Genomic DNA, 230,686 nt, shown 5'->3' with positions numbered 1-230,686 from the left:
GAGCGGTTCGGGGCGGAGTTCGTGCTCCTCATCGGTGCGGGTGTGCTCGCCGTCGGTGGTCTGGTCTCGCAGTTCCTCGCCCCCGAGACCACGGACATGGACCTCGCCAGGGCGGCGCGCAAGGCACACGGGGCATAGCCACCGCACGCCAAAGGGACGGCCCCGCAGGCGATCACCCTGCGGGGCCGTGCACTGTGGAGCGTCACGCGTAGGCGTCGAAGGGGATCCCGGAGGGCTTCGCGTAGTTGAGAGCCCACTGGAAGTCGCCGTCGTCGATCTTGATCGTGGCCGAGCCGAAGTCGGCGCTCATGAGCTTGTCTCGGTATCCGGCCGGATAGCCCTCCCAGCCCACCAAGCGCGGGAAGAACCAGTTGCCGGTGGCGTTCTCCGCCGGTTCGTCGTTGGTGTTGGCGAACCGGAAGCAGTGACTGGAGACGCCGTCCTTGTGGTAGACGATCTTCGGGTGGGTGCCGTCGAAGCGGATCGCCGAACGAGCCGCCAGCTGGTAGGTGTTGTGCTGGGACACCGACACGTACTCGGCCTGGTCGTTGCTGATCCACACGATGACGTGTTCCCAGTCGTGGGTGTGCCCGAGGGCCGCCGGACCGAGGGTGATCTGGTCCTTCTCGAAGTAGCTCGCGTACATCACCGCGCACCAGCCGTTGTTGCACTTCGCGCGCGAGTAGGTGTTGGCGTTCGCCAGCTGCGCGTAGTCGTGGCAATTGCCGTTGACGTCGCCGCCGAGCTTGAGACCCGGGTTGAGGGTCCCGTCGGCGCCGATGGCGGCCGTGGCGTAGCAGCCGTCGCCGTCGTAGTCGTAGGCCGGGGAGAACGTCTGCTCCAGACCGTCGGCGTTCTGCGGCAGCAGGGTCAGGACATTCGCGTGGGCGCTCGCCGGGAGGGCCACGACGAGCGTCATCGCGCCGAGGGCGCCGAGGGCGACCTTGGCAAGGGATCTCAGCTTGCGCATCACGGCTCCCGGCTCAGCAGTAGAGGTTGCCGCCCGGCGAGACGCCGAGGATCGAGGTGAACCGGTTATAGGCGTCCACGCGGCTCTGGACCTGCGCCGGGTTCTTGCCGTCGCACTCCAGGGAGCCGTTGATGCTGCGGATGGTCTGGCCGAAGCCGGCCTGGTTCACCATGGCGTTGTGGGGGGTCATGGTGCCGGGGCCGGACTGGGTGTTCCAGTACCACAGGCCGGTCTTCCAGGCGACGGCCGACTCGTTCTGCACCCGCCAGGGGTTGTTGAGCAGGTCGATGCCGAGCGCGTCACCGGCGGCCTTGTAGTTGAAGTTCCACGACAACTGGATCGGGCCGCGGCCGTAGTACGCCGCCTGACCTGCGGGACAGCCGTAGGGCCGGCTCCAGTCGCAGTAGTGGGGATAGTTGGACGTGTTCTGCTCCACGACGTGGACCAGGCCGCCGGTCTCGTGGTTGACGTTGGCGAGGAAGGCGGCGGCCTCCTGCTTCTTCACCGTGTCGCTGCCGGTGTTGGCGAAGCCCGGGTAGGCGCTCAGGGCCGCGGTCAGGCCGCTGTACGTGTAGAACGAATTCCGGTTCGGGAACATCTGGTTGAACTGCGACTCGCTCACGACGAACCCGGAGGGGTTGCCGCCGCCACCGCTCGCCGGCGCGTTCCACTTCTGGTTGGCGGCGCCGGTGCAGCTCCAGATCTGCAGCCGGGTGCCGTTGGCGCTGTTGTTCTCCCGGACGTCGAGGCACTTGTTCGCGGCCGGATTCACGATGTCGCGAGCCGCGGTGACCACCCACTGCTGGTTGGCGCCACCTGAGCAGTCCCACAGCTGGACGGCCGCGCCGTCGGCGGTGCTGCGTTCGACGACGTCCAGGCACTTGCCGAGCGCGCGCAGGGTTCCATCACCCTGGTTGGACCAGATCTGGGCGCCCGTTCCGTTGCAGTCGTAGAGCTGTACGGCGGTGCCGTTGGCGTTGCTTGCGCCCGCCACGTCGACGCACTTGCCGGCGAGTCCGGTGATCGTGCCGTCGGCCGCCTGGGCGGGCGTCACGGTGAACAGCGTGGTGAGAACGGCGGAGAGTACGGCGAAGACCGCGAACCGGCCGACGGGACCGCGTCTGGTACCGGACCGTCTGTGGTGGGAAACAGGCATGGTCGAGGACGCTCCTTCGGTGCGCTGAGGGGCCAAGAGGCGGTGGGGGGGTGGCTGGATCAGCCGGTGTAGCCGGCGAACACGCGGGTGAAGTCCCAGTCGGACTGGTTCACGCCGGAGCAACTGTCGGCTGGGCCGCCGGTGCACGGGCGGTCACGGTTGGCCGACCAGAAGGTCAGCCGCGCCAGGTGGTGTTGCTGGGCGTAGGCGAGCATGGTGCGGAAATCGTTGACCGTGACGGTCTCGTTCTGGTCGGTGATGCCGTTCATGGACGAGATGCCCATGGACCGGTAGGCCTGGTCGTCGGTGTAGCCGTAGGCGCTCTTCAGCGAGTTCTTCAGGCCCTCGGCCGCCTGCACGGAGAGGTTGCCCATGTTCTGACCGGCGCCCTCGAAGTTGAACGGCATGATGGTCCAGCCGTCCACGGTCAGCCCCGAGTTCGCCGCCCGGTTGATCAGGCTGGTGTCGGGACCGTTCTGGCCGGTGCCGATGGTGACGTAGACCTTCAGGCCGGAGTTGTTGGCCTTGACGGTCTTCAGGGCGTCGACGGTGCGCTGTTGCACGGTCGGGTTGCTGTAGGCCTCGGCCTCGATGTCGATGTCGATGGCCTTGAGCCCGTACGTGCTGATGACCTTCTGGTAGGCGGCGGCCAGTTCGCTCGCGGTGGAGCAGGAGCTCTCCAGCTTGTTGCCGCTCCAGCCGCCGAAGGACGGGATGACATCACCGCCGTTCGCCCGCACGGTGTTGATCGTCTGCTGGTCGACTCCGCCGGTCAGCGCGCGGCCGCCGTCCCACTGGGGGTTGCAGTAGCCGTTGCTGAGGACGAAGGCGAGGGTGAAGTACTTGACGCCGGTGGCGTTGGTGACGGTGGTGGGGTTCGGGGGGCTTCCCCAGCCGTTGTAGAGGTACGGTGCCACGGCCATCGGCGCGGAGGGGTTGGTGCCGTCGCCGGGGGCGGGAGCGTTCCACTTCTGGTTGGCGCCGCCGCCGCAGCTCCAGATCTGGATGCGGGTGCCGTTGGCGGCGTTGTTGCCGGTGACGTCCAGGCACTTGTTCGCCTGCGGGTTGACGATGTCACGCGCGGACGAGACCGACCACTTCTGGTTGGCCGCGCCGGTACAGGTCCACAGCTGCACCTTGGCCCCGTCCGCGGTCGAACTGCCGGTGATGTCAAGGCACTTGCCGAGGGCCCGAAGGGTGCCGTCGCTGCCGACCGTCCACTGCTGGGCGGCGGTGCCGTTGCAGTCGTAGAGCTGTACGGCGGTGCCGTTGGCGGAGTTGGCTCCGGCGACGTCGAGGCACTTGCCGGCGAGGCCGGTGACGGTGCCGGTGGCGGCCTGCGCGGGCGACGCGGTGAGCAGGCCGGTGGCGAGGCAGAGCACGGTGAGTGAGCAGGCTGCGGGGAGAGGTCTGGGCATGCGCGCGGAGCCCTTCGTGGGGGGTGTGAACAACCGATGCGCATTCACCTCGTGAACGGTGAGTGCGTCGCACGGTGCCTGGCTGACCCGTGAACCTAAAGGTATGGACCATTTTCGTCAAGACATGAAGTAAGCCGTGAGAGAAGCAATTTGGAGCCACCGATCGACCGCCTCCGCGCCTCCCCACAGGCAGCTGACAGGATGCACGCATGGCGAACACCCAGTCGATCACCTATGCGCGGATTGGCGAGGTCCTCACCGATCTCGGCATGATCACCGAAGAGCAGGCCCAGACAGTCCTGGACGAGGCCGCCGACTACGCGACCGAGCCGATGGAACGACGCAGCGAAGTCGCCGACGCCCTCGAATGCTTCGGCGTGGCCGTGTCCATCCACTCCGACGACGTCGACTTCGCCGACGAGCACTACGAATGGCTCCTCAACGAGGCCGCAGCCCTCACCGGCGGCAGCGTCACCGTCTCCCACTACCGCTTCGACAAGAGCGACCCGGACGACGAGGACTGCGGCCTGGGAACGATGCACTTCGAATGCAACGGCCGGCCCCTCTCCTTCGGCATCGAGCAGGAGTCGAACGACTACCTCGACATGGGAGCGGCGCAGGCGGCCATCGAATCGCTCAGCCCCCATGACGACCCCCGGGAGTTCCGCTGCGTCGAGCAGGAAGGCGCGGACCTCGGCGACGACTACATGGTCCTGGCCACAGCCGAACAGCGGGACGGCCTCCTACGGCACCTGGGCATCGTGTTCGAAGCCCCCTTGCGCTGAAGCCGATCGCGACATCGAAGGATCACCGCATGGCACCTGGACCCGGCCACCCCGCCGATTCCTCCGAGCCCGGCCCCGCCGATCACGTCACCGGTGGGGAGGCCGCCGCAGTCCGCCGCTTCTGGAGTCGGCTCGGTCTCCCCGGACTGGTCGACGTCCACACGCACTTCATGCCCGAACGCGTCCTGCACAAGGTGTGGGGCTACTTCGACGCCCTGGGGCCGCTGACCGGCGGAGTCGAATGGCCGATCACGTACCGGAAGGAGGAAGCCGAACGAACCACCGTCCTCCGCGAGTTCGGCGTACATGCCTTCACCGCGATGCTCTACCCGCACAAACCTGGCATGGCCCGATGGCTGAACGGCTGGGCAGCCGACTTCGCCCGCCGCACCCCCGACTGTCTGCACACCGCGACCCTCCACCCCGAACCGGGCGTCGAAGCCTACGTCCGCGATGCCGTCGAGGCGGGTGCGCGCGTCTTCAAGGCGCACGTGCAGGTGGGTGCATACGATCCGGCCGACGAACTGCTCGCCCCGGCGTGGGGGTTGCTCGCCGAAGCCCGCATTCCGATCGTGATCCACTGCGGCTCCGGGCCGGCGCCCGGGAAGCACACCGGGCCGGACCCGATCGCTCGGGTACTGGCACGGCACCCCCGGCTGCGGCTGATCATCGCGCACCTCGGGATGCCCGAGTACGAGGAGTTTCTCGACCTCGCCGAGCAGTACGAGGAGGTGCGGCTGGACACGACGATGGCGTTCACCGACTTCGCCGAACAGCTCACGCCCTTCCCTCGCCGTGCCCTGCCCCGTCTGGCCGGCCTCGGCGACCGCATCCTGCTCGGCTCCGACTTCCCGAACATCCCCTACCCGTACATCCACCAGCTCCAGGCCCTGGAGCGGCTGGGACTGGGCGACGCGTGGCTGCGAGCCGTGTGCCACGACAACGCGGCACAGCTCTTCGGACTGGAACTGCCTGCCGGGGTGCGGCGTCCGAACCTGACATGAGGGAAGAGATCAAGGGCCTGGCGGGTTTCCTTGTGGCCGGTCTGGGTGCCGTGGCGGCGCTGCTGGCCTGGGCCCCACTGGCACGGGTCAATGTGGAGGGCGGCTTCGAGGGGCTCCACAGGGACCTCAGTGTCCTCTACATCGACCTGCCGCTGGTCGCCGCGGGCGGCGCCCTGGTGCCGCTCGCCGTCTGGCTGCTCACCTTGCGCCGGTTCCACCACCCGTGGCTCGCCGCCTTGGCCGCCGTCGCCGCGGCCGCCCTGGGGATCTGGGCCCTTACCAGTTGGTGGGCCCCCTATCAGGCGCCCGAGTTCGTCCACTGAAGGTGGTGAGGGTCGGGACGCCTCCAGCACTCGGGGGGTCGGCTCGGTGCCGCTGTCACCGCTGCGCGATGGACCGTGCGGCCACGGCGACAGCCGGCGCGCGCAACCTGGTGGACGCGCCTGCGACAACCGTGTCCGCCGCCCCGTGCGTCGCCCGGTTCACAGCGAGGCGGTCTCCGACGCCGTCGTCCACGCGAAGCCGTCCGGGTCGGTGAAGGCCCCGGCATCGCTGCCGATCGCGAGCCGGTGCGATCCCGTGCCGTCGGGCGAGATGCCGGCGACCTTGGCCAGGCCACGGCGCTTGTAGAGGGCCAGCTTGACCGGGCCCGAGCCGGTGGCGAACTCGACGTACTTGCCGCCGAAGCTCTTCGCGACGGCGAGGCCGTGATCCACGTAGAACTGCTTGCTGGCCTTCACGTCCTCGACGCCGAGCAGGAGCACGATCTCGTCGAACTCCCGGGTGGCCGGGCCGGTGTCCCTCTTCGACGACGACGCGATCTGCCAGATCGTCCCGTCCGGAGCCTGTACGACGCCCCCGTAGCCCCAGAGAGACTTGGTGGCGGGCTTCAGAGTCGTGGCACCGGCTGCCACGGCGGCGTCGACGAGGGCGTTGACGTTGCCCGGCTGGGACACCACGAGCGACAGCGTGAACCCGCGGAAGCCGGTCGTCGGTGCCTCGGATGCCGCCAGGCGGACCTGGCTGCCGAGCCCGAAGGCGGTGGCGTAGAAGCTGTCGGCGGCGGCGGTGTCGGCCACCTCGAGGGTGACGAATTCGATGGAAGTCATGGGTATGACGCTAGTCAGGGCTGAGGATCGGCGCTTCTCGATTCCTGACCGGAACGAAAGCCGAGCGCTTGGTCAGTACTCGTTGCGGCGCCGCAGCCCGAACGGTCGGCCGTCCGGGTCGACGAGCAGTCGGTGCAAAGGCGTGTAGAGCGTCCTGGCCGTGCGGGAGAGGTTCGGCCGGCGATAGGTACGCAGACGGCCGGGAGGTCTGGGGCCGTGGCGGCCGGTGTCGTGCCAGACATCCAGTGCGGCGGCGCTCGCGGCGAAGGCGTCGAAGGCCTTCAGGGGATCGCAGAGCGCGTCAGGCGCGTCTGGAACTCCCGGTCCCTCCAGATCCAGGTGCTCACGCATGAGTTCCAGGCGCAGATCCCTGGCGAAGGTGCGCGCGCCGTCCCCGAGGCCGCCGGGGTCGCGTGGCTCGCGCGGGTCCGGGCTCTCGTCCAGGACGGCACAGGTGAGTTCCGAGTCGTGGGTCCAGGAGCGGAGGTTGATGTTGTCGGATCCGACCGAGGCCCACACGTCGTCGAGCACACACACCTTGGCGTGCACGTACACCGGCGTCCCGACGTGGTTCTCCAGCCCGTACACCGCGACGCGCCCGCCGCCGGCCCGGCGCAGCCTGTCCAGGGCCGTGATCCGGCCGATCTGGTTCATCGGCAGGGTGAGCCGGCCGTCCTGCTCGGGGACGCTGGGGATGACCGCGATCAGGCGCAGGCCGGGGTGGGCGTCGAGTGCCTCCGCGAAGCATTCCACGACGTGCGGAGACCACAGGTACTGGTCCTCCAGGTAGATCAGGGCCCGGGCCCTGCGCAGCGCCTTGCGGTAGCCGCGCGCGATACTGCGCTCGCCGTCGGGTGCGAAGTCGTAGCCGCGCAGCAGCCGGTTGGGGTAGGTGCGCAGGGCCTGGACGATGTGCGTGCCGCAGGGCGGCGGGTCGGGGGCCTGGGCCGGCAGTGTGTCGGCACGCGTGTCCTCGTCGTGAGCGAGCTCGCGCAGGCGGACGAGCGGGCTGCGGGTGAGGGGCGCGGGGTCTTCCCAGCGTTCGCGGAAGCCGGCCTCGATGTCGCCGACGGCCGGTCCGCGTATCGCGAGCTGGATGTCGTGCCACGCCGGGTGGGGTCCGTATGCGGCGGCGATGCGCATTGACTGGGGGTCTCCGCGGTGCGCAGCGTCGTCGTTGCGGTTGTGGCACAGGTCGATACCGCCGACGAACGCGACGTCCTGATCCGGTCGGCCGGGATGCCGGAGCACGACGAGCTTCTGGTGGTGCGAGCCGCCGGGGCGTACGCGCATGTCGAGCAGGCACTCGCCGCCGCCCGCTTCGATCGCGTCGCCGAGGTGCCGGTTCTCGGCCTCGCTGAACTGGAAACGGTCCAGGTGGGAGCGCCAGAGCAGCCCCTTGACGATCACTCCTCGGTGGGCCGCCCGAGCCAGGACGGCACCGATTTCGCTGCCCGGTCCGTCGAGGCGCTCGTCGGGGTCGCCGCGCCAGTCGGTGAACAGGAGCAGGTCTCCTGCACGCTGCGCACGGATCGCGCTGAGGAGCGCCGGGAAGTACGACGCGCCATGGACGAGCGGCCGCACCAGGTTGCCGTACGACCACGCCTGTCGGCCCGACCGACGGCTGTCCAGGCGTGTGGCGCTGTTGCCGCGCTCGGCCGAGGTCAGCAACCAGTCGCTCAGTTCCACAGCCCAAGCCTCCCGATGACACATCGGGTACCCCGTTCGTGCCCCCTCATCCTGCGCTCCGAGAGCCGTCAGCTCTTCGCGACGGGGTGGTACCGCAGGTTCACCTCCGCGGTTCGGTCGCTGCCGTTGAGCAGTTCGAGCCGAATGGGCACACCCCCGGGGTTGTCGAAGAATCGGACCCCGTCGCCGAGCAGCACCGGCGCGATGTGCAGGTCGATCTCGTCGACAAGTCCGCGTTCGAGGAGTTGCCGCCCGATCGTGGGCGAGAAGACCTCGAGGTTCTTGCCGCCCGCGGCCTCCAGCCCGATCCGCACCGCCTCGGCCACGTCGCAGCTCAGGAATGTCACGTCCTCGGCCTGCTTGGCGTCCTCAGGATGGTGCGTCAGGACGAAGAGCGGCCCCTGCCACGCGCCGCCGTAGACGGCGCCGGGCTCGGGGTAGGCATCCCAGCCCTGCCGACCGCCCAGCACGGCGCCGGTCGTCTCGACGTACTCCTCGATGATGCCGGGCCGGGACGAGATGCCCGTCAGCCAGTCCATCGAATGCTCCGGCCCTGCCACGAACCCGTCCAGCGACATGGAGAAGTGCAACAGCACCTTCCCCGCGGCCGTCTGTGGTTCCGTGTCCGGCAGGTAAGTGGGGAATGTGCCGTCGGGGCTGTGTGGGGTCTCCGCGGTGGCCATGGTCGGTTCCTCTCGTCGGGGGTCGTCGTACCTGTCGACCGGTCCCGCCGCAGAAATTCATCGCCGGAGAGCCAACGTCACGACAGATCGGCCGAAGGCACGTCCGGGATGCTTTGGCGCAGCCGTTGGGCGTCCCGGAAGAGGCGGTTCGTGTGGCCGGCGAGCACGCCGCCGAGCAGCAGCTCGGGACGGTAGAAGGACCGTGCGGCGGCGGCCACCTCCCGTGCCGACAGGTCGATCTGGATGATGTCAGTGCGGCGGATGTCGTCGATGGAGCTTCCCCAGACGACGCGCCGTAGATTCGCCCATGCCATCGCGCTCATGCACATCGAGCAGGGCTCGCCCGTGGTGTAGAGGGTGGTGTCGGACCAGCCCTGGTTGCCGTGGCGATCCATGTAGTCATTCATGGCGACCACCTCGCCGTGCAGCAGCGGGCTGTCCGCCCCTGTGTTGACCCCACTCCCCCGGACCTCGCCGGTGCGGTTGTCCACGATCACCGCGCCGAACGGCCACTCGGGGTTCCTCCGAGCCTCCTCGATGGCCCGCCACATGAACTGCTCGTGACGGGTGCCGGTGGCGGTGGCGGTGCCGGTTCGCAGGTCCGTCGCCGCGTTCGTACCGGGGCTGAAGTCCGGGGCGGCGTTGCTCTCTTGCACCGCGTGCCGAGGGAGCACGATGGGGGCCGCAACTCCCGTCACCACGGCTCCGAACCTACCGAGGAACTGACGCCTGCCCGAGTCCATACGCTGCTCCTTGCCCGCCACCGAAAACTCCACGGAGTGATCAAATCATCACAGATGGTTTCCGATCCGGGTCGGAATCATGCCTCCGGCCCATGGCGCACCGAGCTTGAGGGGCCGGCACAGAACCTGGTGCGCCACGAGTCAGACCATTTCGGGCTGCGGTTCCAGTTGTCGCCCCGGTGCGGCCTTCGGTTCCCAGAGTTTGGTGGTCCGCATGTAGCCGAGGATCACTGAGACCATCGCCAGAATGAGAAGTGGGCCGAACACCAACGGATATCTGGCCATCTCCATCGGCAGATAGCGATACGACACCAACAGGGCCGCGAAGACGGTCGTGCCGTAGGCGACCAGCTGGATTCCCGACCGATCCCAGCCACGGGCCAGCGAACGCATCGCCGCTTCGATCGTCAGCGCGAACACCACGCCGGCGACGAGGTCCACGCCGTAGTGGTAGCCGAATCCCAGAGTTGCGCCGAGCGTGGCAATCAGCCAGAAGCTGCCTGCGAATCGCAGAATCCGCGGCCCCTTGCGGGAGTGCAGGAAGATCACGGTGGCCCAGGCCGTGTGCAGGCTGGGCATGCAGTTGCGTGGGGTGATCTCGTCGAACGGCATCGCGTGCGGCGTGCTGATCGGCGGTGCCGTCTCCGGCCACAGGTTGGCCACCGCCCACTGGCCGCCGTCGACGCCGTAGGCGAAGACCGGTCCGACCACCGGGTAGATCATGTAGATGCCCGGCCCGAGAAGGCCGACGACGAGGAACGTGCGCACCAGATGATGGCTCGGGAAGCGGCGCTCGACGGCCACGTGGCGCAGTTGGTACAGCGCGACGACGACTGAGGCGACCGCAAGCTGGACGTAGACGTAGTCGAGAACATGGGCGCCGGCCGGGCCGGTGGCCCGAACGATCCGGCCTACCAGCCACGACGGGTTGCCCAGCGCCTGATCGGCGGTTGCCATGTACTGGTCCAGCACCACCGGGCGGGTCTTCGACGTGATGTGCAGCCACGCGTCGCCGGTCTTACGGCCGGCCACCAGCAGCAGACCCAGCCCGACACCCTTCAGCAGCAGGGCACGTTCCGCGCCGGTGCGGCGCGTGACGGCGATGACCGCGCAGCCAAGCATCACCCACAACGCGCCGTTGCCGAAGGGGTGGCCTTCGGTCACCTTTATGCCGGCCGCCCACCGCACCACGAGGACTATGAGGTCGATGCCGATCGCGGCGCCAACCGCGATGAACCGTTGTCGCCGGGTGAGCACCACCATCATCAACGCCATACCGGCGTAGAGCAGGAAACCCGACTTGGGCGGGAATATCACCTCTCGCACCTGTGTGGTGATCGGCCCCGGTATGCCGTAGTGGCGCGCGGCGATCTCCAGCGCGACGAGGAACCCGAGCGTCACCAGACCCGCCGCGGTCCACAGCATCGCCCGCGGTTGACGCCACACGGCGAAGACGAACTTGATTCTGTTTTTTATTCGCGAGAACGCCCGCGACGACATGGGTATCAATTTGTTTGGCCGGTTTTCAGATGTTAGGTAAACAGGTCACTTTGCTCTGATTGGTACGGTTTTGGGTCAAGAGTTGCGATGAGGGCGATCATCGCGAGTTCGAACATGTTAGCGGAGAAGGGCCGGTAGGTTTCGGCTCGGTGAACTGACGCACGCTCAGCACGGTGACAACTCGCCCGGCAGCCCGCCCGACAAGCCGCTTGGGCTCTGCCGGTACCGGCCTTCGGGGGAATTGCGCGTCGGCTGCGCGGTCCGGTGGCCGTCGGGTGGTACGGGCATGAGATGGCCACGCCCCCCGATCCGCCCGCCACGCCGCTCGAGCATCCGAGCGGCGTGGAGTCGCGCGTGCCGGGGCTGCTGCGAACCGCCGCCGCGTACGCATGGCGGATCATCGCGGTCGGCATCGTCGTCCGCTTCGCCTTCTCCGTGCTGGGGCAGTTCCACCGGATCGCCGTCGCCGTCTTCCTCGGTCTCGTCATGGCTGCCGTGCTCCGCCCGGTGGCCGGCCTCCTCGCCCGCTACATGCCCCGGCCGCTCGCGGTGGCCGCGTCCCTCATCGGCGGCATCGTCCTAGTCCTCGGGGCGCTGGCCCTGGTCGGTGAGACGGTGGCGGACCAGCGAAGCGGGCTGGAGCGGGAGTTCGTGACGGGGATCGACCGGATCGAACGCCAGCTGGAGGAGCCTCCGTTCCGGCTCCCCGCGGACGTGTTCGACGATCTCCAGTCCCGGATCGGCAAACTCCTGTCGAGTCACCGCTCGACCCTCATCAGTACGGCGCTCAGCGGCGCGAGCCGGCTGCTCGAGGTGCTGACCGTGCTGGCCCTGGCTCTGTTCTGTGCGGTCTTCTTCACGCACTCCGGCGAGAAGCAGTGGCAATGGCTGTGCGACCAGCTCCCCGTCGCGGCCCGTCAGCGTTTCGCCGTCGCGGGCGCGGCCGCCTGGCGGACGTTCACCGGTTATACGCACGGCATCCTGCTGGTCGCGGGAACCAACGCGGTCCTCGTGGGCATCGCCCTGCTCGCTCTCGGGGTGCCCCTCGCCGTGCCGTTGGCGCTGCTGGAGTTCGCGGCCGCGTTCATTCCGCTGATCGGCTCGCCCATCGCTCTCGCGGTCGCGGCCGTGGTCGCGCTGGCTTCCAAGGGCGTACTGATCGCCCTGCTGGTCGTGGCCCTGATCGTGGTCATCGGGCAGATCGAGGGCCACCTCCTGCACCCCATCGTGATGAGCTGGGCCGTCCGCCTGCACCCGGTGGTGGTGGCGCTCGCGGTCGTCGGCGGAGCGGTGGCGGCCGGGGTGATCGGCGCCGTTGTGGCCGTACCGGTGGTCGCCGTCGTCTGGTCGGTGTGCCAGGCACTGCGAGGCCGCACCGACGAACCGGAAGCGGTCGGGGCGAGGTCGGGCGACGACAGCGCCTGAGCCGTGTTTGGTGACCGATCTTGGGGTGGGGCGGCGTGAGTTGAGCGATGTGGAGGGGGAGTGGGCCGGCGCGGGTGCCGGGAAGGGACGGCCGTTACGGCGCCGGTACGGCCGGTACGACGCCGATACGGGCGGTACCGCGTCGGTACGGCGCGCCGGTACGGCCGGTCAGTGGCCGGCGGCGGCCTTGACCAGGGCGACGGCCAGCCCGATCACCGCGTCGAGCACGCCGGCCAGGACGCCGGCCATGGTGCTGTTGCCCATCCGGACGCCGCCGTACCAGCCCCAGCCGAACAAGCCGGCCACGTTGACCCCGGCCGCGACGAACAGGGCGGTGTCCAGGTCCATCACGTCCAAGGCCGCGGAGCCGATCAGGACGAGCGGGCCGACTGCGGACAGCAGCAACGGGCTGCTGACCCACAGCATCCGGCGCAGCTCCGCGACGGTGGCAACCCGGCCGTGCACTGTGCGGTGGGCCTGCTCGTCGGCGACGAGCGTCGCGAGCCAGAGGCCCACCGCGGCGGCCGCCACACTGGCCGCGGCGCCGGCGGAGGAAGGGTGCTCGGCCACCGTCAGGCCGATCACCACCGAGATCATGGTGATGGTCGCGTACAGCCGTTCCTTGAGCCAGTTGAGCCAATCGGCCGTGGTCCGCGGATCCTTACCCGCCCCGGCCACTGGACCGCCGGCCGGGAGGGGCGGGCCCCCGGCGCCCTCGCTGTCGTCGTGGCCCATGCCGTCAGCGTAGGTGTCTACCTGCCCTGTCTGACGCTACGTCAGGGCGTGTCGCCGAGGCGGGGGCGGCAGTGGTTGTGGCCCCGGGGTCCCGCTTCAGGTGTTCTCGTAGAGGTCAGGGGGCGGCGCCTACCGGCACCCGGCACCCGGCACCCGGCGGCAGTGAGCGCGTCGAGCCGCCGCTCCGATTCCTGCCCGCCGGTCGACACCCGGGCGTACCCGGTACTCCCCGGATCGGCAGCGGGGTGGGGGGCTTTGACGGAAGGTCTCGCGCGCCGGACAGCAGGTTCCGGAGGTCCGTGCGAATCCCCTTGCGCAATGGTCAAGAATCGTTGACCATTGCTCGCATGCCTACCGACGATCTTCCCGAGACGTTTCACGTCACCACGGACGAACAGCTGCGCGCCGTCTCCAATCTCACGCGCCACCGGATCATGGCCGTGCTCCGCTTCGAGCCGGCGACGATTACGCAGATCGCCGCGCGGGTGGGCCTTGCGAAGGGGAGTTCCAGCTATCACGTACGGCTGCTGGAGCGGGCCGGCCTGGTGAAGGTGGTCCGGACGCGGAAGGTGCGGGGTGTCACCGAGCGGTACTACGCGATGGCCGCGCGGGCGATCGCGCTGCCGGATCCGGGCGAAGGCGGGCCGGATGTGCTGATGCGGCACGCGGTGGCGGACCTGGAGGCGTCGCCGGGGGACGGCGAGCGGCACGTGCGGATGGCCCATCTGCGGCTCACCGAGGGGCAGTTCGCGGAGCTGGGAGCGCGGCTGGAGGCGCTGGCGGACGAGTACCGGGAGCTGTCCGATCCGTCGCTGCCGGACGCGTCACTCGTCTTCGCACTGTTCCACCCGGCACGGCGCGAGCAGGCCGAAGGGGACGCCAAGTGACCTCGGACGTTCAGAAGTTGCCGACCGGGTTCGGACGGCTGTGGACCGCGCAGACGGTGTCCTCGCTCGGTGACGGGGTGTCGCATGCCGCGCTGCCGCTGCTCGCGTTGACGTTGACGCGGGATCCCATGGCGCTCGCCGTCGTCACGGCCGCCGGGACGCTGCCGTGGCTGCTCTTCGGGGTGCTCGGCGGTGCGCTGGTCGATCGCTGGGACCGTCGGCGCACGATGTGGGTCGCGGACGCTGCACGTGCGGTGCTGCTCGCGATGCCTGCGGCGGCGGCCGTGCTCGACGTGCTGAGCATCGCGCTGCTCGCGGCCGTCGCCTTCCTGCTCGGCCTCGGCGGGCTGTTCTTCGATACGGCCGCCACGGCCTACCTGCCGGATCTGCTCCGCCGCGACCCCGCGCTCCTGGAGCGCGCCAACTCCCGCCTGCGCGGCGCCCAGACCGCCATGTCCGGCTTCGCGGGGCCGCCTGCGGGCAGTGCGCTGCTCGCGCTCGGACGGGCGGTTCCGCTGCTCGCCGACGCGGTGTCGTTCCTGTTCTCCGCGCTGCTCGTCCGTACGCTGCCCGCCATGCCCCGGCCCGTGCCGGAGGTCCGCGAGTCGCTGCTTCGGCAAGCGCGGGCCGGGGCCTCCTACGTCTTCCGGGACCGGGTGCTGCTCGGGCTGGCGCTCCGCCCGGCGGTCGGGAACGTCGCCTTCCTCGCTGTGGAGACCGTCCTCGCCCTCTTCGCGCACGACCGCCTGGGCATCGACACCTACGGCTTCGGCCTGCTCCTCACGGCGGAGGCCACCGGCGGCCTGCTCGGGGCAGGGATCGCCTCCTACCTTGGCCGACGGCTCGGCACCGGCACCGCACTGACCTGCACGGCCGCAGTCGAAGGGCTTGCCATCCTCGGCCTGGCCGCTGCCCCGAACCCGTACGTCGCCGGGCTGGCGCTCGCCGTCTGCGGGGCCGGCATGGGCGCCACGATGGTGCTCGCGCCCTCCCTCCGGCAGGCGATCGTCCCCGCCCACCTGATGGGCCGGGTCGCCTCCACCTCCCGCATGCTGGCCATGTGCGCCGCCCCCGTCGGGGCCTTCCTCGGCGGCTGGCTGGCCACCACCTACGACATCCGCACCCCGCTCTACGCCGCCGCCGGCCTCCTCCTGGCGATGACGGCCGTCACGGCATCCATGACCAGCAACCGCCGGGTCGAAGCGGCGCTGCGTGCCGCCGCCCCGGTCGGCGGCCCGGATCACCCGGCATCCAAGGATCCCGCCCAGGAGAGTGCACCCGACTTGGTGTGACGCCTGCCGCGAAGGCGTCACACCAAGTCGGGCACCAGGCCCCCGCGGGGCGCGACGAGTGGCCGGGGCGGACGGGTGTGCCGGCCGTCAGTCCTCGTCGTCCTCGGCGGCGTCCGGGTCCCGGAAGGGGCACAGGCCCTGGCCGGGGCCGCCGGCTTTGCTGTTGAACAGGTAGCGGCCCAGGAAGTCGATGTGCCGGACCTTGAGCGGGGAGAGGCGGGCGACGTCTTCGTCCTTGATGTCGTGGCTCTCGGCACGGAGCCGGGCGACGGCGGCGGTTCCAAGGCGCCCACCCCGCTGTACCGCGCCTCAGCGGCGCAGCACCCGGCGCTGGACTGACTCCAGCGGGCCGTGGGAGAAGTGGCGCAGCCACAGGGTCGAGGCGGCGACGAGGGAGACGCAGACCGTGGCCCACAGGCCCATCACCCACCATGGGCCGCTGTCGGCGAAGTGTTCGGCCAGGCCGAGGCCGAGGCCGTAGCAGGCCAGCATGCACAGCACGTTCTGCAGGACGTAGGAGGACAGTGCCGTACGGCCGACCGCGGACAGCCCGTGGGTCAGGAAGGCCGGGAACCACCCGCGGTCCAGGGCGACGCCGACCAGACCCAGGTAGCCGACGGCGACCACCGGGGCGGCGACATAACGGCCGAGGAAGAAGAACTCCTCCCCGCCAAGCCACAGGGCCGCGTTGAACGGAATGCCCACCCCCAGGCCCCACACAGCCATCCGCGAGCGCAGTTGCCGCCCCCGGTCGGTGGGTGTGAAGGCGCCGGCGCGGTGGAGGCGGACGCCGAGCAGGAAGAGGAAGACCAGCAGGCCGAAGGAGAAGACGGGTTCCATTCGCAGGGGGACCGCGTTCTCCAGCCGGAAGGCGATCTGGTCGAACCAGCTGCCGTGGGCGTACACGTCCACCGCCGCGTCGGACACCTCGTTCCCGGAGTCGTCCGAGGGCGCGGCCAGCAGGGCGACCGTGATCAGCGACATCAGGGCCACGTGCAGACTCACCGACGTCCACATCACCGCGCGCCGTACGCGCTCGGAACGCGCCAGCAGCCTCGCGATCAGCAGGGCCGTCAGTGCGTACCCCATCAGCACGTCGAACCCGAAGACCAGGACGAAGTGCAGCGTGCCCTCCGCGAACAGGAACAGCGCGCGGGGCCGGTAGCCGCGCGGCCACGGGGTGCCGCGGCGGGCGGCGGAGTCGTACTGAATGGCCAGACCTACACCGAACAGGATCGTCAGCAGCGACAGGAACTTCCCGTCCGCGAGAAACCGGAACAGCGCCTCGGCCGGCTCGCCCAGCGGGTCCGGCATGGGCGTCCCCTGCAGGAACGCCCACTCCGAGCCAGGCGTGGCGAAGATCCACACGTTGGTCATCAACGTGCCGAGAATCGCCGCTCCACGCAGCACATCGAGCAACGGCAGCCGGGCCGGGGCCGCGGACCGGGCGGAGGACGTGTCGTCAAAGGACGCGCGAAGGCTGTTGGGCATGCCTTCAGGTTCTCCGCGCTTTGCGGCCCGATCATCGTGCGGCCGGACGAAAACGGCGTACATCCTTCGATGCAGTGCAGGCGCCGGCACTGGCACTGGCACTGGCACTGGCACTGGCACTGGCGCGAACGCCGCCTGGCTGGGCGAGGCCTACCGGATCGTCCAGCGTTGGGAGTTGCCTCCGGTGCACGGCGCGGTGGAGACGCGGTCGTTCGCCATCCGTGCCAGGCACTTGCGGCTGACCATGTTCCGGATCAGCCGTGGGTCCGTCTCGTCGATCTGCCACAGGGCTGCATCGTCAGCGGCGGCACAGGGCTTCATGGTCAGCTGGTCGTTGCGCAGCGTGAGACACAGCCTGGTTGCCACCTGCCGCAGCGCGCTGTACTCGAAGTCGTCGTTCCAGTGCCACTTCTGGTAGTCGGTGCCGTTGCAGTTGAAGACGTACGGGCCGTAATCGGCACGGAAGTCCAAGCATGGCTTGTCCGTGGCCTGGTTCTGGAACCCAGTGGTGCGTGGTGTCGCGCTCGCCGGTGTACTGCTCAGGCCCACTGCGAGCGCGACGACGGCCCCAACTGCGGCCAGCCTCTTCAGAAGCATGAGTCCCCCTCTGCTCGACACGTTGTGCCGAGACGGTACCGAGATCTGCCGACGACCAGATTCGGAGTGAGCACGCCTCCACGTCTCTCACCCAAAACCCCGGACACCTCCCGTACCGGAACCACCGTCGCCTCCCTGAGCCGCACGGCTACGCCGCAGAGGCACGCGGCATATCGTTGCCTGGTCGGCACTACTGGTACTCAGGGAGTCAGTCGCGGGCCGCTCGATCTGGTCAGCGTCCGGGGGGACCCAAGTGGTTCGGTCAGTGACTGGGCTGAGCGCATGGCGAAGCAAGCAACGGCTTGAGGCCGTGGAGGACCTCCCGGTGAACCCCGGGCCGTGCTCGTCGCCCTACTTGTCGCCGGACGGTTGCCCCGCAAGCCGACCGAGCGCGAAATTCCTGCCCCTCCACGCCCGACCAGCGCCAGAACCAACCACGCCTTTAGTGCTGCACCCTCGACAACGCCATCACCTACCTGAGCGACCTCAACATGCTCGTCAACCTCGGCGGCAAGGAACGCACCGGCAACGACTTCCAGGACCTGTGCCGGCGCGCGGGCCTGACCCTCACCACGGTCACCCCGCTCGCCGACGCCGAGCCCTTCTCCATCCTCGAAGCCACAGCCCAATAGGCCCCAGCAGCAACGCGGTTCCTACCTTCGCTCGGACACGCGCGGGGCCGGCCCGCCCCAATGGACCGGGCCGAGCCGGGCCCCACGTCACCTAACCGTCAGCTCGACAAGTCGGCGAACATGCCAGGCTCGTACGAACCTCCCTGCATCCGGGTGATCACGCCGAGCCGGTTGGCGGCGTTGATCATGGCGATCAGGGAGACCAGCGCGGCGATCTGGTCGTCGTCGTAGTGCTTGCGCACCTGCGCCCAGGTCTCGTCGGACACGCCGTGGTGGGCGTCGGCGAGCCGGGTGCCCTCCTCGGTGAGCGCCAGTGCGGCCCGCTCGGCCTCGGTGAACACGGCCGACTCGCGCCAGGCGGCGACCAGGTGAATCCGTACCGACGTCTCACCGGCCGCTGCGGCTTCCTTGGTGTGCACGTCGACGCACCAACCGCAGCCGTTGATCTGGCTGGCACGCAGTTCCACCAACTCCTGCAGGGCCTTGGGCAGCGACGACTCCCTGATCGCCAGGCTCACGTTGTACATCCGCTTGCCGACCTTGGCGCCGACCTCGTTGGTCATCAGGTTGAAACGGGATTCCATGGGCTTCGTCCTCACTTGTGCGACAGCGGTACCGCGCGGATCGTTCGCGCGGCGTCCGGACGAACACCAGATGCCGACGCTCCGCTCCTTGTGACAGCGACGATGGTGTGACGTGCGCCACCGAGATCGGATGTCACAAAGCAGCAGGGACCGGCATCTTGTGCGTGAGGGACGCCGGACAGCGAAGAGGTGGGAGTCAGCCGTGACCGAGCGCAGCGCGCGACCGAAGGACACCGCTGAACCTCCTGCTCCCGGCGACGGGACGAACTCCGCCACCGAGGCCTTCGTCGCACACCGGAATCTTCTGTTCACCGTCGCCTACGAGATGCTCGGCTCGGCCGCCGACGCGGAGGACGTCCTGCAGGAGACCTGGCTGCGGTGGGCCGGCGTCGATCTCGACACCGTGCGCGATCCACGCGCGTTCCTGGTCCGGATCACCACCCGCCAGGCACTGATCCGACTGCGTACGCTTCGCCGGCGCAAGGAGTCCTACGTCGGCCCCTGGCTGCCGGAACCGCTGCTGACGGCACCCGACGTGGCCGAGGACGTCGAGCTGGCGGACAGCGTCTCGATGGCGATGCTGCTGGTGCTGGAGACTCTCGGCCCCACCGAGCGGGCGGTGTTCGTGCTGCGCGAGGTCTTCGACCTGCCATACGACGAGATCGCGGAAGCCGTCGACAAGAGCCCGGCCGCCATCCGTCAGATCGCCCACCGCGCTCGGGCGCACGTCGCAGCGCGCCGCCCGCGCGGGGCCGTATCTCCGGCCGAGGCGCAGAACGCGTTCGACGCCTTCCGGCGGGCCGTCGACTCGGGGGATCTGCAACGGCTGCTCGATGTTCTCGCGCCGGACGTCGTCCTGCTGGGCGACGGCGGCGGAGTCGTGCAGGCCGTGCCGGCGCCCGTCGTGGGTGCTGCCGAGGTGGCGCCGCTGGTTGCCGGGCTGGGGCGATTCGGCGCCGCGGCGACGCTGGAATCAGCGCACATCAACGGCCATCCGGCACTGATCCTCCGGCTGGACGGCCGGATCAACACGGTCTTGGCCGTCCGCATCGACGACGGCCTCATCAGCGGCCTCTACGCCGTACGCAACCCCGAAAAACTGTCACGTGTGGAGCAGGAGACCGCGGTGAGCCGCTGATCCCGGACGGCTCCGGGGGCGGCCGTCGGAAAACCGCGCGGGCCTGGGTTCCTTCGCAACGGGAGAGCTCGATTCCGGCCGTGCCGCACGTCGGGTCGAACCGTTGCCCGTCCCGGTGTTCCTGGTCCTCGGCCGGAGTGGTCAGCTCCTGCCGTCCGGCGGTGAGCTCCTTGCGGGTGACCGGCCAGGCGACTGTGGGTCGTGGGTCGGATCGCCGACCTCGCCCACAGCGCCTACCGCGACGCCTAGGGCCATCCACCCCGTCAGGGCCGCCCCCGCCCGGCCCACGTCCCGATCGCCCCCTGCGCGAATCCCGCGCCGAGGCGTGAACGCCCCTGTGCGCGAAAAGAGTTTGCGGACCTGGCCGCCCTTGGATAGACGTTACGGCTGACCCCCCGGTCACAAGGGCTGAGGGGGACGACAGCGAGAGGAGGGGTAAGCCGATGTTCCCCATGATCACCGCGCTTGTGTCCTCCCGGGGCGCGGACCGCATCTGACCCCCGGAGCGGACGGGCGCCTTCACCGGAGTGTGCCTTGACCGTAAAACAGAACGCCCTGACCCTGCCTCCGATCACCGGACGCGAGGAACTCGACCTCTTCTCTCAACTGCCCTACGCCCTCAACCCGGAACTGGCCGACGACCTTGCCGCCGGCCGTCGACGTCGCGAATGGATGTGGGTCGCCCAGCGCGGTGACCGCCTGCTGGCCAGGGCCGCCTGGTGGAGTCGGCCCGGCGGGGACGCACCACTGATCCTGGATGTCCTCGACATCGACGACAGCGCACCGGGTCCCGATCGCCCGGACATCGGGGTGCGGCTTCTGCGGACGGCGATGGCCGCTGTCCTCCCGGACCCTTCGCGTCCCCCGGAGTACAGCCGTTTCATCCCGCCGGAATGGCGTGACAACGCGGCGACCAGGCAGGTCGTCGAAGACCGCATGACGGTACTGGAACGGACCGGTGCCCGGCTCTTCGTAGAGCGCCTGCGCCTGGAGTGGAGTCCGACGTCGCCGGTTCCCGTACCCGGCAAGCGTCTGCTCTTCCGGCCGGTCCGGGATGCCGGTGAACTCGTGGCCCTGATGGCCCTGGCCCTGGACGGCACCCTGGACGCACACGGCCGTGACGAACTGACGCGGATGTCCCCCCAGGAGGCGGCCACCCAGCACTACGAGGGGGAACTCGCCCGCTACACGAGCCCGCGAGACTGGTGGCGGATCGCCACACTGCCGGATGGAGAACCGGTGGGGTTCGTGGTCCCTGCCCACAACGGCTACAACCCGATCATCGCCTACCTCGCGGTCCTGCCCGCGCAACGCGGCAACGGCTACATCGACGACGTCCTCGCCGAAGGAACCCGCATCCTCGCCGAGCAGGGTGTTCCCCGTATCCGAGCCGCCACGGACCTCGGCAACGTCCCCATGGCGAACGCCTTCCGGCGGGCCCAGTACGTCAACTTCGGGCGTGAGATCAACATGATCTGGAACTGATCACGCGTACCGCCCGGCCCGGCCCAGCCCGGCCAACCAGCAAGGAGTACAGGACCGTTGAACGTCGAGCTCCCCCCGTTCGTGCGGGAGACCGCTGCCCAGTTCGGGGCGGGAGCCCCTTACGCCCTGAAGGTCCTGGCCGGCCAACTGGCAGACGACCCGGACATGGGCACGCCGTCCAGTCTGCCCGGCATCCTCACCGTCATCGTCGAGGGCGACTTGTACGAGGACTGCCCCGACCTGGCCGTCGGCTACATCCGCGAGCCGGACTGGATCCAGATCCGGTACGTGAACCTCGCCCCCTCCGCCGAGCCCGTAGTGCCCGTAGTGCCCGTAGTGCCCGTAGTGCCCGTCCAGGAGGAGGACCCAGGTCAGGAGCAGGTCCAGCCCGTCGACCCGACAACCGAGGCCGTCACCGTACGGCAGATCGCCGACGCCTGGCTGCGTATCATCCGCCGGCTCCAGCTCACCGCCCCCGACTCCTATGCCGCTCTCCGCTCCGGCGCTGAACTCTCCGCGATCGCCGCCTTGGAGAACGATCTCGGCGTCCGCATACCCACCGAGCTGCGCACCCTGTGGCTTCTGAGCGCAGGCGACGAAGGGGCCGATGGCTGGGGCGCGGGATGCCTTCCGGGCAACGAGGCCCTGATGACCCTGGACGCCGTCGCCGACGTCTACCGGCGGAGGTTGGACCACCAGGCCGACCACGACACCCGTAACGCGGGCCGCACTGAGGACGAGCGGATCACCGTGTGGAGGGCAACCTGGATTCCGGTTGTCTCGCACAGCCCGGCTGACAGCACCTCCGGCCTGTATCTGGACACCGCGACCGGCTACCTGGGCCGTTGGTCCCGCTACAACGACGCCCCGGGCGAAGAACTCGACACGCTGGTCACCTACTTGGAAGAGGCCGCCGACATGCTCGAAGCTCCGGCGCTGGCCACGCGGGACAAGCCCGGCCTGGTCGGTGGGGCGCTGGTGTGGCGCAGCGGGGTCGGCCACGCGGTGAAGGACCGGTGGCGACCCCTGACCGGCTGACCGGCTGACCGGCTGACCGGCTGACCGGCTGACCGGCTGACCGGCTGACCGGCTGACCGGCTGACCGTGCAAGTGTCCTCCAACCACGACGCGTTCGGCCATACTGATCACATGATGGGTGTGCCGCTCTCCGTACTCGAAGTCGCGATGGTCCAGAGCGGTACGGACCCCACGGACACCTTGAGGGACACGGCCGAGTTCGCCCGTGGCGTCGAAGGGCTCGGCTACCGACGGCTCTGGTACGCCGAGCATCACCACTCCCCCGCCATCGGCGCTTTCCCGCCGGTGGTGCTGGTCGCTCACGCCGCCGCGTCGACGTCCACGATCCGGCTGGGCTCCGGAGGTGTCCTCGCCCCCAATCACGCTCCGATCATGCTGGCCGAACAGTTCGGCACACTCGCCGCGTTGCACCCCGATCGCGTCGATCTCGGGATCGGCCGCGGCCCGGGGACCGTGCACGAGGCGACGGCCCTGGCGCTGCGGCGTGGGGCGGGGCCGGCGACGGACGAGGAGTACCGCGACGACGTGGTGGCGACCCTGCGCTTCCTGGTGGACGAGGTCGCGCTCGGCTCGCTGCCCGAGCCGTGGCTGCTGGCCTCCAGCACCGCCGGTGCCGCTCTCGCCGCGCAGCTCGGTCTGCCGATGGCCTTCGCCCACCACTTCCGCCCCGAGAACACCACTGCTGCGATCGAGCATTACAGCGCCCAGTTCGTGCCGTCCCGCTGGTGCCCGAGCCCTCGTGTGCTGCTGTGCGTGGAGGCGGTGTGCGCCCCGACGCGCGAAGAGGCCGAATGGCTCGTCGGGCCGATGAACGTCGTCAAGGTCGGACTTCTCCAAGGGCGAAGCGACGTCGCCTTTCCGACCCCCGCCGAAGCGGCCGTGCATCCCTTCACCGACCAGGAGCGGCAGGCCCTGGCTGCGTTCCACGCGCATCAGGCGTACGGCGACCCCGAGGCCGTCGTACGCCGTCTCACGGAGCTGACCGACGCGACCGGCGCGCAAGAGTTGATGCTCGTGTCACCGGTGTACGCCCTGAAGGACCGCCTCCGGTCCTTCGAGCTCATCGCCGCGTCGTCACCCGCGCAGGGCGACGAGCCGGTCGCCACCGCGTAGGGCAGTACCCGTTGGCCGCCACTCACCGCGTCGGCGGCCACCACTCGAACAGCAGCAGTGTCGCGTCGTCCCGAAGGCTCCCGGGCTGTGCGTCCAGGATCGAGTGGATCAGTCGCCGTAGGGTCTCCGGCGCCAGTTCGCCCGCGGCGGTGGCCCGGATGATGTAGTCGGTGAAGTGCTCCAGACCGAACATGCCGCCGTCCCGGGTACGGGACTCGGTGACGCCGTCGGTGTAGAGCAGCACCCGGTCGCCGGGCTGGAGGGCGATTTCATGGGTCTGCCGGGTGCGCTGGGCGAGCAGGGACGGCAGCCCCATCGGCGGTTCGGGCTCCCTCTCCATGGCGTCGACCAGCAGCCGCTGGTCCCGGATGAGCAGGGGCGCGGGGTGTCCGCAGTTGGTCCAGCGCAGTACGCCGCTCGCCAGGTCGAGCTGGGCGAGGACCCCGGTGCAGAACTGGTCGGGGAGCCATCGCGCCAGGGCGTCGTCCACGCTCTGCACCAGTTCCGGCAGATCGGCCCCGGTGCGCCGGGCGTTGCGGCAGGCGGCGAGTGACACCGCGGTGGTCAGGCCCGAGGCCAGGTTGTGGCCCATGGCGTCGAGGACGGCCGCGTGCAGGGTGGTCTCGGTGAGGGAGTGGTCGAACGCATCGCCGCCGAGTTCGTAGGCGGGCTCCAGTACGGCCGTGGACACGACGTGCGCCGTGCCGATCGTGCGGGGCGGCAGGAAGGCGCGCAGCATCTCGGCGGGCAGCTGCATGGGTTCCGTGCGGGTCCGTCGTACGAAGGAGTCCTTGTACGCCCGCTTGGACGTGATCATCATGGCCAGGAGAGCGGCGAGGGTACGGCTGCGGCGCAGCGAGGGCGGCGTCAGTGTCGGGGAGTGCACCGCGAGTACGCCGAGCCGCTCCGCGCCGTCCAGGAGGGGGAGCCAGGCCGTCATGCCGCCGGCTTCGGACTCCTCCACGCGCAGGGACTGGGTGCGGTACGTCCAGCCGGCGAGCGAGTCGTCGACCAGAAGAGGGGCGCCCGCGTCGGTCAGCGGGACCAGCCGGCGCTGCTGGAGGTCGGCGAGGTAGATCACCGCGTGCTGCAGTCCCAGGGCCTTGGAGCAGCGGGCCACCGCGGTGGACAGGTCCAGCGCCGCGTTCTCCGGGTCGGCGAGGAACTCCTCCAGCAGACCGTCGCCGGGCTCGGCCGTCACCACCTCGTCTCCTCTCGTCGCGACCGCGGGACGCGGTTCGGGCGCGTCGTTCAGCAGTCTCACATCGCGGCCCGCGGCGTGCCCGGCGACGGGGGCGGGCCGGGGCGGCAGCGGGCCCCGGTGACACCGCCGTATGGATGAGAGGTCGCCTCACGATGCCGAAGTCGGTCGGTCAGTCCTCCTGGACCACGGAGAGCACGTTCCCGGCGGGGTCGGTGAACCATGCGATCGCCGTGGGACCACCCTGGCCGACTCGAACGATGCCCTTCTCGTCGTGGTCGAAGCCGGAGTAGCGCTCAAGGGTCACGCCGCGCCGGTCCAGTTCGGCGACGGCGGCCTCGATGTCGTCCACGGGGAAGTTGAGAATCGTGAACGTCGCGGGGGTGTGCGTGTCCTTGGGATAGACGAAGACGTGCGCGCCACCGCCGAGCTTGACGGTCAGCATCCGCATCTCGCCCTGTCCCGTCTCCTCCACCTGGAGGCCGAGGGTCTCACCGTAGAAACGGCGGGCCACGTCGAGATCGTCGACCGAGAAGCCGCTGTACGCGTGCGATTGTCCGAGCATGCCGTGTGTCTCCTTCGCGGGTGATCCGTCCTGACATCTCAGGGCACATCACCCGCGCCGCGCCCGGCGGCACGGCGCGCTGGCAGCCGTCCGGATGGTCGTGCGTCCTTCAGCCGGGCGGCCCAACTCCCCTGCCGGGTTTGCGGATCGACGACGCACACAACATCGGAGTTGGCCTATACCAAAGTCTTGACAGTGGTTTCCGTCACTTCTTAAATCATGCATTGAAATAAGCGTCACCCCTCACCCCCCTTCACCCCCCACTCATGCCGCTTCGTCGGCGCAGGAGAAGACATGCCCCCTACCTCGCGACCAGCCATCAGAGGCCGCGGTCCGTTGACCGCGGCCTTCGTCGCCGCCGCCACGGCCGCCTCGCTCCTCAGCGCCGTCCAGCCGACCCAGGCCGTTCCGGAACGCGCTGCCGACGCGGCCCCTTCCGCCGCCGCCCTCCCCACCAGCTGGTCCACGGTGGTGAACAGCGGCAGCGGCAAGTGCCTGGACGCACGAGCGGCCGCCACCGTCAACGGCACGGCGGTGCAGCAGTACGCCTGCAACAACAGCACGGCGCAGCAGTGGAGCTTCACATCGACCAGCGACGGCTACGTGCGGATCAACAACCGCAACGACGCCCAGCAGGTGGTGGACGTCAGCGATGTGTCCACGGCCGACAACGCGGCCGTGCATCTGTGGACGTACGGCGGCGGCAACAACCAGCAGTGGCAGGCCGTCGACGAGGGCGGCGGCGCCTACCACTTCGTCAACCGGAACAGCGGCAAGTGCCTTGACGTACCGTCCGCCTCGACGGCCGACAGCGTCCAGCTGGTGCAGTACACCTGCAACGGATCTGCCGCCCAGCGCTTCCAGGTCGCGCCCGTGAGCACCGCCCCGGGGGATGTCGACCTCGGCCCGAACGTGGTCGTCTTCGATCCGTCGATGCCGTCGTCCACGATCCAGAGCCGGCTGAACTCGATATTCCAGCAGCAGGAGACGAACCAGTTCGGCTCCCAGCGCTACGCGGTGATGTTCAAGCCCGGCACGTACAGCAACGACGTCAACGTCGGCTTCTACACCCAGGTCCTGGGCCTGGGCCAGTCACCGGACTCGGTCACGATCAACGGCGCCGTGCACGTGGAGGCGGACTGGTTCCCGCCGCAGAACGCGACCCAGAACTTCTGGCGGGGCGCGGAGAACCTCTCGGTAAACCCCACGGGCGGCACCGACCGCTGGGCCGTCTCCCAGGCGTCCGGGTACCGGCGCATGCACGTCCGCGGCAACCTCGAACTCAGCGACGGCGGCTGGTCGAGCGGCGGCTTCATGGCCGACACGAAGATCGACGGGCAGGTCCGCTCCGGCACGCAGCAGCAGTGGCTGACCCGCAACTCCCAGCTCGGCAGCTGGACCGGCTCCAACTGGAACATGGTCTTCGTCGGCAGCCAGGGCGTACCGGGCAACACGTTCCCCAACCCGCCGTACACCACGGTCAACCAGACGCCGACCGTGCGGGAGAAGCCGTTCCTGTACGTCGACAACGCGGGCGCCTACCGGGTGTTCGTGCCCTCCCTGCGGACCAACTCCTCGGCCACGACCTGGGCGAACGGGGCCGCGGCGGGCAGCTCGCTCGGCATCGACCAGTTCTTCGTCGTCAAGCCGGGCGCGACGGCCGCGCAGATCAATGCCGCTCTCGCAGAGGGCAAGAACCTGCTGGTCACCCCCGGTGTCTACCACCTGAACCAGACCCTGCGGGTCACCCGCCCGGACACCGTCGTCCTCGGGCTCGGTCTGGCCACGTTCATCCCGGACAACGGCATCACGGCCATGACGGTCGCCGACGTCGACGGGGTGAAGATCGCGGGCGTCCTCTTCGACGCCGGTACGACCAACTCTCAGACATTGGTGGAGGTCGGCCCGTCCGGCGCCGCCGCCGACCACGCGGCGAACCCCACCTCCCTGCATGACGTGTACTTCCGTGTCGGCGGTGCCGCCGTGGGCAAGGCGACCACCAGCCTTGTCGTCAACAGCGACAACGTCATCGGCGACCACATGTGGATCTGGCGCGGCGACCACGGCACCGGCATCGGCTGGAACAGCAACACCGGCGACACCGGCCTCATCGTCAACGGCGACAACGTCACCATGTACGGCCTGTTCGTCGAGCACTACCAGAAGCACCAGACCATCTGGAACGGCAACGGCGGGCGGACGTACTTCTACCAGAACGAAATGCCGTACGACCCGCCCAACCAGGCCGCCTGGATGAACGGTTCCACGCAGGGCTACGCCGCCTACAAGGTCGCGAACTCCGTGACCAGCCACCAGGCGTACGGGCTGGGCAGTTACTGCTTCTTCAACGTCAACCCGTCCGTCACCGCAGAGCGCGCCTTCGAGGTCCCCAACACTCCGGGCGTCCGCTTCCAGAACATGGTGACCGTCTCGCTCGGCGGTACCGGAACCATCCGGCACGTCATCAACGACCGGGGCGGCCCGTCCAACTCGTCCACCAACGTGGCCAACCTGGTGAGCCACCCGTGAGGCGGCTGGCAGCACGACTGCTGGCGGGGCTGGCCCTGGTGCTGGGACTGACAGCAGTCCCGGCGCCCGCCGGGCTCAACGCCTCCGCCGCGCCCCAGGCACCCGCCTTCAAGGTCATCGCCTTCTACAACGGCACCTGGGACGCCGCACACATCGACTTCGTCAAGGAAGCCAACGAGTGGTTCCCGCGCACCGCCGCTCAGAACAACTTCACGTACCGGGCGACGACGGACTGGAACCTGCTCGCGAACGGCGGGGTGAACGACTACCAGGTCGTCCTCTTCCTGGACGACGCGCCGGACAGCGCGGCCCAGCGGGCCGGCTTCGAGCGGTACATGCGGGCGGGCGGCGGCTGGATGGGCTTCCACGTCTCGGCGTTCACGACCGACGCCGGATCGTGGCCCTGGTACTACAACTCCTTCCTCGGCAGCGGGAACTTCAGGTCGAACACCTGGGGCCCCACGACGGCGAACCTGCGCACCGAGGACCGTACGCACCCCTCGACCACCGCGCTGCCGGCGACGTTCACCTCGGCTGTGAGCGAGTGGTACAGCTGGTCCAACGACCTGCGCACCAAGCCGAACATCAAGATCCTGGCGTCGGTCGACCCGTCGAGCTTCCCCCTGGGTACCGACCCCAACCAGTCCTGGTACAGCGGCTACTACCCGATCCTGTGGACCAACACCCAGTACCGGATGCTGTACGCGAACTTCGGCCACAACGCCATGAACTACGAGACCAACACCCGCCTGTCCTCCACGTTCGCAAGCCCCACCCAGAACCGCTTCCTCATCGACGGCCTGAAGTGGCTCGGCCGCGTGGCTGAGTAGCCGTCACCCTGCCCGCACCCGCTGCCGGCGCCAGACGGACGAGGAACGGCTGTGCCCCGAACAGGCGCAGCCGTTCCACGTGTACAGGCGTGAAGTGGTGGTGGATGGCGGCCGCGAGGTCGTCGGGGTCGGGTAGCAGGAGTACGGCCGTGCCGTCGGGGGCCAGGACGCGGCGCAGTTCCGTCCACCAGCGCGAAGGGGCGGTCGCGAGCAGGCCGCGGGCCTGGACCTGTGCGCCCCAGGGCGGATTGCACAGCACGCGGTCGACCGAGTGGTCGGGAAGGGGGAGGCGGCCGGCGTCGGAACGGCGGATGGCGACGGGCAGCTCGCCTGCGTTGGCGCAGGCCGCGGCGACCGCGTCCGCGGAGAGGTCGAAGCCGTGGCAGCGGGCGTCGGGGTGGGCGAGTGCCGCCTCGATCAGCAGCGTGCCGGCGCCGCAGCACGGGTCGAGGACGACCTGGCCGGGGCGGATGTCGGCCAGCCGGGCCATGGCCGCGGCCAGCGGCGGGTGCAGGGTGCCCGGGATGGTGCGCTGCTTGTAGGCGCGGCGGTGCAGCGGACGGTCGTCGAGCCGCAGCATGAGCGTGGCCCGCGATCCGTCCAAGGTCAGTCGCCAGCCCCAGCAGCCGGGCGGGGGCGGGGTTCCTGCCCGCCGCGAGTGGTACGGGACGCGCAGGCGCCGCGCCAGGGCCTGTCCCACCACGTCCTCGGCGTCGTACCGGGTGAAGGTCCGCCGGCCGAGGAAGGAGGCCGAGATGTCCATGCCGGTGATGTCCGTGGCGGGCGTCGTCGCACTGTGGCGACGGAGGGACAGGAGGTGGTCGATCGCGGTCGGCTCGGCAAGCTCGGCGAGGTCGTGCAGGGCCTGTCGCGTCGGTCCGATGTCGGGGCGCCGGGCGATGAGCAGGAACAGGTCATCGGCGGTGCGCAGGGCCGGCACGGACCGGTGCGTACGGAAATGGACTTCGCGGTGGCGCAGTTCGGTGACGGCGCCGAGCCCGGACCCAAGAACCTCGGCGGCGACCACGGCCTCCAGGCCGCGGAGGCAGCGCGCCACGAGGGGCGTGTGCATGGTGTTGTTTCTTCTTCCACGTCAGCACTCGGGACAGCGCTCCGCTGCCCCGCGTCGTCGGCGACGGGGGATCCTCGCTTCGCCGACGGTGCCTAGCGGAGGTGGAAGAAGTACGTCATGGGCGCAGTCTAGCGGTGGGGTGCGGGCTCGGAGGTCGCGGCCAAGACCCTGGCTCCACCGATCAAGACCCTGGCTCCATCAATATGGACTGAATGTCCCTTACTGTGACTGGTGATCCAGAGCCTCCGCGGACGGGATGGAGTTGGGGCCGTGGCGTTCGCGGAGCAGTCGGCGCCGGAGGTCGGGCGTCGGTCCTGGGCACCGTTGCTGGCGGTCTGCGCCGGATACTTCATGGTGATCCTGGATGTGACGGTGCTCAATGTCGCCGTGCCGGTGATCGGCCGGGAACTGTCGGCCTCGCTGACCGGCATCCAGTGGATCACCGACGGCTACACCCTGGTCTTCGCCGGCTTTCTGCTGACCGGTGGGGCGCTGGGCGACCGGCTGGGCAATCGTCGGGTCTTCTGCTCGGGCGTGGCGGTGTTCACGGTGTCGTCGGCCGCGTGCGCGCTCGCGCCGAACACCGCCTCCCTCGTGGCGGCCCGGCTGGTGGAGGGGCTGGGCGCGGCGCTGATCGTGCCCGGTTCGCTGGCGCTGCTCCAGCAGGCCTACCCGGAGCCGGCCGCACGATCACGGGCCTTCGGGCTGTGGGGTTCGATGGCGGGCATCGCGGCTTCTGCCGGACCGCTGCTGGGCGGGCTGCTCGTCTCCACGGTGGGCTGGCGCTGGGTGTTCCTCATCAACCTGCCCGTCGGCGTGGCCTGTCTGGCCCTGACGCTGCGTCACGTCGCGCGCTCGCCCCGGCGTGCCGACCGGTCCCTGGACTGGCCGGCGCAGGTCGCGGTCGTGGCCGCGGTGGCGCTGCTGACCGCGTCACTCAACGAGGCCGGACGGCGCGGCTGGTCCGACCCGGCGGTGCTCGCAGGGGTGGGCCTGGCCATGCTGGCCGCCGGGGCCTTCGTGGTCCGCGAGCGGCTGGCCCGCGCCCCCGCCCTGCCGCTGAACCTGCTGCGCTCTCGCACCATGAGCGGCGGAGCCGCCATCGGCCTGCTGTTCAACTTCGGCTTCTACGGCATGGTGTTCACCGCCAGCCTGTACTTCCAGCATCAGCGCGGCTTCAGCGCCCTCGGCACCGGGCTGGCACTTTTTCCTGCGGTGGCGATGACCATGTTCGCGTCCGTCCTGTCCGGGCGGCTGACCCGCCGCACGGGCGATCGTCCGCTGGTGATCTCCGGCATGCTCCTGGCCGCCGCGGGGCTCGCCGGCTGGGCCGCGGCGGGAGCCGATCCCGCATACGCGCTGCTCGTGGCGCCGATGATGGCCGCCGGATTCGGCACCTCCTTCGCCCTCACCGGCTCGACCGCCACCGTGATGGGCGCGGCACCCCCCGCGTACTCGGGGGCCGCCTCCGCCCTGTTCAACACCACCCGCCAGATCGGCAGCGCCACCGGCGTGGCCCTCGGCGGCAGCCTGCTCGCGACGGCCACCAACTACAACACCGGGCTGCGCACCAGCATGGCCATCGGCGCACTCGCCTACCTCACAGCCGCAGGCCTCGCGTGGCTGTGCGTGCCGGGGAAGTCCGAGAGGGCGTAGGGGACTTGGGGGCCAGGCGGCCGACTTCAGGAACGGGAATCGCTTGGGCGCCCGGCTCCGGCGGCGTGCCGGAGTCCAGGGCGGCGTCCGGTACTCGACGACGATGATGTCCAGCACGATCCGAGCCAGTCCGGCGACATTGCGCGGCAGAGCCCACCGCTCTCGGGGGTGGTTCTCCTCCGGGGCGGCGTTCGCGTCGCGGCGCTGGAGGTGACACTCCCGCGCTATGCCGACGCGACGTGCCAACACGACCGGCACCCGGCCCCGCCCCGCAGCGGCCCGGCCGTCGTCGAACTCGGCGTCATGCTGAGCACCCCCGGAGGACGCCCCTCTACGAACGCAAGCGCGCACAAGCGACTCCGCTGGAGCACCTGGTGTGCCCGGTCGCCCTGGCGGGCATCGTCGAGGCGTCGCTGAGTGCTCTGCACGCGCGCCGTGACGAGCTCCTGGGCCGTGCCCTGGACAGGGCCGGCTGCTAGGCGCTGTTTCTCGGATCTCCCTTCGTGGGTGGAGTGTTGGGGGCAGGCTGACTGCATGGGACGTGGAGACCTGACGAATGCGGAGTGGGTTCGGCTGGAGTCGTTCTTACCTCGTGGCGGTGTACGTGGGGGTCGGTGGAGTGATCACCGCCGGGTGATCAACGGGGTGCTGTATCGGGTCCGTACGGGGGTGCAGTGGCGGGATCTTCCGGAGCGGTTCGGGCCGTGGGAGACGGTCTACAAGCGCCATCGTCGCTGGTCGGCGGACGGGACCTGGCAGATGCTTCTGTCGAAGGTGCAGGCCGCAGAGGACGCTGGGGGCCGGATCGACTGGGACGTGTCCGTGGACTCCACGACGGTGCGTGCCCACCAGCACGCCGCCGGGGCAAGGAAGACGGCGCCTGCCGCGGTTCCTCAAAGGGGGGCCCGCCCGCGGACGAACCAGGTCGATCCGGTGCTTCGGAAACTGACCGTCCGGCTGGAGGGGGTGGTCAGATCGGCGAGTGTCTGGGGCGCTCCCGCGGCGGCTTCACCACCAAGATCCACCTCGCAGCCGACGGACGATGCCGGCCACTCGCCCTTCTCCTGACACCCGGACACTTCGGTGATGGCCCCCAACTCGAGCCCGTCCTGGAGCGGGTGTCGGTGCCCCGCATCGGCGTCGGCCGGCCCCGCAGCCGCCCCGACCATGTCCTGGCCGACAAGGCCTACACATCCCGTGAAAACCGCCGCTACCTGCGACGACGCGGGATATCGCACACCATCCCCGAACGGCTCGACCAACGCAGACACCGACGCAACCGCGGTTCCCAAGGTGGCCGACCCACCGGGTTCGACCGCGAACACTACAAGAAACGCAACACCGTCGAACGTGCCATCAACCGCCTGAAAGGCTTCCGCGCTGTCGCCACACGCTACGAGAAACGGGCCGACACCTACCTCGGCACCGTCACCCTCGCAGCACTCATCATCTGGCTCCGCACATGATCCGAGAAACAGCGCCTAGGGCTTCTCCTGCGTCACTCTCGGCGACGACCCTGCGCACGATGTCACCGCTCGCGCTTGTGTGGTGCTCGACGGCACCCGCTCCTCCGCGGACGACCGCTGCTCCGTTCCAGGTGACCGCCGCCGAAAGCCCCGTCCCGACACTCGGCGACCCCCACGTGGAATGCTGGGTGCACAGCCTCACCGAGGCGAACCGAGAGGTGGCGGGTGCGATGGACTGGGCTCGGTTCGCGCAGGAGCTGGCGTCGATGGCTCGGGATCTGCTCTCGCAGGAGTCGGTGGATGCCACCCTGGAACGGATCACCGATTCGGCCACCAGGCTGGTGGAGGGCTGCGAGGCGGCCGGCATCCTGGTGCTGCACGGCAAGAAGGTCCAGACGCTGGCACCCACGGAGGAACTGGTCGTCCTCAGTGACCAGCTGCAGGAGCGGCTGCGCGAGGGGCCCTGCTTCGACGCCGCTCACACCAAGGACGGAGAGCGGGTGTTCCGTATCCCTGACTTCGCCCTTGACCAGCAGAAGTGGCCCTCCTTCGCCCCCCAGGCCCACGAGCTCGGGGTGGGCAGCATGATGGGCTTCCTGCTGTACACCGAGGACGAAGATCTCGGTGCATTGAACGTCTACTCCCGCAAGCGAGGCGCGTTCACCGAGGCCAGCGAGCTGGCCGGCTGGCTGCTGGCCTCCCACGCCGCGGTCGCGTTCTCCAGTGCCCGCGCGCACGCCCAGATGGAGAACGCCGTCGCCACCCGCCACATGATCGGCGAGGCCATGGGCATCCTCATGGGCAGCCACAACCTCACAGAGGAACAGGCGTTCGACATACTGCGCCGGTACTCGCAGAAGAACAACATCAAGCTCCGCGAGGTCGCCGCAATGATCTGCGAGCGGGGCGGTCTGTCGTGAAGCGGCACAGTCGGCTCCCCCGGCTCGTGGTCTGAACCAGAGGAGCCTGACCAGGTCAGCCCCCAAGGGGATCGCCGCTGAGCCCGGTCTTTACGCCAAGTCCCCATCTCCGCGTTTTTCACGCACGCACCGGACCCCGGATTGTCGGACCTCCTCCTGCGCCGATGCACGGGCTGCGGCGCGGCCCCGCCGCGGCCGGGACGCGGAGCCGCACGAATGAAAGCCGCCACTCCAACGGGGGTCTTCGGTGCGGAGCGCCCGCGACCTCGGCATTCGCTCCTTGAGGATCTTGATCGTCAGCCGCTGTGACTGACCCTGACGAGGAGCGGAAGAGATGTCCCATCGCCGTGTCCGGCCTGCGCCGCGTTCCCGCCTGATCACCTGGTGGGCAACCGCCGGTGCGGTCACAGCTCTGGCACTCGGCCTACCCGGTACATCGGTCGCGGCCGACCGTCCGACCCCGCCGGAGGGAGGGATCACCGCGGCCCCCGCCGCCTTCGTCCGAGGAACCCTCCAGCCGGAAGCCGCGCCGCCCAGGGCGAACAACTGGAAGTGCCGGCCTACCGCTGCCCACCCCCGCCCGGTCGTCCTGCTGCACGCGACCCTCACGAACGCCCACACGAACTGGAGCATGCTGTCGCCCCAGCTGAAGAGGGCCGGGTACTGCGTCTTCGCGCCCAACTACGGCGGGGCACCGGGAGTTCCCTTCAAGGGCACCCGGCACATCCCCGACTCCGCCCGCGAGGTCGCCCGTTACGTCGACCGAGTCCTCAAGGCCACCGGTTCCCGCCAGGTCGACCTGGTGGGGCACTCCCAGGGCGGAGGTCTGCTGCCCCGCTGGTACCTGCGGTTCGAGGGCGGCACGAACCCCGCGCGTCCGTCGCACAACAAGGTGCGCCGGCTCATCGCTCTGGCCCCGTCCAACCACGGCACGACCCTGTCCGGTCTGGGCACCCTCACCACCGCGCTCGGCCTCAACCCGACGGTGTCGGCCGTGGCAGGGCAGGCGTTCTCGGACCAGATGGTGGGGTCCCGGGTGAACACCACGCTGGACCGGGACGGCGACACACAACGAGGCGTCGCGTACACCGTCATCGCCACCCGGTACGACGAGGCCGTCACGCCGTACCACAACCAGTTCCTGACGGCGGGGCCGGGCGCGACCGTACGCAACATCACACTCCAGGACGTCTGTCCCCAGGACCGCTCCGAGCACCTGTCGATCGCCTACGACTCGAACGCCGCCCAGCTCGTCCTGAACGCTCTCGACCCCGCACATGCCCAACGCGTGCACTGCCGCTTTTCGGCACCCCTTCTGGGCGGTTGAGGCACGTTCTGAAGCCGCCCGGCCCGGTCAGTTCGACCTGGCCGCGTCGATTGTGCAGAATCAGGGCCATGAGCGAGAACGTGTTCTTCAATATTTCTGCTGGTGGCGAGGACCTCGGCCGTATCGTCTTCCGGCTGTTCGATGATGTCGTGCCCAAGACCGCACGCAACTTCCGTGAGCTGGCGACCGGCCAGCACGGTTACGGCTACAAGGGTTCGCCCTTCCACCGGGTCATCCCGGAGTTCATGCTGCAGGGCGGTGACTTCACCGCGGGCAACGGCACCGGCGGCAAGAGCATCTACGGTGAGACGTTCGCCGACGAGAACTTCCAGCTGAAGCACGACAGGCCGTTCCTGCTCAGCATGGCCAACGCGGGCCCGGGCACCAACGGCTCGCAGTTCTTCGTCACCACCGTGGTGACGCCGTGGCTGGACGGCAAGCACGTCGTCTTCGGCGAGGTCATCGAGGGCGAGGACGTCGTCAAGGCGGTCGAGGCCCTGGGCAGCCGCTCGGGCGCGACGGCCAAGAAGATCGTCGTCGAGGACAGCGGCATCGTCGCCTGACCCAGCCTCAGCCGCATATCAGGGCTATCAGGTCCATCAGGTCCGCACCATGCGGGCCCGGTGGACCTGATCTCTTTTCCGCGGTCAGTGCGATTCGCGGCTGACGTCCGAGCCGCTGGAGCCCACGAGGAAGTCGAGGTCGGCGCCGCTGTCGGCCTGGAGCACGTGGTCGACGTAGAGGCGTTCCCAGCCGCGCCGGGGGTTGGCGTAGGCCTTGGCGGAGGCCTCGCTCGGGGTTCTGCGGGCGAGTTCGTCGTCGGGTACGTCGATGTCGATACGGCGGGCTTCGACGTCCAGGGTGACGAAGTCCCCGGTGCGCACGAGGGCGAGAGGGCCGCCGGCCGCGGCCTCGGGGGCCACGTGCAGGACGACCGTGCCGTATGCGGTGCCGCTCATCCGGCCGTCGCAGACGCGGACCATGTCACGGACGCCCTGTGCGAGCAGCTTCTTCGGCAGGGGCATGTTCGAGACCTCGGGCATGCCCGGGTAACCCTTGGGGCCGCAGCCGCGCAGGACGAGGACGGAGTCGGAATCCACGTCGAGTCCGGGGTCGTCGATGCGGGCGTGGAAGTCCTCGATGGAGTCGAAGACGACGGCCCGGCCCCGGTGGCGCAGCAGGTGCGGGGAGGCTGCGGCCGGTTTGATGAGGGCGCCGTCGGGTGCGAGGTTGCCGCGCAGGACGGCGATGCCGCCCTCGGCGACCAGTGGTTCGGCGCGGGTGCGGATGACCTGGCTGTCCCAGATCGGGGCGTCGTCGAGGGCGGCGGCCAACGGCTCGCCGGTGACCGTCAGGGCGTCGGGGTCGAGCAGGTCGCGGACCTCGCGCAGGACGGCGAGCAGCCCTCCGGCGCGATGGAAGTCCTCCATGAGGAAGCGGCCGGCCGGCTGGAGGTCCGCCAGGACCGGTACGCGCGAGCCGATGCGGTCGAAGTCGTCGAGAGACAGGCCGATGCCCAGGCGGCCGGCGATGGCCAGGAGGTGGACGACGGCGTTGGTCGAGCCGCCGATGGCGGCCAGCGCGACGATCGCGTTGTGGAAGGACGCCTTGGTGAGGAAGGTGCCCGGCCTGCGGTCGGCGCCCACCATGTCGACCACGAGTCGGCCGGTGTGGTGTGCGGCCTCCAGCAGACGGCTGTCGGGGGCGGGGGTCCCTGCCACGCCGGGGACGACTGTGCCGAGGGCCTCGGCCACCAGGGCCATGGTGGAGGCGGTGCCCATGGTGTTGCAGTGGCCGCGGCTGCGGATCATCGCCGACTCGGAGCGGGTGAACTGCTCCTGCGACAGAGTGCCCGCGCGGACCTCCTCCGACAGCCGCCACACATCGGTGCCGCAGCCCAGCGGCGTACCACGGAACGTCCCGGTCAGCATCGGACCGCCGGGCACGACGACGGCGGGCAGGTCCACCGACGCGGCGGCCATGAGCAGCGACGGTATGGTCTTGTCGCAGCCGCCCAGCAGGACGACTCCGTCGATGGGGTTGGCCCGCAGCATCTCCTCCGTGGCCATGGCGGCCATGTTGCGCCAGAGCATGGCGGTGGGCCGGACGTTCGTCTCGCCCAGGGACACGACGGGCAGGTCCAGCGGGATGCCGCCCGCCTCGTACACGCCGTCGCGCACGGACGACGCGACCTCGTCGAGATGGGCGTTGCAAGGGGCCAGGTCCGAGGCCGAGTTGGCGATGGCGATCTGCGGCCGGCCGGTGAACGCGTCGCCGGGCACGCCTCTGCGCATCCACGCGCGGTGGATGTAGGCGTTGCGGTCCTGTCCCGCGTACCACTGTGCGCTGCGCAGCCTCACCATGGGACCTCTTCCGGCAGTCGGTACGGAGGTCTACAGTCTGGAACGCCATGGAGCATACGCAGACGAATGACGGCTCGACAGACCCCGTCGGGGACGGCCCGACTGCCCTCGGCTCATGCGCGCGTTCGTCCTGACCGCGCCCGGCGCGTACGAGGTCCAGGACCTCCCGGCGCCGGTGGCCGCACCGGGTGAAGTCGTCGTCGACGTCGAGCGGGTCGGCGTGTGCGGCACGGACATGGAGTTCTTCACCGGTGCCATGGCGTACCTCCACCGAGGGCACTCCTCCTACCCGATGCGGCCGGGGCACGAGTGGGCCGGGCGGGTCGCGACGGTCGGCGAGGGCGTCGACCCGGCCTGGACCGGGCGCCGTGTCATGGGCGACACGATGCTGGGCTGCGGCAACTGCCGACGCTGTCTGCGGGGGCATCAGCACGTGTGCGAGAAGCGCCAGGAGGTCGGCATCCGGGGCGCGCGACCCGGGGCGCTGGCGGAGCAACTCGCCGTACCGGCATTCTCGTTGCACGCCCTGCCCGACTCGGTCGACGCGGTACTGGGCGCGCTCGTCGAGCCGGGCGGCAATGCCCTGCGCGCGGCACAGGCCGCGGCGGTCCGCTCCGGGGGCCGTGCTCTCGTGGTGGGGCCCGGGACCATCGGTCTCCTGGTCGCGATGTTCCTTCGGGCGGCGGGCGCGGAGGTCCACCTACTGGACCGCCCCGGCCACTCCCCCGCGTTCGCCCACGCCCTGGGCTTCGAACACGTATGGGACGAGCGGTCTCTGCCGGACCTGCCCTTCGACGCGGTCGTCGATGCCACGAACGCGGCCCATCTGCCGCAGAAAGCACTGGAGTTGGTCGAACCGGCCGGCCGGGTCGTGTACATCGGGCTGGCCGGTGAGCCGAGCAGGATCGACACTCGCGCGCTCGTGCTCAAGGACGTGACGGCGGTGGGCATCCTGTCGGCCTCGCCCGGGCTGGACGCCGCCATCCGCGCCTATGCGTCCGGGGCGGTCGACCCCAGGCCCCTCGTCGCAGCGACCGTCGGTCTCGACGAGGCCGGCCCGGTTCTCGCGGGTGAGCGACCGGAGGGTGCCGGGCCCGGCCCCAAGATCCATGTGGACCCCGGCCTGGACGGTGCCGTCGCTACCGCGTCAGGCGGCGCGGACCGGCCGTAGCCGATAGGCGTCCCCGTGTGTGATCACGCGGCCTGCGGTGGGCGGCGGGAAATGCGTGCCCAGCACGAGGGTGTCCGTCTCGGCCAGGGAGCCGATCAGCTTGCGGCGAGATTCCTCGGACTGCCGCGGGTCGATGTCGACGCAGGAGCCGATGGCGGGGTGGGCGAACTGGACGGGGTGGTGGAGGGCGTCGCCGGTGATCAGCGCCGATTCCCCGCTGTCGGACAGCTGCACGGCGATGTGGCCGGGGGTATGGCCTGGGGTGGGGAGCAGCCGCAGTCCGGGGGCGATGTCGGTGCCCTCGGGCCGGACGTCGACGAGGTCGAGCAGCCCCGCCTTCTCGACCGGGATCACGGAGTCGTCGAACATGTGCCGCCGCGGCTCGTCCATGTCGTACGCGTCCCAGAACTCCCGCTCGGTACGGGAGGTGACGTAGCGGGCGTTGGGGAAGGTGGGGACCCACTCGCCGTCGACCTCACGGGTGTTCCAGCCGACATGGTCGGTGTGCAGGTGGGTGAGGAGGACCAGGTCTACGGAGTCCGGGGGGAATCCGGCGGCCGTGAGGTGCTCGAGATAGCCGGTCCGCAGGTTGTGCCAGGCCGGGTTCGCGCGCCTCTTGCCGTTGCCGATGCCGGTGTCGACGAGCACGCGCAGGCCGCCCGCTTCGAAGGCGAAGCTGTGGCTGTCGAGGTGCAGGGTGCCTTGGCGGTCGGCGAAGTCGGGGCGCAGCCAGTCGTGCCGTGAGACCACGTCGGAGGTCGCGTCGGGGAGCAGCCAGGGCCCGGTCGCCGGTGGCAGGAGGATCTCGTCGATGCGGTGAACGGTGAGGTCGCCCACGGTCCAGGAGGGGATGGAGCCCGGAGCGGCGGCGTCGTCGGCCGTTGGGGTGTGAGTGGTCCTGCGCATGAGGTCCCTCCTTCTAAACGCAACAGGTTTGCTTTAAGCAAAGCTAGGCCCTACGGTCACTTAAAGCAAACCGTTAGCTTTTACAGGAGCAGCTTTATGTCCGCCGATGAACTCACGCCGCCGGAGGCAGCCCGCTGGGCCGCCCGCGCCGGGCTGTCCCTGGACGAGGCCCGCCACGCCGGGGTGGCGGCCACCGCCCAGCACATTCACTCCGTCGTCTCGGTCCTGCGGGAACTCGACTTCGGTGACACCCCGCCCGCCTCCGTCTTCGATGCGGGCCGCCGACCCGGAGTGGAGAAGCACGATGCAGCCGTCTGAGCTGTCCCTCGTCGCCGCGTCCGACGCGATACGGCAGCGGCGGCTGTCGCCGGTCGAGCTGGTCGACTCCGTCCTCGATCGCGTCACGGAGGTCGAGCCGCAGCTGGGGGCCTACGTCACGGCGGTGGCCGAGCAGGCGCGCCGGTCGGCGATCGCGGCCGAGCGTGAAGCGGCGTCGGGCCGCTTCCGGGGGCTGCTGCATGGGATCCCCATGGGCCTCAAGGACCTCATCGATGTCGCGGGCCTGCCGACCACGGCCAGCTCGCAGGTCCGGGCCGGTCACCGCGCCGACTCCGACAGCACGGTGGCCGCACGCCTGGCGGCGGCGGGTGCGGTCCTGGTCGGCAAAACCCATACGCACGAGTTCGCCTACGGGCTGACCACCCCGCAGACACGCAACGCCCGGGACCGGGGGCGGGTCGCGGGCGGCTCCAGTGGCGGGTCGGCCGTGGCCGTGGCGGCCGGGACCGCGACCTTCGCCCTGGGCACCGACACCGGCGGGTCGATCCGGGTGCCCGCCGCACTGAACGGGGTCGTCGGCCTGAAGCCGACGTACGGTCTGGTCCCCCGCCACGGCGTGACGTCGCTGTCCTGGTCGCTGGACCACGTCGGCCCCCTGACGCGCACGGTGGCGGACGCGGCCGTGGTCCTGTCCGCCCTGGCCGGACACGACCCCCGCGACCCGGCCTCACTGCCCGTCCCCGCCGAGGACTACGGGCCGGGTACCGATGGGTCGGGAGCGACGAGCGCGGACCTGACGGGGGTGCGCGTCGGAGTACCCCGCAACTACTACTTCGACCACGTCGACCCGCAGGTCGAGACCGCGGTCCGGCGGGCCATCGACCGGCTGGAAACGCTCGGCGCACGGCTCGTCGAGGTCGAGATCCCGATGACGCGCTACATCCGGGCGACGCAGTGGGGCCTGATGGTTCCCGAGGCCACCGCCTACCACGAGCGGACGCTGCGTGCGATGCCCGACCTGTACGGGGCGGACGTACGCATCCTCCTCGAAGCCGGCGAGCTGATGCCCGCCGGGGACTATCTGCGCGCCCAGCGCGCCCGGACCCTGATGCGGCAGGAGTGGGCACGGCTGCTGGAGCAGGTCGACGTGATCGCCGCCCCGACGGTCCCGACGACCGCGGTACCGGCCGACCAGGAGACGGTCACCTGGTCCGACGGCACGGTGGAGAGCGTCTCCGACGCCTATGTACGTCTCTCGGCCCCCGCCAACATCACGGGCGTACCCTCACTGTCCGTACCCGTCGGCCACGACGGCGCCGGGATGCCGATCGGCATGCAGCTCCTCGGGCGCGGTCTCGGGGAGGCCGTGCTCCTGCGGGTCGGGCACGCGTACGAGTTGAGCGTGGCCGACGTCGCGCCCGTCCGCACTGGAGCCACTAAGGCCAAGGATTCGCTTTAGCGGATACAATCCCTGTATGGCTCGCAGACAGATGGTGCGCCCGGGCGGGCGCAGCGCCCGGGTTCAGGCGTCGGTCCACACCGCGGTGCGCGAACTCGCCTCGGAGGTGGGGCGGGACGCCCTGACCGTGCCGCTCGTCGCCCAGCGCGCGGGGGTGACGCCGTCGACGATCTACCGCCGCTGGGGCGACCTCCAGGAACTCCTGTCGGACGTCGCCGTCGAGCGCCTGCGCCCGGAGACGGCGCCGGAGGAACACGGTGACCTGCTCTCCGACCTGACGGCCTGGGCCGAGCAGTTCCTGGACGAGATGGCCTCCCCCACGGGCCGCGCCTACATCCGCGACGCCCTGCTCGGCGACCCGGACGGCAGCAACGCCGGGCAGTGCTCGCAGTACGCGGCCGAACAGATCGCCGTCATCCTGGGCCGCGCGGTCGAGCGCGGGGAGGCCGTTCCCGACGTCGAGACGGTGATCGACCGCGTCGTCGCCCCCCTGATGTACCGCATCCTCTTCCGCCCGGACGGGCTGGACGCCTCCTACGCCCGCCACCTGGTGGCGACTTCCGACAGCGCAGGGGCGTGAAGTCCGGCTGCCAACGAGTGAATCCACCCGGGCGGTGAGCGGCAGTCGCCGTGACGACGGGAAGGCCGTCCTTGTCACCGACAAGCGATGGTCAGGGAGCGTCCCGATGCCGAAGTACCTCATCCAGGCGACCTACACGGCCGAGGGCACCAAGGGGCTGCTCAAGGAGGGCGCGAGCGGCCGTCGCGCCGCTGTCGAACAGGTCGTCAGCGGACTCGGCGGCACCGTCGAAGCCATGTACTTCGCCTTCGGTGAGCACGACTTCGTGTGCATCATCGACTTCCCCGATCCCGTCTCCATGGCCGCCGTCAGCCTCACCGTGAAGGCCAGTGGGGCCCTCCACACCCAGGCCACTCCCCTGCTGACCCTCGAAGAGATCGACGAGGCGGCCCGGCGGCAGGTCGCGTTCAGGGCTCCCGGCAAGTAGGCCGCGGAACGGGTGACAGCTCGCCTGTGTACTCTCCCGCGCTTCGGGTAGGCCCCAACACTGATGGAGCCCAGGCCTGAGTCGACCGAGAGAGAAGTCTTCATGGGCCGCGAACCGGATCCCGAGAGCGCCCCCGACCTCGTCGGTCGGACGCTCGTCGACGCCGTGGAGAACCTGGTGTCGCTCTGGTTCTCGGCCGTCGAGGAGACCAGTCCGCGGCTGCCGCCGCGCCACATACGTGCCTTGCGGGCCGTACGCCGTCGACCGGCGCTCAACGTCACCGCCCTGGCCGAGCATCTGCGGGTCGGGCTTCCCACCGCCAGTCGGCTCTGCGACCGGCTCGAGAACGCCGGGCTGCTCCGGCGCTGCGTGGATCCCGGCGACCGGCGTGAGGTGCACCTGGAGGTGACGGCGCAGGGGCGGACGTTCCTGGGGGACGTCACCGAGCGGCTGTCGCTGCGGCTGGCCACCGCCTTCGACGGGGTTCCTCCCGCACAGCGCGCGCCGCTCGAACAGGCGCTGCGCGTCTTCCACGAGGGCGGATTCCCCGGCGCCCCCGAAACGGCACCGGAACCCGGCGCGGACGCCGGGCCCGAACACTGAGCGCGCCGCTCAGGACTCAGCCGCCCGCTGCCGCCGCGCGTCGCCGTGCACGTGGCACAGCAACAGGCATACGTCGTCGTCGTGTTCGGAGTCGTGCAGCAGCGGGTGCAGGAGCCGGTCGGCCGATGCGTCCAGTTCGTCTTCGAGTTCCGCAGGGCGGAAGTCGCCCAGTACCTCGGTGAGTCGCTGGATGCCGGGGTCGATCCCGTGGGCGCGGCGTTCCACCAGCCCGTCGGTGTACAGCGCCAGCGTCGATCCGGGCGGGAGCGGCACGGTGTGGTCGCCGATCTCCTGTTTCAGCGGGATGCCGAGCATCGCGCCGGGCTTGGCGTCGAGCGTGTGCACCTGACCGTCGGGGGTGCGCAGCACGGGTGGCGGATGGCCGGCTGCGGCCCAGGTGAGTGTGGGGTCGTCCGGGTGGAAACGCGCGATGACCGCGGTGGCGTAGAGGTCCAGGCGCAGGCGGTGCAGGAAGAGGTGCAGTCGCGTCAGGAGTTGGCCGGGGCTGCTGCCGTCGACGGCGTAGGCGCGCAGGGCGGTGCGCAGCTGGCTCATCATCACCGCGGCGTGCAGCCCGTGGCCGGTGACGTCGCCTATGACGGTGATGAGGCTGCCGTCGGGCTGGCGGAAGGCGTCGTACCAGTCACCGCCGATGTTGAGGCCCCGGGTGGCCGGGAGGTAGCGCGCGGCCAGCGTCAGACCCTCCGTGGTGGGCAGGTCGGTGAGCAGGGCGCGTTGCAGGGTCTCGGCGATGTCGCGGTTGTGCTCGAAGCGCCTGGCGTTCTCCAGGGCGATGCTGGCCCTGCGGGTCAGCTCGATGAGCATGACGGCGTCGTCCGCGTCCCACCGCTCATCGGGGGGCGCGAGGGTGAGGACGCCCTGCGAGGTCCGGCGGGTGAGCAGGGGGATGCACAGGAGGGGCCGGCCGGGATCCAGGGCCGAGGGCGGCTGGTCGTCGACGCCGGGCAGACCGCCGGGGTGGTCGGCGGCGTACTGCGGGCGCCCGCGGCGGGCGGCGCGGACGGCGGCGGCCGGATGGGGACCGCTGCGCAGCGCGTCGTCGACCCCGTCGAACAGCCAGACGTCGACGGTGCGCGCGTATCTCGGCACCAGCAGGGCGGGCAGGAGCCGCACGATGGCCTCGGGGTTGAGGGAGGCCGTCAGGGCGGCGCTGGCATCCGCCAGGAAGGTCAGTCGGCCGCGGGCGTTCTCCGCCTCCTTGCGGGCCTTCTGCTCGGCGTCGAACAGCTCGCGCTGCGCCCGGCCGGCGGCGTCGAGGTCGGCGTGCAGGGCCAGTACGCCCTGGTTGGTCTGGTGGAGTTCCTCGCGGTGGACGGCGACCAGCGCCTCCTGCTCGTCGAGCCGCTCCAGCAGCAGGGCCGCGTCCTCGTCGGCGCCGAACAGGGCCTCGGCGAGCGTCGCCGGATCGTCGGCCACGTGCTCGCCGCCGGAGACGTCCGCGTCCTCGGCGCAGGGCGCGGACGCGCGCCACGGGGGCTGCCGGTCCTCGGGGCGGCGGTTCGCCGGGGCCACCTCGACGTTGAAGGCGCCCCCGTCGGGTGACATGGTCGCTGCCACGCCGACCCGCCAGTCACCGCCCTTGGTGAGGCACTGCTTCAGCTGTGCGGTGAGCGCGGAGACCAGGCGGGTGCGCTCGACGGGGGGCACTCCGCACGCGGCGGCCAGCCGCGCCGTGGCGATGCGGGCCTGCGCGGCGTCGGTGATGCTGCTGACGTACCAGGTACGGGTCATGACGAGCGGTCCGGAGGGCAGGGGCTCAGCACGACGACGGCGGTGTCGTCGCGTACCGGCCGGGCGGCGCTGCTGGCGTCCCGCACGATCGACGCGGCGATCACGGCGGGGTCGAGGGACGTCGGGGCGTGAACGGCCGGGCCGGGACTCCAGCGGCTCGGCAGGCCGTCACTGTGCAGGACCAGGAGGCAGTCGTCCGTCCAGGTCTCCTGGTGCGCGGGGAGGTGTGCGGGGAAGTGGGCGCCGACGATGCCGGGGCGCGAGACCAGCCCGTGCCAGCTGTCGCCGCGGCGCAGCCGGGCGCCCACGTTGCCCACTCCGGCGAAGTACAGCCGTCCGGCGGTGACGTCGAGCTGGGCGACGGCCGCGGCCGCGCCCCTGGTGTCGCGCAGGGCGCCGTGCAGCCGCCGCAGCAGGTCGGCCGGCGGCAGGTGGGGCGCGGTTCGCACCGCCTCCACCGCGGCGGTGGACGCGCGGGCCGCCAGGGGGCCGTGGCCGAGGCCGTCGGCCAGCATCAACGTCACGTGGTCCGACGTCCGGACGCACGCCCAGGCGTCGCCGGAGAACTCCCCGGCCGCGAGGGGGATGTTGACTCCCCCGGCCCGCACCGGAAGCGGGCCGGCGGGGTCCCGGTTCGGGCGGGGACCGATCCTGGCCATGACGATCGTTCCCCGGCCGGGTGTGCTGTGCAGGCCGAAGTCGTCGGCCGTGCGCCGACAGGTGCCGAGACCGGCACCGAGGGAGGCGGCGGTCGAGTAGCCGTCGCGCAACGCCGCGTCGCTGTCGCGCATGCCCGGCCCGTGGTCGACGGCCATGATCTGCACCATGGAGATCCTCTCGTCGCCGTAGGCCGGAACGGACGGACCCACGAGGTCGAGCAGTATCTGCCCGCCACCGGCGTGCTTCAGCAGATTGGTGGCGAGTTCGGTGGCCACGAGCTCCGCGGCGACGACCCGGTCCTCGGCGAGCCCGGCACGGCGGGCCGCGGCCCCGGCCGCCACGCGCACGCCGCGTACGCGGGTCGAGTCGTGCACCGGCACCTCCCAGACGCGCGGCATCAGGGCGCCTCGCGCGGACGGGGCGGCCCCGCGATCCAGGACGTCACCGTCACGGTGGTGCCGTTGCCACGGCTGCTGTCGATGGCGAACTCGTGGACCAGGCGCCGGGATCCGCCGAGCCCCATCCCGAGCCCGTCACCGGATGTGTAGCCGTCGCTGAGGGCCTGGTCCAGGTCGGCGATGCCGGGGCCCTCGTCGCTGAAGACGAGACGCAGCCCCTGTATCCCGCCGCTGGTCACCTCCAGGCACTCCATCTGTCCCCCGCCGCCGTGCACGAGGGCGTTGCGCGCCAGCTCACTGGCCGCCGTGACGAGTTTGGTCTGCTCGACCAGGCCGAACCCGAGTTGGGCGGTCATCTGCCGCACATGCTGCCGCACCCGCACCAGATCGAGGTCCGAGTGGATCGGCAGGCAGGCGGAGACGCTGCCGGTGCTGTGGGTCACGGGCGCTCCTGGCGTGCGAGCCGGCCGCGGGGCAGGGCCGACACCTCGGCGCCGAGCAGGTGCATGGCCTCCTCGGTGTTGAGGGCGGTGCGCAGCCCCGGCAGCGTCAGGCCGAGTTCCACCAGGGTGATGGCCACCGCCGGGCGCATCCCGGCCACCACGGTCTGAGCCGCCAGCAGCCTGGTCATGGCCGCGACGTCACTGAGCACGCGGCCCATGAAGGAGTCGACGATCTCGACCCCGGACAGGTCGATGACGACGCCTCTGATCGCGCTGTCGGAGACCGTCTCGCCGATGTCCTGGCGGAGCTGCTCCGCCGTGCCGTCGTACAGGTCTCCCTGGAGGGTGACCAGAAGGACCCCGCCGAGCCTGAGTACGGGCACATGGCCTTCGTACGGGAAGGTGGCCACGCCCGTCACCGCGGCTCCGCGGTCGATGTGGGGTTCGCCACGATGTGCGCGCCCTGCTGCTGAAGGGCGTAGGCCAGGGCGTCGGCGAGGCTGGCGCGGGTGAGCACGTCGCTCAGGTCGATGCCGAGGTGGACGATGGTCTGCGCGATCGCCGGCCGGATCCCGGAGACTATGCACTCCGCTCCCATGAGGCGCGCCGCCGCCACGGTCTTCATCAGGTGCTGCGCCACCAGGGAGTCCACGGTGGGCACTCCGGTGATGTCCAGGATGGCGATGCGGGCGTGCTGCTCGACGACGGCGTCCAGGAGCGTCTCCATCACCACCTGGCTGCGGGCGCTGTCGAGCGTGCCGATCAGGGGAACGGCGACGATGCCTTCCCACAACTTGATCACCGGGGTGGCGATTTCGAGCAGTTCGAGCCGCTGGCGGTTGATGAGCTCCTCACCCGCGACCGTCGTCGTCTCGTGCATCACCAGGCGCAGCGTACCCATCAGGACGGTCAGGGCCGTCGTGCACTCCCGGACGTGCTCGGCGGGTGCGTCGGAGAGCTCGTCGAGCAGGAGGTCGGTGACGGGTCGCCGCAGGGCGTCCATCTCGGCCGAGATCTGCCCGAGGGTGGCGCCGGCCCGCGCCCGGGAGTGCGCCGTGCGCGCCAACTGCTCACGGACGACGGTGAATCCGTCCGCCTCGGAGTCCTCCACACGCCCCGACGCGGCCACCGCGGCGAGCGCCTCCACCACGGCCCGGCCGGCTTCCACCGCCTCGTCCCGGGAGACGGTGAACACGGTCCGGAACAGCGCCGCGTCGGCCCAGCGATGTGCGATCTGCTCCCGGCGCTGCCGCAGGAAGTCCCCGACCTCCTCAGCCGGATCGGTCTGATCTTTTGCCGCTTGCTGCTCCGGCACGTACTTCCCTCCTCATATGGTGTGCGCCGCCCCGATCCCACAGGGAGCGCCGGACTGTTCGGTCACGATGCCCGCCGGGGCCCGAACCAGTCCAGGCAGACCACGAGCGCATCGTCGTCGGGCACGGGTGTGCCCCGGTGACCGGCCAGTTCCCTCAGGACGGCGCGGGGGACCTCAGCCGCGGGCAGCAGACTGGTGGACACGATGGCCCGGGCGAGCGCGCGCTCCCCGTACTGCTCACCACCACCGGGCGCGGCGACGGCGTACACCCCGTCGCTGGCGAAGATGAGCCGGTCCCCGGGCTCGAGTTCGACGACCTGCTGGGCGACATAGTCCGTCTCCTCGAACATGCCGAGGGGCAGCTGCGCCTCGAACTCGACGACGGTGACGGTACGGCCGCGCAGGCGCAGCATCTGCGGGGAGCCGGCGTCGACGACCTGGAGCCTGCCGGTGCGCAGGTCGAGGTCGAGCAGGAGCACGGACAGGTGGGCGTCTCCGCGGTACTGGGCGTAGACGGCCTGGTCGGCGAGTGCGGCCTGGTCCGCGATGGACAGGCCCGCACGGCGTGCGTTGCGCAGGGCGTTGATGCCCAGGTTGGTCAGGAGGGAAGCCTCGATGCCCTCGCCCATGCCGTTGGTGATGTAGATCATCAGTCGGTCGGCGTCGCCGGACCAGTCGAAGTTGTCGCCGAAGATCGCGTAGGCGGGTTCCAGTTGGGCGCCGACCGCGTACTCGGGGCGGGTGCAGGAGCGGCCCGGCAGGAGTTGCCACTGCATCTCCGCCGCCAGGGTGAGGCGGTCGGTGCGGCGCGCCCGGATGTACAGATCGGTGTCCCTGTCGGCGACGATCACTTCGTGCCCCAGCACCTTCGCCACCTCGGCCAGTTCGTCCAGGCACTCCTCGGCCTGGTCCGCCGAGGGCATCGTAACGGCCAGGACGCCCAGTCGGTCGCCCCGTACGGTCACCGGCAGGTGCAGGCGCACCTGGCCGTCGTTCAGCTTCTCGACGAAAGGTTCCTGGGACCCGAAGGCCCGTCCGGCGGGCGTGCCGTACGCGGGCACGGACTCGGGCGGGCTCGGAGCCGTGTGGACGGCCTGGAGCGTGGCGAGGCCGTAGTCGGCCAGGTAGAGCTGGACGGTCTTCGCCGCGTAGTCGTCGCACAGTGCTTCGCGGACCGCGTCCACCAGTTGGTGCGGGGCCGCGGAGCGAAGTGCCCGCTCGGCTGCCACGAATCTGTTCACGATGTTGGATACGCCATTCTTGTCACAGTGACGGCGCTGGACCCGCGCTGCCGCGGACGCCGTCCGTCGGTCCTTCTTGTCCGTATCTAGTGTTCTGCACGTATTGTCCGAACCGGTGGGCTGACAGTGCCCGTGAAGCCTGAAAGAGTGGCAGCGTGACTTCCTCCTACTCGCAACCGCGGCCGGACGAGGTGGCGCGTGTGACCTCCGAGGCGGCCGAGTTGCTGGAGGTCTTGTGGGGCCGGGCCTCGACGGCGCCGGTGTCCGCCTCCCAGATCCGCGTGCTGTTCATCCTGGAGCACAGCGACGGCATCAACCTGCGCATGCTCGCCGAGGCCCTCGGCTCCACGCCGCCGTCGACCAGCCGGCTGTGCGACCGCCTGCAGGCGGTCGGCTTCGTCGAGCGGGCACCCAGCGCCTCCAGCCGCCGCGAGCTGCGGCTGCATCTGAGCCGTCGCGGACGGACCTTTCTGACCGAGCTGCGCGCGCGACGCGAAGCCGCACTGCAGTCGGTGCTGGAGCAGATGCCCGCCACCAAGCGGACCGCACTGCTGGAGGGCCTGGAGGCGTTCTGCGCCGCGGCGTCCGCGGAGATCCACGAAGGCGACGAGGCCTCCGACGTCAGGAGTGCCCGAGACGTCAGGAGTGCCTGAATCCCGCCGACGCCCCGGTGCGGCGCCGGGACAGGGCCGGGTACGCGCCGCCGCCCGGCGACGCGGGCCGTCGTCGTTGCTGACCGGCACGTTCCACACCCCTCCCGCGCTTGACTCGCTCACTCTGTTGCCTCATGACCATAGTTGTCAAACGGCAACTGTTGGGCATGCGGGTGCGGCTCGCGATCGATGAACTGCCTCTTCGGGCAGCGGTCTTCAGTCCGAAGCGGTCATCACTCCACCGTGCCGGCCGGAGGCCCTGACTCCGGCCCCGCGTCCGCGGTGGCGAGCGCCTCCTCGACACTCCCCACGATCGGGACGGTGATGCTGACACCTGTGAGATCCATGATCCGCCGGACGGCGGGCGTCGGGGAGATCACATACACGCCCCCCGGAATCTCCCGTACCTCCTGATACGCCCTCAGCACGATGTTCATGCCGGACGAGTCCATGAACGGGACGCCGGCGATGTCCAGGATGAAGTTCCGTCGGCCATGGTGCAGCTGGTTCGCGAGATGGTGCTGCAACTCGGTCGCTGTATCCATGTCCAGGTCGCCCTCGACCGTGAGCAGCACGGCATCCTCCCGGGGCACTTCCACCTTGATCGACAAGGGATTCTGGGCAACGGACACAAGTACCTCCATAGGCGTTGGCGATCGTGACGGGTGCCCCGACGGACGGATTCAATGCATCGTGGAGCGAAGAATTCCCCGCAACCGGCCTGTCGCGCCTCTCGCTGACCCGTCGCAGGCGGTTTCGGGCATGACGCTCCTGTGCTGCACGCGTGTTGACCGTCCATCGATGCGTTCGGCCGCCTACCCCCGAATCTCCCCAGCACACGGGGCACGTGCGAGCGAGCCGCCCGCCGTCACGCTTCCGGCGGCTCCTTCTGACTGCTTTTGCGTGCAAGGGCCGGGCGGGCGGTTTGGCGGGCGGTCGACGGGTCACGCGATTAGAGAGACATCACACGATGTGGAGGAAGGAAGGGAACTCGGGAACTCGGGCCTCCTCGCCTCTGTCAGGGAGCGTAAGGATGAGTGAGCAGTACCGGACCGGTGTCACCAAGACCTCAACGGGCGCGGGCCGTGTGCGCCGGGGGCCGCGGAGTCCGGCGGAGGCGCGCGGCGCTGTGCGGCGGGTTCTGTCCGAACAGTCGCTCGCACGCGGCGCCGCCTGCGAGCCGGACACCCTCTCTGACGCGCTGCTGGTGGCGTCGGAGCTGACGACCAACGCGATGCTGCACGGCGGCGGCGTCACCGGCTTCGACGTCGAGGTCGTCGGCGAGGACCTGTATCTGTCCGTCAGCGACCGCGAACGCCGCCGGCCGGTCACCCTCGACCCGATCGACCGCCAGGGCCGCCACCGCTGCGGAGGCCGCGGCTGGCCGATCGTTTGCAGGCTGTCCCGCACGGTGCTGGTCTCCGACCTCCCGACGGGCGGCAAGCGCGTCACCGCGGTGCTGCGGCTGCCGACGGAGTGCCCGGAGTGGGCCAACAGGGCCTGACGGGGACGGGTCGGGGGATGGTCGGGGGATGGTCGGGGCGGATCGGCTTGCCGGCCTGATCGGACGGGGTGCGGATGATGGGCAGGGGCGGAGAGAGTGCCGCTGCGGACGGAACCGGCCGGGGCCGACGCGGACTGGGCCGGGTGCGGACGGGACGGGCGGCCAGACCGGTGGGGCAGCGCAATGAGGGCCGGTGGTCCGATGGGACTGGCCGGTTGGACGGCGCGGAGAGGCCGACGGGCAACGGGACGAGCCGGTGACCGGCAGTGTCATGGGGCCCGATGCGCCAGCGGGAGAGGCCGGGGCCAGCGGGCGGAAAGGCCGGCGGGCAACGGGACGGGCCCGTGACCAACAGCCTCAGGAGTCGTGGGTCAAGGGGAGAGGCCAGTGGCCGGGGCACGGAGGGCCGGCGGGCCAACGGGACGGGCCATAGGCCGCCAGCGTCAGGAGGCCGGGGGTCAAGGGGAGAAGGGGAAGTCGGCCGCCGGGGCACGGAGGGCCGGCCGGCCAACGGGACGGGCCATAGGCCGCCAGCGTCAGGAGGCCGGGGGTCAAGGGGAGAAGGAGAAGTCGGCCGCCGGGGCACGGAGGGCCGGCCGGCCAACGGGACGGGCCATAGGCCGCCAGCGTCAGGAGGCCGGGGGTCAAGGGGAGAAGGAGAAGTCGGCCGCCGGGGCACGGAGGGCCGGCCGGCCAACGGGACGGGCCATAGGCCGCCAGCGTCAGGAGGCCGGGGGTCAGGGGGAGAAGGAGAAGTCGGCCGCCGGGGCACGGAGGGCCGGCGGGCCAACGGGACGGTGGGCCATAGGCCGCCAGTGTCGTGGGGCCGGCGGGCCAACGGGAACGGCCAGTGACCGGCACGGAGGGCCGGGTGGGTCAGCGAGGCCGGGACCGGGTCGTCAGGGCCCGACGCCAGCGGGTCGGCTACCGACCTGATCGGACGGGGCGAGGATGTTGATCCGCCCCGGAGAGACTGACCTGGCCACGCGCCTGGCCGGACGACGACGCGGACAGGCTGGTGGGCCGACGCGACAGTCCAGTGGGTAGGCGCCAGAAGGCCGGTGGGGTCGACGGGACAGACCGGTGGGCCAGCGTGCAAACGCCGTGGCACCCAGGCCGACAGGCCAAGGACCGACAGGCCAAGGACCGACAGGGCAGCAACACTTGCTGGTGCCACTCAGGCGAACCGGCCGACGCCCAGGTGGGCGTCGGCCGGTGAGGGTGACTCGGGGTGCTTCAGGTCAGGCGACCCCGGGCTCCAGCAACCCCGCGCGCAGTTGCTTGATGATGCGGCTGATGAGGCGCGAGACGTGCATCTGGGAGACGCCGATCTGTTCGGCGATCTGCGCCTGGGTGAGCTCCTCGACGAAGCGCAGATGGATGATCCGGCGCTCCCGCTCGTCCAGCCCGGCGATCAGGGGTGCCAACGAGTGGAAGTCCTCGACGAGTTCCAGCGAGGGATCCTCCTCGCCGAGGAGGTCGGCCAGAACGGACTCGCCGTTCTCGGAGTCGGACGTGACGGCCGCGTCGAGGGAGGCGGACTGGTAGCAGTTGGAGGCCTTGCGGGCCTCGATCACCTCTTCCTCGGAGAGGGACATCAGCTCCGAGAGTTCGCGGGTGGTCGGCATGCGGCCCAGCCGGGAACCGAGTTCCTCGGTCGCCTTCGCCAACTCCGCGCGCGCCTCCTGCAACCGGCGCGGCACATGAACCGCCCAGCTCGTGTCACGGAAGAACCGCTTGATCTCGCCGACGATGTACGGGACCGCGAACGTCGTGAACTCGACCTCCCGCGCGACCTCGAAGCGGTCGATGGCTTTGATCAGCCCGATGGTCCCGACCTGGACCACGTCCTCCACCGAGTCCCCACGTGTGCGGAACCGCGAAGCCGCGTACCGCACCAGCGAGAGGTTCATCTCGATCAGCGTGTTACGTACGTACTGGTGTTCGTGCGTGCCCTCTTCCAGCATGACCAGTCGATCGAAGAACTGACGCGACAACCCACGTGCGTCCTGAGGGCTCACCCTCGTCGGCTCCTCGACCCGCGGCAGCGCCGCCCCCTGCGTCGTGACCGTCTCCTGTGCCGTGGCCGTTGCCTGCGCCACCGTCACGGCTGCCATGCTGCCCTCCCGATCGCCGGAACTTGTTGTCGTTTCCCCGCGTGCCCGAGTTCGAGCAACTCACTCCTCTTGTGTCGTTCGGATCGCGGCACGGAGGTGAGTTCTGGCGTGAAGACGCCCTTGAGAACGGTCGATCCGGCCACCTCCTCCGCGGACTTACCGGAGCGGCGCGGCGCCCCACTCGGTCGCCCGCCGGCAGTCCGTCGCCCGTGGACGCCGGTATCGGACGGCCCTTCTACGTCCGGTCGTTTGCGTGGGGAGTTGCGGGGCATGCGGATTTTCGTGCTTCGGACCAGAGGCGCCACGGTGCGACAGGTGTGACCGCTCCAGGGCCTTCGAGCCCTCTGCACCGTTTCCCACGGAGATTCCCTGAGTACGTCGTTCGGGAGCTGTTCCTCATGTTGGTTGAAACGTCCGCACATGGTTCCGACAACTCTGCCCGTCCCCGCGTGGCCGGCGGACGCGTCCACGACGACGCCCCCGACACCGCGGCCGACTTCACCCGGCTGGCCGCTCTGCCCGAAGGGCCCGAGCGCGACGCCGTACGCGACGAACTGGCCCGGGCGTGGCTGCCCATGGCCCACCGCATCGCCGGCCGCTTCCGCAACCGCGGTGAGTCGCTGGACGATCTGCGCCAGGTCGCGGCCCTCGGGCTGGTGAAGGCGATAGACCGGTTCGAGCCGGGACGAGGAGCCTTCGAGAGCTACGCAGTGCCCACCATCACGGGCGAGATCAAGCGGCACTTCCGCGACCGGATGTGGGCCCTCAGGGTTCCCCGTCGCGTCCAGGAGCTGCGCAACAAGGTACGGATCGCGCGCCGCGACCTCGTCACGACCTCGGGCGGCTCCACCCCCTCGGTCGCCGAGATCGCCGCCCGTGCCGGGCTGACCGAGGAGGAGGTCAACGCGGGGCTGGAGGCGTTGGACAGCTTCAGCACCCTTTCCCTCGACGCCGAAATGTCCTCGAGCGACGACGGCTTCAGCCTCGCCGACACCATCGGCGGCAATGAGGAGGCGTACGACGTCGTCGTAGACCGGGAGGCGGCGAAGGAGGGGCTGCGGCGGCTGCCCGAGCGGGAGCGCGCCATCCTGTACATGCGGTTCTTCGAGGACATGACCCAGAGCCGTATCGCCGAGCAGCTGGGGATCTCCCAGATGCATGTCTCCCGCCTCATCAGCCGGTGCTGCGCGCAGGTGCGGGAAGAGGCGCTCGACCGGGGGAACCAGCCGTAAGGCCACGTCGGCCACCACCGGACCGCCGTGCGGGCGGGTCGGCGGGCGACGCAAGGTCGGCCCCGGTTCCCGGTGCCTTCCATCGCCCCCCAGCACTCATCCAGGAGCGGATACCCATGCTGATGCCCCATCCGGCGATGCTGCGCAGGCTCGTCGAGGAGTACGAGGCATACAGGTGAAGCGACGCGTGGTCACGGCGGGCGTAGCAGCCGAGGAGCCTCCGGCGGCGCAGGGGCCGGCGGTGGTCGGCTGAGGTGCCAAAGTGGGACACCGCCCTGAGCGGCAAGGAGAGGGAGGCGATGTGAGCATCGACAGAATCTGGTCGTACCGTCCCGGGAGCGGCCACCAGGAGGGACGGACGCTCACGGGGTTCAAGGTCGAGGCGGCCGACGGCGTCGTCGGCCATGTGGACCGCCAGGCCGACGACACTCCCCTGCGCCACCTGATCGTCGACACGGGCGTATGGGTTTTCGGCAGGAGTCTGCTGATCCCCGCGGGGATGATCACCGGCGTCGACATGACGGCCCGGCTGATCACTGTGGGGTGTACCCGTGAGGAGGCCAAGGCGGCTCCCCGTTTCCGGACGGACCGCGAGACGCTCGATCCCGAGTACCTGTCCGCCGTCGGTGCGTACTACGCCACTTTGCCCCATGATTCGGGAGAGTCCGGGTAGCAGAGCGCCAGGAACGCGGTCGGACGACGAGGAGCGGAGACAACGACATGCGAGGAATGGTGAAGTGACGGGAGCCGCAGTCTTCTTGGTGCGCGCCTGTGATGCTCGGGGAGTGACGAGCATTCCGCGGGCAGCGTACGAGCAGCCGTGAAGCCGATGGAACGCCGTCCGGCCGGGGACGTCGGGACCGCGCCTGCCAGGCCGGTCCCGATCACCAGCGCGGCGGCGGCACGGAGCTATGTGCGGTCGCTCGTGGCGGAGGGATGGCGCGCGCCGTCCGACCCGGCGAGTGAGCGGGCCGTCATGGATCTCCTGCTGGTGGTGTCCGAACTGGTCACCAACGCGATCCGGCATGGCGGCGGCCTCGCGGGGTTCGAGGTGGCCCTGCTGCCCGATGCCGTGGGCCTGAGCGTGCACGACTACAGCGACGCCGTGCCCTCCGCGGCCTACGGGCCCGGCACGCTGCCGCTCGTGCACGAGGGCAGCGGATACGGGTGGCCGCTGATCATCCGCCTGACCCGCGAGATCCACATCGAGCGGCGCCGCGAGGGCGGCAAGACGGTCAGCGTGCTTGTGCCCCTTGCATGAGGGGCTGAGGTGCGTGAGGGGCTGAGAGTCCGCCCGCACGGGCGGGCGCCCCTCACCAGGGCAGGAACGCGTGCACGTCCTTGCCGTCGTCCCGCACCACCACACTGACCTGGTCGCACAGCGTGTGGATCAGGTACCAGCCGATGCCGCCGCCGGTGCCGTTGCCGGGGTGGAACGGGCGTGGCTCCGGTGGCGTGGTGCTCGTGTCGCTGAACGTCACATGCACCCCGTCGAACGTTTTGCGCATCACCAGCCGCAGCGGCCCCGGTGCGTACTGGATCGCATTGGCCGCCAGCTCGCTGACGACGAGCAGGATGTCGTCCCGGTACTCGGGCGTCGTCGGCGCGACCGACCGCGCGAGCGTGGTCAGGAACTCCTCCGCGCTGAGGCGGGCTCTCGTCACATCACCAAATCCCCCGTCAAACGCTGCCTCCCAGTCCTCGATCTCTTCGGACGGCGGTTTCTTCCCGCCCCCACGCGATTCGGTCGCCATCACACCTTCTTCGGCCCGCTGCCGTCGGCCGCGTGACTTTGTTTCGTACAGCTTTCACCGCTGCTGGTTCCCAGGCTGAGCGCGGCTACGCGTACGGAACGGTAGGAGCCGGCGGGACATCGCGGAAGAGGGAGGCCACTGGGGCCTGCTGCGCCGGTTCGGGACGCGACGCATCCCGACTTGATAGGCAAGCGAACACTTGCCTATGCTGGGGTCGTGGCCGACGACCTTTTCAAAGCCTTGGCCGACCCCACCCGCCGCACGATTCTCGACGAGCTGACGGAGAAGTCCGGGCAGACACTGTTCGAGATCTGTGCGCGGCTGAGCATGAAGCATCAGCTCGGCATCTCGCGTCAGGGGGTCTCCCAGCACCTGGCCGTGCTGGAGGCCGCCGGGCTCGTCGAGACCAGGCGGGAGGGCCGCTACAAATTCCATGACCTGAACACGGCTCCGCTGCGGCAGATCACCGAGCGATGGCTCGTGCGCGACTCATCCGGACCCGAGGAGAGCACCCCATGAAGATCCACCTGACCAGCGTCTTCGTCGACGACCAGACCAAGGCCGAGCACTTCTACACCGAGATTCTCGGCTTCATGAAGAAGCATGACGTCCCGGTGGGCGAGAAGGACCGCTGGCTGACCGTCGTCTCCCCCGACGAGCCCGGCGGCACCGAACTGCTTCTGGAGCCCGCCGGCCACCCGGCCGTGAAGACCTACCGCGACACCCTCGTCCAGGACGGCATTCCCCTCGCTCAGTTCGCTGTCGACGACGTCCACGCGGAGTACGACCGCCTGCGCAACCTCGGCGTCCGCTTCACCCAGGAGCCCCTGGACATGGGTCCCGTCACCACCGCGGTCCTCGACGACACCTGCGGCAACCTGATCCAGATCGCCACGGAGCCGCAGTAGGCGGCGACTCGCGCAGGGGCCTCGGCCCGGCGCCAAGGAGTTGGACTCCGTCAGCCGACCCGCGCGGCGATGGTTCGCGCGCACACCAGGGACTCGGTGTGCGTCGTGTCCACCTCCAGGTCATAGCCGACCCCTTCGTGAACCACGTGCGCCTGGAGCGCGGCCATCCCCTGGACCCGGTCTCCGCGTGCGACCTCACGGCCCGCGGCGACCGCGCTGTCGCACCTGACGCCGACCCACAGCACGGCGAGGTCGCCCAGCGCCTTCCGCCACCGCTGCTGGGACCCTGCCCCGCCGAGGAAGACGTCGTCGACGATGACCCTCGCGCCCGCGTGGGCCATCGCGGCGATCCCCTCGATCCAGGCCGCGTCCAACACCCGGAAGTCCGCCCCGACACTCACACCGCCGTCCGGCGCGAACGTGATCCCCCCGTCCGCCCCCTGCATCCTCGCGGGCAGGGCGGCGACGAACGAGTCGACCCCGAACGCCAGCCACGGGTCCGGCAGTACGGCCTGCAGACACCGTACGATCCCGGACTTCCCCGAGCTGGAACCGCCGTTCAGCACGATCACCTGAGTAGTCACCGCGCCACACTAGGCCGCTTCCCGCCCTGCCCCGATGGAATTTTCCGCTGTCCGCCCCCGGCGAAGAACTCCGCGAGCGGCAGGATCGCCGCGCCGACCGTGACCGCGTCCGGGCCGAGGCCTCCGAGGTCGATGGAGACGCGCTCGGCGGGATGGCGCAGGGCGTAGGCGGTGGCGTGGCGGCGTACGGCGGGCAGGATGCGGGGGCCCAGCCGGAGTGCCGCCCAGCCGCCGATGAGGATGCGTTCGGGCTGGAAGAGGTTGATCAGGTCGGACAGGCCGGCGCCCAGGTACTCGGCGGCCTCCTCCAGGACGGCGAGGGCCGCCGGGTCGGCCTCGGCGCCCTCGGCGGGGTGGGCCGCGGCGAGCATCGCCGTCAGTGCGGTCTCCTCGTCGGTGCCCTCCGGTGGGTGGCCGCCCTCCTCGCGCCAGCGGTCGAGGAGCGCCTCCGCGCCCGCGTACGCGTCCAGGCAGCCGAGGGCGCCGCAGCGGCAGCGGCGCCCCCTGACCCGTACGGTCAGGTGCCCCCACTCGACGGACCGGCCCTGCTCCACCTCCTGTGTGACGAGACAGGCGCCGACGCCGGAGCCGAAGAGGACGACCACCGCGCTGCGGGCGCCGCGTCCGGCGCCGAACCACATCTCGGCCTGGCCGAGGGTCCGGGCGCCGTTGTCGATGAAGTACGGGACGGAGTCGGGGAGTTCGCACGTCGAGCGGAGCAGCGATTCGAGCGGTACGGCGTCCCAGCCGATCGTCTGGCCGTGCACCACGGCGCCCTGCTCAGGGGTGCGGGCCACGATGCCGGGCACGCCGATGCCCACACCCAGAAGCCGTTCGGGGGCGATGCCCGTCTCGGCGAGAACCTCGGTGATGCCGTCGCGGATGTGCCCGACGATGACTTCGACGTCGTAGCCCTGGCGCTCCAGCGGCCGTTCGGTGCGGGCGAGTTCGGTGAGGGTGAGGTCGAAGAGCTCGACGCGTACGCGGGTCTCGCCGACGTCGACGCCGATCATGTGGCCGCCCGCGGGGGCGACGCGCAGCAGGGTGCGGGGACGGCCGCCGTCGGACTCGACGGTTCCGGCCTCCTCGACGAGGCCGTCGGCGACGAGTTCCGCGACCACGTTGCTGATGGAACCGCCACTCAGCCCGGTGGCCGGGGCCAGTTCGAAGCGGCTCAACGGGCCGTCGAAATACAACCGTTGCAGTACGACGGTGCGATTGCCCCGTCGCAGGTCACGCACTGTCCGTCCGTTCCGCCCTGCCATGTGGGTCCCTTCCGACGCGCCCGAACAGCAACATACCGCCGCGCGATCTCTTGACGCGCCCTTCCTTCGGGTCTTAAATCACGCTCTAAATTAACCCATGAGCGGCGTTCGGGAAGTGAACGCTCGCGTTGGGTATCCCTCCGGAAAGGGACGCCTGAGCCATGCGCAGAATCCGAGCCGCGGCCGTCGGTGCCGTCACCGTTTCCCTGCTGACCGCCGTGACCGCCTGCGGTGGCGGCTCGTCGACGGGCGGCGGGTCCAACGACTCACCGAAGACGCTCACCTACTGGGCCTCCAACCAGGGCGCCAGCATCGAGGTCGACAAGAAGGTCCTCCAGCCCGAGCTCGACAAGTTCAAGAAGCAGACCGGGATCGAGGTGAAGCTGGAGGTCGTCCCCTGGTCGGACCTGCTGAACCGGATCCTCACCGCCACCACCTCGGGCCAGGGCCCCGACGTCCTCAACATCGGCAACACCTGGAGTGCCTCCCTCCAGGCGACCGGCGCGCTACTGCCGTGGGACGAGAAGAACTTCACCGCGATCGGCGGCAAGGACCGCTTCGTCGACTCCGCGCTCGGCTCGACCGGCGCGCAGGGCCAGGACCCGGCGGCCGTACCGCTGTACTCGATGGCGTACGCGCTCTACTACAACAAGAAGCTGTTCGCCGACGCGGGCATAGCCAAGCCCCCGGCCACCTGGGACGACCTCGTCGCCGCGGGCAAGAAGCTGTCGGGGGACGGCAAGTGGGGCCTGGGCGCCGAGGGTTCGAACCCGTCCGAGAACATCCACCACGTCTTCGTCTTCGCCAAGCAGCACGGTGCCGACTTCTTCACCGCCGACGGCAAGCCCGACTTCGCCAATGACGGCGCGGTCGACGCGATCAAGCAGTACGTCGACCTGATGGCCAAGGACAAGGTCATCGCGCCGGGCAACGCCGAGTACGCCCAGAACCAGTCGGTCAGCGACTTCGCCAAGGGCAAGACCGCGATGCTGCTGTGGCAGAGCGCGTCCGCCAACCTCGAGTCCCAGGGCATGAGCGCGGACTCCTACGGTGTCGCCCCCGTTCCGGTGCAGTCCGGCGCTCCCGGCACCGACAAGCAGGTCAACTCCATCGTGGCCGGCATCAACCTCGCCGTGTTCAAGAACACCGACAACGTCGACGGCGCCAAGAAGTTCGTGAAGTTCATGACCAGCGACGAGGAACAGAAGGTCCTGAACACCGCGTTCAGCTCGATCCCGCCGGTGAAGGGCGCCCAGTCGGACGCCTCCTTCAACGCCGGGGCCAACGCCGTCCTCAAGGACACCCTCGCCCAGAGCGCCGCCGCGATGCCGCAGGTCGCCGACGAGTCCCAGTTCGAGACGGCCGTCGGTACGGCCGTGAAGGACCTGTTCGCCGACGCGGCCGCCGGGCGTCCGGTCACCACCGACTCGGTGAAGGCGGCGCTCGAGAAGGCCCAGCAGCAGATGCCGACGAAGTGAGCACGATGACGACCGCTGCTCCCGCAGAGGCGGCCCCGCACAAGAACTCGTCCGGGTCGGCGGAGCAGACGCCCCGCTTCCGCCGCCCCGGGCGGATCCGCCGTATCGCACTGCCGTATCTGCTGCTCCTGCCGGCCCTGCTCCTCGAACTGCTGGTCCATCTGGTGCCGATGGTGATCGGCATCGTGATGAGCTTCAAGGAGCTCACGCAGTTCTACATCCGCGACTGGGGCACCGCGCCCTGGACGGGGCTGTCCAACTACGAGGTGTCGGTGGACTTCGACGCCCCCGTGGGCGAGGCGCTGCTGCACTCCTTCCTCGTCACCGTCGCCTTCACCCTGCTGTCGGTGGGCCTGTGCTGGCTGATCGGTACGGCGGCGGCGATCTACATGCAGGACACCTTCCGCGGCCGGGGCCTGCTGCGCGCCCTGTTCCTGGTGCCGTACGCGCTGCCCGTGTACGCGGCGGTCATCACCTGGGTGTTCATGTTCCAGCACGACAACGGGCTGGTGAACCACGTCCTGCACGACCAGCTCGGCATCACCGACAAGCCGTCCTTCTGGCTCATCGGCGACAACAGCTTCGTCGCGCTGCTCGTGGTGTCGGTGTGGAAGGGCTGGCCGTTCGCCTTCCTCATCGTCATGGCCGGTCTGCAGAACATCCCGAAGGAGCAGTACGAGGCCGCAGCCCTCGACGGGGCCGGCATGTGGCAGCAGATCCGCCGGATCACCCTGCCCTCGCTGCGTCCGGTCAACCAGGTCCTGGTGCTCGTGCTGTTCCTGTGGACGTTCAACGACTTCAACACGCCGTACGTCCTGTTCGGCAGGACCGCTCCGCAGGCCGCGGACCTCATCTCGGTCCACATCTACCAGGCGTCGTTCGTCACCTGGAACTTCGGCACCGGTTCCGCCATGTCCGTCCTGCTGCTGCTGTTCCTGCTCGTGGTGACGGGCGTCTACCTCCTGCTGACCTCCCGAGGAAGGAAGACGGCCGATGTCTAGCACCTCCCGGGCGCCCCGCTCGCCGATGGCTCCGCCGCGGTCCTACTACTGGTCCCGGCGGGTCTTCCTCACCCTGCTCACCGGGTTCGTCCTGGTGCCGGTCTACGTCATGGTCTCCAGCTCGCTGAAGCCACTGGCCGACGTCTCCGGGGAGTTCCGCTGGCTGCCGAGCGAGCTGACGATCCGGCCGTACATCGACATCTGGTCGACGATCCCGCTGGCCCGGTATTTCGTGAACTCGCTGATCGTGGCGGGCGCGGCGACCGTCTGCTCGGTGGTGATCGCGGTGTTCGCGGCGTACGCGGTCAGCCGCCACAACTTCCGGGGCAAGCGCGTCTTCACGGTCACGGTGCTGTCCACGCAGATGTTCCCCGGCATCCTCTTCCTGCTGCCGCTGTTCCTGATCTACGTCAACATCGGCAACGCCACCGGTATCGCCCTGTTCGGCTCGCGCGGCGGTCTGATCCTGACGTATCTGACCTTCTCGCTGCCGTTCTCGATCTGGATGCTGATCGGGTACCTCGACTCGGTGCCGCGCGACCTGGACGAGGCGGCGATGGTGGACGGCTGCGGCCCCCTCGGGGCGCTGTTCCGGGTCGTCGTGCCGGCGGCGATCCCCGGCATCGTCGCGGTCGCCGTCTACGCCTTCATGACCGCCTGGGGCGAGGTGCTGTTCGCCTCGGTGATGACCAACGACACCACCCGCACGCTGGCCGTCGGCCTCCAGGGCTACTCCACGCTCAACAACGTGTACTGGAACCAGATCATGGCCGCCTCGCTGGTCGTCAGCGTGCCCGTGGTCGCCGGGTTCCTGCTTCTGCAGCGCTATCTCGTCACCGGTCTGACGGCGGGAGCCGTCAAGTGACCCACGCTGCTGTCTCCGCCTCCGCTGTCTCCGAAGGGAATTCCGTGACCATCGACCTTGCCGCACTCCCCGAGAACTTCCTGTGGGGCACGGCCACGTCGGCCTACCAGATCGAGGGAGCCGTCGCCGAGGACGGCCGCTCCCCCTCGATCTGGGACACGTTCTCGCACACTCCCGGCAAGATCGACAACGACGACCACGGCGACATCGCCTGCGACCACTACCACCGCTGGCGCGAGGACATCGCGCTGATGCGCCGGCTGGGCACCAACGCCTACCGGTTGTCGATCGCCTGGCCGCGTGTCGTGCCGGGCGGCGACGGGCCGGCCAACGCGAAGGGCCTCGACTTCTACGACGCGTTGATCGACGGCCTGCTGGAGGCGGGCATCACCCCGTCCGTCACCCTCTACCACTGGGACCTGCCGCAGGCGCTCCAGGACCGGGGCGGCTGGCCGGCCCGCGACACCGCCCACCACTTCGGCTCGTACGCGGCGGTCGTCGCCGAGCGTCTAGGCGACCGTGTCCAGCACTGGACCACGCTCAACGAGCCCCTGTGCTCCGCCTGGATCGGGCACCTGGAAGGCAAGATGGCGCCCGGCCTGACCGACCTCTCGGCGGCCGTCCACGCCTCCTACCATCTCCTCCTCGGCCACGGTCTGGCAGCGCAGGCGATCCGGGCGGCGGCACCGGGCGCCCAGGTCGGCATCGTCAACAACCTGTCCGCCGTCGAGGCCGCCAGCGACCATCCCGAGGACGTCGCGGCGGCCCGGCGCCAGGACGGGCACACCAACCGCTGGTGGCTGGACCCGGTCCACGGCCGTGGCTTCCCGAAGGACATGCGCGAGGTCTACGCCGCCGCGTCCGGCGTCGAACTCCCGGAGCAGCCGGGCGATTTGGAGACGATCGCGCAGCCCCTTGACTGGCTGGGCCTCAACTACTACTTCTCCTCCACCGTCGCCGACGACCCCACCGGACCGGCCCCGCACGTCCGCACGATCCGCCGTCCCGGCGTACCCCGCACGGGCATGGACTGGGAGATCGACGCATCCGGCATCGAGCGCCTGCTGCTCCGGCTGACGCAGGACTACGGCGCCCGCAAGCTGTACGTCACGGAGAACGGCTCGGCCTACCCCGATGTCGTACGGCCCGACGGGACGGTGGACGACCCGGAGCGCCAGGAGTACCTGATCGGCCATCTCGCGGCGTGCGCGTCCGCCGCCCGCAAGGGCGCCCCGCTGGCCGGCTACTTCGCCTGGTCGCTGCTGGACAACTTCGAGTGGGCGTACGGCTATGACAAGCGCTTCGGTCTGGTGCATGTCGACTACCGCACCCAGGCCCGCACCATCAAGGGCAGCGGCCACCGGTACGCGGACATCGTCCGGGCGCATGCGGAGAGGGCACGCAACGCCGCCTAGGGCCTGTTGCGACAGGCCCTGGCAGGCCGGGCGGCCCCTCGGTCGTACGGGGGGGGGTCGAGGGGTGGTCACCCAAAGGGGTTACAGTTAGGCTTACCTAACTTTGTGCGCACGGTGTTCGTGCACTGTGAATCCGCTCCGGAGGGGTGCGTGAGTAAGGCGGACCTGCCGGGACGGACCGTCCTGTGGCGGGCGGTGCGAGAACAGCGCCGCGATGTCGTCCTGGGTGCCGTGCTGGGCATGGGCCATCAGACGGGCGAGGCTCTCGTGCCGGTGCTCATCGGTGTGGCCATCGACCGCGGGGTGGTGGACGGGGACGTCGCCGGTCTGCTGCTGTGGCTCGGGGTCCTGGCCGTCGTGTACGTCGGGCTGTCCTTCAGCTTCCGCTTCGGTGCACGGGCCGGTGAGCGGGCCTCCGTGACGGTCGCGCACCGTCTCAGGACCGAGCTGATCGGCCGCGTCCTCGCTCCCGAAGGAGGCGCGGACGACGGCCGGTTGCCCGGCGAGCTGGCGAACACCGCCACCGAGGACGCCCGGCGGGTCGGTGCCGTCACGATGGCCCTCGTCGTCGGCGTGGCCGCCGCGACCGGTCTGACGGTCGGGGCGGTCGTGCTGCTGCGCGTGTCCCTGACTCTCGGGCTGCTCGTGCTGCTGGGCACTCCCCTGCTGCTGTGGCTGGTGCACCTGTTGAGCAAGCCGCTGGAGCGGCGCAGCGAGACCGAGCAGGAGCGTGCGGCGCGGGCATCGGGCGTCGCGGCGGACCTGGTGGCCGGACTGCGCGTCCTCAAGGGCATCGGCGCCGAGCAGGCGGCCGTCGCCCGCTACCGGCGGGTCAGCCGCAACTCGCTCACCGCCACCTTGCGCGCGGCACGCGCCGAGGCGTGGCAGAGCGGGGTCGTCACCATGCTCACCGGCGCGTTCCTGGCCCTGGTCGTACTCGTCGGCGGTCGGCTGGCCGCGCGCGGCGACATCGGCCTCGGCGAGCTCGTCACGTCCGTCGCGCTCGCCCTGTTCCTCATCGGCCCGCTCTCCGAATTCTCCTGGGTCAACGCCGAGTTGGCCCAGGGCCGCGCGTCCGCCGCCCGGATCGCCGAAGTCCTCGGCGCCGAACACGCCGTGAAGCCCGGCCCGTCGTCCGAAGGCGACGTGCTGCGCCGGGTGGAGGGGCGGCTGCGGTTGCGCGGCCTGTCGTACGGGTCCCTCACCGGGGTCGATCTCGACATCGCGCCCGGCGAGACCGTTGGCGTCGTCGCCCCCGATCCCGCCGGCGCCTCGGCCCTGCTGCGCTGCCTCGGCCGCCGCGCCGACCCGGACGCCGGGACCGTCGAACTGGACGGGACGGAACTGACCGCCCTGGGCCTGGCGGAGCTGCGGGCCGCGCTCCTGGTCGCCGAGCACGACGCGGACCTGTTCGAGGGCACCCTCCTCGACAATGTCGCCGCCACGGCTCACGCCCGGACCGGCGCGCCCGTCACGGCCGCCATCGCCGCCTCGGGCACCGACGAGGTCGTACGCACACTGCCCGACGGTCTCGACACGGCCGTTGCCGCGCGCGGGCATTCGCTCTCCGGGGGACAGCGGCAGCGCGTCGCGCTGGCCCGGGCACTGGCCGCCGAAGCGCCGGTCCTCGTCCTGCACGAGCCCACCACGGCCGTCGACGCCGTGACGGAGGCGCGGATCGCCGCCGGGGTGAGGGATGTACGCGCCGGCCTCACCACGCTGCTGGTGACCACGAGCCCCGCCCTCCTGGCAGTGACGGACCGGGTCGTCCTCCTCGACGGGGGCAGGGTCGCCGCGAGCGGCCGTCACGAGCAACTGGTCCACGACTGCGCCGACTACCGTACGGCGGTGCTCGCATGACCCCGTCCGATGCCGGAGCTACGTCCGAAGGCGCCGACCTCCTCCCCGTCGCCACACCCGCGCGTACGCGAGCAGCCGTGGCCGAACTGCTGCGACCGCAACGGCCCTTGGTCATGGCGGCGTTCGCGGTGATGGTCGGGGCCACGGCCATCGGCCTGCTGGTGCAGCCGCTGCTGGGCCGGATCGTCGATCTGGCCGCGGGCCGCGCGTCCGCCGACGCGTTCACCACGACGGCGGTGCTGCTGGTGGCCGTCGCCGTGGCACAGGGCGTGAGCTCCGGGTTCGGTCTCTCGCTGCTGTCGCGGCTGGGCGAGACGACGCTGGCCCGGTTGCGCGAGCGGTTCGTCGAGCGGGCGCTGGGACTGCCGCTGGAGCGGGTCGAGAAGGCCGGGGCCGGTGATCTGACCGCCCGCGTCACCGCCGATGTGTCGCTGATCGCCGAGGCGGTGCGGGGCGCTCTGCCGGAGCTGGCCCGTTCGCTGCTGACCATCGTCCTCACGCTGGGCGCGATGGCCCTGCTCGACTGGCGGTTCCTGCTGGCCGCGCTGCTGGCGGTGCCGGTGCAGGCGGCCACCGCGCGCTGGTACGTCAGCCGGGCCGTTCCGCTCTACGCCGAGCAGCGTGCGGCGGGCAGTGCCCAGCAGCAGCAACTGCTCGACACGGTCGCGGGCAGCTCCACGGTGCGGGCCTTCCGGCTGGAGCGGGAGCACGCCGACCGGGTCGGCGAGCGGTCCTGGTCGCTGGCGGCACTGCGGATGCGCGGCGTGCAGCTGGTCCTGGGCTTCTACAGCCGGCTGCACATCGCCGAGTACATCGGGCTGACGGCCGTGCTGGTCACCGGCTACTGGACGGTCCGCCAGGGCTCGGCGTCGATCGGTACGGCGACCGCGGCCGCCCTGTACTTCCACAGCCTGTTCGCCCCCGTCAACGCCGCCCTAGTCCTCCTCGACGACGCCCAGTCGGCGACGGCGAGCCTCGCCAGGCTCGTGGGCGTGACCGACCAGGCCCCGCCGCCGGGACCGGCCCGCCCGGTCGAGGCGGGCCCCATCGAGGTGACGGTCCGCGCGCTCAGCCACGCGTACCGGCCCGGGCACCCTGTTCTGCACGACATCGACCTGACGATCCATCATGGCGAGCGGGTGGCGCTCGTCGGCGCGAGCGGGGCCGGCAAGACCACGCTGGCCAGGCTCGTCGCCGGTATCCAGCCGCCCGCCTCCGGCACCGTGCTGGTCGGTGGCGTCCCGCCGACGGAGCTCGGCCCGGTCACCGCACGGCGCACGGTCGCCCTGATCACCCAGGAGACCCACGTCTTCGCGGGCCCGCTCGCCGACGACCTCCGCCTCGCCGCCCCCGACGCCACCAACGACGAACTGCGGTCCGCGCTCGACCGCGTCGACGCCCTCGCCTGGGCAGAGGCGCTGCCCGACGGCCTGGACACGGTGGTCGGCGACGGCGGACACCGGCTGAGCGGCGACCGGACGCAGGCGCTCGCGCTGGCCCGGCTGATCCTCGCCGATCCGCCGCTGGTCATCCTCGACGAGGCCACCGCCGAGGCGGGCAGTGCCGGAGCGCGTGCCCTGGAGAAGGCGGTCGCCCGTGCCGTGGACGGCCGCACCGCACTGATCGTGGCCCACCGCCTCAGCCAGGCGGCGGCCGCCGACCGCATCGTCGTCATGGACGCCGGGCGCATCGTCGAGACCGGCACACACGACGAACTGCGCGCCGCCGACGGCCCGTACGCGGCCCTCTGGCAGGCGTGGTCGGACTCCCGCGACACCGGCACCTGAGACCCCACCGCACCACCCTGCCGTGACACCCGCCTCATCCGCGCGGCTCCACAGGAAACACGTCTACGTCGGCCTGGTGTGCCGCACATCGCCCGCGTCCTCACCCAGTGGGCCGGCATCGGCCCGGACCACCGCCGGCTGCTCCCCCTGTCGGCCGTGCTGGCGCCCTGTCTGCGGCTGACCGCCGATATCGCCGGACGCCTGGTCGCCCGTCCGACCGAGATCCAGGCCGGCATTCTGGTCGCCTTCATCGGCGGCCCGTTCTTCATCGCGCTGGTCCGCCGGCGCCGACTCGCGGAGCTGTGAACCGTGCCGGACGCCCTCAGTCGCGGAGCGGTGAGCCCATGACCGCCGAACTCGCCCCCGTTCCGGACCGGAAGGACCCCGCGGACCGGCCGCCGTCGCGCCGTACCGCCGACCGGGTCGCCTTCCGGCTCGACGTGCCGCCCGTGTCCGGGGTGCTGCGGCCCCGGCTGGTGGCCGTGCCTGGTGTTGGCCGCCCTCGCCCTTCTGGCGTTCTGCGTGGAGACGTCGGTCGGGGACATCTCCCTCCCCCTCACCGACGTGATGCGCGCCCTGGTCGGCGCGGGCGACCCCGGCACCGAGCTGATCGTCCACGAACTGCTCGGGCGGCAATGCGGACCCTGGAGCTGGGGGACGATGTCGCCCGCGGTCTCGGCACGCGCGTCCAGACCGTGCGGGTGGCCGTGCTGCTGGTCTCCGTCGGGCTGGTGGCGTTCGGGACCGCGAGCGCCGGGCCGGTGGCGTTCGTCGCGCTCGCCGCCCCGCAGGTCGCCCAGCGGCTGGCCGGCACCTCGTACCCGCCGCCCGTGGCCGCCGGACTGACCGGCGCCGTGATGGTGCTCGTGTCCGACCTGGTCGCCCGGAAGCTCATCCCGGACACCGAGCTTCCGGTCGGGATCGTCACGGGTGTGCTCGGCGCCCCGTCCTGCTGTGGCTGCTCGTCCGCGCGAACCGCGCCGGTTCAGGAGGCTGAAGACGTGTCATCGAAGTACCAGGCGGCGTACGGCAGTTCCGGCGACGGCCCCGACCTGCGCGCCGAAGGCCTGCGGCCGGCGTACGACGACCGGGTCGTCGTCGAGGATCTCGACCTGACGATCCCGTCCGGCCGGATCACGGTGATCGTCGGCGCGAACGCCTGTGGGAAGTCCACGCCGCTGCGCGCGCTCGCCCGGCTGCTGACCCCCGAGGGCGGTGCCGTCCACCTCGACGGGCGCTCGATCCACTCGATCCCCACGCGGGCTCTCGCGCAGCAGCTGGGCATCCTGCCGCAGTCGCCGGTCGCCCCCGAGGGGCTGACCGTCATCGGCCTGGTGGGGCGGGGCCGTTCACCGCATCAGACGTGGTGGCGGCAGTGGTCGTCCGCCGACGAGGATGCCGTGCACGAGGCGCTGCGTGCCACCGCGATGGCCGACCTCGCCCAGCGGGCCGTCGACGAGCTGTCCGGCGGCCAGCGGCAGCGCGCCTGGATCGCCATGGCGGTCGCGCAGGGTAAGCCGGTGATGCTGCTGGACGAGCCGGCGACGTACCTCGACCTCGCCCATCAGATCGACGTCCTCGACCTGATCACCGACCTGAACCGGCAGCAGGGCCGCACCGTCGTGATGGTGCTGCACGATCTCAACCAGGCATGCCGGTACGCCGACCACATCGTCGCCATGAAGGCCGGCCGCATCGTGGGCGAGGGCACTGCGGCCGAGGTCGTTACCGCCGCCACGGTGGAGGAGGTCTTCGGGCTGCGGTGCGTGGTCGGCGAGGATCCGGTCAGCGGAACGCCGATGGCGGTGCCGATGAGCCGTCACCACGAGGGCGTCGACCCGGCCGACGTCGTGGCGGGCCGCGCCGGTTGAGCGGGAGGCATCGCGGGGACCCGCGCCGATGGCTCGACCGGTGAACGGTCCCCGCGGTCGCCGTACGCCCCGCGGGTTACCGTTCGCCGGGTCTCCTACCGGCGGCTGCGCACGAGCAGGTGGAGGAAGTACGGCGTGCCGATCACCGCGGTCATCAGGCCGGCGCCGAGTTGAGCGGGCGCGATCACGGTGCGGCCGAGCAGGTCCGCCGTGCAGACGAGAGCGGCGCCGAGCAGCACGGAGACCGGGATCACCCTGACGTGCGGTCGGCCCACGAGCGCCCGGGCCGCGTGCGGGGCGACCAGGCCCACGAAGCCGATCGTGCCCGCGGCGGCGACCGCGGTGGCGGCGAGCAGGACGCTCAGGAGGAGGAAACCGAGGCGCCCGCGCGCCAGGTTGAGCCCGAGCAGCCTCGGGGTGTCCTCGTCGAGGGACACGAGGTCGAGTTCCGCGCGCCGCAGGACCGCGACGGTCACGCCCAGCGCGAGGACGGCCGCGAGCGGTGCGATGTCGGGCAGAGTGCGTCCGTACGTGGAACCGGACAGCCAGGTGAGGGCCTTCGCCGCGTTGAACGGGTCGGTGAGGACGATCAGCAGGCTGACCAGCGCGGTGGAGCCGGTGGCCATGCCGATGCCGACGAGGACGAGCCGGTTCTGCTGGAACCCGCCCCGCGCGGCGAGCCCGAAGACGATGATCGAGCTGACAGCCGCGCCCGCGAACGCCGCGCCGGCCACACTCCACGATCCGGCCAGCGGCACGGTCGTCACCAGCAGCACCGCGCCGAGCGCTGCCCCGCCGGAGACGCCCAGGACACCGGGCTCCGCGAGCGGATTGCGTGTGACGGCCTGGACAAGGGTCCCGGCCAGGGCGAGTGCCGCGCCCGCGAGGAGTGCCGCGAGAACCCGGGGCACGCGGGTGTCGAGTACGAACGAGACGGCCCGGCCTGCCCTGCCCTGCGCCCAGTTGACGACGTCGCCCAGCAGCAGCTTGCTGTCCCCGAGCAGCACCGCGGCGATCGTCACGCCGACCAGCACCGCCACCAGGACGACCGTGGTGGTGACGAAGACGGTCCGGCTGCGAATGCGCAGCCGGTCGGGTGCGGCGGCCGCGGCCGTGTCCTTCAGCCGCGTGGCCATCACGATCAGGAACACGGCACCGACCAGGCTGGTGACGACACCCGTCGGCACGGCGACCGCCAGGTCCGTCGGCACGAGGGCCCGCAGCAGGACGTCCGAGCCGAGGACGAGTGCCGCACCGGTCAGGCCCGCGACCGGAAGGCTCGCCTGCGCCCGGGTGAACCCGCGGAACCTGCGGGCGAGGGGGCGGACGAGCGCGGGGGCGCACAGGCCGACGAAGCCGATGGGCCCGGCGAGGGTGACGGCCGCCGCGGAGAGCAGCGCCGCGCACACGACCGCCGTGACCCGGGTGGCACGCACCGGCACGCCGAGCCCGCGGGCGGCGTCGTCGCCGAGGGCCAGGGCGTCGACCCGGCGGGCGACCAGCAGGAGCCCGAGGAGGCCGGCGACGCCGAGCGGCGCGAGCTGGGCCACGCCGTCGAACCCGCTCTGGGCGACGCTGCCCTGGTTCCACTTGTAGAGGCCCTGGGTCTCCTGAGGGAAGAGCTGGAGCAGACCCTCGGTCACGGCGGTCAGGCCGAGGGCGAGGGCACTGCCGGCGAGCACGAGCCGGACGGTGCCCGCGCCCAGTCCGGACAGGCCGAGCACGACGGACACCGCCACGAGGCCCCCGGCGAACGCGACGCCGGAGGAGGCGAGCAGGGGCAGCGAGACGCCGGTGACGGCGGCCAGCCCGAGCCCCAGGTAGGAGCCCGCGTTGACCGCGAGGGTGTCGGGCGAGGCGAGCACGTTGCGGCTGATCGCCTGCAAGGTGGCACCCGCCATCCCGAGCACTGCTCCCACGAGGAGCCCGGCGGCCATGCGCGGCAGCCGGGAGGCGATGACGACGGGGGCATCGGCCGGGTCGGCCCGGCCGGTGAGCGCCTTGAACACCTCGCCGGCGCCGACGGCGGCCGTGCCCTGCGTGATGTCCACGACCGCCAGGCCTGCGACCAGCAGGACCAGAGCGGCCGTCACCGCGGCCGCACCGGTCCGGGACGTGGCGGGGGCCGCGGGCGGACGGGTGGCGGGAGTTGTCGCGGTGACGGCCATGGTGTTACTTCGTCAGCTCCTTGACGAGGGCGTCGATGTACGCCCCCATCGACTCCTGGCCGCCGAACATCCAGATACCGTCGGGCAGTCGGTGGACGTTGCCCTTCTTCACGAACGGCAGCGAGGTCCACACCTTGTCCTTGGACAGGGCGCCGGTGGCGGTGAACGGGGTGCTGCTCTTGTCGCCGTCGTTGGCGATGTAGGCGAACTGCACGTCGTCGCCCAGCTTGGTGAGCCCCTCGACGTCGGTGGTGCCGAGCCCGTAGTCCTTGTCGCCCTTGACCGTCCAGGCGTTCTTCAGGCCGAGTTCCTCGTTGACCGCGCCGATGAGCGAGCCGCTGGTGAACGGCCTGATGGAGACCTGGTTGGAGATGTCGTAGCCGTCGGCGAAGGCGAACTCGGCACCGTCGAGGCCGGCGTCCGCGAGGGCCTTCCTGCCCTCGGCGACCTTCGCGTCGAACTCGTCCTTCAGCTTCTCGGCCTGCTCGGTGGTGCCGGTGGCCTTGGCGACGAGGTCGAGGTTCTTCGTCATCCGGCCGATCGGGTCGGAGGCGTCGGCGGAGCGCACCTCCAGGACGGGGGCGACCTTGCGCAGCTGCTTCACGGCCGCCGGCGGCAGGTCGGTGCTGGCGACGATGAGGTCCGGCGCGAGCGCAGCGATGGTGTCCATGCTGGGCTCGCCGCGGGTGCCGATGTCCTTGGGCTCGTTCTTCAGCGGGACCGCGGTGTCCCAGGTGTTGTAGCCCTTGACGTCGGCGACGCCGACCGGGTCGACACCCAGCGACACCAGGAGCTCGACTTCGTGCCACTCGGTTCCGACGACCTTCTTGGCCGGCCCGTCGAGTTCGACCTTGCTGCCGGAGGCATCGGTGAGGGTGATGGCCTCGCCGGTCTTCTTCGCGTCGCTGCTGTCGGCGGCGGGCTCGGTCGTACCGCAGGCGGTCAGGGTGAGGGCCGCGGCGGTGGCGACCGCCGCGGTCGTGAGGAGGCGTCTCATGAGGGGGTGCTGAGCCTTTCGGTTCGCGTGTGGTGCCGGCCGATCGCGCGGGTGCGCAGCCGGCCCGTCAAGGGGTCGGTGTCGACTTCGATGCGGATGCCGTAGATGTCGGTCAGCCGCTGAGCCGTCAGTACGTCCTCGGGGAGACCGTCCGCGACGATCCGCCCCTCGTGGAGCAGCACGATCCGGTCGGCGAGGGCCGCGGCCTGGTCGAGGTCGTGCAGGACGGCGCCCACGGCGATCCCGTGGTCGTCCGCCAAGTCGCGGATCAGGTCCAGGAGTTCGATCTGGTAGCGCAGGTCGAGGTAGGTCGTCGGCTCGTCGAGGAGCAGTACGCCGGTCTCCTGCGCGAGGCAGCCGGCGAGCCATACCCGCTGGAGCTGTCCGCCGGAGAGATGCTCGGCGCCCCGCTCGGCGAGCTCGGCGACTCCGGTCATGACGAGCGCGCGCTCCACCGCCGCCGGGCCGCCCGGGTCGGCCCTGCCCCAACGGCCCCGGTACGGGTAGCGGCCGAACTCCACGACGTCCCGTACGGTCAGGCCGCTGGGCGTGGGTCGCCCCTGCGTCAACAGGGCCACGCGGCGCGAGAACTCACGCGGGGTCAGCGCCAGTCCGTCGGCGCCGTCGATGACGAGCGTCGCGCTCCTGGGCCGCTGCAACCGCGAGATCGTCCGCAGCAGCGTCGACTTGCCACTGCCGTTCGGGCCCACCAGCACGGTCACTTCACCCGGCCGCAGCGTCACCGACGCGTCGTGTACGACGTCCACGCCCTCGTAGGCCACGGTGACATCCGTGGCCGACAGCTCATGACCGCGGGGGCGCACCGCCGCGGAGGTCTCTTCACCTGCTTGCACGCGGCACAGGTTAGCCTAACCTTACTAAAACCTGTGAGGGGTGGGTGGACCCGAGCACAAGAAGAGGATCAGCCAAAGGCCGAATCCCGGCCGGGCGGGGCCAGGACCGTCCGGGCGGACAGCCCTACGAAGCCCGCCCGCCGTCCGCGGCACCGCGCGCCGCCCCCATGATCTCCGCCACGATCTGCGCCTTCAGATCCGAGTACGCCAGCAGAGTCGGCGCCCGGCGAGCGGCTTCCCGCTTCGCGGCTGCGTATCGGGCCACCGCGTCCGGATGAGTGATCAGATAGTCCCGGAAGAGGAGGTTGTCGGCCCACAATCGCCCCTGCCGCCCGACCACATGGACATTGACCGGCAGACCGGAACGCCGGCGCAGGTACTGCCGCCCGGGAACGCCGGCCTCCCCCAGCCACTCGAAGCCCAGCCGCTCAATGCGGGCGACAGCGACCTCGATTCTGCCGGCCGGACAGCCGACCTGAACGTCGATGACCGGCTTGGCCTCAAGTCCTGGAACGGCCGTGGAACCGATGTGCGCCACATCCACGGGCAGTCCGCGCAGAGCTGCCGAGATGTCGTGGACCAGCGTCCACCCCTGGTCTCCCCAGGCCGGATCAGGAGCGACGACGTGGATCGGTTCGTCGAGGTCAGCCACACCACCACGCTATCGGCGCCGGTGCCGACGCCGACCCAACCCCGATCACGTCGGCTCGGCGTACTTGCCCAGGTCGCCGGCGTTCAGCGCGGCCTTGTCGTTGAAGCCGATGACGTAGCCGTCCAGGTCGCGGATGTAGAACATCCGCTGGCCTGTCTCGTCGGTGGTCATTTCCTTGACGACTTCGGCGTGCTGGGCGGCGTGCTCGTAGAAGGCGTCGAGATCGTCGACGGCGAAGTAGAACATGCCGGCGAACCCGAGGGGCTGGTCCCTGAGGACGGGGAGCCACTGCTTGAGGTCGGTGTTGCGGTAGAGCATGGCGCAGAACTCGCCCTTGTGGAGGAGCATGTGCAGGTCGTCCCCCGGGCGCGAGGTGCTGGAGTCGGCGTCGAAGCCCAGCCTCTCGTAGAAGGCCAGGCTGGCAGCGGTGTCGGACACGCTGATGCACGGAACGAAGGGCACGGAGGACTCCTGATCCGCAGGGGCTTTCACCCGTTGTGACACACCTGGTTCCGGAGCGCATGTCGACGGGACCGGCATTCGAGTTGAGACGATACGCATCGTCTTGCTACAGTGGGCGTATGCGTTTCTTCTTCTTTCTCTGAGTCCGGGCACGGCCGATGCCGCCGTTTCTGCTGCCCGTAGACACTTCGCATTCCCAGGGAAAGTCACATGCGCGAACGCGCCCACACCGCTGCCCCCACGGCCGTGGCCCAGCTGTCCGTCAAGGACGTCACCAAGTCCTACGGCACCCGCACCGTCCTCGACCAGGTGTCCTTCACCGTCCGCCCCGGCGAGAAGGCCGCCGTCATCGGCGAGAACGGCTCCGGCAAATCCACCCTGCTGCGACTGCTGGCCGAAGCCGAGGTGCCGGATGCCGGGGAGATCACCGTCAGCTTCCCCGGCGGGGTCGGCCACCTCACCCAGACCCTCGACCTGGACCCTGACTGCACCGTGCAGGACGCCGTGGACCTCGCCCTGACCGAACTGCGCGACATGGAGCGCGGCCTGCGCGAGGCGGAGGAGGGTCTCGGCGAGGCATCGCTTGACGAACTCGCGGCGTACGGCGAGCTGCTGATGGCGTACGAGGAACGCGGCGGATACGAGGCGGACGCCCGCGTCGACGCCGCCATGCACGGGCTCGGGATCGCCGGGATCACCCGCGACCGCGCCCTCGGCTCACTCTCCGGCGGCGAGCAGTCACGGCTCGCGCTCGCCTGCGTACTGGCCGCCGCGCCCGAGCTGCTGCTCCTGGACGAGCCGACGAACCACCTCGACGCGACGGCCGTGCGTTGGCTGGAGGACCAGCTGCGCGCACACCGCGGCACCGTCGTCGCGGTCACCCACGACCGCGGCTTCCTCGAACGCATCGCCACCACGATCCTCGAAGTCGACCGCGACGCGCACACCGTGCACCGGTACGGCGACGGCTGGACCGGCTACCGCACCGCGAAGGCCGCCGCCCGCCGCCGCGCGGCTCAGGAGCACGCGGACTGGCTGGAAGAAGTGGCCCGTACCGAGGAGCTGGTCGAGGCCGCCGGGAAGCGGCTGGCCGGCACCGGCAAGGACCCCCGGCAGGGCTTCGGCAAGCACCGCCGCTCGCACGAGGCGAAGCTCGGCGGGCAGGTCCGTGCGGCCCGGGAACGGCTGGCCCACCTGCGGCGCAACCCGGTCGCGGCGCCCCCGGAACCGCTGCGGTTCACGGCGGCGCTGTCGGCGGCGGGCGGCGAGCAGGCCGTCGAGCGCCCGCTCGCCGAACTCGACGGCGTGATGGTCGCAGAGCGGCTGCGGCTGGACGGGACGCTGACGATCGCGCCCGGACAGCGGCTGCTCGTCACCGGCGAGAACGGAGCGGGCAAGACGACACTGCTGCGCGTCCTGGCGGGAGACCTGGAGCCGGACGCGGGCGCGGTACGCCGCCCCGCGCGGATCGGGTACCTCGCGCAGGAGCTGCCCCCGCGCTCCATACGGCTCCCGCTGCTCGCCGCCTTCGCGGCAGGGCGGCCCGGGCTACCGGAGGAGTACGCCGAACAGCTACTGGCACTGGGCCTGTTCCGTGAGGAGGACCTGCACGTACCGGTGGCCGCGCTGTCGGCGGGCCAGCAACGGCGACTCCAGATCGCGATCCTGGTGACCCGGCCCGCGGACCTGCTCGTACTCGACGAGCCGACGAACCACATCGCGCTCGACCTGATCGAGGACTTGGAGGCGGCGCTGGCTGCGTACCCGGGAGCGGTGGTCGCGGTCTCGCACGACCGCGGCTTCCGCGAGCGGTTCACCGGGGAGCGGTTGGAGCTGCACGCCGGCCGCAGGTACTGAACGAGCTCCCCGGCGAGCTTTGTCATCCCCGTATCTAGACCTCTGAGGCTCGTTGGTTCACGGTGTCCCTCCTATCCGCCCTATCGGCCTGGAGGGACACCGCGGTGAGACGAAGGCGATTTGTGGCAGGGGCGATCGGCGCACTCTCGGGGGTCGCGCTCGGCCCGGGCCAGGCCCTGGCCGGCGTACCGACGCCCCGTACGCAGGGTGGCAGGCCGTACCGGCACCCGGCAGCGTTCCGGCCGCGCAGCTGCGGCGTATCGCCGCCGTCGGACCTCAACTGGCCTGGGCCGTGGGCGAGGAGGCTCGCGGCGGTTCGTCGCAGGGGCGAGCGCTGGCCATGCTCTGGAACGGCAGCGCGTGGACGAAGACCGACCTGTCGCATCTGAACCACACGCGGTTGAGCGATGTCGCCGGTGTCTGTGCCACCGCGGCGTGGAGTGTGGGCCAGCCGGTCGGCACCGGCAGCCCGCTGCTGCGCTGGGACGGAACCACCTGGCGCGAGGTCGCGTTCCCGGGCCAGGGCGAGGCGGACGTTCGGTTGAACGCGGTGGCAGTCGGCCCGGACCGGCAGGTGTGGATCTGCGGCAGCCGAGGCGGCGCCGCCCGTCTGCTGCACGGAGACGGGCAACACTGGCGATGGCTGGACCCGCTGCCCGTGGCGAGCGTGAACCTGTACCGAGTGGTCCTGCGCTCGCCGGGCGAGGTCTGGGTGAGCGGCGACCAGTCGAACGGGGGCGGATGGTCCGGGCTCGTGGCCCGCTGGGACGGAGCCTGGACCGTACTGCCCGCGGTCCCGAGCCTGCGCCTCAGCATCGCCGACCTCCACTCGGCCGGCCCCGACGATGTATGGGCGGTGGGCACCGAGTTCGGCGTCGGCGGGCCGCCCGGCCGTCCGGGCAACCCGTCCCTCAGCCACTGGGACGGCACGGCCTGGACGCGGGTGGAAACGGGCGTCGTCGCCGGCTCGTTGACCGGAATCGCGGGCGATGCGCAGGGGCGTGCCGCGTGGATCTCGGGCTGGAACTTCCAGGACCAGAGCCGCAGTACGTACTTACGCCGGGACGGAAGCACCTGGACCATCGTCCGGGGCCCGGCCGGCACGGCGCCGGCGCCGTTTCTCAATGCCGTGACGTCCGTCCCCGGCACCACCGGGTTCTGGTCGGTGGGCATGACGAGTCCGACCCCGACTCCGCCGACCGAGGCGTACACGGAACGCCTCGAAGCCTGACGCGGATCCGGGAAGAGAGGGTGAGGGTCGGGCCGCCAAGGACAAGCTGAGGGGCGAGCCCGGCTCAGTCGACCGCGCGCCAGTCACCGATCACATGCAACTCGTGTGTACCCATCGCGCGGAGTGGATCGCATGGCGATTCATGCCAACGGGGGCGGGCCGTCACTGCTCAGGCGACTCCCGCTCCCCTCCCTGATCCCTGTACCCACCCCCCTCGACCACGTCCCTCGCGAAGATCTGCGACCTGGCCAGGGCCTCGTCGACGGACTGGCGGCCGGCGATCGCGGCGGAGATTTCCGCGGACACGCGGTTGCCGAGGCCCGCGTACTCAGGGATGCCGACGTAGGACATGCCGACCCACGGCTGCTCGTGCACCCCGGGGTGCACGAGGTTCACCGCGTCGAGGGCGTGCAGCGTCGGGGCGACGAACGCCTTGGTGGCCTGCTGGTACTTGGGCAACTGGTAGGTGGACAGCCGGCTGCCGGGTGGCACACGAACCCAGCCGAGCCTTTCGCCGTAGAGCTTCGGGTAGCCCTTGGACGTCGCCCAGGAGACGAACTCCCAGGCGGCTTGCGGGTTTTTCGACGTGACCGGGATCGCCAGCGACCAGGACCACAGCCATCCCGAGCTTGCCGTGCTCACCACGGGGGCGGGGGCGTAGCCGAGTCGGCCCGCGACCTTGCTGCTGTTCGGGTCCTCAAGACTGCCGGCGAGGGCTGTGCTGTCGTACCACATGGCCGCCTTGCCCTGCCGCATCGTCCTCAGGCACTCGGCGGGTCCAACCTCGGCCGGCCGAGGTTGGCCGTGCAGGCGGACCAGGTCCACGTAGAAGCGGACCGCCTTCTTCGTTTCGGGGGAGGTGAGCCGAGGGTTCCAGTGCTCGTCGTACCAGCGGCCGCCGAAGGTCAGGATCACCGTGTTCAAGGGCATGAGCAGGTTTCCCCAGCCGGGTCCGCCGCGCAGGCAGATCCCGGCGACGCCGTGCCGGGGGTCGTGGAGCTTCGCCGCCAGTCGGGCGACCTGCTGCCAGTTCGGACGCTGCGGCATGGTCAGGCCGGCCTTCGCGAAGAGGTCCTTCCGGTACATCAGGAAGGACGACTCGCCGTAGTAGGGCACGGCGTACTGGCCGCCGTTGTACGACAGCGACTTACGCACCGTGGGGATGAAGTCCCCCATGTCGTAGCCGCCCTGGCCCGCGTAGCCGTCGAGGCGGGTGAGCCATCCTCGTGATGCCCAGATCGGTGCCTCGTACGGGCCGATGGCGACGACGTCGTAGTGTCCGGCCTCGGTGGCGATGTCCTTCGGCACCCTGGCCCGCAGCGTGTTCTCGGGCAGGAAGGCGAATTTCACGTTCGTGTCCGGGTGGTCATTCTCGAAGTCGTCGACGAGCTTGTCGATGTCGCGCATGAAGTCGACGGCAGCGACGGTGACCGTCGTGCGTTTCTCGTCCGCGTGATTCCCCGTGCAGGCGGCCGAGGCAAGTGCGAGGAAGGCGATCAGGGATCCCGCCAACGCGAAACGGGACAGCAGTCGTGGTTTCACCAGGACTCGGACGCCTTTCCTCACTCCGGGAGTTTCTCCGAGCTCGCGAACGACACGTAGTCGGACACGTTCAGGAGACAGCCCGGTACCCGGTCCGCCGTTGACTCTCCGAAGTAGGTGCCGACCTGCTTCGCGCCCTCGTCGGGAACACCCATTCCTTTCGTGAGTGCGACCGTCCAGGACTTCGGCGGGATCGAGTTGCTGTCCTGGAGGGGGTAGTCCAGCGCCACGACCAGAGACAGGAAGACGCCGATGAAGAGCGACAGGAGGCCGGTGATGGCCAAGTGATCGCTCAGCCTGACACCGACGAGAACCCAGGTCGCGGCGATGACGACGGCCGCGCCGACAAACAGGACTATGTAGAGACCGGGCAGCAGGCCGATCTCCACCTCTCCCTGCCGTTCCCGACGAAGGTTGTTGTATTCGTTGAACGCTTCGAGGGTGACGGACTGCGCGTTCGACTCCTGGGCGTTCCGCGGCTCGTAGAACATGAGCGACTCGAATACGGCGTCCAGCCTGCCCTGGTCCTCCTCGATCCGGCCCTGCTTCTGTTTGGGCCAGACGTCGTCGATCACGTTCTCGGCGTAGTTGCGGATCTGCGACTGGAGCCTGCAGCGACGGCTGTTGGGAAAGGACTGTGCGGCGCGGTAGACGGTGGTCAGCTGCGAGGCCTCCTGGTTGACGAGCCTCTTCACCTCCACATAGTGGTCGTACGCACCGACGGCGACCAGCCCGACGAGCAACGCGTAGAACACCCCGACGACCTCGACCAGGAAGGTGACGCGCTCGTCGTGTTCCGGATCGTCGTCGAACCGTCGGCGCGCCCAGGGACGGGCGAGCATCCCGCACAAGCCGAAAATGAGAAGGCCCCCGGCCAGAACCACAGTCTGGGCCCAGGCCGGCACATGCAAGAATCCATCAGACACGCGTCAGAGCTGCCCCGGCATTGCTTCGGCTACGCCGAGAGCGGCCATGTCGGACGGTACGGGTGCGCTTCGGCGTCACATTCCCCGAAAGGCCTTACGAAACGCGAACTGGCGCCTCCTGAGAACGTGGCGGGCACCTGACCCGCTCCGTCAGGGCATCGATCGCAACTGGTCCAATTCGCTGCTGATCGCATCCCTCAGCGCTTCATGCTGTGGACCGAGCCTGAATCGCTCGTCACGCCACCGGTCAGCCGGATACAGCCATACCGGCTTGCCCACCCATTCGGTCGGCTCCCACTCGTACCGTGGCCAAACGTGGGCATGCAGGAACGGGTCCGTATTGCCGAGGATCTCCAGGTTGACCCGGCGGAATTCGGGGTCCAGGCGCCGACAGGCCCGCTCGACCGCTTCGCCGAGCAGGTCCATGTCGGAGAGAAACGCCAGCCGCTTGGCCTTCGGCAGGTCGGAGAGGCGTTGAACACCGGGTTCGTCCACGAGGAGAACGGCGTAGCCCGGCAGGAACTGGACGTCGCCGATCACCGCGAACCCGGACCCGAGTCGCCGCAGCACTGTGGGGTTCTCGCCGCGGAGAGCGGCCCCGATCCGATCCGTCCGCCAATCGCGAGTCACCGCGAATCCTGGTTCAAGGCGCCGCGACACCGCCGGGTTCCCCTCTATCCCTCCACCGACTTCAGCCACTTCTCGCCACCAAGTGGGAACTCGTACGCCGGTCGCCCGTTGTTGCCGCTCGTCCTGAACGGCCTGCCGTTGTCGTCGACGACCAGCGTGCCCTTCCGGCCGCCGCTGGACCAGGTCAGCTCCAGGTACCAGGTCACGTCGTACGCCGAGGCATCGGCGGTGATCTTGAAGACCTCCGGGTCCGACTCGCTCACCTTGAAGGAGAAGTCGCGCTGTCCGGCTCCGGCCACGACGACGGGACGCGCGGCGTCGAGGGCGACGGTGAAGGGACGTGTCGGCACACCACCGCCGCACCCGACGCCCATCACGTAGTCGTTCCAGGCCAGTGGCGTGTCCTTGCGGACCACGCGCACGTCAAGGCCATCGATCACGACCGTCTCCTTGCCGGTGCCCTGGACGGTCAGCGTCACCAGTTGCTCCCCGGCCGTCACCGCCTTGTTCGCCCCGACCCAGGCCGGCGCGTCCTGCTCGACCGGGGGCGGGCCGATGTCCGTCGCGGGCCGGTCGATCAAGTAGTGCTGGTAGCAGGGGTGTTCCCAGCTGTACGGGCGGACGTTCACGGTCAGCGGCGGCTCGGCGTCCGTTTTGGCACCGGCGCCTGCGCCGCCGTTGGGCGCGTTCTTCGTCGGGGTTGCGGAGGGGGACGAGGAGTTCGTCCCACCGGGCTTGGTGCTCCGCGAGTCGGACGGCGACGACTGCGGCGAGGCCTTGGTGGTCGGGGCGGTGACGTCCTTCGAGGCGGCGGCACCGACGCTGCGCCCCCGGTCGTCGTCGCCCTGGCTTCCGTCCGACCGCAGATTCATGGCGAGTGCGGCGGCCCCGAGAACGGCGGCCACCGCGACACCGGCGAGGAGTGCGGTACGGCGGCGAGGGCGGGCCGGGTGGCTGCGCTGGAGCTGGAAGGGGCCGGCAACGTCGGCGGGGGCCGGACCCGGCGTGGGCTCGGTAGCGGGCGTGGACTCGGACCCGGCCCGGTCAGGGTCGGGCCCGACGGCCGTCCCGTCAACGGATGCGGTCGCCTCCGCCGCCCCCTTCCTCCCCCGCACCGCATCCGCCAGCACCCACCGCCGATGCAGCTCCACCAGTTCCTCCGGCGAGGCCTTGCACAGGCGGGCCAGCCGCTCCACGGGCGCGTAGTCGGTGGGGACGGCATCCCCGTTGCAGTACCGGTGCAGCGTCGAGGTGCTCATGTGCAGTCGTTTGCCGAGGACCCCGTAGCTGAGCCCCGAGCGGTCCTTCAACTGCCGCAGAAACGCCGCGAAATCGGTCGCAGCCGTGCCTTCCGACACCGTTCCTCCATCCCCCGTGTCCCGTTCCCCCGTTCCAGGGAATGGGGGTTTCTCCAGGTCAGATCCATTGCAGCCGTTCCGGTGTCCCTGATCGCCGACGGACGTGGCGGCCGGGACGGATCACCGGACAAGCTCAGGTCATCCAAGCACGCCGCTCCCGGCATCCGGTCGAGCGGATGCCTTCAAGTCCTTTGCACCGACAAGGAATCAGCCATGCGCACCTTCCGTCACGCCCGCCTTCTCGCCGCCACCGGCGCCGCCGTCGCCGTCCTCGCCCTCACCGCATGCGAGAACGGCTCCGGGACCCGCGACGAGGGCGCCTCGCAGCCGACGTCACCGTCCGCGGCGGCAGACGCCTCGAAGCCTGCGCAGGACCAGTCGTCCCAACGGCCGGGGCAGAGCGCGGGCTCCGGGCAGCAGTCGGCCCAGCCCTCGCAGGCGGGCAAGCCCGCGGAGAACGGCACCAGCGGGGGCAGCGGCACGAGCGAGGGCGCGAAGGGGGGCGCAAACGCACCGGGGGACGTGACCATCTGCAACGGCTCCAACACCAGGACCACGGCTCAGCCCGTCCCCCGCTCGCTGAACCACATGCTGCTCACCGTCACCAACACCGGCTCGAAGCCGTGCGCCCTGATGTAACTACCCGGTGCTCCGCTTCGACGAGATGCAGTGGGTGCCGCAGGCCTTCGACGACACCAAGCCGCAGGCCGTGCCGATGCTGGAGCCGGGCGCCTCCGGCTACGCGGGCGTCCGGCTCAGCGCGGCCGACGACAGCGGCACGGGCGGCGACACCGGCCGCGCACTCACAGTCGCCTTCCAGGGCAAGACCCCCAACAGCTCCGGCGGCCCGTCGGCCACCCCGTCCCTGCCGGCGAAGGGCGTCTACTACGACAGCGCCCTGAGCGTCACGTACTGGCAGACGGACGTGGAGACGGCCCTCAGCTGACGCCCCGTGGCTGAAGCCCCGTCGCCTCGTTGCCCGGAAGATCAGCCGCGTGGCTCGCACCTCGCCGCGAACGCATCCGCGCCGGCGAGGTCGAAGTCTCCGTGGTCGCTGCCGAGTCCCTGGGCCACCAAGGCCGCCGCGGCGCAGCCGAGGACGGCGGAGTCGTACGGCCTGCGGCCCAGGCCCATGCCGCGTACGAAGCCGGCCGAGAAGGCGTCGCCGCAGCCGGTGGTGTCCACGACGTCGATCGCGAACGCGGGCACCTTCTCGGAGCCCTCGGGGGTCACCAGCAGGGCCCCGTCACCGCCGCGGGTGACCGCGACCAGGCCCGCTCCGGCGGCGAGGAGCTTCTTCGCCCCCGCCACCACGTCCTCCTCACCGGTGAAGCCGAGGACCTGGTCCTCGTTGGGCAGCATGTGGTCGACGTACGGCAGGACCGATTCGATCTGTTCGAAACTTCCGAGGGCGCCGGGCGCGAGGAGGTCGACCGAGGTCACCACGCCGTGTTCCTTGGCGTACGACAGGACGCGCGTTGCGGTGTCGGCGCCGATGAGTTCGGGGCCGCCGAGGTGGAGGTGGTTCGCCTCGGCGATCGCGTCCCAGGGCACGTCGTCGGGGCCGTACGTGATGTTGGCGCCCAGCAGGTGCAGCGAGGGCCGGTCGCCGTTGGGACGGATGGGCAGGACGCTCGCGGAGGTGGCGGTGTCCGTGCGGCGGACGAGGAAGCGGGTGTCGATGCCTGCCGCGCCGAGCAGTTGGACCAGCATGTCCCCGGTCGGGTCCGAGCCGATCGCCCCGGCGCTGCTCACCGACGCGCCGAGTTTGGCGAGGGTGAGCGCAGTGCCGCCGGCCGTTCCGGCGGCGGTCATCCTGATGTCGTCCACCAGCGTCGCGCCCTGGCCCTCGGGAATCGCCTCCACCGGCCGCACCAGTACGTCCAGCACATGCACGCCCATCGTGACGACGTTCATCGGTGTCCCTCCTGCACGGGCGGTACGGGGTGGGTGGTGCCGTAGTTCCGGGCGAGCGCGGCCTCGATCACCGCGAGTTGCTGGTGTTCGTCGAGGACACGGGGCTTCCCGAGGGCGGCCGCATGCCGGTAGACGCCGCACGCCCACTCCAGCAGCAGGGCGTGCTCGACCGCCTTGGCCAGCGTGGGAGCGTGCGTGACCGAGCCGTGGCCGGCCATCAGCGCGGCGCTACGGCCCTCCAGCGCCGTCAGGACGGACTCGGCGAGCTCCGGTGTGCCGAAGGTGGCGTACGGCGCCACGCGCACCGAGCCGCCCAGGCTCAGCAACTGGTAGTGGATGCAGGGCAGTTCGTCGAGCACGCAGGACAGCGCGGTCGCCATCGGGGCGTGGGTGTGGACGACCGCGCCCGTTCCGTAGCGGCGGTGGACACCGAGGTGCAGGTCCAGTTCGGAGGTGGGTTCCAGGGTCCCGGCCACGACGTTTCCGTCGAGGTCGACCACGGTCACCTGGTCGGCCGTCAGTTCCGCGAGCACCGCGCCCGTGGCCGTGATCGCGACACGGTCCTCGACCCGCATGCTGACGTTGCCGGCCGTGCCGATGAGCAGGCCCTCCGCCCCCAGCCGACGGCACGCCTCGGCCACGGCGGCGCGCTCCTGACCCAGCGTTGAGCTTGAGTCGGTCATGTACGCGACGCTAACGTAAACCTGAAACAATGTCACGTTCAGGTTCGGAGGCCGTACATGGGCGATCCCGCCCCGCAACCCGCCGGCGACGCGTGGCATGTCCCGTTGCGCCGTACTCCCCAGCAGGCGCGCAGCAAGGCCCGCCTCGCCCGCGTGCTTCAGGCGGCGGAACGCGTTCTGATCAGCGAGGGCGTGCAGGCGCTGACCACGACCCGCATCGCCGCCGAGGCGCAGGTCTCGGTCGGGTCGCTGTATCAGTACCTGCCCGACCGCGACGCGATCATCGATGCCCTCGCGGCCGGGTACTTCGTCCGGCTCGAGAGCGCCATGGACGACCTGGTACGCGCTGCCGCGGCCGAGCAGTGGGACGACCCGGTCGGTGTGCTCATCGACGTGTACGCCGCGATCTATCGCACCGAGCACGGCTTCAGGGCCCTGTGGTTCGGCAGCAGCCTCACCGAGCAGACCCGGGCCGCGGACCGTGAGCACAAGCGCCGTATGGCGGACGGAGTCCGGCGCATCCTGCTGACCCTCGGGGTCGCCCGGGACGACGAGGCGCTCGCCCTGGCCTGCCATGCCGCGGTCCTCGCCGCCGACGCCCTCGCGCAGGAGGCCTTCCGCCGAGACCCGGAGGGCGACCCCGGGCTGCTCGACGAGGCCAGGCTCATGCTGCGGGGGTATCTCGCCGGTGTCGCCGCGCGCTATGAGGGGCCGTAGGGCAGGTGACGGACAGGGTCCGGCGCGCGGGGCCCGGCAGTGCCTGGGGCTTCGGAGCACGACTCTGACATCCTGGCTGTGTGCCGAAACCGTCTCCTGTCACCCCTGACGCCCCCGCCCACATACGCACCCCGCTCCTCACCCAGCAGTGGCTCGACCTGGCCTTCATCCACTGGGCCGTCGAGCCGGACGTGGTGGCTGACCTGCTGCCGCGGGGTACCGTTCCGGACACGCATGACGGGGTCACGTACGTCGGCCTCGTCGCATTCCGGATGCATCGGGTCGGCTGGCTGCGGCTGCCCGGGGTGCCGTATCTCGGGACGTTTCCCGAGACCAACGTGCGCCTCTACTCCGTGGACGCACACGGACGGCGCGGCGTCGTGTTCCGGTCGATGGACGCCTCCCGGCTGATCCCGGTGGTGATGGGACGGGTCGGATTCCGGTTGCCGTATCTGTGGTCCCGGATGGCCGTGCGCTCGGCCGGCGACACGGTCACGTACACCAGCTCCCGTCGCTGGCCCGGCCCGCGCGGCGCGTCCAGCCGGATCACCGTACGCACCGGTGATCGCATCGAGGAGCCCACCGAGCTGGAGCACTTCCTCACCGCACGCTGGGGCATGCACAACGCCTTCTTCGGGGGTCCCGAACCGGTGGCGTACCTGCCCAACCACCATCCTCGGTGGCCGCTGTACCGGGCCGAGCTGATCAGCTGCGAGGAGAACCTGATCACCGCCGCCAGGCTGCCCGCACCGAGCACCGCCCCGGTCAGCGTCCTGTACTCCCCCGGCGTCCCGGTCCGTCTGGGCCGCCCGGCGCGGCCGGCGGGCATCCCCACGCCGTGATCGGCGGATGACGGCAGCGGCACCTCCCGGACGGAGCTGCGAGCCGGCAAAGGCCAGGGGGCCCGGAACCGGGATGACCGGTCCGAGCCCCCTGGAACGTATCGGCGTCGAACGCCGTTACGGGGTGTCCGTCCTCGCCTTCACTCGGCGCGGCGCCTCGTGCGCATGAGCAGCAGGAAACCGCCCATCAGGAGCACGGCGCCGGCCGCGGCCGGCCACAGCGATGTGCCCGTCTCCGCCAGGTCACCGTTGCCGACCGCCTGCGGCTCCGTCCCGGAACCGGCGCCGGAGTCGTCGCCGCCCGCGGCGGGCTGGGTCTGCGCCGGAGTGCTTCCCGAGCCGGCGCCGTCGTCGCCCTGTCCCTGGCCGTTGTCGACCTCGTTCGCCGTGGGGGTTCCGTCGGCCTTGGGCGCCACCGTGCTCGACAGGGTGGGCTTGCCGTCCTCCTCCGCCGGTTCGGTCGCAGGCTCGTCCGTCGCGGGCTTCTCGGTCGCCGGCTTCTCAGTCGGCTCCTGCGTGGCGGGCTCGTCCGTCGCGGGGTCCTCGGTGGCCGGCGCGTCGGTCGGCTTGTCCCCTCCGTCACCGGGCTCCGGCTTGTCGTTGCCCGGGTCGTCGTTCCCGCCCGGCGGGGTGGTGGGAGCCTGAGTCGGCTCCTCGGTCGGCTCCTCGGTCGGCTCCTCGCCGCCCGGTTCGCCGCCGTCGCCCGCTCCGGCGCCGCACTTGCGGCCCTCGTTGATGCAGTCGACCATCTCGCCCATCAGGTCCTCGCTGAAGACGTTGATGAAGTCGCCGTGGTCGGTGACCGGCTTGTGCAGCTGCTCGGGGAAGGAGTCCACCGCGAACAGCGGGGTCGTCTTCCCGCCGTCCTGGAGGCTGGGCGCGTCGACGTCGTACACGATCCGCTGCACCAGCTGCGGAATGGCCTTGAAGCCGTTCGCGCAGCTGCCGTCGGCCGCCGCGAAGGCCACGTGGGCGCGGTGGTTGGCGCTGTCGATGTTCTGTCCGTCCCAGCAGCTCTGGAACTTGAAGGTGCGCACCACGTCACTGCCCTGCGGGCACAGCGGGTACTTGTCCTTCAGCTGCCGGTCCTCGAAGCCGGTGCAGCTCCAGGAGGCGTTGGCGTTTGCGGTGCCGTTCACGAACGCCTTGGCGTCGCCGGTGATGATGCGCAGCAGGCGCGGCATCTCGGTGACCTTGCTGCGGGGGTTGCCCACGAAGTCCAGCGTCACTTCCTTGGGAGTGACGATCTCACCGGCGTTGCCCTCGATGCCACCGCCGGGCGAGTTGGCGTCCTTTTCCTGGCTGCCGTTCTGGAGCCGGATCACGGGCCAGTAGTACGTGGACTTGTCGCCCTGGTCGACGCAGCTCGTCTCGGCGTTCGCCAGGTCCTCGTCGCTGGCGAAGGCGTCGTTGGACTGGTTGCCGATGTAGTCGTGGAAGTGGTGGGCGCCGTTGGAGACGCCGGGGGCCACGATGACGTTGTCGGAGTTGAACAGGCCGTTCTCGTTGACGCCGCAGCTGGTGGCGAAGGTGCCTCGGGAGGCTCCCTTCTGCTGGGCCGCGCCGGCCACGTTCGGCTGGACGGACTTGATGTCCACGAAGTCCGCTGCGACCGGGCCGTTGCCCGCCTGTCCGCCGTTGCCCTCCTGGTCGCCGTTCCCGGGCTGCTGGTTGCCCTGGTCCGCGCCGTCCTGGTCGTCGCCGCCCTGTTCCTGGTCGCCGCCGTCGCCGTCCTCACCTGTGCCGTTGTCCGCGGCACGCAGAGTGCAGGAGGCGAGGGAGTCGAGGCCTTCGGGCCGGTCTCCCACGCGGTCGACAGCGATGGCGATCCGCTCGATCGTCGCGGCCCGCTTGTCCTTGAGCGGGTTCATGATCGCGCTGTCGGCGAAGCCCTCGTCCTGCTGGATGGCCTGAGCCGACTCCTGCAGCCGCTGGTAGGCCTCGGCTATCTGCTGGTCGAGGAGCGCGAGTTCCTTCGCGACGTCCTCCCGCGCTCCGTCCGGCACATCCGTCAGTTCGCTGCCGACATCCGGGCAGTCGATCGTGCCGGCCGGGGTGGACAACGTCCGGGCGGGATCCGCTCCGCCGTCCTCGGTGGCCGAGGCATAGACGTTGGCCGCGACCAGGCCGCCGCCGCCCAACATCAGCGCGACCGCTGCAAAAGTCGCGCGCCGTGCGCCCGTGGGGCGTCTTCGCGTGCTGCGTCCCAAGGAAGTACTCCTACGCCTCGTGATCGGTCAGGGCATGAAAATCCCCCGGTCCAATACGGAGACGGGCCGCGTTGTGTTCAAACGCCTCACGGATTCACAGAAATTTCTCACAACGAAGGTAAACACCCTGGTCACTGTGGGGTGTTGGAATAAGCCGCGGTCCAGGTCAGCCCATCAGACCGGCGGCGAGCGTCGCCCCGAGCTCCCAGCAGGCCTCGGTGTCCGCCTTGGTGGGCTCGCCCGTGACCGTCACCGGATTCGCCTCCCGGCGCCAGCCCAGACCCGTCGTGATCGAGTCGATCGCCCGCACCGCTCCGGTGACATCGCTGCCGCCGTGCACGTAGTAGCCGAAGGGCCGGCCCTGGGTCGCGTCCAGGCAGGGGTAGTAGATCTGGTCGAAGAAGTGCTTGAGGGCTCCGGAGATGTAGCCGAGGTTCGCCGGGGTGGCGAGGAGGTAGCCGTCGGCGGCCAGTACGTCGGAGGCGGTGGCCGACAGCGCCGGCCGGCGCACGACGTCGACGTTCTCGATCTCCGGCGCCGTGGCACCGGAGATGAGGGCTTCGAGCATGGCCTGGCAGTTGGGCGAGGGCGTGTGATGCACGATCAGCAAGGTGGGCACATCCGAACCCTGCCGGGGTGCCCGTTCGCGACGCAACCCTGACGTGCGGAGTGTTGCCCTCAGTGCTCGGGGACGACGGCGTTGACCCTGGCGACCGCGGCCGACAGATGTTCCTGCACCTCATCGGGCAGCGCATCGCCCTTGACCGCGGTGACGAGGTCCCCGGCCAGCGAGTGCAGTTTGGTGTTGGTGTTCTGGGAGGCCGTGACCAGTACCGTCCAGGCCTCCTCCGAGCTCAGGCTGAACGAGGCCATCAGGATGCCGCGGGCCAGGTCGATGGTCGGCCGGGTCTGCATGGCCCGGCGCAGTTGGGCGACCTCTATCCGCAGATCGTGATGGGCACCCTCGGGCGCCTCCGGGTCCTGGGCGTGCCCATCGACCGCGGCATGCCCGTCCGGGTCGAGCCGGCCGAACAGCGAGTGCGTGCCGGTCAGCGAGAGCAGGCGGTCGACGGCCGTACTGGTTGCGTGGATCGCGACCGTCTTGCCCTGCTCCAGGGCGAAGTGGCGCATGTTGAGCAGGATGTTGAGGGTCGAGCAGTCACAGAAGGACACGCCCTCCAGATGCAGGTCGACGCCGCGGACGGAGCGATTCAGGGCCTCACGCAGGACGCTCTGGAGTCGCTCGCCGCTGTCGAGGTCAAGCTCTCCGGAGACCTTCACCATGGCCCTGTCGCCGTCCGCGCGGACTGTGGTGACGAGCGGCCACGACAAAGCCGCCGCCGGTACGCCGTCGTGGTTCACACGGTCGGCAGCGCCCCTGTTGGGGGGCTGCGCAGAGGACGCGAGCTCGGGCATGACCGCCTCTCCCTCAGATACTCCCCGTCTCGCTACAAGAGTGAACCCGAACTACGGAACACGTCAACAGATACATGAAATCGAGTGCGTGTATTTGTATTCGTGAACACCCGGCCGTAGTCTTGGGCCATGGACGGAGTCCCTGAGCCGCACACCGGGTGGACGTTTCTGACGAACCATGCCCGCGTCCTCGCGGCCATCGCCGACAATCCCAACGTTCGGATCCGGAACATCGCGGCGCACTGCCGGCTCACCGAGCGGGCTGTCCAGAAGATCATTTCCGACCTGGAACAGGACGGCTATCTGTCCCACACCCGCGAGGGACGCGCCAACACCTACCGGGTCGAGGCCGGCAAGGTGCTGCGGCACCCCGCCGAGGCCGGACTGCCGGTTGCCGAACTGCTCTCGCTGCTCATCCAGGCCGAGGCCGATCACACCTCCGCCCCGCAGCAGCTCACGACGGCGCGCCCCCGGATGCCCGTGGACGGCGGATGACCGGCGGTGGGTGGATGGCTTACGGAAGGCGCGTGCCCTGCGGAGGGCCGATGACCTGCGGAAGGCGCGTGACACGCGGAAGACGCTTGATCTGCTGACGGCGCGCGTCCTTCGGAGGACCTATTACCTGCGGGTGGGGCATACCCCGCAGAAGCGAGCGGGTGGGGCGTACCCCGCAGAGACGACGTGACTCGGCCACGGCAGGCGGCCGGTCGCCGGACTCGGCCGCCGTGGAAACACCGGTGGCCCGGCCTCAGCACAGGACGCGCAGCGCTCCCGGCAGAACCCTGACCGTGACCGGCAGGGTCGCCTCCACCTCGCCGTCCGCGCCGTAGGGCACCTCACGGTCGGCCGCGATACGGATCTCCCGGCCTCGCAGGATCTGCACCTGGGGACGCTGGACGTGGGCGCCGGTCTTGAGCTCGTTCATCAGGGCGAAGAAGAGCCGCCGCGGCGCCTCGCGGATCATCACGACGTCCAGCAGACCGTCGTCGACGCGGGCGTCGGGGGCGATCAGGCGGCCGGATCCGTAGTAGCCGGAGTTGGCGGCCACGACCGTGTAGCCGGTGTGCAGGTACTCCTGGCCGTCGACGGTGACGCGGTAGCGCGCGGGGCGCCAGGTGGTGACGGCGCGCAGGCCGCCCGCGTAGTAGGAGGCCGAGCCGCGCAGCAGTGTGGCCTCGTTGGCGTGCCGGTTGGCCAGGGCGTCGACGCCCGCGTACACGCTGCCGAGGACCACCGTGCGGTCGTGCACGGCCGACTCGACCTCGATGGTGTCGACCTGCCGGGGTTCGTGGTGGAGCAGTACCTCGGCGAGGGCGGCGGGCTCGGTGGGCAGGTTCAGCGCCCGGGCGAAGTCGTTGCCGCGGCCGGCGGGGACCAGGCCGAGCACGGCGTCGGTGCCGCTGAGGGCCCCGCCGACACCGCCGGCGATTCCGTCGCCGCCGACGGCGAGCACCACCCGGCCCCGCTCCCCGGCGTCACGGGCCAGTTCCTGGGCGTGGGCCAGGCTGCGGCTGTACTCGGTCTCCAGGTCGGCCCCGGCCTCCCGAAGCGGCCTGGCCACGTTCAGCAGTGCGGCAGCTGAGGCGGATCCGCCCGCCGTGGGGTTGACGATGGCGGTGAACTGTCGCATCGGGGTGCCTTTCGGGCCGACGGGAGGGTGCTGCCGGAGGCGGGCGGAGGAGGTGGATGAGCGGAAGGACCGGGCGGACCCGGGGGCCCCGAGGGACTCCCGGGGATGAACAGTCTGGACGGGTCAGTCGAGGGGCAGGAGGACCCCGGGGTTGAGCAGTCCCCTCGGGTCCAGTCGGCGCTTCACGGCCTGCAGCGCCTCGATGCCCAGGGGGCCCGCCTCACGGACGTACCAGTCGCGGTGGTCGGTGCCCACGCCGTGGTGGTGGCTGATGGTGCCGCCCGCGGCGAGGATCGCCTCGTTGGCGGCGTGCTTCGCCTTCTCCCAGTGCACCACCGGTTCGTCGCCCTGCGCCGAGACGACGGTGAAGTACAGCGAGGCACCGTTCTCGTAGACGTGGGAGATGTGGCACATGATCAGGGGCGGGGTGCCGGCCTCGGTGAGCGTGGTGGACAGGGCGTCGCGCACGGACGCGTACAGCTCCGGCACGCGTGACCAGAAGGTCGCCGTCTCCAGCGTCTCGACGAACGCCCCGGCGTCCAGCAGGGAGTCCCGCAGGTAGGGGGCCGAGTAGCGGCCGTGCGCCCAGCGCTGTCCGGGTTCCTCGCCCAGCGGGGTTCCGCCACAGTCCCGGAGGACGGCCGACGCACGCTCCCTGCGGTACGAGGTGTCCTCGTCGGTGCCTTCGTAACCGGCGATCGCCGTGCATCCCGCGGACTGCTGCCCGTCGACGGCGGCACCGATGGCGTCGGGCTGGGCGAGGCCGATCAGCGTCTCCGTCTCGTCGGACAGCCGCAGCACCGTCGGGCGCGGGCCGTCCTGGGCGAGGCGGCGCAGCGCGGCGGCGCCCGCCTCGAAGGAGTCGAAGCGCCAGCCCTCGTACACGCGAGTCGCGGGCAGGGGACGGATCCGCACGGTGACGGATGTGATGACACCGAACGCACCCTCCGAGCCGAGCACGAGCTGCCGCAGGTCGGGGCCGGCCGCCGAGCGAGGCGCGCGGCCCGTGTCGAGGGTGCCCTCGGGGGTGGCGACGGTCAGGCCCAGGACCATCTCGTCGAAGCGGCCGTAGCCGGCGGACGCCTGGCCGCTGGAGCGGGCGGCGGCGAACCCGCCGATGGTGGCCCACTCGAAGGACTGGGGGAAGTGCCCGAGCGTGAAGCCCTGTTCGGCCAGCAGCGCCTCGGCGTGGGGCGCGCGCAGCCCGGGCTGCAGCGTGGCGGTGCGGGAGACCGGGTCGAGGGCGAGCAACTGGTCCATGCGGCGCAGGTCCAGGGCGACGAAGGGGCCGCGCCGGGCGGGGGCGAGGCCGCCCACGACGGAGGTGCCGCCGCCGAACGGGACGACGGCCAGGCCGTGTTCGGCGCAGGCGCGCAGTGCCGCGAGCAGGTCGTCGTGGTCGGCGGGGAGAACGACGGCCGCGGGAATGTCGTCGACCTCGCCCTCGCGCATCCGGAGCAGGTCGGGGGTGGACTTGCCGCGTGTGTGCCGGATGCGGCTCTCCGCGTCGGTGCGCACGTGCTCCTCGCCGCCGACCGCTGCGGACAGGGCCTGGAGTGCGGCGGGTTCGAGTCCCGGCTCGGGTACGGCGATGTCCGTCAGGGCGACCGGCTCGGCGGTGCGCGGCTTGACGCCGAGCCAGTCGCGCAGCAGCCCGGTCACGGTCTCGGGCAGCGGCGCCGCCTTGGCCGGGTCGCCCCAGCCGCTCCACAGCATGTCCATTGGCTGTTGTCCTCACCGGTCGATTCGAGCGATGCCGTGTCCCGGACGGCCCCGCAGGCGTTACACTGTGACACATGACGCCTATTCGTCACAACCACTCGGACAGCGATGCAGTGCTCGACGCGGTGCGCGACTGCGTCCTGGCCGTCGGAGTCCGCCGTACGACGCTGACCGACGTGGCCCGCCGCGCGGGTGTCTCCCGGATGACGCTGTACAGACGCTGGCCCGATGTGCGCTCCCTGGTGGGCGACCTCATGACCCGCGAGTGGGTCGCGGTGGCCACGGCGGCCATGCCCGAACGGCGGCCCGGGACGAGCGCGCGCGGTCTGATCGTCGAAGGGCTCGTGACCGGGGTGGGGGCCTTCCGCGCCCATCCGCTCTTCCGGAAGATCGTCGACGTCGATCCGGAACTGCTTCTGCCTTACGTCCTCGACCGCCGCGGTGCGAGCCAGCAGGCCCTTCTCGCCCTGCTGGCCGACGGCCTGCGCGAAGGCCACGCCGACGGGTCGGTGCGCGCCGGCCATGTCGAACGGCAGGCACGGGCCCTGCTGCTGATCGTCCAGTCCTTCACCCTGTCCTTGCGGACCATGACCGACGAGGACGACGCCGACCTGAGCAGTGAGGCCTTCCTGGCGGAACTGCGCAGCATCCTGGAAAGGACCCTCACGCCATGAGCCCCGCCACTCCCCCTCCCCCGGTTCCCGGATCGTCCCTGTCCGCCGCGCGGCGCTCGCGCGAACTGGCCGAGGCGGTCGGCGGTCCGGCCGTGGACGTCCTGGTCGTGGGGCTGGGCGCGACCGGTGCCGGGGTCGCCCTGGACGCCGCGGCCCGCGGTCTGTCGGTGGTCGCCGTCGACGCCCACGACCTGGCCTTCGGCACCTCGCGCTTCAGCAGCAAGCTCATCCACGGCGGGCTGCGCTACCTCGCCTCGGCACAGCTCGACGTGGCCCATGAGAGCGCCGTCGAGCGCGGGGTGCTGATGGAGCGCACGGCACCGCACCTGGTGCGGGCCCAGCCCTTCGTGCTTCCCCTCACCCCTCTGGTCTCCCGCGGTCAGTCCGCCCTGGCCTGGGCCGGATTCCGCGCCGGTGACACCCTGCGCCTGGCGGCCCGCACGGCCCGCGCGACCCTGCCCGCCCCGCGTCGGCTCTCCGTCGTGGAGACCCGGCACCTCGCCCCCGCCCTGCGCACCCAGGGTCTGCGCGGCGGCCTGCTGTCCTGGGACGGCCGGCTCACCGACGACGCCCGCCTGGTGACCGCGATCGCCCGCACCGCCGCCGCACGCGACGCACGCGTCCTGACCCGCGTGAGGGCTCTGGAGCTCACCGCGTCCGGCGCCCGCATACGCGACGAACTCACCGGCGAGGAGGGCGAGATCAAGGCCCGCGCGGTGATCAACGCGTCCGGCGTCTGGGCGGGCGACCTGGTGGAGGGCATCCGGATCCGCCCCTCACGCGGCACCCACCTCGTCCTGCGTTCCGACCACCTCGGCCCGCTGCCCGCAGGGCTGCACGTCCCGGTCCCCGGCGAGACCAACCGCTTCGTCCTCGTCCTGCCCCAGGGCGACGGCCGCGTCTATGTCGGGCTCACCGACGAGCCCGTCGAGGGCGACATCCCCGACGTTCCCGAGGTGCCCGAGACGGACATCGGCTTCCTCCTCGACGTCCTCGGCTCCGTCCTGGACCTCCCCGTCCAACGCGACGACGTGGTGGGCGCGTTCGCGGGCCTTCGCCCCCTGCTCGACACCACGCCGACGGCACGCTCCGGTTCGGCTCCGCGGACCGCCGACATCTCCCGTCGGCACGCGGTGGTCACCTCGCCGGACGGCGTGATCACCGTGGTCGGCGGCAAGCTCACCACGTACCGGCGCATGGCGCAGGACGCCGTCGACGCGGCCGTCACCGCCCGCCGGCTCACCGCCGGCCCCTCCCCCACGGCCACCCTGCCCCTCGTCGGCGCCGCATCACCCGCCGCCCTCGGCTCCCTCCAGGCACCACGCCGCCTCATCCAGCGCTACGGCACGGAGGCACCTGCCATCCACGCACTCGCCGAGCACGATCCCCGGCTGGCCGAACCTGTGCTGCCCGGACATCCCGTCACCAACGCCGAACTGCTGTGGGCCGTACGCCACGAAGGCGCCCTGGACGAGGCCGACCTGCTCGACCGGCGTACTCGAATCGGGCTGGTCCCGGCCGATCGCGCGGCGGCGCTGGATGCTGTCCGCCAGGTCTGGTCCGAGGTGTCGATCTGACTCCGACCGGCGCGCGGTTGGGCCGCATCGGCACGCTCTTCACGACCGTGCGCTCGACGTCGAACTCGGTGGAGTAGCCAACCGCCGTGGATGCGGATGCGGACGGCGTTGAGGGCGATCTGCCCGGCCGTCCCGGAGGCGAGGAGTTGGAGGGTGAGCCGGCGGGTCTCCAGACCCCGCATGCGAATCGCAGGTCCGGCGATCGATTGGGCCACCATGGTCAACTGCGGTACGTCACCGGATGCATCGCCCTCACCTTCCTGGCCACTCTCCTTGTACGCGAGCCCTCCCCGCACCCCCTGGAGACCACCGATGCCGACCGCGCCAACCCCACTCAGCTCGTACGTGGAGTCATGGACTCCTGAGCCGGTGACGGACCGCGACCCGCTGTCCCCCGGTCCCACGGCGGCCCTTTCAGCGGTGCTGAACCTGCCCGATCCCGCCGCAACGGCCGGCGATCCTCTTCCCCCGCTCTGGCACTGGCTCCATTTCCTCGCATGGCCCGCACAGCGTGAGCTGGGCGCCGACGGCCACCCCCGCCACGGCCATTTCCTGCCGCCCGTCCCCCACCGCCGGCGCATGTGGGCCGGCGGTCGCTGCGAGATCACCGAACCGCTCCGCCTCGGTGAACCGGCCGAACGCGTCAGCAGCCTCGCCTCGGTCACCGCCACACAGGGCCGTTCCGGCGAGATGCTGTTCGTCACCGAGCGCCGGGAGTTCCGCCAGTACGGCCGGACGTGTCTCGTCGAGGAGCAGGACATCGTCTACCGGTCGGGCGGCAGCGCCGGTGCTCAGCACCCGACCGCCCTCGACGCGTCCACGCTCCCGCAGGCCGAGGACCCCTGGCAGCTTCCGCTGCGCCCGGACCCTGCGCTGCTGTTCCGCTTCAGTGCCCTCACCGCGAACGCCCATCGCATTCACTACGACGCCCCGTACTGCCGCGACGAGGAGGGCTACCCCGGCCTCGTCGTCCACGGCCCCCTGCTCGCCCTGCTGATGCTGGAACTGACGCGGCGGCAGGCCCCGGACCGGCAGGTGCGCGAGCTGTCGTACCGGCTGCGCCGCCCGGCCTTCGCCGGCGAAGGCATCGTGGCCTGCGGCACACCCTCGGGCGACCGCGCCGACCTGCGCATCGCCAGCCACCGCGAGCAACGGCACGCCACGGCGGAGGTGACCTTCGTATGACCGGTAAGCCCTGTATCGACGCCGTACGTCAGACGCCGGTGCGCCGAAGTCGCCACACGTGGTCGTCCCGGAAGCCCTCCAGCCCCTCGGGTGACTCGCTCGGCTTGCGTACCGTGTCCAGCGTCTCCACGCTCCAGTCGGCCTCCGGCAGGGCGAGTTCGTCGAGGACGCCCCGCAGGGTGGGGAACTCCGCTTCGAAGGGTGGCTCGGTCTGCCAGGAGGGCCAGCCTGCGTGCATGACGATCAGCAAGGTGCCGTCGGCCGCGACCGCCGCTGCGGCCCGCCGGAGAACCCGCTGCTGGTCGAGCGGGACCGGTGACTGCAGGAACTGAGCGTTCACCAGGTCGAAGGAACCCTCGGGGAACGTCTCTCCGAGCACGTGCCGTTCCCAGGACGTACGGTCGCTCACACCGGCGTCGGCGGCGTGCAGGGCTGCGCGTTCCAGAGCCGTGTGCGCGATGTCGACGCCGGTGACGCGCCAGCCGCGCGAGGCGAGCCACACCGCGTCGCCTCCTTCGCCGCATCCGAGGTCGAGCGCGCTTCCGGGTGCGAGGTCGGAGGCCTCACGCACGAGCAGCGCGTTGGGGCGGCCGCTCCACAGACGCCCGTCGCGATCGCGGTAGCGGGCCTCCCAGAACTCGGCGGCCTTCAGGTCGGATGTCTCGGTCATGACGCCTCCCGTATGCACAGATGTCAGGAGGGACTCGGACAGGCGGGAAGCCTGCCCGGTCCCACGCTCATGAAGCCTGCGGGAGGCGATGGAGGGAGACAAACAGTATTGCCGGTTCAGCAAAGCGAGGGGTGAGCGACCACAGAACTACGACCTTGGTCCCGGTCCACCTGAGCCCGCGGCCCGATCTGCCGAGCCCGCGCCCCGCCTAGCCTCACTCCATGCGTATTGGACTACTTGGCACCGGCAACGTCGCCCGAGCACTGGGCCATGGATGGAGCGCCGCAGGACACGACGTGTTACTGGGCTCGCGCAATCCGAAGGAACGCACTGACCTCGGCCTCCCCGTGGCAGGCCTGAGCGAGACGGCGGCCCACGCGGAGGTTCTGGTCAACGCCACCCCCGGGACCGTCTCCGTGGAACTGCTGCACTCGATCGGGGCACCGGCGCTGGCCGGCATCCTGCTGATCGATGTCGGGGTCGGCCTCAGCGACGACTACACCGAACTCTCCCACCCCAACAGCAGCCTGGGTGAACAGATCCAGGAGGCCTTCCCCCTGACCCCGGTCGTCAAGACACTGTGCACCATGGACGCCACCGTGATGATCGCCCCGAACGATCTCGAGGGCGCGAGCACCGTCTTCCTCTCCGGCGACGACGCCGAGGCCAAGCGGACCACCGGCCGGCTGCTCACCGACCTCGGCTGGGCCCCGTCGTCGCAACTCGACATCGGCGGCATCCGCACGGCACGCGGACAGGAGCACTTCGCGTTGCTGTTCATGGGGATCGCGGGCGGCGTGGGCGCGCACCTGTTCAACATCAAGGTGGTCACGCGCGCCGCCGTCGAGTAGGTCACGCCCCCGGCGCCTCCAGCCAGAAGCCCGCACGCGTGCGCCAGAGGTCGAGGAGCGCGGTGTCGCCCTTTGTCTCCACGGCGGATGTCGGCCGACGGTAGAAGTACAGGAGGAGGTCGGTCACCGGGCCGCGTGCGGTCGCGGTGGCGTCGCCGGGCCCGGGGCGCCAGACGGGGTGCTTGCCCGTGAGGTCGACGAGCCATTCGCCGGCGTCGGTCGCGTCGAAGTGGAGCCTACGGTCCGGTCCGAGCAGGTCGGGCAGGTCCGGACCCGGCTCGAATGCCTCGGGGAACGTCGAGAACTCCAGCCATTCCTGCACCGCGTCGACGGCGAGGTCGCCATCGAGCGCGTACTCAGCCCTCACCGTCAGGGCGGCGTCGGCCCGGTGCAGGGCGGTCTCGTAGGTCATGCGCCGGGCCCAGAACGCCACCGGCGCCGACCGTTCGTCGGACGGGTTCCACGCCTGCGCGTCGGGGCCGGCGGCGCGCAGGGTGGCGCTGAGCCGTGCCGCGCCTTCGGTGAGCCACGGGAGGAGGAAGTCCTCGTGCTCGTGGGTGTACGGGGTCAGGTCGTTCACACCGTCGTCGGGGATCGGACCGGTGGCGCGGGTCCGTACGATCTCCTCGGCCCACCGGTGGTCGCCGCCCACGTGCCGCAGCAGCCGGCCGAGGTTCCAGCCGGGGCAGGAGCGCACCGGCGAGGTCATGTCCGCGCCGCGCACATGCGCGGTGAGCCGCTCGGTCTGGGAGACGATCGCGTCGCAGTAGCGGTCGAAGGTCAGCGAGGTCATCGCCTCATGATGCCGCAGGGCCAGGAGCTGCCCTGTCAGTGGTCTCGGATACTGTGTGCCGCCTGAGCAAGATCAGAAAGAGCAGGATCGGGTGGGGAGATCACCATGTTGGTGGGGGCGGGACACGTACGGCGCCGGGTGGCGCAGGTGGCATTGCTGGCAGGGGTGCTGACGGGCTGTTCGGGGGCGGCCGAGGACGACCCGAAGGCGTCGGCGAGCGCATCGACGTCGGCGGCCGCGTCGGCCGAGGCGGCGAGTGACGACGGTACGGCGGTGAAGCGCGGGGGAACCATCGGCGCCGCCGGATCGGACTGCGAGCTCCCCGTCACCTTCGACATCGCCCAGTACTGGGAGGCGGAGGCCGTCGACGGCGGGACGGGGAAGGACGAGGCCGGCGGCAGCGGTGAGGGGTCGGGAGACTCCGAGGACAGCGAGCTGGCCCAGGAGATCGCCGACGCGCTGCTGCACCAGGGCCCGGTCACGGCCGCCTGCGAGGTCGACGCCAAGCCGGCGGGGAACATCGGCTTCCTGCGCGTCTGGACGGGCGAGCCGGGTGACGACGACGCACGCACCGTACTGGAGGCCTTCCTGGCCGACGAGAACGGCGTGAGCAAGGCGAAGTACAGCGCGTTCAAGACGGGTGACCTCGCCGGTGCCGAGGTGAAGTACCTCGTCACGAGCAAGCTCCTGGAGGAGACGAAGGAGGAGACCGCCCTGGCCGTCACCACCGAGAAGGGGCCGGTCGTCATACACCTCGGCGGGATGGACACCGAGGAGCACCGGGCGATGCTGCCGGCGTACGAACTGGCCAAGAAGACGCTGCGGGTCGGCTGAGCGACAGGTGTGTCCGGCGCGGGTGGAAGAGCCGCCGCGCCGGACACCGGTCCTGAGCCCGTCCGGTGCCGGTCCGAAACCGGTCCCGATTCGGTCAGGAAACCGTATGGGTCAGGAAGCCGTGCAGGAGCCGGCCACCGGCGCCGCATTGGTGCCGTTCTTCATGACCGTGAAGCCGAAGCTCGTGGATGCTCCGGCGGCCAGGGTGCCGTTGCCGTTCGGCCTCATCGTCATGACGTTGCCGCCGGTGTCCCAGCTGGGTGTGCCGTTCCAGGTCGCGGAGACCTTCTGCGGGGCTGTGACGGTGACGGTCGCGGTCCAGTTGCTGATCCCTGAACTCCCCGCGGTGATGGTGACCTTGCCGTTGAAGCGGTCACTCCACTCCTCGGCCTTGCTGTACGTGGCCGTGCAGGCGGCGCCGGGATCGCCGCCGCCTGAGGAGGAGCCGCCGAGCGCGGTCAGGACGGCGTTGTACGCCGGCTTCTTGGTGTAGTTGTCGTCGAACAGCAGAGGCGTTCCGCTCGCGCGCCAGGAGTACTTGTCGGTGACGCCCCAGACGGTGATGCCGGTGCAGCGCGAGACGGCCAGGCAGGCCCGTGTCACGTTGGTGTAGCTGTTGGCCTGTGCCGTGCCCGAGCCCTCGATGTCCAGCTCGGTGATCTGTACGTCGACGCCGAGGTCGGCGAAGCGCTGGAGATTCGACTGGTAGTCGGACGGGACGGGGGAGGCGCTGTTGAAGTGGGACTGGAAGCCGACGCAGTCGATCGGTACGCCGCGGGACTTGAAGTCCCTGACCAGGTTGTAGACGGCATTGCTCTTCGCGTTGACGCCGTCGGTGTTGTAGTCGTTGTAGCAGAGCTTGGCAGCCGGGTCCGCGGCGCGGGCCGTGCGGAACGCCTCCTCGATGAAGCCGTTGCCGAGCTTGTCCTGGAAGGGCGAGCTGCGCCGGGCGCCGCTGCTGCCGTCCTGGAAGGCCTCGTTGACGACGTCCCAGGAGTGGATCTTGCCCTTGTAGTGCTGCATGACCTGCGTGATGTGGTTGTTCATCGCCGATCTGAGGTCGGCGGTGCCGAGGCCGGCGACCCAGCTCGGCAGCTGGGAGTGCCAGACCAGGGTGTGCCCGCGGACCTTCATGCCTCTGCTCTGGGCGTGGTTCACGATCTGGTCGGCCGAGCCGAAGGTGAAGGTGCCGCGGGTGCGCTCGGTGGCGTCCCACTTCATCTCGTTCTCCGGCGTCACCGAGTTGAACTCGGTGTTGAGCGTCGAGGCGTACGGGGCCTCGCCCAGGTGGTTCGCCGCGACGGCGGCACCGAAGTAGCGGCCCTTCTCGGCCGCCGCGGCGCCCAGGGTACTGGCGGCCTCGGCGGTGCCCGCGAGGGCGGTGACGCCGCCGGCGGCGAGCAGGCCCGCCATGCCGAGGGCCAGTGCGGTGCGGGTGCGCGAGTGTCGAGGGCGACGCTCGGGAGGCGGGTCGACGGATGTGCGGGTCACCATCTCGTCTCCTTCCTAGGGCTTCGAAAGTTTCGGACAGATTTCCGAATTTCGCGGCAGACCCTAGGAGCGACACCCATGGCCGTCAACAGACTGCACGCCCAGGAACCTCAGTTGGCTCAAGAATGCCCCTCTCGACAGCCGTTGACGGACCGAAAGTTTCGATCCGCCCTACGACTGCCGCAGCAAGCGCCTACGCCCCGGCGCCGGTGTAGAACGCGATCGTCGCCGCCGTAGTGGCCGCCACGACCTGCCCGTCGGCGCCCGAGGCGGTGTAGGCCTCACCCCACAGCTCACCGGACCGGGTCGCGTACGCCTTGCCCTCGTCCGAGAGCTGCCAGGCCTCGGACTCCTCCTTGCTCATCCCGCCGCCCGCGAGGTGCATGGCGAGGCCCAACAGCCCGAGGTCCCAGCCGACGCCCACGGCGCCCGGCCCGAACTGGTCCCAGAACTCGTCCGGCACGACGGCCACGTGCTCCAGCTCCAGCACCGTGCGCTCCTCGCCCTCCGGCGTGAGCCGCACCTCGACCTCGCTGAATCCCGGGTCGGGCCCGTACAGCCAGCTCACCCGCAGCCGCGAGGGCTCCTCGCATTCGAGGATCTCGCCACCGGCGTTGCCCTCCAGCTGGTAGCGCCCGCCGACCTTGAACTCCCCACTGACGGGCAGGAACCAGCGGCTGATCCGCTCGGGCGACGTCACCGCGTCCCACACGTCCGCCAACTCGGCCTCGTACGTGCGCCGCAGCAGCACCGTGCGGGCCTCGCCGGTCCCGACCTGCCGTGCACCGACCTGCCGGTGCAGCCGGTTCAACTCGTCGACGATCTCACTCATCCTCGCTCGCTTCCTTTCTCAGCCTGCGCTCGCGCTTGCCTCGCGCGAGTTCCGTCCCGAGGGCGTCGAGCCGTTGTTCCCAGAAGCCGCGGAACCTCTCCAGCCATGCGTCCACTTCGCGCAGCGGCGCGGCATCAACGGCGTACAGCCGGCGTGTGCCCTCCGCCCGCACGGACGCGAAGCCGCTCTCGCGCAGCACCCGCAGGTGCTGCGACACGGCCGGCTGGGAGATTCCGAACTCGTCCTGGATCACGGCACCGATGTCGCCCGATGCCTGCTCGCCGGTCGCGAGCAGCTCCAATATCCGGCGCCTGACCGGATCACCCAGCACATCGAATGCGTGCACGGCCTCACTATGACAGCGACAGCTTATATAAGGCAAGCCTTAAATAACGCGCCCGGTCGGGCCGAGGCCAGAGCGGGATGTCCGTCTGCCGCGTGCCCTTCCCGCCTATCCCCGGCCGGTGAGGAACCCGTCGAGTGCCGCGGTCAGTTCGGCCGGCTTCTCCACCGGCAGTTCGTGGCCGGCGTCCAGGACGCGGATCACCGCGTCTGGGTAGGCCTTGGCCATCCGCAGCATCTGGCCGAGGGGCAGCTGGATGTCGTGGTAGCCGTGCACCATCAGGGTGGGCGTGCGTATCTCGCCGACCCTGTCCAGGACGTCGAAGGCACGCATGGCCCCGTAGAGCGTCATGACGACTTCGCGGGGAGTGTCGGCGGAGGCGCGGATGTACTCGCGGATCTCCTCGCGCGGGTAGCCGGGGGCGAAGGCGCGCTGGATGTTGGTGGCGACGAACAGCTTGAAGGGCGCGAGCGTCGAGGCCGCCATCAGCAGGGCGCGGCCCCGGCTGTAGGCCATCCTGCCGATGGAGTTCACCAGCACCATGCGCTCAACCCGTTCCGGATGGGCGAGGGTGATGGTCTGGGCGATCATCCCGCCCATGGAGTGGCCGATGATCGCGAACCGGTCGATCTCGAGGTGGGAGAGGAGGGCGAGCACGTCCTTGGCCAGGTCGTCGATCGTGCGCGCTCCCGCCCCGCTGCTCTCGCCGTGCCCGCGCAGGTCGAGCCGGACGACGCGCCGCTTCTCGGCGAAGTGGGCCACCTGGTGGTCCCAGCGATGCCGGTTCGCCGTCCAGCCGTGGACGAACACCAGGGGCACACCCGAGCCCTCGCGGGGGCCCTCGTCGTCGTACGTCAGCGTCGCGCCGTCGACTTCGAGCTGCGGCATGGGTGGCCTCCTGGGGTACGGCGAAAAGGGTCTGGTTACTGATCGGTACGTTAACCGGCGTCGTAGGCCGCCGTCACCGCCGTTCGTCCAGGAAATCGAGGATGTGCCCGAACACGTCCAGGGCCGCTCCCCTGCCGAGGAACGTGTCCAGGTGGCCGTAGCCGGGGATCTCGGTGTAGGTCACGTCCAGTTGCGGCTGGCGGTGGGCGAGGACGTCGCGGCACAGCTCCTGGGAGTCGAGCCACAGGCCGTTCTCGCTGCCCGCCAGGAGCAGGACGGGGGTGTCGATGCGGGCCGCCGCGTCCAGGGCGTTCTGCGGGAGGGCCCGGTAGCGCTGGTCGGTGTCGTGCCAGCGGACGACGGTGCGGGCCAGTTCGATGCGGCGCAGGTGCGGCAGGATCCACAGCGGGGCGGGGCCGAGGAGGTCGGCGAGGCGGTTGTGGGTCGTGTCGGTGAGGTGCTCGTGCACGAACAGGGAGGCGCCGGTTCCCCAGGCCGAGTTGTGCAGGATCTGGCAGGTGGGGTCCGGACAGGTCGCCTTGCGGGAGGCGAGGGCGAACAGCGGGGTGTACTTCGACCGCAGGCCGACCTTGCGGAAGTCGACGGGGATGTGGTCGATACGGGACTTCAGCAGCTCCCCGGCCAGCGTCATGCGCAGGGAGGTGCGGCCCGCGAGCTTCGGCGTGAGGAACACGCCCTGGGACACCACGCCCGCAAGCCCGGGGACCAGGCCCGCCGTCATGCTCAGGGAGAGGGTGAGGGAGCCGATGCAGTGGGCGACGGCGAACAGGGGGCGGTCGCCGATGCGGGTGCGGATGTGGCGGACGGCCTCGGGGATGTCGTAGAGGGCGACGTCGTCGTAGGTGTAGCGGCGGCCCGTCTCGTTGTACGGGAGGCGGCAGCTGCCTCGCCAGTCGAGCAGCCAGGGCTCGTAGCCCTCGTCCAGCAGGACGTCGACCAGGTTGCGGGTCTCGGGCAGCAGGAACATGTCGGCCGAGGCGGTGTGTCCGTGCAGGAGCAGCACGGCGGGGCGGCCCCGGTCGCCGGTGTCGATGCGGGTCAGGCCGAGGCGTACCCCGTCACTGGTGTGGAACGGGATCTCCTCGATCCTGGCCGGGTCGAGGCGGTGCTGGAGGGGGCGCAGGGTCGTGGTGGTCCTGACCTTGCGCAGGGCCGGCCTGGCGGTCCTGGCGTTCGTCGTCCGGAAGATCATCGGTGGTGCTCCGTGGGGGTCTGGGTGCGGCGCAGGTCGAGCAGGTCCGCGGCGGCGCGGGCGAAGGGCCCGAGCAGGCCGCGGCCCATCTCCAGGCCGAACCAGGCGAGCCAGGTCAGCTTGGCGGCGCGTTTCTCCTGGCTGGTCAGGCGCGGGTCGACCTTGATGCCGTCGATCTGGTCGCGTACGTAGGAGTCGGCGGGGACGACGACCTCGCCGGCCAGGCTCGCCGGTTCGCCCTCGCGGCCGAGCTCCACGGTCAGGGCCCGGGTCTGGCGCCAGACGTCGCGGCGGGCGCGGGCGTACTTGTGACCCTCCAGCCACCAGCGGCCACCGTCGACGTCCGTCAACTCCATGCGGTAGCGCAGGAGTTGGTGGCGAAGGCCGTGGTGGTGCGGGATGCCTTCCTCGGGGCGGATCCAGATGTCGCCGCGTTCCACGGTCAGCGGCTCGGGGTGCACGGCCGGGCAGGTGACCTGGCCGCGGACGTCGACACGGCGGTCCGTCACCAGCTGGTGCATGCTCGCGATCGAGAGGGTGAGGGCCATCGAGCAAGGCGTGTCGGGCGCGGCACCGACGGGGCCGACGCCGCCCTCGGTGGTCTCGTCGAACCAGAGGTAGGGCTGGTCGTCCTTGTGCGGGAGGCGGGCCAGACCGTCGCCGGCGAGGCGCTCGAACGTCCTCAGCTGGGCCCGGGCGTCGTAGCGGGCGGCAGGCGTCAGGCCGAGTGCCTCGACCAGTGCCGTGGTCCGGTCGGCGACGGCGGCGGGGCCCTTCAGGGTCGCCTCGCACAGTTTCAGGGCGGTGGGACTCTGCAACACGCGGGTGAGGAAGGCCAGTTCGGGGACCGGGTCGGCCTGGAGGCGGGCCAGGGCGTCGGTGCGCCACTCGTCCCAGTCCTGTACGCGGACGTGCATGCCGCCGAGCGCCATGTCCTGGACGACGTCGTCGAGGGTGTTGGGGACGCCGGTGAGGTTGTAGTCGAAACCCCAGGCGTCGGGTTCGCAGACGGCGGCGACCGCGACGCGGCTGACCCAGTCGACCGGGGCGGCGTTGAGGTAGCGGAAGGCGGGGACGGTGCGGAAACGACCGAAGGCCGAGATGAGCCCGCTGCTGAGGTCCTGGGGGTTGTAGGCGCCGGTCTTGCTGTGTCCGCCGATTCCGCCCGGGCGCAGGGCGGTGACGACCAGGCCGTGGTCGCGGGCCCGGCGCAGGGCGACCTCGGCGGCCCACTTGGTCTGGTCGTAGCCGGCGATCAGACGGTCGATGTGCGCGAAGGGGTCGTCCTCGCCCATGGAGGGGATGCCGGCCTCGTTGAAGACCGCGATGGAGGAGATGTGGTGCAGGGGCTTGGGACGCCCGGTCGCGGCGAGTTCGGCCAGGGTGAGGGCGCCTAGGACGTTGCTGCTGCGCAGGGACTGGTACCCGCGCAGGAAGTCCACGGCGGCCGCGACGCCGACGACGCTGTCCAGCTCCTGGGCAAGGGTGTTCCAGAGGTCGTCGGACAGGCCCAGGTGGGGGTCGCGCATGTCGCCGGGGAGCACGGTGATGCGGCGGCGGACTTCCGACGACCACGGCAGCGAGTAGCTCTTGAGAGCGTCGCCGAGCCGGGAGGTCGCCGCCTCCTCGTCGGCGGCCCGGACCAGGCAGTAGACGTGGGCGTCACTGTGGCGCAGCAGATCCAGGAGCATATGGCTGCCGAGGAAGCCGGTGGCGCCGGTCAGCAGGATGCGGCGGGGCGGGAGGGGGTCGGGCGAGGCGGTGAAGGGGAGGCGGTCGGCCAGGGCCAGGTCGGCGAGGATCTGGGTGAGGTCCTCGGGGCGGGCGATGGCGTCCGAGGGGGTGGGGCGCGCCAGGGCCGCGGTCGGGGGCGGGGCGGTGATGGCCGAGGGTGGGGCGGCGGCGGCCGGGCGCTGAACCGTGCGGACCGGCGCAGGTGGGGCGGATTCCAGTGCAGTCACTTCCGGGACGGCGGCTTCCGGGACGGCGGCTTCCGGGACGGCGGCTTCCGTCACGGCCGTTTCCGGTACGGCAGCCGCGAACCCGGTGCTGCTCCCGAACCCTCGCCTGGCCAGGTTGATCGGCCGGGCATCGGCGAACACCTCGTCCAGGTCGATCTCCATGCCCAGCTCGTCCTCCAGCGCGGCGACGAGCTCCACGGCGTTCACGGAGGTGCCCCCGGCGTCGAAGAAGTCGGCGTCGGGCGACAGCCGCCCTGCGGGGACGTAACGGCCGGCCACGGCTGCGACGGCGGCCGCGAGGGTGTCCACGTCGGGCGGCGCGGGGCTGTCGGTGCCGGTGCCGGACGGCGCACCCGCGCCGATCGCGACCGTCTGCCGCGGAGTTGAAGGTCCCTCGGCCTCCGGCTGCGTGGGCGGCGCAGCCGCTGCCGCGACCCTGGCCAGCAGGTCGGTCACGGACAGTCCGAGTCCACCCCGCTCCATCTCCTCCTCGGTCGCCCGCTGTTCGGCGGCTGCCGACACGTTCTCGTTCACCTCACGCATGAGAGCCCTTCACGGTGTTGCCCTGCCCCTTGATCGGTACTGACCGGCATGTTGCCGGCCGTCACTGCCGCCGCCACGAGCGGAACGCCCGCAGTTGCTCCGGCGTGACCACGGTCTCCAGTCGGTCGTCGTCCTGGTCGCCGCCGCCCAGTGCCGACAGCAGACGGCGGGCCGGGGTGTTGCGCGGCGTGCGCTCCGCTGTGAGGCGGGCCTTGGCGCAGTCCAGTTCCTCGGCGCGGTCCGCGAGCCATTGCAGCAGCCGCTCCTCGACGCCGCGGCCGAGTGCGCGGCAGCTCATCAGCCAGGCCATGACGTCCAGCTGGTCGCCCTGGCAGTGCACGGCGAGCAGGCCGATCTGGCCGTAGTCGCCGAACCTGTCACGTGCCGCAGCCGTCCACACCTCACCGCGTTCGCGCCACCGGGCGACGTCGCCGCCGTCCGTGGAGCGGGCGCGGAGGGTGAACTGGTTGGTGCGGGCCACGAGCTGCTCCGCCCGCTGGACGTCGGCGTCGGCCAGGGCCCGGATGTCGACCTCCAGTTCCAGCTGGTCCAGGAACTCCTCGAAGCTCGCTTGCTCGCGGACGGTGTCCCGCTCCCGCTCCTGCTCGTAGAAGCGCGCCCGCAGTGCGTCCTCGGCCGTCGCGGCGGCGGGTACCAGCGGCCACAACCGGCGCAAGAACTCCGGGAGTTCGGCGACCGAGGGGCAGGTCACCGACAGCACCTGCGGCAGGGCCGAGCGCATCTTCGCGATCTCGGCCGGGTTGTCGTCGAGGAACAGGAAGCTGTCCAGGCCGAGGTTGAGCGTCTGCGCGACGTCCGCCAGGCGGGTCGGCTTCGGACCCCAGGCCGCGGAGAGCACGCTGAAGTGCTCGGCCTTCAGCGGACTGTCCGGTCGGTCCAGTACCGCGCGGACCGTGTCCTCGTCGTTGTTGCTGACCAGCACGAGCAGCGCGCCTGCCGCGCGCCACTGCAGCAACCGGCGCGCCAGCAGGGCTCGCGGCCCGGTCAGGTCCACGGCGTCGGGGCCGATCTCTCCGGCCACGCCTCCCCACAGCGTCTCGTCGCCGTCGACCGCGATCACCTTCGGCGCCGGGCGCCGGACCGCGCGTACGACCTCGGCGAGGCGGAGGGCCACGGCTGCCTGGAACTGTGGGGTGAACGGGAGATGGGCCAGGCGTTCGGTGCGCTCGTCGAAGCGTTCCTCGACGAGGTGGTGGCGGGTCCAGTCGTCGGGGCCGAGTACGGCGATGCCCGGCACCTCCGCCAACGCGGCGGCGATCTCCGCTTCCCAGTGCCCGAAGCGGTCCTCACCCTGCGCGGCGGGCAGGAAGCCGACGATCAGCGGCTTGCGGGTGCGCTCGGCCACCGTGCGCAGGGCGGCCGGGTAGGCGGTCCGCAGTTCGGCCAGCAGGGCGTCGTCGACGGTGCCGAAGCGTTGCAGGTCCGTCGCCCGCAGCAGTACGACGCCCGCCGTCGTGGCCGGGTCGGCGAACACACCGGACGGGTCGCGCAGGCTCGCCAGCACGTGGTGGTACGGGGCTTCCGCGACGGTCGTCCCGCTGCCGTCCCGTACCGACTCGTTGACGGCCGTCTCGCACATCAGGGGCAGGTTGCCGAGGGCGAAGGTGGCGGCGAGGGCGAGGGTGTGGGCGGGCGTTGTGGGCGGCTCTTCGACGGCAGCCGTGACCCTCTCCAACGTCTTCGGCGTCGGAGCCGGCGTCGTGCGAACCGGCCCCGTCGCGTCCTGCGCCGACTCCGCAAGCAGACGCACCAGCGCCTCCCCCAGCTCTGCGACTGTCGCCGCGTCGAGGATGTCGAGGTTGTGGTCCAGGCGGATCCGGCCCGCGTCCGGCGTCATGGTGATCATGAGGTCGAGGTCGGAGTAGCCCGTGCCCGCCGGCAGTACCTCCAGGCCGGTCAACCCGCCTGCGGCGCGTACGTAGTTGAAGTACACCTCCACCAGCGGCGCGTTCGCCCGGTACAGGCCCTGCTGGGCGAGCACCGGCAGTACGTCGGAGAACATCGCCCCCTTGGCCAGGACCCGCTGCAGCCGCCCGTCGGTGCGGCGCAGCACCTCCTCGATCCGCTCCCCCGCGCCCGCCTCGGCGGGGAAGGGCACCGGCACACCGAAGAAGCCCAAGGCGTCGTACGCGTCGGCGTGGATGCGGGTGTCGACGGGCACGGCGAGGACGAAGCGTTCGAGTTCGCGCTTCCTGGCCAGCAGGACGGTCAGGGTGCCGAGGCAGAAGGCGGCCGGCGTCACGGCCAGTCGGCTCGCGGCGGCCGAGAGGCGCTCCATGAGGCCGTCGGGGATGGGCACGGTGACGCTGCCGGCGCGGTACGAGCGGCTCTCCGGGCGCGGTCGGCTGAGGGTGAGGTCGAGGCGTGCGCTGCCCTGGAAGGCCTCGCGCCATGCGGCGGCTTCGGCCCGGCCGTCGGCTCGGTTGTCGGCCTTTCCGTCACCCCTCCCGTCGGCTTGCTCACCGGTCTGCTGGGCCTCGATCAGCAAGGCGATATCGCGGTTGGTGACGGTGTCGCCGAGCACATTGCCGGACAGCTCGGCGTCGATCTCGCTCGCCACCAGCAGCAGCGACTGCAGATCGCTGACGGCGTGGTGAGCGCCGTACGCGAGCAGTTGGCCGCGCTCGCCGCCGTCCAGCAGCTCGAAGCGCCACAGCGGCGCGACTTCCAGGTCGAACGGCGGTTCAAGGAGCTCGCGGAGCCCGTCGGCGGCGTCGAAGGAGACCTCGTCCGGTACGACCGTCCACCGCAGCAGCGGTTCCGGCAGTTCGCGGTGCACCCGCAGCTCGCGCCCTCCCTCGGCCGCGGTGACGATGGCGGTCCGCAGGGCCGCGTGCCGTGCGGTGAGGCGGGCGAGGACGGCGGTCAGTGTCTCGGGGGTGGTCGGCGTGGTGAGGCGTACGGCGAGGCCGACGGCGTGGGCCGCGTCCGGCATGCCGGGCTGGGCGCTGCGCAGCAGTCGTACGACGTCGCGGGTCGCGGGGTGCAGCTCCGTCGCCGGTACCTCGATGGCCTGCTGCGGCTCGTCGTCCTGTGCCGTGGTCTGCCGTTCGGGCAGCGCCGTGCTCAGGGCCTGGGCGAGGCCGCGCATGTCGGCGGCCGAGAAGACGGTGGCGGCGGGGAGTTCGACGCCGAGTTCACGGGCGAAGGCGTTGCGCAGGCGCACGAGCATGAGGGAGTCGAGGCCGAGCTCCTTCAGGGCCGTGGTGGCCGAGACCTGGACCGCGCCGCCGGCCACCTCGCCGACCCTGGCGCGTACGTATGCCTCCAAGCGTACGGCCCGCTCGGTCTCGGTCTTCGCCGCGAACACCTTCTTGACCAGGTCGTCCGTGCCCGGCGTACCCGTGGGGACGGTGACGAGGTCGGCCAGGACGGGGCGGGTGCGGGCCGCATCCGGGTCGAGGGACAGCATCTCCCAGTCCAGGGCCATGGGGGCGAGCTGGCGGCGGGCGGTGCCCAGCACGCGCTCGAAGAGCTCGCCGCCGTCCTGTGCCGAGAAGGCGACCAGACCCGAGCGGCCCGTCTCCGCCTCGCGGACGCCGGACTCGGACACCATGCCCACCCCGGACCAGGCGCCCCAGTCCAGGCTCAGCGCACGGCGGTCCGTGCGGGAGAGGTGGTGCGCCCATGCGTCCAGGAAGGCGTTCGCCGCCGAGTACGGGCTCTGCCCGGCCGAGCCGAGCAGTCCGGCCGCCGACGCGAACAGCACGAAGTCCGTGGCGTCCGGGGTCAGTTCGGTGAGCAGGGCGGTGCCCAGGACCTTGGGGCCGAGGACGCGCAGGACACGCTCGTCGGTCAGGTTGGCGATGGTGGCGTCGTCCAGGACGCCGGCCGCGTGCACGACCCCGGCGATCGGGCCGAGTGCGTGTCGTACGGCGTCCAGGGCGGCGGTCAGTCCGTCACGGTCGGCGACGTCCGCGCGCGCCAAGTGCACGGTCACGCCCCGCTCTTCGAGTCCCTGGATCCAGCCCATGGCCTCCGCGGCAGGCGCGCTCCGGCTCATGAGCGCCAGCCGGCGGGCGCCGCGACGGACCAGGCGCTCGGCGACGACACGCCCGAGACCGCCCAGACCACCGGTGATCAGATACACGCCGTCCGGGGTGGTCGCGCCGTGCCCGGCGTCGTCCGGGCGGGTGCGGGTCAGACGGGGCACCAGTCGCCCGGCCTCGCGCAGCGCGACGAGCCGTTCCTCGTCGGCGTGCCGCAGCTGGGTCCACAGGGCGTCGACGCCGTCCGTCGGAGGCAGATCGACGAGGGTGGTCCTCAGCTCCGGGTGCTCCTGCGCCACCGCGAGGCCGAAGCCCCAGGCCAACGCCTGCTGAGGCTGCGTCACCTGCGCACTGTCGCCGGCTGCCTGGCTGCCTCGCGCCACGACGAAGAGCCGGGGCGCCGTTCCCTGCGCCCGCTCGGCGAACGTGCGCACCACGTGGAGGGTGCTCAGGCAGCACAGCCGCGCGGCCTCCTCGGCCGTACGGGCGTCCTCGATCGCGGGAGCGTCGAGTGCGGTCAACTGGACGACGCGCTCGGGTGGTTCGCTCGCGAAGGCCTCATCGAGGAGGCGGCCCAGGTGCTGTGGGTCGGCCGGGTCGAGGACGTAGCGGCCGGGGCCTTCGACGGCGAACTCCCGGCCCCTGCGGGCGACCACGTACGGCACCGAGGTGCCCAGCCGCTCGACGAGTCGGGCTGCCACGCCCGACTCGTCGGCCAGGATCAGCCAGCTCCCTTGCGAAGGGGCCTCGTTGGCGTTCGGGCGGGGCTGCCAGCTGGTCTCGAACAGCGCGCCGTCCAGGGGCGAGAGCGCTGCCAGCTCGAACTGCTCCGCCTCCAGGAGGAGTTGGTCCTTGTCGTCGTACAGCCGAAGGTCGAGTGTCGCGGTGTCGCCGGACACGGAGCGCAGTTCGCAGGTCACCCACGCGGGGGTGGAGCGGAGTCCGGTGTGGCGGAGCCGGCCGACTCCGGCCGGGATGAACGCCCGTCCCTGGGGCGCGTCGCCGGGCAGCGCGGCCGTGTGGAAGGCGGCGTCGAGGACGGCCGGGTGGAGGAGGTGACCGGCGGCGGGCTTGTCGGTGAGTCGGGCGAGGGCGGTGGATGGGGCTCGGTGGCCCGACTCCAGGCCTCGGAAGGCGGGGCCGTAGTCGATGCCGAGGGCGGAGAGGGCGCCGTAGACGGCGGGCAGATCGACCGGCTCGGTGCATTGCTTGCGCAGCGCGGCGAGTGATTCACCTGCTTCGACAGCGGGCTCGGCGATGGGCTCCTTAGGCGTGAGAGGCGTGAGAGGCGTGACGGCGATACGTCCGGCAACGTGGCGTTCCCAGCGGGCACCCTGTCCGCCGCCGGTAGCGGGCGCCGAGGCGATGGTGAAGTCCCGGAAGCCGTCGTGGGCGGGCCGCAGGACCAGTTGCAGCCGGGTCGGCCGGGACTCGTCGAGGCGAAGCGCCTGGAGGAACCTGACGTCGGCGAGCCGTACGTCGTCGCCGTCCTGCACGGCGCACGCGGCCTCCAGCGCCATGTCGAGGAAGGCGGCGCCGGGCAGCCAGACCTCGCCGGTGACCCGGTGGTCGGTCAGATAGGCGAAGCGGCTGTCACGCAGGTCCACCTCGCTCTGGAAGAGGTGCCGGTCGGCTTCGTCACTGGCCTCGACATGGGTGCCCAGGAGCGGCGAGGCGCCGGTCGCGGTGGCCGGGGCGGGTGCGAGCCAGTGGCGTTCGCGGGCGAAGGCGTAAGTGGGCAGGTCGACGCGTCGGCCCTCGGGGAACAGCGCCGACCAGTCGGGCGCGTGGCCGCCCGTGTACAACTCCCCCAACCTGCGCAGCAGTACGTCCCGTCCGCCCCGCTGGCGGCGCAGCGAGCCGACGCTCACCGCGTCGATTCCGGCGTCCGCCGCCACCGCTTCGATGGACGAGCCGAGCGAGGGGTGCGGGCTCAGCTCGACGAAGTAGCGGTAGCCGTCGTCCAGCATGCGGGTGATCGTGTCGGCGAAGCGAACGGGCTCGCTGAGGTTGGCGTACCAGTAGGCGGGGTCCAGACGGTCGCCGGGCACGGGTTCCGCCAGCACCGTCGAGTACAGCGGGATGGCGGTCCCGGTGCCCCGGATGCCGGACCAGTGGTCGAGCAGGTCCTCGCGGAGCGGGGCCATCAGCGGGGTGTGCGAGGCGAACGGGGTCGACAGCGACCGGGCCTCGATCCCGTGCTCGTCGAGGCTCCGGCTCAGCTCGGCCAGCGCTTCGCTGTCGCCGGAGACGGCCGTGGAGTGCGGGCTGTTGACGGCGGCCACGAACAGCCGGCCGGCGTACGGCGCGAGGAGTTCCTCGACGCGCGGGCGCGGCAGATCCAGGGACAGCATGCCGCCCTTGCCCGCGACCGGTACGACCGCCTGGGCGCGCCCGGTCACGACGGCCACGGCGTCGTCCAGCGTGAGGGCGCCCGCGCTGTGGGCGGCGGCTATCTCGCCCAGGCTGTGCCCGACCACGGCGTCCGCTGTGACGCCGAGCGAGCGCCAGGCGGCCGTCAGTGCCGCGTTCACCGCGAACAGTGTCGGCTGCAGATACTCGGTCCGCTCCAGGGGGGTGAACTCCTCCGGCGCGCGCAGCGCGTTGAGCACCGACCAGCCGACGTGCCGCTGGACCGCCTCGTCGATCCGGGTCAGCTCCGCACGGAACGCCTCCGACTGGGTCATCAGGTCCAGGCCCATGCCGGGCCATTGACCGCCGTGTCCGGAGTAGACGAAAGCGACCTTGCCCGTCAGCTCCTCCCGGAACGGCGGCAGCGTGATCCGCCCGGTGGCCAACTCACCCAGCACGGAGCGCAGTTCGTCCCGGTCCTCGGCCAGGACTGCGGTGCGCCGCTCGAAGTGGGTCCGGTGGCGGGCCAGGGTGTGGGCGAGGTCGGGCAGTGCGGCGGCGCCGGTGTCCTCGGCGAGGTGCCGGGCCAGGGCGGCGGCCTGTCCGCGCAGGCCCTCCTCGCTGCGGCCGGACAGGACGAACAGGCGCTGTCCGGCGGGGAGTTCGACGACAGGCTCCGGCATCGGCGCCTGGACGGCCTCCTCCACGATCACGTGCGCGTTGGTGCCGCTGATCCCGAAGGCGCTGACACCCGCGCGCCGTACCCGTGCCGCCGACGCGGGCCAGGCCACCTCGTCCCGCAACAGGTGCAAGCCGCTGTCCGTCCAGTCGACGTGGCGGCTGGGCGTGTCCGCGTGGAGGGTGCGCGGGAGGGATTCGTGGTGCAGGGACTGCACGACCTTGATCAGGCCGATCACGCCCGAAGCCGCCTGTGCGTGCCCGATGTTGGACTTCAGCGAGCCCAGGTACAGCGGGCGCTCGCCGGTGCGAGTGGCACCGAAGACCTCCGCGAGGGCGTTCGCCTCGATCGGGTCGCCCAGGGTCGTGCCCGTGCCGTGCGCCTCGACGTAGTCGATGTCGTCGGGCCGGAGGCCGGACTGCTCCAGTGCGCGCCGGATCACCTGCTCCTGCGCGGGCCCGTTCGGCGCGGACAGGCCTTGGCTGCGGCCGTCCTGGTTGACGGCGGTGCCGCGCAGCACGGCCAGGATCCTGTCGCCGTCCCGTCTGGCGTCGCTCAGTCGTTTCAGTACGACCATGCCGGCGCCCTCGGCCCAGATGGCGCCGTCGGCTCCGTCGGAGAACGAGCGGCAGCGCCCCGTCGGCGACAGGCCGCGCAGCCTGCTGAACTCGACGAAGGTCTGCGGCGTGACCATCAGCGTGACGCCGCCGGCGAGTGCCAGATCGCATTCCCCCGCCCGCAGCGCCTGCGCTGCCAGATGCACGGCCACCAGCGACGACGAGCACGCGGTGTCCACGGTCAGCGCGGGGCCGTTCAGCCCGAGCGTGTAGGCGAGCCGGCCCGAGGCCACGCTCAGCGCTGAGCCCGTACCGACGTAGCCGTCCAGTTGGTCGAGGCGGGTGCCGGACAGGTAGTCGCTGCCGAACATGCCGACGTACACGCCGGTCGTGCTGCCCGCGAGGTCGGCGGGCACGATTCCGGCGCGCTCCAGCGACTCCCAGGCGGTCTCCAGCAGCAGCCGCTGCTGCGGGTCCATGGCCGCCGCTTCCTTCGGGGTGATGCCGAAGAAGCCGGCGTCGAAGGAGTCGATGTCGTCGAGGAAGCCGCCCTCCCGGGCGTACGACTTGCCCAGCGCGTCCGGGTCGGGGTCGTACAGCGACTCGACGTCCCACCGCCCCGCCGGGAACGGTCCGACCGCGTCGCGGCCCTCGGCGACGAGGCGCCACAGGCCGTCCGGGTCGCTCACCCCGCCGGGCACCCGGCAGGCCATGGCGACGAGGGCGACCGGCTCGTCCGAAGACAGCACGGGCGAGGCCACGGGCACGGGCTTCCGGCTCGTACGGCCTGTTGTCGCGAGAGCGCCCGCCAGCAGGTACTCGGCCAGCCGGGTGGGCGTGGGGTGGTCGAAGAGGAGGGTGGCGGGGAGCTTGGTGCCGATGCGGGTGCTGATGAGGTTGCGCAGGTCGACCGCCGTCACCGAGTCCATGCCGAGGTCGCGGAGCGGCTGGTCGGGACGGACGGACTGCGCCGAGCGCAGGCCGAGCGCGTGGGCGGCCTCCTCGCGGACCAGGGCGAGGACGCGGGCGGCACGTTCGGGCTCGGGGAGCCGGGCCAGCCGGTCCGCCAGGGTGTGGCTGCCGGCCTGGGCCGCGCGGGGTGCGGGGAGCAGGGAGCGCCACAGTGCTCCTGTCGGCGCGGCGGACCTCAGCCTGGGCAGGTCCAGGGCCCAGGCCACCAGGTGCGAGGCGTCGCGCCGCAGGGACAGCTCGGTCAGCTCGCGGCCCTGCTCGGGGGTGATGGCGCGGTGGCCGAGTCGGGCCATCCGCTCCAGGTCGGCGTGCTCGGCGGCGAGCCCCTCGCCGGCCCAGGCCCCGAAGGAGACCGAGGTGCCGGGCAGGCCCAGGGCGCGCCGGTGGTGGGCGAGCTGGTCGAGGAAGACGTTGGCGGCGGCGTAGTTGGCCTGGCCCGCGTTGCCCACGACTCCCGCGGCCGAGGAGACCAGGAGGAAGAGGCCGAGCGGGTGGCCGGCGGTGAGCCGGTGCAGGTGAGCGGCACCGTCGACCTTGGGGCGCAGCACGTGGGCAAGGCGTTCCGGGGTCAGTTCGGCAACGACGCCGTCGGCGAGGACTCCGGCGCAGTGGACGACGCCGCGCAGCGGCGACTCGTCACCGAAGCGCGCCAGTACGTCCGCCACGGCCGCCTCGTCCGCGACATCGCAGGCGGCGACCTCGACCTCGGCGCCGAACGCGCCCAGTTCGGCGGCGACTTCGGCGGCGTGAGGATCTTCAGTGCCTTGACGGGACGTCAGCAGCAGGCGAGGTACGCCGTTCTCGGCCAGGACGCGGGCGATGTTGCGGCCCACCGCGCCGAGACCTCCGGTGATCAGCACGGTGCCGTCGGCGGGAATCGCGGCGACGGGAGGGCCGGATGGCACGGGATGGGCACGGACCAGGCGCGGTGCGAGCAACTCACCTGCCCGCAGGGCGAGTTCTGGCTCATCGGCGGGGGCCACTGCGGTGAGCAGAGGCGGTTCGTCACTGTCGTCCACGTCGAGCAGGACCAGCCCGAGGTCGGGGTGCTCGGTACGGGCGCTTCGGGCCAGGCCCCACAGCACCGACTGGGCGGGCTCGGGGACGGTGTCCCCGTCGGCGGCCGCGATCGCTCCGCGGGTCACCCAGATGGTGCGTACGGGAGCCTCGCCGGGCGGGAGGGCGATCAGCGTCTGGAGTTCTGCCAGGCCCGTGGCCGCCAGCTCACGCGCTGCGGCGGCCGGTTCGATGCCGGCGGCCGCTCGGGGCCAGAATCGTACGACGGTGTCGGCGCCCTCGTCGGCGACCTGGCCGCCGGCCGCGCGCAGGTCGCGCAGGGCCGCCGTGACGGCCGGGTCCGACTCGTCGCCGTGGACGGTCCATGCGGTGCCGGGCGTCTCGGCCGACCGCTCCGGTACGACCGCCGTCTTCTCCGGTACGGCCGTCCACGCCACCTCGTACAGGTGCCGGGCGTTCTCCGAGGCGCCGGCCAGGTCGGCCGGGTTCACGGCCCGAAGGCGTACGCCCTCCAGCCGGCCTGCCGGGAAGCCGTCGGCGTCCCACAGGGTGACGTCCAGCGTGAGGTCCGTGCCCAAGGCGCCGGTGCGGCGGACGGACGCGGTCAGGTCCGTCGCGCCGACGGGAGGCAGGACGCAGCGGGCCATCGCGACCGGCAGCAGGACCCGCTGGTCGGAGATGTCGAGAGCGGCGGCGACGTGGAGGGCGGCGTCCAGGAGCGCCGGGTGCAGCGGATAGGGGTCGGCCGTGTCACGGGCCACGGGCGGCAGCGAGAGGTGGGCGATCAGGGTCCCGTCGCCGGTCGCGGCGGCCCGTCGTACGCCCTGGAAGGCCGGGCCGTAGCCGAGGCCCAGCCCGTTCAGTCGCTCGTAGGCGTCCTCGCTCCAGGCCTGTTCGGCGGTCTCGGGCCAGGTCGGAGGCTCGTCGGTCGGCTCGGCAGCGGACTCTGCGGCGGACGCGGTGGCGTGCAGGGTCCAGTCCGTGGCTTCCTGGCCGCGTGGCCGGCTGTGGACCGTGATCTCCGGCACGGTCCCGGCGGTGACCACCTCGACGGACACCTCTACCGTGCCGGTGCCGGGCAGGGTCAGCGGTGCGAGGAGGAGCAGGTCGGTGACGTCGGCGGGGGTGTCCGGGCGGGCCACGGCGAGGGCGGCGCGGCAGAGCTCCAGCAGGGTCGTGCCCGAGACCACGGTCCGGCCGAAGACGGCGTGGTCGGCAAGCCAGTCCGCGGTGGCCGGGGACCACTCGTTGCGGAAGGTCCAGCGGGTCTCGTCCGCCGCCTGGAGCTGGATGCCGAGCAACGGGTGCGCGGCGCGGTCGAAGAGGCCGGGGGCGGTCGCGGAGGCTGCGGCTTCGATCCAGTGGCGCCGCGCGTCCCAGGCGTATGTCGGCAGATCCGTGGGGGTGGTGTGCGGGACGAGGCGGCCCCAGTCGATTCGCCGTCCGTGGACGTGGAGTTCGGCGGCGGCGCGGTCCAGGCAGGCGGGGCCGTCCTCGTCGCGGCGCAGCGATCCGACCGCGACCAGGTCCTCGTCGATCGTGCTCAGCGCGGTGAGCAGTGCGGGGTGCGGGCTCAGTTCGACGAAGCAGCGGTAGCCGTCGGCGGCCATGCGCTCGACGGTGGGCGCGAAGCGGACGGGTTCGCGCAGGTTGGTGTACCAGTAGTCGGCTTCGAGTTCCTCGGTGACCGGTTCGGCCGTGACCGTGGAGTACCAGGCGACGGACGTGGGGTAGGTGGTGACGCCGTCGAGTTCGTCGAGGATCGTCGCGCGGACCGGCTCGACCTGGGTGCCGTGGGAGGCGTAGTCGACGTCGAGGCTGCGGACGAAGACCTGCTGCCGGTCGAGGTCGGCGAGCAGGGCCTCCACGGCGTCGACGGCACCGGCGATGACGGTGGAGCGGCCACTGTTGACGGCGGCGACACTGATCTCGCCGCCGTGGTCGGCGAGGCGGGCCTCGACCTCCGTGTGCGGCAGCGCGACGACGGCCATCGTGCCGCTGCCGGACAGTTCGGTCAGGGCCTGGCTGCGCAGGGCGACCACGGCCGCGGCGTCGTTGAGGCTGAGCGCCCCGGCGACGCAGGCCGCCGCGACCTCGCCCTGGCTGTGCCCGACGACCGCGTCCGGCCGTATGCCACGGGCGCGCCACACGGCGGCGAGGGACACCATCACGGCGAACAGCACCGGCTGGACGACGTCTACACGGTCCAGGGCCGGGGCGCCGGCGTCGCCGCGCAGGACGGAGGTCACCGACCAGTCGGTGAATGGGCGCAGGGCGGCGTCGCAGCGGTCCAGCTCGTCGGCGAACACCGGGTCCCGGTCGAGGAGATCACGTGCCATGCCGGCCCACTGGGAGCCCTGCCCGGGGAACACGAACGCCAACTTGCCTGCGGAGAGGGTCTGTTGAGGCCCGACCATCTGCTCGGCGTCGGGCCCGTCGGCGGCGAGGGCTCGTAGCGCGGTGAGCAGTTCGTCGCGGTCGCTCGCCTGGAGGACGGCTCGGTGCTCGAAGTGGGTGCGGTGGTGGGCCAGCGTCGCGGCGATGGCAGGGAGCGGCGACTCGGGCTGCTGAACGAGGGTTTCGAGAAGGCGTCCGGCCTGTCCCCGGAGTGCGGGGAGGGTGCGGGCGGAGAGCGGGAAGAGCGTCGTGCCGGGCAGGTCACCAGGCGGCTGGGGCTGCGTATGCGTCTGTTCCTCGGGCGCCTCCTCCAGCACCACATGGGCGTTCGTGCCGCTGATACCGAAGGCGCTCACACCGGCGCGTCGCACCCGATCGGCGTCCCGCGGCCAGGCCTGGGCCTCGCGGAGGACGCGGAGACCACTGTGCGTCCAGTCGATGTGCTCGGTCGGGGTGTCGGCGTGCAGGGACGCCGGTATCCGCTCGTGGTGCAGGGCCAGCACGGTCTTGATGACACCGGCGATGCCCGCGGCGGCCTGGGTGTGGCCGATGTTGGACTTCAGGGAGCCGAGGCCGAGGGGGCGGTCGGCGGGGCGGTCGGGGCAGAAGACGGCGGCCAGGGCGCGGCCCTCGATGGGATCGCCCAGCGGGGTGCCGGTGCCGTGCGCCTCGATGTGGTCCAGGTCGTGCGGCTGGAGTCCGGCCGAGTCGAGCGCGGCCCTCAGCACCCGTTCCTGGGCGGGGCCGTTGGGCGCGCTGAGGCCCTGGCTGCGGCCGTCCTGGTTGATCGCCGAGCCCTTGACGACGGCGAGGATCCGGTCGCCGTCGCGGCGCGCGTCCGCCAGCCTCTTGAGCAGGACCACGCCACAGCCCTCGGCCCACACCACGCCGTCCGCGTCGGCGGAGAACGGGCTGCACTGCCCGGACGGCGACAGTCCGCGCAGCCTGCTGAACTCGACGTGCCCGCGCGGCGTCACCAGCAGCGTCGCTCCGCCCGCCAGAGCGAGGTCGCACTCGCCGTCGGCCAGGGCCCGAGCCGCCAGATGCAGGGCGACCAGGGAGGACGAGCAGGCGGTGTCGACGGTGACCGCCGGGCCCTGGAGGCCGAGGGTGTAGGCGATGCGGCCGGACGCCACGCTGGACGCCGAGCCGGTGCCGACGTGCCCGTCGAGCTGGTCCAGGGCGGCCGAGGCGAGGTAGCCGCTGTCGTACAGGCCGATGTAGACGCCCGTGGAGCTGCCGTTCAGCGTGTCCGGGACGATCCCGGCGCGCTCGATCGCCTCCCAGCCGGTCTGCAGGAGCAGCCGCTGCTGGGGGTCCATGGCCGCGGCCTCGCGGGGTGAGATCCCGAAGAAGGGCGCGTCGAAGCGGTCGATGCCGGCGAGGTAGCCGCCGCGCAGGGAGTACGCCTTGCCGGTGGCCTCCGGGTCGGGGTCGTGCAGCCCCTGGGTGTCCCAACGGCCCGCCGGGACCTCGGTGATGGCGTCCTCGCCCGTGCCCAGCAGCCGCCAGAGGGCCTCGGGGTCGTCGGCGCCGCCCGGGAGGCGGCAGGCCATGGAGATGATGGCGATGTCGTCGTCCTGCCGACCGGCCGCTCCCGCCCGGGTGGAAGCCGCGGTCACCGCCTGCGTGGGCCCCTCGTCGAAGACCGCGTCGGCGAGCGCCGAGATGGTCGGGTGGTTGAACACCAGAGACGGGTCCAGGGCCCGCCCTGTCAGCGCGGACAGTTCTGCGGCCAGCGTCACCAACTGCCTTGACCCCAGGCCGAATTCGGCGAGCGGGCGGTCCGGGTCGACGGTCGGCGGGGTGAGACCGGCCGCCTCGGCGACGGCCGACTCCAGCCAGGCCCGCACCCCCTCCGGTGTGGTCAGGGACGGCTCGAAGGACTGCTTCGGGGACTCGTGCGCAGGCATGTAGACAGGTGTCCTCGTGGATTCGGGCAAGTGCTGTGGCCGTACGACGGTGGACCGGGCGGGGTCAGCTCAGGACGGGCGCGTCGAGCACGGCGAGGGTGCCGCCCAGGTAGGCCGTGCGCGTGGCGCGGCGCTGGATCTTGCCGCTGGACGTCTTGGGGATGGTGCCCGGCTGGACCAGGACGACGTCACGCACCGACAGGCCGTGGGCCTCGCCGATCCCGCTGCGGATGACGTCGATGATCTTCTCCGCCTCGGCCGCCGCGTCAGGGGCGATCTCGGCGACGACGACGGGCTGCTCACCGCCGGCTCCCCCGTCGTGCCCTGCCACGGACTCCCCCGATTCCGCGGACTCCTCGAACTCCCCGGATTCCGCGGCTTCCACGGAGAACGCGGCGGTGCAGCCGGGGCGCAGGGCCGGGTGGGACATCTCGGCGGTCAGTTCCAGGTCCTGCGGGTAGTGGTTGCGTCCGTCGATGACGATGAGGTCCTTCAGGCGCCCGGTGACGAAGAGTTCGCCGTCGCGCAGGAATCCGAGGTCGCCGGTGCGCAGGAAGCGGCCTTCGTGGCCGGCCAGCGTCGCGCGGAAGGTCTCGCGGGTGGCGAGGGCGTTGCGCCAGTAGCCCTTGGCGACACTCGCGCCGCGCACCCAGATCTCGCCGACGTCGCCCTCGGGCAGTTCCTCGTGCCGTTCGGGGTCGGCGATGGCGACCGTGAGGTCGGCGCCGGGGCGGCCCGAGCTGACGGCCGCGGCGTCGGTCCGGCCGGCGTGCGGGCCGGTTTCGGGGGCCTGGAGCAGGGTGGGCGGGGTGTGGACCGTGCCGCCGGTGACCATGAGGGTGGCCTCGGCCAGGCCGTAGCAGGGGTAGAGGGCCTCGCGGCGGAAGCCGGCCGGGGCGAAGGTCTCGGTGAAGCGGCGCAGGGTGGCGGCGCGTACGGGTTCGGCGCCGTTGAACGCGACGCGCCAGCTGCTGAGGTCGAGGCCGTCGAGGAGTCCGGGACCGGCGTGCTTGAGGGCGAGTTCGTACGCGAAGTTGGGGCCGCCGCTGGTGTGCGGGCGGTAGCGGCTGATCGCGGTCAGCCAGCGCTGGGGCTGCTGCAGGAAGTGCAGCGGCGAGAACAGGGTGGCGGTCGCGCCGAGGTGGACCGTGTTGAGCACGGGGCCTATGAGGCCCATGTCGTGGTACACGGGCAGCCAGCTGACGAACATCTCGTGGTCGTACTCGGCGAGGGCGTCCGGCGTGTGGCCCATGCGCTCGGTGATGACTCGCTCGTTGTCCAGCAGGTTCCCGTGGGTGACCACGACGCCGCGCGGGGCGGAGGTGGAGCCGGAGGTGTACTGGAGGAAGGCGACCGAGTCTGCGGTGAGGTCGGGCTCGTGCCAGGCCGCGGCCGCCTCGTCGGGGATGTCCTCGGTGGCGACGCAGGTGATGTCGGCGAGCTCGGGCAGGTGCTCCACCATGCCGGACAGGGCCGTGATCACCTCGCGGCCGCCCAGGATCACCTTGGCGTCGGCGTCGGCGATGAGCCGCTTCATCCGGGTGAGGGCGCGGTGGTTCTGCGAACGGCCCTGCGGCGGGACGCCCGGGACGGCCACGACACCGGCCGAAAGACAGCCGAGGTAGCCGCAGATGAACTCCAGGCCGGGCGGGTACAGCAGCATCGCGCGGGAGCCGGCCAGGCCGCGCTCCTGGAGCCAGGCGGCGACGGCGTGGGACCGGTCGGCGAGACGGGCGTACGAGATCTCCTGGATCGCACCGTCGCAGTCGCCGGTGGCGAGGTAGCGGTAGGCGGTTCGGTCGGGGTGGTGGGCGGCGTGCTTGGTCAGCAGATCGACCAGGGATCGAACCATGTTGCGAGTCTCACCTGTCTGGATCGGTGGGCGAGGAACTGGAGTTCGAGGCTCAGCCGCTGGATGGACACAGCAGCCTGACCGGCCCGGGCCCCCTTGCCCGACCGTTCGTCCCGACGACTCGCCGAGGAGCGACGACGCTGATCCGCCGACTCCTCACGTCCCCCGTGTGGCTTGCTACCGGCGAGTTGAACGATAGCAACTCCGTTCGGTCCGACGGGCCGAACGGGTGTTAACCCTACGTGTCCGAACACAGCTCGCGCAGTGAGGTATGTCGCACACCCGACGGCCACCCCCGGCGTTCTCGTTCCTGGCCGAGCACCCCGCCGTCCGAACAGACCCATAGGGCACCCCCCAGGGGCAGACAAAGACACCAACTCCCCTACGCCATAGGCAATACAGACAGTCCCAGGCAGAAGTGAGCAGAGTTCCGGCAGTTGCGAAATCAAGTATCGATCGACCGTGCGAGATCGGTCGATGACGGTGTGTACTGTGCTGCGAACGCCTCGTCCCAAGGCTGCGGACCGAGCCCTGCCCGACTGCCCCGAACCGACTTCCTGGGAACCGACTCGATGATCGAACTACCGGACCTGGCGACCGGCGGTCTCGCCGTCGGCATGCTGTCCGCGCTCGCCCTGGGCGGCGGGCTGCTGCGCGCACAGCGCCAACAGGCCAGGCAGCGCGCCGAGATCACCGCCCTGCGCCGCCGACTCGAAGGCGTACTGGAGGCGTTCACCGCCGAGGTGGAGCATCTGGCGACACAGCGCGTCCCGGCCGCCGCCCGCCAGTTGGCTCACCCCCACGTCGCCGTACCCGATCCGCTGCATCCGCAGACCGCTCAGTCGCCGCTGGGTCCCGCGCTGGAGAACGTGCTGAGCGGACTGCGCACCGAGCTGACCGCCCAGCGCACCCGCATCGACGCGGCGGCACAGGCCGGTATGCGCGGGGCGACACGCGAGATCCAGGCGGCCCTGTACCGGCTGCAGGACGCCTTGCGTCAGCTGCAACAGAAGTACGACGACCCGGAGTTGGCGCAGACCCTGTTCCAACTGGACCACGAGAACGAGCAGTCGCTGCGGCGGGCGCAGGTCGCGGCCGTGGTGTGCGGGGCCTGGGTCGGGCTCGCCCGGGAGGAGTCGCACCTGGTGGAGGCGGTGACCGGCGGCCAGGCCCGGCTCTCGGGCTACCACCGGGTCCGGGTCCACAACCACCTGACCGCCGGCACCGCGCTCGTGTCCCACGCCGTGGAGCCCGTCGCGATCATCGTCGCCGAACTCCTCGACAACGCCCTGCGGCACTCCGCGCCCGACACGGACGTCGTGGTCAACCTGGAGCACGTCCATCACGGCGTCTGCGTCACGGTCGACGACGCGGGCCTGGGCATGACCCAGGAGGAACGCGCCCGCGCGCAGCGGCTGGTGGCGGGGTCGGAGCCGATTCTCCTCACCGACCTCGGCGATCCGCCGCGCATGGGGCTCGCCGCGATCGGGCAGCTGACCAGGCAGTTCGATCTGAGCGTGGACGTCTCGTCGCCGTCGCCCTACGGCGGGGTGCGGGCGGTGCTGCGCGTCGACAGCCATCTGCTCAGCCATATCGACCCCGCCGAGCGACCGCCAGCGGCGAGTGCGCCGCGCTCCACGCGCACGTCCTCCCGCGACGAAGCGACGGTCGCCCCCGGAACCGGAGCATCCGTCGACGATGCCCCCGGAACCGGAGCATCCGCCGGCGATGCACGCGACGCCGGAGCATCCGTCGACGTCGCCCCGGTGGCCGAGGGATCCGGTGCCTCGCACGGATACGGTGCCGAACCCGACGTCGATGCCTCCGGCCCCGTATCCGGGCATCACGCCCCGCGCGACACGGGTGGCCTGCCCCGGCGCCGGCGTCGTGCCCAGGTCGCCGCGGCGGCGCGTGACATGCCCGCCTCGCGGCCCGCGGTGCGCCGGCCGGAGCGGGCCGCCGCCGCGCTGGGTGCGCTGCAGGCCGGTACCGCAGCCGCCCGGTCCGCTGCCGACGAGGACGCCGACGACGCCTCCACCGCCGTACCGAAGACCGAGCCGGAGAGCGAGCGTGCGGCGCAGCGGCCGACCGAAGCCGCGGCGAACGACACCGAACAGACCGACCATGAAGGGGGAACGGCTCGATGACCAGCCGCGATACGGGAGACACGGCGTGGGTGCTCGATCCGATCCTGCAGGTGCCGCACGTGGTCGCCGCCGTGCTGCTCACGCGGGACGGGCTGGTGACCGGGTACACGGACGCGCTCAGCCGGCCCTCGGCCGAGCGGGTGGCCGCGATCACCAGCACCGTGCAGGCGGCGTGCCGTACGGCGGCTGCCGCGTTCGCCGACCGGGAGGGCGCCGAGGTACGGCAGGTGGTGATCGAGTCGGACCACGGGTATGTGCTGATCGTGCCGACGGACCACGGCACCTGTGTGGCCGCCTACGGGGACGAGGAGGTGCGCCTCGACCTGCTCGCGCACCGGGTGCACTCGCAGGTGGCGCGGCTGGGCGAGAAGGCGATGGCCGCCGCGCCCCGAGGCGGCGACGGCGACGCACGGGCATGACGGGCCGCCGCGGCGGCCGTCCCCTGGTTCCCGCGTATCTGTCCACCGGCGGTGTGGCCCGGCCCAGCCGGCCCCAGCTGGAGCGGCTGTCGGTGCTCACGGGCACCGGCACACCCGCGTCGGCCGGTCTTCCGGCCGCCCAACTCGCCCTGCTCGATGCCCTGCACGGCGGTTCGCTGACGGTCGTGGAGGCCGCGGCGCTGCTGCGGCTGCCGGTGTCCGCGGTGCGGGTCCTGGCGGCCGAACTCGTCGACCGGGACCTGGCGCTGGCCCGTGCGCCGATCCCGCCCGCCGGACGCTTCGACCCCGACCTGCTGAAGAGAGTGGCCGATGGCCTTCGCGCCCTCAAGCACAACCCGTGACACCGGCGTCCGCGACACGGCAGGCCCGGCCGCGGACATCCACCTGCCCGACTCCGCCCGCGACCTGGTCAAGATCCTGGTCGCCGGCCCTTTCGGGGTGGGCAAGACGACCCTGATCGACTCCGTCTCCGAGATCCGGCCCCTGCACACCGAGGAGCCGCTCAGCGAGGCGTCCGCGCAGGTGGACGATCTCGCCGGGGTGCGGGACAAGACGACGACCACCGTCGCCGTCGACTTCGGCCGGATCAGCCTGCCCGGCGGAGTGGTGCTGTACCTGTTCGGCACACCCGGGCAGGAACGCTTCCGGGCGCTGTGGGACGACATCGCGTACGGCGCGCTGGGCGCCCTGGTCCTGGTCGACAGCCGGCGGATCGACGCGTCGTTCGACGTGCTGGGGCTGGTGGAGGAGTCGGGGCTGCCGTACGCGGTCGCCTTCAACGCCTTTCCGGACGCGCCCCGGCACCACACCGAGGAACAGCTGCGCGCCGCCCTGGACCTGGAGGCGGGCACACCCATGGTGACCTGCGACGCGCGGGACGCCGACTCGTCCGTCGACGCGCTGCTCGCGCTGGTCCAGCACCTGATCGACCGTCACGCTCCGGAGGACCGGTGACCACCCACTCCCCCGACCGGCAGACCTTCTCCCGCTCCGCCCCCGTGCGGCTGTGGGAGGACGGCTTCGCGCTGGATCCGTACCGCTACTACGACTCCCTGCGCGCCCAGGGCCCGGTCGGCTGGGCGGAGTTGGCGCCGGGCGTGCCGGCGTACGTCGTCACGGACCGGCGGGCGGCGCTGGATCTGCTGCACGACACGGACACGTTCTCGCACGACCCTCGGCCGTGGGAGGCCACGGTCGCCGACGACTCGCCGATCCTGGGCATGATGCGCTGGCGGCCCAACACGCTGTTCGCCGACGGCGAGGCCCACGTGCGCTACCGCACCTCGCTGATCGACACCTTCGACCTGATCGAGCCGCACGACCTGCGGGCGCGCGTGCACCGGGCGGTACGGGTGCTGGTGGGCCGGTTCGGGCCGAAGGGCGAGGCGGATCTGGTGGCCGAGTTCACCCGGCCGCTGATGGCGCTGGTGTTCAACAGCCTCTTCGGGATGCCCGACAGCCAGAGCGACCGGCTCAACGCCGCGCTGGGCAAGCTGATGGAGGGCGGCGCCGAAGCGGCCGAAGGCGAGGCGGAGTTCGGCGGCTACGTACTGGAGCTGATCGCCGCCAAGGCCGAGCGGCGTGGCGACGACCTGCCGAGCCGGCTCCTCGACCACCCCGCCGGGCTCACCGCCGAGGAGGTCACCTGGCAGGTGTTCCTCACCCTCGGCGCGGGACACGAGCCGACGGCCAACCTGGTGTCGAACGCGCTCTCCCGCATCCTCGGCAACCCCGTGTACTACTCCACCCTCACCAGCGGCGCCCGCCCCGTGACGGACGCGGTGGTGGAGGTCCTCCATCACGAGACGCCGCTCGCCAACTACGGCATCCACTACGCCCGCAACCCGGTGTCGTTCCACGGCACCTGGATCAGGGCCGCGGTGCCGGTCGTCGTCTCCTACGGGGCGCTCGCGCACTTCGCCGAGCAGGAGGTCACCGGCGGACGCCACCCCAACGACGCCTCGCACCTGTCGTGGTCGGCGGGCCCGCACGCCTGCCCGGTCCGGCAGCACACGCTGCTCATCGCCACCGAGGCGATCGAGCGGCTCACGCAGTGGCTGCCCGACCTGGAGCCGGTCCTGCCCCGGGCGCGCCTGACCTGGCGGCCCGGCCCCTTCCACCGCTCGCTGACCTCACTGCCCGTCCGGTTCAGCCCCCGCTCCCCCGACCAGCCAGGAGTTCCGTCGTGACCGTGACCGACCGTACCGACCGAGTCGCCATCGACCCGTTCGGCGCCGACATCACCGCCGAGATGGCCCGGCTGCGCTCCCTCGGCCCGATCGTGCCCGTGGAGCTGCCCGGCGGCATCCCCGCGTGGGCGCCCACGGGCTACGACACCCTGAAGGAGCTCATCCTCGACGCACGGGTCAGCAAGGACCCGCGCCGGCACTGGCGGCTGTGGCCCGAGATAGGCGAACACCCCTCCTGGGGCTGGATCCTGGGCTGGGTCGGCGTGATCAACATGCTCTCGACGTACGGGGCCGACCACACGCGGCTGCGCAGGCTGGTGGCGCCGAGCTTCACCCAGCGGCGCACGGAGAAAATGCGGTCCCGGGTGGAGACGATCACCGCGGAGCTGCTCGACGCGCTCGACAAGGGCGGCGCGGACGACGCGACCGGCGCGGCCGTCGACCTGAAGGCCGGGTTCGCCCACCCGCTGCCGATGCGGATGATCTGCGAACTGTTCGGTGTGCCCGAGGAGTTGCGGGAGCACACCGCCGGGCTCATCGCCGCCATCATGGACACCTCCGACCCGAGCCCGGAGCACGCCGCGTTCGTGCAGCAGCAGATCAGCACGGTGCTGGGGGCGCTGATCGCCCACCGCACCGAGCACCCCGGGGACGATCTGACGACCGAGCTCATCCGGGTGCGCGACCAGGACGGTGACCGGCTCAGCGCCGAGGAGCTGGTGTACACGCTGCTGCTGGTGATCGGCGCCGGGTTCGAGACGACCGTCAATCTCATCGGCAACGCGGTCGTCGCCCTGCTGACCCACCCCGAGCAACTGGCCGCCGTACGCTCCGGGGAGATCGGCTGGGACGCGGTGATCGACGAGACGCTGCGGGTGCATCCGTCGATCGCGTCCCTCCCCCTGCGGTTCGCCGTCACCGACATCGAGATCGGAGGCGTGACCATTGCCGCCGGGGACGCCATCATCACCACGTACGCCGCCGCCGGGCTGGACCCCGTGCACTACGGGCCGGACGCTGACAGCTTCGACGCGTCACGCGGGGCCGACGACCATCTGGCGTTCGGGATCGGGGTGCACCGCTGCATCGGCGCTCCGCTGGCCCGCGTCGAGGCCCTGACGGCGTTGCCCGCCCTCTTCGAACGTTTCCCCGGCCTGCAACTCGCCGTCGGTGCGGAGGAGCTGCGTCAGGTGCCGTCGTTCATCGCGTTCGGATGGCAGGAGATTCCGGTGCGGCTGCGGGCCTGAACGGTCTCGCGCGCGGGGACGCGACCGGTCCCCCGTTCCGGTCGTGCCCCCGCGGGAAGACGAACTTACGTCGATGACGGAGGCCTTGGGTATCGCATCCGTGCCCGATGCGCCGCCCTCGGGGCTCACCTGTGCACAAGTGAGTCCGGAAGGCCCGATTTCGGCGCGGGCAGGACGGGCTGGTCCAGATCGCCCACCGCGAGATGGGCCAGGACGACCTCGTACAGGTCGCTGCCGCCGGCGAGGAGCTGGCGTTCCAGGACGGGTTCCGCGCTGCGGACGTGCTCGCGGACGGTCTGGGCGTGCACGCCGAGGGTCTGCGCGGCGCGTTCGGCGTTGCCGCCCTCGGCGATCCAGGTGCGCAGGGTCCGGCGCAGGTCCCGCGTGTCGTTCTCCAGGCGCGCGAGCACGTCCTGCGCCCAGGTGCGCAGGGCGGGCCCGGACAGCAGGTCGGGCAGCGAGGCCTGAGCCGCCTGCCCGGAACCGTCGGCGGCGGGTACGTCCGCCAGGCTCACCTGGGTGTTGAGTGCCAGGTGGACCACGGCACGGGCGGTCACGTCGGAGAAGTCCGTATGCAGCAGGGCTTCCACGCGTTCCATCCGGGCGCGGACGGTGTTGCGGCTGACGCCGAGGACCTTGGCCGCGCTCACGGCGGTGAACTCCAGGCCCAGCCGAGTGGTGGCGAGCAGTTCGGCGCGGGTGTGGTGCGCGAGGGTGTCGAGGGGGTGCAGGACACGGGCCGCCCACCCCCGCAGGGGCGCCGGGTCGATGAGGCGCTCGGGGTGGGTGCGTTCGGCGTAGACGGCGGCCTTCTCCGGCCGGAAGTGCGCGACGGCGAGGGCGCTCACCGCCTGCCCGTAGGCGGTGGCGGTGCGGGCCAGGCTCTGCCGGGCGCTGCCGCCGATGAACGTGCGCGGGCGGGGGCCGATCAGCGTCCGCAGTTCCCGGGCCGCGGCCTCGCCGGGCGTGACGACGATGACGTGCTCGTCCACCGCCGGGCAGAGCACGACCAGCGCCTGCTCGCCCGTCACGTCGATGCACTCCTCGGCGAGCCGGTCGCGCTCCTCCACGGTGCACTCGACGACGTAGACGCAGGCGGATTCCGTGTCCAGCAGGCCGGGCCACAGTCCCGCGGCGACGCGCCGCGCCGAGACGGTGTCCTCCACCATCAGCAACTGCAGGATCGCCAGCCGCAGGTCGGACGTCGCCCGTTCGAGCCGGCGCCCGGCGGCGGTCGTCTCGCCCGCCTTCAGCAGCAGTTCGATGACCTGGACGGTGTGCGTGAGGATGTCGGAGCTGCGCCGGTCGAAGGGGGTCTCGCGCGCCACCGCGAGCACGCCCGCCGACGCCGGGTTCGGATACGACACCCGGACCATACGAAGGTGGCGGCCCTGGCCCTCCCAGGCGGCCGACGCGATGCGGCCGGCGGCGACGGCCGCGACGAGGTCGTCGTCCAGGTCCGGCAGCGTGCCCGCGAGCAGCGCGCCCGTGTCGTCCTGCAGCGAGGCGGTGCCCTGCACGGCGTCGGCGAGCCAGGCGACGACCCTGCCGATGTCCCGTCCGTTCGGCCGCAGGTGGTCCAGCAACTCCTCCGCCCACGCGGAGGCGTCGGCGCTCCTCGCCCCCGTCCGACGGACCCCGTCCTCTCTGCCAGCCATGTCGGCCTTCACCTCGTCCTGCACGTCACTCACGGCATACCGCCCGGGACGTTACCTCACCCGCCCTCATCCAGACGGTGCCGAACGGCCCGACCAGCCGAACCGATACATGGACGCACCAGCTATTCGGGTGCCTGCGCAGCCGCATGGTCTCCAGGGCATAGGCTCGGTGAATGGCGAAGTACTTCGACGTGCACCCCGACAATCCTCAGCCGCGCACCATCTCCCAGGTCGCGGACAGCGTCCGCGCGGGTGCGCTCATCGCGTATCCGACGGACTCCTGCTATGCGCTGGGCTGCCGACTCGGCAGCCGTGACGGCATCGACCGGATCCGGACCATTCGCCGCCTGGACGACCGGCATCACTTCACCCTCGTCTGCCAGGACTTCGCGCAGCTCGGCCAGTTCGTGCGGGTCGACAACGACGTGTTCCGCGCGATCAAGGCGTCGACGCCCGGCAGCTACACGTTCATCCTGCCCGCGACGAGGGAGGTGCCGCGCATGCTCCAGCATCCGAAGAAGAAGACGGTCGGTGTGCGCATCCCCGATCACGTCGTCACCCATGCGCTGCTCACGGAGCTCGGCGAGCCGCTGCTGTCCAGCACGCTGCTGCTGCCCGACGAGGACGAGCCGATGACCCAGGGCTGGGAGATCAAGGACCGGCTCGACCATGTGCTGGACGCGGTCGTCGACTCCGGGGACTGCGGCACCGAGCCGACGACGGTGATCGACTTCTCGGGTGGCGAGGCCGAGATCGTGCGGAAGGGAGCGGGGGACACGTCCCGGTTCGAGTAAAGCCGTCCCCAAGTGGGAGGGGGCGACGCGGCCCGTATGTGTGGTGCCTGAAACCATGTGCGAGACGACCCGGTTCCGCCGGGTCGGCGACCCGTTCGCCGTGGACCGCGCAGAGAGGCAACCCCCATGACCTCCGTACAGGGAACAGACGTGGACGTCCCCACCGAGGACGGTGCAGCCGACGCCTACCTGGCCCACCCGGGCGACGGACTTCCCCGGCCGGGCGTCCTCCTCTACCAGGACGCCTTCGGGCTGCGTCCGCACCTGCGGTCGATGGCCGACCGGCTCGCCGGCGCCGGGTACGCGGTCCTCGTGCCGAACGTCTTCTACCGGCACGGGCGCAGCCCGGTGTTCGATCTGCCCGAGTTCATCGACCCCGCCACGCGGCCCGGGCTGTTCGACAGCATCGGCCCGGTCATGCAGTCCCTGACGCCCGACCTGGCCGTGCGGGACGCCGGCGCCTATCTGCGCTGGATGGCGGAGCGGCCGGAGTTCGCAGACGGTCCCGTCGCCCTCACCGGCTACTGCATGGGCGCGCGGCTCGCCCTGCGCACCGCCGGCGCCTACCCGGAGCGGGTGGCCGCCGCGGCCGGTTTCCACGGCGGGCAGCTGGCGACCGACGCGCCGGACAGCCCGCATCTGGCCGCCGAACACGTCACCGCGGAGCTGTACTTCGGCCACGCCGACGCCGACCACTCGATGCCTCCCGAGCAGATGGAGCGCCTCGCCGCCGCACTCACCGCGGCCGGGGTACGCCACCGGTACGAGGTCTACGAAGGTGCCCACCACGGATACACGCAGGCCGACACCGCCGCGTACGACAAGGCCGCGGACGAGCGGCACTGGGCGGCGCTGCTCGATCTGCTGCAGCGGACGTTCTGAGCCTCACGTCGCCGAGGAGCCCCGGACGGTGTGGTCCGGGGCTCTCACCATGCTCGGGTGTCGGCGCTCAGAAGGGCGGTGCGTCCTGTGTGCACCTCGTTCCGGGCGGCGGGAGGACACCGTCGATGAGGTAACGGCTCTCGTGCGCGTTGATGCAGCGGCTGGGGTTCAGCAGGGCGGTGTGCCCGTACCCGGTGTTGGTGAGCAGCCGTGCGTTGGCCAGTTCCTTGGCCATGTCCTGGGCGTTCGAGTACGGGGTGGAGGGGTCGTAGTAGGTACCGACCACCAGGATGGGGGCCGTCGGCCTGTTCCACGGGCCGCTGTAGCGGTACGCGGATACGGCCGGCCAGGTCGCGCACGGTTCCGCGGCCCAGGTCCAGAAGCGTCCGGCGGCGCCGGTACGGGCGGCGCTGGCCTCTTCCAGCTGGTGGTAGACGTAAGGGTTGCGGGGGTTGGGGGTGTCTCCGCACTCCACGGCGGCCGCCTGCTCCTCGCCCTGATAGGGGACCGGGTACGGAAGCGGATCGGCGGGCGGGGCGGGTGCCGGGCCCGGCTCGCGGCCCTCCCACAGTTCCTGGAGCAGGACGGCGAGTTCCGTCCATCCGGGGTGGACCACGTAGAGGTGGTTGATGGAATCGGCCACGGTCCTGGCATAGGTCCACGGACCCACCGGACGCTCCCGGAGACGGTCCATCAGCCTGTCCCACTTCTTCCGCGTGGCTGCCGGGCTGCCTGCGGAGAACGCGCACCTGCGGGCGGGCGCGGCTCCACACAGGTCGAGGAACTTGGCGAGGGTCGCTGCCCCGGTCCGGTCGGAGCCCGTGCGCAGGAAGACCGGTAGCCGGGCGTTGTCGTTGCCGTTGTTCGTGAACGCGTCCGGGGCGACGTTGCTGTCCAGGACCATGGCACGGACCCGGGAGGGGAAGAGGTTGGCGTAGGTGGCGCCGAGGATGGTGCCGTAGGAGATTCCCAGGTACGTCAGCCTCTGCTCGCCGACCGCCCGGCGCAGCTGGTCGAGGTCACGGGCGGTGTCCACCGTCCCGACGTGGCGCAGCAGCTCCGGATCGCGCTCGTTGCAGAGCCGGCCCAGTTCCCGGTAGGCGTCGATCCAGGCCTGCCGTTCCGCCTTGCCGACCGGGAAGCCGACCGGGTGGGACGCGTTCCACTCCGCGGCCTGCTCAGGGGTCTCGAAGCAGTTCACCGCGGTGCTGTTGCCGATCCCCCGGGGGTCCCAGCTGACGAGGTCGAACCGCTCGCGTACCTCCTTCGGGAAGACCTTGTAGTTCTGCGGGAACTGGATCGTTCCCGGTCCGCCGGGCCCGCCGGGGTTGAAGAACAGGGTGCCGATGCGCCGTCCGGGGTTGGTGGCCCTGCGCTTCACGACCGCCAGTTCGATGGTGCGCCCGCGGGGCTTCGCGTAGTCCAGGGGCACCTTCGCGGTCGCACAGTCGTAGTCCGTGTTCAGCTGACAGGGCTTCCAGGCCAGCCGAGGAGCCGGGACCGAGGGTGCCGGCCCGGCGTCGGCCACGGCGAGGTGTTGGCCGGCCAGTGCCGTCGAGAGGGCCATCGTCGCGGCGACGGCCACGGCCCCTCTCCGACGGGCCCTCACGGGACGAGATCCGCGCATGCGTTGTCCTTTCATGCCGAGCGCCCGACCACCACCGCCGGGAGCGGGGCTCGGGCACGCATCCGTGACAACGACATCGGGGCCCGGCAGGCCGCGCGAGCCGACGGCGGCCGAATGGCCGAACCAGGGCTCGCGTCGGGCGTGTTGCCGGCCGGCCGGTACATCGCCGGGTCGAGGGCGGGGCGGGCTTTCGCGTCGGGCCGCCGAGGGCTAGGGTCCGGGTGCGGCGAGTGAGTCACGAGGAGCTGAGACATGGTCGGTCTTCCCGGCGCGCGTTGACGTTGTAGGCCGTTTCCGGCCTGTCATCGCGTGCTGCCCTTGATGTTGCGGCACAGCGAGCTTTCCTCTGCCTGAACCGTCGGCGCACCTGTGGTGCGCCGGGTGACGGCCTCGTTGTCGGCAACCCAAGGGATCCCCCGTGCCGTCCGTTTCCTCTCCCGCATCCGATTCCGGCGTATCCGATTCCGGTCGCCCTGCTCCGTCGAGCCTGTGGCGGAATCCCGACTTCCGCAGACTTTGGCTGGGTCAGACAGCCTCCCAACTCGGTGAACACGCAAGTCTGGTGGTTCTGCCGCTCTTCGCCGTCCTGACGCTCCACGCCAGTGCGGGCCAGTTGGGCGCCCTGCGTGCGGTGGGGCAGGCGCCGATCCTGTTGCTCTCGCTCTTCGCCGGCGCGTGGGTGGACAGGTGGCGGACGCGCACGACCATGGTGCTCACGGACGTCGGCCGGGCGCTGGCCCTGGGCGCCGCCGCCCTGGCCGGGCTCTTCGGCCGGCTCGGCCCGCCCGGCCTGCTTGCGCTCGCCTTCGCCGTCGGGGCGCTGTCCGTGTTCTTCGACGTGGCCTACCAGGCGTCTCTCGTACGACTGGTGGAACGCGACCAACTGGTGCGAGGCAACAGCGCGCTCGAGGGCAGCCGGTCCGCGGCGCAGATCGGCGGTCCCGCGCTCGGCGGTGCGTTGGTGTCGCTGCTGTCGGCGCCGATTGCCGCCGCCTCCAGCGCGCTGTTCTTCGCGCTGTCGTTCCTGTCGATCCGGCGGATCCGCCGACCCGAATCGCTCCCCGACCGCCCGGAACACCCACACCCCCCTCGGGTCTGGCGGCGGATTCATGAGGGCCTGCGCTTCGTCGCCCGGAGTACCGCACTTCGGACCGTCTGCCTTGCCTCGGCCGCCTTCCAGTTCTCCTTCGCGGCCGTGATGACCGTCTATTTGCTCTTCCTGCCGCGGGAACTGCACCTTTCGGGCACCGTCGTGGGGCTGGCGCTCGCGGCGGTGGGACCGGGTGCGCTGCTGGGCTCACTGCTGGCCGCGCGTCTGCCGGGCCGGTTCGGTCATGGTGCGGTGCTCGTGGGAGCGGCGGCACTCGGCGACGGCGTGTTCTTGTGGGTGCCCGCGCTGCACGGCTCGTCCGCCGCAACGGTCGCCGCTCTCCTGGCGGTCGGCTTCGTGTTCGGGTTGGGCGGCCAGTTGGTGAACGTCACGGTCATGGCCGTCCGGCAGGCCGTCACTCCGGACGGGATGCAGGGCCGCGCGGCCGCGACGATCACGTTCGTCGGCGGAGGGCTGACCCCGCTCGGTTCCCTGCTCGGCGGATTCCTCGCGGAGGAGTGGGGGCTGCGCACAAGTCTCCTGGTGACGGCGGCAGGCATGCTGCTGTCCCCGGTGATCATGGCACTGTCCCCACTCGCACTCCTGGGACGCGAGCTTCCGGCCGGGCGCGACGCGCTGCGGGAACCTACTGCGCCGGTGCGGGCTTGGTGGCGTGGACGATGGCGGAGTGCATGCCGTCGGCGACCGGGTGGGTCGGGGTGATCTCGACGTCCGTGAAGCCCGCGGTCTCCAGTCCCTGCCGGTATTCGGCGAACGACAGGGCGCCGGCGATGCAGCCGGCGTAGTCGCCGCGCTCGGCCCGCTGCTTCGGGGTGAGGGTGTCGTCGGCGACGACGTCGGAGACGCCGATGCGGCCGCCGGGCCTGAGGACGCGGAAGGTCTCGGCGAAGACGGCGGGCTTGTCGACGGACAGGTTGATCACGCAGTTGGAGATCACCACGTCGATGGTGTCCGCGGGCAGCGGGATCGACTCGATGGTGCCCTTGAGGAACTCGACGTTGGTCGCGCCTGCCTTCCGGGCGTTGCCGAGCGCGAGTTGGAGCATCTCGTCGGTCATGTCCAGCCCGTACGCCTTGCCGGTCGGGCCGACGCGGCGGGCGGAGAGCAGGACGTCGATGCCGCCGCCCGAGCCGAGGTCGAGGACGCGGTCGCCCTCACGGAGCTCGGCGACGGCCGTGGGGTTGCCGCAGCCGAGGGAGGCGGCCACCGCTTCGGCGGGCAGGGCGTCTCGTTCGTCGGCGGCGTAGAGGGTCGAGCCGAAGTTCTCGTCGACCTCGACGGGCTGCGGCCCGCAACAGGCGGTGCCGCCCTCGCTGACCTGGACGGCGGCTGCGGCGTATCGCATGCGGACGGTTTCACGCAGGTCAGTGGACTGCTCGGTCATGTCTGACTCCTCGGTGGCGGGGCACGGTCGCGCCCCGGAGCGGCTTGTATTGATGTTCTTTGATGCAAGCTTGCGCCTTGGATCGAAAAACGTCAACATAGAGGCATGTCGAAACAAGAGCTCGCGGTGATCGGCCAGGACACGGACGGCGACTGCTGCGGCCGGCTGGCGTCCGCACCGCTGGACGACGAGCGGGCGGCGGAGCTGGCCAAGGTGTTCAAAGCGCTCGGGGACCCGGTCCGGCTGCGCCTGCTGTCGATGATCGCCTCCCGGGAGGGCGGCGAGGTCTGCGTCTGCGAGATGACACCCGCCTTCGACCTGTCCCAGCCGACGATCTCCCACCACCTGAAGCTGCTGCGCCAGGCGGGTCTGATCGACTGCGAACGCCGTGGCACGTGGGTGTACTACTGGGTGCTGCCGGGCGCGCTGGACAGGCTGGCCGGATTCCTCACCACCCCGCAGGCCGGTCAGGTGCCCGCATGACTGCCTCGCTCGGCCGCCGCACCGCCGCGGAGGCACTCGGGACCGGGCTGCTGGTCACCGTCGTCGTCGGCTCCGGGATCCAGGCCACCGCGCTGTCACCCGACATCGGCGTGCAACTGCTCGCCAACTCCCTGGCCACCGTGTTCGGTCTGGCCGTGCTGATCACGCTGCTCGGACCCGTCTCCGGCGCGCACTTCAACCCGGCCGTCACGTTGGCCGCCTGGTTCACGGGCCGCCGCGCCGGCACCGGGCCGTCCCCACGAGAGGTCGCCGCGTACGTCCCCGCACAGGTGGCCGGGGCGATCGGCGGGGCGATCCTGGCCGACGCAATGTTCGCGAGGCCCCTGGTGCGGTTCTCCACGCATGAGCGATTCGCCGGTCACCTGTGGCTGGGCGAAGTCGTCGCCACGGCCGGGCTGATCCTCCTCGTGCTGGGCCTGGGACGCATCGGCCGTGTCTCGGTGACCCCGGCGGCCGTGGCCGCGTACATCGGGGCCGCGTACTGGTTCACCTCGTCCACGTCGTTCGCGAATCCCGCGGTGACCGTGGGACGTGCCTTCACCGACACCTTCGCCGGGATCGCCCCCACCTCGGTGGCCCCGTTCGTCGCCGCCCAACTGGTCGGCGCCGCACTGGGACTGGGTGCCGTCGCAGTGGTGTACGGCCGCCACCCCGCCCGGGCCCGCAATGCTGCCGCCGCCTCGCACAGCGAGCGCGAACTCTCCCCCTCCTGAGCCCCTCCTCCTGCAAGGACCCCCATGAGCACCCTCACCCCGCGCCCCTCCGTGCTGTTCGTCTGCGTTCACAACGCCGGCCGCTCCCAGATGGCCGCCGCCTTCCTCACCCACCTCGCGGGCGAGCGGATCGAGGTTCGCTCCGCCGGATCGGCGCCCGCGGAGCAGGTGAACCCCGCGGTCGTCGAGGCGATGGCAGAGGTCGGGATCGACATCACCGCGCAGACCCCGAAGATCCTCACCGTCGAGGCCGTACAGGCCTCCGACGTGGTGATCACCATGGGGTGCGGTGACGCCTGTCCCGTCTTCCCCGGCAAGAGCTATCTCGACTGGCAGCTCGACGACCCCGCCGGGCAGGGCGTCGAGGCCGTTCGCCCGATCCGCGACGCGATCGAGGAACGGGTCCACGGGCTGATCTCGGCGGTGCTGTCCGCCTGACCCGGGTTCACCGGGGCCGTCACTGCGAGGTGGGCGTCGGAGGGTGGTCCCGTTCCCACTGCCAGGTCCACAACGCGGAGAGGCGGTGGTCGTGCTCGTAACCGGGGCGGAAGAGCGAGCCGACGCGCTTGATCGCCACCTCGGTGCGCGCGTCGCCCCACCGGAGAAGGCCGTAGGCCGCGTTGAGCCGCGTCGTGAACTCGTCCTCGTCGAGGAGGGCCGCGAGGGCGTCGGCGACTGCCGCAGCGCTGTCCCTACAGTGCGCGACGGCTTCCGCGGCGGCGCCCCGCACAGCGGCCACCGGATCGCGCAGCAGCGCGACGAGGGCGTCCGTGACCTCGCGGCTGCCGTCCTGCGCCGCAGCGAGCGCCCGGCCGGCCTGATCACGCACGCCCCAGTCCTCGTCCCCGGCAAGGACCAGCAGTGCCGCCCGGGCTTGCGGGCTCCAACCAGGCGAGGGCGCTCCCCAGCGGAGCAGCAGGTCGGGAACCCGGGCGCGGACACGGGGGTCCGGGTGATCGGCGTGCCGCAGTCCGACGGCTTCCAATTCCTGGTGCTCCGTCTCGCCGAGGACGCGGAGCACCTCGGCGAGGGTCTCGGCGTCCTCCTCACCCTCGGCGGTCCATGCGACGAGCAGGTCCGCCGACTCCTTCTCGTAGGAGTTCCGCCAGCTCCCGTGCCCCATCACGTACCAGAAGATCACGTCGACGACGAACCTGCGGTGGTGCGGATCCGGACTGTGCCGATGCGCCGTGACGGCCTCCCACGTCTGCTTGCTACGGCGTTCGCTGAGGACCCACCGTACGGACGCCCAGGCGACATGGTCCGGATCGCGCGGTGCCACCGCCCTGGCCACCAACTCGTCCACGGGCGTCAGGATGCGGAAGGCCCACTCCAGGTTCGTGAGGATCGCGCTGTGCCCGGCGCGGACCGTGCGACCGCCGAGGGTCAGCTGCTCCACGTGGTCGTACTCGTCGTCCAGCACCCGGACCCGGCGGGCCGGGCCGGACGCGCCCGTCCTGCGCCGGAGTTCGCCCTCCGCACCCGGCCCGAGTCGGCGCCGGGACAGGGCCAGCAGCTGCTCCCGTTCCGCCTCGGGCAGGCGAAGTCGCGGCTCCCGGCCCAGGACGGCTTCCACCATCGCCGGTGAACCGCCCTCGACCGCCCGGACCAGCGGAGTCGTTCCGTCCGGCAGCACCCGGTCCGGATCCGCGCCGCCCTCGACCAGCGCCTGCGCGACGCCGGCGTCGAAAGCAGTGAACGCGAGGCACAGCACCGGCAGCCCGTCATCCGTGACCGTGTCCGGGGCGGCTCCCGACTCCAGCAGCGCCCGCACGGCCTCTGCGTCCCCGCGCCGCACCGCCGCGACGAGTTCCGTACCGTCCAAGTTTGCGCTGTCCCCCGCCTCGCACCGACCCCCCGGGCCTGTCCTGCTGTCCGATCAGCAGGCAAGACCGGCCCAGGCGAGGGTAGTTCCGCCGTTCCTGGGCCGCGACCGGATTTACGCAGCGCTCCCGTCCCCGCCTCCGCCCCCGCTGCCGGCTACTTCAGGGACTCGAAGTAGGCCTTCTGCGCCGGGTAGTACTGCTCGAATTCGGGCTGGGGCCCGCCCGTGCGGCTGACGGTGAGCATGTCCAGGTAGTACTCCCAGCCCGGGCCGGTCTCGCCGAGCTGTTCGGTGGAGGTGAGGTGGTGGATCAGCCGAAGCTCGGTGGTGCCGTCGGCCTCGGCCAGGACCAGCTCCAGGGACCAGGAGCCGACGGCGTCATCCGTCATGACGGCGAGTCGGTGCGGTGGTTCACAGGCCTCGATCCGCATCGGGTACCAGGGTGCCGACTCCTCGAACACCAGCTGCACCTCGACGGTCCGGCCGGGTCCGGCCTCGCCGCGCCAGGGGCCGAACCAGCGGGCGGTGCGCTCCGGTTCGGTGACACTCGCCCAGACGTCGTCGACGGGGGCACGGTAGGTGCGGGTGAGGATCAGGTCGTACCCCGTCGGGGTGGGTACGAGCTGCCCGGTGGGTTCAGGGTTCATGCCGTGTCCTCCTGGTGCGCGGTTCGCGGGGTGTCGGCGGGGGTCGAACGGGTGCGGTCCCGGCGCGTCCGGTGGACCTCGGTCTCCAGCGCCGCGAGACGCTGCGACCAGTCGGACCGCTGGGTGTCGAACTGGGCGAGCCAGGCAGTGAGAGGCCCCAGCCGGGAGCGGTCGAGCGAATAGCGCCGATGACGTCCGGCCTGCTCGTCCCGGACGAGGCCGCTCTCGCGCAGCACGCGCAGATGGCGGCTCACCGCCGGCCGGCTGATGGAGAACCCGGCGGCGATCTCGCCCGCCGTCAGCGGAGCGTGTCGCAACATGACCAGGATCTCCCGGCGCACGGGATCGGCGATCGCGTCAGCCACGTCCGTCAGTTCGTCCACGGAGAAAGCGTAACCCATCGGTTACGCATTCGCGCGGGCAGGACTGGGGGTCGGGTGGACCGATGGAGGACCCACGAGGTGCGTAGCGGGCCCGACCGCGGATATGCGTCACCGGTGAGGCAGGAGCAAGCTGGTCGTGTGCCCGCTTCGTCCGCCGGCACCTGATGTGTGGGGAGAACTCGTATGACATCGATGGCGAACCTGCCGGAGGTGGTGTCGCGCGAGGAGTGGGTCGCCGCCCGTAGGGAGCTGTTGGCCAAGGAGAAGGAGCTCACGCGGGCCCGCGACCGGGTCAACGCCGAGCGGCGACGGCTGCCGATGGTGCGCGTCGACAAGCCGTACACCTTCGAGGGGCCGGACGGGCAGGTCGGCCTGCTCGATCTGTTCGAGGGGCGGCCCCAGCTCGTCATGCACCATTTCATGTGGACCTACGACATCGACGCGGACGGCACCGAGCACCCCCGCGACACGGGCTGTTCGAGCTGTTCCTCCGCGGCCGACCAGTTCCCCGCCAGGCTGCGGCAGCTGCACGTCCGTAACACAACGCTGGCTGCGGTGAGCCGGGCGCCGTACGCGAAGCTCGCCGCGTACCGCGAGCGGATGGGGTGGACGTTCCCCTGGTATTCGTCCGCCGGCAGCGACTTCAACTACGACTTCCACTCCACCGTCGACGAGCGGGTCGCACCGGTCGAGGTCGACCAGCGCACCGAGGCCGAGCTGGCCGAGGTCGGAATGACCTGGTCGGAGGCCATGCGCGGCGACTACCCGGGGATCAGCGCGTTCCTGCGCGTCGGGGACGGCGTCTTCCACACGTACTCCACGTTCGGGCGCGGCATCGAGGAGTTCCACAACGGCTACCCGCACCTCGACCTCACCGCGCTCGGCCGCCAGGAGGTGTGGGAGGAGCCGAAGGGCCGCGCGGAGCCGCTCGGAATGCAGGTCGGCGGGCCCGGTTTGCGGCTGCCCGACGAGTACGACGCCTGACGTCGACGCGACATGCCGGGCGCCGCCCGACGGTCCATCCGTCAGGCGCGCGGGGTTACCGTCGGCGGCATGGACGGTGATCGCCAAGGGTGGCTCGCGTGTGTGCTCAGCGGGGCGGTGTTCGCCGTGTGCATGGCCGGCACCACGCTGCCGACTCCGCTGTACGGCCACTACCAGGAGAAGTTCGGCTTCTCCGAGCTGACGGTCACCGTCGTCTACGCCGTGTACGCCTTCGGCGTCATCGGCGTGCTGCTGCTGGCGGGCAATGCCTCGGACACCGTGGGCAGGCGTCCGGTGATTCTGACGGGACTGGGGTTCGCGGCCGCGAGTGCCGTCTGCTTCCTGTGCGCCACGGGGCTGGGCTGGCTGTACGCGGGGCGACTGCTGTCGGGGCTGTCCGCCGGTCTGCTCACCGGGGCCGCGACGGCGTACGTGATGGAGCTGGCCCCGCAAGGCGGCGCCTCCCGGGCCACCTTCATCGCGACCGCCGCCAACATGGGCGGGCTGGGCTGCGGTCCGCTGCTCGCCGGAGTGCTGGCGCAGTACGCTCCGTGGCCGCTGTACCTGCCGTTCGTCGTGCACCTCGCGCTCGTGGCGTGCGCGGTCGCCGTGCTGGCGTGGCTTCCGGAGACCGTACGGGAGCGGCGGTCGCTGCGTACCGTACGGCCGCAACGGCCCAGCCTGCCCGCGCAGGTGCGGGCGGTGTTCGCGCCGGCGGCGATCGCCTCGTTCGCGGGTTTCGCGCTGTTCGGGGTGTTCACGGCGGTCAGCCCGGCGTTCCTGGCCGAGTCCCTCCACGAACGCAATCACGCCGTCAGCGGGCTGGTCGTCGCGCTGGCCTTCTTCGCCTCGACCGCCGGGCAACTGGCCGTCGGCCCGGTCGGGGTGGGGCGATCGCTGCCGCTGGGCTGCGCCGTGCTCATCGGCGGCCTGGCGCTGCTCGCGGGCGCACTGTGGTGGGACCTGCTGTGGCTGGTCGTACTGAGCGCGATCGTCGGCGGGGCCGGGCAGGGGCTGTTGTTCCGCGGGGCACTGTCCGCGATCGCCGCGGCGTCTCCGGCGGAGCAGCGGGCGGCGGTGATCTCGACGCTGTTCGTGGTGGCCTACACGGGCATCTCGGTTCCGGTGATCGGCGTGGGCGTCCTGACGGAACTGATGGGGTTGGAGGGCGCGGGCCTGGTGTTCATCGCCTGCATGACCGTCCTGGTCTCGAGCGCGGCGGCCTATGTGCTGCGGCGGCCGGTTCCGGTGGGGACCTGAGCCTGTGCGGGCGGGATGCACCGCACAGGTCCGTGCCGGTCCGTGCCGGTCCGTGCCGGTCCGTGTTGGTCCGTGTTGGTCCGTGGCAGCTACGCGCTTTCCGGGGACGGCAGGGATGCGAGCCATCCGGTCAGCAGTTCGTTGGTCTCCTTGGGGCGTTCCTGCTGGATCCAGTGGCCGCAGCCGTCGAGGACATGTGAGGAGCGCAGGCCGGGCAGGGTCGCGGGGAAGGCCTTGATCGCGTCGGCCAGCCATGTCGTCGAGGCGTCCAGCGCGCCGCCGAGGAACAGCGAGGGCTGGGGGATGGGGGCGCCGGTGTGGTCGGCCAGATCGGCCCAGTCGCGGTCCATGTTGCGGTAGCGGTTCAGGGCACCGGTCATGCCGGTCCGTTCGAACTCTCCCGCGTAGACGTCCAGGTCCGACTCGTCGAGCCAGGAGGGCAGTCGGCCGGCGGGGAACCTGTCCCGCAGGGTGCCGCCGGGGCCGACGAAGTGCGGGTCCGGGGCGTCGGGGGCCGGCCGGGTGTCGGCGGACAGTGCGGCGTAGAAGCCCGCGAGCCAGCCTCGTACGTCCGGCTCGATCTCGGCCTCGGCCCGGCCGGGCTGCTGGAAGTAGGAGACGTAGAACTCGTCCGGGCCGCCCATCTGCGCGAAGACCTCGCTCGGCTTCGGACCGCCGGGCGGGGTGTAGGGCACGCTCAGCAGCCCGACCGCGCGGAACACGTCGGGCCGCAGCAGCGCGGAGCTCGCGGCGATGGTCGCGCCCCAGTCGTGCCCCACGATCACCGCGGACCGCTCGCCGAGGGCCTCCACCACGGCGACGTTGTCCTCCACCAGCTCCAGCATCCGGTACGAGTCCACCGCCTCAGGCCTGGACGAGCGACCGTAGCCACGCACGTCCATGGCGACCGCGCGGTATCCGGCCGCTGCCAGCGCCGGCAGCTGGTGGCGCCACGAGTACCAGGACTCCGGGAAGCCGTGCACGAGGAGGACCAGCGGACCTGTCCCCTGTTCCACGAGATGGAGCCTTCCGGCGGGAGCGGGTACCAGGCGGTGTGTGGCGTCCGTTGTCTGGGCGGGGTGCGACATGGCTCCTCCGGAAGTGCCGATCGGTGGGCGCCGGGCACCGCCTCCTCGGGAGGCAGGACGAGGCTCGGCGCATCGTGCCGCCATCGTGGGGGCGCACGCCCGGGCGTCGCGAACCTCGTTGCCGGTTCGGCAACATCGGCGCTCCGGCGTCCCGTGCAGGCGTGCGGCGTCCACATCACACCTCCCCTTGCCGGGCACGGGAGTTGACCGGTCTCCGGCATGCGTCGGCGGCCCGCTCAGTCCTGCGGCCCCCGATCCGTCCGTGCCGACAGTCCCCGGCGCAGGCACTCGGCCAGCCGGGTGGCGATGGTGCCGTCGGGGTCGAGGCGAGGGTTGAAGATCGTGACGTCGAGGCCTACGGCTCGCGGGTCGCCCAGTGCCGTACGCAGCACGCTCTCCAGCTCTTCCCAGGTCAGCCCGCCGGGAAGGTGGTAGTCCACCGCCGGCATGATCGCGTCGTCCAGGACGTCGACGTCGAGGTGGACCCAGAACCCGGTGCTCGCGCCGGCGGTGAGCCGGTCGACCGCACCGCGCGCTGCCGTGGCGGCGCCGGCGGCGCGCACGCCGTCGAGGTCGATCGCGTGCAGCTCGGGTGGCAGCGGCTGCATGCCGGCCCGGGCCGACTCGTCGGCGTCGCGGAAACCGAGGGCCACGACGTCCTCGTCGCGCAGCAGGGGGCCGCGGCCTTCGAGGTCGGTGAGCAGCCGGGGGCCGCGGCCCGTGGCCAGGGCGAGGTCCATCGAGGCCGCCTCGCCGTACGGCTCGGCCGAGGGCTGGTAGAAGTCGGTGTGGCCGTCGAGGAACAGCAGGCCGTGGCGTCCGCGGCGGCGCAGGGCGAGGAGGTTGCCGAGCAGGATGCTGCAGTCTCCGCCGAGCACGACGGGGAAACGGCCGTGGCCGAGGACGTCTCCGACCGCGTCGGCCAGTCGGGCGGAGTACTCCGCGATGGCCTGGGGGTTGAGGACTCCGGTGACGGGGTCCCGCGTCGGGTCGTAGGCGGGCGGTTCGACGCGGCCGGTCCGTACCGCATCGAGACCGTTCAGCAGGCCGGCGTCGAGCAGCGCCGTCGGCAGCTCCTGGACCCCGGACGGCCGCAGGCCGAGGACGGACGGTGCCTCGATGATCGCGAGCTCCTGCATGTCCGGCCCTTCCGTCACTGCCTGCCGTCGCTCTCCGCCACTCCATCTCTGCCACATCCGGTGGACGGCCACCACTTGTGGTCCGCCAGTGCGGGGAACTCCGGAGCCCGTGGCGCGCCGGCTTCCCGGCAGGCATTCCAGAGCGCGGCTTCGGCCGAAACTCGCCGCAGTCCGACCGGAGTTGACCCCAGGTTGAGGGCTCCTGCCCACACCCCGCGCCCCGACCGGGAACCGTACGCCCGCACGTAGTGACCCGGGAGCGCGGCGACGCGCCGGGTCCGCGCTCCCCCCTCTCGTCCTTCTCTAGATCATTGTTACGGTGCACGGGTGTCTGAATCCTCACGCGATACCGCCGAAGGCGCCGGCTGGGGCGCCCCCGAACTCGGCACGTACAAGCGGTTGATGCCGCCCAGGGTCGAGAAGATCTCCTGGCTCGACCCCAAGATGCTGTGGGCCGCCCGCAACGGCGTGCTGGCGTCCTGGTTCGGGGACCCCACGGGCCGCACCCGCAGCCGTTGGGTGGCGCAGCGGACGGCTGCCGGCGCGCCCGCCGACAAGGTGATCCGGCGCGACGACCCCGACCGGTTCTCGTTCCTCGTCATCGGCGACACCGGCGAGGGCGACGATCCCCAATACGCCGTCGTGCCCGGCTTTCTGAAGACGGGTCAGGACACCCGGTTCGCGGTTCTCGCCAGTGATGTGATCTATCCGGTCGGCAGTGCCGACGACTACGGCACCAAGTTCTTCCGGCCGTACCAGGACTACCGGGCACCCATCTACGCGATACCGGGCAACCACGACTGGTACGAGGACCTCGGCGCGTTCATGCGCGTCTTCTGCGACGACGCCCCGCCCCTCGCGCCGGAGCCCACGCCGCGTCCGCTGAGCCGGGCCCGGCTGCGGTCACTGCTGTGGCACCGCCCGCGCAAGGGTGACGGCCACCATCTCGCGGACGCAAGGAAGTTGAGGTCGGCGGAGGTCCAACAGGCCGTCCAGCCGGGGCCGTACTGGGCGATCGACGCCGGTCCGGTGCGGATCATAGGCATCGACACCGGACTCCTCGGCACCATCGACGCCGAACAGGGCGCGTGGCTGCGCGAGGTGTCCAAGGACCCCCGCCCGAAGATCCTCATCACCGGATCGCCGTTGTACGTGGACGGCGAACACCATCCCTGCACGATCGAGGGCGGCGGGACCGTCGACGAGATCGTCCGTGACCCGGCCCACCGCTATGTCGCGGCGATCGGCGGTGACATCCACAACTACCAGCGCTATCCGGTCCAGGTGGACGGCCGCACGATCCAGTACGTGGTCGCGGGCGGCGGCGGTGCGTTCATGCACGCCACCCACACCATCCCGCGGGTCGACGTCGCGAACGTCACCGAGAAGGAGTTCCGCTGCTATCCGCTGCGCGGGGACTCCCTGGCCTTCTACAGCAAGCTGTACGGCCGCAGGCTGCGACTGCGTCGCTTCTTCACCGTCACCGAGGCGGAGGCCGCCGCGGTCGTCGCCGAGCGCCTGGGCATCCCGCTGACCCGAGCCCAGCAGACCACGACCCGCATCACCTGGCGCACCCGTCTGGTCGCCAGTCTGCTCGGGGCCGGCCGCCGTCCGGACCGCACCGCCCGGTTCCGCCTGCCCGTGCGCAAGATCTACACGCAGCTGTTCTCACCGAGCTCGGCGACCTACAGCCCGCCGTTCTTCAAGTGCTTCCTACGCCTGGACGTCACGCCGGAGACCGTCCGGCTGCGCTGCTACGCCGCGACCGGCAACCGTGCGCAGGAGGTGGACCCCCCGGTCGAGGACGAGGTCACGATCCCCTTGCACTGATCGCAGGCGGCGGGAACACCGCGGGCGTTGATCGAGTTGGCAGTGCCGTACGCCATTGAAGGTTCAATGAAGCTTCCATGATGGAGGGGCTCATGCCGTCGACCTCACGCCCGCTGCGCAAGCTGGGCTTCCTCACCATCGGGCTGTTCGACGAGGCGGATCCGCGCCGCGGCCACGAGTCCACGCTGGAGATCATCGAGCTGGGCGAACGGCTCGGCTTCGACAGCGCATGGCTGCGCCACCGCCATCTCCAGTACGGCATCTCCTCCCCCGTCGCCGTCCTGGCGGCGGCCTCGCAGCGCACCAGCCGCATCGAACTCGGCACCGCGGTCATCCCGCTCGGCTGGGAGAACCCGCTGCGCCTTGCGGAGGATCTGGCGACCGTCGACCTCCTTTCGGGCGGCCGCCTCAACCCGGGCGTGAGCGTGGGCCCACCGATGCACTACGACCGGGTCAAGGAGGCCCTCTACCCCGACACGGCCGACGCCGAGGACTTCGGGTACGAGCGGGTGCGACGGCTGCTGGACTTCGTGCGGGGCGAGCCGGCCACGGACTTCAGCGGGGTCGAGGGCTTTGAAGCCGCGCGGCGGCAGCCGCACATCGAATACAGCTCGGACCGCGTCCAGCCGCAGTCCCCCGGCCTGGGTGGCCGGATGTGGTACGGCGGCGGCAGCCTGCGTTCCGCCCAGTGGGCCGGGGAGCACGGGATGAACTTCCTGACGAGCAGCGTCGTCAAGGCGGAGGGCCCCGAGGACACGGCGGCGGCACCGGACTTCGCGCAGATCCAGCTCGCCCACATCCGCGCCTTCCGCTCCCATCATCCCGACGGCGAGAACGCCCGTGTCTCCCAGGGCCTCGTCGTCATCCCCACCGACTCCGCCACGCCGAAGCAGATTGCGAAGTACGAGGAGTACGTGGCCGAGCGGACCCCGCGGACCAAGTCACCGCAGGGTCCGGCGCGGCTGCTGTTCGCGCCGGACCTGGTCGGCAGTTCGCAGGAGATCGCCGAACGCCTCCACGCCCACGCCGCGTTCCGCGAGGTGGACGAGGTGGCGTTCGCGCTGCCCTTCACCTTCGAGCACGAGGACTATGTGCAGATCCTCACCGACCTCGCCGGCCGGCTCGGGCCGGCGCTGGGGTGGCGCCCGGGACGATGACCCGGTCGAGCAGGTGCAGCGGGGCGGGCCGGATCCCGGCGGCCTCGGCCGCCTCCCAGTGAGCGAGGGCGCGGGGCAGGTCGACGAGGCCGTGGGTCAATGGCAGTTCGCTCTGCGGCCGGCCGGAAGCCCTGAGGTGGGCGTGGAGCAGTGACTCCAGTCGGCACGAGGCCATGGTTGCCGGAATCCGGGACCGCAGGGCGAAGCCGGCGCTCGCCACGGCCGGCAGGTCCTGGCTGAGCCGGGTCCGGGTCGAGTCGAGGGCCAGCAGGCCGCCGCCGATGACCAGCACGTCCTGCTCCCGGCTCATCCGGTCCAGTGCCCTCCCGGTGTCGAAGCAGTGCGGGAAGGAGTCGTCGACCACGATCGTGCCGGGGCGGAGCCGGTCGACGTCCAGCAGGGTCGACGCGCCGCTGACGGCGGTGACGATCACGTCGGCCCCGTAGACCTCCGCGGGCAGCGTCGGCCCCGACTCCACGACCTGCACGAGCATCGCCGGAGGCGGATACGCGGATGCCAGGTCCGCTGCCAGCCGTTCGAGTCGCGGGGTGCTGCCGGGCAGGTCGCACAGCAGCAGCCGGGCCGGTGGACCGGATGCCGTCGCGAGCAGCAGTCGTAGGGACGAGGTGCCGATCGAGCCGCATCCGACGACGGCGAGGGAGAGATCGTCGAGGCGACGGTCGGTCGCCGCGAGCGCGGCGTGAACGGTCTTGACCACGGCGACGGTCGTCGACGCATGTCCGGTGGTGATCTCCGCTCTGGTCGTGGTCTCCCGCAGGACGTCGTAGCCGTAGCCGGTGAGCGACGGGATCATGCCCGCGAGCGAGACGCAGCGGGCGCCGAGTGAGGCGGCGTGTTCGACGGCGCGGGCGGTGCGGGCCGCCAGGTCGCCGGCCGGGGCCAGCTCGTCGGCGAAGAGCGGAAGGGCGACGAAGCCGGAGTTCCCCAGCGGGGTGCCGGTCTCCTCCAGCAGGCGGGGCCGGCCGTCCGGGAACAGGAGCGCCCGGATCTCCTCGCGCCCGAGGCCGGGGCTGTCGTACGGCAGTCCGGCGAGGGCGGCGAGGTGGTGGGGCGCGGGCAGGTAGCCGACGAGCGCGGCGTCGAGGTGGGGGCGCCGCCGGTGGCCCTCGCGTGCGGGGGCGGGATCGGCATCCCTGAGCGCCGCCCGCAGTTGCCTCCGCATCTCCTCGGCGACCCCGGTGACTTCGTCCGAGGTCAGGGCCGCCGCCGGAGCCCGCACGGTGATGCGCAGGCCTGCACCGTCCGCCAACGGCCGCACGGCGACGAACACATCGGTGCCCACCGGCGGAGGGGCGAGGGAGGTGTCGGACTCGTCCGCGTGCAGGGTCAGGCCGGCCCGGACCTCCTCGGAGCCGAGGGAAGTGAAGTCGAGGAAGGTGAAGAAGAACTGGGCGTGGCACGGCAGTCCGGCCGCCGTGCGTACGTCGCTGGGGCCTTCGGCCCTGGCCAGGTCCGCCTCCGCGGCAAGACGCCGCAAGTCGTCGGCAAAGCCCGGCCGGTCCTCTCCAGAGCTTCCGGGAAGGGCCGGGCGCAGCGCCACCGCTTCCGCGAACGGGCCGAACAGCCGGTGTGCGTCCGGGGTGGATTCCTCGCGTCCGGTCACGGCGAGGCCGAGCATCAGGTCGTGCTGTCCGGTGAGTTCGGCCAGGGCGCGGTAGTACGCGGTGAGCAGCGGTGCGTACAGGGTGCGGTGTGCCGCTCGGGCGAGTCGGCGCAGTCCGCCGGTCGTGGCGGCGTCCAGGGTGAAGCCCGTGGTGTGGAAGGCCGGTTGGGACTCAGGGGTCTCCCGGGTGGTCCGTCGGCGCAGCACGGGGGGCGTGTAGGGCGCGCGGAGGCGGGTGCGGTAGTCCTGGGCCTCGGGTCCGTCCGGTTGCGGGCGGGCGGTGGACAGGGCTACGTGGTCGCGGAAGGTGCCGTCGAGCGGCGGCAGGCCGTGCGGGAGACCGCGGTCGAGGCGGTCGTACGCGGTGAGCAGTTCCCTGGCGAGGAGCGCAGCGCTGAAGCCGTCGCCGATGAGGTGGTGTGCGTGCACGACGAGCACGTGCTCGCCGGGTGCCACGGTGAAGAGCCGCAGCCGCAGCAACGGCCAGGCCCAGGGCTCCAGTCGGCGTCCGGCCTCCTCGGCGATCCGCCGCTCCAGCAGGTCGGGGTGCGCGAGGGTCTCCGTCTCCACGGGCAGGCGCAACGAGTCCGGCAGCTCCTGCTGAACCGGCGGACGGGCGCCCGCGGGGAAGACGGTCCGCAGCATCGGATGCCGGGCGACCAGCACGTCGACGGCGCGCTGGAGGACGTCATGGCGCAGCGGCCCGCGCACCCGGAACCGGGCGAGCCAGCCGGAGCCCGCCCCCGGGTCGATGGTCTCGGCGAGCAGGAATCCGCGCTGGGACGGCGTGAGGGGATAGGGGCCGGCGAGCTGCGGGGGCGCGGAGTCCGGAGTCGAGTCGGGCGACGGCCCGGGGACGGGAGTGTCGGCTGCGGCATCGAGAGCCGCCGCGAGTGCGCTCAGCGTGCGGTGGGTGTAGACCGTCGTCGGCCGTGGGACCGCGGGGAGTTGCTCGCGCAGGCGGGCGAAGAGTTCCAGCACCATGATGGAGTCACCGCCGAGTTCGAAGAAGTCGTCCTCGCGGGTCACCTCCGGAACGTCCAGCAGGGCAGACCAGATGCGCGCAACGGTGTGCTCGGTCGCAGTGGCGGGTGGGGCTCCGGGCTCCCCACCCTGATCGGCGCTGACGCCGGAAGCATCCGTGCTCGTCGTCCCCTTGCTCTCGCACGCCAGCCGGTTGCGGTCGACCTTGCCGGTGCCGGTCAGGGGCATCAGCGGGAGCGTGCGGATGCGTCCGGGCAGCATGTACGGCGGCAGGACGCGGGACAGGAAGGCGCGTACCTCGCGCGCGTCCGGCTCGGCCGTGCCGGACCGGGGTTCGAGGTACGCCACCAGGCGTCCGTCGATCAGCAGCACGGCGGCGCGGGCGATGTCCGGGTGGGCGAGCAGCGCGGCCTCGACCTCGCCGAGTTCCACACGGTGGCCGCGGACCTTGACCTGGTCGTCGAGGCGGCCGAGGAACTCCAGTACCCCGTCCGCGGCCCGGCGGACCCGGTCGCCGCTGCGGTACCAGCGGCGACCGTCGCGCTCGACGAAGGCCCGCGCGGTGAGCTGCGGCTCGCCGAGGTATCCGGCTGTCAGACCTGTTCCGGCGATGAGCAGTTCACCGGCCTCGCCGGGGGCGCATGGACGCCCGTCCTCGGTGACGACGGCCAGTTCGGTCCCGGCGACCGGCCGGCCGATGGGCAACTGGCGTACGTCGTCGGCCGGTCGGGCGTCGATGACGTGGCAGGTGGCGTTGATGGTGGACTCGGTGGGCCCGTACAGGTTGGAGATCCTGTGCTCCGGTCCCCCGCAGCCGTCGAGCAGGTCGAACCAGCGGCGTACGTGTGCCGCGGGCAGCGCCTCGCCGCCGACGTGGACCCAGCGCAGTGCCGACAGGTCCGGGGGCGTCCCGTCCTGCCTGGCGCGGATCTCGGCGGCGGTCAGCAGCCGCTCCCACAGTGTCGGGACCGAACTCCACACCGTGATCCGGTCGTTGACGATCCGGTCCAGCAGGGCTTCCGGGTCTCGGAGGAAGTCGCGGGTGAGGGTGTGGACGGTGGCGCCCACCAGCAGCGGTGCCAGCAACTGGCGTACGGAGGCGTCGAAGCAGGCGGACGCCGTCTGCACGAGGCGGTCTCCGGGGCGGTATCCGAAGGTGGCCAGTGACCAGTCGAGGTAGTTGAGCATGGACCGGTGGGTGATCGGGACGGCCTTGGGACGGCCCGTGGAACCCGACGTGAAGATCACGTAGGCGACGGCGTCCGGGTCGGCGGGCGGCGGCTCGTTCGGAGACTGCTCGGCCGGGGGCTGTTCGTCGGCGGCCACCGGTGTGATGCCGTCCAGCGCGGCGACGGCTTCCCGCGTCGCGCCGTGGCAGACCACTGCGCCGACCCCGGTGCGTTTCACCTGGTCCCGCAGCCGCGCCACGGGATGGGTCGCGTCCATCGGCACCCAGCCGGCGCCCGCACGCAGGATGCCCACGACGCCGACGAGCGTGTCCGGGCCCGGCTCGGTGAGCAGGCCGACCAGGTCGCCGGGGCGTACGCCACTCGCTCGCAGCCGGTCCGCGAGGGCGCCGGTGGCGGCGTCGAGTCCGGCGTAGGTGAGCGTGGTACGGCCGGTGTCCACCGCGACGGCTCGCGGTGTCGCCCGGAACTGCGCACACAGTCGGCCGACGATCCCGGCGTCGCTGTCGTGCCGCTGCGCGGGGATCAACTGACCGGCCGCGGCCCGCAGTTCCTCCAGGTACTCCCCCGCGAGGCGTTCGACGCTCTCGCGTCGGAAGAGCTGCGCGGGGTGGTTCCAGGAGAGGCGCAGGGTCTCGTCCGACTCCCAGCACAGCAGGCCGAGCCTGGTCGCGGCGGAGGCGGTGGCCGCAGCGGTCGGGGTCACGGTGACCGGCCAGTCCTGGCCGTGGCTCACCGGGAAACGGGCGAAGCTGAACCCGGCCGGGGCGACCGTGCGCGGAGCGGGGCCGGTGGTGGGCAGCAGCGCGGCGATGTCGGGGCTGGCGAGCGTCGCGTGGGACTCCGCCTCCCGCCAGATCCGCTGCAACCGCCGGGCCAGTACGGTCACGGGCTCGGCCGGGTCGACGGCGGCGAACACGGGCAGGGTGTCGGCGAGCGGGCCCACGAGACGGTCGATCCCGGGCAGGGCTGCCTCGCGGCGGGCACGCGCCACGTTCACGGCGACGGCCCCCTGTCCGCTCCAGCGGGCGAGGCAGCGGCCGTACACCGCGAGGAGCAGATGGAAGAGGGAGACCTCGTGGCGGGCGGCCACCTCCCGCAGCGCCGCCGTGAGTGAGGCGTCAACGGTGGTCTGGTGGTGGGTGAGCGGCGGCGCCGGGAGTGCCTCCGGGTCGCCGTCGTAGGGCAGGGTCATGGACGCGGCCGTCGCGCTGTGCTCTGCGATGCGGTCACTCCAGTACTGCCGGTCCCGGGTGAAGGCCGGGGACTGGCGGTCGGCGGTGACCAGGGCTGCGTAGTCGGCGAACTCGGCGCGTGGGGCGGGGAGTTCAAGGGGACGGTCGTGGGCGAGCGCGGTGTAGAGCGACCACAGCTCCTCGCACAGGACCTTGAGGCTGAAGCCGTCCGCGGCGCTGTGGTGCACGACCAGCAGAAGGTGGGCGAGGTGCTCGTCCCTGCGATCGCGAACCAGGACGGCACGCGCCGGATCCTCGGCGGTCAGGTCGAACGGGCGGTTGTACAGCCGCTGTTCGAGGTCGGACAGGGACGGCACGGTGTCGTCCGGCTCGTGCACCTCGTACCAGCGGGGTGCCCGGTCCGTGGGCTCGGCGGTCGCGGTGTACTGGCGGGGCGGTGAACCGTCTCCCGTGATCCGCAGACGCACCATGGGGTGGCGGGCGGCGAGTTGGGCGAGGGCTCGGCCGAGGAGGGCTGGGTCGAGGGGGCCGCGGACGGTCTGGCGGATGTAGCCGTAGGAGGTGATGCCCTCGTACAACTCCTCGGTGGTGAGGAAGGCGCGCTGGAGGGGGGTGAGCGGGTACGGGCCGTTGTCGTGGGCGCGGTTCACGGTGGCGGGCGCATGGGAGGCTTGCGGGTTCTGTGCGCTGAGGTGGGCGGCCAGTTCGCCGACCGTCCGGTACTCGAAGAGCAGGGTTGCGGGCAGGGGGAGCCCGAGTTCCCTCTCCAGGCGACGGGCGAGGTCGACGGCGGTCAGTGAGTCCAGTCCGAGGCTGAGGAACTGCTCGTCGTCGCCGATGTCCTCCGGGGCGCGGTGCAAGGCCTCGGCCAGCAGGCCGCGTATCAGGTCGGCGGTGCGGCCAGGGTCTGCTACGGCGGGGGCGTTGGCCGACGACGAAGGCGCGGCGCCAGGCGAGGCTACGGCCGGTGACGGGCGGGTCGCGGCCGGCGGGCGGCCCGGAGCGGCGGCCACGGGCGTCGGCGTGGGGCTCACCAGCACGTGCGCGGCACCGGTCGCGACGGCCGTCCGCAGTCCTGCGATCGCGGCCCGCGTGGTCATGGGACGCAGCCCGCGGGCGCGCAGCCGTGCCTCGGCCGGTGACCCGGCGGCCAGTCCCGCGTCCGCCACCGGCCCGAACCCGACCGCCAGCCAGGGCCGGCCCGCCGTGCGCTCGGCGGCGGCGAAGGCGTCGAGGAAGGCGTTGGCGGCCGCGTAGTCGCCGAGCGCGCCCGCCAGGCCGGGCAGTACCGAGGAGACCGAGGAGAAGGCGACGCGTACGGCCGGCTCCTGGCCGTGCCGACGCAGCGCCTCGGCGAGCAGCAGCGTGCCGCGCACCTTCGCGGCGAGCGTCTGCTCGATCTCCGCGTCGGTCTTGGTGCGGAGGGTGCCGGGCCGAACCGTACCGGCGGCGTGGAACACCCCGTCCAGCGGCGGCAGTGTGGCGAACAGCGCGTCGACGTCGGCCTCGTCGGAGACATCCGCCGCCTGGTACCGGGCCCGGGCGCCGCGGGCACGGAGATCGGCGAGCAGTTCGTCGGGGACGGTCCGGGAGCGTCCGGTCAGGATCAGTTCGTCTGCGCCGCGCGCCGCGAGGTCGCGTGCGAGGGCGGAACCGAGCCCTCCCGCGCCCCCGGTGATCAGGTACGCACCGTCCGGTGGCAGGTCCTCGTGCGCCGCCGATACGTCCGCCACCTGGGCCGGCGTACGGCCGAGCCTGCGCCCGGAGCGCCAGGCGACCGTGCCCTCGGCGCCGGGCTCGTGGGCCGAGTACAGCTCACGTTCCAGGGCATCGACCTGCGCGTCGAGCGGGTCGCGGGACGACAGGTCGACGCTGCGGGCGGCGAGTCCTGGGTGTTCCTCCGGGAGTGCGAGGGCCAAACCGTGCAGGAGTGACTGCGTCGGGCGCGCCGACTCCTGCGAGATGCCGGTGACGTACGCGTCCTCGGTGGCCACCAGGAGGCGGGAACAGTCGGGGGAGAGCAGGTCGAGTACCTGGCGCAAGGAGGAAATGGCGGGGTCCGGGGTCTGCGGGCCTCCGTCGCCGGCGCCCGCCTCTTCTCCCAGCAACACCAGGACATCCGCCGACGTCCCGGTCGGCCCGGGGGACCTCAGTACGGTCACTCCACGGTCGGTGAGCCTCTCGGCGAGGGCCCGGCCGAGTGCCCGGTCGGCGCCGATCAGCCGCACGGCGCGGGGCCCGGCCGCGGGCGTGAGCGGTGCGTCCCTCCAGTCGAGGCGCCGCACCACAGCAGCCTCGTCGGGCTTGCCCGGCCAGAAGCGGCTGCGCTGGAAGGGATACGTCGGGACCGGCACCGCGGGACGGTCGCCGGCCCGGGCCGTCCGGTCCAGAGCCGCACGATCCAGGGCAGCACCGCGCGTCCACAGTCGGCCTGCCGTCTCCAGCAGCGCCCCCGCACCGGAGGGGTCCGCGTCACGGTCCGGGACGGAGGGAATTCCTGTCGTCGACACCGAGACGTCCGAGACGCCCTGCGCCCTCGCGACGGCGCGGACTGCCCCGCCCAGGGTGTTCCCCGGGCCGAGCTCGACGAAGGTGTCGTACCCCTCCTCCAGAAGCCTCGCCACGGCGGCACCGAACCGCACCGGCCGGACGGCATGCGCCTGCCAGTAGGCGGGCGTGAGGTCGGGCCGCCAGTCGCCGGTGACCGTGCTCAGCATCGGTACGGCCGCCGGCTTGACCGTCAGCGTCTTGGCGGCGTCCCCCAGTGGATCGAGGACCGGCTCCAACAACGGTGAGTGGAAGGCGTGGGAGACACGGAGCCGGCGTGCGGCCACGCCCCGGCTCTTCAGTTCCGCGAGGGCACGGTCGACGGCGTCCTCGGCACCCGAAATCACCACCTGCCCGGGCCCGTTGACGGCGGCGACGCTCAGCGAACCGGCGGACGCGGAGACCAGCCCGGCGACGGTGTCCTCGTCGCACCTGACCGCGGCCATGGCTCCCGGCCGGGCCCGTTCGCCGACCAGCCGCCCGCGCTCCGCGGCGAACCCCACCGCCTCGTCCAGAGTGAGCGACCCGGCGACACACGCCGCCGCGATCTCCCCCACGCTGTGCCCGGCCACCGCGTCGGCCGACAGACCCCACTCCGCCAACTGACGGGCCAGGCCCACCCCGAACGCGACGAGCAGCGGCTGGGCGACCTCCGTCCTGGCCAGCTCCTCGGGATCCATACGGGGGTCGAGGCACCACTCGGCGAGGGAGCGCCCGCGTATGGGCCCCGTCAGCGAGGAGGCCTCGTCCAGGACGTCCCGGAACACCGGAGACGTTCGGTACAGGGTGCGTCCTTGACCGGGCCGCTGTGCCCCCTGGCCCGGGAGGAGGAACGCCGTCCGAGGGCGGGACCGGGCGACCGTGAAGTCCGCTGCGCGGGCCGCGTCGAGGCGTTCCGCGAGGTCGCCGTCCGCGACCATGGCGAGACGGTGGGGACCGTCGTCGCGCGCGGAGTTCACGGCGGCGCAGACGTCCGCCTCGTGCAGGTCCGGGTTCGTGCGCACATGGGCGGCCAGTTCGGTGGCTGCCGCGCGCAGGGCGTCGTCGCTGCGGGCCGACAGCGTGAGCAGGTGCGGCCCGTCGGCGGCGGGACTCGCGGAGGTTGTCCGCCGAGGTGCCTCCTCAAGGACGGCGTGGGCGTTGGTGCCGCCGAAGCCGAAGGCGTTGACGCCCGCGATCAGGGGCCCCGTCCCTTGGGCCCGCAATTCCCGTTGCTCGGTGACGAGTTCAAAGCCGGGTGCGACGCGTTGCAGGTACGGCGCGGCCGGAATGGTGTTCGGGGTGGGCGGGACCTGCCGGTGCTGGAGCGCCAGGACCGTCTTGACCAGGCCCGGCATGCCCGCGGCGTTGAGCAGGTGCCCGATGTTCGCCTTGACCGAGCCGAGCAGCCGGGGCACCCCGTCCGCGCGGGGCGGGAACGCATGCCCGAGCGACTGTGCCTCGACGGGATCGCCGACCGGAGTGCCGGTTCCGTGCGCCTCGACGTACGACACCGCTGCGGGGTCGATGCCGCACTCGCCGTACGCCTGTGTGATGACCTCGCGCTGGGTGCGCGGGTTGGGGGCGAGCAGGCTCAGCGACCGGCCGTCGTTGTTGACCGCAGTGCCGCGCACGAGGGCGAGGACCGGATCTCCCGACCGCTGCGCGTCGTCCAGGCGGGCGAGGACGAGGGCCGCTCCGCCCTCCCCGGGCACGATTCCGTCCGCGGTGGCACCGAAGGGGCGGCTACCGCCCGTCGGGGAGAGCGCACCGGCGCGTTCGAGCAGTCGGTGGCCGGTTGGGGTGAGGGCGAGTTGGACGCCCCCGACGACGGCGATGTCGCACTCGCCGCTCTGGAGGCTGCGGCGGGCCAAGTGGAGTGCCACGAGCGCCGAGGAGCAGGCGGTGTCCACTGCCAGGGCGGGGCCGTCGAGGTCGAGTGCCTGGGACAGGCGGGCGGCGATCAGGTTGGGCAGGTTGCCGGTGAGCGCGCCGGCGTGGGCTGCCAGGTCGCCGTCGGTGGCGGCGGCCAGGATCTCGCGGTAGCCGCTGTCGCCGACCGCGGCGAACACGCCGACCTTGCGGCCGGTCCGCCGCGGCCCCGCGTAGCCCGCGCGCTCCAGGGCCTCGTGGGCCAGTTCCAGGAAGACCCGGGCCTGCGGATCGGTGGCACGGGCCTCCTCGTCGTCCATGCCGAAGTAGGCGGCGTCGAAGGCGGCGGGGTCGGGGAGGAAGGAGCCGGAGAAGCGCGGAGCAGCGCCGGGGGCCTTCTCGGACCCGTCGCCTCGGCCCTCGCCGTCTTCGCCGTCCTTGCTGTCCTCGCCGTCCTCGCCGTCCTCGCCGTCCTCGTAGTTGCCTCGGCCCTCGCGGCCCTCTTGCTTTCCTCGGCCCTCGCCCTCCCAGCGGTCCTCGGGGACGGCGGTCACCGTGTCCCGACCGGACGCGAGCAGTTCCCAGAAGGCCTCGGGCGTGTCCGCACCGGGGAAGCGGCAGGCCATGCCGAGCACCGCCACCGGGGGGTTTCGCGCAGGGTCCCCGACCGGCCGGATGCCCGGCCCCTCGCCGGCCGGCTGCACCGCCCCTCTGCCGTCTGCGCTCGCCCCCGCTCCGGCATCTGACGCACCGTCACGCTCTGTCGGCTGGGCCAGCACATGCCCAGTCAGGCCGGCCACGGTGTCATGGTCGCGCAGCAGGCGAGGTTCCACCGTGACGGAGAAGGCGTCCTCGATTCCGGCGAGCACGGCCATCGCCTTGAGGGAGGAGCCTCCGAGGGCGAAGAAGCGGTCGTTCCGGTCGATCGCCGCCGGCGACAGCTCCAGCGTCCGTGCCCAGATCCCCCGGATCACGTCCTCGACGTCACGCCGCGAGCGCGGCACAGCACCGTTCTGCGGACCGCGCTCCTGGTCCCGAGCCTCATCCACCGAGGCCCGGCCCGCATGAAGGGCGACGCCGCGCGCCGCCGACAACCGTCCCTCGACCTCCGCATAGGCACCCGCCTCGAACCGCTCGCGCATCACGGCGCGCCGCAGCTTGCCGCTCGTCGTCCGGGGAAACGCCCCCGGCGGCAGCGGCAACACCCGTACGTCGTCGTGGCCCAGCGCCTCCCGGACCCGGGCCGCCGCCGCGTCGAGCACGGGAAGGGCCTCGGCCAAGGCGGGCCGAGCCCACTGCACGAACACCACGACCCGGTCGGCTCCGGTGGACGGATCGGTGGACCCGATCGCCGCCACCGTCCCGCCGGGCAGTCCCGGAGTGGCGGCGGCGGTCTCCTCCAGATCGGGGGCGTGGAAAGTACGGCCGCCCACGAAGACGACGTCCTTGTGGCGACCGGTGACACACAGTCGGCCCTCGTTCAGGAAGCCGAGGTCACCCGTCCGCAGCCACCCGCCGTCGAACGCGGCCGCGCTCGCCTCGGACGCCCGGTGATAGCCGCGAGCCAGCTGAGGCCCGCGTACCTCGATGTGACCGATACGCCGGTCGCCGAACCGCTCGCCGGAATCGTCGGTGACACGGACCTCGCAGTCCGGGACGGGACGGCCCACGTCCATCAGCTCGACAGCGTCCGGGCCGGGTTCCCCGGGAACGGCCCGGCCACGGCTGAGTGCCGCCCGGTCCAGTCGCAGGGGCACGGCGGTCTCGCCGAGCGGAGGCACGGTCACCGCGAGCGTGGCCTCGGCGAGCCCGTACACCGGGAGCATGGCCCTGGCGTCCAGTCGTGCCGTCCCCGCCTTCGCGGTGAACTCCCGCCATACGCGCGGGGCGATCGGCTCCGCGCCGACGAGCATCAGGCGTACGGAGCTCAGGTCCAGTCCGGCCCAGGTACGGTCCGGCACCCGCCGTGCCGCCAGCGCCAGCGCGAAGTTCGCCGCCGACAGCAGAGTCGCCCGATGCCGGGCCGTCGCCTCCAGCCAGAGGACCGGGCGCTTGGCGAAGGTCAGCGGTTCCAGGCGCACCTGCTTCAGGCGGCCCGCCACGGGGACGAGGTGGGTGCCGATCAGTCCCATGTCGTGGAAGTACGGCATCCAGCTCGCCACCACGTCGTCCGGTGTGATCGCCATGGCGGTACGGATCTGGCGGAGGTTCGCGAGAACGGCCTCGTGGGTGAGTTCCACGCCCTTCGGGGCGCCCGTGCTGCCTGAGGAGAACTGGAGGAACGCGAGGTCCTGTGGGCGGCGCCGGGGCAGTGAGCGCAGCGGGCCGGCCTTGCGCAGCTCACCCAGGCGCAGCGCGTTCACCGGTCCCGGAATCTCGGCGAGCAGCGCCTCCGTGGTCTCGTCCACGACGACGGCGGGCCTGCCGAGGAACTCCCGCACCGGCCCCACCCGACGCGCCTCCGGAGCGAGCGGCACCGGCACGAGGCCCGCCGCCAACGCTCCCCAGAACATCGGCTGGAAGTCCTCGCCGAGACCCGCGAGGAGCGGCACGGGCGTGCCGGGCTCCAGTCCCGCCGCGTGCAGTCCACCTGCCACGCGCAGCGCGTCGTCGCGGAGCTCGGCGAACGTGACCGTGCGTTCGCTGCCGTCTCCGCGGACGTGGACGACGACCTGCCCGGGTGCCTCCTCGGTGGCGTCCAGCAGTACGTCGAGGAGTGTGTCGGCGGTAGGGCGCCCGGGAGTCGGCATGCGCTTCCTTCCTCATCGCACGGGACAGGCCCGCGGACGTGCCCGCCGGGGTCCGGTACCCGCGCAGAGCGTTGTCGATCATTCACCTGTACGACGACGAGTCTCGTCGAGCGGTTCACCGGAACAAATGATCAATTGGTGACGGCTGTCCTGCCAACGACAGCGGTGATGTCGTGCAGGAACGCCGAGACCGGGCCCAGGGTGAGCAACCCGCTGCCGGCTCCGGCCAGTTCGTTCGCCGCCGGGGAGAGGGCGGTGTGTGCGCGTGCCAGGGCCGGCCGGTCGCCGAGGGCCAGGGCCGCTCGGGCGGTGAGGCACCACAGGGCCTCCTGGAGGAGATCGCGGGGTGGTTCGGGTGTGGCGTGGAGGGCCTCGGCCGCCTCGGGGCGATGGCCTCGGTCGAGGAGCAGCAGGGGGCGCACCCATGGCGCGTAAGGGCCCCAGTCCGTCCGGTCGTCGAAGTGCAGTGGCCGGTCGTGCCGCACGCGCAGGCACATCAGCGCGAGCGGCAGCAGGCCCTGGGCGAGGCCCGGCATGCCCGCGCCGTGCAGCAGGGTGGCCGCCCCCTGGTAGGCCGCCTCCACCTCCGTCACCGGCGCCCGGCCGGTGGCATCCAGCCGCAGCGCGGCGTACCAGCCGGTGAACACACCCACCAGCGGCGCCTCGTGACGTACGGCCAGTGCGTCGGCGGCGGCCGCGTGACGGTCTGCCGCAGTGAAGTCGCCGAGGGCGCTCAGGGCCTGGAGCCGGATCAGGTGGCCGAGGATCTCGAACGTGGTCAGGCCATGGCGGGTGGCGAGCGCGACCAGTTCCGCACCGATCTCGGCACGGCGCGGCGCCAGTCCGGTGCTGTCGAAGCACTGCATGAAGGCCGCGTTCAGGGCGAAGGCCAGCAGCGCCGGATCGTCCAGCCGACGGGCCGTCTCCTCGGCCTGGCGGGCGGCCTGCGGACCACGGGTATGCGGGGTGCCGCGCGACTCCAGGGCAATCGTGGCGAGCAACCGGACCTTGGCCGCCTCGTGCTCCTCGGCGGGCAGGGCGACGAGTGTGCGTTCGGCTGCCGCGACCACTTGTGCCGCCTGTTCGGGGTCGTCGAGGCGAGTCCAGATCGCCGGGACGTCGTAGACACCGATGACGCGGGCGGTCAGCTCGGCGTCGCCCAGCTCCTCGGCGGCCGCGATGGCCGCCACCCGGTGCTCCCGGGCGGCCAGCAGTCCGCTGCCTCCGGTCACGGCGAGGTTGCGCAGCAGACCTGCCGTGGACTCCAGACGGGCGCGAGCGCCGGGGGCGACGGCACGGTCGTAGGCGGCAGCCACCTGCTCCCAGACCCGGCCGGCGGGGGTGGATGCCGGCGCGAGGGGGGTGGTCCGGGGGAGGTCGGAGGGCCGGGGAAGGCGCTCGGCCTCACCGAGGTACTCGCCCCGGCGGACGCGCTCACTGAGGTCAATGGGCGCGACTTGGCCGAGGGACTCCCCCGCGCGGCCGGGCTGGGCACCGCCCTCGTCAAGGTGCTCGGCCCGACGCTCGCGCTCGCTCCGGTCGAGGTGCCCGGCCTGCCGCAGGACGTCGGTCTCCAGGGCCCGCAGACCAGCCCCGGGATCGATACCCAGTTGCTCGCTCAGCAGCGCACGCGCCTTCCGCAGCACCTCCAGGGCGTCGGCCTGCCGGCCCGTGCGGTACAGGGCCAGGGCCAGCAGGCGCCAGGCGTTCTCGCGCCAGGGATGCTCGGCCGCGTGCGCCCGAAGGTCCGCGGCGGCACGGTCGGCCGACCCGAGGACCAACAGTGCTTCGGCGCGCAGTTCCACGGCGTGCAGGCGCAGCTCGGCCAGGCGGCGGGTCTCCGCCCCGGCCCACGGCTGCTCGGCGAACTCCGCGTAGGCGGGGCCGCGCCACCATCCCAGCGCCTCCTCCAGCCGTACGGCTGCCTCCGTGGGCTGCCATGTCGCCGCGTCGGCGACCGTCCGCTCGAAACGCCAGGCGTCCACCGCGTCCGTCGTGGCGCGCAGGGCGTAGCCCGGACCGTCGGTGACGAGCAGCCGGGCCGGTGCGCGGGGCGGGCGGTCGGGTTCGAGGGCGCGGCGCAGTGCGGCGACGAAGGTGCGCAGGGCGCCCACGGCGTCGGCGGGCGGGTCCGTCCAGAGGTCGTCGGCCAGGAGGGAGACGGGCACGACACGGCCCCTGGCGACGATCAGCCGGGCCAGCACCGAGCGGTGTCTCGGCCCCTTGAGGGCGATCGCGTTCCCGTCCGCGCCCCAGGCGGTCACGGGCCCGAGCACACCGAAACCCAAGCCACGGCCCACGTCCTCCACCATCTCCCTCCGTCGACCCGGGTCGCCCGGGCGCTGCTCATTCGCTGCTCATCCGCCCCAGGGACGATCGGGGAACAAGATCCCTCACGAGGAGTCTCCCGACAGAACCCCTCAGAGAGATCCTCCACCCATCGACAAGCATCGGAAGGAGCGGAGCCATGACGACACCCGTCATCGCCGGCTTCGATCACCACCGCGTCCCCGTCGCCGACGGCGTGTCCCTGCACACGGCCGTCGGCGGCTCCGGCCCGCCCGTCGTCCTGCTGCACGGCTTCCCGCAGACGCACCTGATGTGGCGCCACGTGGCCGCGGACCTCGCCGCCGACCACACCGTGATCTGCCCGGACCTGCGCGGCTACGGCGCCAGCGACAAACCGGCCGAGACCGACGGCACCGTCTACGCCAAGCGGACCATGGCCGCGGACATCGTCGCCCTGGCCGGTGAACTCGGACACGAGCGCTTCGCATTGGCCGGGCACGACCGCGGGGCCCTGGTGGCCTTCCGTGCCGCGCTCGACCACCCGGCCACGGTCACCCACCTGGCCTGCCTCGATGTGCTGCCGACGCTCGACATGTGGGAGGTGATGCACGGCGTCACCGCCGCCGTCGGCTTCCACCTCTATCTGATGGCCCAGCCGCCCGGCCTGCCCGAACGCATGATCGGCGCGGCGCCGGACGACTTCTTCGGCCACTTCCTCGACATCTGGACGTCCGACCGGCGGGCCGTGCCGGACGAGGTCCGCGCCGCCTACCTGGCGGCCTGCCGCGAGGCCGTGCCCTCGATCGTCGCCGACTACCGGGCCTCGGCCGGCGTCGACATCGAGCACGACCGGGCCGACCGAGCGGCCGGAACCACGCTCCGGATGCCGGTCGGCGTGCTCCAGCAGGACTGGGGCGCCGCCCTCGGCTTCGACGCCGCCGCGCTGTGGCGTGCCTGGGCGCCCGATCTGCGGCACACCACGGTCACATGCGGTCACTTCATGGCCGAGGAGGCGCCGGACGAGATCGTGAAGGCGCTGCGCGACCTGATCGCCGGCTGAGCGCGCCGAGCGTGCCGAGCTGACCGGGGGCGTCGGCTACCAGCGCCCCCGCTCGGTCCCGGTGATCGGCTCCGACGGTTTGCCGTCCACCCCCACCGGCACGTCACCGGCGAGCATCACCCGGTGCATGGTGCGGGGGAAGTCGAGGTGGGCGTTGTCGCCGGGGGCGAGGTGGATGGTGGCCCGGTTGTCCCAGAAGGCCACGCTGCCGGGCTCCCAGCGGAAGCGGACCGTGTACTCGGGGCGGGTCGCCTGGTCCAGCAGCATCTCCAGGACGGCGGCGCTCTCCGCCCGGGAGAGGTCGGCGATCTGCTCGACGTAGTAGCCGTTGACGTACAGGATCCGCTCCCCCGTCTCGGGGTGGACCCTGACCAGCGGATGCAGGGTGGCAACCTGATGGTCGAGGAGATGACGGACGTACGCGTCGTCGCCGGGCCGGGGCTGGTAGCCGACGCCGAGGCGGTGCTCGGCCCGCAGCCCGTCCACGAACTCCCGCACCGGGCCGGACAGACCGGCGTACGCGGCGGCGAGGTTCGACCAGGTCGTGTCGCCGCCGTACGGGGGTACGGTCTCGGCGCGCAGGATCGTCGCGGCGGGCGGGTCGACGCGGGCGCCGTGGTCGCAGTGCCAGCCGCGCAGCAGGGTGTGACGGCGGCGCCGCAACCACTCGTCGTGCTCCATGCCGAACTTCCCGCCCAGCTCCAGCCGGTCGGCGGTCGTCTCGATCTCGGGGAAGTCCGCCGGGGAGGCGCTCCCCCGCTTGCGCAGGACGACCGGTTCGCCGAACCGGCGCGCGAACGCCACATGCCCGGCGTGGTCCAGCCGCTGCCCGCGGAAGAACACCACCTTCCAGCGCAGTACGGCCGCCCGGATCGCGGCGACCACGGCGTCGGCCGGCTCCGCGGCCAGGTCGACGCCCGTGATCTCCGCCCCGATGTGCCCGGCGACCGGTTTCACCTCGATCCCCGCGAGCTGCTCCGTCCCGTCCGCTGTGGCCCTGTCCGTCGTCATGCCTGCTCCGTCGGTCGTCCGTCCGCACCGGCCCCGGTCCGAGCCGGCCCCAGGAAGATCGTGACAGTGTTCGGCGGGCCTGGCGACAGCGCCGCGACGGAGCCTCAGACCGCGAACTCCCGTATCACCGTGTTCCGGAAGACCGCCGTGCCGTCGATCGTGAAGAGCGCGAGCCCGGTGTCGATCAGATACGGGAAGACCTCCGACGAGTGCACATACCGTCCGTCGCCGACGAACATCTCGACGGACGTACGGTCGACCAGGATCCGCAGCTGCACGGTGCGGGCGGACGGGTCGAAGGGGCTGTGGCTCTCCTGCCATCTGCCGGAGGCGTCGGGGTTCACGGTGGGGCGGCGGTTGAGGAAGGCGTAGTCACCGTAGATCCCGGCGTCGACATGGCGGGCGCCGTCGGGTGACCGGCGCAACTGGAGTCCGGCGCCCGTGAGTTGGTCCCAGGTGATCTCGCAGGTCACCTCGTAGGCCGTGCCCTGGTAGTCGAGCACGCGGGTGCCGGTGACCTCCAGGTCACCCAGGTTCACCGTGCGGGAGACGTGGTCGTGCAGGGCGGCGACCGGTTGTGAGGCGAGGTGGTACGTCCCGTCGGTTCCCCGCTTCAGGGTGGTCTCGCGGACGATCGAGTCGGTGCCGTTGAAGCCGTCGCAGTCGATGGTGGGCGTGATGTTGGCGTAGTCCCAGTTGTTGAGCCAGCCGATCGCGTAGCGCACGGACGGGTCCACCGAGCCGTCGCTCCGGTGCTTCTCGAAGGTGACGGCCGCGTACCAGTCCCAGCCGTGGTCGAGCCACTGCGGGTCGGCGCCGTCGGCGGTGAAGGCGGTGCCGTCGAAGGAGCCCGTCCAGTAGGCGTACGTGTTCGGCAGCCCCGAGCCCTTGCCGTTGGCGCTGACGCCGAGCACCCACTTCGCGGTGCCGTCGTCGGCGGTGATGCGAAACAGGTCCGGGCACTCCAGGACGCCGATCCCGCCTTTGACGAAGCCGCTGACGTACGTCCACGACTTCAGGTCGGTGGAGTGGTAGAAGCCCACCTTGTCGTTCTCCGCGAGCGTCATCACCCAGCGCCCGCGCTCCTCGTCGCGGATCACCTTGGGGTCGCGGAAGTCCCGGACGCCGGGGTTGGGCAGGACCGGGGCGGTGCCGTGGGGCGTGAACGTGCGGCCGCCGTCGGTCGAGTAGTACAGGTACTGCGCCTGCGTGACCTCGTCCGGCGCCATCGTGGCGAGGACGATCACCGCGCCCGCGCCGAAGCCCGCGGTGTTGTCGCTGTCGATCACCGCCGAGCCGGACCAGACGTCGCCGTTGGGGGTGGTGTCCTTCGGCACGGCGATCCCGCGGTCGGTGAAGGAGACCAGGTCGGTGCTGGTGGCCAGGCGCCAGGCGGTGCCGGTGGTGGTTCCCCCGGCGAGATAGTCCGGGTTGTACAGGTAGTAGTAGTGATACTCGCCGTCGATCCAGATCGGGCGCTGGGGGTCGTTCTTCCACTGGTCGGGGACCGTGAAGTGGTACTGGGCGCGGTAACTGGTGCAGGTGGCTGCCGCCTTCCTGGGCTTCGCGGCGGCCGTCGGTGCGGTCGCCAGCAGTGCGGCCGAGGCTCCCGCCGCCGAACCGGCGAGCAGCGCTCTCCTGGACATCCCTCGCATCACGCATCGTTCCTCTCGTCAGAGGTGTCAGAACGGGACTCGTGGGATCAGGACTGTGCGACCTAACTCGTTAAAGGTCAAGTGGTTCGCACCTATTGACAGGGCCGTGGCCCGCTTCCCATCATCTGGGCATCACTACTCGACTAACACGAGTTAGGCCCGTTAGATGACCGACTCGCACCTCACCCGCCGCACCCTGCTGCGGTACGGCGCCTACGGCGCGGGAGCCGCCGCGCTGGCAGGCACCGCCGCGAGCTGGGAGCGGCTCACCGGAGCCGACATACCCGGCCGGAACGACGGCTCCCTCGTCGTCGCCACACTCGGCCCCGCCTACGGACCGGAGGCCGTCCGCACGCTCACCGAGGGCTTCAGCAAGGTCCACCCCGACATCAAGCTGCGGATCAACGCCGTGCAGGCCGTCGACTGGTCGGACTTCTTCGCGAAGATCCTCACCCAGATCGCGGCGGGCACCGCGCCCGATCTCGTCTACGTCGCCACCGAGGGCGTCCAGCTGTTCGCGCAGCGTCTCGGGGTCCCGCTCGACGACTGGGTGCGGCGGGACGCCGAGGAGCTGCGCGAGTACTTCGCCGACGTCCATCCCTCGCTGGTGGAGTCGATGATGTACGAGGGCAGCCTCTACCAGCTGCCGGTCGAGTTCAACGCCGCCGACATGTACCTCAACAACCAGGTGCTGGAGCGGGCGGGGGCAGCCTTCCCTGCGGCCGACTGGACCCGCGACGACTTCACCGCGCTGCTGCGGGACATGAAGCGGTCCAGCGGCTCCCAGTTCACGCCGTACTTCTGGACCAACCGGCTGTGGGGCGGCGTGGTGCCCTGGCTGTTCGCCAACGACACCAACCTGCTCACTGAGTCCAAGGCACCCGGTGGCGCCTGGCTGTGGGACTCCTTCTACCCGGACGCCCAGCGGCAGGGCCGCGGGGGCGGCTTCCGGTGGACGACGCCGCAGGCCACCGACGCACGCGTCGAGGAGGCGTACGACTATCTCGCCTCCCTCATCCAGGAGGGGCTGTGCACCCGTCCCGAGGGCGGCAACGGCCAGAACCTGATCGGTGTGTTCTCCACCGGCCGGGTCGGGGTCACGCCCGCGGGCGGCTTCTGGGCCGGCGGCCTGCATCAGGCCGGCATGCCGGCCGACGGCTTCGACGTGCAGTACTTCCCGCGCTGGCGCACCCAGCGCATGCAGTACGGCGCCGCCGGCTACGCGCTGCTGCGCACGTCGAAGCGGCAGGAGGAGGCCTGGGAGTTCATCAAGTACGCCGCCCGCCACGACACCCTGACGCGGCTGTTCACGACCAACCAGACCACCCCGGCGCGCCGCTCGATGCTGACCGCCGACCGCTACCGCGAGACCGGCCCGAACCGCTGGCAGGTCTTCTACGACACCCTCGACCAGTTCCCCGACACCGGGCCGATCCCGGCGCCGCCGCAGGTCGCCGAGGTCGAGCAGGTGCTGCTCAAGCACACCGGTACCGCGCTGTCCTCCCGGCGTGCGGTGGGCCCCGCGCTGCGCCGGATGCAGGGCGATCTGGAGAAGGCCATGGAGCGTGACGTATGACGAACACCCGGATACCGGCCGCCGTACGGCCGAAGCGGCCGGCCGCGCAGTCGGCCCCCACGGCCCGCCCCTCCGCCCGCGACCGCGGCGCGCGGCGGCTGGCCACGCTGTTCCTGGCGCCCACGATCGTCGGCATCGTCGTCTTCACGGTCGTACCGATCGTCGGATCGGTGGTGCTGAGCCTCTTCCACTGGAACGTCATCGACTCCCCGCGCTTCGCCGGGGCCGCCAACTACCGTGAGGTCTTCACCGACTCGACCGTGCTGGTCTCCTTCCGCAACACGCTCGTCTTCATGGTGTTCGCGGTGGCGCTGCAACTGCTGATCGCGCTGGTGCTGGCCCTGGCGGTGAACGGGCGGATGCCGGTGTGGCTGCGCTCGGTGTTCCGGTCGGCGTTCTTCTTCCCGCTGGTGCTGTCCGCCGCGTCGATCTCGGTGGTGATGAAGTACCTGTTCAACCAGGACTTCGGGGTCGTGAACTGGCTGCTCGGGCTCGTCGGTGTGGCTCCGGTGCCCTGGCTGACGTCCGAGAACGCGGCGATGGCCACGGTGATCCTGGTCTACGTCTGGCAGCAGTTCGGCTTCTCGTTCCTGCTGTTCGTCGGAGGCCTGAACAACATCCCCAAGGAGGTCCACGAGGCCGCCTCCCTCGACGGCGCGACCGGTCTGCGCAAGCACCTGGGCATCACGCTCCCCCTGCTCTCGCCCACGCTGCTCGTCGCGTCGGTGGTCGGCATCATCAACGCGCTGCAGGTCTTCGAGCAGCCGTACGTCCTCACCAACGGCGGTCCCGGTGACGCCACCCGCACCGCGGTGATGGTGATCTACGAGAGCGCCTTCGAGCAGTTGCGGTTCGGCGAGGCCTCGGCGGTGGGCGTGCTGCTGTTCGTGCTGATCATGGCGGTCACCGCCCTCCAGTTCCGGCTCAGCCGGCGTTTCGTCCACTACCAGTGAGCCGGTGAGTCCGATGAGCCAAGCAACCCTCTCCCTGAGCCGAACCCGGCACTCGCTCGCGCCATGGGCCCGGATCGCCGCGCTGGCGGTGTGCGCGCTGCTGACCCTGGGCCCGGTCCTGTGGACCGTCACCACCTCACTGCGCACCCCGGCCGAGGCCTTCGACCTGCCGCCGCGGATCATCCCGACGGACCCGTCCGTCGAGGCGTACCGCGGAGTCTTCGACCAGATCGACGTATGGCTGCTCGCCCTGAACTCGACGCTGGTGACCGCGCTGATCGCGGTGGGCCAGATGATCACGGCGGGACTGGCCGGTTACGCGTTCGCGCGTCTCGAATTCCGGTTCAAGAAGCCGCTGTTCGGGCTGGTCCTCGCGACCATGATGGTGCCGTTGCAGGTCACGATCGTGCCGGTGTTCCTGGTACTGAAGTCGATGGGGCTCACCGACACCCTGCTCGCTCTGATCATCCCGGCCTTCCCGACCGCGTTCGGCACCTTCCTGATGCGCCAGTACTTCCTGGGCATGCCCAAGGACCTGGGCGAGGCGGCGATGCTGGACGGCTGCGGGCCGTGGCGGATCTTCCGGTCCGTGTACGCGCCGCTGGCCGCGCCCGGTCTCGCGATCGTCGGTGTGCTGGCCTTCAACTACCACTGGAACGAGTTCTTCCGCCCGCTGATCCTGGAGACCTCCGGCCAGAACTACACGCTGCCGCTGGGCCTCGTCTCCCTCCAGGGCAACCTCGGCACCGGCTCCATCTCCGTGGTGCTCGCCGGTGTCGTCCTCTCCATGATCCCCGCCGTCGCCGTGTTCGTCGTCGGTCAGCGCCCTCTGCGTGAGGGCATCACGTCCGCAGGAGTCAACCGTTGAGCCTCACCGCTCAGTCCCCGGACCCCAGCGCCCCGCGCTTCCGGGTGCGTCCCCCCGCCAACTGGATCAACGACCCCAACGGGCCCTTCCGTTGGCGGGGCCGCCATCACCTCTTCTACCAGCACAATCCCGCCGCCCCCGTGCACACGAACGTCCACTGGGGACACGTTTCCAGCGCCGACCTGGTCCGGTGGGAGCACCATCCGATCGCGCTCACCCCGATGCCCGGCGGCCCGGACGAGGCGGGCTGCTGGTCCGGGTGCGTGGTCGACGACGACGGCACACCGACCGCGGTGTACACGGGCGTCGACCGCCACCACACCGGCCTCGGCACGATCTGCCTGGCGCGGGCGGTGGTCCCGGAGGACGAGACGCTCACCGACTGGAAGCCGCTGCCGACACCGGTCGTGACCGGCCCGCCCGCCGACCTCGACGTGGTCATGTTCCGCGACCCGTTCGTGTTCAGGAGCGGCGGACGCCGCTGGGCACTGGTCGGCGCGGGGCACGCCGACGGGACACCGTCGGTGCTGCTGTACGACTGCGACGACCTGGCGGACTGGCGGTTCGCGGGGGTGTTCCTGGACGGCAACGACCCGGTCGCGGCGGATGCCTTCGGGGACGGGGCGGTGGGCTGGGAGTGCCCGCAGCTGTACTCGACGGCGGGCGGCGACTGGGTGCTGGTGCTGTCGCTGTGGGACGGAAACCCCTGCACCACCGGCTATCTGACGGGCCGTCTTGACCCGTACGGCGAGGCCGAGTTGCGCTTCGCGGCCCGCACCGGCGGGCGCCTCGACCATGGGCGGGACTTCTACGCCCCTGCCGTGCTCCAGGAGCCGGACCGGGCGTTGATGTGGGGCTGGTCTTGGGAGGCCCGCGAGCAGGGCGAGGTCGATCGCGTGGGCTGGGCCGGGGTCCTGACCGCGCCGAGGGTCGTGGACGTGCATCCCGGCGGGACCCTGCGGGTCGTACCGGCGCCGGAGCTCGAACTGCTGCGTGCGGCCGAGCCGTTCGCCACGTCGGCGGACCGTCGAACCGTGCTGCCGGAGGCGTACGACCTGACCGTCACCGCGTCCGGCCGCACCACAGTCAGCCTGCTCCGGTCCGCCTCGGGCGCCGAGCTGACGGTCGTTCTGGACCCGGACGACGGAACCGTGACACTGGACCGCGGCGACTGGCCACGGACAGGACGCGAGGGATCAGGGCCGATCGTGGTGCGGGCCCCGGCCGGCGAGGTGCGGATCCTCGTCGACGGCTCGCTGTTCGAGCTGTTCGTCGGCGACCAGGCGACGGTCACCGAGCGGGTCTACCGGCGACCGGACGACGTGGCCGAACTCGTGGTGACGGGCGCTTCGATCGCGGTCACCGGCTGGGAGCTGGTCCCACCGACGCACGGCTGATCACCGGGCAGGCCAGGCGCCGCACCGTCGCGGGCGGCGTCCTGCCGGTCTCGATGGCGTCGAGGACCAGCCGTGCGGCGGCGTCGCCCATCGCCCGGTGGGGCAGCGCGACGGTGGTGAGGGGCGGGGTGAGGAACTCGGCCATGTGTTCCTGGTCGTCGTAGCCGACCACCGACAGCTCGCCGGGGACGGCGATGCCGAGCCGGGTCGCGGCGTGCAGGGCGCCCGCCGCGACCCGGTCGTTGTAGCAGAAGATCCCGGTGGGACGCAGGTCGGCCGGGACGCCGTCGAGCACGCGCAGCGCGCCCTCGTACCCGCCGGTGATCTCGCCGCCGGTGCGCACGACCCACTCCTTGGGGACGGTGATCCCCTCGGCACGCAGGGCGTCGCGGAAGCCGCGCAGCCGGTCGACGGAGGCGATGTCGTCCTGCCCGCCCACCATGGCGACCCTGCGGTGCCCCTCGTCCAGCAGCAGCCGCGCCGCCGTCCGGCCGCCGGCGCGCTCGGCGGGGATGACCGCAGGCAGGGAGTCGTCCTCGGGCAGGCAGTTGGCGAGGACGGAGTGGGTGCGGTGCAGGCCCTCGGGGACGCGGACGCGACGCAGCGACATGGCCGCGTAGATGATGCCGTCCACGCGTCGGTCGAGGAGTTCGGCGACGGCGGCGTCCTCCTTGGCGGGGTCGCCGCCGGAGTCGATGGTCAGCACGAGGTGCTCGCTGCCCCAGGCGGTCTCCATGGCGCCGCGCAGCAGCCGGCCGGCGAAGGGTGAGGAGGCGATCTCGTCGGTGACCAGGCCGATCACGGCCGTGCGGCGGCGGCGCAGGCCGCGGGCGACGGGGTCGGGGCGGTAGCCGAGCTGGGTGGCCGCCTGCCGGATGCGTTCCTGCGTGGCGGGCGAGAGGTTGCCCTCGGCGCGGCCGTTGAAGACGAAGGAGACCGCCGTGTGCGACACCCCGGCGAGCCGGGCGACGTCCCGTGATGTGGGACGTGCCGGTCCCGTCGGCTGCTTCTCCTCCATGCCGCCCATGCCGTCCGCTGCCCTCGTCCCCCGCCGTTCCGGTTGATCACGGCTCACCCTATCCGTGACGCTGGATGCACGACACAGTCAAGGGAAGGTCCGGAAGTGATCAGCATCCCGACCCACACGCTCAATGACGGTACGACTCTCCCCGCCCTCGGTCTCGGCACCTGGCCGATGGACGACGCGCAGGCCGAGGAGGCGGTTCGCGGCGCCCTGGAAGTGGGGTACCGCCTGGTGGACACGGCGACGAACTACCGCAACGAGACCGGCGTCGGCCGTGGCGTCGCGGGCAGCGGCGTGCCCCGCGAGGAGATCGTCGTGACGACCAAGCTCCCCGGCCGGCATCACGGCCACGAGGAGACCCTCGCCTCCTTCGAGGAGTCCCGCGCCCGCCTCGGCCTGGACTACGTGGACCTCTACCTCATCCACTGGCCGCTCCCCCGCGTCGACAAGTACGTCGACTCCTGGAAGGCCATGATCAAGCTGCGCGAGGACGGCCTCGTCCGGTCGATCGGGGTCTCCAACTTCACGCCCGCGCACATCGACCGGCTGGAGAAGGAGACCGGGGTCCTGCCCTCCGTGAACCAGATCGAGCTGCATCCGATGTTCCCGCAGGACGAGCTGCGCGCCTTCCACTCGGGGAAGGGCATCGTCACCGAGAGCTGGAGCCCGCTGGGCCGCGGCACCAGCCTCCTGGAGGACCCGGTCGTGCAGGGCATCGCCGACGGCCTCGGGGTGACTCCCGGCCAGGTCGTCCTGCGCTGGCACACCCAGCTGGGCGCCCTGCCCATCCCGAAGTCGGCGAGCCCGGAGCGGCAGCGCGAGAACCTCGACATCTTCGGGTTCACCCTGGACGACACCCGGATGGCCGCCGTCACCGACCGCGCCCAGCGGCGCCTCGGCGGCGACCCCGAGGTGCACGAGGAGTTCTGAGCGGGCGTGGCCGACCGGGTTCCCGGCGGCGTCGGGGACGCGGCGCGGGGTACTCGGGGCGCCCGGGAAGGAGGCGACCGTGGGTGAGAAGGACCGGCTGCGGGACTATCGCGGCAAACGTGACTTCGGGCGGACCCGTGAGCCGGAGGGCGGCTCGGCGGCCTCCGGTGCCCAGCCGCGTTTCGTGGTGCAGATCCATGACGCGAGCACCCTGCACTTCGACTTCCGGCTGCAGGTGGACGACGTGCTGAAGTCCTGGTCGGTGCCCAAGGGGCCCTCCGACGACCCCCACGACAAGCGGCTCGCCATGCCCACCGAGGATCATCCGCTGGAGTACGAGGACTTCGAGGGCGTGATCGCGAAGGGCGAGTACGGCGGCGGCACGGTGATCGTCTGGGACAACGGGACGTATGAGCCGCTCAGCCATGACCGCAAGGGGCGGCCGGTCGACTTCGGCGAGTCGCTCGAGCGCGGCCATGCCACCTTCCGGCTGAGCGGCTCGAAGCTGCACGGCGAGTACGCCCTCACCCGGTTCCGCAGCGGTCAGGACGGTGACCGTGAGGCGTGGCTGCTGGTGAAGGCCGGTAAGGGACGGACGCGCGGGCACGGCACACCCGACCCGTACCGGGCGCGTTCGGTGCAAACCGGCCGTACGCTCGGCCAGGTCGCCGCCGAGGGCGACGAGGGGTGAGCGGTGGCGACCGATCTCCTGGACTCGCTCCCCGCCGAGCAGCGCCGGCTGCTGAGCGAGGCGTGCCCGGAAGCGGACCTGGTTGCGGAGCCGCCGCGAGTCCCTGCTGCGCCGCGCCCTGGCCTACCGCACCCCGCTGCGCATGACGCCCCACCGCGACGAGGGCGGCGCCGAGTTGCCGGCCGCCTCCTGCGCCCGGGGCTGGGAGGGGCTGATCGCCAAGCGGGCCGACGGGCACTACCAGCCGCGCCGGTCCGGGGACTGGCTCAAGGAGTGGACCCGCGACGGCATGCTGCGCCATCCGCGGTACTTGGGGCTGCGGAACGACAGGGCGGCCGAGGAGGTCGTACGGGAGCGGCCGTCGGGGCGGGCCGCCGGCTGAACTCGGCGGATGTGCCGGCGAACCCGGACGGCCCTCCGAGTGATCACACCGGTTCGAGGGATCACACCGGTGGCAGCGGCTGTTCCGCCCAGATCGTCTTGCCGCTGCCTGTCTGCCGACTGCCCCAGCGCTGGGTGAGCTGGGCGACGAGGAGCAGTCCGCGTCCGCCCTCGTCGTAGGCGTGGGCCCGGCGCAGGTGCGGGGAGGTGGAACTGCCGTCGGAGACCTCGCAGATGAGGGTGCGGTCGCGGATCAGGCGCAGTTGGATGGGCGGTGCGCCGTACCGGATGGCGTTGGTGACGAGTTCGCTGACGACGAGTTCGGTGACGAAGGCCGCCTCGTCGAGGCCCCACGCGGTCAGCTGGTCGGTGGCGGCCTGCCGGGTTCTCGCCACGTGCTCGGGGTCCGGCAGGACGTCCCAGGTGGCGATGCGGTCCGCGCCCAGGGCCCGGGTGCGGGCCAGCAGCAGGGCCACGTCGTCGCTGGGGTCCTCCGGGAGAACGGCCTTGAGGACCGTGTCGCACAGGGCGTCCAGGGTCTCGGCGGGCGCGGTCAGCGCGCGGCACAGTTCGACGGTGGCGTGGTCGATGTCGCGGTCCCGGTCCTCGATGAGACCGTCCGTGTACAGGGCGACCAGGGACCCCTCGGGCAGTTCCACCTCCACGGCTTCGAAGGGCAGCCCGCCGACCCCGAGCGGGGGTCCCGCGCTCATCTCGACGATCCGGGTGGTGCCGTCGGGCAGCACGAGGGCCGGTGGCGGGTGGCCCGCGGCGGCGAGGCTGAGGCAGCGGCTCACGGGGTCGTAGACGGCGTAGAGGCAGGTGGCGCCCAGTTCGGCGACCTCGTCGCTGTCGTCTCCTGCGAGGTGGGTGACCAGGTCGTCGAGGTGGGTGAGGAGTTCGTCGGGCGGCAGGTCCACGTCGGCGAGGGTGCGTACGGCCGTGCACAGGCGGCCCATGGTGGCCGACGACGGAATGCCGTGTCCGACGACGTCACCGACGACGAGGGCGACGCGGCCGCCGGACAGCGGGATCACGTCGAACCAGTCGCCGCCGATGCCGGCCTGCGATCCGGACGGCCGATAGCGGTGCGCCACCTCGACGGCCGCCTGTCCGGGCAGTCCCCGGGGCAGCAGGTTGTGCTGCAGGGCGAGTGCCGTGGTGCGCTCCCGGGCGAAGCGGCGGGCGTTGTCGATGCAGACGGCTGCGCGGCTGGCGAGTTCCTCGGCGAACACGGCGTCGTCCGCTCCGTAGTCGTCCGACTGCCGGATGCGCACGGCGACCGCGACGCCGAGTGTGGTGCCACGGGCCCGCAGCGGCACGGCCATCATCGAGTGGGCGCCCACGCGGTGGGACCGGCCGGACGGAGCGCGGGCGTTGCGTTCCGCGATCCACCGCATGAACGCCGGCTCGCCCGCCTGACTCTGGATCACGTCGCCGTGCAGGATGGCCCGCGCCGGTGGCGAGAAGGGCGGGTAGTGGTCCACCCCTCCCAGGTGCACGGCCGCTTCCGGGGTGCCCTCGGTGCCGGAGCCGTGGGCGACGCGGCGCAGGGCGATGTCGGTGCCGGCCAGAGCCGGGGGCTCCTCCGATCCCAGGACCCAGTCGAACAGGTCGACGCTGGCGAAGTCGGCGAACCGGGGCACCATGATCCCGATCAGTTCCTCGGCGGTGCGCACCACGTCCAGGGTCGTGCCGATGGCGGCCGCCGCCTCGTTCAGCAGGGCCAGCCGCTCCCGCGCCCAGTACTGGTCGGAGCTGTCGAACGCCGCGAGGGCCGTGCCCACGACGTCGCCGGAGGTGTCCCGTACGGGCCACATCTGGATGCTCCAGGCGTGCTCCCGGTTCAGGGCCGGGGCTCCCGTGAAGCTCTCGTAGCGGACGGGCCGGCCCGTCTCGGCGACCTGACGCAGATGCCAGTGGAAGCCCCGGCTGTGCTCCGCGTCCTCCACGGTCTCCGGGAAGGGCCGGCCGATCAGGACCTCTTCGGGCACGCCCATCACCTGGCAGGCGACATCGTTGAGCCGCAGGTAGCGCTGCCGGGTGTCGAAGACCGACATCGACATCGAGGCCTGCTGGAAGGCCCGCTCGGCGAGGGTGGGCTCCGGCCCCTCGGCGGGTTCACCGACGACCATGTAGCCGTCGCGTGCGCCGTCCTCGCCCAGCACGCTGTGCGCCCGCAGCGCCAGAAGTACGTGCGAGCCGTCCCGGTGGCGCAGCACTACGGTGCCGGCCAGCGCTGCGACGGCGGCGGGCGACGGTTCCTCGGCGAGCAGTTCGCGCCCGGGCCGTCCTACGACCTCCTCGGCGGTGCGCCCGGTGAGCCGCAGGGCACCTTCACTCCACCCCTTGACCACACCCTGGGCATCGAGGATCACCGCAGCGGAGACGCGCTCCATGTGGTCCAGCATGAGTCCTCGGCCGCACCGCATCAACCGCGACGCCCAGCCGTTACCGCCCGTCACGCCTTGGCGCACGCTGCCGCCGCGCCCCGGGCGACAGTCGGGTCACTTGCGCAGCGCGGCGAGGGCCCGGTCGGCGTGGGTGTTCATCCGCAGTTCGCTGCGGACGACCTCCAGGACGGTGCTGTCCTGGGCGATGACGAAGGTGACCCGTTTGGTCGGGGCCAGTGAAAAGCCGCGGGTCACACCGAACCGGTCCCGGACCTTCCCGTCGGCGTCGGACAGCAGGGTCATGCCGAGCGTGTGCCGGTCGGCGAACTCCTGCTGGCGTTCGACCGCGTCGCCGCTGATGCCCACGGGACGTGCGCCGGCGGCGGCGAACTCGGCGGCGAGATCACGGAAGTGGCAGGCCTCCGCGGTGCAGCCGGGGGTGAGGGCGGCGGGGTAGAAGAAGAGCACCACCGGTCCCTCGGTGAGCAGTTCGGTGAGGCTGCGGGTGGTGCCGGTCTCGTCCGGCAGCGTGAAGTCCTCGACCTTGTCGCCGACCTTCAGCTGTGCGCTCATGCCCGTCCCTCCGTGTTCTTCGCGACGCCTCGGGCCCACAGCACGAGGGGGATCTGCAACGGCAGCCGGCCGATGGCCGCGGCCTTCTGCGGGGTGGGGCGGTGCCGCCAGTCGACGGCCATCTTCACGTTCGCGGGAAACACGCCGACGAAAAAGCCGGCTGCTGCCAGCGCGGCGACCTTGCGGGTGCGCGGCAGCGCCACCCCGGCCGCGAGCGCCAGCTCGGCGACGCCACTGGCGTACGTCCAGGTCCGGGGCTTTCCCGGCAGGGCGCGCGGCACGACGGCGTCGAACTGGCGTGGGACGGCGAAGTGGGCGACCCCCGAGGTGGCCAGCAGGCCGGCGAGCAGCAGGGGTGAGCGTTCGGACCGGGGCACGGATCCTCCTTGGATGGCCTGCCGCCGGATGCTACCGGAGGGTAGGTCATGGCCCGCCACCCGCCCCTGGCCGGTCATCAGCCCTGTTCCGTGCGGCGGTTGTGCGCTCCCGGCGTGTGTCCGAAGGAGCGGCGGAAGACGTCGATGAAGGCGCTGGCGGAGGACCAGCCGCAGCGGTGGGCGACGGCGGTGACGGGGATGTCCTCGGCGAGCAGCCGCAGCGCGTGGTACAGGCGCGACTGGGTGCGCCACTGCGGGAAGGTCATGCCGAATTCGGCACGGAAGAGCCGGCTGAGTGTGCGCTCGCCGGCCCCGGTCGCGGCGCCGAGCGCGGCGAGCGTGCGCGAGTCGGCCGGGTCGGCGTGGACGAGCGCGCAGACCGCGGCGAGGCGTGGATCCGCGGGTGTCGGCAGGCGCAGGGGCTGCTGGGGCGAGGCGCGCAGTTGATCGCGCAGGACGGCGAGCAGGCGGTGGCGCTCGGGGCCGTCGTCGGCGGGGTCACGCGTGTAGGCGAGGATCAGCTCGCGCAGGAGCGGGCTGACGGCGAGCACGGTGGGGGCGTCCAGGCCGAGCGGGTTGTCGTCGGCGGGCAGGCCGACCAGGTACAGGTCGAGGTGGCCGTGGGCGCGATGCGCGTGCACGGTGCCGGCCGGGACCCAGATGGCGCGGTTGCCGGGGGCGAACCAGGTGCCGGCGTCGGTGGTGACGGCGAGGACGCCGGAGCCCGCGTAGACGATCTGGTGGTCGTCGTGCCGGTGGGCGTCGATGCGTTCCCCGGCGGCCAGGACCTTGGCGCGGGTCGGCGCGGTCGGCGTGTGGCGGATGTCCGACATACTTCGGCAGATTATCGGAAGCGGGCCACGGCCGGGCGCGGCGACGATCGCGGGGTGACCGAGAAACGCAATCGAGCGATCACCCTGATGTCCCTGGGCCATGCCTGTGTCGACGTGTACCAGGGTGCCGTCGCCGCCCTCGTCCCCTTCTTCGTCGCCGAGCGCGCCTACAGCTACGCCGCCGCCTCGGGCGTCGTGCTCGCCGCGTCCCTGCTGTCGTCGGTGGTGCAGCCGCTGTTCGGGGCGCTCACCGACCGGTGGGCGATGCCCTGGCTGCTGCCGCTGAGCGCGCTGCTGGGCGGCGCGGGGGTCGCACTGAGCGGCGTCATGGGTTCCTACGCACTCACGCTGGCCGTGGTCGCCGTGTCGGGGATCGGGGTCGCCGCCTACCACCCGGAGGCGGCCCGCGCGGCCCGCGCCGCCTCGCGAGGCAGTCATACGGCGATGGGCTGGTTCTCCCTCGGCGGCAACGTGGGCTTCGCCCTGGCACCGCTGCTGGTGGCGGCGGTGATCGCCACCGGCGGACTGCGCGCCTCTCCCCTGCTGGTCGTACCGGCCGTCGCGGGGGCCGCGCTGTGCGCCGCGACGGTGCGTACGGCAGCGGACCGTGGCGCGACCGGGCCCAGGGCCGAAGGGGTCGGCACCGACGACTGGCCGTCGTTCCTGCGGCTGTCCGGCGCCATCGTGTGCCGGTCGATCGTGTTCGTCGGCCTGAGCGCGTTCGTCTCGCTGTACGTCCGTCAGCGCACCGGCGGCGGGGACGTGGCCGGCACGGCCGCGCTGTGCGTGCTCTACGCGGGCGGCGCGGTGGGCACCGTGGCCGGGGGCCGGCTCGCCGAGCGGTACGGGCGCATCGCGGTCGTACGCCACGCCTATGCGCTGTCCGCGCTCGCGGTGGCCGGGGTGGTGCTCGTTCCCGGGCCGGCGGTGTATCTGTTCGTCGCCCTGACGTCGGCCGGCCTGTATGTCCCGTTCTCGCTGCACGTCACGCTCGGCCAGGACTACCTGCCCCGCCGGGTGGGCACCGCGAGCGGAGTGACGCTGGGGCTGGCCGTCAGCGTGGGTGGCCTCGCCGCTCCCTTGATCGGCGCGCTGGCCGACGCCACCTCGCTGCGGACGGCACTGGTCCCGCTGATCGCGCTGCCCGTGCTGGGACGACTGCTGCTGCGCGGGCTGCGGGAGCCTGCCTCGCCCGGACAGGCCGAGCCCGATGGCGCCCCGGGGTCCGAGGCCTCCGGTCACCGCACTCGCACCGCGTCGGCGTGAGAGTGCGGTGGCCGGCCGGTCAGACGGTGCCGGCCGGCTGCTGCTCGGTGTCCTCGTCGACGGCGTGGGCGAGGAAGTCGTCGACCATGCGGTGGAAGAGGGTGGCCAGCTGCCGCAGCTCCTCGGGAGTCCAGTCGGACAGGGCGAGCTGCATACCGCGGGCGCCGGCCTCGCGGACCCGGGCGATGGCCTGCCGGCCGGGCTCGGTGAGCTCGATGCGCTGGGCGCGGCGGTCCTGCGGGTCCGGAACCCTGGTGACGTAGCCGCTCTTCTCCAACTGCTGCACCGTGCGCGTCACGTGCGAGGCCTCCACACCGAGCCGGTTGGCCAGCTCCCCGGGGCGCAGTGACTCCGAGTCGGCGACCTGACGCAGGAGCGCCACGGCGGCCCGGTCCAGCGGCACGTCGGCCAGGGCCATGAGCCGGTCGTGCTGCCGGGCCCGTGTGCTCAGATAGGTGATGCGGGTGAGCGCGCGCTCGATCTCGATCACTTCGGGGGACGCGGGCGCCTCGGGGAGTTCGGGGAGCGGTGGTGTGGACATGGGCCCACTTTACCATCTCATTGCGTAACTCAATTAATTTACGGCTTGCCTGGCGCCTGCGACCTGCCCGCCCACCGCCTCCAGCCAGTTCATGCCGGACGCGATCGCCTGTCGCCACTGCCTGATCGCGCGGGGCGGCATGCCCACCGCGAGCGCGCCGGTCACGCGGTCGCCGGTGCGGTAGGCGGCGACGAATCGGCGTTCCGTCAGGTCACCGTCCACGATCGCGACTTCGTCGTGGCCGCGCAGAAAGCCGTACGCCTGGATCTTCATGTCGTACTGGTCGGACCAGAAGTACGGCACCGGGGCGAACGGTTTGCGTCCGTCAGGGCTGAGCAGGTTGCGGGCGGCCGCCATCCCCTGCTCGGCGGCGTTGGTGCGGTGCTCGATCCGCATCGACCGGCCGAACAGCGGGTTGTACCAGCGGGCGACGTCGCCCGCGGCGTACACGTTGCGAGCGGCCTCGCAGTACTCGTCGCACACCACGCCGTCGCCGACGGTGAGCCCGCTGTCGTCCAGCCAGTCGGTGTTGGGCTGCGAGCCGACCGCGATCAACACCTCGTCGGCGTCGACCAGTTCACCGTCGGCGAGTCGTACGCCGCTCCCGGTGACCTCGGTGACGGTGACGCCGCAGCGCAGGTCCACGCCCCGTTCCAGATGCGCCCGCGTCAGCATCTCGCCGACCTCCGTGCCGACGGCGTGGGCCAGCGGGACCGGGGCGGGTTCGAGGAGCGTCACCTCGCAGCCCAGCCGCCAGGCGACGGCGGCTGCCTCGGCCCCGAGGAACCCGGCGCCGACCACGACCAGTCGCCTGCCCGGGGTCAGCCGGTCCCGCAGCCTCACGGCGTCGTCCAGGCTGCGCAGCACATGCCCGCCCTGCCCAGGGAGGCGACGCGGGCGTACCCCGGTGGCCACGATCAGGCCGTCGTACGGAACCGTCGAGCCGTCGGCCAACCGCACTGTGCCGTCGGTGAGTCGGAGGCCCGTGGCGGCCACCCCCAGGCGCAGGTCGAGGTCGAGACCGGCCAGGTCGTCCGGGGTGCGCAGCGCCAGCCGCTCGGGCTCCCACTCGCCGGCCAGCAGGTGCTTCGACAGCGGGGGGCGGTCGTACGGGGCGAGCGGCTCGTCGCCCACCAGGGTGAGCGTGCCGTCGTGGCCCTCGCGGCGGAGCGTCTCGGCCGCCGCGAGTCCGGCGGCCGAGGCACCCACGACGACGATGCGCCTCACTGGTCCACCAGCCGGATCGCGGCGGCCGGGCAGATCGCGACGGCCTCGCGTACGCCGTCGAGGTGTTCGGCGGCGGGCTGCTCGTCGAGCAGGATCGCGATGCCGTCGTCGTCCTGGTCGAACACGTCCATCGCGGCGAGCACGCACTGTCCGGACGCGACACACTTGTCGGCTTCCAGCTCCACCTTCATGACCGGATTCCCTTCTTCGTACGGGGTTTTGTTCGTGTGCGAGGTTTGTTCGCGTGCGGGTGAGGGGGAGCCGTCACCAGGAGACGGGCAGTGCGTGGACGCCGTAGATGAACGCGTCGGTCTTGAAGCGGACGTCCTCGATCGGGGCCGCCAGTTTCAGTGTCGGGATGCGCTTGTAGAGCGTGCTGTAGACGACCTGGAGTTCCATCCGGGCCAGCGGCTGGCCCAGGCACTGGTGGACGCCGAAGCCGAAGGCGACGTGGCGGCGGGCGTCGCGGGTGAGGTCGAGGCGGTCGGGGTCGGTGAAGACCTCGGGGTCGCGGTTGCCGATCTCGTTGACCATGATGACGCCCTCGCCGGCCTTGATCACCTGGCCGCCGATCTCGATGTCCTCGGTCACCGCGCGGCGTCGGCCGAGGTGGGTGATGTGCAGGTAGCGCAGGAGTTCCTCGACGGCCCCGGCGACGAACTTGGGGTCGTCGGTCTCGCGCAGCAGGGCCAGCTGGTCGGGGTTCTGGAACAGTGCCAGGGTGCCGAGCGCGATCATGTTCGCGGTGGTCTCGTGCCCCGCGATCAGCAGGAGCAGGGCCATCTCGGTCGCCTGCTGGTGCGTGAGTTCACCGGCGGTGATGCGGCCGGCGATGCTCGACAGCAGGTCGTCCTTCGGCTCGGCGAGCCGCTTGCCGACGAGTCCGGCGAGGTAGCCCGCGACATCACGGCTCGCCCTGCCCCGTTCCTCGGGCGTGGCGGTCGTACGGACCATGGTCCTGGTGTGCTCCTGGAAGAAGCCGTGCTCCTCGTAGGGCACGCCCAGCAGCTCGCAGATGACCAGCGACGGGATCGGCAGCGCGAACACGTCCACCAGGTCCACCGGGGACGGGCCGGCCAGCATGTCGTCGATCAGGCCGTCCACGATGCGCTGCACGGCGGGCCGCAGCGCCTCGACCTTCTTGACCGCGAACGGCGCCGTCACCATCCGGCGCAGCCGGGCGTGTTCGGGGTCGTCCATCATGATGAAGCTGAGCTTGCCCTCGCCGGCGTCGGGGCTGGCCTTGGTGGGATAGCCGGGGCTGTCGGTGTCGGCGCTGACGCGCGCGTCGCCCAGCAGGGCGCGCTGCTCGGCGTAGCGGGTCACGAGCCACGGCTCACTGCCGTCCCACAGCCGCACCTTGGTCAGCGGACCCTGCTCCTGGAGCTGCTTGAGGGTGGGCGGCGGGTCGAAGGGGCAGCGGGACTCCCTGGGCATCGGGAACTCGGGGACGGCGTCCGGTGCTTCGGGCGCGGGGTCGGTCAGGATGTCGGCCATGGTTCTCCTCGGATGTGGGGGCTCCGGGTGGGGTGGAGCGCCGGGCGAAGGGTCGAGGCCTCGATGAGCACAGGCAAACAGAGGGGCCTGACGCGACCCGGTCAGTTTCCTGACAGAAGGCTGACGTGGCTCAGATCACAGGGGCGCCGGGCTCAGGTACGGCTCTCGCCCCTGCCCAGCCAGTAGCCGAAACCCCGGCGCGTGTGGATCAGCGACGGGGCATCCCGGTCCACCTTGCGGCGCAGCCGTGAGACGAGTTGCTCGATCGCGTTGTCGCCGCGGTGGTCTCCCCAGACGTAGCGGCCGATCTGCTCCTTGGACAGCACCCGGTGCGCGTTGGCCAGGAGATGGCGCAGCAACCGGTACTCCGCGGGCGTGAGTTCGAGCGCCCGCGTCCCGCGCCGCGCCCGGCACACCGCGTCGTCCAGCACGAGATCCCCGTACTGCAGCGGATGACCCGTTGCCGGGCCCGGCCGGGTGCCCCGCAGCAAGACCTGGATCCTGGCGAGGACTTCGGCCACCCGGAAGGGCTTGGTGACGTAGTCCCGCTCCCCCGGACCGAGTTCGGGCACGAGCCGGTGCAGGCGGTCGCATCCGCTGAGGAGGAGGACGGGCGGGCGATACGGAAGCCGGGGCCGGTGCTCCCGACTGAATCGCCCCATGTCCGGCACATCGGTGTCGAAGACGACCAGATCGAATCGCCGCCTCGCGATCCACGCCAGCGCGTCGACGCCGGTGCCGCTGAGGCTGATCCGGTATCCGGCCAACTCAAGGGTGGTCGAGAGCAGTTCGGCGAGGTCGGCTTCGCCGGCCACGACCAGGATGCGCTGACCGGCACCGCGGGCCAGGGCGAGTCGGCTGTCGGGGGGTGCGGAGGTGGGGGTGAGGGTGGGGGTGGGTGGCTGCGAGGCGGGGGTGCGCGCGAGAGTGGGGGGCTCATCGGGGGCGGCGCGCCCACAGGCGGATATCCCCGGGGCGGCGCCACCCGCGAGGGCGGGTGCCTCATCGCCGGCGCGCCGGGCGAAGGCAGATGCGTCCAGGGCGGGGGCGGGCGCGAGTGCCTCCTGGACGGCACTGCGAGCGAGGCCCGGTGCCTCATGGGCGGCGAGCCGCGCAATCGCGGATACCTCCAGGCCACCGTCAGGCGCTGTTGCGGATGCCTCCCACTCAGCGCGACGGGCGAGAACGGACTCCTCCCGGACAGCACCGCACACGAGACTCAGTGGCCCATCGACCCTGTCCCCCACAACCTCGGACGCCCCCGAACCCGCCTCACTCGCCATCGCACACGCCTCCACGCCGGCGCCGCACACCCAAACGGCTCCCTCCCGACGAGCACCGCGCATGGTGTCCGCTGCCTCACCGGCGACACCCGGCGCACGTGCGGATGCATCCGGGCCGTCGCCCCGGGTGCACGCGGGTTGCTCAGCACCGGCGCCCCGCTCGAAGGGGGGCGGCTCCTGAGTGGCGCCGGCCTCGGGCTGTGCCGTCTGCCGAGAGCTCATGATCCGCCTCGCCCGGCGTCGCGCCGGCGGTCTTGGCTGGGGGTCGGTTTCACGGTCGCGCTCCTTGTCGTGCTCCGGGTGCGGTGGTGTCAGCGGGCCGGTGTGACGGGTGCCAGCCACATGCCGACGACCGCGTCGGCGAGGCCCGTGGCGGCGTCGTCCCAGCTGGAGCGTGGGGTGGGGGTGTGCTCGGCGAGAGCGCGCTCGCGGTCGGCGGCCACGTGGACGATCAGGTGGCGGACCATCTCACCGCGTTCGGCGCTCACCTCGGCCGGGAGGTCGGGCAGGCACCGCTCGAGGCCCTCGATGATCGTCTGGAGGGACGGGGAGGTGAGGGCCTCCTCGACCATGATCCGGTGCAGCGCGGGATCGGAGACGACCTGGGCGCAGAACCGCGCGTACCAGGTGGGGCTGCCGAGTGCGGCGAGGTGTTCGAGCGCCGGGCGGACCAGGCAGTCAACCCAGCCGCGCACGTCGTCGGGGTCCGCCAGGTCGGCGAGCAGCCGGGCGCGGATCTCCTCGATGCGCGCGGCGTGCTTGCGGACGATGGCGCGGACCAGGTCGGCCTTGGTGCCGAAGTGGTAGCCGACCGCGGTGTTGTTGCCCTGCCCCGCGGCCTCGCTGACCTGACGGTTGGACACCGCGTACACCCCGTGTTCGGCGAAGAGCCGCTCGGCCGCGGTCAGGAGCAGCTCCCTGGTCGCGCTGACCTGTTCCTCCCGCAGCGTCCTGCCTGCCATGTTCACCACCGCACCGGGACTTCGCAGAGCACCGCGACGGCCAGTCCCTCGAGCCGCACACGGTTTCACAGACCTACAATCTAAGTCACTTGATTGAAAGAAGGCGGTGACGACGAAGACGGTGGACATGGTGAAGCGGGCCGCACCCGGCGTCAGAGACATGCGGGCGACGGTGCGGCGGGCCGGACGCGCGACCGTCCATCTGTCGGTGGCCGCCGCGATGGCCTTCGGCATGTACCTCTTCATCACCGTGCTGCTGATCACCGCCATCGGGACGGTCACGGTGATCGGTGCCTGGCTGCTGCCCGAGACGGTGCTGCTCGTGCGGCGGATCACCGGGGCCAAGCGGCGTTTGACGGCCGCCTGGACGGGGCGGGAGATCCCCGAGGCGTACCAGGTCATCGACGGCCCGCTCACCGAACGGCTGCGGACGGCCGTACGCGATCCCGGCACGCTCACCGACCTGCGCTGGATGGCCGCCTATTACGTCTACGGCGCACTGCTCGTCCTCGCCCTGCCGCTGTGGCCCGTCGGCCTGGTCGTGGACGGCGTGGGCTGCGGACTGCTGCGTCGGCGGGCCGTCGTCCTGCCGTGGATCACGCGTCTGGCCGATCTGGAGGCCGGCTGGTCGACGTCGCTGCTCCGGCCGTCGCCGAAGGCGCTGCTGGCCGCCCGGGTCGAGCAGCTGACCGCGACCCGGGCCGACGCGATCGCCGCGCACGGTGCCGAGCTGCGCCGTATCGAGCGGAACCTGCACGACGGCGCGCAGGCCCGGCTGGTGGCGCTGTCCATGCGGATCGGCCTCGCCAGGCGTGCCAACGACCATGATCCGGGCACCGCACGCCTGCTCCTGGACGACGCCCAGGAGCAGGCCGAGCAGGCGCTGACCGAGCTGCGGCACGTGGTGCGCGGCATCCATCCGCCGATCCTGACCGACCGCGGCCTGGTCGGCGCGGTCCGGGCGCCGGCCGCCGGAGCCGGAGTGCGGGTGACCGTGGACATGGCGGGGCTGGAGGACGACGGCCCGAGGGCCCCGGCGGCGGTGGAGGCGGCCGCCTACTTCGTGGTGGCCGAGGCCCTCACGAACGTCGCCAAGCACAGCGGCTCACCCACGGCGACGGTGCGCATCGCCCGTATGCGGCGCGGGCTACAGGTCGAGGTGGCCGACCGGGGCCACGGCGGTGCCGCCGAGTCGAGCGGTTCGGGACTGCTCGGGATGCGGCGGCGGGTGGCGGCGCTCGACGGGACGCTGCGCATGTCGAGCCCCGTGGGCGGGCCGACGGTCATCGAGGTGGAGCTGCCGTGCGTGTGGTGAGCCCGCGGCCGTGCGCGGCCACGGCCCCTGCCGTCCTGCTCGGGGATGACATGACCCGCGGCACGTACTGCGTTGCGAGTAGGCACGATTGTCGGCAGCCGCACGACGACATCGCGGGCCGATCCGGGAAAGCTGAGCCCTGTCCAACGATCCGGAACCGGAAGACTCCCCGCCCATGACCATCCGCGTCCTGCTCGCCGACGACCAGGCCCTGCTGCGGGCCACCTTCCGGATCCTGATCGACTCCTGCCCGGACATGGAGGTCGTCGGCGAGGCCACCGACGGCGCCGAGGCCGTCGACCTCGCCCGGACCCACCGGCCCGACCTGGTCGTGATGGACATCCGCATGCCCGGCACCGACGGACTGGCCGCCACGTCCGCGATCTGTGCCGACCCGGACCTCACGGCGGTGCGGGTGCTGATCCTCACCACGTTCGAGATCGACGAGTACGTCGCGCAGGCGCTGCGCGCCGGGGCGAGCGGCTTCCTCGGCAAGGACGTCACCGCCGACGTGCTGCTCGACGGCATCCGGACCGTGGCCGCCGGCGAGTCCCTGCTCTCCGCCACCGCGACCCGCACGCTGATCACCCGGTTCCTGGCCTCCCCCGCCGAGAGCTCGCAGTCGGCCGCACCCGAGCACCTCGCCGCCCTCACCGCCCGCGAGCGGGAGGTCATGGCGTGGGCGGCCGAGGGCCACTCCAACGAGGAGATCGCCGAGAAGCTCTTCGTCAGCCCGCTGACCGTGCGCACCCACGTCCACCGCGCCATGACGAAGCTGGGCGCCCGCGACCGTGCCCAACTCGTCGTGATGGCCTATCAGTCGGGCCTGGTACGGGCCGTTCCGCCGAACGGCGACCACTGAGGTCCCGTCCGCCGTCCGGGTAAAGCCGCCGTTCAGGCGAAAACGGCCGCCAGGGTGCGTGGCGGCGCGCCGGGGCGTCGACAACTGACCCGTGAGCCTGCCGCTGATCCCTCCCATGCTCGCCACGCCCGGCTCCCTGCCGCCCGCGGCGCAGGACGCGCGCTGGGCGTACGAGACCAAGCAGGACGGCCAGCGGGCGGTGATCTATCTGGAAGGGGACGGCAGCCTGCTGCTGCGCGCCCGTTCCGGTGAGGACATCACGGCCGCCTATCCCGAACTGCGGCCGCTGGGCGGCGCGCTCGGCACCACTCCCGCCGTACTCGACGGGGAGATCATGGCGCTGGACGAAGAGGGCCGCGCCGACTTCCAGTTGCTGCAGTCCCGCATGGGCCTCGCGCACGCCCCGGCACGAGCCGCCCGGATGGCCGCGCAGACCCCCGTCCACCTGGTGCTCTTCGACGTACTGCACCTGGCGGGCAGCTCCCTGCTCAAGGTCCCCTATTCCCGGCGGCGCGGGCAACTGGAGGGCCTCGACCTGAGCGGGCCGTACTGGTCGACGCCGGGCGCCCTGGTGGGACACGGCTCAGAAGCTCTGGCGGCCACCCGTGAGCACGGGCTGGAAGGGCTGGTGTGCAAGCGGCTGGACTCGGTGTACGAGCCCGGGGTGCGCTCCCGCGCCTGGATCAAGATCCGCAACATGCGCACCGAGGATGTGATCGTCGGCGGGTGGCTGCCCGGCAAGGGACGGCTCACCGGCCTGCCGGGCGCGCTGCTGGTCGGCCAGTACGCGTCCCGGCGGCTGCGCTACGTGGGCGGCGTGGGCACCGGCTGGAGCGAGGCCGAACGGGCCCACCTGGCCGAACTGTTGCAGGCGTCCGAGACGGACACCTGCCCCTTCGACCCCGCCCCGCGCGTGCCGGGCGCGCACTGGGTGCTGCCCCGGCTGGTCGGCGAGGTCCGCTACAGCGTCCGCACCCGGTCCGGGATGCTGCGCCAGCCGTCCTGGCTGCGCCTGCGGCCCGACCTCACGCCGCAGGACGCGTCGGCCGACCTCCCCGACGACCTCTGACACGCGCGCCTGGCACGCCCGCCGGACACCGACATCCGGCACACAGGTTGGGCGGCAACTATTGCGCTGTCCTTCACCCGCCGGTACGCCCGTGGCTCTTGGCGCGTAAGTGAAAACCCGGGATCCTGAACTGCCGTTCCCCCCACAGCCGTTGGGCTGCGCCTGGACCCCGAGGAGACGCAGTGTCGTCACAGACGTTCCGCACGCATGGCAAGAGATGGCTCACCGGTCTGGCCGGTGCCGCCGCGCTGGTCGTCGCCTTCCCCAGCGTCGCCTTCGCCGCCCCGCCGGGGGCGCTGCCCGCCAACGCCGACTCGGCCGAGAACACCTACCAGCCGGCCTTCGACTACGACACCGACGGCTGCTACTCCACCCCCGCCATCGGCCCCGACGGAACCGTCAACGGCGGCCTCAACCCCACCGGTGCGCTCAACGGCAACTGCCGGGACGCCTCGGACCTCGACAACACCAACGGCTACTCGCGCTACAAGTGCAACAACGGCTGGTGCGCCTACATGTACGGCCTGTACTTCGAGAAGGACCAGGCCGTGGCGGGCAGCAGCATCGGCGGGCACCGGCACGACTGGGAGCACGTCGTGGTGTGGGTGCAGAACAACGCCGTGCAGTACGTCTCGACGTCCAACCACGGCTCGTTCACGATCAGTCCGGCGTCGTCGGTGCGCTTCGACGGCACGCACGCGAAGATCGTGTACCACAAGGACGGCATCAGCACGCACTGCTTCCGGCTCGCCAACTCCAATGACGAGCCGCCGGAGAACCACAAGGGCACCTGGCAGTACCCGCCGCTGGTCGGCTGGAACGGCTACCCGGCGGGCGTGCGCGACAAGCTGGTCACGTACGACTTCGGCAGCGCCAACTTCGGCCTGAAGGACGGCAGCTTCGCAAGCCACCTGGCGTCGGCGAAGCCGTCGGGGATCGCGTTCGACCCCAACGCCTGACCCCTTCGGCTCCGACACCTGAGCCCGAGTCACATCGGGCGCGGGACCTAGGCCCCCCGGCACCTGGGCTTCCGTCCCGCGCCCGATACCTGCGCACCCGGGCGCGTCATAGCGTCCGGTTCATGGACACGATCGCCACAAGCGGACACTTCGAAGAAGCCCTTGAACGCCTCCACGCATCCGGCCCGGAACGAGAGGGCTGGCTGTCCAACCACGCCCCCATGGTCGTCGAGGCGCTCGCCGCCCACGGACACGCGGGCGCCGTCCACCGCTGGGTGGACCTCTACCGGGACAAGCTGGAGGACTTCCCCGTCCGCGTCGCCCCCGTCACGGACGACAACTGGCGTGCGGCGCTGGGGGATCCCCGGCGGATCACGGACTGGACCGACCACTACTCCCGCGTGCTCGCCGAGCGTCCGTGGCGCAGCGTCCTCGCCGAGTGGTGGCCGCGCCTGCTGCCCGGCCTGTACGGCGGCGCCACCCACACGGTCATCCGTGTCGGCCATGCCGTGCGCGCTCTCGAAGCGGGCGAGAACGCGCCCCGGCTCACCGAACTCGCGCACGCGCTGGGCTACTGGGCGGCACGGCACCAGCCCGTGACCGGTGTCGTCCCGCTGCCCGGCGCGCCGACGGCGACGGCCGCCCTGGACGCCGTACCCGCGATCGAGGCGGGGCACCTGGGATTCCGGAACCGGCTGTCCGCCGTACGCCGACTGCCCGCCTGGGCGGACGACGTGACCGACCCGGAGACGGCCCGCGAGCGGCTCACCGAACTGGTGCACGCCGCGACCCACCGCTACGCCACCCACGGCCACGGCGAGCCGACCATGCTCGTGCACGCGGCCACCGCGCCCAACGCCGTGCTGCGCACCCTGGGTTCGCTGCCGCGCGACCAGTGGGTGCCGAGCCTGCGGGCGGCCTGGACGGCGACCGCGGCGGTCACCGCGATGTACGCCCCCGTCGAGGCCGTTGCCTGCGCCCCTTCCGCGCGGCTGACGCGCGAGGAGGTCATGGAGCGGGCTCTCGCCCACGGTGACGAGCACGTCATCAAGTTCACCGACACCGCGCTGGACGTCGGTGACGACGTCGCCCTCGCGGCGGCCCGGCGCGCCGTCGAGATCAGCCCGCCCCTGGTGTGAACCGCCTGTCGGCCAGGGCATCTCCCAGGGCCGTCCGCCCGTACAGCACGTAGTGGCCCTGACGCCGCGACTCCAGCAGGCCCGCCTCCCGCAGAACCGACAGATGGGCCGACACCGTCGACGGGGCCAGCCCGTGACGGCACGCCAGGTCCGTCGTCGAGGCGGGCACTGCGAGACCGGCGAGGACGGCCGCGCGCTGATGGCCGACGAGGCGGGCGAGTGCCTCCGGCGGGCGTGGTGCCGGGGTGGTGTGCAGGTGGCCCATGCCTCGGGCGGGGTAGATGACCGACGGCTGCCAGGGCCGGGCGAAGCCGCTCACCACGTCCGGCCACACGAACACGCTCGGCATGAGCAACACGCCCCTGCCGTCGGGCCGTTGGACATCCGCCACATCGGCGTACCTGCGCAGGGTGAGCGTCTGGCCGGCCCAGTCCACGGCCGGGTGCAGGCCGGTGAGCAGCGCGTCGAGGCCGCCGTCTGCGGCCCGGCGCGAGCGGTGCGCGATGTCCGCCTCCAGAACGGCACGGTGGCGCGGCCAGTCCGGGGCGAGCAGCGCGTGCCAGGCCCGCTCGGTGAGGTCGGCCAGGCGCCGGACGGTGGCGGCGGGGTCGTCGAGCGCGGCGCGCCCTCGGGCCGACTCGGCGAGTCCGGGGGTGCAGGCCAGCGAGCGGGTCATCTCCGCATGGGCCAGGACGGGATCGGTGGCGCGCATCCTCGCCAGCTCGTCCTCGATGGTGGGGTACGGCTCCTGCGGCGGCGGGCCGAGGAAGTCCGGGGTGTAGCCGCCGACGGGCGGGATGAACAGCCACAGCTCTGCCAGGTCGAGGCCGGCGACAGCACGGCGCATGCGGCGCAGCCAACCTCGGTGGTAGCCGTGCCGGGCGGGCCGGCGGAGCATGCGCAGCGCCTCGTGGGTCTGGCACAGCGGCGAGATCGCGAACCGGCAGCGGGTGAGGTCGGCGGTGCCGAGGTGCAGGGCGAGCGGCATGGCGACCCCCGTCGTGAGCGGCGATTCGTCCTGGACCGAAAGAGTAGAGGCGCCCGCCGCGGCCCCGCAGGCTTGCCCCGACTCCCCCTGTCGGAAAGGCGGATGGATGGGCAACGTACGTCCGGCACCCTGGCGGCGTGCCGCCGTCGTCGCGGCGCTGATGCTGGCGGCGTTCACCTTCAACACCACCGAGAATCTGCCGGTCGGCCTGCTCGCACTCATGGCGGACGATCTGCGGGTGTCGCTCACGGCCGTGGGCGCTCTGGTCACCGGCTACGGGCTGACCGTGGCCGTCGTGTCCCTGCCCCTCGCCCATGTCACCCGGTCCGTGCCGCGCCGCTGTCTGCTCGCCGGGCTGCTGGGGCTGCTCGCCGTGGGCAGCTGGGTGTCGGCGCTGGGCGGTGTGTCGTACGGGGTGCTGCTGGCGGCGCGGGTGGCGACGGCGTTGGCGCAGGCGGTGTTCTGGTCGGTCATGGGGCCGGTCGCGGTCGGTCTGTTCCCGCCCGAGCGCCGAGGGCGGATCATCGGGCTGCTGTCCGTCGGTGGTTCCCTGGCCACGGTGGCCGGGGTGCCGGCCGGGACCTGGCTCGGTGGGCACACCGGCTGGCGGACGCCCTTCGCCCTGCTCGGCGTGCTCGCGCTCGTCTCGCTCGTGGCCATCGGCGCCCTGCTGCCGTCGTCCCGCCCGCAGGACGGCCACTCCGCGTACGGCGCCGCTCCCGACCGGCGCAGGTTCCTCGTCGTGCTGGCCGTCACCGTCCTGTCGGTGACCGGTGCCTTCGCCGGGTTCACCTACGTCGTCGCCTTCCTCGACGAGGTCAGCGGGTTCCGCGAGGACGCGGTGAGTGCCGTGCTGCTGGCGTTCGGCGGGGCGGCGCTGGCCGGGGTCACGGTCGCCGGGCTCCTCCTCGACCGCTTCCCTCGCGCCACGCTGACCGTGCCGGTGGCGGCGCAGGCGGTGGCGCTGCTCGGCCTCCACGTGGCAGGACATGTCCCGGCCGCGACTGTCGTCCTGGTCATGCTGCTCGGCGCCTCGGTCGCGACCGCGTTCATGGCGACACAGAGCCAGGTGCTCCAGGTGGCACCGGGCCGCACCGAGACCGCCCTCGCGGCCAACTCGGCCGCCTACAACGTGGGCATCGCCGCCGGTGCGCTGCTCGGGGGCGTGCTGCTGCCCGCGGTCGGGGTGCGCGGGACGTTCCTGGTCGGCGGGCTGCTCACGGTGGGGGCGCTGGCGGTGCTGACGTGGCCGGCGCGCGGGGAGGGCCGGGACCGGGCGGGCGATGAGGGCCGGGCGAGTGACACGGACCGGGCGGGAGAGTGCAAGGGCCGGGCGGGAATGGGGCGGTACGGTGCGGACGGGGGGTTGTGACGGTCTATCGTGTCGGCATGTCCGTGCCTGAGCTGATCCGTATCGTCTCCCGCGACTCGCCGATGGCCCTCGCCCAAGTGGAGCGTGTCCGCGCCGAGTTGGCGGTCCTGCACCCCGGTGTGCGCACCGAGGTCGTGCCGGTGAAGACGACCGGTGACAAGTGGATGGGCGATCTGTCCCAGGTCGAGGGCAAGGGGGCGTTCACCAAGGAGGTGGACGCGGCTCTGTTGGCGGGCGAGGCCGATCTCGCCGTGCACTGCGTCAAGGACATCCCCGCCGACCGGCCGCTGCCCGCGGGGACGACCTTCGCGGCGTTCCTCAAGCGGGACGACATCCGGGACGCCCTCATCCACCCCGGCGGCCTCACCCTGGACGAGCTCCCGGCCGGGACCCGCATCGGCACCTCCTCGGTGCGCCGGGTCGCCCAGCTGGCCGCCACTCACCAGCACCTCGAATGCGTGCCGTTCCGCGGCAACGCCAACCGGCGGCTGGAGAAGCTGGCAGCCGGTGAGGCGGACGCGCTGCTCCTCGCGGTGGCCGGCCTGGAGCGCATCGGCCGCACCGATGTGATCAGCGAGGCCCTCTCCCCCGAGGTGATGATGCCGCCGATCGGTGCAGGCATCCTCGCGCTTCAGTGCCGGGAGGGCGACAGCGAACTCATCGACGCGGTCAGCGGCCTCGGCGACCCGGACACGTACCGGGAGGCCACCGCCGAGCGGATGTTCCTGCATGTCCTGCAGGGGCACTGCAACAGCCCGATCGCCGGGTACGCGCGCGTGGATCGGGGCGGCGAACTGTCCCTGCGGGCGTGCGTGTTCACCCCGGACGGCAAGACGAGGCTCAACGCCCACGAATGGGCCGGCCGGCTGGACCCCGCGACCCTCGGCACGTCGGTCGCGGTCGCACTGCTGCGTCAGGGCGCCCGCGAGATCATCGACGGCATCCCGCACTAGGGACTGCCGTCCGGGCTCGATAACCCCACCAGGCGGCGCCCCTCACCGGGGCGCCCGTCAGGCGGTGCCCTCTTCGGCCTGCTCCCGCAGGAAGTTGCTCACCTGGAGCGCGAGGCCGTCGCGCAGGGTGGCGGCGTGGGCGCCGGCGGAGTCCTCCTGGAGGCCGAGGCCGCCGCTCCACAGCCGGCGGTCGGCCCACTCCTCCTCGACGCGCAGCTGGATCTGGACGTCGACCTGGCTCAGGCTCGCCTCCGGGCCGGCGGCGTACAGCACGGCGGTGGCGCGGCGCAGCGGGTAGACGTCGAAGCCCTCGATGAACTGCGAGTTGCGCCAGTCGATGAACGCCGCCTCGCCCTCGCGGCCGATCCGCACGTCGATCTGGCCGTCCTCGAGGTGGATACCGAGGTGCCGCTCGCCGCGGTTCTCGATGGTGACGCGGACCCTGAAGTACGCCAGCCCCTCCGCGGCCTCGTCGCGTCCGCGCGGCGGCTCGGCGGCTTCCAGTTGGTGGACGCGGACACGCAGACCGGCATGCTCGTCGTACTCGTGCCAGTCCCCGACCACGTTCGGCTCGTACACAGTCCACCTCTCGACCCAGAGAGCTGCTTCCTATCTTTGCGCTCAGTGCACTGTCAAATGAGCAGAATGCGCTGTGGCCAGCCCATTCGCCCCCTTGATCACCGATCAAGCCGTGGGCAGGAAGAATCCGCTCACGGGCCCGGCAGGCCTGTTCACCCACGTGCCGCACATCACGTTCAGCACCAAGATCAGCGCGCCAGCCGGCCCAGCAGCGAGGAGGCGGCGGCGATGCCGAGCGCGGCGGCCACGAGCAGAACGGCGAAGTCGAGCGCGAGGTGCGAGGGGGTGCCGAGGAGCAGCCCGCGCAGGGCGTCCACCTGGTAACTGAGCGGGTTCGCCTTGCTGACCGCCTGGAGCCAGCCCGGCATCACCGACAGCGGATAGAGGGCGTTGGAGCCGAAGAACAGCGGCATGGTGATGGCCTGCCCGAAGCCCATCAGCCGGTCGCGGCTGAGGACGATGCCGGCGATGGTCATCGACAGACAGGAGAAGAAGGCCGAGCCGAGGACGACGACCGCGGCGACACCGAGCAGCTTCAGCGGATTCCAGGTCAGTGCCACACCGAGCACCGCCGCGATGACGATCACGACGACCGCCTGCACCAGGGACTTCACCCCGGCCGCGAACGCCTTGCCGGTGATCAGGGCCGAGCGCGGGGTCGGGGTGACGAGCAGCTTGTTGAGGATGCCGGCGTCGCGCTCCCAGATGATCTGGATGCCGTAGAAGATGGCGATGAACATCGCGGACTGGGCGATGATGCCGGGGGCCAGATAGTCGATGTAGGGGATGCCGTCGGTGGGGATCGCCTTGATCCGGGTGAAGGTCTGGCCGAAGATCAGCAGCCAGAGGGCGGGCTGGACCGCGCGGGTGTAGAGCTCGGTGCGGTCGTGGCGCAGCTTCTGCAGCTCGACGGCGCACATGGCGAGGACGCGGGCGGGCAGCACCCGCCAGCCGGCGCGGGGCTCGGGCGGCCGTAGCAGCAGGTCGATACCGTCGGCGCGGTCCCGGTCAGCCGACTCGGCGTGCGGTGCGGCGGGTGCTTCGGACATCGCGGAAGTCTCCTGAACTCTCGTCGAGCCCGCTGCCGGCGATGTCCCGGAAGACGTCCTCCAGCGTGGGCAGCGGGTCGGTGCCGGCGGCTCCCGCGGCACGCCTGCGGGCGCCGAGCCCTTCCCTGAGCTCGTCCGGCGTGCCGAGGGCCCGGATGCGGCCGTGGTGCATCAGGCCGACCCGGTCGCAGTACTGGTCGGCCTCGTCCATGTAGTGGGTGGTGACCAGGACCGTCATGCCGGTGGCGGCGCGGACGGCGTTGATGTGCTCCCACACTCCGGTGCGGGCGATCGGGTCGAGGCCGATGGTCGGTTCGTCGAGGATCAGCAGCCGGGGTGCGCTGACCAGGGCCTGGGCGAGTTCGAGGCGGCGGACCATGCCGCCCGAGTAGGTGCCGGCGAGCCGGTCGGCGGCATCGGTGAGGCCGACCGCGGCCAGGGCCTGGCCGACCCGTGCGGCGCGTTCGCGACGGGGCACGTCGAAGACGCGGGCGAACAGGACGACGTTCTCGCGGCCGGTCAGGCTCGAATCGGCGGACAGCTGCTGCGGGACGTAGCCGAGCAGACGCCGTACGGCCATGCGGTCGCTCGCCGCGTCGTGCCCGAAGACGCTGACCATCCGCGTGGGCACCGGCAGGAGGGTGGTGATGCAGCGGATCGCCGTGGTCTTTCCGGCGCCGTTGGGACCGAGCAGGCCGAAGACCTCGCCCTGCGCCACCGTCAGGTCGAGTCCGTCCACCGCGTTGGTGTCACCGAAGGCGTAGGCCAGCCCGGTGCAGGCCACGGCCTCGGTGACGTCGTCCTGAGTCATGGTCGCTCCGTCTCCTCGCGCAGTGAGTCGGCCAGTCTGCGCAGCGCCGGGATCGCCGCGAGCAGTGTCTCCCGGTCCGGCTCGTCGAGTCGGGACACCTGGCGGCGCACGAGATCGGCGCGCCGTCCGCGCCACTCGCTCAGCCGGGCCTCGGCCGCGGGGGTGGGCAGCAGTCGGGCGGCGCGGCGGTCGGCGGGGTCGGTCTCGCGGAGCAAGTAGCCCTGCCGGGCCAGCTGGTTGACCAGCGTGGACACCGAATTGCCCGCCAGGTACAACTCCTTGGCGGCGTCCGAGATCCCGATGCCGGGCCGCTCCACGACCAGCCGCAAGAGCTCCACCTCCGCGCCGCGCAGCTGCGGGGCAGCCATGTCGCGCCGCAGTCGGCGTCGGATCAGTCGCTGGACTCCGACGAGTGCGTCGGCGAGTTCCTCGGGGAGGGCCGCGTCGTCTTCCACGTTTTCGAGATTACCTCTGTAGCAGAGGTAATAACCCCAAGACAGGGTCAAGGGCGGCTGCGTGTCCCTGCCGGACGCCGAGTGAATCCGCCGTCACACGTAGTCGCATTCATGAATTTTGTTTCGGATGCCCCATTGCGGGGAAAAGTGGCATATGTGCTTCGGACAGGAGGCACGTCCGTGGGAGCCGGCCCGCCCGGATCCTGGGTGACCTCCTGAGGTCCGAGTGCGTGCCTCCTACGGTGTCTTGTCCAGTCAGCACCGCTGAGGGAGGTGCGCACCTGATGAGTGCCACCACCAGAACGAAGCAGCACCCCCACGACGACGCCCCCGACACCGCGGCGGCCTTCGACCACCTTCTCGGGCTGCCCGAGGGACCCGAGCGCAAGCTGCTCAGGGACGAGCTGGTCCAGGCCTGGCTGCCCATGGCCGAGCGGATCGCCGTCCGCTTCAAGGGCCGCGGCGAGTCCCTGGAAGACCTGTACCAGGTGGCGGCCCTGGGTTTGGTGAAGGCCGTCGAGCACTACGACCCGGCACGCGGCCATGCTTTCGAGGCGTACGCCGTCCCCACCATCACCGGCGAGATCAAGCGGCACTTCCGCGACCACATGTGGACGCTGCACGTACCGCGCCGGGTCCAGGACCTGCGCAACCGGGTGCGGAGCTCCATGAAGGAGCTGTCACAGAGCACCTCGGGGCACGCGCCCACCGTCGCCGAGATCGCCGAGCACGCGCAACTGAGCGAGAGCGAGGTGCGCGCCGGGATGGAAGCCCTGGAGTGCTTCTCCGCACTCTCACTGGAGGCGGAGATGCCCGGCACGGACGGCTACGCGCTGGGGGACGCCCTGGGCGGCCCGGATCCGGCGTACGAAGTGGTCGTCGACCGCGTGACGGTCAAGCCGTGTCTGCAACGGCTTCCGGAGCGTGAGCGGACCATCCTCTACCTCCGCTTCTTCGGCGGGATGACCCAGAGCCGCATCGCACAGCAGCTGGGCATCTCACAGATGCACGTCTCCCGGCTGCTGAGCGGCTGCTTCGCGCAGCTGCGCGAGGAGATACTCGCCGAAGCCCACTGACACCGCAGGAGTGAGTCAGTCCTGGGCCGATCCCGGAATCTGCGTCGGGCCGTAACGCTCGAGGGCCTCTTCCAGTTCGACGCGGATCTCCGGCGGCATCTCCCCGTCCCGGCCCCAGCTGAGAATCAGCTCCGCGACCTGGCGGAGCTTGATGTTCGTGTGCTGGGAGACGTCCTTCAGCACCGCCCATCCCTGCTCCGGCGCCACGCGGCCGAGGGCGACGGTCATGCCGATCGCCTGGTCCACGACGGCGTGCGAGACCATCGCCTCCTTGAGCTGTTCGACTTCCTCTTCCAGCTCGATGATCCTGTCGGTCCCGTCCGCGGGCTCGTGCGGTGTCGCTGCCACGCCACCATGGTCGCCGTTTTGCCTGCCTCGTGCCAGCGAAGGGCAGGGTCGCTCCGGCGGGCCGTTTCGGCGCCACGCCGGGGGTACTCGGCAGGCCTCGGAGCGAATCCGGCTGGACACTGAGAGAAGACCGGTGGCCGCCGGCTCGGGCGAGAACCAGGACAGCGACTGCCATGAACCACGATGCGACAAGCTCCAACAGCACGGCCGAGGTCGTGTCCACACACTCCGTGTTCGGCGCACCCTGCTGGGTGAGTCTGACCAGCCGTGATCTCGATGTCACCCACGGGTTCTACAGCGCCGTGCTGGGGTGGCGCTGGCGGCCCGCGAAGCTGGGCGACCGCTTCTGGGTCGCGCTAGCGGACAGCGTGCCGGTGGCCGGGGTCGCGGCGGTCGCCACGATGTGGCAGATGGCCGTGGCCTGGACCCCCTACTTCGCCGTCCCCAGCGCCGACGAGGCCGTGGCGCGGGTGCAGGAGCGGGGCGGCACATCGGCCGTCGGCCCGCTCTCCCTGCCGCCCGGGCGCGCGGCGCTGCTGGCCGACCGGGACGGGGCGACCTTCGGCGTCTGGGAGGGAGAGCTCCCCTCCAACTGGGAGACCTGGCGGCGTGCCGCGCCCACGTTCATCCGGCTCCACACCCGCGACGCGTTCGACGCGGCCATGTTCTACGGCGAGGTCCTCGACTGGGCGTCGGAGGGGTCCGGCTGCTGCGAGGTCCGCTACGAGGGTGGCGAGGTGGTGCTGCGCAGCCGGGGCGATGTCGTGGCGCGGATCGAGTCGGGGGCGTTGGAGGCTGCGCCTGATCCGACGATTCGGCCGCACTGGCAGGTGCATTTCGCTGTCACGGACGTGGGGGCTTGTGCGCGGGCGGCCGAGCGGCATGGGGGGAGCGTGTTGTCGAAGGGGAGTGACGAGGCTGTGCTGCGGGACCCTGACGGGGCGCAGTTCACGGTGACTTCGCGGCGTTCTCGGTAGCGACCGGTGGGGTGCCGCGATGGGTTCGTGGTCGTGTGCGGGCTCGTTTGTGGTTGGTCGCGCCCACGCGGCGGAGCCGCACATCAATACGGCCCCGCGCCCCTCAGGGGCGTTGCCGTGATGGCGTTGAGAGGAGCAGCAGGCTGCGGCGCTCCACCAGGACGGCGGTGCCTGCCTTGTACTCCGACTCGTCCGCAGGGCCCTGTGGTTCGGCCGTGTCGATCAGGGGGGTCCAGCGGTCACCGAACGGTGCGTCCGGCAGTTGGAACTCCACCGGCTCCCAGTAGCTGTTGAGCAGGAGCAGGAAGGAGTCGTCCACCACCGGGCGGCCGCACCAGTCGGGTTCGGCGATGGCGTCGCCGTTGAGGAAGACGGCGACCGAGTGGGCGTCGGGGTCCTGCCAGTCCTCGTCCGTCATCTCGCGGCCGTCCGGGAGCAGCCACACCAGGTCGGGCAGCGGCTGGTCGGGGTGGGTGGCCGTCTCGCCCTTGAAGAAGCGGCGGCGGCGCAGGACGGGGTGAGCAGCGCGCAACCCGATGACGTAACGGGTGAAGTCGGCGAGTGCGCGCTGCTCGTCGGTGAGTCCCCAGTCGATCCAGGAGACGTCGTTGTCCTGGCAGTAGGCGTTGTTGTTGCCGCGCTGGGTGCGGCCGAGTTCGTCGCCGTTGCCGAGCATGGGGATGCCCTGCGACAGCATCAGCGTGGCGATGAAGTTGCGCTGCTGGCGGGCGCGCAGCCGGCGCACGGCCGGGTCGTCGGTGTCGCCTTCCGCGCCGCAGTTCCAGGACCGGTTGTGGCTCTCGCCGTCCCGGTTGCCCTCGCCGTTGGCCTCGTTGTGCTTGTCGTTGTACGAGACGAGGTCGCGCAGGGTGAACCCGTCGTGCGCGGTGACGAAGTTGACGCTGGCGCGCGGGCGGCGCCTGCTGTGCGCGTACAGGTCGGAGGAGCCGGTCAGCCGGGAGGCGAACTCGCCGAGCGAGTCGGGCTCACCGCGCCAGAAGTCCCGTACGGCATCCCGGTACTTGCCGTTCCACTCCGACCACAGCGGCGGGAAGTTGCCCACCTGGTAGCCGCCCTCGCCGACGTCCCACGGCTCGGCGATCAGCTTGACCCTGCTGATCACCGGATCCTGCTGGATCAGGTCGAAGAACGCCGAGAGCCGGTCCACCTCGTGGAACTGCCGGGCCAGCGTGGCCGCGAGGTCGAAGCGGAAGCCGTCGACGTGCATCTCGGTGACCCAGTAGCGCAGCGAGTCCATGATCAGCTGGAGCACGTACGGGTGGCGCATCAGCAGGCTGTTGCCGGTGCCGGTGGTGTCGTAGTAGTGCGCCCAGTCGCCGTCCACGAGGCGGTAGTAGGAGGCGTTGTCGATGCCGCGGAAGGAGAGGGTGGGGCCCCGCTCGTTGCCCTCGGCGGTGTGGTTGTAGACGACGTCTAGGATCACTTCGAGGCCGGCCTCGTGCAGCGCCTTCACCATCGACTTGAACTCGTTGACCTGCTCACCACGGGTGCCGTGGGCGGCGTAGGCGTTGTGCGGCGCGAAGAAGCCGATCGTGTTGTAGCCCCAGTAGTTGGACAGCCCCCGGTCGAGCAGCACGCCGTCCTGGACGAACTGGTGCACCGGCATCAGCTCGACGGCGGTCACCCCGAGGGACGTCAGATGCTCGACGGCCGCGGGGTGCGCGAGCCCGGCGTAGGTGCCGCGCAGTTCCGGCGGGACGTCGGGGTGGGTGGCGGTCAGGCCCCGTACGTGGGTCTCGTAGATGACGGTGTCGGCGTACGGCCGTCTGGGCGGGCGGTCGTCTTCCCAGTCGAAGTACGGCTCGGTCACGACGCCGAGCATGGTGTGCCCGACGCTGTCGCCCGGGGACGGGGCGCCGGGGGTGCGCTCGAACAGGGAGGCATGGTTGTCCACCTGGCCGTCGACGGCCCGGCTGTACGGGTCGAGCAGCAGCTTCGCCGGATTGCACCGGTGACCGAGGCCCGGGTCCCAGGGGCCGTGCACCCGGTAGCCGTAGCGCTGTCCCGGGCCGACGCCGGGCAGATAGCCGTGCCAGACGAAGCCGTCCACCTCGGTGAGCGGAATCGGGGTGTGCCGGTCCTTGTCGTCGACGAGGACGAGCTCGACGCGGTCGGCGACCTCGCTGAACAGGGCGAAGTTGGTGCCCTGTCCGTCGAAGGCGGCTCCCAGCGGGTAGGGGTGCCCGCTCCAGGCGGGCACCCCTTTGCTGCGCTTCCGCGCGGTCACCGGGCCTCCTCCAGGACGCCGTCCCGGATGCCCGCCGCGGCGGCGATGGCCGTGACCGGTGCCTCGCGAGGCACTTCAAGCGCCTCGAGCAGGTTGGGCGCGGGCGCGGCCGGCACGAGCGGGGCACGTTCGCCGGCGCGGGCGCGCTGCGAGAACCAGATGACCTTGGCGCCGGTCTCGGTGGCGCAGCACCCCCAGCCGTCGCTCATGGCGGCGAGGTGCTGCAGGCAGGCACGCAGCTCGTGGTCCGGGCGCAGGGCACGGTTGTTGTCGCCGATGGCGGTGATGAGGTGCTGGCCGTTCCACCACATCTCGATCGAGGTGTTCTTGTCCCTCGCGTGCTCGTCGATGGCCCGCAGCAGCATCTCGGTGCTGTGGCGGACGGGCTCGACAAGCGTCTCCAGGTCCCAGTACCTGAGGTGAGCGGCCAGAATTCGGCTGACCTGACCCACCCGTTCGGGGCTGACTTCCACGTCGAGGTGGTAGTAGCAGGGCACTGCGGTCTTCACCGTCGTTACCTCCTCACCGCGAAAGCTCCCGCTCTCCTCGCCCCTGCGGGACGGGCCCCGAGTACGGAGCGTGAGCGCTGATCGCTTCTGAGTGACTCCAGGGTGGGGGCGGTAGGCCATTCGTGCAACAGGAGGACACCCCTGAGGTAGTTGAAGATCCAACAGGACGCTGAGTCGTCGACCGTGCACCATGTGTGAAGACCTCGATACCCGAAACGGAACCCGTGCGTGCGCGCACGGGTTTCCGCCCGACGGTCGGGAAACGCGTCATCGAGTCCGGAAGGTGAACGGCGCCATGCTGCTACCGGCCAAAGCCGAAGTCGCCCGGCAACTGCGGCGATATCGGGCCTGGGAACGCGCCATGCTCGCGGCCCCGGCCGACCTGACGGTCCGTGCCACCTTCGAGGACACCGGCTACACCCTCTGCGTGCTGATGGGAAAGCGCTGCGCGCGCGAGGCCGCCGACGCGGCCGAACGCTATCTGCGCATCACTCCGGCCGCCTATCTCAGCGAGCTGGACGAACGGCCGCGCACGGCGAGCGTCTCGGCACGGCGGGGCCCGCCGGGAACGCGGCGGTGGAGTTTCCAGCGGGAAGGCAGACGTCCTTCCGGCGCAGCCTGAATCCCCCGGCCGGGCCTGGTGCCCGGCCTCGAGCACGGTGGAGGTGAACCATGGGCAGGACCAAGAGCAGGACCGGTGCCGGTACCGGGACCATCGGCCGCATCCCGGTACGGGACGTACGGCCGGCCGTGGAGTGCGGCAGACACCCGGCCAAGGCCGTCGTGGGAGAGACCTTCGAGGTCACCGCCACCGTGTTCCGCGAGGGCCATGACGCCGTCGCGGCCAATGTCGTACTGACCGGCCCGGACGGCCTGCCCGGCCCGTGGACGCCGATGCACGAACTGGCCCCGGGCAGCGACCGCTGGAGCGCCAAGGTGACCCCGTCGGCCATGGGCCGCTGGACGTTTCACGTGGAGGCTTGGAGCGATCCGGTGGCCACCTGGCGGCACCACGCACAGATCAAGATCCCGGCCGGAATCGACGTCGGACTCGTCCTGGAGACCGGTGGCGAGCTGTACGAACGAGCGGCGGCCGGGGTGCCCGACAAGACGGAGCAGGCCACGGTGCGGGCCGCCGCGGACGCGCTGCGGGACGACTCACTGCCGCCCGAGTCGCGGCTGGCGGCGGCGTTCGCGGCGAACGTCGACGCGGTGTTGGGGCGGTATCCGCTGCGGGACCTGGTCACCGCCTCGGACCCACTGCCCCTGCTGGTGGAACGGGAGCGGGCCCTGTTCGGCTCCTGGTACGAGTTCTTCCCCCGCTCCGAGGGCACCCCCGAGCAGCCCCACGGAACCTTCCGCACCGCCGCCCGCCGACTGCCCGCCATCGCCGCCATGGGCTTCGACGTGGTCTACCTGCCGCCGATCCACCCGATCGGCACCACCTTCCGCAAGGGCCCCAACAACACCCTCTCCGCCGGCACCGACGACGTCGGCGTGCCCTGGGCCATCGGCTCCCCCGAAGGCGGCCACGACGCCGTCCACCCCGACCTCGGCACCCTCGACGACTTCGACTGGTTCGTCGCCCGGGCTAGCGAACTCGGCCTGGAAGTCGCCCTCGACTTCGCCCTGCAGTGCTCCCCCGACCACCCCTGGGTCGACAAACACCCCGAGTGGTTCCACCACCGCCCCGACGGCACCATCGCCCACGCCGAGAACCCGCCGAAGAAGTACCAGGACATCTACCCCATCGCCTTCGACGCCGACATGGACGGCCTGGTCGAGGAAACCCTGCGCATCCTGCGCCACTGGATGGCCCACGGCGTGCGCATCTTCCGCGTCGACAACCCGCACACCAAACCCGTCGTCTTCTGGCAGCAGGTCATCGCCGACATCGGCCGCACCGACCCCGACGTCATCTTCCTCGCCGAGGCCTTCACCCGCCCCGCGATGATGCACACCCTGGCCCAGATCGGCTTCCAGCAGTCCTACACGTACTTCACCTGGCGCAACGGCAAACAGGAACTCACCGAGTACCTCACCGAACTCTCCGGCGAAACGGCCTCCTACATGCGGCCCAACTTCTTCGCCAACACCCCCGACATCCTGCACGAATTCCTCCAGCACGGCGGACGCCCCGCGTTCGAACTCCGCGCCGTCCTGGCCGCCACCCTCTCCCCCACCTGGGGCATCTACAGCGGCTACGAACTGTGCGAGAACACCCACCTGCGCGACGGCAGCGAGGAATACCTCGACTCGGAGAAGTACCAGCTGCGTCCTCGCGACTGGGAAACAGCCGAACACGAGGGCCGCACCGTCACCCCCCTGATCACCAAGCTCAACACCATCCGGAGGGGCCACCCCGCCCTCCACCGGCTCAGGAACCTCCGCTTCCACCGGACCGACAACGACTCGGTCATCGCCTACAGCAAACGCACAGGCCCGGACACGGTTCTGGTGGTCGCCAACCTTGATCCTCACCACACCCAGGAGGCCACGGTCTCGTTGGACATGCCGCACCTCGGCCTGGACTGGGATGCCTCCCTGTCCGTGCACGACGAACTGACGGGTGAGACCTTCCGCTGGGGCAGGAACAACTACGTACGCCTGGAGCCCGGCAGGGCCCCCGCGCACGTGCTCCATGTCCAGGCTTCGCCACCGCAGATCGGAGGGTCCTGAGCGTCATGACCGTCAACGAGCCCGTGCTGGACACCTTCGAGGACACTCCCGCCAAGGACCGTGACCCGGACTGGTTCAAGCGCGCCGTCTTCTACGAGGTCCTGGTCCGCTCCTTCCAGGACAGCAACGGCGACGGCGTCGGCGACCTCAAAGGCCTCACCGCCAAACTCGACTACCTGCAATGGCTCGGCGTCGACTGCCTGTGGCTGCCGCCCTTCTTCAAATCACCCCTGCGCGACGGCGGATACGACGTCTCCGACTACACCTCCGTCCTGCCCGAATTCGGAGACCTCGCCGACTTCGTCGAATTCGTCGACTCCGCCCACCAGCGCGGCATGCGGGTCATCATCGACTTCGTCATGAACCACACCAGCGACCAGCACCCGTGGTTCCAGGAATCGAGAAAGGACCCCGACGGCCCCTACGGCGACTACTACATGTGGGCCGACGACGACAAGCAGTACGCCGACGCCCGCATCATCTTCGTCGACACCGAGGCCTCCAACTGGACCTTCGACCCGGTCCGCAAGCAGTACTTCTTCCACCGCTTCTTCTCCCACCAGCCCGACCTGAACTACGAGAACCCGGCCGTCCAGGAGGAGATCCTGGCCGCCCTCCGCTTCTGGCTGGACCTGGGAATCGACGGATTCCGGCTGGACGCGGTGCCGTATCTGTACGCGGAGGAGGACACGAACTGCGAGAACCTTCCCGCCACTCATGAATTCCTGAGGCGTGTCCGCCGCGACATCGACGCGATGTATCCGGACACGGTGCTGCTGGCCGAAGCGAACCAGTGGCCCGAAGACGTGGTCGACTACTTCGGCGATTATGAAAACGGTGGCGACGAGTGCCACATGGCCTTCCACTTCCCCGTCATGCCGCGCATTTTCATGGCCGTGCGACGGGAGTCGAGGTACCCGGTCTCGGAAGTCCTCGCCAAGACCCCGGCCATCCCGTCCGGCTGCCAGTGGGGCATCTTCCTGCGCAACCACGACGAGCTGACCCTGGAGATGGTCACCGACGAGGAACGCGACTACATGTGGGCGGAGTACGCCAAGGACCCCCGCATGCGCGCCAACATCGGAATCCGCAGGCGTCTCGCCCCGCTCCTCGACAACGACCGGCACTCGATCGAGCTGTTCACGGCTCTGCTGCTCGCCCTGCCGGGCAGCCCGATCCTCTATTACGGCGACGAGATCGGCATGGGCGACAACATCTGGCTCGGCGACCGCGACGCCGTCCGCACGCCGATGCAATGGACGCCTGACCGCAACGCCGGCTTCTCGACCTGCGACCCGGGGCAGCTCTGTCTGCCGACCATCATGGACCCGGTCTACGGCTACCAGGTGACGAACGTCGAGGCGTCGATGGCCTCGCCGTCGTCGCTGCTGCACTGGACCCGCCGCATGATCGAGATCCGCAAGCAGAACCCCGCCTTCGGACTCGGCTCCTACACCGAACTCCAGTCCTCCAACCCGGCGGTACTCGCCTTCCTGCGCGAATACGAGGACGACCTGGTGCTGTGCGTGAACAACTTCGCGCGCTTCGCCCAGCCCACCGAACTCGACCTGCGCGAGTTCGCCGGCCGGCATCCGGTCGAGTTGTTCGGCGGGGTCCGCTTCCCGGCGATCGGCGAACTGCCGTATCTGCTGACCCTCGGGGGCCACGGCTTCTACTGGTTCCGACTCTCCCGAGTCGCATCCCGCATCGGCCGACGACTTTGAGCGTGAGCTTCGAGCGTGTGCCGAGGAAAGGACGGGTCACCATGCAGAAGACCGCAACTCCCCGATCGAGCCGTACGGTCGACGCGAGCCCCATGGCCTCGCTCGCCGGACTGCTGCGCGAGTGGCTGCCACGGCAGCGCTGGTTCGCGGGCAAGGACCGGCCCGTCACGGACCTCGCACTGCTGTCGATGACGGAGCTGTTCCCGGGCTGTCTGCATCTGCTGGTGCACGCCGGTCACTCCGCGGTGCCCGCGCCCGGCGGCGCTCCCCCGGCCGGTGACTGCTACCAGCTGCTGCTCGGTGTACGCCAGCAGCTGTCGCCGAGGCTCGGCCGGGCGCTGATCGGCCGTGCGGAGGAGGGGCCGCTGGCCGGTCTGACGGTCTTCGACGCGCTGCAGGACCCCCGTTCGGCCCAGCTGCTCCTGGAGCGGCTGCGGCATCCCGGCACGGCGGGCCCGCTGTGCTTCGAGGCGGACCCGTCCGTGTCGGTGCCGGCGGGGCTGGTGCCCCGGGTGCTGGACGCCGAGCAGTCCAACTCCTCGCTGGTGTACGGCGATACGTTCATCCTCAAGCTGTTCCGGCGCATCCAGCCCGGTGTCAATCCCGACCTGGAGCTGTCCGGCGCGCTGGCCGAGCAGGGCTGCGGGCGAGTCCCGGCCCCCGTGGCCTGGTTCCGGACGACGCACCCCTGGGAGGCGACGCTCGGCGTGCTGCAGCCGTTCCTGCGTGACGCCTCCGACGGCTGGACACTGGCGCTGAACGCACTGGCCTCGGGCGGCGACTTCACGGCGGAGGCCCGGCAGCTGGGGCGGGCGACCGCGGAGGTACATCTGGCGCTGGCGTCCGCCTTCCCGTCCCGGGCGCACGGCGAGAACGCCCAGATGGCGGCGGCGATGACCGAGCGTCTGGAGATCGCCGCGCACTTCGTCCCCGCCCTGCAGCCCTACGTGCCCGGCCTGCGCACCGCCTTCGGCGCCCTCGCCAGCTGCGACCCCGGGCCGCCGGACCAGCGCATCCACGGCGACCTGCACCTGGGGCAGGTGCTGCGGGCGGGCCGTGAGTGGTTCGTCATCGACTTCGAGGGCGAGCCGTCCCGCCCGCTCGCCGAGCGGCGCGGCGTCCACTCGCCGGTACGGGACATCGCCGGCATGCTGCGCTCCTTCGACTACGCCGCCCGGCAGCGCCGGCCGTGGCGTCCGGAGTGGGCGCGCCGCTGCCGGGAGGCCTACTGCGCGGGCTATGCGGCCCACGCCGGCTGGGACCCGCGCAAGAAGCACGGCTTGCTGCGTGCGTATGAGACCGACCGCGCCGTGTACGAGGTCCTGTACGAGGCCCGGCACCGACCCGACTGGTTGCCCGTACCGATGGCGGCGATCGAACGCCTCGCCGTGAGAGGAGCCTGACCCATGGCCCTGCACGAGACCTCGCGCCCCGAATCGGCCGGACCGGGCCGGCGCGCCACCGCGCCCGCACTCGATCCGGCCGACCGTGAGCGCCTGCTGTCGGGCGCCCACCACGATCCGCACGCGCTGCTCGGGGCGCATCCGGTCCCGGGCGGGATCGCCTTCCGGGCGCTGCGCCCGTTCGCGCGTGCGGTGAGCGTCGTGGCCGACGGCGAGCGCACCGCGCTGGTCTCGGAGGGCGGCGGCCTCTTCTCCGGCGTACTGCCGCTGAAGAGGATCCCCGCGTACACGCTGCTGGTGGCGTACGCCGAGGACGGGTCCGACGCGTGCGAGGTCCACGACCCGTACCGCTTCCTGCCCGCCCTCGGTGAACTGGATCTCCACCTCATCCGCGAGGGCCGGCACGAGGAGCTGTGGAAGGCGCTCGGCGCCGAGCCGATGACCCACCAGGGCGTGACCGGCACCCGCTTCACCGTGTGGGCGCCGAACGCGCAGGGCGTGCGGGTCGCCGGGGACTTCACCTGCTGGGACGGGACGGCGTTCCCGATGCGGTCCCTCGGGGCGTCCGGGGTGTGGGAGCTGTTCCTGCCGGGCATCGGCGAGGGCACCCGGTACAAGTTCGAGATCACCTCCCGGCACGGCGGCCGGTTCCTCAAGGCCGACCCGATGGCGCGCCGTGCGGAGGTCCCACCGGACACGGCGTCGATCGTGCACGCCTCGCACCACGAGTGGAGCGACGAGCAGTGGATGGCGCACCGGGGTGACGTCCCGGTGCATCAAGCGCCCTTCTCGGTCTACGAGGTGCACCTCCCCTCCTGGCGCCCGGGACTGACGTACCGCCAACTCGCCGACGAACTGCCCGCGTACGTCAACGACCTCGGCTTCACCCATGTCGAGCTCATGCCGGTGGCCCAGCACCCCTTCGCAGGGTCCTGGGGCTATCAGGTCACCGGCTTCTACGCGCCGGCCTCGCGGCTCGGGACGCCCGACGACTTCAAGTACCTGGTGGACGCCCTGCACCGGGCCGGCATCGGGGTGATCGTGGACTGGGTGCCGGCCCACTTCCCGAAGGACGACTGGGCGCTGAGCCGGTTCGACGGGGAACCGCTGTACGAACCCGGGGACGAGCGGCGGGCCGAGCACCCGGACTGGGGGACGTACGAGTTCGACTACGGACGCACCGAGGTGCGCAACTTCCTGGTCGCCAACGCCACGTACTGGTGCGAGGAGTTCCACATCGACGGGCTCCGGGTGGACGCCGTCGCCTCGATGCTCTACCTCGATTACTCACGGGAGTCCGGGCAGTGGGCACCGAACGCCTTCGGCGGGCGGGAGGACCTGGCCGCGATGGCGTTCCTGCAGGAGATGAACGCGACCGTGTACCGGCGCAATCCGGGCGTCATCACCATCGCCGAGGAGTCGACCGCCTGGGACGGGGTGACCCGGCCGACCGACAGCGGCGGGCTGGGGTTCGGGCTGAAGTGGAACATGGGGTGGATGCACGACTCGCTGGAGTACATCGCCAAGGAGCCCGTGCACCGCAAGTTCCACCACAACGAGATGACGTTCTCGATGGTGTACGCCTACAGCGAGAACTACGTCCTGCCGATCTCCCACGACGAGGTCGTGCACGGCAAGCAGGCATTGGTGTCCAAGATGCCCGGTGACTGGTGGCAGCGACGCGCCAACCACCGGGCCTACCTCGGCTTCATGTGGGCCCACCCGGGCAAGCAGCTCCTCTTCATGGGCCAGGAGTTCGCGCAGGGCGCCGAGTGGTCCCAGGAGCACGGTCCCGAGTGGTGGCTGCTGGATCCCGGGTACGCGTCGGCGGGCGACCACCGGGGCGTCCAGGACCTGGTCCGGGACCTCAACGGGCTGTACCGGACGACGCCGGCTCTCTGGGAGCGGGACACCGACCCGGGCGGCTTCCGGTGGGTGCTGGGGGATGCGGCGGACGACAACGTCTTCGCGTTCCTGCGGTTCGGTGCCGACGGCAGCCCCCTGCTCGCCGTCTCCAACTTCTCCCCCGTCGTGCGTCACGACTACGCCCTGTGGGTGCCGGATGACGTCATCGCGTGGCAGGAAGCCCTCAACACGGACGCCGCCCGGTACGGCGGCGGCGATGTCGTCAACCCCGACCCGCTGAAGCCGGAGGAAAGCCGCATTCGGCTGACGTTGCCGCCCCTTGCCACGGTGTGGCTGTCGCCCTGCCCGCGCGGCTGAGATCACCGTACGGGGTCAATTGTCAGTTCTCGACACCATGCGCTCTCAGCTGGGCTAGATTCGGGCACCGCCGATAACGGAACTCATCGGTGATGTCACACCCGGTACACATCAGGAGCAGCGCATGCGCGACCTCGGCCTCGCTCCCCGGACCGTCACGCCCCTGACCGGCGGGCTCGCCGACAGCGTCTTCGAGATGGCGGCCCTCGATCCGACACTGCCGATGCTCGCGCGCCACCCCGATCCCTCCTCCACCACCTGGGAGGAGGTCACCGCCGTGGAACTGCGCGACGAAGTGACCGATCTGGCCAAGGGCCTGATCGCGTCCGGGATCTCACCGGGCCACCGGGTGGCCGTCATGGCCCGCACCCGGTACGAGTGGACGGTGTTCTGCTACGCCCTGTGGGCGGTGGGCGCCGAGGTCGTGCCGATCTATCCGACGTCGTCGCGCGACCAGGTCGAGTGGATCCTGCGGGACGCCGAATGCGTGGCCGTGGTGGTCGAGGACGAACAGGCCATCATGACGGTGGGTTCCGTGTGCGGATCGCTGCCGATGCTGCGGCATGTCTGGCAGTTGGACGCCGGAGGGCTGCAACAGCTCGTGGAGTGCGGTGAGTTCATCCCGTTCGCGACGGTCGATTCGCTGCGCCGCATCGTACTGCCGGACTCCACCGCGGCCGTCGTCTACACCTCCGGCACCACGGGGCACGCGCTGGGCTGCGCGCTGAGCCACCGCGGTCTCGCGAGCACCTGCGACACCCTCCTCGCGGGCTGGGGCCACACCGTGATCCCGCCCGGCGAGCAGCAGGCGTCGGTTCTCGCCTTCCTGCCCTTCTCCCATGTGTACGGCCTGGTGGTGCAGGGGCTGGCCATCCGCGGCGGCATGCTGATGGGCCATGAACCCGAACTGAACGGGGAGGCGTTGTCGGCGGCGCTGCGCACGTTCCGGCCGACCTATCTGTGCGCCGTACCGTCGATCTTCGAGAAGCTCTACAAGAACTTCCTGCGCACGGCCCAGCAGGCCGGCCGTGGCGCGCTGTTCGAGCGGGCCGCCGACACCGCGCGGGACTTCGCGGCGGCACTGGAACGGCAGCGGCTGGGCGGCGGGCCCGGGCCCCGTTACGATCTGCGGCTGCAACACGCCCTGTACGAACGCACGGTGTACCGCAAACTGCGGGCCGCGCTGGGCGGCAGGGTATGCCGGGCGACGTCCGCCGGCTCGTCCCTGAACCGTGAACTGTCCCTGTTCTACGAGGGCATCGGCATCTATGTGAACGACGCCTACGGTCTCACCGAGACCTGCGGCGGGGTCACGGCACCACCGCCGGGCCGGGAGTTGTCGGGAACGGTCGGGAAGGCACTGCCGGGGGTGGACATCCGGGTGGCCGACGACGGGGAGATCCTCGTGCGCGGGCCGTCGGTGTTCCAGGGCTATGTGAACGACGAGGCCGCGACACGGGCGGCGCTGCGCGGCGGCTGGCTGGCCACCGGGGATCTCGGGCGGCTGGACTCCGACGGCTATCTGACGATCACCGGGCGCAAGAAGGACGTCATCATCACCAGTGGCGGCAAGAGTGTCTCCCCGGCGCTCCTGGAGCAGCGCCTGAGGATGCATCCGATGATCCATCAGGCGGTGATCGTGGGCGACAACCGGCCCTGTGTCGGGGCCCTGATCACCCTGGATCCGGACTTCCTGGCGTACTGGCGCGACTCCCTCGCGGTGCGCAGCGACGCACGGATCCGGGAGGCACGGGAGGAGAACGCGCTGCGGGAGGAGCTCGGCCGGGCCGTGGCCGCCGCGAACAGCGCGGTGTCGCGCGCGGAGTCCATCCGCGTGTTCCGGGTGCTCCCGGCGCCGTTCGACGTGGCCAGCGGCCTGCTGACGCCGTCGATGAAGCTGCGCCGGGACGCCATCGTGCGGCACTACGCCCTCCAGATCGACGCGATGTACCAGGCGCGTTCGCGTATGCCGCGGGACCACATGGTGGACGAGCCGGCGCACTGGGACGACGCGGACAACGTCTTCGGCTGAGCGCGCCTATTCGCCCGTGGTGAGCCGTACGACATTGGACTGCTCGCCGAGGACGAAGGCGCGGATCCGGAAGGAGGCGTTCTTCTCGCCGGGCAGGGTGACCAGGGTCGTGGCGGTGACGTCCGGATCGACGACGGCGACGGGTTCGTACCCGGTGCTCTTCCTCCTGCGCATCTCCAGGAGGAAGCCGTCCTCGTCCGAGGATGCGTCGGTCCAGGTGAAGCGGATGCCGTCCGGGAGTTCGGCGCGGGCCGGCCGGGAGACGGGGCCCCGGTAGGTCCGCAGGCGGTAGTGGAACGTGGTGTGCGGCATGAGGTCGGGGTGGCGGTAGTCCGACACCTGCCGGGGCAGGTAGTCCAGGACGGTGTAGGGGCCGGCTTCCTCGGTCGCGAACTCCAGCAGGTGACCCGCGACTCCCGGCCGGTCGTCCGTCCAGTCGAGGTCGATGTCCGTGGGTGTCGTGAGGACACCTCGCAGGGGCTCGTCGGTGTCCGCGGTGCCGGCCGAGCGAGCCGAGCAGGCCGGCAGCGCCAGGATCAGCGCTGCCGACGCCGCGATGCGCGCCTTTCCTCGCATACGGCGGCCGCTACTTGCGCCAGAAGCGGACGTTGCTCCACTCCACGGTGGCCTGTCCGCTGCCGCTGTTGGTGCGGTAGGCGCCGAACTTGTCGTAGAAGCTGCCGCCGGGGCTGTCGTAGGTGTGCTTGAGCGAGCCGTTGATGTAGGTACGGTGCTCGACGCCGACCTGGTGGACCGTGTTGACGCGGACCGTCGCGCCGACGGTGCCGGCGTTGGACAGCGTGGCGCCGCCGTGCACCGCGTACAGCCGGCCGCCGCGCTCGACGGCGAGCATGAAGTACGGGCCGGAGCCGGACTCGTTGAAGGTCTGCTTGAGGCTGATCCGGGTGCCGCTGAGGCTGGTGATGCGGAAGTAGCCCTCGAACTGGCGGGTTCCGCCGGTGTAGGTGGCGTAGCGCCGTTCAGCCCGTTGGTCGCCGCTCGCGGTGGAGCAGGTGAGCCGGAACGTCAGGCCGTCGACCTGGCCGCAGCCCCGTTCCTGCACGGTGTAGCTCGGTGACACCGACTGCCAGCCGCCGGGCTCGACTTCGGCGAAGGCGTGCGGGGCGGCGAGCAGGGATGTGGCGCACAGCGCCGTGGTGACGGTGAGGGTGCGCAGGCGTACGAACATCCTGCCTCCTGTCGGATGGGGGGTGGACCGCACGTCACGCACCTGGCCACGCGTATGGCGAGAGACATATGGTCACGTATGTGAACTGCGGTCCCTGACATGGACGATCGAGACGGACGTTAGGTTCAGACCAATCAGTCGTCAAGAGATCGAGCGGACACGTCTTTCACACCCGAACCGGTGTGCCCCCGCGCCGGTTGGGGCAAGGTGGCTGACGACGGGTTCATCTGCCTGCCGCACCCGGCTGGCGGAACGGCCGGTGGCGCGGTGGGATCGAGGCGTGCGAAGCCGCGATCCAGGGGCAGGCGAACGACGTCGAGGCAGACCGCCTGGAGCCGCAGAAGGGAAGATCACCGTGACACGACCCAGGATCCTGGTGGTTGGCGCAGGCTTCGCCGGAGTCGGCTGCGTTCGCCGACTCGAACGCAAACTCTCCGCCGACGAGGCCGAGATCACCTTGGTGACGCCGTCCTCCTACCAGCTCTACCTGCCACTTCTGCCCCAGGTCGCCTCCGGCGTCCTGACGCCCCAGTCGATCGCCGTGTCCCTGCGCCGCAGCCGCAGGTACCGCACCCGGATCATCCCGGGCGGCGCGATCGGCGTGGACCTCGCGGCCAAGGTCTGCGTCATCCGCACCATCACCGACCGGATCGTCAACGAGCCGTACGACTACATCGTGCTGGCCCCCGGCAGCATCACCCGCACCTTCGACATCCCCGGGCTCACCGACCACGCCTACGGCATGAAGACGCTGGCGGAGGCCGCCTACCTGCGCGACCACGTCATCTCCCAGCTGGACCTCGCCGACGCCAGCCAGGACCCGGCCGAGCGCGCCGCCCGGCTGCAGTTCGTGGTGGTCGGCGGCGGATACGCGGGCACCGAGACCGCCGCCTGCCTACAGATGCTGACGCACAACGCGGTCAAGCGCTATCCGCGGCTCGACCCGCAGCTGATCAAGTGGCATCTGATCGACATCGCGCCGAGGCTGATGCCCGAACTGGGCGAGAAGCTGGGCACCGCGGCGCAGAAGATCCTGCGCAGGCGCGGCGTCGACATCTCGCTGGGCGTGTCCATCGCCAAGGCGGGCCCCGAGGAGGTCACCTTCACCGACGGCCGGGTGGTGCCCACCCGGACCCTGATCTGGACCGCCGGGGTGGTCGCCAGCCCGCTGATCGCCACGCTGGGCGCGGACACGGTCCGGGGCCGGCTCGCGGTCACCGCCGAGATGAAACTGCCCGGCGACGACGGTGTGTTCGCACTCGGCGACGCCGCCGCCGTACCCGACATCGCCAAGGGCGAGGAGGGCGCCGTCTGCCCGCCCACCGCCCAGCACGCCATGCGCCAGGGCAAGGTCGTGGCCGACAACGTCATCGCGTCCCTGCGCAACCAGCCGCTGCGGCGGTACGAGCACAAGGACCTCGGCCTGGTCGTCGACCTCGGCGGCCGCGACGCCGTCTCCAAGCCCCTCGGCATCGAGCTGAAGGGCCTCCCGGCGATGGCCGTCGCCCGCGGCTACCACTGGTCGGCGCTGCGCACCAATGTCGCCAAGACGCGCGTCATGACGAACTGGCTGCTCAACGCAGTCGCCGGGGACGATTTCGTGCGTACCGGGTTCCAGGCCCGCAGGCCGGCCAAGCTGAGGGACTTCGAGTTCATCCATGCGTACCTGACGCCGGAGCAGCTGCAGGAGCGCGTGGCCGGGAAGGGCGGATCCCAGGCGACCGAAGGGACGGCTGAGTGAGGTGACGGCCTCGGCCGAGGTCCTACGGTTCGCGGTGTGACCGGCAAGAGAGCGGGAGAGAGTACGTCGGCGTGAGGTCAGCGGGAGGGCCGGTCCGGGCGCGCGTGCGGGACCGTGTCGCGGCGTCGGACCCCGGGCTGCTGCGGCTGGCCGCGGGGCTGCGCACGGCGGGTGCGATCGCCCTCGCGGTCGCCGTGCTCGCCCTGCTGGGCGCCGATGTGACGCACCTGGTGACGGGCGCGCTGGCGGCGATGGTCGCCACCTTCGCCATCCGGGAGAAACAGCGCGGGCCGCAGGCCGTCACCCTCGCCCTGGGCCTCCCGGTGGCGCTGGCCTCGATGACCCTGGCGGCACTGCTGCACCGTCATGTCGTGGCCGGCGACCTGTTCTTCGTGGCGCTCATCTTCTGTGCCGTCTACGGCCGCAGATTCGGCGACCGCGGCACCGCGCTCGGCCTGATCGGCTTCCAGACCTACTTCATGTCCCTCTTCGTCGGGGCCACCGTCTCCGGCCTGCCCCAGCTGTGCGGCGCGGTCGCCGTGGCCTTCGCGTGCAGCGCGCTGGTGCGGTTCGTGCTCGTCCCCGAGACACCGACGGGGGTGCTCGAACGGCTGCGCAGCGCCTTCCGCGCCAGGCTGGCCCAGCTGCTGTCGGCGCAGCTCGAGCTGCTCGGTGCCGGCCCGGAGGAGGCGGACCGGGCCCTGGAGCACGTACGCGAGGGCACCGCGCGCCTGCACGAGACGGCGCTGCTGATCCAGGGCCGGCTGGAGGAGGGAACCGCCGACGAGGCCATGGCCCGGCTCGTCCAACGGCGCGTCGCGGACGCCGAGATCGCGGCCGAGCGCCTGGGGCTGTCGCTCCTCGCCGCACGCGGCGCCGAGCGCGCCGACACCCTGGCCATGCACCTGCCGGGCGCCCCCGTCCCGTCGGGCAGCCGGCATCCCGTCCGGGAGGAGGCGACCGTCACGCTGCGCCGTGACCTCGAGGCCCTGCGCCTGCTCGTCCTGCACCCCGTCGGCCAGGCCTCCGGCACCGCGCTGTCCCAGGTCCGCAACCGGCTCCTCGCCTACCGCGACGAGGAGAACCTGCCCGACGCCTCCCCCGCCGTGCAGGACGCCTTCCGGGCCATCGGCGAGGCCGCCCGCGCGGTCCTCGGGCTGCGGATCGCCCTGGGCGGGACCCCGGACGAGTCGGACGACAGCCCGGCCACGGCGCGCTCACGCGAGGAGCTGGACGCGGAGGACGCCGTGCTCGACGCGGAGGAGGAGGCCCCCTCGGAGGAGCCCGCCGGACTGCGGCGCCCCACGACGCGCGCCGCCGTGCAGGTGGCCGTGGGGTCGACGCTGGCCATCATCGGCGGCGAGCTGCTGTCCCGTGACCGCTGGTACTGGGCGGTGCTGACCTGCTGGATCGTGTTCCTCAACACCGCCTCCACGGGCGAGATCCTGGTCAAGGGCTACCGTCGGCTGCTGGGCACCGTGCTCGGCGTCCTGGCCGGCATCGTGCTGGCCGGTGCCGTCGGGGGACACACCTGGACGGCGTTCGCGCTGGTGCTGCTGTTCGTCTTCGCGATGTTCTACTCGGCACCGCTGTCGTACACGCTGTCGTCCTTCTTCGTGACCGCGGCGCTCGGGCTGCTGTACACCCTGCTGCAGACCTACAGCCTCTCGGTGCTCGTGCTGCGCATCGAGGAGACCGCGCTCGGCGCGGCCTGCGGGGTGATCGCGGCCGCAGTGGTCCTGCCGGTGCAGACGGACCGCCGTACGAACGAACTGCTCGCCACCGTGCTGGAACGGCTCGGCGAGGTCACCCGCAGCGCCGTCGACCAGCTCAGCGGCGGTCCGCCCGTCGAGCTGCTCGACCAGTCACGCGAGCTGGACCAGGCGCTGGCGGACCTGCGGGCCGCCGTGCAGCCGCTCACGCATCCGGTGACGCCGCTGCGGGCCCGCAAGGAGACCGCCCGCTACGTCGTCGCGCTGCTGGAGACCTGCGCCTATCACGCGCGTGCGCTGGCGGCGACCGCCGAGCTGCTGCCCACCCATCCCTCGATCGCGGCGGACCCCCGGCTGCGCCGGGCCGCGGGGCGCATCGCGCACAACATCGAGGCGATCGCCGCGCACGTCACCGACGAACTTTCCACGGCCGGCCTCGAGACCGGCCCGAGCATCGCCTCGCTCCTGGGCCGGACCGTCCCCGGCGCACCGCGCTACGGCCGGGTCACCGACCGTGTCCTGCGGCATCTGCAACGCCTCGACGAGGCCGTGTCCGGTCTGGCCCGTCCCCTGGGCGTGCCCGTGAAGGCATCGGACGGATGACGTTCCCTGCGATACCGGGGATGAGGGCTCGTCCCGGCGATACCGGGGTATGCGGAAGTCATGACCGAAGTCGTGGACTCAGACGAACTGCTGAGGCGCATGCAACGCGCCAGGGCCTACGCCCGACGGGAGGAGCGGGTCTGGCAGGCCCGCAGCAACGAGCTGGAGCATGCCGACCCCGCCGGAGCCCGGGACGCCGCCGTGCGGATGATCGCCTACGAGAGCGTGATCAACGTGCTGGACGAGTTCCTCTCCCCCGGCTCGCACACCGAGGCCGGCTGACCGGCGCCGCCGATTGGCACCGCCCCCGGTGGGCACCCGAGGGCGCATGACAGCCGATCACAGCCGGGCCCCGGTCCTGGAAGCGCTGGCCGACTACCACCGGCAGGGGCGGACGTCGTTCACGCCGCCCGGCCACAAGCAGGCCCGGGGTGCCGACCCCGCGGTGCGGGAGGTGCTGGGCGACGCGGTGTTCCTGGGTGACGTACTGGCGTCGGGCGGTCTGGACGACCGGCTGCACCACAGCGGCGTCCTGGAGCACGCCGAGGATCTGATGGCCGACGCCGTGCACGCGGAGCACACGTACTTCACCACGTGCGGCAGCTCCCTGTCCGTCAAGGCGGCGATGCTGGCCGTCGCGGGTCCACACGAGAAGCTGCTGCTCGGCCGGGACGCCCACAAGTCGGTCGTGTCGGGTCTCGTCCTGTCCGGCATCGAGCCCGTCTGGGTCGAGCCGCAGTGGGACGCCGAACGGCATCTGGCCCACCCTCCGTCCGCGGTGGACTTCGAGGCGGCCTTCGAGCGCCATCCCGATGCGAAGGGCGCGCTGGTCACCAGCCCGACGCCGTACGGCAGTTGCGCGGACCTGCGGGCGATCGCCGACGTCTGTCACCGCCGCTCGCGCCCGCTGGTCGTCGACGAGGCCTGGGGTGCGCATCTGCCGTTCCATCCCGGGCTGCCGTCGTGGGCGATGGACGCGGGCGCCGACATCTGCGTGACCAGCATCCACAAGATGGGCAGCGGCCTGGAGCAGGGTTCGGTCTTCCACCTCCAGGGGGATCTCGTCCCGGCGACGGTGCTGCGCATGCGGGCGGACCTGCTGGGCACCACCAGTCCATCGGTGCTGATCTTCGCCGGCATGGACGGCTGGCGGCGGCAGATGGCCCTGCGGGGCGAGGAGATCATGGGCTCCGCGCTCGATCTCGTGGCCGAGGTGCGGGCCGCCGTCGAGGAGATCGACGGGATGCACGTCAACGACCGGGACGACTTCTGCGGCGAGGGACTCGCCGCGGACTTCGACCCGCTGCCGGTCGTCATCGACCTCGACGGTCTCGGCATCTGCGGATTCCAGGCCGCCGACTGGCTGCGGGAGCACCGCAACGTGGACGCCCATCTGAACGACCACCGCCGCATCGCCACCCAGATCACCCACGGCGACGACCACGGGACGGCCGGCGAACTGCTCGCCGCGCTCAAATCCCTCGCCGAGGCGGCGCCCGAGCTGCGCCCGGCGCCCCGGATCGACGTGCCGCCGCCGTCGCAGCTGCGCATGGAGCAGGCCGTCACACCGCGGGACGCGTTCTTCGCCGCCACGGAGGACGTCCCGGTGGACAGGGCCGCCGGACGCGTCGCCGCCGAGATGATCACGCCGTATCCGCCCGGGATCCCGGTCGTGCTGCCGGGTGAGCGGCTGACCGGAGCGGTCCTGCGCTATCTGGTCACCGGTCTCGCCGCGGGCATGAACCTCCCCGATCCGAGCGATCCCCGACTGGAGACGGTCAGGGTGGTGGCGGAGGGCGAGTGAAACCGGTCACTTACCCCGGTCTCGGCTACGCGGAACCCGCCGAGATGGTTTACGGTTCATTCATACGTGGTCTCGGGGTAGACCGCGGGAAGACCGCAATCGTCCCCCCTGCACCACCAAATACGGCCCTGGCTGGTCTCCCCCGTCCAGCCAGGGCTTCTTAATGCCCGCGGGCGCCCCACTCCCGCGAAGATTTCCGGCCAAAACCGAAACCACGCTCCGCCGAGGTGCTCACGGCCGCCGTAGCGGCTGAAATGGACGCAGGGAAGCACCGGAACCTCAGTCGTCGGTGAGGAGCCCCGTGTCATGACCAAAGCGATCAAACTGTTGACTGCCCTTCCGCCGCCCCAGCGCCAGCACCTGATGGCGCTCGCCCGGGAGGTCTCCTTCCCGGAGGACGCCCGGATCTTCGAGGCGGGCGGCACGGCCGACCGCTTCTGGGTCATCCGCTCGGGCGCCGTCACCCTCGACCAGCGGGTGACATCCGTGCAACGGGTCACCGTGGCCAGCCTCGGCGCGGGTGATCTGCTCGGCTGGTCCTGGCTGTTCCCGCCGTACCAGTGGGACTTCGGCGCGGAGGCCTTCAGCCAAGTGCGCGCCTACGAGTTCGAGGCCGATGCGGTGCTCCGGCTGTGCGAGGAGGAACCGGCGCTCGGAATGTCCCTGATCCGGCACGTCGCCGAAATCCTCGCGCACCGGCTGGAGATGACCCGGGGCAGGCTCATGGAGCAGTACGGGCAGCATCGGCACAGCGCCATCTGACCCTCAGACCCGGTAGCGGCGCAGGGCGGGCACCGCCGCGGCCAGGCCCAGCATCGCGGCGACGACGAGCAGTCCGCCGCCCACGGTCGCCGTGCGCGCGCCGAAGGCCGAACCCGCCGTGCCGTGCAGAACATCGGCGAGGCGTGGGCCGCCCGCCACGACGACCGTGAAGACGCCCTGCATCCGGCCGCGCATCTCGTCGCTGGCGGCGGACAGCAGGATCGACCCGCGGAAGACCATCGAGACCATGTCGGCGACCCCGGCGAGAGCCAGGAACACCACCGCGAGCCACAGGCTGCCGCTCAGCCCGAATCCGGTGATGGCGGCGCCCCAGGCGACGACCGCGCCGATCACCATCCAGCCATGCCGGCGGGCCCGGGAGAACGTGCCGGAGAACAGTCCGCCCAGCACGGCACCGATGGGGATCGCCGCGAACAGCAGGCCGAGGGCGAGTCCTTCGCCGTACGGCGCGTAGGTCTGGCTCGCGAGCTGCGGGAACAGGGCGCGGGGCATGCCGAAGACCATGGCGATGATGTCGGCCAGGAAGGACAGCAACAGCACCTTGTGCAGGGCCATGTAACGGAAGCCGTCCACGATCTCCCGTACGCCCGCGCGGCGTTGGGTGGTGGCAGCCAGGGGCGGCAGCGCGGGCAGCCGTACGACGGCCCAGACGGTGACGCACAGGGCCAGCGCGTCGATGAGGTACAGCTCGGCCAGGCCGATCACGGGTATGAGCACGCCGGCCAGCAGAGGGCCGACCACCTGGCCCGTCTGCATGACCGTCGAGCCGAGGGCGTTCGCCGCCGGCAACTCGTCGGCGGGCACCAAGCGGGCGATGGAGGCGCTGCGGGCCGGGGCGTTGAGCCCCCAGAACGCCTGTTGCACGGCGAGCAGCACCATCAGTACGGCCACCGACGCGATCCCGGTGACGGCCTGGAGCCAGAACAGCACCGAGGTGACCGCGATGCCGCTGTTGGTGACCAGCAGCAGCTTGCGCCGGTCCATGCTGTCGGCGATGGCCCCGCCCCACAGCGCGAACACCACCAGCGGCAGCAGACCGGCGAGGCTCGCGGCGCCCACCCAGGCCGAGGAGCCGGTGATGTCGTAGATCTGCTTGGGCACGGCGACCGCGGTGAGCTGGCTGCCGACGGCCGTGACGATGGTCGAGGACCACAGGCGGCGGTAGGCCGGGCGGCGCAGGGGCCGGGTGTCCATGGCCCAGCGTCGCCAGCCGCGCCGCTCGGGTATCACCGCGGACGGGTCCTTCTCCTGTGGTTCGGTGCTGCTCTCGCTGGTGTCCACGCGCTTCCTGGATGCTCGTTACATCTTTCTCGTCGGGGATCACTATCTCAGCACCGGGCGGGTGTTCGGAGGACGGATCAGGTGCCGCCGCCCCCGGAGATGAGGGAGACCCCCAGGACGATCATCGTCGCGGCGACCAGTCCGTCCAGGACGCGCCACGCGACGGGCTTCGCGAGGTGGCGGCTCAGCAGGCGCGCGCCGAAGCCCAGCGCCGCGAACCAGCACAGGCTGGCGAGTACGGCGCCGAGGCCGAATGTCCAGCGCATCGGGCCGCGGTCGGCGGCGACCGTGCCGAGCAGGAAGACGGTGTCGAGGTAGACGTGCGGGTTGAGCCACGTCATCGCGAGGCACGTCAGCACGGCCCGCCGCCATGACCGCACGCCCTCGCCGTCCGCGAGCAGGGCGCCGCCCGGCTTGACGGCGCGGCGGGCGGCGAGGGCGCCGTAGCCGAGCAGGTACGCCCCGCCGACCCAGGCGACCGCCGTGAGCACCCCGGGCCACGCCACGACCACCGCGCCGACACCGGCCACGCCCAAGGTGATCAGGAGCGCGTCGGACAGGGCGCAGATGCCGACGACGGCGAGGACGGCGTCACGGCGGATTCCCTGGCGCAGAACGAAGGCGTTCTGGGCGCCGATGGCGACGATCAGGGAGAGACCGGTGCCGAATCCGGCGGCTGCGGTGGTCAAGGCGGTTGTCATGCCATTGACGCTAGGGAAGCGATCTCTTGATGTACAGCTAAAGATTCTTACGTATCATTAGCCCTCGTGAAGAGTGAGCTGACCGAGCTTCCCCTCGACCAGGTGCGGACCCTGCTGGCCGTGGTCGACGAGGGCACGTTCGACGCGGCCGCCGCGGCGCTGCATGTGACGCCGTCCGCGGTGAGTCAGCGGGTGAAGGCGCTGGAGCAGCGCACGGGGCGGGTGCTGCTGGTGCGCACGAAACCGGTGCGGCCGACCGAGTCGGGCGCGGTCGTCGTCCGGTTCGCCCGTCAGCTGGCCCGGCTGGAGCGGGACGCGCGCGCCGAGCTCGGCATGAGCGGCGCCGGGGAGGCGACCCAGGTGTCGATCGCGGTCAACGCCGACTCGCTGGCGACGTGGTTCCTGACGGCGCTGACCTGTGTGCCGGAGGAGCCGCAGCTCTGCTTCGAGCTGCGGCGCGAGGACGAGAGCCGTACCGCGATGCTGCTGCGGGAGGGCCTGGTGATGGCCGCGGTGACCTCGTCGCCTGATCCCGTGGCCGGGTGTTCCGTACGGCCGCTGGGCCGGATGCGCTATCTGGCGGCGGCGAGCCCGGAGTTCGCCGAGCGGCATCTGGGCGGCTCGCTCGGGGACGCACTCATGCGGGCGCCGGTGCTGTCCTTCGACCGCAGTGACGACCTCCAGGACTCGTTCGTCCGCAGGCTGCGGCACACCCGCACGGGCGCGAGTGCCCTGCGGCATCACGTCCCCACCTCGGAGGGCTTCCTGTCGGCCGTAGTGGCCGGACTGGGCTGGGGCCTGATCCCCGAGGTCCAGGCGGAACCCCTCCTCGAAGCCGGCCGCCTCGTGCAGCTGGCCCCGGACCGGCCACTCGACGTCCCGCTGTACTGGCAGCAATGGAAGCTGGACTCACCGGCGCTGGCGGCGGTCACGGAGGCGGTGACCGCGACGGCGGCGGAGGCGCTGCGCGGCTGAGCGGGCCGGGCGCCTTGTTGCCGACGGTTCTGCAACATCCTGAAAGGGTGCGGGGAACTACTCCCGTGTCTCCAACTCCGTGGCCGCGCTGGCCACCAGCATGTCCAGCGCCGTCGGATACGCACTGGTCACCATCCGGTTCGCCAGCAGGGGCGCCGCCTCGGCGATCCGGGGATGGGTGGCCCGAGGCAACCGCGCATACGTCGACCGCCACATGCCCTCGTCCGAACGCAACGAGTCACTCGGCAGAGCCAACGACGCGGCGTCGAGCGCCGCGAACGCCAGCGTCTGATCGATGAAGGCGTGGTAGATGCGCACGGTGTCCGGCAGCGAGAACCCCGCGGTCCGCAGGACGTCCAGCACGGCCTCGTCGGCGGCGAGTTCGTTGGCCCGGCCGGTGACCCGGCTGGTCGTCAGCGCGGCGGCCTGCGGATGGGCCATGTACGCGGCGTGGATGCGCAGCCCGACGGCGCGCAGGTCCTCCTGCCACTCCCCCGTCCGCTCCCAGCCCTCCAGCGCCTGGCCGATGAGGGCGTCGCCGATGGCGAGGGTCAGGTCGTCCATGCCGCGGAAGTAGCGGTACAGCGTGCTCGGGTCGGCGTCGAGGGCCAGGCCGAGGCGGCGGGCGGTCAGACCGGCGCTGCCGTGTTCGCGCAGCATGCGCAGGGCCGTCTCGACGATGAGCCGCTCGGACAGCACGGTGCCGCTTTTCGTGGGACGGCGTCGGCGCCGCTTCTCCTCCACAACGACCGGTTTCGGCACCATGCTCTCCGTCCCTGTGCCGCAGTCCATGCCGCACGCTCCGCCTTATGCCAACGCCATTGACCTTACGTGAACGGGCCGCGTTGTATCTCCTGTGGGGCCCCACCACGTCGTAGGCCTTCAAGCCGAGGGAGTCTTGTCATGCGTGTACTGCTCGTGGGTGCCGGCGGTGTGGGTACCGCCATCACCCGGATCGCCGCCCGGCGTCCGTTCTTCGAGGCGATGGTGGTCGCCGACTACGACCTCGCGCGCGCCGAGGCGGCCGTGGCGGCCCTCGGCGGCGACGCCCGGTTCCGGCCGGAGCGCGTCGACGCGAACGACGAGGCGGCGGTGGCCGCACTGCTGGCGCGGCACGCGTGCGACGTGCTGCTCAACGCCACCGACCCGAGGTTCGTGATGCCTCTGTTCGGCGCCGCCCGCACCGCCGGGGCCACCTATGTCGACATGGCGATGTCACTGTCACGGCCGCACCCGGAGCGACCGTACGAGGAGTGCGGGGTGAAGCTGGGCGACGCCCAGTTCGAAGCGGCGGCCGACTGGGAGAAGGCGGGTGCGCTGGCCCTCGTCGGCATGGGCGTGGAGCCGGGCCTGTCGGATGTGTTCGCCCGGCACGCGGCCGACGAACTGTTCGACGAGATCGACGAGATCGGCGTCCGAGACGGCGCGAACCTCACCGTCGACGGCTATGACTTCGCGCCGTCCTTCAGCATCTGGACGACGATCGAGGAGTGCCTCAATCCGCCGGTCGTCTACGAGGACGGCCGCGGCTGGTTCACCACCGAACCGTTCAGCGAGCCCGAGGTGTTCGACTTCCCCGAGGGCATCGGCCCGGTGGAGTGCGTGAACGTGGAGCACGAGGAGGTGCTCCTGATGCCGCGCTGGGTCGACGCGCGCCGGGTGACCTTCAAGTACGGCCTGGGCGAGGAGTTCATCGGCACGCTGAAGACGCTGCACCTGCTGGGCCTGGACAGCACCGAGCCGGTGACCGTGCCGAGCGCCGCCGGGCCGGTGGCGGTCTCGCCCCGGGACGTCGTCGCGGCATGTCTGCCGGACCCGGCGACGCTGGGCGACCGGATGCACGGCAAGACCTGCGCGGGCACCTGGGTGCGGGGCGTCAAGGACGGCAAGCCGCGTGAGGTGTACCTCTACCACGTGGTCGACAACCAGTGGTCCATGGCGGAGTACGGCAGCCAGGCCGTGGTGTGGCAGACGGCCGTCAACCCGGTCGTCGCCCTCGAACTCCTCGCCACCGGCGCCTGGTCGGGCGCCGGCGTGCTGGGCCCGGAGGCCTTCCCGGCCCGTCCCTTCCTGGACCTGCTGACCGCGTACGGCTCCCCGTGGGGTATGCGCGAACAGTGACTGGATTCGCCGGTGTCCAACCGGGTTTCACTTGCGCATCGACAGGCGACTCGAAAACGAGTAATGCTCCACCGAGGGCACGTCGACGATCGCAGGTGACTTTGATGGACAACTGGCGAGACCACGCCGGCTGCCGCCATGAGGACCCGGACCTCTTCTTTCCGATCGGCACGTCCGGACCGACCCTGCTGCAGACGGAGCAAGCGAAGGCCGTATGCCGGCGCTGCTCCGTCCGGGAGGAGTGTCTGCGCTGGGCACTCGACACGGAGCAGTTCATCGGGATCTGGGGTGGCAAGAGCGAGGACGAGCGAAGGGCGTTGCGGCAGCGGGCCGGATGACCATGGATCGCGGAGCGGACACGCGGGGAACCCTGAGCCGTTCGGGGGACGTCAGCGGGCCAACGACTCGGCGTCGCCCATGACGATGACGGGATGCCGTTCGGGATCCAGCGCCAGCAGCAGCAGCCTCATGTGCTCCCGCGCGAGGCTGACGCAGGCCTGGGTGGGCGCTCCGTGGTCCACGTGGAGCCAGATACCGCCGCCGAGTTCGGTGCCGAGCGGGCGGGCCCGGTCGAGGGGCGACAAGCCGCTCCTGCGGTTGTAGTCGATGGCGATCACATAGTCGAAGGAACCGGCGAGGGGTTCGCCCTCGAAGCCGGTACCGCTGGCGGTGAATCCGTCACCGTAGTCGTACGACAGCCTGGTCCCGGGGTCATCGAGCAGCCCCCCGGCGTCCGTCAGGGTGAAGACCCCGATGGGTGAGCGCAGGTCGCCGGCGAGGTGGTGGTCGGTCCAGCCGCGCAACGCGTTGCGAGCGGGCCAGCTGCTGCCCGCCTTCCAGCCGGTGTCGGTGCGCTCGTACAGGACGACGGTGGAGTGTGAGGAGTCCCTGCCGCGTCCGGTCACGACGACGGCCTGCCGGGTCTCGGACGGCACCTTGGCCCAGGTCACCGGGCCCAGTCCGGGCAGCTTCCGTGCGGCCGCCTCGGCGGCGGCCTGGGCGGCGGCTTCGGCGGCGTGGGCGGGCCTGGGGGTGCGGGTGACAGCAGGCTCCTCATCCGGCGTCGCCGTGGCACCGGCGCCGCAGCCGGTCAGCAGCAGGGAGGCGACCAGCAGGGCGACACGGGACTTGTGCGTGATCATGCATCGACCTTGACCGACACTTGTAAGGAACTTGTAAGGATCCGTCGGATTCGACGGGTCGCCACGCGCATCCGAGCGCGGGCATCCGAGAAGGGGCCGGCCATGAGCGTTCGCATCCGTCGCGTCTACGAAGCACCCGAACCGGAGGACGGCGTGCGCGTCCTGGTCGACCGGCTGTGGCCGCGCGGCATGTCGAAGGACGCGGCCCGTGTCGACGAGTGGCCCAGGGGACTCACCCCGTCGACCGAGCTGCGCCGCTGGTATCACGCGGGTGAGGGGTCGTACGAGGAGTTCGCCGACCGTTACGAGGCGGAGCTGGCCGCTCCCGAGGCGGCCGGACTCCTCGACCGGGTCAGGGAGTTGGCGGGCAAGGGCTCGGTGACCCTGCTGACCTCGTCGAAGACTCCCGAGCAGAGCCACGCAGCCGTGCTGGCCCGTCTCCTCCAGGCGTGAGGAGACGGGCCGTACGCCGTCGTCAGGCCGTCTGCCGCGCCGCGGCCCGTCCTGCCGTGCGGCCCGAGAACAGGCAGCCGCCGAGGAACGTGCCCTCCAGGGCGTTGTAGCCGTGGACGCCGCCACCGCCGAAGCCGGCGACCTCGCCGGCCGCGTACAGACCATCGATCGGCGTCCCGTCGGTTCCGAGCGCACGGGAGTCGAGATCGGTCTGGATGCCGCCGAGGGTCTTGCGGGTCAGGATGTGCAGCTTGACGCCGATCAGCGGGCCGGCCGCGGGGTCGAGGATGCGGTGCGGGGTGGCGACGCGGCCGAGGCGGTCGCCGACGTAGCGGCGGGCGTTGCGGATGCCCTGCACCTGGGCGTCCTTGCTGTAGGGGTTCGCGATCTGCAGGTCACGGGCCTCTATCTGGCGCCGGATGCCCTCCGCGTCGAGCAGCGGCTTGTCCGTCAACTGGTTCATCTTCTCCACCAGTTGCTCCAGGTTGGGGGCGGTCACGAAGTCCGCGCCGTTGCGTACGAACGCCGCCACCGGCCCCGGGGCGCCCTTGCCGAGCACCCGCTCCTTCAGAAACCCGGCGCGGTCCTTCGCGGTGATGTCGGGGTTCTGCTCGGAGCCCGACAGCGCGAACTCCTTCTCGATGATCTTCTGGCTGAGGATGAACCAGGAGTGGTCGTGGCCGGCGATGTCCGCGTCGGTGCGCAGGTGCTTGAGGGTCCCCAGGGTGTCGTAGCCCGGCAGGCACGGGTCGGGCAGCCGGCGGCCGAGGGCGTCGAACCACATGGAGGACGGTCCGGGCAGGATGCGGATGCCGTGGCCGGGCCAGATCGGGTCCCAGTTCTGCAGACCCTCGGTGTAGTGCCACATCCGGTCGCGGTTGACCAGCCGTACGCCCGCCTCCGCGCTGATGTCGAGCATCCGGCCGTCGACGTAGGCGGGGACGCCGGTGACCATCTCGGTGGGCGGGGTGCCGAGCCGCTCGGGCCAGTAGCGGCGGACGATGTCGTGGTTGGCGCCGATGCCGCCGCTGGTGACGACGACGGCCTGGGCGGTCAGCTCGAACTCGCCGATCCGGTCACGGTTGGAGGCGACGCCCCGCGGAGCGTCGTCGTCGGCCAGGACGGTGCCGCGCACGCCGCTCACCGCGCCGTCCGCTATGACCAGTGCGTCGACCTGGTGCCGGTGGTAGAAGGTGAGCAGCCCGTCGCGCGCGGCCTGTTCGGCGTACCGGACGAAGGGCTCCACCACGCCGGTGCCGGTGCCCCAGGCGATGTGGAACCGGGGCACGGAGTTGCCGTGGCCGTCGGCGCGCAGGTCACCGCGCTCGGCCCAGCCGACCGTGGGCAGGAACTTGATGCCGTGCGTGTCGAGCCAGGTCCGCTTCTCACCGGCCGCGAACTCGACGTAGGCGCGCGCCCAGCGCACCGCCCACGAGTCCTCGTCGTCCACCCGGTCGAACTGCGCGCTGCCCTGCCAGTCGTTCCAGGCCAGGTCGAGGGAGTCCTTGATGCCCAGGCGCCGCTGCTCCGGGGTGTCGACGAGGAAGAGCCCTCCGAACGACCAGAAGGCCTGCCCGCCGAGGTTGGCGGCGTTCTCCTGGTCCACCAGCGCGACCCTGCGGCCCCGGCTGGTCAGTTCGCTCGCGGCGACCAGGCCCGCGAGTCCTGCTCCGACGACGATGACGTCGGCATCCATGGCGACCGTCCCTTCCTCATGTCCTCATGCGGTGGTGTCGCTGCCGTCGGTGAGCAGCGCGGTGAGCAGTTGCCCCAGCCAGACGCGGGCGTGCTCGACGTCCTTGTCCAGCAGCAGTTGGGTGGTGACTCCGTCGTAGGCGGCGACCACGGCGTGTGCGGCGCCGTCGATGTCGCCGAGTACGGCGGGCAGTGCGCTGCGCACCTGGGCGCGGGAGAGGCGGTCGGCGATCGCCCCGCGCAGGCGTGCGCGGTGTTCCAGCAGGGTCCGCGCGACGGCCGGGTCGCGGGCGGCGTGCACCAGGAAGTCCGTCTTCACCAGCAGCCAGTCGCGGTCCAGGAGCAGCACGTCCGTCACCCGGTCCACGGCGGCCGGCACGTCCAGGTCGGGCCCGTCGAGGGCGAGCGCCCCGGACACTTGCTCGGCGATCACGTCCGCGCGCTGCTGGTAGAGGGCGAAGAACAGCTCGTCCAGGCTGTCGAAGTTGGAGTAGAAGGCGCCCCTGCTGTAGCCGGCGGCCTCGCAGACCTCCTCGATGGAGACACGGCCGAATCCCTTGGCCGCGAACACCGCGAACGCGGCGTCGAGGAGATTGGCCCGCGTACGGACCCGGCGCCTGGTGACGCGCTTGGTCGTGCCCTCCACCGCCATGTCCGGACCTCCATTCGATACGGGAATGTATCCGATACATCAATGTATCCAAAGGGTCCGAGCAAGATCGAGAAAAGCGGGAGGGGTAACGAGGGAATCAATGGGAACAGACTTTCGATTCAGGGGTACGCTGGAACCATGGCCACGCACCTCCAGGGCTCCCTGTTCGACCAGACCGACGAGCTGCGGCTCGGGTCCCTCACCGGGATCCGCCGTACCCCGCTGGGCCACGGCGCCTGGATCGACATGCTGCCCGGCTGGCTCAGCGGGGCCGACGCCCTGTTCGAACACCTGGCGGCCGAGGTGCCCTGGCGTGCGGAGCGGCGCACGATGTACGACAACGTCGTCGACGTACCTCGTCTGCTCGCCTTCCACGGCGCCGACGACGCGCTCCCGCACCCTGTCCTGGTGGAGGCGCGCGACGCCCTGTCCGCGCACTACGCCGAGGAACTGGGCGAACCGTTCACCACGGCCGGGCTCTGCTACTACCGCGACGGCCGGGACAGTGTCGCCTGGCACGGGGACCGGATCGGGCGGGGCGCACGCGAGGACACGATGGTCGCGATCCTCTCGGTGGGCGCTCCACGGGATCTGCTGCTGCGCCCGGCGCGGGGCGGCGGCGAGACGGTGCGCCGGCCGCTGGGGCACGGCGACCTCATCGTGATGGGCGGGTCCTGCCAGCGGACCTGGGAACACTCCATACCGAAGACCACGCGCGCCGCGGGACCGCGCATCAGCATCCAGTTCCGCCCGCACGGCGTGCACTGAGGCGGAGAGGCGGCCGCTTCGGGTGCGCGCGGGGGCTGCCTCCGGTGGACGGTGCCGGAGGCAGCCCTCTCGCCGTTCATCGGCCGCAGGACGCGGCTGACGCGGTTCCTGTTCGGGATGCGTCCGGACCCGCCGAACGCGCTTACCGCCCGATCTGCTTTGCTGTGTCCGTCGAGCACGGACCTCACACGCGGGACGATCATGCGCGCAGATGTGCAGCAAGTCGCGGACGGCACCTATCTGGTGCACGGCAGCAACACCAACTGGGTGATCCTCAGCGAGGGGGACGCCGCCACGCTCATCGACACGGGCTACCCCGGGGACCGGCAGCAGCTCCTCGCCTCGCTTGCCGAGGTGGGAAGTTCACCGGAGGCCGTCAGCGCCGTACTGATCACGCACGCGCACACCGATCACCTGGGCAACGCCGAGTACCTGCGCGCCACGTACGGCACGCCCGTGTACCTCCACGAGGCCGAAGTGCCGCACGCACGCCGGGAGTTCCTGCACCAGGTCGACGTCGGAACGGTCCTCAGGAACGGCTGGCGCCCCGGTGTCCTGCCCTGGGCGGTCCACGCGATCCGCTCCGGCGGCACCGCACACGTCCCGGTCACCTCCCCCGAGCCGTTCCCGTCGGCCGGACCCCTCGACCTGCCCGGCCGGCCCGTCCCGGTGCACACACCCGGTCACACCGACGGGCACTGCGCCTACCACCTGCCCGACGCCGGTGTGGTGATCGCGGGCGACGCCCTGGTCAGCGGGCACCCCACCTCCCGGATCAAGGGGCCGCAGCTGCTGCCCGACATGTTCCACCGCGAGCGGGCCCGCGCCGTGGCCTCGCTGGACGTACTCGAAGGCCTCAAGGGGGATGTGCTGCTGCCCGGGCACGGCCCCGTGCACCGTGGAGCGGTGCGGGAAGCCGCTCTTCAGGCCCGGGAGCGCGCGCTCTAAGGTGGGCTGACGATCACGGCTAGGCGAGGACGAACGCCCCATGGCACTGCAGATCAGCGCGACGAACCCGGAGCACCCCGGGCTTTTGCTGGAACTGCCCTGGCAGCTGCCGCTGGAGGAGTGGCCGGACGAGGTCCTGGTCCCGCTGCCGCGCGGTATATCCCGGCACGTCGTGCGCTACGCCCGCGCCGGCAACGAGGTGATCGCCGTCAAGGAGCTCGCCGAGCGCCCGGCACTGCGCGAGTACGAACTCCTGCGCGACCTGGACCGCATCGGCATCCCGGCCGTCGACCCGCTCGCCGTGGTCACCGGCCGCACCGACGCCGACGGCGGCTCCCTGGAGTCGGTGCTGGTGACCCGGCACCTGGGCGGCTCGATGCCGTACCGCTCGATGTTCGAGACGACGATGCGGCCCGCGACCATGCACCGCCTGATGGACGCGCTGGCCGTACTGCTGGTCCGTCTTCACCTCGCCGGATTCGCCTGGGGCGACTGCTCGCTGTCCAACACGCTGTTCCGGCGGGACGCGGGCGCCTACGCCGCTTATCTGGTGGATGCCGAGACGGGCGACCTGCACCCGCGGCTCAGCAACGGCCAGCGCGACTACGACCTGGATCTCGCCCGGGTCAACATCAGCGGTGAACTGCTGGACCTGGAGGCGTCCGGGGCGTTGCACCCCTCGGTGGATCCGATCGAGTTCGGCACCGAGATCTGCGCGCGCTACCAGAGCCTGTGGGAGGAGCTGACCCGCACGTCGGTGTACCCGGCGGGCAAGTACCACTACATCGAGCGGCGAATACGGCGGCTGAACGACCTCGGTTTCGACGTGGCCGAGATGCAGATCGAGCACGCCGCCAACGGCGACACGGTCACCTTCGTGCCCAAGGTCGTCGACGCCGGCCACCACCAGCGGCAACTGCTGCGCCTGACGGGCCTGGACACCGAGGAGAACCAGGCCCGGCGTCTCCTGAACGACCTGGAGAGCTGGATGGCCACCCAGGACGACTACGCCCCGGGCGACCCCCTCGGCGCCCGCCCCGAGGTCCTCGCGCACCGCTGGGTGC

194 protein-coding genes and 6 pseudogenes (2 of these 200 running past the window's edge) are annotated in these 230,686 nt (G+C 71.3%); 106 read left to right on the top strand and 94 right to left on the bottom strand.

Annotated elements, in window-relative coordinates; translation table 11 throughout:
* On the top strand, positions 1–138 hold the final stretch of the coding sequence (locus OG331_RS46270; protein ID WP_406208942.1) for an MFS transporter. 1,218 nt of this gene lie to the left of the window's left edge; 138 of the gene's 1,356 nt are visible here — the last part of the coding sequence; the start codon falls outside the window, past its left edge; it ends in the stop codon at positions 136–138.
* A 64-nt stretch (positions 139–202) separates the two neighbouring features.
* Here OG331_RS46270 and OG331_RS46265 read toward each other — a convergent pair whose 3' ends face one another.
* From OG331_RS46265 to OG331_RS46255, 3 genes are read right to left on the bottom strand one after another with little or no spacing between them, the layout of a single operon-like run.
* Positions 203–970, bottom strand: a complete 768-nt coding sequence (locus OG331_RS46265) for an NPP1 family protein (protein WP_383243689.1) — start codon at positions 968–970, stop codon at positions 203–205.
* Between the two features lie 13 nt (positions 971–983).
* Positions 984–2,126 (bottom strand): glycoside hydrolase family 19 protein, encoded by a 1,143-nt coding sequence (locus OG331_RS46260; RefSeq protein WP_406208939.1) that lies wholly within the window; start codon positions 2,124–2,126, stop codon positions 984–986.
* Positions 2,127–2,185: 59 nt separating this feature from the next.
* Positions 2,186–3,544 carry a lectin gene (locus OG331_RS46255; protein ID WP_406208937.1) on the bottom strand — a complete coding sequence of 453 codons (1,359 nt, stop codon included), beginning with the start codon at positions 3,542–3,544 and terminating at the stop codon, positions 2,186–2,188.
* A 209-nt stretch (positions 3,545–3,753) separates the two neighbouring features.
* Here OG331_RS46255 and OG331_RS46250 point away from each other — a divergent pair, with 209 nt between their 5' ends.
* The 3 genes from OG331_RS46250 to OG331_RS46240 are packed head-to-tail and all read left to right on the top strand — an operon-like array spanning position 3,754 to position 5,656.
* Entirely contained in the window at positions 3,754–4,329 is a 576-nt protein-coding gene (locus OG331_RS46250; RefSeq protein ID WP_406208934.1) for a hypothetical protein, read from the top strand.
* Between the two features lie 29 nt (positions 4,330–4,358).
* Positions 4,359–5,333: an amidohydrolase family protein gene (locus OG331_RS46245; protein ID WP_406208931.1), complete on the top strand. Its 975-nt coding sequence runs from the start codon at positions 4,359–4,361 to the stop codon at positions 5,331–5,333.
* Positions 5,330–5,656, top strand: coding sequence for a hypothetical protein (locus OG331_RS46240; protein ID WP_406208929.1), 327 nt, complete (start codon positions 5,330–5,332; stop codon positions 5,654–5,656). The genes OG331_RS46245 and OG331_RS46240 overlap by 4 nt, the downstream gene beginning before the upstream one ends.
* Before the next feature lie 159 nt (positions 5,657–5,815).
* Here OG331_RS46240 and OG331_RS46235 read toward each other — a convergent pair whose 3' ends face one another.
* From OG331_RS46235 to OG331_RS46215, 5 genes are all read right to left on the bottom strand, one after another.
* Entirely contained in the window at positions 5,816–6,442 is a 627-nt protein-coding gene (locus OG331_RS46235; protein ID WP_406208926.1) for a glyoxalase, read from the bottom strand.
* Between the two features lie 72 nt (positions 6,443–6,514).
* A complete protein-coding gene (locus tag OG331_RS46230) occupies positions 6,515–8,131 on the bottom strand; it encodes a phospholipase D family protein (RefSeq protein ID WP_406208923.1) in 1,617 nt (538 codons plus the stop codon).
* A gap of 68 nt (positions 8,132–8,199) precedes the next feature.
* Positions 8,200–8,814: a dihydrofolate reductase family protein gene (locus OG331_RS46225; RefSeq protein ID WP_406208920.1), complete on the bottom strand. Its 615-nt coding sequence runs from the start codon at positions 8,812–8,814 to the stop codon at positions 8,200–8,202.
* A gap of 77 nt (positions 8,815–8,891) precedes the next feature.
* The gene (locus OG331_RS46220) at positions 8,892–9,557 is read right to left on the bottom strand and encodes a nucleoside deaminase (RefSeq protein ID WP_406208917.1); all 666 of its coding nucleotides are present in this window, start codon (positions 9,555–9,557) and stop codon (positions 8,892–8,894) included.
* A 141-nt stretch (positions 9,558–9,698) separates the two neighbouring features.
* Positions 9,699–10,982, bottom strand: a complete 1,284-nt coding sequence (locus OG331_RS46215; RefSeq protein WP_406210776.1) for a phosphatase PAP2 family protein — start codon at positions 10,980–10,982, stop codon at positions 9,699–9,701.
* 366 nt (positions 10,983–11,348) lie between these two features.
* Here OG331_RS46215 and OG331_RS46210 point away from each other — a divergent pair, with 366 nt between their 5' ends.
* Positions 11,349–12,482, top strand: coding sequence for an AI-2E family transporter (locus OG331_RS46210; protein ID WP_406208914.1), 1,134 nt, complete (start codon positions 11,349–11,351; stop codon positions 12,480–12,482).
* Between the two features lie 168 nt (positions 12,483–12,650).
* On the opposite strand, the gene OG331_RS46205 is transcribed toward OG331_RS46210, so the two are convergent.
* Entirely contained in the window at positions 12,651–13,217 is a 567-nt protein-coding gene (locus OG331_RS46205; protein WP_406208911.1) for a hypothetical protein, read from the bottom strand.
* Between the two features lie 347 nt (positions 13,218–13,564).
* Here OG331_RS46205 and OG331_RS46200 point away from each other — a divergent pair, with 347 nt between their 5' ends.
* Both OG331_RS46200 and OG331_RS46195 read left to right on the top strand, forming a co-directional pair.
* A complete protein-coding gene (locus OG331_RS46200; protein ID WP_406208908.1) occupies positions 13,565–14,104 on the top strand; it encodes an ArsR/SmtB family transcription factor in 540 nt (179 codons plus the stop codon).
* Entirely contained in the window at positions 14,101–15,396 is a 1,296-nt protein-coding gene (locus tag OG331_RS46195) for an MFS transporter (RefSeq protein ID WP_406208905.1), read from the top strand. Before OG331_RS46200 ends, OG331_RS46195 begins: the two co-directional genes overlap by 4 nt.
* A gap of 87 nt (positions 15,397–15,483) precedes the next feature.
* Here OG331_RS46195 and OG331_RS46190 read toward each other — a convergent pair whose 3' ends face one another.
* The 3 genes from OG331_RS46190 to OG331_RS46180 form a co-directional block, all read right to left on the bottom strand.
* Entirely contained in the window at positions 15,484–15,636 is a 153-nt protein-coding gene (locus tag OG331_RS46190; RefSeq protein WP_406210773.1) for a hypothetical protein, read from the bottom strand.
* A 69-nt stretch (positions 15,637–15,705) separates the two neighbouring features.
* The gene (locus tag OG331_RS46185; RefSeq protein WP_406208902.1) at positions 15,706–16,887 is read right to left on the bottom strand and encodes a DUF418 domain-containing protein; all 1,182 of its coding nucleotides are present in this window, start codon (positions 16,885–16,887) and stop codon (positions 15,706–15,708) included.
* Between the two features lie 150 nt (positions 16,888–17,037).
* Entirely contained in the window at positions 17,038–17,484 is a 447-nt protein-coding gene (locus tag OG331_RS46180; protein ID WP_406208900.1) for an RICIN domain-containing protein, read from the bottom strand.
* A 461-nt stretch (positions 17,485–17,945) separates the two neighbouring features.
* Here OG331_RS46180 and OG331_RS46175 point away from each other — a divergent pair.
* Positions 17,946–18,116 (top strand): annotated as a pseudogene (locus OG331_RS46175) (methyltransferase); the annotation flags it as partial.
* Between the two features lie 98 nt (positions 18,117–18,214).
* Here the strand turns inward: OG331_RS46175 and OG331_RS46170 are convergent.
* A complete protein-coding gene (locus tag OG331_RS46170) occupies positions 18,215–18,700 on the bottom strand; it encodes a carboxymuconolactone decarboxylase family protein (protein WP_406208897.1) in 486 nt (161 codons plus the stop codon).
* A gap of 202 nt (positions 18,701–18,902) precedes the next feature.
* On the opposite strand from OG331_RS46170, the gene OG331_RS46165 reads away from it, so the two are divergent.
* The 4 genes from OG331_RS46165 (at position 18,903) to OG331_RS46150 (ending at position 23,474) form a co-directional block, all read left to right on the top strand.
* On the top strand, positions 18,903–19,838 hold the full coding sequence (locus tag OG331_RS46165) for an RNA polymerase sigma-70 factor (protein ID WP_406208894.1): 936 nt from the start codon (positions 18,903–18,905) through the stop codon (positions 19,836–19,838).
* 534 nt (positions 19,839–20,372) lie between these two features.
* Complete coding sequence (locus tag OG331_RS46160; protein WP_406208891.1) at positions 20,373–21,323, top strand: GNAT family N-acetyltransferase; 951 nt, start codon at positions 20,373–20,375, stop codon at positions 21,321–21,323.
* A 57-nt stretch (positions 21,324–21,380) separates the two neighbouring features.
* The gene (locus OG331_RS46155; protein ID WP_406208888.1) at positions 21,381–22,361 is read left to right on the top strand and encodes an SMI1/KNR4 family protein; all 981 of its coding nucleotides are present in this window, start codon (positions 21,381–21,383) and stop codon (positions 22,359–22,361) included.
* A 111-nt stretch (positions 22,362–22,472) separates the two neighbouring features.
* On the top strand, positions 22,473–23,474 hold the full coding sequence (locus tag OG331_RS46150; RefSeq protein ID WP_406208885.1) for an LLM class flavin-dependent oxidoreductase: 1,002 nt from the start codon (positions 22,473–22,475) through the stop codon (positions 23,472–23,474).
* 22 nt (positions 23,475–23,496) lie between these two features.
* Here the strand turns inward: OG331_RS46150 and OG331_RS46145 are convergent, their stop codons facing one another.
* A complete protein-coding gene (locus OG331_RS46145) occupies positions 23,497–24,678 on the bottom strand; it encodes a PP2C family protein-serine/threonine phosphatase (protein ID WP_406208882.1) in 1,182 nt (393 codons plus the stop codon).
* A 169-nt stretch (positions 24,679–24,847) separates the two neighbouring features.
* Positions 24,848–25,240 (bottom strand): VOC family protein, encoded by a 393-nt coding sequence (locus OG331_RS46140; RefSeq protein ID WP_406208879.1) that lies wholly within the window; start codon positions 25,238–25,240, stop codon positions 24,848–24,850.
* Between the two features lie 294 nt (positions 25,241–25,534).
* On the opposite strand from OG331_RS46140, the gene OG331_RS46135 reads away from it, so the two are divergent.
* On the top strand, positions 25,535–27,769 hold the full coding sequence (locus tag OG331_RS46135) for an RICIN domain-containing protein (protein ID WP_406208876.1): 2,235 nt from the start codon (positions 25,535–25,537) through the stop codon (positions 27,767–27,769).
* Positions 27,766–28,584: pseudogene (locus OG331_RS46130) on the top strand (ThuA domain-containing protein); the annotation flags it as partial. The gene OG331_RS46135 and the pseudogene OG331_RS46130, both read left to right, overlap by 4 nt.
* On the opposite strand, the gene OG331_RS46125 reads toward OG331_RS46130, so the two are convergent.
* Positions 28,559–29,671 carry a methyltransferase domain-containing protein gene (locus OG331_RS46125; RefSeq protein WP_406208873.1) on the bottom strand — a complete coding sequence of 371 codons (1,113 nt, stop codon included), beginning with the start codon at positions 29,669–29,671 and terminating at the stop codon, positions 28,559–28,561. The pseudogene OG331_RS46130 and the gene OG331_RS46125 overlap by 26 nt on opposite strands.
* Positions 29,672–29,941: 270 nt before the next feature.
* Between OG331_RS46125 and OG331_RS46120 the strand changes: the two genes are divergently transcribed.
* From OG331_RS46120 to OG331_RS46100, 5 genes and pseudogenes are all read left to right on the top strand, one after another.
* Positions 29,942–31,327 carry an MFS transporter gene (locus tag OG331_RS46120; protein ID WP_406208870.1) on the top strand — a complete coding sequence of 462 codons (1,386 nt, stop codon included), beginning with the start codon at positions 29,942–29,944 and terminating at the stop codon, positions 31,325–31,327.
* Positions 31,328–31,861: 534 nt separating this feature from the next.
* Positions 31,862–32,793, top strand: a pseudogene (locus OG331_RS46115) (IS5 family transposase).
* 230 nt (positions 32,794–33,023) lie between these two features.
* Positions 33,024–33,713 carry a GAF and ANTAR domain-containing protein gene (locus OG331_RS46110; protein WP_406210770.1) on the top strand — a complete coding sequence of 230 codons (690 nt, stop codon included), beginning with the start codon at positions 33,024–33,026 and terminating at the stop codon, positions 33,711–33,713.
* A gap of 334 nt (positions 33,714–34,047) precedes the next feature.
* Positions 34,048–35,040: an alpha/beta fold hydrolase gene (locus OG331_RS46105; protein WP_406208868.1), complete on the top strand. Its 993-nt coding sequence runs from the start codon at positions 34,048–34,050 to the stop codon at positions 35,038–35,040.
* Between the two features lie 68 nt (positions 35,041–35,108).
* Positions 35,109–35,603 carry a peptidylprolyl isomerase gene (locus OG331_RS46100; protein ID WP_406208865.1) on the top strand — a complete coding sequence of 165 codons (495 nt, stop codon included), beginning with the start codon at positions 35,109–35,111 and terminating at the stop codon, positions 35,601–35,603.
* Between the two features lie 84 nt (positions 35,604–35,687).
* Here the strand turns inward: OG331_RS46100 and OG331_RS46095 are convergent, their stop codons facing one another.
* Entirely contained in the window at positions 35,688–37,403 is a 1,716-nt protein-coding gene (locus tag OG331_RS46095) for an IlvD/Edd family dehydratase (protein WP_406208862.1), read from the bottom strand.
* Between the two features lie 115 nt (positions 37,404–37,518).
* Between OG331_RS46095 and OG331_RS46090 the strand changes: the two genes are divergently transcribed.
* A complete protein-coding gene (locus tag OG331_RS46090) occupies positions 37,519–38,574 on the top strand; it encodes a zinc-binding dehydrogenase (RefSeq protein ID WP_406208859.1) in 1,056 nt (351 codons plus the stop codon).
* Here the strand turns inward: OG331_RS46090 and OG331_RS46085 are convergent.
* Entirely contained in the window at positions 38,551–39,480 is a 930-nt protein-coding gene (locus OG331_RS46085; RefSeq protein WP_406208856.1) for an MBL fold metallo-hydrolase, read from the bottom strand. The genes OG331_RS46090 and OG331_RS46085 overlap by 24 nt on opposite strands.
* Positions 39,481–39,576: 96 nt before the next feature.
* On the opposite strand from OG331_RS46085, the gene OG331_RS46080 reads away from it, so the two are divergent.
* The 5 genes from OG331_RS46080 to OG331_RS46060 all read left to right on the top strand — a co-directional run bounded on the left by OG331_RS46080 (position 39,577) and on the right by OG331_RS46060 (position 42,828).
* The gene (locus tag OG331_RS46080) at positions 39,577–39,798 is read left to right on the top strand and encodes a hypothetical protein (RefSeq protein WP_406208854.1); all 222 of its coding nucleotides are present in this window, start codon (positions 39,577–39,579) and stop codon (positions 39,796–39,798) included.
* Positions 39,785–41,218 carry an amidase gene (locus OG331_RS46075; RefSeq protein WP_406208852.1) on the top strand — a complete coding sequence of 478 codons (1,434 nt, stop codon included), beginning with the start codon at positions 39,785–39,787 and terminating at the stop codon, positions 41,216–41,218. Before OG331_RS46080 ends, OG331_RS46075 begins: the two co-directional genes overlap by 14 nt.
* A 16-nt stretch (positions 41,219–41,234) precedes the next feature.
* Positions 41,235–41,798 (top strand): TetR/AcrR family transcriptional regulator, encoded by a 564-nt coding sequence (locus OG331_RS46070; protein ID WP_406208850.1) that lies wholly within the window; start codon positions 41,235–41,237, stop codon positions 41,796–41,798.
* A 106-nt stretch (positions 41,799–41,904) separates the two neighbouring features.
* Positions 41,905–42,225, top strand: a complete 321-nt coding sequence (locus tag OG331_RS46065) for a GYD domain-containing protein (protein WP_406208847.1) — start codon at positions 41,905–41,907, stop codon at positions 42,223–42,225.
* A 102-nt stretch (positions 42,226–42,327) separates the two neighbouring features.
* Entirely contained in the window at positions 42,328–42,828 is a 501-nt protein-coding gene (locus OG331_RS46060; protein WP_406208844.1) for a MarR family winged helix-turn-helix transcriptional regulator, read from the top strand.
* Between the two features lie 9 nt (positions 42,829–42,837).
* Here the strand turns inward: OG331_RS46060 and OG331_RS46055 are convergent, their stop codons facing one another.
* The 6 genes from OG331_RS46055 to OG331_RS46030 all read right to left on the bottom strand — a co-directional run bounded on the left by OG331_RS46055 (position 42,838) and on the right by OG331_RS46030 (position 48,637).
* Entirely contained in the window at positions 42,838–44,580 is a 1,743-nt protein-coding gene (locus tag OG331_RS46055; RefSeq protein ID WP_406208841.1) for a PP2C family protein-serine/threonine phosphatase, read from the bottom strand.
* Positions 44,577–45,638, bottom strand: coding sequence for a SpoIIE family protein phosphatase (locus OG331_RS46050; protein WP_406208838.1), 1,062 nt, complete (start codon positions 45,636–45,638; stop codon positions 44,577–44,579). The genes OG331_RS46055 and OG331_RS46050 overlap by 4 nt, the downstream gene beginning before the upstream one ends.
* A complete protein-coding gene (locus tag OG331_RS46045) occupies positions 45,638–46,081 on the bottom strand; it encodes an anti-sigma regulatory factor (protein ID WP_406208835.1) in 444 nt (147 codons plus the stop codon). The genes OG331_RS46050 and OG331_RS46045 overlap by 1 nt, the downstream gene beginning before the upstream one ends.
* Positions 46,078–46,500: an STAS domain-containing protein gene (locus OG331_RS46040; protein ID WP_406208831.1), complete on the bottom strand. Its 423-nt coding sequence runs from the start codon at positions 46,498–46,500 to the stop codon at positions 46,078–46,080. Before OG331_RS46040 ends, OG331_RS46045 begins: the two co-directional genes overlap by 4 nt.
* Complete coding sequence (locus OG331_RS46035; RefSeq protein WP_406208828.1) at positions 46,497–47,396, bottom strand: STAS domain-containing protein; 900 nt, start codon at positions 47,394–47,396, stop codon at positions 46,497–46,499. Before OG331_RS46035 ends, OG331_RS46040 begins: the two co-directional genes overlap by 4 nt.
* A gap of 62 nt (positions 47,397–47,458) precedes the next feature.
* Positions 47,459–48,637: a PP2C family protein-serine/threonine phosphatase gene (locus OG331_RS46030; RefSeq protein ID WP_406208825.1), complete on the bottom strand. Its 1,179-nt coding sequence runs from the start codon at positions 48,635–48,637 to the stop codon at positions 47,459–47,461.
* A 200-nt stretch (positions 48,638–48,837) separates the two neighbouring features.
* Here OG331_RS46030 and OG331_RS46025 point away from each other — a divergent pair, with 200 nt between their 5' ends.
* On the top strand, positions 48,838–49,290 hold the full coding sequence (locus OG331_RS46025) for a MarR family winged helix-turn-helix transcriptional regulator (protein WP_406208822.1): 453 nt from the start codon (positions 48,838–48,840) through the stop codon (positions 49,288–49,290).
* A gap of 233 nt (positions 49,291–49,523) precedes the next feature.
* Here OG331_RS46025 and OG331_RS46020 read toward each other — a convergent pair whose 3' ends face one another.
* On the bottom strand, positions 49,524–49,922 hold the full coding sequence (locus OG331_RS46020; RefSeq protein WP_406208819.1) for an STAS domain-containing protein: 399 nt from the start codon (positions 49,920–49,922) through the stop codon (positions 49,524–49,526).
* A 401-nt stretch (positions 49,923–50,323) separates the two neighbouring features.
* On the opposite strand from OG331_RS46020, the gene OG331_RS46015 reads away from it, so the two are divergent.
* Positions 50,324–50,794, top strand: coding sequence for an ATP-binding protein (locus OG331_RS46015; RefSeq protein WP_406208816.1), 471 nt, complete (start codon positions 50,324–50,326; stop codon positions 50,792–50,794).
* Positions 50,795–52,035: 1,241 nt separating this feature from the next.
* Here the strand turns inward: OG331_RS46015 and OG331_RS46010 are convergent.
* Complete coding sequence (locus OG331_RS46010; protein WP_406208813.1) at positions 52,036–52,911, bottom strand: RNA polymerase sigma factor SigF; 876 nt, start codon at positions 52,909–52,911, stop codon at positions 52,036–52,038.
* A gap of 398 nt (positions 52,912–53,309) precedes the next feature.
* Between OG331_RS46010 and OG331_RS46005 the strand changes: the two genes are divergently transcribed.
* The 3 genes from OG331_RS46005 (at position 53,310) to OG331_RS45995 (ending at position 55,404) form a co-directional block, all read left to right on the top strand.
* Positions 53,310–54,143, top strand: a complete 834-nt coding sequence (locus tag OG331_RS46005; RefSeq protein WP_406208810.1) for a SigB/SigF/SigG family RNA polymerase sigma factor — start codon at positions 53,310–53,312, stop codon at positions 54,141–54,143.
* 301 nt (positions 54,144–54,444) lie between these two features.
* A complete protein-coding gene (locus OG331_RS46000) occupies positions 54,445–54,816 on the top strand; it encodes a PRC-barrel domain containing protein (RefSeq protein ID WP_406208807.1) in 372 nt (123 codons plus the stop codon).
* Positions 54,817–54,972: 156 nt separating this feature from the next.
* Positions 54,973–55,404, top strand: coding sequence for an ATP-binding protein (locus tag OG331_RS45995; protein ID WP_406208805.1), 432 nt, complete (start codon positions 54,973–54,975; stop codon positions 55,402–55,404).
* A gap of 52 nt (positions 55,405–55,456) precedes the next feature.
* Here OG331_RS45995 and OG331_RS45990 read toward each other — a convergent pair whose 3' ends face one another.
* Positions 55,457–55,897, bottom strand: a complete 441-nt coding sequence (locus OG331_RS45990; protein WP_391405445.1) for an ATP-binding protein — start codon at positions 55,895–55,897, stop codon at positions 55,457–55,459.
* A 216-nt stretch (positions 55,898–56,113) separates the two neighbouring features.
* On the opposite strand from OG331_RS45990, the gene OG331_RS45985 reads away from it, so the two are divergent.
* Positions 56,114–56,416 carry an ArsR/SmtB family transcription factor gene (locus tag OG331_RS45985; RefSeq protein ID WP_406208802.1) on the top strand — a complete coding sequence of 101 codons (303 nt, stop codon included), beginning with the start codon at positions 56,114–56,116 and terminating at the stop codon, positions 56,414–56,416.
* Positions 56,413–56,805 carry a VOC family protein gene (locus OG331_RS45980; protein WP_406208799.1) on the top strand — a complete coding sequence of 131 codons (393 nt, stop codon included), beginning with the start codon at positions 56,413–56,415 and terminating at the stop codon, positions 56,803–56,805. Before OG331_RS45985 ends, OG331_RS45980 begins: the two co-directional genes overlap by 4 nt.
* Before the next feature lie 50 nt (positions 56,806–56,855).
* Here the strand turns inward: OG331_RS45980 and cpt are convergent, their stop codons facing one another.
* Both cpt and OG331_RS45970 read right to left on the bottom strand, forming a co-directional pair.
* Complete coding sequence (gene cpt / locus OG331_RS45975; RefSeq protein WP_406208797.1) at positions 56,856–57,389, bottom strand: chloramphenicol phosphotransferase CPT; 534 nt, start codon at positions 57,387–57,389, stop codon at positions 56,856–56,858.
* Positions 57,386–58,654 (bottom strand): ROK family protein, encoded by a 1,269-nt coding sequence (locus tag OG331_RS45970; protein ID WP_406208794.1) that lies wholly within the window; start codon positions 58,652–58,654, stop codon positions 57,386–57,388. The genes cpt and OG331_RS45970 overlap by 4 nt, the downstream gene beginning before the upstream one ends.
* Positions 58,655–58,815: 161 nt before the next feature.
* Between OG331_RS45970 and OG331_RS45965 the strand changes: the two genes are divergently transcribed.
* The 9 genes and pseudogenes from OG331_RS45965 to OG331_RS45925 all read left to right on the top strand — a co-directional run bounded on the left by OG331_RS45965 (position 58,816) and on the right by OG331_RS45925 (position 68,931).
* A complete protein-coding gene (locus OG331_RS45965) occupies positions 58,816–60,132 on the top strand; it encodes an ABC transporter substrate-binding protein (protein ID WP_406208792.1) in 1,317 nt (438 codons plus the stop codon).
* Between the two features lie 5 nt (positions 60,133–60,137).
* Complete coding sequence (locus OG331_RS45960) at positions 60,138–61,133, top strand: carbohydrate ABC transporter permease (RefSeq protein ID WP_406208790.1); 996 nt, start codon at positions 60,138–60,140, stop codon at positions 61,131–61,133.
* Positions 61,134–61,158: 25 nt separating this feature from the next.
* On the top strand, positions 61,159–61,998 hold the full coding sequence (locus OG331_RS45955) for a carbohydrate ABC transporter permease (RefSeq protein WP_328884600.1): 840 nt from the start codon (positions 61,159–61,161) through the stop codon (positions 61,996–61,998).
* A gap of 44 nt (positions 61,999–62,042) precedes the next feature.
* Entirely contained in the window at positions 62,043–63,413 is a 1,371-nt protein-coding gene (locus OG331_RS45950) for a GH1 family beta-glucosidase (protein ID WP_406208788.1), read from the top strand.
* 150 nt (positions 63,414–63,563) lie between these two features.
* Positions 63,564–65,273 (top strand): ABC transporter ATP-binding protein, encoded by a 1,710-nt coding sequence (locus tag OG331_RS45945; protein WP_406208785.1) that lies wholly within the window; start codon positions 63,564–63,566, stop codon positions 65,271–65,273.
* Positions 65,270–67,060, top strand: coding sequence for an ABC transporter ATP-binding protein (locus OG331_RS45940; RefSeq protein WP_406208781.1), 1,791 nt, complete (start codon positions 65,270–65,272; stop codon positions 67,058–67,060). The genes OG331_RS45945 and OG331_RS45940 overlap by 4 nt, the downstream gene beginning before the upstream one ends.
* Positions 67,061–67,138: 78 nt before the next feature.
* A pseudogene (locus OG331_RS45935) lies at positions 67,139–67,366 on the top strand (iron chelate uptake ABC transporter family permease subunit); the annotation flags it as partial.
* A 38-nt stretch (positions 67,367–67,404) separates the two neighbouring features.
* Positions 67,405–68,057: pseudogene (locus tag OG331_RS45930) on the top strand (iron chelate uptake ABC transporter family permease subunit).
* A gap of 4 nt (positions 68,058–68,061) precedes the next feature.
* Positions 68,062–68,931: an ABC transporter ATP-binding protein gene (locus OG331_RS45925; protein WP_406208778.1), complete on the top strand. Its 870-nt coding sequence runs from the start codon at positions 68,062–68,064 to the stop codon at positions 68,929–68,931.
* 95 nt (positions 68,932–69,026) lie between these two features.
* Here OG331_RS45925 and OG331_RS45920 read toward each other — a convergent pair whose 3' ends face one another.
* From OG331_RS45920 to OG331_RS45900, 5 genes are all read right to left on the bottom strand, one after another.
* The gene (locus OG331_RS45920; RefSeq protein WP_406208775.1) at positions 69,027–71,099 is read right to left on the bottom strand and encodes an iron ABC transporter permease; all 2,073 of its coding nucleotides are present in this window, start codon (positions 71,097–71,099) and stop codon (positions 69,027–69,029) included.
* 4 nt (positions 71,100–71,103) lie between these two features.
* On the bottom strand, positions 71,104–72,096 hold the full coding sequence (locus tag OG331_RS45915; RefSeq protein ID WP_406208772.1) for an iron-siderophore ABC transporter substrate-binding protein: 993 nt from the start codon (positions 72,094–72,096) through the stop codon (positions 71,104–71,106).
* Positions 72,093–72,950, bottom strand: coding sequence for an ABC transporter ATP-binding protein (locus OG331_RS45910; protein ID WP_363037370.1), 858 nt, complete (start codon positions 72,948–72,950; stop codon positions 72,093–72,095). Before OG331_RS45910 ends, OG331_RS45915 begins: the two co-directional genes overlap by 4 nt.
* Positions 72,951–73,074: 124 nt before the next feature.
* Positions 73,075–73,602, bottom strand: coding sequence for a GrpB family protein (locus OG331_RS45905; protein WP_406208769.1), 528 nt, complete (start codon positions 73,600–73,602; stop codon positions 73,075–73,077).
* Positions 73,603–73,647: 45 nt separating this feature from the next.
* Positions 73,648–74,064 carry a VOC family protein gene (locus tag OG331_RS45900; RefSeq protein ID WP_406208766.1) on the bottom strand — a complete coding sequence of 139 codons (417 nt, stop codon included), beginning with the start codon at positions 74,062–74,064 and terminating at the stop codon, positions 73,648–73,650.
* Between the two features lie 210 nt (positions 74,065–74,274).
* On the opposite strand from OG331_RS45900, the gene abc-f reads away from it, so the two are divergent.
* Together abc-f and OG331_RS45890 are read left to right on the top strand one after the other, a co-directional pair.
* Positions 74,275–75,921 (top strand): ribosomal protection-like ABC-F family protein, encoded by a 1,647-nt coding sequence (abc-f, locus tag OG331_RS45895; RefSeq protein ID WP_406208763.1) that lies wholly within the window; start codon positions 74,275–74,277, stop codon positions 75,919–75,921.
* 292 nt (positions 75,922–76,213) lie between these two features.
* Positions 76,214–77,152, top strand: a complete 939-nt coding sequence (locus OG331_RS45890; protein WP_406208761.1) for a hypothetical protein — start codon at positions 76,214–76,216, stop codon at positions 77,150–77,152.
* 162 nt (positions 77,153–77,314) lie between these two features.
* Here OG331_RS45890 and OG331_RS45885 read toward each other — a convergent pair whose 3' ends face one another.
* From OG331_RS45885 to OG331_RS45870, 4 genes are all read right to left on the bottom strand, one after another.
* Complete coding sequence (locus OG331_RS45885; protein ID WP_406208758.1) at positions 77,315–78,694, bottom strand: ABC transporter substrate-binding protein; 1,380 nt, start codon at positions 78,692–78,694, stop codon at positions 77,315–77,317.
* Between the two features lie 20 nt (positions 78,695–78,714).
* Entirely contained in the window at positions 78,715–79,536 is an 822-nt protein-coding gene (locus OG331_RS45880) for a DUF4239 domain-containing protein (protein WP_406208755.1), read from the bottom strand.
* Between the two features lie 234 nt (positions 79,537–79,770).
* Entirely contained in the window at positions 79,771–80,250 is a 480-nt protein-coding gene (locus OG331_RS45875; RefSeq protein WP_406208752.1) for an HIT family protein, read from the bottom strand.
* A gap of 44 nt (positions 80,251–80,294) precedes the next feature.
* The gene (locus OG331_RS45870; RefSeq protein WP_406208749.1) at positions 80,295–81,608 is read right to left on the bottom strand and encodes a helix-turn-helix domain-containing protein; all 1,314 of its coding nucleotides are present in this window, start codon (positions 81,606–81,608) and stop codon (positions 80,295–80,297) included.
* A 213-nt stretch (positions 81,609–81,821) separates the two neighbouring features.
* On the opposite strand from OG331_RS45870, the gene OG331_RS45865 reads away from it, so the two are divergent.
* Positions 81,822–82,247 (top strand): hypothetical protein, encoded by a 426-nt coding sequence (locus tag OG331_RS45865; RefSeq protein ID WP_406208746.1) that lies wholly within the window; start codon positions 81,822–81,824, stop codon positions 82,245–82,247.
* A gap of 7 nt (positions 82,248–82,254) precedes the next feature.
* The gene (locus OG331_RS45860) at positions 82,255–82,554 is read left to right on the top strand and encodes a DUF4232 domain-containing protein (protein WP_406208743.1); all 300 of its coding nucleotides are present in this window, start codon (positions 82,255–82,257) and stop codon (positions 82,552–82,554) included.
* 41 nt (positions 82,555–82,595) lie between these two features.
* On the opposite strand, the gene OG331_RS45855 is transcribed toward OG331_RS45860, so the two are convergent.
* Positions 82,596–83,525 carry a carbohydrate kinase family protein gene (locus tag OG331_RS45855; protein ID WP_406208740.1) on the bottom strand — a complete coding sequence of 310 codons (930 nt, stop codon included), beginning with the start codon at positions 83,523–83,525 and terminating at the stop codon, positions 82,596–82,598.
* Positions 83,522–84,208 carry a class II aldolase/adducin family protein gene (locus tag OG331_RS45850; protein WP_406208737.1) on the bottom strand — a complete coding sequence of 229 codons (687 nt, stop codon included), beginning with the start codon at positions 84,206–84,208 and terminating at the stop codon, positions 83,522–83,524. The genes OG331_RS45855 and OG331_RS45850 overlap by 4 nt, the downstream gene beginning before the upstream one ends.
* Positions 84,209–84,265: 57 nt before the next feature.
* Here OG331_RS45850 and OG331_RS45845 point away from each other — a divergent pair, with 57 nt between their 5' ends.
* Together OG331_RS45845 and OG331_RS45840 are read left to right on the top strand one after the other, a co-directional pair.
* Entirely contained in the window at positions 84,266–84,925 is a 660-nt protein-coding gene (locus OG331_RS45845; protein WP_406208734.1) for a TetR family transcriptional regulator, read from the top strand.
* Between the two features lie 80 nt (positions 84,926–85,005).
* Positions 85,006–85,767, top strand: a complete 762-nt coding sequence (locus tag OG331_RS45840) for a YqjF family protein (protein ID WP_406208732.1) — start codon at positions 85,006–85,008, stop codon at positions 85,765–85,767.
* Between the two features lie 140 nt (positions 85,768–85,907).
* Here OG331_RS45840 and OG331_RS45835 read toward each other — a convergent pair whose 3' ends face one another.
* The 3 genes from OG331_RS45835 to OG331_RS45825 form a co-directional block, all read right to left on the bottom strand.
* The gene (locus OG331_RS45835) at positions 85,908–87,911 is read right to left on the bottom strand and encodes a DUF1996 domain-containing protein (protein ID WP_406210767.1); all 2,004 of its coding nucleotides are present in this window, start codon (positions 87,909–87,911) and stop codon (positions 85,908–85,910) included.
* A 232-nt stretch (positions 87,912–88,143) separates the two neighbouring features.
* Positions 88,144–88,596 carry a flavodoxin family protein gene (locus OG331_RS45830; protein WP_406208730.1) on the bottom strand — a complete coding sequence of 151 codons (453 nt, stop codon included), beginning with the start codon at positions 88,594–88,596 and terminating at the stop codon, positions 88,144–88,146.
* Between the two features lie 59 nt (positions 88,597–88,655).
* Complete coding sequence (locus OG331_RS45825; RefSeq protein WP_406208727.1) at positions 88,656–89,393, bottom strand: ANTAR domain-containing protein; 738 nt, start codon at positions 89,391–89,393, stop codon at positions 88,656–88,658.
* 129 nt (positions 89,394–89,522) lie between these two features.
* On the opposite strand from OG331_RS45825, the gene OG331_RS45820 reads away from it, so the two are divergent.
* Entirely contained in the window at positions 89,523–89,888 is a 366-nt protein-coding gene (locus OG331_RS45820; protein ID WP_406208724.1) for a helix-turn-helix transcriptional regulator, read from the top strand.
* Between the two features lie 253 nt (positions 89,889–90,141).
* Here the strand turns inward: OG331_RS45820 and OG331_RS45815 are convergent, their stop codons facing one another.
* Both OG331_RS45815 and OG331_RS45810 read right to left on the bottom strand, forming a co-directional pair.
* Positions 90,142–91,023 (bottom strand): YegS/Rv2252/BmrU family lipid kinase, encoded by an 882-nt coding sequence (locus tag OG331_RS45815; protein WP_406208721.1) that lies wholly within the window; start codon positions 91,021–91,023, stop codon positions 90,142–90,144.
* A gap of 123 nt (positions 91,024–91,146) precedes the next feature.
* Entirely contained in the window at positions 91,147–92,745 is a 1,599-nt protein-coding gene (locus OG331_RS45810; RefSeq protein ID WP_406208718.1) for an FAD-binding oxidoreductase, read from the bottom strand.
* 74 nt (positions 92,746–92,819) lie between these two features.
* Between OG331_RS45810 and OG331_RS45805 the strand changes: the two genes are divergently transcribed.
* The 4 genes from OG331_RS45805 (at position 92,820) to OG331_RS45790 (ending at position 96,181) form a co-directional block, all read left to right on the top strand.
* Positions 92,820–93,419 (top strand): TetR/AcrR family transcriptional regulator, encoded by a 600-nt coding sequence (locus OG331_RS45805; protein ID WP_365062377.1) that lies wholly within the window; start codon positions 92,820–92,822, stop codon positions 93,417–93,419.
* Entirely contained in the window at positions 93,416–94,996 is a 1,581-nt protein-coding gene (locus tag OG331_RS45800; protein WP_406208714.1) for an FAD-dependent oxidoreductase, read from the top strand. Before OG331_RS45805 ends, OG331_RS45800 begins: the two co-directional genes overlap by 4 nt.
* Positions 94,997–95,082: 86 nt before the next feature.
* Positions 95,083–95,361, top strand: coding sequence for a hypothetical protein (locus OG331_RS45795; RefSeq protein ID WP_406208711.1), 279 nt, complete (start codon positions 95,083–95,085; stop codon positions 95,359–95,361).
* 4 nt (positions 95,362–95,365) lie between these two features.
* Positions 95,366–96,181, top strand: coding sequence for a hypothetical protein (locus OG331_RS45790; RefSeq protein WP_406208708.1), 816 nt, complete (start codon positions 95,366–95,368; stop codon positions 96,179–96,181).
* A 28-nt stretch (positions 96,182–96,209) separates the two neighbouring features.
* Here OG331_RS45790 and OG331_RS45785 read toward each other — a convergent pair whose 3' ends face one another.
* Positions 96,210–96,851: a class I SAM-dependent methyltransferase gene (locus OG331_RS45785; RefSeq protein ID WP_406208705.1), complete on the bottom strand. Its 642-nt coding sequence runs from the start codon at positions 96,849–96,851 to the stop codon at positions 96,210–96,212.
* 221 nt (positions 96,852–97,072) lie between these two features.
* Here OG331_RS45785 and OG331_RS45780 point away from each other — a divergent pair, with 221 nt between their 5' ends.
* Complete coding sequence (locus tag OG331_RS45780) at positions 97,073–97,702, top strand: NADPH-dependent F420 reductase (protein ID WP_406208703.1); 630 nt, start codon at positions 97,073–97,075, stop codon at positions 97,700–97,702.
* A gap of 1 nt (position 97,703) precedes the next feature.
* Here the strand turns inward: OG331_RS45780 and OG331_RS45775 are convergent, their stop codons facing one another.
* Positions 97,704–98,495, bottom strand: a complete 792-nt coding sequence (locus OG331_RS45775; protein WP_406208700.1) for a maleylpyruvate isomerase family mycothiol-dependent enzyme — start codon at positions 98,493–98,495, stop codon at positions 97,704–97,706.
* 105 nt (positions 98,496–98,600) lie between these two features.
* Between OG331_RS45775 and OG331_RS45770 the strand changes: the two genes are divergently transcribed.
* Positions 98,601–99,329: a lipoprotein gene (locus tag OG331_RS45770; RefSeq protein ID WP_406208697.1), complete on the top strand. Its 729-nt coding sequence runs from the start codon at positions 98,601–98,603 to the stop codon at positions 99,327–99,329.
* Between the two features lie 111 nt (positions 99,330–99,440).
* On the opposite strand, the gene OG331_RS45765 is transcribed toward OG331_RS45770, so the two are convergent.
* The 8 genes from OG331_RS45765 to OG331_RS45730 form a co-directional block, all read right to left on the bottom strand.
* Complete coding sequence (locus OG331_RS45765; RefSeq protein WP_406210764.1) at positions 99,441–100,742, bottom strand: endo-1,4-beta-xylanase; 1,302 nt, start codon at positions 100,740–100,742, stop codon at positions 99,441–99,443.
* 271 nt (positions 100,743–101,013) lie between these two features.
* Positions 101,014–101,652 (bottom strand): SRPBCC family protein, encoded by a 639-nt coding sequence (locus OG331_RS45760; protein ID WP_406208694.1) that lies wholly within the window; start codon positions 101,650–101,652, stop codon positions 101,014–101,016.
* Positions 101,645–101,998 (bottom strand): ArsR/SmtB family transcription factor, encoded by a 354-nt coding sequence (locus OG331_RS45755; RefSeq protein ID WP_406208691.1) that lies wholly within the window; start codon positions 101,996–101,998, stop codon positions 101,645–101,647. Before OG331_RS45755 ends, OG331_RS45760 begins: the two co-directional genes overlap by 8 nt.
* A 105-nt stretch (positions 101,999–102,103) precedes the next feature.
* Entirely contained in the window at positions 102,104–102,883 is a 780-nt protein-coding gene (locus OG331_RS45750; RefSeq protein WP_406208688.1) for an alpha/beta fold hydrolase, read from the bottom strand.
* Between the two features lie 73 nt (positions 102,884–102,956).
* Positions 102,957–104,096 (bottom strand): alpha/beta hydrolase, encoded by a 1,140-nt coding sequence (locus OG331_RS45745; RefSeq protein WP_406208685.1) that lies wholly within the window; start codon positions 104,094–104,096, stop codon positions 102,957–102,959.
* Complete coding sequence (locus OG331_RS45740; RefSeq protein ID WP_406208682.1) at positions 104,093–106,600, bottom strand: thioester reductase domain-containing protein; 2,508 nt, start codon at positions 106,598–106,600, stop codon at positions 104,093–104,095. The genes OG331_RS45745 and OG331_RS45740 overlap by 4 nt, the downstream gene beginning before the upstream one ends.
* Positions 106,601–106,661: 61 nt before the next feature.
* Complete coding sequence (locus OG331_RS45735; protein ID WP_406208679.1) at positions 106,662–120,497, bottom strand: SDR family NAD(P)-dependent oxidoreductase; 13,836 nt, start codon at positions 120,495–120,497, stop codon at positions 106,662–106,664.
* A gap of 64 nt (positions 120,498–120,561) precedes the next feature.
* On the bottom strand, positions 120,562–122,349 hold the full coding sequence (locus OG331_RS45730; RefSeq protein WP_406208676.1) for a fatty acyl-AMP ligase: 1,788 nt from the start codon (positions 122,347–122,349) through the stop codon (positions 120,562–120,564).
* A gap of 572 nt (positions 122,350–122,921) precedes the next feature.
* Here OG331_RS45730 and OG331_RS45725 point away from each other — a divergent pair.
* Genes OG331_RS45725 through OG331_RS45700 form a run of 6 tightly spaced genes read left to right on the top strand, consistent with a single transcriptional unit; the run spans position 122,922 to position 128,372 of the window.
* Positions 122,922–124,496: an ATP-binding protein gene (locus tag OG331_RS45725; protein WP_406208672.1), complete on the top strand. Its 1,575-nt coding sequence runs from the start codon at positions 122,922–122,924 to the stop codon at positions 124,494–124,496.
* Positions 124,493–124,915 carry a roadblock/LC7 domain-containing protein gene (locus tag OG331_RS45720; protein WP_328883901.1) on the top strand — a complete coding sequence of 141 codons (423 nt, stop codon included), beginning with the start codon at positions 124,493–124,495 and terminating at the stop codon, positions 124,913–124,915. Before OG331_RS45725 ends, OG331_RS45720 begins: the two co-directional genes overlap by 4 nt.
* On the top strand, positions 124,912–125,277 hold the full coding sequence (locus OG331_RS45715; RefSeq protein WP_406208669.1) for a DUF742 domain-containing protein: 366 nt from the start codon (positions 124,912–124,914) through the stop codon (positions 125,275–125,277). Before OG331_RS45720 ends, OG331_RS45715 begins: the two co-directional genes overlap by 4 nt.
* Positions 125,246–125,890 (top strand): ATP/GTP-binding protein, encoded by a 645-nt coding sequence (locus OG331_RS45710; protein ID WP_328883899.1) that lies wholly within the window; start codon positions 125,246–125,248, stop codon positions 125,888–125,890. The genes OG331_RS45715 and OG331_RS45710 overlap by 32 nt, the downstream gene beginning before the upstream one ends.
* Positions 125,887–127,125 (top strand): cytochrome P450, encoded by a 1,239-nt coding sequence (locus tag OG331_RS45705; protein ID WP_406208666.1) that lies wholly within the window; start codon positions 125,887–125,889, stop codon positions 127,123–127,125. The genes OG331_RS45710 and OG331_RS45705 overlap by 4 nt, the downstream gene beginning before the upstream one ends.
* Positions 127,122–128,372: a cytochrome P450 gene (locus OG331_RS45700; protein WP_406208663.1), complete on the top strand. Its 1,251-nt coding sequence runs from the start codon at positions 127,122–127,124 to the stop codon at positions 128,370–128,372. Before OG331_RS45705 ends, OG331_RS45700 begins: the two co-directional genes overlap by 4 nt.
* A 125-nt stretch (positions 128,373–128,497) precedes the next feature.
* Here the strand turns inward: OG331_RS45700 and OG331_RS45695 are convergent, their stop codons facing one another.
* Positions 128,498–130,030: a helix-turn-helix domain-containing protein gene (locus OG331_RS45695; protein WP_406208659.1), complete on the bottom strand. Its 1,533-nt coding sequence runs from the start codon at positions 130,028–130,030 to the stop codon at positions 128,498–128,500.
* A gap of 173 nt (positions 130,031–130,203) precedes the next feature.
* Between OG331_RS45695 and OG331_RS45690 the strand changes: the two genes are divergently transcribed.
* Together OG331_RS45690 and OG331_RS45685 are read left to right on the top strand one after the other, a co-directional pair.
* Positions 130,204–130,824 carry an L-threonylcarbamoyladenylate synthase gene (locus tag OG331_RS45690; RefSeq protein WP_328429969.1) on the top strand — a complete coding sequence of 207 codons (621 nt, stop codon included), beginning with the start codon at positions 130,204–130,206 and terminating at the stop codon, positions 130,822–130,824.
* Between the two features lie 126 nt (positions 130,825–130,950).
* On the top strand, positions 130,951–131,706 hold the full coding sequence (locus tag OG331_RS45685; RefSeq protein ID WP_406208656.1) for a dienelactone hydrolase family protein: 756 nt from the start codon (positions 130,951–130,953) through the stop codon (positions 131,704–131,706).
* A 67-nt stretch (positions 131,707–131,773) separates the two neighbouring features.
* Here OG331_RS45685 and OG331_RS45680 read toward each other — a convergent pair whose 3' ends face one another.
* Entirely contained in the window at positions 131,774–133,291 is a 1,518-nt protein-coding gene (locus OG331_RS45680) for an alpha/beta hydrolase (protein ID WP_406208653.1), read from the bottom strand.
* A gap of 529 nt (positions 133,292–133,820) precedes the next feature.
* On the opposite strand from OG331_RS45680, the gene OG331_RS45675 reads away from it, so the two are divergent.
* Positions 133,821–135,146 (top strand): MFS transporter, encoded by a 1,326-nt coding sequence (locus tag OG331_RS45675; protein WP_406210761.1) that lies wholly within the window; start codon positions 133,821–133,823, stop codon positions 135,144–135,146.
* On the opposite strand, the gene arsM is transcribed toward OG331_RS45675, so the two are convergent.
* Positions 135,070–135,828: an arsenite methyltransferase gene (gene arsM / locus OG331_RS45670; RefSeq protein WP_406208650.1), complete on the bottom strand. Its 759-nt coding sequence runs from the start codon at positions 135,826–135,828 to the stop codon at positions 135,070–135,072. The genes OG331_RS45675 and arsM overlap by 77 nt on opposite strands.
* A 105-nt stretch (positions 135,829–135,933) precedes the next feature.
* On the opposite strand from arsM, the gene OG331_RS45665 reads away from it, so the two are divergent.
* Genes OG331_RS45665 through OG331_RS45655 form a run of 3 tightly spaced genes read left to right on the top strand, consistent with a single transcriptional unit; the run spans position 135,934 to position 137,483 of the window.
* Positions 135,934–136,311 (top strand): ArsR/SmtB family transcription factor, encoded by a 378-nt coding sequence (locus OG331_RS45665; protein WP_406208647.1) that lies wholly within the window; start codon positions 135,934–135,936, stop codon positions 136,309–136,311.
* Positions 136,308–137,045: an aquaporin gene (locus OG331_RS45660; protein ID WP_406208645.1), complete on the top strand. Its 738-nt coding sequence runs from the start codon at positions 136,308–136,310 to the stop codon at positions 137,043–137,045. Before OG331_RS45665 ends, OG331_RS45660 begins: the two co-directional genes overlap by 4 nt.
* A gap of 24 nt (positions 137,046–137,069) precedes the next feature.
* A complete protein-coding gene (locus OG331_RS45655; RefSeq protein ID WP_406208643.1) occupies positions 137,070–137,483 on the top strand; it encodes an arsenate reductase ArsC in 414 nt (137 codons plus the stop codon).
* Between the two features lie 19 nt (positions 137,484–137,502).
* On the opposite strand, the gene OG331_RS45650 is transcribed toward OG331_RS45655, so the two are convergent.
* The 3 genes from OG331_RS45650 to OG331_RS45640 all read right to left on the bottom strand — a co-directional run bounded on the left by OG331_RS45650 (position 137,503) and on the right by OG331_RS45640 (position 139,900).
* A complete protein-coding gene (locus OG331_RS45650) occupies positions 137,503–138,870 on the bottom strand; it encodes a HEAT repeat domain-containing protein (protein ID WP_406208640.1) in 1,368 nt (455 codons plus the stop codon).
* A 155-nt stretch (positions 138,871–139,025) separates the two neighbouring features.
* A complete protein-coding gene (locus OG331_RS45645) occupies positions 139,026–139,517 on the bottom strand; it encodes an SRPBCC family protein (RefSeq protein WP_406208637.1) in 492 nt (163 codons plus the stop codon).
* Positions 139,514–139,900, bottom strand: coding sequence for a metalloregulator ArsR/SmtB family transcription factor (locus OG331_RS45640; RefSeq protein WP_406208634.1), 387 nt, complete (start codon positions 139,898–139,900; stop codon positions 139,514–139,516). Before OG331_RS45640 ends, OG331_RS45645 begins: the two co-directional genes overlap by 4 nt.
* Positions 139,901–140,083: 183 nt before the next feature.
* On the opposite strand from OG331_RS45640, the gene OG331_RS45635 reads away from it, so the two are divergent.
* Positions 140,084–140,884 (top strand): DUF899 domain-containing protein, encoded by an 801-nt coding sequence (locus tag OG331_RS45635; protein WP_406208631.1) that lies wholly within the window; start codon positions 140,084–140,086, stop codon positions 140,882–140,884.
* Between the two features lie 69 nt (positions 140,885–140,953).
* Positions 140,954–142,144, top strand: coding sequence for an MFS transporter (locus tag OG331_RS45630; RefSeq protein ID WP_406208629.1), 1,191 nt, complete (start codon positions 140,954–140,956; stop codon positions 142,142–142,144).
* 89 nt (positions 142,145–142,233) lie between these two features.
* Here OG331_RS45630 and OG331_RS45625 read toward each other — a convergent pair whose 3' ends face one another.
* Complete coding sequence (locus OG331_RS45625; RefSeq protein ID WP_406208626.1) at positions 142,234–143,232, bottom strand: alpha/beta fold hydrolase; 999 nt, start codon at positions 143,230–143,232, stop codon at positions 142,234–142,236.
* 236 nt (positions 143,233–143,468) lie between these two features.
* A complete protein-coding gene (locus OG331_RS45620; protein ID WP_406208623.1) occupies positions 143,469–144,371 on the bottom strand; it encodes an arginase family protein in 903 nt (300 codons plus the stop codon).
* 327 nt (positions 144,372–144,698) lie between these two features.
* Between OG331_RS45620 and OG331_RS45615 the strand changes: the two genes are divergently transcribed.
* Together OG331_RS45615 and OG331_RS45610 are read left to right on the top strand one after the other, a co-directional pair.
* Entirely contained in the window at positions 144,699–146,201 is a 1,503-nt protein-coding gene (locus OG331_RS45615; RefSeq protein ID WP_406208620.1) for a metallophosphoesterase family protein, read from the top strand.
* 92 nt (positions 146,202–146,293) lie between these two features.
* Positions 146,294–147,358, top strand: a complete 1,065-nt coding sequence (locus tag OG331_RS45610; protein ID WP_406208617.1) for an LLM class flavin-dependent oxidoreductase — start codon at positions 146,294–146,296, stop codon at positions 147,356–147,358.
* Here OG331_RS45610 and OG331_RS45605 read toward each other — a convergent pair.
* Positions 147,303–159,497 carry an amino acid adenylation domain-containing protein gene (locus tag OG331_RS45605; RefSeq protein WP_406208614.1) on the bottom strand — a complete coding sequence of 4,065 codons (12,195 nt, stop codon included), beginning with the start codon at positions 159,495–159,497 and terminating at the stop codon, positions 147,303–147,305. The two genes, OG331_RS45610 and OG331_RS45605, sit on opposite strands and share 56 nt — an antisense overlap.
* 131 nt (positions 159,498–159,628) lie before the next feature.
* Positions 159,629–161,809, bottom strand: a complete 2,181-nt coding sequence (locus OG331_RS45600; RefSeq protein ID WP_406208611.1) for a BTAD domain-containing putative transcriptional regulator — start codon at positions 161,807–161,809, stop codon at positions 159,629–159,631.
* Positions 161,810–161,964: 155 nt separating this feature from the next.
* Between OG331_RS45600 and OG331_RS45595 the strand changes: the two genes are divergently transcribed.
* Positions 161,965–162,846 carry an alpha/beta fold hydrolase gene (locus OG331_RS45595; protein WP_406208608.1) on the top strand — a complete coding sequence of 294 codons (882 nt, stop codon included), beginning with the start codon at positions 161,965–161,967 and terminating at the stop codon, positions 162,844–162,846.
* A gap of 36 nt (positions 162,847–162,882) precedes the next feature.
* On the opposite strand, the gene OG331_RS45590 is transcribed toward OG331_RS45595, so the two are convergent.
* The gene (locus tag OG331_RS45590; RefSeq protein ID WP_406208605.1) at positions 162,883–163,857 is read right to left on the bottom strand and encodes a TauD/TfdA dioxygenase family protein; all 975 of its coding nucleotides are present in this window, start codon (positions 163,855–163,857) and stop codon (positions 162,883–162,885) included.
* 104 nt (positions 163,858–163,961) lie between these two features.
* Positions 163,962–165,512, bottom strand: a complete 1,551-nt coding sequence (locus OG331_RS45585) for a glycoside hydrolase family 32 protein (protein WP_406208603.1) — start codon at positions 165,510–165,512, stop codon at positions 163,962–163,964.
* A 166-nt stretch (positions 165,513–165,678) separates the two neighbouring features.
* On the opposite strand from OG331_RS45585, the gene OG331_RS45580 reads away from it, so the two are divergent.
* From OG331_RS45580 to OG331_RS45565, 4 genes are read left to right on the top strand one after another with little or no spacing between them, the layout of a single operon-like run.
* Positions 165,679–167,088 carry an extracellular solute-binding protein gene (locus OG331_RS45580; protein ID WP_406208600.1) on the top strand — a complete coding sequence of 470 codons (1,410 nt, stop codon included), beginning with the start codon at positions 165,679–165,681 and terminating at the stop codon, positions 167,086–167,088.
* The gene (locus tag OG331_RS45575; protein ID WP_406208597.1) at positions 167,085–168,041 is read left to right on the top strand and encodes a carbohydrate ABC transporter permease; all 957 of its coding nucleotides are present in this window, start codon (positions 167,085–167,087) and stop codon (positions 168,039–168,041) included. Before OG331_RS45580 ends, OG331_RS45575 begins: the two co-directional genes overlap by 4 nt.
* Before the next feature lie 13 nt (positions 168,042–168,054).
* Positions 168,055–168,909 carry a carbohydrate ABC transporter permease gene (locus tag OG331_RS45570; protein ID WP_406208594.1) on the top strand — a complete coding sequence of 285 codons (855 nt, stop codon included), beginning with the start codon at positions 168,055–168,057 and terminating at the stop codon, positions 168,907–168,909.
* A complete protein-coding gene (locus OG331_RS45565) occupies positions 168,906–170,306 on the top strand; it encodes a glycoside hydrolase family 32 protein (RefSeq protein ID WP_406208592.1) in 1,401 nt (466 codons plus the stop codon). Before OG331_RS45570 ends, OG331_RS45565 begins: the two co-directional genes overlap by 4 nt.
* On the opposite strand, the gene OG331_RS45560 is transcribed toward OG331_RS45565, so the two are convergent.
* Positions 170,269–171,333: a LacI family DNA-binding transcriptional regulator gene (locus OG331_RS45560; protein WP_406210758.1), complete on the bottom strand. Its 1,065-nt coding sequence runs from the start codon at positions 171,331–171,333 to the stop codon at positions 170,269–170,271. The two genes, OG331_RS45565 and OG331_RS45560, sit on opposite strands and share 38 nt — an antisense overlap.
* Before the next feature lie 96 nt (positions 171,334–171,429).
* Here OG331_RS45560 and OG331_RS45555 point away from each other — a divergent pair, with 96 nt between their 5' ends.
* From OG331_RS45555 to OG331_RS45545, 3 genes and pseudogenes are all read left to right on the top strand, one after another.
* Positions 171,430–172,260 (top strand): aldo/keto reductase, encoded by an 831-nt coding sequence (locus OG331_RS45555; protein ID WP_406208589.1) that lies wholly within the window; start codon positions 171,430–171,432, stop codon positions 172,258–172,260.
* A 79-nt stretch (positions 172,261–172,339) separates the two neighbouring features.
* Positions 172,340–172,951: a DNA polymerase ligase N-terminal domain-containing protein gene (locus tag OG331_RS45550; protein WP_406208586.1), complete on the top strand. Its 612-nt coding sequence runs from the start codon at positions 172,340–172,342 to the stop codon at positions 172,949–172,951.
* Positions 172,952–173,045: 94 nt separating this feature from the next.
* Positions 173,046–173,333 (top strand): annotated as a pseudogene (locus OG331_RS45545) (ATP-dependent DNA ligase); the annotation flags it as partial.
* Positions 173,334–173,394: 61 nt separating this feature from the next.
* Here the strand turns inward: OG331_RS45545 and OG331_RS45540 are convergent.
* From OG331_RS45540 to OG331_RS45525, 4 genes are all read right to left on the bottom strand, one after another.
* The gene (locus tag OG331_RS45540; protein WP_406208583.1) at positions 173,395–175,731 is read right to left on the bottom strand and encodes a SpoIIE family protein phosphatase; all 2,337 of its coding nucleotides are present in this window, start codon (positions 175,729–175,731) and stop codon (positions 173,395–173,397) included.
* Positions 175,732–175,839: 108 nt separating this feature from the next.
* Positions 175,840–176,298, bottom strand: coding sequence for a peroxiredoxin (locus OG331_RS45535; RefSeq protein ID WP_406208579.1), 459 nt, complete (start codon positions 176,296–176,298; stop codon positions 175,840–175,842).
* Complete coding sequence (locus tag OG331_RS45530; RefSeq protein ID WP_328883872.1) at positions 176,295–176,675, bottom strand: DoxX family protein; 381 nt, start codon at positions 176,673–176,675, stop codon at positions 176,295–176,297. Before OG331_RS45530 ends, OG331_RS45535 begins: the two co-directional genes overlap by 4 nt.
* Before the next feature lie 77 nt (positions 176,676–176,752).
* On the bottom strand, positions 176,753–177,508 hold the full coding sequence (locus OG331_RS45525; protein WP_406208576.1) for an AraC family transcriptional regulator: 756 nt from the start codon (positions 177,506–177,508) through the stop codon (positions 176,753–176,755).
* Positions 177,509–177,595: 87 nt separating this feature from the next.
* Here OG331_RS45525 and OG331_RS45520 point away from each other — a divergent pair, with 87 nt between their 5' ends.
* Complete coding sequence (locus OG331_RS45520; RefSeq protein WP_406210755.1) at positions 177,596–178,774, top strand: MFS transporter; 1,179 nt, start codon at positions 177,596–177,598, stop codon at positions 178,772–178,774.
* Between the two features lie 19 nt (positions 178,775–178,793).
* On the opposite strand, the gene OG331_RS45515 is transcribed toward OG331_RS45520, so the two are convergent.
* The 6 genes from OG331_RS45515 to OG331_RS45490 form a co-directional block, all read right to left on the bottom strand.
* The gene (locus tag OG331_RS45515) at positions 178,794–179,315 is read right to left on the bottom strand and encodes a MarR family winged helix-turn-helix transcriptional regulator (protein ID WP_406208573.1); all 522 of its coding nucleotides are present in this window, start codon (positions 179,313–179,315) and stop codon (positions 178,794–178,796) included.
* Positions 179,316–179,348: 33 nt separating this feature from the next.
* Positions 179,349–180,542, bottom strand: coding sequence for an NAD(P)/FAD-dependent oxidoreductase (locus OG331_RS45510; RefSeq protein WP_406208570.1), 1,194 nt, complete (start codon positions 180,540–180,542; stop codon positions 179,349–179,351).
* Positions 180,539–180,733 (bottom strand): ferredoxin, encoded by a 195-nt coding sequence (locus OG331_RS45505; RefSeq protein ID WP_062710869.1) that lies wholly within the window; start codon positions 180,731–180,733, stop codon positions 180,539–180,541. Before OG331_RS45505 ends, OG331_RS45510 begins: the two co-directional genes overlap by 4 nt.
* Positions 180,734–180,806: 73 nt before the next feature.
* Positions 180,807–182,039, bottom strand: a complete 1,233-nt coding sequence (locus tag OG331_RS45500) for a cytochrome P450 (protein WP_406208568.1) — start codon at positions 182,037–182,039, stop codon at positions 180,807–180,809.
* Between the two features lie 152 nt (positions 182,040–182,191).
* Positions 182,192–182,887, bottom strand: a complete 696-nt coding sequence (locus tag OG331_RS45495) for a response regulator transcription factor (protein ID WP_406210752.1) — start codon at positions 182,885–182,887, stop codon at positions 182,192–182,194.
* A 746-nt stretch (positions 182,888–183,633) separates the two neighbouring features.
* Complete coding sequence (locus OG331_RS45490; protein ID WP_406208566.1) at positions 183,634–184,284, bottom strand: TetR/AcrR family transcriptional regulator; 651 nt, start codon at positions 184,282–184,284, stop codon at positions 183,634–183,636.
* 160 nt (positions 184,285–184,444) lie between these two features.
* Here OG331_RS45490 and OG331_RS45485 point away from each other — a divergent pair, with 160 nt between their 5' ends.
* The 5 genes from OG331_RS45485 to OG331_RS45465 all read left to right on the top strand — a co-directional run bounded on the left by OG331_RS45485 (position 184,445) and on the right by OG331_RS45465 (position 189,628).
* Positions 184,445–185,599, top strand: a complete 1,155-nt coding sequence (locus OG331_RS45485) for a histidine kinase (protein WP_406210749.1) — start codon at positions 184,445–184,447, stop codon at positions 185,597–185,599.
* 175 nt (positions 185,600–185,774) lie between these two features.
* A complete protein-coding gene (locus tag OG331_RS45480; protein WP_406208563.1) occupies positions 185,775–186,461 on the top strand; it encodes a response regulator in 687 nt (228 codons plus the stop codon).
* Positions 186,462–186,552: 91 nt separating this feature from the next.
* Positions 186,553–187,530, top strand: coding sequence for a non-homologous end-joining DNA ligase (gene ligD / locus OG331_RS45475; protein ID WP_406208560.1), 978 nt, complete (start codon positions 186,553–186,555; stop codon positions 187,528–187,530).
* A 182-nt stretch (positions 187,531–187,712) separates the two neighbouring features.
* Positions 187,713–188,489, top strand: coding sequence for an NPP1 family protein (locus OG331_RS45470; RefSeq protein ID WP_406208557.1), 777 nt, complete (start codon positions 187,713–187,715; stop codon positions 188,487–188,489).
* Between the two features lie 122 nt (positions 188,490–188,611).
* A complete protein-coding gene (locus tag OG331_RS45465) occupies positions 188,612–189,628 on the top strand; it encodes a questin oxidase family protein (RefSeq protein WP_406208554.1) in 1,017 nt (338 codons plus the stop codon).
* On the opposite strand, the gene OG331_RS45460 is transcribed toward OG331_RS45465, so the two are convergent.
* A complete protein-coding gene (locus OG331_RS45460) occupies positions 189,609–190,616 on the bottom strand; it encodes a DUF5937 family protein (protein WP_406208551.1) in 1,008 nt (335 codons plus the stop codon). The genes OG331_RS45465 and OG331_RS45460 overlap by 20 nt on opposite strands.
* A 106-nt stretch (positions 190,617–190,722) precedes the next feature.
* Here OG331_RS45460 and OG331_RS45455 point away from each other — a divergent pair, with 106 nt between their 5' ends.
* Together OG331_RS45455 and hemC are read left to right on the top strand one after the other, a co-directional pair.
* Entirely contained in the window at positions 190,723–191,988 is a 1,266-nt protein-coding gene (locus OG331_RS45455) for an MFS transporter (protein ID WP_406208548.1), read from the top strand.
* A gap of 17 nt (positions 191,989–192,005) precedes the next feature.
* Entirely contained in the window at positions 192,006–192,941 is a 936-nt protein-coding gene (gene hemC / locus OG331_RS45450) for a hydroxymethylbilane synthase (RefSeq protein ID WP_406208546.1), read from the top strand.
* A 57-nt stretch (positions 192,942–192,998) separates the two neighbouring features.
* Here the strand turns inward: hemC and OG331_RS45445 are convergent, their stop codons facing one another.
* The 4 genes from OG331_RS45445 to OG331_RS45430 all read right to left on the bottom strand — a co-directional run bounded on the left by OG331_RS45445 (position 192,999) and on the right by OG331_RS45430 (position 195,835).
* A complete protein-coding gene (locus OG331_RS45445; RefSeq protein WP_391406459.1) occupies positions 192,999–193,520 on the bottom strand; it encodes a hypothetical protein in 522 nt (173 codons plus the stop codon).
* Positions 193,521–193,708: 188 nt separating this feature from the next.
* A complete protein-coding gene (locus tag OG331_RS45440) occupies positions 193,709–194,569 on the bottom strand; it encodes an ABC transporter permease (RefSeq protein ID WP_406208543.1) in 861 nt (286 codons plus the stop codon).
* Complete coding sequence (locus OG331_RS45435) at positions 194,529–195,380, bottom strand: ABC transporter ATP-binding protein (RefSeq protein ID WP_406208540.1); 852 nt, start codon at positions 195,378–195,380, stop codon at positions 194,529–194,531. Before OG331_RS45435 ends, OG331_RS45440 begins: the two co-directional genes overlap by 41 nt.
* Positions 195,377–195,835 carry a MarR family winged helix-turn-helix transcriptional regulator gene (locus OG331_RS45430; RefSeq protein ID WP_406208537.1) on the bottom strand — a complete coding sequence of 153 codons (459 nt, stop codon included), beginning with the start codon at positions 195,833–195,835 and terminating at the stop codon, positions 195,377–195,379. The genes OG331_RS45435 and OG331_RS45430 overlap by 4 nt, the downstream gene beginning before the upstream one ends.
* Positions 195,836–196,119: 284 nt before the next feature.
* On the opposite strand from OG331_RS45430, the gene OG331_RS45425 reads away from it, so the two are divergent.
* Entirely contained in the window at positions 196,120–196,911 is a 792-nt protein-coding gene (locus tag OG331_RS45425; protein WP_406208534.1) for a SigB/SigF/SigG family RNA polymerase sigma factor, read from the top strand.
* A gap of 15 nt (positions 196,912–196,926) precedes the next feature.
* Here OG331_RS45425 and OG331_RS45420 read toward each other — a convergent pair whose 3' ends face one another.
* Positions 196,927–197,259, bottom strand: coding sequence for an ANTAR domain-containing protein (locus tag OG331_RS45420; protein WP_406208532.1), 333 nt, complete (start codon positions 197,257–197,259; stop codon positions 196,927–196,929).
* A gap of 173 nt (positions 197,260–197,432) precedes the next feature.
* Here OG331_RS45420 and OG331_RS45415 point away from each other — a divergent pair, with 173 nt between their 5' ends.
* On the top strand, positions 197,433–198,236 hold the full coding sequence (locus tag OG331_RS45415; protein ID WP_406208529.1) for a VOC family protein: 804 nt from the start codon (positions 197,433–197,435) through the stop codon (positions 198,234–198,236).
* 103 nt (positions 198,237–198,339) lie between these two features.
* Here the strand turns inward: OG331_RS45415 and glgX are convergent, their stop codons facing one another.
* Complete coding sequence (gene glgX / locus OG331_RS45410; RefSeq protein WP_406210746.1) at positions 198,340–200,457, bottom strand: glycogen debranching protein GlgX; 2,118 nt, start codon at positions 200,455–200,457, stop codon at positions 198,340–198,342.
* Positions 200,458–200,480: 23 nt separating this feature from the next.
* Entirely contained in the window at positions 200,481–200,993 is a 513-nt protein-coding gene (locus OG331_RS45405) for a pep a2 (RefSeq protein WP_406208526.1), read from the bottom strand.
* Positions 200,994–201,288: 295 nt separating this feature from the next.
* Between OG331_RS45405 and OG331_RS45400 the strand changes: the two genes are divergently transcribed.
* The 6 genes from OG331_RS45400 to OG331_RS45375 all read left to right on the top strand — a co-directional run bounded on the left by OG331_RS45400 (position 201,289) and on the right by OG331_RS45375 (position 211,054).
* Positions 201,289–201,615 (top strand): DUF5133 domain-containing protein, encoded by a 327-nt coding sequence (locus tag OG331_RS45400; protein WP_383248326.1) that lies wholly within the window; start codon positions 201,289–201,291, stop codon positions 201,613–201,615.
* Positions 201,616–201,665: 50 nt separating this feature from the next.
* On the top strand, positions 201,666–203,672 hold the full coding sequence (locus tag OG331_RS45395; protein WP_406208523.1) for an alpha-1,4-glucan--maltose-1-phosphate maltosyltransferase: 2,007 nt from the start codon (positions 201,666–201,668) through the stop codon (positions 203,670–203,672).
* A 5-nt stretch (positions 203,673–203,677) separates the two neighbouring features.
* Entirely contained in the window at positions 203,678–205,396 is a 1,719-nt protein-coding gene (gene treS, locus OG331_RS45390) for a maltose alpha-D-glucosyltransferase (protein WP_406208520.1), read from the top strand.
* A gap of 41 nt (positions 205,397–205,437) precedes the next feature.
* On the top strand, positions 205,438–206,799 hold the full coding sequence (locus tag OG331_RS45385) for a maltokinase N-terminal cap-like domain-containing protein (RefSeq protein WP_406208517.1): 1,362 nt from the start codon (positions 205,438–205,440) through the stop codon (positions 206,797–206,799).
* A gap of 3 nt (positions 206,800–206,802) precedes the next feature.
* Positions 206,803–209,022, top strand: a complete 2,220-nt coding sequence (gene glgB, locus OG331_RS45380) for a 1,4-alpha-glucan branching enzyme (protein ID WP_406208515.1) — start codon at positions 206,803–206,805, stop codon at positions 209,020–209,022.
* A gap of 124 nt (positions 209,023–209,146) precedes the next feature.
* A complete protein-coding gene (locus tag OG331_RS45375; protein ID WP_406208512.1) occupies positions 209,147–211,054 on the top strand; it encodes an AMP-dependent synthetase/ligase in 1,908 nt (635 codons plus the stop codon).
* A gap of 6 nt (positions 211,055–211,060) precedes the next feature.
* Here the strand turns inward: OG331_RS45375 and OG331_RS45370 are convergent, their stop codons facing one another.
* Both OG331_RS45370 and OG331_RS45365 read right to left on the bottom strand, forming a co-directional pair.
* The gene (locus OG331_RS45370; protein ID WP_406208509.1) at positions 211,061–211,630 is read right to left on the bottom strand and encodes a fibronectin type III domain-containing protein; all 570 of its coding nucleotides are present in this window, start codon (positions 211,628–211,630) and stop codon (positions 211,061–211,063) included.
* Positions 211,631–211,640: 10 nt separating this feature from the next.
* On the bottom strand, positions 211,641–212,243 hold the full coding sequence (locus OG331_RS45365) for a hypothetical protein (RefSeq protein ID WP_406208506.1): 603 nt from the start codon (positions 212,241–212,243) through the stop codon (positions 211,641–211,643).
* Between the two features lie 349 nt (positions 212,244–212,592).
* Here OG331_RS45365 and OG331_RS45360 point away from each other — a divergent pair, with 349 nt between their 5' ends.
* From OG331_RS45360 to OG331_RS45340, 5 genes are all read left to right on the top strand, one after another.
* Positions 212,593–213,984 carry an NAD(P)/FAD-dependent oxidoreductase gene (locus OG331_RS45360; protein WP_406210743.1) on the top strand — a complete coding sequence of 464 codons (1,392 nt, stop codon included), beginning with the start codon at positions 212,593–212,595 and terminating at the stop codon, positions 213,982–213,984.
* Positions 213,985–214,055: 71 nt separating this feature from the next.
* Entirely contained in the window at positions 214,056–216,299 is a 2,244-nt protein-coding gene (locus OG331_RS45355) for an FUSC family protein (RefSeq protein WP_406208503.1), read from the top strand.
* Between the two features lie 60 nt (positions 216,300–216,359).
* Positions 216,360–216,581 (top strand): hypothetical protein, encoded by a 222-nt coding sequence (locus OG331_RS45350; protein WP_406208500.1) that lies wholly within the window; start codon positions 216,360–216,362, stop codon positions 216,579–216,581.
* Between the two features lie 46 nt (positions 216,582–216,627).
* The gene (locus OG331_RS45345) at positions 216,628–218,103 is read left to right on the top strand and encodes an aminotransferase class I/II-fold pyridoxal phosphate-dependent enzyme (protein WP_406208497.1); all 1,476 of its coding nucleotides are present in this window, start codon (positions 216,628–216,630) and stop codon (positions 218,101–218,103) included.
* Between the two features lie 306 nt (positions 218,104–218,409).
* The gene (locus OG331_RS45340; protein WP_406208495.1) at positions 218,410–218,865 is read left to right on the top strand and encodes a cyclic nucleotide-binding domain-containing protein; all 456 of its coding nucleotides are present in this window, start codon (positions 218,410–218,412) and stop codon (positions 218,863–218,865) included.
* A 3-nt stretch (positions 218,866–218,868) separates the two neighbouring features.
* On the opposite strand, the gene OG331_RS45335 is transcribed toward OG331_RS45340, so the two are convergent.
* Positions 218,869–220,167, bottom strand: a complete 1,299-nt coding sequence (locus OG331_RS45335; RefSeq protein WP_406208492.1) for an MFS transporter — start codon at positions 220,165–220,167, stop codon at positions 218,869–218,871.
* 77 nt (positions 220,168–220,244) lie between these two features.
* Entirely contained in the window at positions 220,245–220,868 is a 624-nt protein-coding gene (locus tag OG331_RS45330) for a LysE/ArgO family amino acid transporter (protein ID WP_406208490.1), read from the bottom strand.
* Between the two features lie 66 nt (positions 220,869–220,934).
* Between OG331_RS45330 and OG331_RS45325 the strand changes: the two genes are divergently transcribed.
* Positions 220,935–221,843 carry a LysR family transcriptional regulator ArgP gene (locus OG331_RS45325; protein ID WP_406208487.1) on the top strand — a complete coding sequence of 303 codons (909 nt, stop codon included), beginning with the start codon at positions 220,935–220,937 and terminating at the stop codon, positions 221,841–221,843.
* Positions 221,844–221,900: 57 nt separating this feature from the next.
* On the opposite strand, the gene OG331_RS45320 is transcribed toward OG331_RS45325, so the two are convergent.
* Positions 221,901–222,605 carry a TetR/AcrR family transcriptional regulator gene (locus OG331_RS45320; protein ID WP_406210740.1) on the bottom strand — a complete coding sequence of 235 codons (705 nt, stop codon included), beginning with the start codon at positions 222,603–222,605 and terminating at the stop codon, positions 221,901–221,903.
* A gap of 141 nt (positions 222,606–222,746) precedes the next feature.
* Here OG331_RS45320 and OG331_RS45315 point away from each other — a divergent pair, with 141 nt between their 5' ends.
* Both OG331_RS45315 and OG331_RS45310 read left to right on the top strand, forming a co-directional pair.
* A complete protein-coding gene (locus tag OG331_RS45315) occupies positions 222,747–223,964 on the top strand; it encodes a saccharopine dehydrogenase family protein (protein ID WP_406208485.1) in 1,218 nt (405 codons plus the stop codon).
* Positions 223,965–224,068: 104 nt separating this feature from the next.
* Positions 224,069–224,302 carry a WhiB family transcriptional regulator gene (locus tag OG331_RS45310; protein ID WP_406208482.1) on the top strand — a complete coding sequence of 78 codons (234 nt, stop codon included), beginning with the start codon at positions 224,069–224,071 and terminating at the stop codon, positions 224,300–224,302.
* A 51-nt stretch (positions 224,303–224,353) separates the two neighbouring features.
* Here the strand turns inward: OG331_RS45310 and OG331_RS45305 are convergent, their stop codons facing one another.
* Entirely contained in the window at positions 224,354–225,106 is a 753-nt protein-coding gene (locus tag OG331_RS45305; RefSeq protein WP_406208480.1) for a hypothetical protein, read from the bottom strand.
* A gap of 102 nt (positions 225,107–225,208) precedes the next feature.
* On the opposite strand from OG331_RS45305, the gene OG331_RS45300 reads away from it, so the two are divergent.
* Complete coding sequence (locus OG331_RS45300; protein ID WP_406208477.1) at positions 225,209–225,559, top strand: DUF488 domain-containing protein; 351 nt, start codon at positions 225,209–225,211, stop codon at positions 225,557–225,559.
* Positions 225,560–225,581: 22 nt separating this feature from the next.
* Here the strand turns inward: OG331_RS45300 and OG331_RS45295 are convergent, their stop codons facing one another.
* Entirely contained in the window at positions 225,582–227,255 is a 1,674-nt protein-coding gene (locus tag OG331_RS45295) for an FAD-binding dehydrogenase (RefSeq protein WP_406208475.1), read from the bottom strand.
* 24 nt (positions 227,256–227,279) lie between these two features.
* Positions 227,280–227,906 (bottom strand): TetR/AcrR family transcriptional regulator, encoded by a 627-nt coding sequence (locus OG331_RS45290; RefSeq protein ID WP_406208472.1) that lies wholly within the window; start codon positions 227,904–227,906, stop codon positions 227,280–227,282.
* A 138-nt stretch (positions 227,907–228,044) separates the two neighbouring features.
* Between OG331_RS45290 and OG331_RS45285 the strand changes: the two genes are divergently transcribed.
* From OG331_RS45285 to OG331_RS45275, 3 genes are all read left to right on the top strand, one after another.
* Entirely contained in the window at positions 228,045–228,674 is a 630-nt protein-coding gene (locus OG331_RS45285) for an alpha-ketoglutarate-dependent dioxygenase AlkB (RefSeq protein ID WP_406208470.1), read from the top strand.
* A 201-nt stretch (positions 228,675–228,875) separates the two neighbouring features.
* A complete protein-coding gene (locus OG331_RS45280) occupies positions 228,876–229,622 on the top strand; it encodes an MBL fold metallo-hydrolase (RefSeq protein WP_406208467.1) in 747 nt (248 codons plus the stop codon).
* 40 nt (positions 229,623–229,662) lie between these two features.
* A protein-coding gene (locus tag OG331_RS45275) for a DUF4032 domain-containing protein (protein WP_406208464.1) crosses the window boundary here: on the top strand, positions 229,663–230,686 show its 5' portion. The gene runs 212 nt beyond the window's last position; 1,024 of the gene's 1,236 nt are visible here — the first part of the coding sequence; its start codon is at positions 229,663–229,665; its stop codon lies beyond the right edge, outside the window.

Source organism: Streptomyces sp. NBC_01017 (assembly GCF_045162795.1).
Lineage (GTDB): Bacteria > Actinomycetota > Actinomycetes > Streptomycetales > Streptomycetaceae > Streptomyces > Streptomyces machairae.
This window is presented reverse-complemented; position numbering and strand designations above follow the sequence as displayed.

Coding starts and splice junctions, on each gene's coding strand:
- OG331_RS45800 (WP_406208714.1), top strand. CDS start 93,416: ATGAGCCCCGCCACTCCCCCTCCCCCGGTTCCCGGATCGTCCCTGTCC.
- OG331_RS45460 (WP_406208551.1), bottom strand. CDS start 190,616: ATGCCGCTCGCCCTGCACCTCGGCACCGCCGACCTCACCCGCTGCCGG.
- OG331_RS45970 (WP_406208794.1), bottom strand. CDS start 58,654: ATGGCAGGGCGGAACGGACGGACAGTGCGTGACCTGCGACGGGGCAAT.
- OG331_RS46085 (WP_406208856.1), bottom strand. CDS start 39,480: ATGCGCAGGACCACTCACACCCCAACGGCCGACGACGCCGCCGCTCCG.
- OG331_RS45580 (WP_406208600.1), top strand. CDS start 165,679: ATGACCGACTCGCACCTCACCCGCCGCACCCTGCTGCGGTACGGCGCC.
- OG331_RS45585 (WP_406208603.1), bottom strand. CDS start 165,512: ATGCGAGGGATGTCCAGGAGAGCGCTGCTCGCCGGTTCGGCGGCGGGA.
- OG331_RS45630 (WP_406208629.1), top strand. CDS start 140,954: ATGGACGGTGATCGCCAAGGGTGGCTCGCGTGTGTGCTCAGCGGGGCG.
- OG331_RS46200 (WP_406208908.1), top strand. CDS start 13,565: ATGCCTACCGACGATCTTCCCGAGACGTTTCACGTCACCACGGACGAA.
- OG331_RS46240 (WP_406208929.1), top strand. CDS start 5,330: ATGAGGGAAGAGATCAAGGGCCTGGCGGGTTTCCTTGTGGCCGGTCTG.
- OG331_RS46235 (WP_406208926.1), bottom strand. CDS start 6,442: ATGACTTCCATCGAATTCGTCACCCTCGAGGTGGCCGACACCGCCGCC.
- OG331_RS45520 (WP_406210755.1), top strand. CDS start 177,596: ATGTCCCTGGGCCATGCCTGTGTCGACGTGTACCAGGGTGCCGTCGCC.
- OG331_RS45485 (WP_406210749.1), top strand. CDS start 184,445: ATGCGGGCGACGGTGCGGCGGGCCGGACGCGCGACCGTCCATCTGTCG.
- OG331_RS45500 (WP_406208568.1), bottom strand. CDS start 182,039: ATGGCCGACATCCTGACCGACCCCGCGCCCGAAGCACCGGACGCCGTC.
- OG331_RS46090 (WP_406208859.1), top strand. CDS start 37,519: ATGCGCGCGTTCGTCCTGACCGCGCCCGGCGCGTACGAGGTCCAGGAC.
- OG331_RS45820 (WP_406208724.1), top strand. CDS start 89,523: ATGGACGGAGTCCCTGAGCCGCACACCGGGTGGACGTTTCTGACGAAC.
- OG331_RS46070 (WP_406208850.1), top strand. CDS start 41,235: ATGGCTCGCAGACAGATGGTGCGCCCGGGCGGGCGCAGCGCCCGGGTT.
- OG331_RS46065 (WP_406208847.1), top strand. CDS start 41,905: ATGCCGAAGTACCTCATCCAGGCGACCTACACGGCCGAGGGCACCAAG.
- OG331_RS45600 (WP_406208611.1), bottom strand. CDS start 161,809: ATGGTGGAGGACGTGGGCCGTGGCTTGGGTTTCGGTGTGCTCGGGCCC.
- OG331_RS46180 (WP_406208900.1), bottom strand. CDS start 17,484: ATGCTTCTGAAGAGGCTGGCCGCAGTTGGGGCCGTCGTCGCGCTCGCA.
- OG331_RS46140 (WP_406208879.1), bottom strand. CDS start 25,240: ATGCTCGGACAATCGCACGCGTACAGCGGCTTCTCGGTCGACGATCTC.
- OG331_RS45915 (WP_406208772.1), bottom strand. CDS start 72,096: ATGAGACGCCTCCTCACGACCGCGGCGGTCGCCACCGCCGCGGCCCTC.
- OG331_RS45770 (WP_406208697.1), top strand. CDS start 98,601: ATGTTGGTGGGGGCGGGACACGTACGGCGCCGGGTGGCGCAGGTGGCA.
- OG331_RS45730 (WP_406208676.1), bottom strand. CDS start 122,349: ATGGTTCGATCCCTGGTCGATCTGCTGACCAAGCACGCCGCCCACCAC.
- OG331_RS45805 (WP_365062377.1), top strand. CDS start 92,820: ATGACGCCTATTCGTCACAACCACTCGGACAGCGATGCAGTGCTCGAC.
- OG331_RS45815 (WP_406208721.1), bottom strand. CDS start 91,023: ATGCGACAGTTCACCGCCATCGTCAACCCCACGGCGGGCGGATCCGCC.
- OG331_RS45780 (WP_406208703.1), top strand. CDS start 97,073: ATGCGTATTGGACTACTTGGCACCGGCAACGTCGCCCGAGCACTGGGC.
- OG331_RS45625 (WP_406208626.1), bottom strand. CDS start 143,232: ATGTCGCACCCCGCCCAGACAACGGACGCCACACACCGCCTGGTACCC.
- abc-f (WP_406208763.1), top strand. CDS start 74,275: ATGCGCGAACGCGCCCACACCGCTGCCCCCACGGCCGTGGCCCAGCTG.
- OG331_RS46265 (WP_383243689.1), bottom strand. CDS start 970: ATGCGCAAGCTGAGATCCCTTGCCAAGGTCGCCCTCGGCGCCCTCGGC.
- hemC (WP_406208546.1), top strand. CDS start 192,006: ATGTCCGTGCCTGAGCTGATCCGTATCGTCTCCCGCGACTCGCCGATG.
- OG331_RS45880 (WP_406208755.1), bottom strand. CDS start 79,536: ATGCTCGCCCGTCCCTGGGCGCGCCGACGGTTCGACGACGATCCGGAA.
- OG331_RS45735 (WP_406208679.1), bottom strand. CDS start 120,497: ATGCCTGCGCACGAGTCCCCGAAGCAGTCCTTCGAGCCGTCCCTGACC.
- OG331_RS46255 (WP_406208937.1), bottom strand. CDS start 3,544: ATGCCCAGACCTCTCCCCGCAGCCTGCTCACTCACCGTGCTCTGCCTC.
- OG331_RS46095 (WP_406208862.1), bottom strand. CDS start 37,403: ATGGTGAGGCTGCGCAGCGCACAGTGGTACGCGGGACAGGACCGCAAC.
- OG331_RS46135 (WP_406208876.1), top strand. CDS start 25,535: ATGCCCCCTACCTCGCGACCAGCCATCAGAGGCCGCGGTCCGTTGACC.
- OG331_RS45575 (WP_406208597.1), top strand. CDS start 167,085: ATGACGAACACCCGGATACCGGCCGCCGTACGGCCGAAGCGGCCGGCC.
- OG331_RS45440 (WP_406208543.1), bottom strand. CDS start 194,569: ATGTCCGAAGCACCCGCCGCACCGCACGCCGAGTCGGCTGACCGGGAC.
- OG331_RS46250 (WP_406208934.1), top strand. CDS start 3,754: ATGGCGAACACCCAGTCGATCACCTATGCGCGGATTGGCGAGGTCCTC.
- OG331_RS45400 (WP_383248326.1), top strand. CDS start 201,289: ATGCTGCTACCGGCCAAAGCCGAAGTCGCCCGGCAACTGCGGCGATAT.
- OG331_RS45645 (WP_406208637.1), bottom strand. CDS start 139,517: ATGAACCCTGAACCCACCGGGCAGCTCGTACCCACCCCGACGGGGTAC.
- OG331_RS45965 (WP_406208792.1), top strand. CDS start 58,816: ATGCGCAGAATCCGAGCCGCGGCCGTCGGTGCCGTCACCGTTTCCCTG.
- OG331_RS45385 (WP_406208517.1), top strand. CDS start 205,438: ATGCAGAAGACCGCAACTCCCCGATCGAGCCGTACGGTCGACGCGAGC.
- treS (WP_406208520.1), top strand. CDS start 203,678: ATGACCGTCAACGAGCCCGTGCTGGACACCTTCGAGGACACTCCCGCC.
- OG331_RS46225 (WP_406208920.1), bottom strand. CDS start 8,814: ATGGCCACCGCGGAGACCCCACACAGCCCCGACGGCACATTCCCCACT.
- OG331_RS45455 (WP_406208548.1), top strand. CDS start 190,723: ATGGGCAACGTACGTCCGGCACCCTGGCGGCGTGCCGCCGTCGTCGCG.
- OG331_RS45435 (WP_406208540.1), bottom strand. CDS start 195,380: ATGACTCAGGACGACGTCACCGAGGCCGTGGCCTGCACCGGGCTGGCC.
- OG331_RS46170 (WP_406208897.1), bottom strand. CDS start 18,700: ATGGAATCCCGTTTCAACCTGATGACCAACGAGGTCGGCGCCAAGGTC.
- OG331_RS46215 (WP_406210776.1), bottom strand. CDS start 10,982: ATGCTGTGGACCGCGGCGGGTCTGGTGACGCTCGGGTTCCTCGTCGCG.
- glgB (WP_406208515.1), top strand. CDS start 206,803: ATGGCCCTGCACGAGACCTCGCGCCCCGAATCGGCCGGACCGGGCCGG.
- OG331_RS45665 (WP_406208647.1), top strand. CDS start 135,934: ATGTCGAAACAAGAGCTCGCGGTGATCGGCCAGGACACGGACGGCGAC.
- OG331_RS45855 (WP_406208740.1), bottom strand. CDS start 83,525: ATGAACGTCGTCACGATGGGCGTGCATGTGCTGGACGTACTGGTGCGG.
- OG331_RS45685 (WP_406208656.1), top strand. CDS start 130,951: ATGACCTCCGTACAGGGAACAGACGTGGACGTCCCCACCGAGGACGGT.
- OG331_RS45540 (WP_406208583.1), bottom strand. CDS start 175,731: ATGGAGCGCGTCTCCGCTGCGGTGATCCTCGATGCCCAGGGTGTGGTC.
- OG331_RS45955 (WP_328884600.1), top strand. CDS start 61,159: ATGGCTCCGCCGCGGTCCTACTACTGGTCCCGGCGGGTCTTCCTCACC.
- OG331_RS45315 (WP_406208485.1), top strand. CDS start 222,747: ATGCGTGTACTGCTCGTGGGTGCCGGCGGTGTGGGTACCGCCATCACC.
- OG331_RS46010 (WP_406208813.1), bottom strand. CDS start 52,911: ATGGCAGCCGTGACGGTGGCGCAGGCAACGGCCACGGCACAGGAGACG.
- OG331_RS45995 (WP_406208805.1), top strand. CDS start 54,973: ATGGAACGCCGTCCGGCCGGGGACGTCGGGACCGCGCCTGCCAGGCCG.
- OG331_RS45620 (WP_406208623.1), bottom strand. CDS start 144,371: ATGCAGGAGCTCGCGATCATCGAGGCACCGTCCGTCCTCGGCCTGCGG.
- OG331_RS45960 (WP_406208790.1), top strand. CDS start 60,138: ATGACGACCGCTGCTCCCGCAGAGGCGGCCCCGCACAAGAACTCGTCC.
- OG331_RS46050 (WP_406208838.1), bottom strand. CDS start 45,638: ATGCCGCGCGTCTGGGAGGTGCCGGTGCACGACTCGACCCGCGTACGC.
- OG331_RS45845 (WP_406208734.1), top strand. CDS start 84,266: ATGGGCGATCCCGCCCCGCAACCCGCCGGCGACGCGTGGCATGTCCCG.
- OG331_RS46060 (WP_406208844.1), top strand. CDS start 42,328: ATGGGCCGCGAACCGGATCCCGAGAGCGCCCCCGACCTCGTCGGTCGG.
- OG331_RS45535 (WP_406208579.1), bottom strand. CDS start 176,298: ATGAGCGCACAGCTGAAGGTCGGCGACAAGGTCGAGGACTTCACGCTG.
- OG331_RS45610 (WP_406208617.1), top strand. CDS start 146,294: ATGCCGTCGACCTCACGCCCGCTGCGCAAGCTGGGCTTCCTCACCATC.
- OG331_RS45375 (WP_406208512.1), top strand. CDS start 209,147: ATGCGCGACCTCGGCCTCGCTCCCCGGACCGTCACGCCCCTGACCGGC.
- OG331_RS45310 (WP_406208482.1), top strand. CDS start 224,069: ATGGACAACTGGCGAGACCACGCCGGCTGCCGCCATGAGGACCCGGAC.
- OG331_RS45690 (WP_328429969.1), top strand. CDS start 130,204: ATGGCGAAGTACTTCGACGTGCACCCCGACAATCCTCAGCCGCGCACC.
- OG331_RS45785 (WP_406208705.1), bottom strand. CDS start 96,851: ATGACCGAGACATCCGACCTGAAGGCCGCCGAGTTCTGGGAGGCCCGC.
- OG331_RS45295 (WP_406208475.1), bottom strand. CDS start 227,255: ATGGATGCCGACGTCATCGTCGTCGGAGCAGGACTCGCGGGCCTGGTC.
- OG331_RS45595 (WP_406208608.1), top strand. CDS start 161,965: ATGACGACACCCGTCATCGCCGGCTTCGATCACCACCGCGTCCCCGTC.
- OG331_RS46080 (WP_406208854.1), top strand. CDS start 39,577: ATGTCCGCCGATGAACTCACGCCGCCGGAGGCAGCCCGCTGGGCCGCC.
- OG331_RS46185 (WP_406208902.1), bottom strand. CDS start 16,887: ATGCCCAACAGCCTTCGCGCGTCCTTTGACGACACGTCCTCCGCCCGG.
- OG331_RS45560 (WP_406210758.1), bottom strand. CDS start 171,333: ATGGGCGGCATGGAGGAGAAGCAGCCGACGGGACCGGCACGTCCCACA.
- OG331_RS45415 (WP_406208529.1), top strand. CDS start 197,433: ATGAACCACGATGCGACAAGCTCCAACAGCACGGCCGAGGTCGTGTCC.
- OG331_RS46055 (WP_406208841.1), bottom strand. CDS start 44,580: ATGACCCGTACCTGGTACGTCAGCAGCATCACCGACGCCGCGCAGGCC.
- OG331_RS45725 (WP_406208672.1), top strand. CDS start 122,922: ATGATCGAACTACCGGACCTGGCGACCGGCGGTCTCGCCGTCGGCATG.
- OG331_RS45750 (WP_406208688.1), bottom strand. CDS start 102,883: ATGCCGCAGCTCGAAGTCGACGGCGCGACGCTGACGTACGACGACGAG.
- OG331_RS45425 (WP_406208534.1), top strand. CDS start 196,120: ATGAGTGCCACCACCAGAACGAAGCAGCACCCCCACGACGACGCCCCC.
- OG331_RS45525 (WP_406208576.1), bottom strand. CDS start 177,508: ATGTCGGACATCCGCCACACGCCGACCGCGCCGACCCGCGCCAAGGTC.
- OG331_RS45490 (WP_406208566.1), bottom strand. CDS start 184,284: ATGGCAGGCAGGACGCTGCGGGAGGAACAGGTCAGCGCGACCAGGGAG.
- OG331_RS45340 (WP_406208495.1), top strand. CDS start 218,410: ATGACCAAAGCGATCAAACTGTTGACTGCCCTTCCGCCGCCCCAGCGC.
- arsM (WP_406208650.1), bottom strand. CDS start 135,828: ATGACCGAGCAGTCCACTGACCTGCGTGAAACCGTCCGCATGCGATAC.
- OG331_RS46125 (WP_406208873.1), bottom strand. CDS start 29,671: ATGCACACGCCCCTCGTGGCGCGCTGCCTCCGCGGCCTGGAGGCCGTG.
- OG331_RS45285 (WP_406208470.1), top strand. CDS start 228,045: ATGGCCACGCACCTCCAGGGCTCCCTGTTCGACCAGACCGACGAGCTG.
- OG331_RS46110 (WP_406210770.1), top strand. CDS start 33,024: ATGGACTGGGCTCGGTTCGCGCAGGAGCTGGCGTCGATGGCTCGGGAT.
- OG331_RS45345 (WP_406208497.1), top strand. CDS start 216,628: ATGACAGCCGATCACAGCCGGGCCCCGGTCCTGGAAGCGCTGGCCGAC.
- OG331_RS45505 (WP_062710869.1), bottom strand. CDS start 180,733: ATGAAGGTGGAGCTGGAAGCCGACAAGTGTGTCGCGTCCGGACAGTGC.
- OG331_RS45760 (WP_406208694.1), bottom strand. CDS start 101,652: ATGAGTGAGATCGTCGACGAGTTGAACCGGCTGCACCGGCAGGTCGGT.
- OG331_RS45745 (WP_406208685.1), bottom strand. CDS start 104,096: ATGATCTTCCGGACGACGAACGCCAGGACCGCCAGGCCGGCCCTGCGC.
- OG331_RS46015 (WP_406208816.1), top strand. CDS start 50,324: ATGAGTGAGCAGTACCGGACCGGTGTCACCAAGACCTCAACGGGCGCG.
- OG331_RS46005 (WP_406208810.1), top strand. CDS start 53,310: ATGTTGGTTGAAACGTCCGCACATGGTTCCGACAACTCTGCCCGTCCC.
- OG331_RS46150 (WP_406208885.1), top strand. CDS start 22,473: ATGATGGGTGTGCCGCTCTCCGTACTCGAAGTCGCGATGGTCCAGAGC.
- OG331_RS45365 (WP_406208506.1), bottom strand. CDS start 212,243: ATGTTCGTACGCCTGCGCACCCTCACCGTCACCACGGCGCTGTGCGCC.
- OG331_RS45765 (WP_406210764.1), bottom strand. CDS start 100,742: ATGGCGGGCCTGCTCGCCGCCGGCGGCGTCACCGCCCTCGCGGGCACC.
- OG331_RS45810 (WP_406208718.1), bottom strand. CDS start 92,745: ATGGACATGCTGTGGAGCGGCTGGGGCGACCCGGCCAAGGCGGCGCCG.
- OG331_RS45980 (WP_406208799.1), top strand. CDS start 56,413: ATGAAGATCCACCTGACCAGCGTCTTCGTCGACGACCAGACCAAGGCC.
- OG331_RS45695 (WP_406208659.1), bottom strand. CDS start 130,030: ATGGCTGGCAGAGAGGACGGGGTCCGTCGGACGGGGGCGAGGAGCGCC.
- OG331_RS45990 (WP_391405445.1), bottom strand. CDS start 55,897: ATGGCGACCGAATCGCGTGGGGGCGGGAAGAAACCGCCGTCCGAAGAG.
- OG331_RS45465 (WP_406208554.1), top strand. CDS start 188,612: ATGGACACGATCGCCACAAGCGGACACTTCGAAGAAGCCCTTGAACGC.
- OG331_RS45720 (WP_328883901.1), top strand. CDS start 124,493: ATGACCAGCCGCGATACGGGAGACACGGCGTGGGTGCTCGATCCGATC.
- OG331_RS45660 (WP_406208645.1), top strand. CDS start 136,308: ATGACTGCCTCGCTCGGCCGCCGCACCGCCGCGGAGGCACTCGGGACC.
- OG331_RS46100 (WP_406208865.1), top strand. CDS start 35,109: ATGAGCGAGAACGTGTTCTTCAATATTTCTGCTGGTGGCGAGGACCTC.
- OG331_RS46220 (WP_406208917.1), bottom strand. CDS start 9,557: ATGGACTCGGGCAGGCGTCAGTTCCTCGGTAGGTTCGGAGCCGTGGTG.
- OG331_RS45350 (WP_406208500.1), top strand. CDS start 216,360: ATGACCGAAGTCGTGGACTCAGACGAACTGCTGAGGCGCATGCAACGC.
- OG331_RS45655 (WP_406208643.1), top strand. CDS start 137,070: ATGAGCACCCTCACCCCGCGCCCCTCCGTGCTGTTCGTCTGCGTTCAC.
- OG331_RS45835 (WP_406210767.1), bottom strand. CDS start 87,911: ATGTTGGGCGGCGGCGGCCTGGTCGCGGCCAACGTCTATGCCTCGGCC.
- OG331_RS45740 (WP_406208682.1), bottom strand. CDS start 106,600: ATGCGTGAGGTGAACGAGAACGTGTCGGCAGCCGCCGAACAGCGGGCG.
- OG331_RS45280 (WP_406208467.1), top strand. CDS start 228,876: ATGCGCGCAGATGTGCAGCAAGTCGCGGACGGCACCTATCTGGTGCAC.
- OG331_RS46205 (WP_406208911.1), bottom strand. CDS start 13,217: ATGGGCCACGACGACAGCGAGGGCGCCGGGGGCCCGCCCCTCCCGGCC.
- OG331_RS45305 (WP_406208480.1), bottom strand. CDS start 225,106: ATGATCACGCACAAGTCCCGTGTCGCCCTGCTGGTCGCCTCCCTGCTG.
- OG331_RS46210 (WP_406208914.1), top strand. CDS start 11,349: ATGGCCACGCCCCCCGATCCGCCCGCCACGCCGCTCGAGCATCCGAGC.
- OG331_RS45775 (WP_406208700.1), bottom strand. CDS start 98,495: ATGACCTCGCTGACCTTCGACCGCTACTGCGACGCGATCGTCTCCCAG.
- OG331_RS45515 (WP_406208573.1), bottom strand. CDS start 179,315: ATGTCCACACCACCGCTCCCCGAACTCCCCGAGGCGCCCGCGTCCCCC.
- OG331_RS45590 (WP_406208605.1), bottom strand. CDS start 163,857: ATGACGACGGACAGGGCCACAGCGGACGGGACGGAGCAGCTCGCGGGG.
- OG331_RS45940 (WP_406208781.1), top strand. CDS start 65,270: ATGACCCCGTCCGATGCCGGAGCTACGTCCGAAGGCGCCGACCTCCTC.
- OG331_RS45850 (WP_406208737.1), bottom strand. CDS start 84,208: ATGACCGACTCAAGCTCAACGCTGGGTCAGGAGCGCGCCGCCGTGGCC.
- OG331_RS45480 (WP_406208563.1), top strand. CDS start 185,775: ATGACCATCCGCGTCCTGCTCGCCGACGACCAGGCCCTGCTGCGGGCC.
- OG331_RS45920 (WP_406208775.1), bottom strand. CDS start 71,099: ATGGCCGTCACCGCGACAACTCCCGCCACCCGTCCGCCCGCGGCCCCC.
- OG331_RS45865 (WP_406208746.1), top strand. CDS start 81,822: ATGCGCACCTTCCGTCACGCCCGCCTTCTCGCCGCCACCGGCGCCGCC.
- OG331_RS45710 (WP_328883899.1), top strand. CDS start 125,246: ATGGCCTTCGCGCCCTCAAGCACAACCCGTGACACCGGCGTCCGCGAC.
- OG331_RS46105 (WP_406208868.1), top strand. CDS start 34,048: ATGTCCCATCGCCGTGTCCGGCCTGCGCCGCGTTCCCGCCTGATCACC.
- OG331_RS45330 (WP_406208490.1), bottom strand. CDS start 220,868: ATGACAACCGCCTTGACCACCGCAGCCGCCGGATTCGGCACCGGTCTC.
- OG331_RS45395 (WP_406208523.1), top strand. CDS start 201,666: ATGGGCAGGACCAAGAGCAGGACCGGTGCCGGTACCGGGACCATCGGC.
- OG331_RS45290 (WP_406208472.1), bottom strand. CDS start 227,906: ATGGCGGTGGAGGGCACGACCAAGCGCGTCACCAGGCGCCGGGTCCGT.
- OG331_RS45370 (WP_406208509.1), bottom strand. CDS start 211,630: ATGCGAGGAAAGGCGCGCATCGCGGCGTCGGCAGCGCTGATCCTGGCG.
- OG331_RS45635 (WP_406208631.1), top strand. CDS start 140,084: ATGACATCGATGGCGAACCTGCCGGAGGTGGTGTCGCGCGAGGAGTGG.
- OG331_RS46260 (WP_406208939.1), bottom strand. CDS start 2,126: ATGCCTGTTTCCCACCACAGACGGTCCGGTACCAGACGCGGTCCCGTC.
- OG331_RS45715 (WP_406208669.1), top strand. CDS start 124,912: ATGACGGGCCGCCGCGGCGGCCGTCCCCTGGTTCCCGCGTATCTGTCC.
- OG331_RS46075 (WP_406208852.1), top strand. CDS start 39,785: ATGCAGCCGTCTGAGCTGTCCCTCGTCGCCGCGTCCGACGCGATACGG.
- OG331_RS45570 (WP_406208594.1), top strand. CDS start 168,055: ATGAGCCAAGCAACCCTCTCCCTGAGCCGAACCCGGCACTCGCTCGCG.
- OG331_RS45825 (WP_406208727.1), bottom strand. CDS start 89,393: ATGCCCGAGCTCGCGTCCTCTGCGCAGCCCCCCAACAGGGGCGCTGCC.
- OG331_RS45300 (WP_406208477.1), top strand. CDS start 225,209: ATGAGCGTTCGCATCCGTCGCGTCTACGAAGCACCCGAACCGGAGGAC.
- OG331_RS45605 (WP_406208614.1), bottom strand. CDS start 159,497: ATGCCGACTCCCGGGCGCCCTACCGCCGACACACTCCTCGACGTACTG.
- OG331_RS46245 (WP_406208931.1), top strand. CDS start 4,359: ATGGCACCTGGACCCGGCCACCCCGCCGATTCCTCCGAGCCCGGCCCC.